The 169,176-nt window shown below is 72.5% G+C and carries 150 protein-coding genes, 2 pseudogenes and 4 riboswitches (1 of these 156 running past the window's edge); of the genes and pseudogenes, 80 read left to right on the top strand and 72 right to left on the bottom strand.

The window, feature by feature from the left end; all coding sequences use genetic code 11:
* Positions 1-92: 92 nt before the first annotated feature.
* Positions 93-641, bottom strand: a complete 549-nt coding sequence (locus AB0D01_RS17265; protein ID WP_363056011.1) for a hypothetical protein — start codon at positions 639-641, stop codon at positions 93-95.
* Positions 642-1,118: 477 nt separating this feature from the next.
* Here AB0D01_RS17265 and AB0D01_RS17260 point away from each other — a divergent pair, with 477 nt between their 5' ends.
* The 3 genes from AB0D01_RS17260 to AB0D01_RS17250 all read left to right on the top strand — a co-directional run bounded on the left by AB0D01_RS17260 (position 1,119) and on the right by AB0D01_RS17250 (position 3,637).
* Positions 1,119-2,195, top strand: coding sequence for an NAD-dependent epimerase/dehydratase family protein (locus AB0D01_RS17260; protein ID WP_363056010.1), 1,077 nt, complete (start codon positions 1,119-1,121; stop codon positions 2,193-2,195).
* A gap of 113 nt (positions 2,196-2,308) precedes the next feature.
* Positions 2,309-2,932 carry an NAD(P)H-dependent oxidoreductase gene (locus AB0D01_RS17255; RefSeq protein WP_363056009.1) on the top strand — a complete coding sequence of 208 codons (624 nt, stop codon included), beginning with the start codon at positions 2,309-2,311 and terminating at the stop codon, positions 2,930-2,932.
* Positions 2,933-3,193: 261 nt separating this feature from the next.
* Entirely contained in the window at positions 3,194-3,637 is a 444-nt protein-coding gene (locus tag AB0D01_RS17250; RefSeq protein ID WP_363056008.1) for a hypothetical protein, read from the top strand.
* A 16-nt stretch (positions 3,638-3,653) separates the two neighbouring features.
* On the opposite strand, the gene AB0D01_RS17245 is transcribed toward AB0D01_RS17250, so the two are convergent.
* The 4 genes from AB0D01_RS17245 to AB0D01_RS17230 all read right to left on the bottom strand — a co-directional run bounded on the left by AB0D01_RS17245 (position 3,654) and on the right by AB0D01_RS17230 (position 6,281).
* The gene (locus AB0D01_RS17245) at positions 3,654-4,352 is read right to left on the bottom strand and encodes an HAD family hydrolase (protein ID WP_363056007.1); all 699 of its coding nucleotides are present in this window, start codon (positions 4,350-4,352) and stop codon (positions 3,654-3,656) included.
* 26 nt (positions 4,353-4,378) lie between these two features.
* Positions 4,379-4,702 carry a plasmid stabilization protein gene (locus tag AB0D01_RS17240; protein WP_363056006.1) on the bottom strand — a complete coding sequence of 108 codons (324 nt, stop codon included), beginning with the start codon at positions 4,700-4,702 and terminating at the stop codon, positions 4,379-4,381.
* Positions 4,703-4,740: 38 nt separating this feature from the next.
* On the bottom strand, positions 4,741-4,926 hold the full coding sequence (locus AB0D01_RS17235) for a hypothetical protein (RefSeq protein WP_363056019.1): 186 nt from the start codon (positions 4,924-4,926) through the stop codon (positions 4,741-4,743).
* A gap of 170 nt (positions 4,927-5,096) precedes the next feature.
* Positions 5,097-6,281, bottom strand: coding sequence for a zinc-dependent alcohol dehydrogenase (locus AB0D01_RS17230; RefSeq protein WP_363056005.1), 1,185 nt, complete (start codon positions 6,279-6,281; stop codon positions 5,097-5,099).
* Between the two features lie 149 nt (positions 6,282-6,430).
* On the opposite strand from AB0D01_RS17230, the gene AB0D01_RS17225 reads away from it, so the two are divergent.
* On the top strand, positions 6,431-6,622 hold the full coding sequence (locus tag AB0D01_RS17225) for a hypothetical protein (RefSeq protein WP_363056004.1): 192 nt from the start codon (positions 6,431-6,433) through the stop codon (positions 6,620-6,622).
* An 8-nt stretch (positions 6,623-6,630) separates the two neighbouring features.
* A complete protein-coding gene (locus AB0D01_RS17220; RefSeq protein WP_363056018.1) occupies positions 6,631-7,644 on the top strand; it encodes a DNA topoisomerase IB in 1,014 nt (337 codons plus the stop codon).
* Between the two features lie 132 nt (positions 7,645-7,776).
* On the opposite strand, the gene AB0D01_RS17215 is transcribed toward AB0D01_RS17220, so the two are convergent.
* Positions 7,777-9,585 carry a SpoIIE family protein phosphatase gene (locus tag AB0D01_RS17215; RefSeq protein ID WP_363056003.1) on the bottom strand — a complete coding sequence of 603 codons (1,809 nt, stop codon included), beginning with the start codon at positions 9,583-9,585 and terminating at the stop codon, positions 7,777-7,779.
* A 285-nt stretch (positions 9,586-9,870) separates the two neighbouring features.
* Here AB0D01_RS17215 and AB0D01_RS17210 point away from each other — a divergent pair, with 285 nt between their 5' ends.
* On the top strand, positions 9,871-10,434 hold the full coding sequence (locus AB0D01_RS17210; RefSeq protein ID WP_363056002.1) for an AAA family ATPase: 564 nt from the start codon (positions 9,871-9,873) through the stop codon (positions 10,432-10,434).
* Positions 10,435-10,593: 159 nt separating this feature from the next.
* Here the strand turns inward: AB0D01_RS17210 and AB0D01_RS17205 are convergent, their stop codons facing one another.
* The 5 genes from AB0D01_RS17205 to AB0D01_RS17185 form a co-directional block, all read right to left on the bottom strand.
* A complete protein-coding gene (locus tag AB0D01_RS17205) occupies positions 10,594-11,214 on the bottom strand; it encodes a hypothetical protein (protein WP_363056001.1) in 621 nt (206 codons plus the stop codon).
* Entirely contained in the window at positions 11,211-11,801 is a 591-nt protein-coding gene (locus AB0D01_RS17200) for an RNA polymerase sigma factor (RefSeq protein WP_363056000.1), read from the bottom strand. The genes AB0D01_RS17205 and AB0D01_RS17200 overlap by 4 nt, the downstream gene beginning before the upstream one ends.
* A 632-nt stretch (positions 11,802-12,433) precedes the next feature.
* Positions 12,434-13,741, bottom strand: coding sequence for a Dyp-type peroxidase (locus tag AB0D01_RS17195; RefSeq protein WP_363055999.1), 1,308 nt, complete (start codon positions 13,739-13,741; stop codon positions 12,434-12,436).
* The gene (locus AB0D01_RS17190) at positions 13,728-14,354 is read right to left on the bottom strand and encodes a molybdopterin-dependent oxidoreductase (protein WP_363055998.1); all 627 of its coding nucleotides are present in this window, start codon (positions 14,352-14,354) and stop codon (positions 13,728-13,730) included. The genes AB0D01_RS17195 and AB0D01_RS17190 overlap by 14 nt, the downstream gene beginning before the upstream one ends.
* A 385-nt stretch (positions 14,355-14,739) precedes the next feature.
* Entirely contained in the window at positions 14,740-15,516 is a 777-nt protein-coding gene (locus tag AB0D01_RS17185; protein WP_363055997.1) for a class I SAM-dependent methyltransferase, read from the bottom strand.
* 570 nt (positions 15,517-16,086) lie between these two features.
* Here AB0D01_RS17185 and AB0D01_RS17180 point away from each other — a divergent pair.
* A complete protein-coding gene (locus AB0D01_RS17180; protein WP_363055996.1) occupies positions 16,087-18,204 on the top strand; it encodes a SpoIIE family protein phosphatase in 2,118 nt (705 codons plus the stop codon).
* A gap of 85 nt (positions 18,205-18,289) precedes the next feature.
* Here the strand turns inward: AB0D01_RS17180 and AB0D01_RS17175 are convergent, their stop codons facing one another.
* Positions 18,290-19,033: a hypothetical protein gene (locus tag AB0D01_RS17175; protein WP_363055995.1), complete on the bottom strand. Its 744-nt coding sequence runs from the start codon at positions 19,031-19,033 to the stop codon at positions 18,290-18,292.
* 144 nt (positions 19,034-19,177) lie between these two features.
* Here AB0D01_RS17175 and AB0D01_RS17170 point away from each other — a divergent pair, with 144 nt between their 5' ends.
* Positions 19,178-19,951: an HAD family hydrolase gene (locus tag AB0D01_RS17170; RefSeq protein ID WP_363055994.1), complete on the top strand. Its 774-nt coding sequence runs from the start codon at positions 19,178-19,180 to the stop codon at positions 19,949-19,951.
* Positions 19,952-19,967: 16 nt separating this feature from the next.
* On the opposite strand, the gene AB0D01_RS17165 is transcribed toward AB0D01_RS17170, so the two are convergent.
* From AB0D01_RS17165 to AB0D01_RS17155, 3 genes are all read right to left on the bottom strand, one after another.
* Positions 19,968-20,672 (bottom strand): M24 family metallopeptidase, encoded by a 705-nt coding sequence (locus tag AB0D01_RS17165; RefSeq protein ID WP_363055993.1) that lies wholly within the window; start codon positions 20,670-20,672, stop codon positions 19,968-19,970.
* A 127-nt stretch (positions 20,673-20,799) separates the two neighbouring features.
* Complete coding sequence (locus AB0D01_RS17160) at positions 20,800-21,390, bottom strand: molybdopterin-dependent oxidoreductase (RefSeq protein WP_363055992.1); 591 nt, start codon at positions 21,388-21,390, stop codon at positions 20,800-20,802.
* Between the two features lie 973 nt (positions 21,391-22,363).
* Entirely contained in the window at positions 22,364-23,068 is a 705-nt protein-coding gene (locus AB0D01_RS17155; protein ID WP_363055991.1) for a M24 family metallopeptidase, read from the bottom strand.
* A 1,116-nt stretch (positions 23,069-24,184) separates the two neighbouring features.
* On the opposite strand from AB0D01_RS17155, the gene AB0D01_RS17150 reads away from it, so the two are divergent.
* Positions 24,185-24,907 (top strand): YqcI/YcgG family protein, encoded by a 723-nt coding sequence (locus AB0D01_RS17150; protein ID WP_363055990.1) that lies wholly within the window; start codon positions 24,185-24,187, stop codon positions 24,905-24,907.
* A complete protein-coding gene (locus tag AB0D01_RS17145) occupies positions 24,904-25,818 on the top strand; it encodes an EamA family transporter (RefSeq protein ID WP_363055989.1) in 915 nt (304 codons plus the stop codon). Before AB0D01_RS17150 ends, AB0D01_RS17145 begins: the two co-directional genes overlap by 4 nt.
* A 378-nt stretch (positions 25,819-26,196) precedes the next feature.
* Here the strand turns inward: AB0D01_RS17145 and AB0D01_RS17140 are convergent, their stop codons facing one another.
* Both AB0D01_RS17140 and AB0D01_RS17135 read right to left on the bottom strand, forming a co-directional pair.
* On the bottom strand, positions 26,197-26,715 hold the full coding sequence (locus AB0D01_RS17140; RefSeq protein ID WP_363056017.1) for an anti-sigma factor: 519 nt from the start codon (positions 26,713-26,715) through the stop codon (positions 26,197-26,199).
* Positions 26,598-27,101, bottom strand: coding sequence for a sigma-70 family RNA polymerase sigma factor (locus tag AB0D01_RS17135; protein ID WP_363056016.1), 504 nt, complete (start codon positions 27,099-27,101; stop codon positions 26,598-26,600). Before AB0D01_RS17135 ends, AB0D01_RS17140 begins: the two co-directional genes overlap by 118 nt.
* A gap of 448 nt (positions 27,102-27,549) precedes the next feature.
* Here AB0D01_RS17135 and AB0D01_RS17130 point away from each other — a divergent pair, with 448 nt between their 5' ends.
* Positions 27,550-27,789: a chaplin gene (locus AB0D01_RS17130; protein ID WP_363055988.1), complete on the top strand. Its 240-nt coding sequence runs from the start codon at positions 27,550-27,552 to the stop codon at positions 27,787-27,789.
* Between the two features lie 232 nt (positions 27,790-28,021).
* Here the strand turns inward: AB0D01_RS17130 and AB0D01_RS17125 are convergent.
* Positions 28,022-28,210, bottom strand: a pseudogene (locus tag AB0D01_RS17125) (DUF4394 domain-containing protein); the annotation flags it as partial.
* Positions 28,211-28,308: 98 nt separating this feature from the next.
* Here AB0D01_RS17125 and AB0D01_RS17120 point away from each other — a divergent pair.
* From AB0D01_RS17120 to AB0D01_RS17110, 3 genes are all read left to right on the top strand, one after another.
* On the top strand, positions 28,309-28,992 hold the full coding sequence (locus AB0D01_RS17120) for a hypothetical protein (RefSeq protein ID WP_363055987.1): 684 nt from the start codon (positions 28,309-28,311) through the stop codon (positions 28,990-28,992).
* Positions 28,989-30,272: a nucleotidyl transferase AbiEii/AbiGii toxin family protein gene (locus AB0D01_RS17115; protein ID WP_363055986.1), complete on the top strand. Its 1,284-nt coding sequence runs from the start codon at positions 28,989-28,991 to the stop codon at positions 30,270-30,272. Before AB0D01_RS17120 ends, AB0D01_RS17115 begins: the two co-directional genes overlap by 4 nt.
* Positions 30,273-30,542: 270 nt before the next feature.
* A complete protein-coding gene (locus tag AB0D01_RS17110) occupies positions 30,543-31,340 on the top strand; it encodes a DUF5995 family protein (protein ID WP_363055985.1) in 798 nt (265 codons plus the stop codon).
* 3 nt (positions 31,341-31,343) lie between these two features.
* Here AB0D01_RS17110 and AB0D01_RS17105 read toward each other — a convergent pair whose 3' ends face one another.
* Genes AB0D01_RS17105 through AB0D01_RS17095 form a run of 3 tightly spaced genes read right to left on the bottom strand, consistent with a single transcriptional unit; the run spans position 31,344 to position 34,933 of the window.
* Positions 31,344-32,486 carry a bifunctional 2-methylcitrate synthase/citrate synthase gene (locus tag AB0D01_RS17105; protein ID WP_363055984.1) on the bottom strand — a complete coding sequence of 381 codons (1,143 nt, stop codon included), beginning with the start codon at positions 32,484-32,486 and terminating at the stop codon, positions 31,344-31,346.
* Positions 32,487-32,507: 21 nt separating this feature from the next.
* Positions 32,508-33,413: a methylisocitrate lyase gene (gene prpB, locus AB0D01_RS17100; RefSeq protein WP_363055983.1), complete on the bottom strand. Its 906-nt coding sequence runs from the start codon at positions 33,411-33,413 to the stop codon at positions 32,508-32,510.
* Entirely contained in the window at positions 33,413-34,933 is a 1,521-nt protein-coding gene (locus tag AB0D01_RS17095) for an MmgE/PrpD family protein (RefSeq protein WP_363055982.1), read from the bottom strand. The genes prpB and AB0D01_RS17095 overlap by 1 nt, the downstream gene beginning before the upstream one ends.
* Positions 34,934-35,121: 188 nt before the next feature.
* Here AB0D01_RS17095 and AB0D01_RS17090 point away from each other — a divergent pair, with 188 nt between their 5' ends.
* The 5 genes from AB0D01_RS17090 to folP all read left to right on the top strand — a co-directional run bounded on the left by AB0D01_RS17090 (position 35,122) and on the right by folP (position 42,353).
* Positions 35,122-36,555 carry a short-chain fatty acyl-CoA regulator family protein gene (locus tag AB0D01_RS17090; RefSeq protein ID WP_363055981.1) on the top strand — a complete coding sequence of 478 codons (1,434 nt, stop codon included), beginning with the start codon at positions 35,122-35,124 and terminating at the stop codon, positions 36,553-36,555.
* 94 nt (positions 36,556-36,649) lie between these two features.
* Positions 36,650-36,876, top strand: a riboswitch (cobalamin riboswitch).
* A 169-nt stretch (positions 36,877-37,045) separates the two neighbouring features.
* A complete protein-coding gene (gene metE / locus AB0D01_RS17085; protein WP_363055980.1) occupies positions 37,046-39,370 on the top strand; it encodes a 5-methyltetrahydropteroyltriglutamate--homocysteine S-methyltransferase in 2,325 nt (774 codons plus the stop codon).
* A 107-nt stretch (positions 39,371-39,477) separates the two neighbouring features.
* The gene (locus tag AB0D01_RS17080; RefSeq protein WP_363055979.1) at positions 39,478-39,816 is read left to right on the top strand and encodes a hypothetical protein; all 339 of its coding nucleotides are present in this window, start codon (positions 39,478-39,480) and stop codon (positions 39,814-39,816) included.
* A gap of 78 nt (positions 39,817-39,894) precedes the next feature.
* Positions 39,895-41,490, top strand: coding sequence for a malate synthase A (gene aceB / locus AB0D01_RS17075; protein WP_363055978.1), 1,596 nt, complete (start codon positions 39,895-39,897; stop codon positions 41,488-41,490).
* A complete protein-coding gene (folP, locus tag AB0D01_RS17070) occupies positions 41,487-42,353 on the top strand; it encodes a dihydropteroate synthase (protein ID WP_363055977.1) in 867 nt (288 codons plus the stop codon). Before aceB (AB0D01_RS17075) ends, folP begins: the two co-directional genes overlap by 4 nt.
* A gap of 174 nt (positions 42,354-42,527) precedes the next feature.
* Here folP and AB0D01_RS17065 read toward each other — a convergent pair.
* From AB0D01_RS17065 to aceA, 3 genes and pseudogenes are all read right to left on the bottom strand, one after another.
* Positions 42,528-43,399, bottom strand: a pseudogene (locus AB0D01_RS17065) (3-hydroxybutyryl-CoA dehydrogenase).
* On the bottom strand, positions 43,396-44,988 hold the full coding sequence (aceB, locus tag AB0D01_RS17060) for a malate synthase A (RefSeq protein ID WP_363055976.1): 1,593 nt from the start codon (positions 44,986-44,988) through the stop codon (positions 43,396-43,398). The pseudogene AB0D01_RS17065 and the gene aceB (AB0D01_RS17060) overlap by 4 nt, the downstream one beginning before the upstream one ends.
* Before the next feature lie 105 nt (positions 44,989-45,093).
* The gene (gene aceA, locus AB0D01_RS17055) at positions 45,094-46,383 is read right to left on the bottom strand and encodes an isocitrate lyase (RefSeq protein ID WP_363055975.1); all 1,290 of its coding nucleotides are present in this window, start codon (positions 46,381-46,383) and stop codon (positions 45,094-45,096) included.
* Between the two features lie 380 nt (positions 46,384-46,763).
* Here aceA and AB0D01_RS17050 point away from each other — a divergent pair, with 380 nt between their 5' ends.
* Positions 46,764-48,164 carry a short-chain fatty acyl-CoA regulator family protein gene (locus tag AB0D01_RS17050; protein WP_363055974.1) on the top strand — a complete coding sequence of 467 codons (1,401 nt, stop codon included), beginning with the start codon at positions 46,764-46,766 and terminating at the stop codon, positions 48,162-48,164.
* 6 nt (positions 48,165-48,170) lie between these two features.
* Here the strand turns inward: AB0D01_RS17050 and AB0D01_RS17045 are convergent, their stop codons facing one another.
* Positions 48,171-49,085 (bottom strand): cobalamin-binding protein, encoded by a 915-nt coding sequence (locus AB0D01_RS17045; RefSeq protein ID WP_363055973.1) that lies wholly within the window; start codon positions 49,083-49,085, stop codon positions 48,171-48,173.
* A 53-nt stretch (positions 49,086-49,138) separates the two neighbouring features.
* Positions 49,139-49,318: riboswitch (cobalamin riboswitch) on the top strand.
* A 186-nt stretch (positions 49,319-49,504) separates the two neighbouring features.
* On the opposite strand from AB0D01_RS17045, the gene AB0D01_RS17040 reads away from it, so the two are divergent.
* Genes AB0D01_RS17040 through AB0D01_RS17020 form a run of 5 tightly spaced genes read left to right on the top strand, consistent with a single transcriptional unit; the run spans position 49,505 to position 54,912 of the window.
* Positions 49,505-51,004, top strand: a complete 1,500-nt coding sequence (locus AB0D01_RS17040; RefSeq protein ID WP_363055972.1) for a CoA-acylating methylmalonate-semialdehyde dehydrogenase — start codon at positions 49,505-49,507, stop codon at positions 51,002-51,004.
* A 5-nt stretch (positions 51,005-51,009) separates the two neighbouring features.
* Positions 51,010-52,152 (top strand): acyl-CoA dehydrogenase family protein, encoded by a 1,143-nt coding sequence (locus AB0D01_RS17035; protein WP_363055971.1) that lies wholly within the window; start codon positions 51,010-51,012, stop codon positions 52,150-52,152.
* A complete protein-coding gene (locus AB0D01_RS17030; RefSeq protein ID WP_363055970.1) occupies positions 52,149-53,234 on the top strand; it encodes an enoyl-CoA hydratase/isomerase family protein in 1,086 nt (361 codons plus the stop codon). The genes AB0D01_RS17035 and AB0D01_RS17030 overlap by 4 nt, the downstream gene beginning before the upstream one ends.
* On the top strand, positions 53,231-54,142 hold the full coding sequence (gene mmsB / locus AB0D01_RS17025; RefSeq protein WP_363055969.1) for a 3-hydroxyisobutyrate dehydrogenase: 912 nt from the start codon (positions 53,231-53,233) through the stop codon (positions 54,140-54,142). The genes AB0D01_RS17030 and mmsB overlap by 4 nt, the downstream gene beginning before the upstream one ends.
* Positions 54,139-54,912, top strand: coding sequence for an enoyl-CoA hydratase (locus tag AB0D01_RS17020; protein ID WP_363055968.1), 774 nt, complete (start codon positions 54,139-54,141; stop codon positions 54,910-54,912). The genes mmsB and AB0D01_RS17020 overlap by 4 nt, the downstream gene beginning before the upstream one ends.
* A gap of 125 nt (positions 54,913-55,037) precedes the next feature.
* Positions 55,038-55,173: riboswitch (cobalamin riboswitch) on the top strand.
* 385 nt (positions 55,174-55,558) lie between these two features.
* Here the strand turns inward: AB0D01_RS17020 and alaS are convergent.
* From alaS to AB0D01_RS16985, 7 genes are all read right to left on the bottom strand, one after another.
* Positions 55,559-58,204 carry an alanine--tRNA ligase gene (gene alaS, locus AB0D01_RS17015; RefSeq protein ID WP_363055967.1) on the bottom strand — a complete coding sequence of 882 codons (2,646 nt, stop codon included), beginning with the start codon at positions 58,202-58,204 and terminating at the stop codon, positions 55,559-55,561.
* Positions 58,205-58,391: 187 nt separating this feature from the next.
* Positions 58,392-59,735: an MATE family efflux transporter gene (locus AB0D01_RS17010; RefSeq protein WP_363055966.1), complete on the bottom strand. Its 1,344-nt coding sequence runs from the start codon at positions 59,733-59,735 to the stop codon at positions 58,392-58,394.
* Positions 59,732-60,754, bottom strand: a complete 1,023-nt coding sequence (locus tag AB0D01_RS17005; protein ID WP_363055965.1) for an LLM class F420-dependent oxidoreductase — start codon at positions 60,752-60,754, stop codon at positions 59,732-59,734. The genes AB0D01_RS17010 and AB0D01_RS17005 overlap by 4 nt, the downstream gene beginning before the upstream one ends.
* A gap of 65 nt (positions 60,755-60,819) precedes the next feature.
* Complete coding sequence (locus AB0D01_RS17000) at positions 60,820-62,220, bottom strand: YcaO-like family protein (RefSeq protein ID WP_363055964.1); 1,401 nt, start codon at positions 62,218-62,220, stop codon at positions 60,820-60,822.
* Positions 62,221-62,696: 476 nt separating this feature from the next.
* Positions 62,697-63,545 carry an ABC transporter ATP-binding protein gene (locus tag AB0D01_RS16995; protein ID WP_363056015.1) on the bottom strand — a complete coding sequence of 283 codons (849 nt, stop codon included), beginning with the start codon at positions 63,543-63,545 and terminating at the stop codon, positions 62,697-62,699.
* The gene (locus AB0D01_RS16990) at positions 63,518-64,546 is read right to left on the bottom strand and encodes an iron ABC transporter permease (protein ID WP_363056014.1); all 1,029 of its coding nucleotides are present in this window, start codon (positions 64,544-64,546) and stop codon (positions 63,518-63,520) included. Before AB0D01_RS16990 ends, AB0D01_RS16995 begins: the two co-directional genes overlap by 28 nt.
* Before the next feature lie 71 nt (positions 64,547-64,617).
* Entirely contained in the window at positions 64,618-65,604 is a 987-nt protein-coding gene (locus AB0D01_RS16985) for an ABC transporter substrate-binding protein (RefSeq protein WP_363055963.1), read from the bottom strand.
* Positions 65,605-66,100: 496 nt separating this feature from the next.
* Positions 66,101-66,238: riboswitch (cobalamin riboswitch) on the bottom strand.
* A gap of 752 nt (positions 66,239-66,990) precedes the next feature.
* Here AB0D01_RS16985 and AB0D01_RS16980 point away from each other — a divergent pair.
* From AB0D01_RS16980 to AB0D01_RS16960, 5 genes are all read left to right on the top strand, one after another.
* Positions 66,991-68,547, top strand: coding sequence for an AbfB domain-containing protein (locus tag AB0D01_RS16980; protein WP_363055962.1), 1,557 nt, complete (start codon positions 66,991-66,993; stop codon positions 68,545-68,547).
* Positions 68,548-68,627: 80 nt separating this feature from the next.
* On the top strand, positions 68,628-69,161 hold the full coding sequence (locus tag AB0D01_RS16975; protein ID WP_363055961.1) for a hypothetical protein: 534 nt from the start codon (positions 68,628-68,630) through the stop codon (positions 69,159-69,161).
* Positions 69,158-70,279, top strand: a complete 1,122-nt coding sequence (locus AB0D01_RS16970) for a hypothetical protein (protein ID WP_363055960.1) — start codon at positions 69,158-69,160, stop codon at positions 70,277-70,279. Before AB0D01_RS16975 ends, AB0D01_RS16970 begins: the two co-directional genes overlap by 4 nt.
* Before the next feature lie 151 nt (positions 70,280-70,430).
* A complete protein-coding gene (locus AB0D01_RS16965) occupies positions 70,431-74,459 on the top strand; it encodes a hypothetical protein (protein ID WP_363055959.1) in 4,029 nt (1,342 codons plus the stop codon).
* A gap of 5 nt (positions 74,460-74,464) precedes the next feature.
* Entirely contained in the window at positions 74,465-74,728 is a 264-nt protein-coding gene (locus tag AB0D01_RS16960) for a hypothetical protein (RefSeq protein WP_363055958.1), read from the top strand.
* 236 nt (positions 74,729-74,964) lie between these two features.
* Here the strand turns inward: AB0D01_RS16960 and AB0D01_RS16955 are convergent, their stop codons facing one another.
* From AB0D01_RS16955 to AB0D01_RS16945, 3 genes are all read right to left on the bottom strand, one after another.
* Entirely contained in the window at positions 74,965-75,378 is a 414-nt protein-coding gene (locus AB0D01_RS16955; protein ID WP_363055957.1) for a hypothetical protein, read from the bottom strand.
* Positions 75,379-75,557: 179 nt separating this feature from the next.
* Positions 75,558-75,953, bottom strand: coding sequence for a hypothetical protein (locus AB0D01_RS16950; protein WP_363055956.1), 396 nt, complete (start codon positions 75,951-75,953; stop codon positions 75,558-75,560).
* 163 nt (positions 75,954-76,116) lie between these two features.
* On the bottom strand, positions 76,117-76,956 hold the full coding sequence (locus AB0D01_RS16945; protein WP_363055955.1) for a tat (twin-arginine translocation) pathway signal sequence: 840 nt from the start codon (positions 76,954-76,956) through the stop codon (positions 76,117-76,119).
* Between the two features lie 369 nt (positions 76,957-77,325).
* Here AB0D01_RS16945 and AB0D01_RS16940 point away from each other — a divergent pair, with 369 nt between their 5' ends.
* The 3 genes from AB0D01_RS16940 to AB0D01_RS16930 all read left to right on the top strand — a co-directional run bounded on the left by AB0D01_RS16940 (position 77,326) and on the right by AB0D01_RS16930 (position 81,359).
* On the top strand, positions 77,326-78,708 hold the full coding sequence (locus tag AB0D01_RS16940) for a DUF1214 domain-containing protein (protein ID WP_363055954.1): 1,383 nt from the start codon (positions 77,326-77,328) through the stop codon (positions 78,706-78,708).
* A 19-nt stretch (positions 78,709-78,727) separates the two neighbouring features.
* Positions 78,728-80,203 carry a hypothetical protein gene (locus AB0D01_RS16935; RefSeq protein WP_363055953.1) on the top strand — a complete coding sequence of 492 codons (1,476 nt, stop codon included), beginning with the start codon at positions 78,728-78,730 and terminating at the stop codon, positions 80,201-80,203.
* Positions 80,204-80,531: 328 nt separating this feature from the next.
* A complete protein-coding gene (locus AB0D01_RS16930; RefSeq protein WP_363055952.1) occupies positions 80,532-81,359 on the top strand; it encodes a maleylpyruvate isomerase family mycothiol-dependent enzyme in 828 nt (275 codons plus the stop codon).
* A gap of 35 nt (positions 81,360-81,394) precedes the next feature.
* Here the strand turns inward: AB0D01_RS16930 and AB0D01_RS16925 are convergent, their stop codons facing one another.
* Positions 81,395-82,417 (bottom strand): NADP-dependent oxidoreductase, encoded by a 1,023-nt coding sequence (locus AB0D01_RS16925; protein ID WP_363055951.1) that lies wholly within the window; start codon positions 82,415-82,417, stop codon positions 81,395-81,397.
* A gap of 222 nt (positions 82,418-82,639) precedes the next feature.
* A complete protein-coding gene (locus AB0D01_RS16920) occupies positions 82,640-83,077 on the bottom strand; it encodes an NUDIX domain-containing protein (protein ID WP_363055950.1) in 438 nt (145 codons plus the stop codon).
* Here AB0D01_RS16920 and AB0D01_RS16915 point away from each other — a divergent pair.
* The 4 genes from AB0D01_RS16915 (at position 83,039) to AB0D01_RS16900 (ending at position 87,400) form a co-directional block, all read left to right on the top strand.
* Positions 83,039-83,368 carry a hypothetical protein gene (locus tag AB0D01_RS16915; RefSeq protein ID WP_363055949.1) on the top strand — a complete coding sequence of 110 codons (330 nt, stop codon included), beginning with the start codon at positions 83,039-83,041 and terminating at the stop codon, positions 83,366-83,368. The two genes, AB0D01_RS16920 and AB0D01_RS16915, sit on opposite strands and share 39 nt — an antisense overlap.
* A 176-nt stretch (positions 83,369-83,544) precedes the next feature.
* A complete protein-coding gene (locus tag AB0D01_RS16910; protein WP_363055948.1) occupies positions 83,545-85,005 on the top strand; it encodes an aminotransferase class V-fold PLP-dependent enzyme in 1,461 nt (486 codons plus the stop codon).
* Positions 85,002-86,174 (top strand): sulfotransferase, encoded by a 1,173-nt coding sequence (locus AB0D01_RS16905; protein WP_363055947.1) that lies wholly within the window; start codon positions 85,002-85,004, stop codon positions 86,172-86,174. Before AB0D01_RS16910 ends, AB0D01_RS16905 begins: the two co-directional genes overlap by 4 nt.
* The gene (locus AB0D01_RS16900) at positions 86,171-87,400 is read left to right on the top strand and encodes a cytochrome P450 (protein WP_363055946.1); all 1,230 of its coding nucleotides are present in this window, start codon (positions 86,171-86,173) and stop codon (positions 87,398-87,400) included. Before AB0D01_RS16905 ends, AB0D01_RS16900 begins: the two co-directional genes overlap by 4 nt.
* A 291-nt stretch (positions 87,401-87,691) precedes the next feature.
* Here AB0D01_RS16900 and AB0D01_RS16895 read toward each other — a convergent pair whose 3' ends face one another.
* On the bottom strand, positions 87,692-88,591 hold the full coding sequence (locus tag AB0D01_RS16895; protein WP_363055945.1) for an aminoglycoside phosphotransferase family protein: 900 nt from the start codon (positions 88,589-88,591) through the stop codon (positions 87,692-87,694).
* A gap of 212 nt (positions 88,592-88,803) precedes the next feature.
* Between AB0D01_RS16895 and AB0D01_RS16890 the strand changes: the two genes are divergently transcribed.
* The 3 genes from AB0D01_RS16890 (at position 88,804) to AB0D01_RS16880 (ending at position 90,731) form a co-directional block, all read left to right on the top strand.
* Positions 88,804-89,286, top strand: coding sequence for a hypothetical protein (locus AB0D01_RS16890; protein ID WP_363055944.1), 483 nt, complete (start codon positions 88,804-88,806; stop codon positions 89,284-89,286).
* 82 nt (positions 89,287-89,368) lie between these two features.
* On the top strand, positions 89,369-89,872 hold the full coding sequence (locus AB0D01_RS16885) for an N-acetyltransferase (RefSeq protein ID WP_363055943.1): 504 nt from the start codon (positions 89,369-89,371) through the stop codon (positions 89,870-89,872).
* 196 nt (positions 89,873-90,068) lie between these two features.
* The gene (locus AB0D01_RS16880; RefSeq protein ID WP_363055942.1) at positions 90,069-90,731 is read left to right on the top strand and encodes a hypothetical protein; all 663 of its coding nucleotides are present in this window, start codon (positions 90,069-90,071) and stop codon (positions 90,729-90,731) included.
* 96 nt (positions 90,732-90,827) lie between these two features.
* On the opposite strand, the gene AB0D01_RS16875 is transcribed toward AB0D01_RS16880, so the two are convergent.
* The 3 genes from AB0D01_RS16875 to AB0D01_RS16865 form a co-directional block, all read right to left on the bottom strand.
* Positions 90,828-92,177, bottom strand: a complete 1,350-nt coding sequence (locus tag AB0D01_RS16875; protein WP_363055941.1) for a peptidoglycan DD-metalloendopeptidase family protein — start codon at positions 92,175-92,177, stop codon at positions 90,828-90,830.
* 55 nt (positions 92,178-92,232) lie between these two features.
* Positions 92,233-94,005, bottom strand: a complete 1,773-nt coding sequence (locus tag AB0D01_RS16870) for a hypothetical protein (RefSeq protein WP_363055940.1) — start codon at positions 94,003-94,005, stop codon at positions 92,233-92,235.
* 72 nt (positions 94,006-94,077) lie between these two features.
* Positions 94,078-95,424, bottom strand: a complete 1,347-nt coding sequence (locus AB0D01_RS16865) for a peptidoglycan DD-metalloendopeptidase family protein (RefSeq protein WP_363055939.1) — start codon at positions 95,422-95,424, stop codon at positions 94,078-94,080.
* 214 nt (positions 95,425-95,638) lie between these two features.
* On the opposite strand from AB0D01_RS16865, the gene AB0D01_RS16860 reads away from it, so the two are divergent.
* The 4 genes from AB0D01_RS16860 to AB0D01_RS16845 all read left to right on the top strand — a co-directional run bounded on the left by AB0D01_RS16860 (position 95,639) and on the right by AB0D01_RS16845 (position 98,417).
* A complete protein-coding gene (locus tag AB0D01_RS16860) occupies positions 95,639-96,232 on the top strand; it encodes a TetR/AcrR family transcriptional regulator (protein ID WP_363055938.1) in 594 nt (197 codons plus the stop codon).
* Between the two features lie 104 nt (positions 96,233-96,336).
* A complete protein-coding gene (locus AB0D01_RS16855) occupies positions 96,337-97,161 on the top strand; it encodes a heavy metal-binding domain-containing protein (RefSeq protein WP_363055937.1) in 825 nt (274 codons plus the stop codon).
* A 1-nt stretch (position 97,162) separates the two neighbouring features.
* The gene (locus tag AB0D01_RS16850; protein WP_363055936.1) at positions 97,163-98,026 is read left to right on the top strand and encodes a heavy metal-binding domain-containing protein; all 864 of its coding nucleotides are present in this window, start codon (positions 97,163-97,165) and stop codon (positions 98,024-98,026) included.
* Positions 98,019-98,417: a hypothetical protein gene (locus AB0D01_RS16845; RefSeq protein ID WP_363055935.1), complete on the top strand. Its 399-nt coding sequence runs from the start codon at positions 98,019-98,021 to the stop codon at positions 98,415-98,417. The genes AB0D01_RS16850 and AB0D01_RS16845 overlap by 8 nt, the downstream gene beginning before the upstream one ends.
* Positions 98,418-98,467: 50 nt before the next feature.
* On the opposite strand, the gene AB0D01_RS16840 is transcribed toward AB0D01_RS16845, so the two are convergent.
* Together AB0D01_RS16840 and AB0D01_RS16835 are read right to left on the bottom strand one after the other, a co-directional pair.
* Complete coding sequence (locus AB0D01_RS16840; RefSeq protein ID WP_363055934.1) at positions 98,468-100,072, bottom strand: phospholipase D family protein; 1,605 nt, start codon at positions 100,070-100,072, stop codon at positions 98,468-98,470.
* Between the two features lie 85 nt (positions 100,073-100,157).
* Positions 100,158-101,045: an SMI1/KNR4 family protein gene (locus tag AB0D01_RS16835; RefSeq protein ID WP_363055933.1), complete on the bottom strand. Its 888-nt coding sequence runs from the start codon at positions 101,043-101,045 to the stop codon at positions 100,158-100,160.
* 193 nt (positions 101,046-101,238) lie between these two features.
* Here AB0D01_RS16835 and AB0D01_RS16830 point away from each other — a divergent pair, with 193 nt between their 5' ends.
* The 3 genes from AB0D01_RS16830 to AB0D01_RS16820 all read left to right on the top strand — a co-directional run bounded on the left by AB0D01_RS16830 (position 101,239) and on the right by AB0D01_RS16820 (position 103,910).
* Entirely contained in the window at positions 101,239-101,886 is a 648-nt protein-coding gene (locus AB0D01_RS16830) for a hypothetical protein (RefSeq protein WP_363055932.1), read from the top strand.
* Positions 101,887-102,082: 196 nt separating this feature from the next.
* Positions 102,083-102,883 carry a hypothetical protein gene (locus AB0D01_RS16825; protein WP_363055931.1) on the top strand — a complete coding sequence of 267 codons (801 nt, stop codon included), beginning with the start codon at positions 102,083-102,085 and terminating at the stop codon, positions 102,881-102,883.
* Positions 102,884-103,064: 181 nt separating this feature from the next.
* Positions 103,065-103,910: a phosphatase PAP2 family protein gene (locus tag AB0D01_RS16820; RefSeq protein ID WP_363055930.1), complete on the top strand. Its 846-nt coding sequence runs from the start codon at positions 103,065-103,067 to the stop codon at positions 103,908-103,910.
* A gap of 28 nt (positions 103,911-103,938) precedes the next feature.
* Here AB0D01_RS16820 and AB0D01_RS16815 read toward each other — a convergent pair whose 3' ends face one another.
* Entirely contained in the window at positions 103,939-104,454 is a 516-nt protein-coding gene (locus AB0D01_RS16815; RefSeq protein ID WP_363055929.1) for a MarR family transcriptional regulator, read from the bottom strand.
* Positions 104,455-104,554: 100 nt separating this feature from the next.
* Between AB0D01_RS16815 and AB0D01_RS16810 the strand changes: the two genes are divergently transcribed.
* From AB0D01_RS16810 to AB0D01_RS16785, 6 genes are all read left to right on the top strand, one after another.
* Positions 104,555-105,760 carry a PP2C family protein-serine/threonine phosphatase gene (locus AB0D01_RS16810; protein WP_363055928.1) on the top strand — a complete coding sequence of 402 codons (1,206 nt, stop codon included), beginning with the start codon at positions 104,555-104,557 and terminating at the stop codon, positions 105,758-105,760.
* A gap of 129 nt (positions 105,761-105,889) precedes the next feature.
* A complete protein-coding gene (locus tag AB0D01_RS16805; protein WP_363055927.1) occupies positions 105,890-106,441 on the top strand; it encodes a MarR family transcriptional regulator in 552 nt (183 codons plus the stop codon).
* 160 nt (positions 106,442-106,601) lie between these two features.
* A complete protein-coding gene (locus AB0D01_RS16800; RefSeq protein ID WP_363055926.1) occupies positions 106,602-107,894 on the top strand; it encodes a SpoIIE family protein phosphatase in 1,293 nt (430 codons plus the stop codon).
* The gene (locus AB0D01_RS16795; protein WP_363055925.1) at positions 107,891-109,588 is read left to right on the top strand and encodes an ATP-binding protein; all 1,698 of its coding nucleotides are present in this window, start codon (positions 107,891-107,893) and stop codon (positions 109,586-109,588) included. Before AB0D01_RS16800 ends, AB0D01_RS16795 begins: the two co-directional genes overlap by 4 nt.
* A complete protein-coding gene (locus AB0D01_RS16790) occupies positions 109,585-110,043 on the top strand; it encodes a response regulator (protein WP_363055924.1) in 459 nt (152 codons plus the stop codon). Before AB0D01_RS16795 ends, AB0D01_RS16790 begins: the two co-directional genes overlap by 4 nt.
* Positions 110,044-110,123: 80 nt before the next feature.
* Complete coding sequence (locus AB0D01_RS16785; protein WP_363055923.1) at positions 110,124-110,486, top strand: STAS domain-containing protein; 363 nt, start codon at positions 110,124-110,126, stop codon at positions 110,484-110,486.
* 69 nt (positions 110,487-110,555) lie between these two features.
* Here AB0D01_RS16785 and AB0D01_RS16780 read toward each other — a convergent pair whose 3' ends face one another.
* The gene (locus AB0D01_RS16780) at positions 110,556-111,473 is read right to left on the bottom strand and encodes a LysR family transcriptional regulator (protein WP_363055922.1); all 918 of its coding nucleotides are present in this window, start codon (positions 111,471-111,473) and stop codon (positions 110,556-110,558) included.
* Between the two features lie 95 nt (positions 111,474-111,568).
* Here AB0D01_RS16780 and AB0D01_RS16775 point away from each other — a divergent pair, with 95 nt between their 5' ends.
* Positions 111,569-112,738: a nuclear transport factor 2 family protein gene (locus AB0D01_RS16775; protein ID WP_363055921.1), complete on the top strand. Its 1,170-nt coding sequence runs from the start codon at positions 111,569-111,571 to the stop codon at positions 112,736-112,738.
* Positions 112,739-112,811: 73 nt separating this feature from the next.
* On the opposite strand, the gene AB0D01_RS16770 is transcribed toward AB0D01_RS16775, so the two are convergent.
* Positions 112,812-113,543, bottom strand: a complete 732-nt coding sequence (locus AB0D01_RS16770) for a hypothetical protein (RefSeq protein WP_363055920.1) — start codon at positions 113,541-113,543, stop codon at positions 112,812-112,814.
* 473 nt (positions 113,544-114,016) lie between these two features.
* Here AB0D01_RS16770 and AB0D01_RS16765 point away from each other — a divergent pair, with 473 nt between their 5' ends.
* Positions 114,017-114,700 (top strand): hypothetical protein, encoded by a 684-nt coding sequence (locus AB0D01_RS16765; protein ID WP_363055919.1) that lies wholly within the window; start codon positions 114,017-114,019, stop codon positions 114,698-114,700.
* Between the two features lie 241 nt (positions 114,701-114,941).
* Entirely contained in the window at positions 114,942-115,358 is a 417-nt protein-coding gene (locus AB0D01_RS16760; protein ID WP_363055918.1) for a hypothetical protein, read from the top strand.
* 140 nt (positions 115,359-115,498) lie between these two features.
* Here the strand turns inward: AB0D01_RS16760 and AB0D01_RS16755 are convergent, their stop codons facing one another.
* From AB0D01_RS16755 to AB0D01_RS16745, 3 genes are all read right to left on the bottom strand, one after another.
* Positions 115,499-117,721 carry an XRE family transcriptional regulator gene (locus AB0D01_RS16755; protein ID WP_363055917.1) on the bottom strand — a complete coding sequence of 741 codons (2,223 nt, stop codon included), beginning with the start codon at positions 117,719-117,721 and terminating at the stop codon, positions 115,499-115,501.
* A gap of 138 nt (positions 117,722-117,859) precedes the next feature.
* Positions 117,860-118,135 (bottom strand): hypothetical protein, encoded by a 276-nt coding sequence (locus AB0D01_RS16750; RefSeq protein ID WP_363055916.1) that lies wholly within the window; start codon positions 118,133-118,135, stop codon positions 117,860-117,862.
* A gap of 115 nt (positions 118,136-118,250) precedes the next feature.
* Positions 118,251-118,454 carry an EF-hand domain-containing protein gene (locus tag AB0D01_RS16745; RefSeq protein WP_363055915.1) on the bottom strand — a complete coding sequence of 68 codons (204 nt, stop codon included), beginning with the start codon at positions 118,452-118,454 and terminating at the stop codon, positions 118,251-118,253.
* Between the two features lie 200 nt (positions 118,455-118,654).
* On the opposite strand from AB0D01_RS16745, the gene AB0D01_RS16740 reads away from it, so the two are divergent.
* Positions 118,655-119,455: a class I SAM-dependent methyltransferase gene (locus tag AB0D01_RS16740; protein ID WP_363055914.1), complete on the top strand. Its 801-nt coding sequence runs from the start codon at positions 118,655-118,657 to the stop codon at positions 119,453-119,455.
* 80 nt (positions 119,456-119,535) lie between these two features.
* On the opposite strand, the gene AB0D01_RS16735 is transcribed toward AB0D01_RS16740, so the two are convergent.
* Complete coding sequence (locus AB0D01_RS16735) at positions 119,536-121,059, bottom strand: hypothetical protein (RefSeq protein ID WP_363055913.1); 1,524 nt, start codon at positions 121,057-121,059, stop codon at positions 119,536-119,538.
* Positions 121,060-121,232: 173 nt separating this feature from the next.
* Here AB0D01_RS16735 and AB0D01_RS16730 point away from each other — a divergent pair, with 173 nt between their 5' ends.
* From AB0D01_RS16730 to AB0D01_RS16720, 3 genes are all read left to right on the top strand, one after another.
* A complete protein-coding gene (locus AB0D01_RS16730) occupies positions 121,233-123,302 on the top strand; it encodes a serine/threonine-protein kinase (RefSeq protein WP_363055912.1) in 2,070 nt (689 codons plus the stop codon).
* A 37-nt stretch (positions 123,303-123,339) separates the two neighbouring features.
* Positions 123,340-125,700, top strand: a complete 2,361-nt coding sequence (locus tag AB0D01_RS16725; protein ID WP_363055911.1) for a PQQ-binding-like beta-propeller repeat protein — start codon at positions 123,340-123,342, stop codon at positions 125,698-125,700.
* A gap of 129 nt (positions 125,701-125,829) precedes the next feature.
* Positions 125,830-127,989: a PQQ-binding-like beta-propeller repeat protein gene (locus AB0D01_RS16720; protein ID WP_363055910.1), complete on the top strand. Its 2,160-nt coding sequence runs from the start codon at positions 125,830-125,832 to the stop codon at positions 127,987-127,989.
* Between the two features lie 53 nt (positions 127,990-128,042).
* On the opposite strand, the gene AB0D01_RS16715 is transcribed toward AB0D01_RS16720, so the two are convergent.
* Both AB0D01_RS16715 and AB0D01_RS16710 read right to left on the bottom strand, forming a co-directional pair.
* Positions 128,043-128,885 (bottom strand): MerR family transcriptional regulator, encoded by an 843-nt coding sequence (locus AB0D01_RS16715; protein WP_363055909.1) that lies wholly within the window; start codon positions 128,883-128,885, stop codon positions 128,043-128,045.
* 251 nt (positions 128,886-129,136) lie between these two features.
* Positions 129,137-129,373: a hypothetical protein gene (locus AB0D01_RS16710; RefSeq protein ID WP_363055908.1), complete on the bottom strand. Its 237-nt coding sequence runs from the start codon at positions 129,371-129,373 to the stop codon at positions 129,137-129,139.
* A 75-nt stretch (positions 129,374-129,448) separates the two neighbouring features.
* Here AB0D01_RS16710 and AB0D01_RS16705 point away from each other — a divergent pair, with 75 nt between their 5' ends.
* The gene (locus AB0D01_RS16705) at positions 129,449-130,093 is read left to right on the top strand and encodes a TetR family transcriptional regulator C-terminal domain-containing protein (RefSeq protein WP_363055907.1); all 645 of its coding nucleotides are present in this window, start codon (positions 129,449-129,451) and stop codon (positions 130,091-130,093) included.
* A gap of 83 nt (positions 130,094-130,176) precedes the next feature.
* Here the strand turns inward: AB0D01_RS16705 and AB0D01_RS16700 are convergent, their stop codons facing one another.
* Together AB0D01_RS16700 and AB0D01_RS16695 are read right to left on the bottom strand one after the other, a co-directional pair.
* Positions 130,177-130,653 (bottom strand): hypothetical protein, encoded by a 477-nt coding sequence (locus AB0D01_RS16700; protein ID WP_363055906.1) that lies wholly within the window; start codon positions 130,651-130,653, stop codon positions 130,177-130,179.
* Positions 130,654-130,711: 58 nt separating this feature from the next.
* On the bottom strand, positions 130,712-131,119 hold the full coding sequence (locus tag AB0D01_RS16695) for a VOC family protein (protein ID WP_363055905.1): 408 nt from the start codon (positions 131,117-131,119) through the stop codon (positions 130,712-130,714).
* Positions 131,120-131,361: 242 nt separating this feature from the next.
* Here AB0D01_RS16695 and AB0D01_RS16690 point away from each other — a divergent pair, with 242 nt between their 5' ends.
* The gene (locus AB0D01_RS16690) at positions 131,362-132,177 is read left to right on the top strand and encodes an SAM-dependent methyltransferase (protein ID WP_363055904.1); all 816 of its coding nucleotides are present in this window, start codon (positions 131,362-131,364) and stop codon (positions 132,175-132,177) included.
* A gap of 56 nt (positions 132,178-132,233) precedes the next feature.
* Here the strand turns inward: AB0D01_RS16690 and AB0D01_RS16685 are convergent, their stop codons facing one another.
* Positions 132,234-132,770, bottom strand: coding sequence for a MarR family transcriptional regulator (locus AB0D01_RS16685; protein ID WP_363055903.1), 537 nt, complete (start codon positions 132,768-132,770; stop codon positions 132,234-132,236).
* Between the two features lie 169 nt (positions 132,771-132,939).
* Between AB0D01_RS16685 and AB0D01_RS16680 the strand changes: the two genes are divergently transcribed.
* The 3 genes from AB0D01_RS16680 (at position 132,940) to AB0D01_RS16670 (ending at position 136,674) form a co-directional block, all read left to right on the top strand.
* On the top strand, positions 132,940-134,091 hold the full coding sequence (locus AB0D01_RS16680; protein ID WP_363055902.1) for an NADH:flavin oxidoreductase: 1,152 nt from the start codon (positions 132,940-132,942) through the stop codon (positions 134,089-134,091).
* A 190-nt stretch (positions 134,092-134,281) separates the two neighbouring features.
* On the top strand, positions 134,282-135,061 hold the full coding sequence (locus AB0D01_RS16675; protein ID WP_363055901.1) for an SDR family oxidoreductase: 780 nt from the start codon (positions 134,282-134,284) through the stop codon (positions 135,059-135,061).
* 152 nt (positions 135,062-135,213) lie between these two features.
* Positions 135,214-136,674, top strand: coding sequence for a glycoside hydrolase (locus AB0D01_RS16670; RefSeq protein ID WP_363055900.1), 1,461 nt, complete (start codon positions 135,214-135,216; stop codon positions 136,672-136,674).
* A gap of 28 nt (positions 136,675-136,702) precedes the next feature.
* On the opposite strand, the gene AB0D01_RS16665 is transcribed toward AB0D01_RS16670, so the two are convergent.
* From AB0D01_RS16665 to AB0D01_RS16655, 3 genes are all read right to left on the bottom strand, one after another.
* Positions 136,703-137,527, bottom strand: a complete 825-nt coding sequence (locus AB0D01_RS16665; RefSeq protein WP_363055899.1) for a MerR family transcriptional regulator — start codon at positions 137,525-137,527, stop codon at positions 136,703-136,705.
* 87 nt (positions 137,528-137,614) lie between these two features.
* The gene (locus AB0D01_RS16660; RefSeq protein WP_363055898.1) at positions 137,615-138,970 is read right to left on the bottom strand and encodes an ankyrin repeat domain-containing protein; all 1,356 of its coding nucleotides are present in this window, start codon (positions 138,968-138,970) and stop codon (positions 137,615-137,617) included.
* Between the two features lie 515 nt (positions 138,971-139,485).
* Positions 139,486-140,202 (bottom strand): NAD(P)-binding domain-containing protein, encoded by a 717-nt coding sequence (locus tag AB0D01_RS16655; protein ID WP_363055897.1) that lies wholly within the window; start codon positions 140,200-140,202, stop codon positions 139,486-139,488.
* A gap of 91 nt (positions 140,203-140,293) precedes the next feature.
* On the opposite strand from AB0D01_RS16655, the gene AB0D01_RS16650 reads away from it, so the two are divergent.
* The 5 genes from AB0D01_RS16650 (at position 140,294) to AB0D01_RS16630 (ending at position 145,164) form a co-directional block, all read left to right on the top strand.
* Entirely contained in the window at positions 140,294-141,274 is a 981-nt protein-coding gene (locus AB0D01_RS16650) for a WYL domain-containing protein (protein WP_363055896.1), read from the top strand.
* Between the two features lie 184 nt (positions 141,275-141,458).
* Complete coding sequence (locus AB0D01_RS16645) at positions 141,459-141,695, top strand: hypothetical protein (protein WP_363055895.1); 237 nt, start codon at positions 141,459-141,461, stop codon at positions 141,693-141,695.
* Positions 141,696-142,012: 317 nt separating this feature from the next.
* Complete coding sequence (locus AB0D01_RS16640; RefSeq protein ID WP_363055894.1) at positions 142,013-143,203, top strand: 2-isopropylmalate synthase; 1,191 nt, start codon at positions 142,013-142,015, stop codon at positions 143,201-143,203.
* Entirely contained in the window at positions 143,200-143,925 is a 726-nt protein-coding gene (locus AB0D01_RS16635) for a hypothetical protein (RefSeq protein WP_363055893.1), read from the top strand. The genes AB0D01_RS16640 and AB0D01_RS16635 overlap by 4 nt, the downstream gene beginning before the upstream one ends.
* 93 nt (positions 143,926-144,018) lie before the next feature.
* Complete coding sequence (locus AB0D01_RS16630; protein ID WP_363055892.1) at positions 144,019-145,164, top strand: polyprenyl synthetase family protein; 1,146 nt, start codon at positions 144,019-144,021, stop codon at positions 145,162-145,164.
* Here AB0D01_RS16630 and AB0D01_RS16625 read toward each other — a convergent pair.
* Together AB0D01_RS16625 and AB0D01_RS16620 are read right to left on the bottom strand one after the other, a co-directional pair.
* A complete protein-coding gene (locus AB0D01_RS16625) occupies positions 145,145-146,911 on the bottom strand; it encodes an FAD-dependent oxidoreductase (protein ID WP_363055891.1) in 1,767 nt (588 codons plus the stop codon). The genes AB0D01_RS16630 and AB0D01_RS16625 overlap by 20 nt on opposite strands.
* A 108-nt stretch (positions 146,912-147,019) precedes the next feature.
* Positions 147,020-147,829: a hypothetical protein gene (locus AB0D01_RS16620; protein WP_363055890.1), complete on the bottom strand. Its 810-nt coding sequence runs from the start codon at positions 147,827-147,829 to the stop codon at positions 147,020-147,022.
* 188 nt (positions 147,830-148,017) lie between these two features.
* Between AB0D01_RS16620 and AB0D01_RS16615 the strand changes: the two genes are divergently transcribed.
* Positions 148,018-148,395 (top strand): DUF2255 family protein, encoded by a 378-nt coding sequence (locus tag AB0D01_RS16615; RefSeq protein WP_363055889.1) that lies wholly within the window; start codon positions 148,018-148,020, stop codon positions 148,393-148,395.
* Here the strand turns inward: AB0D01_RS16615 and AB0D01_RS16610 are convergent.
* Positions 148,357-151,023 (bottom strand): LuxR family transcriptional regulator, encoded by a 2,667-nt coding sequence (locus AB0D01_RS16610; RefSeq protein WP_363055888.1) that lies wholly within the window; start codon positions 151,021-151,023, stop codon positions 148,357-148,359. The genes AB0D01_RS16615 and AB0D01_RS16610 overlap by 39 nt on opposite strands.
* Positions 151,024-151,230: 207 nt before the next feature.
* Between AB0D01_RS16610 and AB0D01_RS16605 the strand changes: the two genes are divergently transcribed.
* From AB0D01_RS16605 to AB0D01_RS16590, 4 genes are all read left to right on the top strand, one after another.
* Complete coding sequence (locus AB0D01_RS16605; RefSeq protein ID WP_363055887.1) at positions 151,231-152,553, top strand: MFS transporter; 1,323 nt, start codon at positions 151,231-151,233, stop codon at positions 152,551-152,553.
* Between the two features lie 2 nt (positions 152,554-152,555).
* Positions 152,556-153,893: a carotenoid oxygenase family protein gene (locus AB0D01_RS16600; RefSeq protein WP_363055886.1), complete on the top strand. Its 1,338-nt coding sequence runs from the start codon at positions 152,556-152,558 to the stop codon at positions 153,891-153,893.
* Positions 153,894-154,057: 164 nt separating this feature from the next.
* A complete protein-coding gene (locus AB0D01_RS16595; protein WP_363055885.1) occupies positions 154,058-154,501 on the top strand; it encodes an SRPBCC family protein in 444 nt (147 codons plus the stop codon).
* Positions 154,502-154,621: 120 nt separating this feature from the next.
* Positions 154,622-155,515 carry a D-hexose-6-phosphate mutarotase gene (locus AB0D01_RS16590; protein WP_363055884.1) on the top strand — a complete coding sequence of 298 codons (894 nt, stop codon included), beginning with the start codon at positions 154,622-154,624 and terminating at the stop codon, positions 155,513-155,515.
* A 68-nt stretch (positions 155,516-155,583) separates the two neighbouring features.
* Here AB0D01_RS16590 and AB0D01_RS16585 read toward each other — a convergent pair whose 3' ends face one another.
* The gene (locus tag AB0D01_RS16585; protein WP_363055883.1) at positions 155,584-156,171 is read right to left on the bottom strand and encodes a TetR/AcrR family transcriptional regulator; all 588 of its coding nucleotides are present in this window, start codon (positions 156,169-156,171) and stop codon (positions 155,584-155,586) included.
* Between the two features lie 238 nt (positions 156,172-156,409).
* Between AB0D01_RS16585 and AB0D01_RS16580 the strand changes: the two genes are divergently transcribed.
* A complete protein-coding gene (locus tag AB0D01_RS16580) occupies positions 156,410-157,342 on the top strand; it encodes a chlorophyllase (RefSeq protein ID WP_363056013.1) in 933 nt (310 codons plus the stop codon).
* Positions 157,343-157,366: 24 nt separating this feature from the next.
* Here AB0D01_RS16580 and AB0D01_RS16575 read toward each other — a convergent pair whose 3' ends face one another.
* Together AB0D01_RS16575 and AB0D01_RS16570 are read right to left on the bottom strand one after the other, a co-directional pair.
* Complete coding sequence (locus AB0D01_RS16575) at positions 157,367-158,017, bottom strand: NAD(P)-binding domain-containing protein (protein ID WP_363055882.1); 651 nt, start codon at positions 158,015-158,017, stop codon at positions 157,367-157,369.
* Positions 158,018-158,066: 49 nt separating this feature from the next.
* Positions 158,067-158,879 carry an inositol monophosphatase family protein gene (locus AB0D01_RS16570; protein WP_363055881.1) on the bottom strand — a complete coding sequence of 271 codons (813 nt, stop codon included), beginning with the start codon at positions 158,877-158,879 and terminating at the stop codon, positions 158,067-158,069.
* A 126-nt stretch (positions 158,880-159,005) separates the two neighbouring features.
* Between AB0D01_RS16570 and AB0D01_RS16565 the strand changes: the two genes are divergently transcribed.
* The gene (locus AB0D01_RS16565) at positions 159,006-159,965 is read left to right on the top strand and encodes a LysR family transcriptional regulator (RefSeq protein WP_363055880.1); all 960 of its coding nucleotides are present in this window, start codon (positions 159,006-159,008) and stop codon (positions 159,963-159,965) included.
* Here the strand turns inward: AB0D01_RS16565 and AB0D01_RS16560 are convergent.
* The 6 genes from AB0D01_RS16560 to AB0D01_RS16535 all read right to left on the bottom strand — a co-directional run bounded on the left by AB0D01_RS16560 (position 159,955) and on the right by AB0D01_RS16535 (position 165,285).
* Entirely contained in the window at positions 159,955-160,608 is a 654-nt protein-coding gene (locus AB0D01_RS16560) for a hypothetical protein (protein WP_363055879.1), read from the bottom strand. The two genes, AB0D01_RS16565 and AB0D01_RS16560, sit on opposite strands and share 11 nt — an antisense overlap.
* 80 nt (positions 160,609-160,688) lie before the next feature.
* On the bottom strand, positions 160,689-162,473 hold the full coding sequence (locus AB0D01_RS16555; RefSeq protein ID WP_363055878.1) for a protein kinase: 1,785 nt from the start codon (positions 162,471-162,473) through the stop codon (positions 160,689-160,691).
* Positions 162,466-162,816 (bottom strand): hypothetical protein, encoded by a 351-nt coding sequence (locus tag AB0D01_RS16550; RefSeq protein ID WP_363055877.1) that lies wholly within the window; start codon positions 162,814-162,816, stop codon positions 162,466-162,468. Before AB0D01_RS16550 ends, AB0D01_RS16555 begins: the two co-directional genes overlap by 8 nt.
* 112 nt (positions 162,817-162,928) lie before the next feature.
* Positions 162,929-163,384 (bottom strand): hypothetical protein, encoded by a 456-nt coding sequence (locus AB0D01_RS16545; RefSeq protein WP_363055876.1) that lies wholly within the window; start codon positions 163,382-163,384, stop codon positions 162,929-162,931.
* A 266-nt stretch (positions 163,385-163,650) separates the two neighbouring features.
* Complete coding sequence (locus AB0D01_RS16540) at positions 163,651-164,226, bottom strand: excalibur calcium-binding domain-containing protein (protein WP_363055875.1); 576 nt, start codon at positions 164,224-164,226, stop codon at positions 163,651-163,653.
* A gap of 228 nt (positions 164,227-164,454) precedes the next feature.
* Positions 164,455-165,285: an alpha/beta hydrolase gene (locus AB0D01_RS16535; protein ID WP_363055874.1), complete on the bottom strand. Its 831-nt coding sequence runs from the start codon at positions 165,283-165,285 to the stop codon at positions 164,455-164,457.
* Positions 165,286-165,361: 76 nt separating this feature from the next.
* On the opposite strand from AB0D01_RS16535, the gene AB0D01_RS16530 reads away from it, so the two are divergent.
* A complete protein-coding gene (locus AB0D01_RS16530) occupies positions 165,362-165,955 on the top strand; it encodes a sigma-70 family RNA polymerase sigma factor (RefSeq protein WP_363055873.1) in 594 nt (197 codons plus the stop codon).
* 167 nt (positions 165,956-166,122) lie between these two features.
* On the opposite strand, the gene AB0D01_RS16525 is transcribed toward AB0D01_RS16530, so the two are convergent.
* Positions 166,123-167,025, bottom strand: coding sequence for an NAD(P)-binding domain-containing protein (locus tag AB0D01_RS16525; RefSeq protein WP_363055872.1), 903 nt, complete (start codon positions 167,023-167,025; stop codon positions 166,123-166,125).
* A 67-nt stretch (positions 167,026-167,092) separates the two neighbouring features.
* Between AB0D01_RS16525 and AB0D01_RS16520 the strand changes: the two genes are divergently transcribed.
* Entirely contained in the window at positions 167,093-167,449 is a 357-nt protein-coding gene (locus AB0D01_RS16520) for a helix-turn-helix domain-containing protein (RefSeq protein ID WP_363055871.1), read from the top strand.
* Between the two features lie 264 nt (positions 167,450-167,713).
* Positions 167,714-168,751 (top strand): LacI family DNA-binding transcriptional regulator, encoded by a 1,038-nt coding sequence (locus AB0D01_RS16515; RefSeq protein WP_363055870.1) that lies wholly within the window; start codon positions 167,714-167,716, stop codon positions 168,749-168,751.
* Between the two features lie 90 nt (positions 168,752-168,841).
* Here AB0D01_RS16515 and AB0D01_RS16510 read toward each other — a convergent pair whose 3' ends face one another.
* Positions 168,842-169,176 carry the 3' portion of a glycosyl hydrolase gene (locus AB0D01_RS16510; RefSeq protein ID WP_363055869.1) on the bottom strand. Its footprint extends 2,446 nt past the window's final position, so 335 of the gene's 2,781 nt are visible here — the last part of the coding sequence; the start codon falls outside the window, past its right edge; its stop codon occupies positions 168,842-168,844.

The raw sequence follows: 169,176 nt of genomic DNA, 5'->3' as shown, positions 1-169,176 counted from the left end.
AACTCCCCCCCCTTCAAACGGGGGTGCCCGTCGCGTCAGGCCCCGCGTTGCGCGGGGCACGACGCGACGGGCTGTCAGCCGGGTCGCAGAAGTCAGAGGAGGGCGATCGAGCTCGCCCGGTCGTTCATCGCGTCCCCGACGTAGGAGGTCGACTGCTGGTACTCCTGGTGGACGCCGGAGGTGTTGGGGGCGTCCCACAACTCCAGCCAGCAAGACAGCGTGGTCAGGGAACTGACGGAGTTGTTCCACGTGCCGTCGAGGTTGATCTGGGCATCGCGGCCGTTCCCGCTCTGACAACCGCTGCCACCGGTCAGGACGAGGGCAGATCCGCCGTAGTTGGCGTCCGTGTAGACGACTCCGAGCTGCACGGCCGACGCCCCTGCGGTGTCCGGGACGCCCTTGAGGCGGTCGGCCAGCTTCTGGTCGATGTGCTGGGCCGACAGAGGTGCGTCGGTGACCCTTCCCTCGGTGGAGGCGGCCACGGCCTCCCGGAACGTGCCGTAGCACCGCATGTCGCCTGAATCGATGTTGAGCACGCAGTTCTTCTGGACGGGTGCCGCGTTCGCGGTCGCGGCTCCCGTGCCGAGCGCCAGAACGGTGGTGGCCAGGGCCACGGCGATACGTGACGTGCGAGCAAACACAAATCGCTCCTGTCTCGTGGACGTTCTACCGACACCGTGGATGCTGTCGTCCCCACCCCCGCATGGGCCAGAGGCACATCCGGCCAGGGTCGATGTATGCGCCATGTTTTTCGGCCTGGCCTCAGACGAGACGTCGCGCCCTACGTGCTTCGCGACCAGCCGTGACACGCTGCGTGGATCGCCCACGGCGTCTGGAGAACGCGCTGCGGACTCGACGCAAAAGCGATCGAGCACGGAGCTTCCCCACAGCAGGCGCTGACCCTCGTCGTCATCGACCTCGCGGCGGCGTACTCCCGCGCCCGCCGGGAATAGGCACTGACCGCCGTCATCCGCAGGCCTACAGCCCCGCGCAGCGGGTTCGACTTGCGCTGCCGGTGACGGTTCGGCTCTGGGGACCTCGAAGGGGGCGGGCCGGTATGACCGGCGTCGCCGGGGGAAGGCGCCCGAGGGAGGCAGCGTCAAGGAAGGGCGGGTGTCATGAGAGTCGTGGTGACGGGAGCGACCGGCAACGCGGGCACCAGCGTGATCGGTGCGCTGGCGCTCGATCCGGCCATCTCCCGGATAACGGGTGCGGCCCGCCGACTTCCCGGTCCGGGCGTGGGCCGCGCGGAGGGTGTGCAATGGGAAACGGCTGACGTCGACCCCGGCGGCAGCGATCTCGACGCCCTCCTGCGGGGCGCCGACGCGGTGGTCCACCTGGCGTGGAAGTTCCAGCCCACGCACGATCCGGTGGAGACCTGGCGGACTAACGCCCTGGGCTCGATCAGGGTCTTCGAAGCCTGCGCACGCAACGACGTGCAGGTACTGGTGCACGCCTCGTCCGTCGGCGCCTACTCCCCCGGTCCCGAAGACGGCCGTCCGGTGGACGAGTCCTGGCCCACCCACGGCTGGCCCGGGGCCGCCTACACCCGCGAGAAGGCGTACCTGGACGGGTTCCAGCGGGCGAACCCGTCGATGAGGGTGGTGCGCATGCGGCCGGGGTTCCTGTTCAAGCGTGCGGCCGCCTCCGAGCAGCGACGCATCTTCGCGGGCCCGCTGCTGCCGTGGTGGTTGGTACGGCCCGGGCTGCTGCCGGCGGTGCCCGGCATCCGCGGGCTGCGCTTCCAGGTTCTCCACACCGATGACGCCGCCGACGCCTACCGGGCCGCCGTGGTGCGCCCCGTGCGAGGTCCGTTCAATCTGGTCGCCGATCCCATCCTCGACAGCGGAGCCGTCGGCCGGCTGCTGCACGCCCGCACGGTGGCGCTACCGGCCGCGGCGGCCCGCTCCGCGCTGTCCGCCGCCTGGCGGCTGCGTCTCGTCCCGGCCGCCCCCGGACTGCTGGACGCGGTGCTACGCCTGCCGATGCTGGACGCCGGCCGGGCTCGCACGAAACTGGGCTGGATCCCTCAGCACACCGCTCTGGAGGCCTTCGAGGAGTTCCTGGCGGGGCTGCGGGAGGGCGCCGGCGCGAACACCGCCCCGCTCGCCGGTGCGGGCGGCCGGGCCGGGGGTTCGGGTTCACAGAACGCGACAGGTCAGGGGCCCGTCAAGTGGACGCACGGGCGCGTGTGAGGCCCAGCGCGGGACCGGCGCCGGCCCTCTCGGCCACACCAAGCCGTACGCTCGGGCGATCGGCGAAGATTGCCCTCGCGAATCGGATCGGCGACAACGGGTAGCCGCCGAACATGGAAGCCACTGAGAACACTCCGCTGCGCGCCGTCGCCCTCGTCTGCACCCTGTCGCCGTCGCCTGCCGCCTCCAGCTCCGAGCTCCTGGCACGTCAGGCATTGGACGCGCTGGCCGAGCACGGTGTCACCGGCAAGACCATCCGGATCGCCGACCACGACGTCAAGACCGGTGTGGCCATCGACCTGGGTGACGACGATGCCTGGCCCGACATCCGCGAGACGATCCTCGGCACCGACATCCTCCTCCTCGCCACCCCGATCTGGCTGGGGCATCCCTCCAGCGTCTGTCAGCGGGTCCTGGAGCGTCTCAACGCGGAGATCGGCGAGAGCGACGAGGAAGGCCGCATGCTCACCTACGGCAAGGTCGCCGCCGTATGCGTGGTCGGCAACGAGGACGGCGCCCACCACGTCAGCGCCGAACTGTTCCAGGGACTCAACGACTGCGGCTTCACCCTGCCCGCGAACGCCGTCACCTACTGGGTCGGCGAGGCCATGCAGGGCACCGACTACCAAGACCTCGACAAGACCCCCGAGAAGACCGCCGCCACCACCAAGACCCTCGCCGCCAACACCGCACACCTTGCTCGGCGCCTCAAGCGCAGCGTCTACCCGCCGTCCTGAAATCCGGCCCGGTACCAGCTCGTGACGGGCAGACGGCCCGACCATGCTCACCTCCCGAGCTCTGAGCCCTGCGCCGCGCCCCCTGCGGACATCGCATGCGAGGGCGGGGTCCCCGGGGGCGGCGTGGCGGGGCAGGCCGCTGCCGGTGGGCAGGTCGGTGGCTGAGGAAAGTCCGCAAGGCCATGGGGCTCGTATCGGACGCGGCTGCGCCGGACGGCTGAACTTTCCGTTCGAGCGGTGCTTGTCGGGCACTACATTCCCATGGACGGCAATGAAGAGATGGACCTGGCGCATCAGGTGCCCGATGGCGTGGACGAGAAGACGGTGCGGGCGTTGGGTGCGCTTTCGAAGGCTTTGGAGACCACAGAGCGGGCCCGGGGCCATCTCTATGGTTTCCATCAGCTCACAGGGACTGCGGACTTCGAGCTCGACGACGCCGTGCGTCTGCTCCGGGAAGCCGGCCACGAGCAGCAGGCCGTGCGGGTGGAGCGTGAGATCGTCGGTCGCAACGTCATCCCCGGGCACTGGACCTTCCAGATCATCGAGGCCTACAACGACACCTACTACCGGCCCTTCGCGGCCCTGGAGCGGGAGCTCGTCGACGAACTGGTCTCTGGCCGCGACCACCTCTTGGAGGCCCATCTCAAGACCGTCCGGCGCACCCGCCACCATCCGGACCACACGCCGACACCCCCCGACAGGTGAGTCACCCGCGTCTCCTTCACCGATGAGTCCGATCACGAGGCCGGCGGACCCGACCCTCCCGCGCGAACGGACTGTCGTCCAGGTGCGCCAGGAGATCCGCCGGGTCTCGGTACACGCTGCGGGCGCCGGCGGCCTGGAGATCGACACGGGGTATCCCTCCGCACAGGAGGCCCACGCAGGTCACGCCGGCGCGGGTTCCGGCCTCCATGTCCCAGACGGTGTCGCCGACGAACACGGCGTCGTGCGCCGGGGCTTCGGCGAGGTCGAGGGCGTGGTGCACCGGGTCCGGTGCGGGTTTGCCGTCCTTCACGTCGTCGGGGCCGGCGGTCGCGGTGATGGCGTCGTCGGCGTCCACTGCCTTGCGCAGGGCGTCGAGTTCGGCTTGTTGTGCGGAGGTGACCAGCACCACGCGCCAGCCCGTCCGGTCCAGCGCGCGCAGCAGTTCGGCGGCGGAGTCCAGGGCGGGCAGGCGGTCGAAGTAGGTGCCGTAGAGGGTGGCATGGGCGGCGGTCAGCGCGTCGTCCTCGTCGGCGTCGTGGTCGTCGCCCAGCAGGTGGGTGAGGAGGTCCTCGCCGGGCAGGCCGATGGCGCGGTGGATGTCGTGCATGGCGATGGCGTGGCCCGCCTGCCGTAGGGCCTCCCACCAGCACGTGACGTGGAGGTGGTTGGTGTCGGCGAGGGTTCCGTCCACGTCGAAGAGCGCTGCCCGGTTCATGTACGTGCCTTTCCGCGGGCCAGGATTCAGTGGCCGAGCTTGCGCTTGAGTTCGGCCTTGTCCATGGAGGAGCGGCCGTGCAGGTTGCGGCGCTTGGCCTCGGCGTACAGCTGGTCGTAGGTGGGGCCTTCGCTGCCGCTGTGGGAGCGCTGTCCGCCGCGCTTGCCGGAGGACATGTCCTGGGTCGAGCTCTTGCTCGCCGTCTTGGACTCGCCCGCGCGGGCCCGTTCCTTGTTCACGGTCCGCGCCGCGATCTCCTCGGCCCGCTTCGTGCTTTCTCCGCGCTGCTCCGCGCTCTCCTTGATGTGCTCGTACTGGCGTTCTCGCTTGGGGCTGGATCCTCGGGGCATGACGTCCTCCACGGGTGGGGGGTGTCGCGGGGCCGTTGTCACAGCTCCGCGAGCGCGGGCAGCAGTTCGGTCTCGGACCAGGCGAGGAAGGGTTCCTGCTGGTCACCGCCGATCTGGATCAGGGCGATCTCGTCGAATCCGGCCCGCTCCGCCCCCAGCACGTGGGCGACCAGCTCGCGCGGCCCGGCCTGCTCGGTCATCATCGTGTGCCCGATCCGCACCATGCGGTGCGCCTTACCGCTCTCGGCGCCTTGAAACGCAGGTGGTGATCCTGGATGGGGACGGGTCCTCGCTCCCCGGCCTTCAGCGAGTGGTCGCTTTCGTGGAGCCGTGCAGCCTGGGCTCGGCGGCCCGGTGGGGCCTCTCCGTGGTCGTGGTGCTTCGGGGCGGGGTGTCAGGGGGTGAAGAGGACTTTGACGGTGCAGTCCCGCTTCTTCTGGAACATCTCGTAAGCCGACGGAGCCTCTTCGAGAGGCAGCCGATGGGTGGCGAAGTCATCCACTCCGAGAGGGTCCTCGTCCGTGAGGAGGGGAAGGATGTCGTCGGTCCAGCGCCGTACGTTGGCCTGGCCCATCCGGAGCGTGAGCTGCTTGTCGAACATGGTCAGCAGGGGCAGCGGATCGACAGCTCCGCCGTACACTCCGGAAACGGAGACGGTACCGCCACGGCGGACGAGATCGATCGCCGCGTGCAGCGCGGAGAGACGGTCGACGCCGACGCGCTTCATCAGGACGGCGGCGAGGGCGTCCGGCAGCAGGTCGGTGATGCCCTGCGCGGCGGCGGCGACACGGCTCCCGTGGGCCTCCATCCCGACCGCGTCGATGACGGCGTCGGGGCCCCGCCCGTCGGTGAGGTCGCGTACCGCCGCCGTGAGGCCGTCGCCGAGCTCGCCGAGGTCCAGGGTGTGCACCCCACGCCGGCGAGCCCGATCAAGACGTTCCGGCACGAGGTCGATGCCGATGACCGTCTCGGCGCCCCGGTAGGCGGCGATGCGGCAGCTCATGTCCCCGATGGGCCCGAGGCCCAACACCGCGATGCTCCCTCCGGGCGGTACGTCCGCGTATTCGACCCCCTGCCAGGCCGTGGGCAGCACGTCCGACAGGTACACGAACCGGTCGTCGGGCGGCCCTTGGGGGACGAGGACGGGAAGGGTGTTGCCGAACGGGACCCGCAGGTACTGGGCCTGACCGCCCGGAACCTGCCCGTACAGCTTCGTGTAGCCGAAGAGGGAGGCGCCGGTGCCGTGCGCGTGGACCTGGGTGGTCTCGCACTGGGAGTACAGGCCGCGCACGCACATGAAGCACGTCCCGCAGGAGATGTTGAAGGGAACCACCACCCGGTCCCCCACCCTCGAGGAGGTGACCTCGGGCCCGATCTCTTCCACGACTCCCATGGGCTCGTGCCCCAGGATGTCGCCGGGGTCGAGGAACGCTCCGAGGACCTCGTACAGATGCAGGTCAGAGCCGCACAGGCCGGTGGTCGTCACCTTGACGACGATGTCGTCGGCCGCCTGGATGGTCGGATCGGGGACGGTGTCCACGCGTACGTCGCGCTTGCCGTGCCATGCCAGTGCCCTCATGACGCCTCCGCTCTCTCGCGCCGTCACTCCTGCGGGGCACCTGCCCCCGCTGGCACCGCCAAACCGAAACGGGTGGGCCTTCCGTCCGGCGCGTAGTCCACGCGTCGCCCTTCCAGGTGTGCGGGCGGGTACGAGGGTAGACGCCCGGCATGAGACGGACCGAGCAGTGGAAACCTGGTGAGGTCGTTCCGCGCAGCGGCATCTACGCGTGCGACTGCGGCAAGGAGCACCAGTGGAGCAGGAGCACCGATGTGCGCGGGCACCGGTTCCCGCCCCTGCCCTACGGCTGCACGGGCAAGGCGTGGACCCTCCGCGACCGGGCTCACCCTGACGAGGACTGACAGTGGCGGTGCGGCTGCGGACGAGCGATCCCGACCGGCCGGGGTGGCGCCGGATGCGCCACGGCCGCGGGTTCCGTTACGTGGACACTGGTGGTAGTGGCTTGTCGGCAGGGGATCGTGAACGGGTCCGCGCCCTCGTGATCCCCCCGGCCTGGCAGGACGTCTGGATCTGTCCGTGGCCGAACGGCCACATCCAAGCGGTCGGAACGGACGACGCCGGGAGGCGCCAGTACCTCTACCATCCTCACTTCCGCGCCAAGCAGGACGCCGCCAAACACGAGCATGTCCAGCGCGTTGCACGTTCGCTGCCCCGCCTGCGAGAACGTGTAACCCAGGACCTCACCGGACGCGGCCTGACCCGCACCCGTGTCCTGGCCTGTCTGACCCGCCTCCTCGATCTCGGTTTCCTGCGCGTAGGCGGTGAACGCTACGCCCGCGACAACGGGAGCTTCGGACTCACGACACTGCTGCGCGACCACGCCACCTGCCACCGCGGCGAAATCCGCCTCCGCTTTCCCGCCAAATCAGGCAAGGAGGTAACGCGCTCGCTCGTCGACGAGCAAGCCTTCACCGTCGTCCGGGCCCTCCTGCGACGCAGCGACGACGGGCCAAGACTGTTCGCGTACTGGGAACACCGAGCCTGGCACGAGGTCCACGCCGAAGACCTCAACGCCTACCTGCGCGAGCGGTCGGGACAGGACGTGACGGCCAAGGACTTCAGAACCTGGTACGCGACCGTCCTGGCCGCGGTCGCCCTGGCCGTCTCCGCGCGGACCGGCGACACGTCCCGCGCCCACCGCGGGAAGGTCGTCGCACACGCCGTGCGCGAGGTGAGCGAATATCTGGGGAACACACCCGCTGTGTGCCGGGCGTCCTACATCGACCCCCGGATCGTCCAGCTCTACGAGCAGGGCGAAACCATCGCGAGCTCGCTCGACTCCTTGGGCGCGGACAGCGTCTTCGGCCGACCGGCCACGCACGGAGGTGTCGAACGTGCAGTCCGGAAACTCCTGCACCCCTGACCCGAGAGACGGGGCGCGACTCGCTCGACGGCTCACACACTGTCTCGGGTAAAGGGTCTGCCGTTGCCGGGCCCGAAGCCGACGACCGAGTACGTAGCCCGGCCATGGCCCGGGCTGTCGCGTCGGCGGGGTCTACGGCGTGATGACGCGGATCGCGAAGAGCACGATGTCGTCCTGGGCCTCACGCGGACCGACCTCATCGAGCAGGGATCGCAGCAACACGTGTAGCCGGACGCCCGGCGGTGTTGTGGCGAGCAGGCGGGTGAGTCGGTCGATGTTGTCCTCGATGTCCTCGCCGCGTTCCTCGACCAACCCGTCGGTGTACAGCAGCAGCAGGCTGCCGGGTGCCAGGGAACGGTCGGCGCAGGTGCGGCGCACCGGTGGGAGACCGGGGTGCAGGAGAACATCGTGCTGCGTGAGGCTCTCCACGAAGCCATCCGCGGTGACGAGCAGCGGTGCCGGGTGACCGGCGTTGCTCCACTTCAGAAGCCAGTGACCGCCGCCTGTGGGAAGTACATGGGCGTGGACCACGGTCCCGCTGGCCGGAAGGTCCAGCCGACGGCATGCCCCCTCGAGCGCGGTGAGGGCATCTTCGGGCCCCGTGCCAGGGTGGTCGTGGTCCGCCTGGCGGAGCATGCTCCGGACCTGCCCCATGAGGGCGGCGGCCCGCATGTCGTGCCCGGTGATGTCGCCGACGGTCAGGGCCAGTCCTTCGCTCGCCTCGCCGTTCACGGCCCCCGGCAGCGGGTAGGCGTCGTACCAGTCACCGCCCACCATGTCGTCCCGAGCGGCGGGCCGATACAACGCGGCCATCTCCAGGCCGGGAGCCTCCGGAAGATCCGTGAGCATGGCCCGTTGGAGCTGGCGGGCCGCGGTGACCCGCTCGTCGAGGTGCAGGGCGCGCTCGACCGCCTGCGCGGTGTAGCCGGCGAGCGTGGTCAGCACCGCCCGCTCCTCCACACCGACGTCGTAAGGGGCGTCCCAGCCCAAGACCAGGGCACCCAGGACGTCGTGGGTTCCGCGCAGAGGCAGGCAGACGGCGGTCGCGAGATCCAGGGCGGCGAAGGCAGGGGTGGCCAACAGCTCGCGCTCGCGCGAGGCATCCACCACCGGCGGCGCGTCGACGACAACCATGCGATTCTCCCGCACCGCCTTCGCGGCCGGCCACCGAGAGCCACGATCGAACGACTCGGGAACATCGGGCCATTCATCGTGCAGGGGACCGCGGACGTGGTGCAGGCTGTCCCGCCGCAGAAGGACCAGGTCGATGCAGGCGGGCTTGAGGTCCCCACTGACCAGGTCACCGACGCGCTGTCGCACATCGTCCAGACCGCTGGTGTCGGCGAGATCCTCGGCCGCCCGCAGGAGCAACTCGGAACGGCTCAGCAGCTTCTGCGCACGATGCGCTTCCCCCTCGGCCGCGGACGCCGCCTCCTCGGCGGCTTCACGCGCCAGACGACCGACGTGGGAGCGCGACCGCATCCGCATCTGCGCGCTGCAGGCCGCGGCCAGGTCCGACAGATCCCGCACGTCCTCCTCACTCCACCCCCGCGGCGAGGGGTCCATGACGGCAAGGACCCCCAGGGGCTCCCCCGCACTCCCGATGAGAGGCACGCCGGCGAACGCGAAACCCGCCGCACCGTCCTCCGTGCCTGCGAGGAACTGCGGGCGTCCGTTCTCGGCAACTCCGCGGCAGCACTCCAGCACCTCCGCGGCCGGTGCTGCTTCAGGCGGCCAGCACTCAGGAAACGCCCCCGCGCCCTCGCCCGCGGGCTCCAGCCACACGAGCCCGAGCGGGGTCCCCAGAACACGGGTGGCCAGCCGGGCGAACCGATTCAAGAGAGTCCTCCAGAGAGCCCTGCAGCGGAGCAGGGCGAAGAAGCGGTGCCACGGCCTGCCTCGAGCATCCCGAATTTTATGCGGGAAGGCGCCGTACAACACTGACGACCTCGCAAGTGTCCGGGCGGCAACCGCTTCAAGGCGGGCGAGGCCCCCGCTCCTTGCGTCAGCTCCTCCACGCCCGGCTCGACGAATTGACCGCCGCCGGGCTCACTCTCGACCGCCTCGTCGAACACCAGACCCATCCATCAATGGCCCGCTGGCGCCCGCACGAACACGCGAACCGACCTGCCAACCTGGCTTCACCGCCGTCAGGCGGCGCAAACGGCACCCTTGGAATCCAAGCTCTGCGCCAGGCGCCTCAACAACCCTCTTCGGAGTCCACTCGTGCTTGTCCGAAACCCGATCCTGGCCGTGGTCAGCGGCCCACCCGCCACCGGCAAGACCACTCTCGCCCGCGCACTCGCCCAGCATCTGGGCTGCCCCGCAGTTCTGCGCGACGAGATCAAGCAAGGCCTGGTCATGAACCATCCCGGTCACAACCCCAACGGCGATGACCCCCTGAACATCACCACCCTGGAGACGTTCTTCGCGACCATCACCGTCCTGCTCCGTGCGGGCTCAACCGTCGTGGCCGAAGCAGCCTTCCAGGACCGCCTCTGGCGCCCCGGCCTGGAACCACTCACGAAGATCGCCGACCTACGGATCATCCGATGCACCGCCCCCACAACAACCATCACCCAACGCATCACAGACCGCGCGCGCCACGACAGCCACCGAGCCGCCCACGCCGACGAAACCCTGCTCGCCAACATCGATGCCGGCGTCTACGACCCAGACCGCTTCGTCCCCATCAGCCTGAGCGCCCCAAACCTCCTCGTAAACACCACCAACGGCTACGCACCGGACCTGGCTGAGATCCAAAACTTCCTGCTCCACCCGGATCACTGATGGCGCGCTGCTCCCTCGCATAACGCCCCGGAACCGGCCCGACAGTGGGCAGCACCACGCAGCCCACCCACCTACCACGACATCTTGCATCGAGGGCGCGTTTCGTCGGTGGGTAGTCGCCTTGCCGGGTTCCACCGCACGGACGATGGGGTGGGTCGATCACGGCGGGGGCGTGAGGTAGGTGTCGTCGACCACGCAGCCGTTGGGGATCCTGGCCGTCTCGATCACCTGCACGGCGACCCACTCCCCAGTCGGCGGATAGCCATCGGCCCAGGTGAACATCAGGGTGTGCCCCGGGGGGACCGTCTCCTGGTCCACCGTGAAGACGAAGCCGTCGGCGTCGCGCCGCGCCAACGGAAGCCCGGGGTTCTTCTGCGGACCATAACGGCCGCCCTCCGCACCCGGGCAGTCGGACGGGGGGACCACCGGGACGACCACGGTCGTGACCCCCAGCTGTGTGAGCCGGTCGGCCAGGTGTAGGACGCCGTAGGGCTTCGGCAACCGAAAGCGGATCGAGCCGTCGGGGGCCTTGACCGGGTCCGCCTGCCCGACCGGCACCGGGGGGCTCTGCTCGCCCCCGGGCCGGCTCGCGGGGAGGGTCTCACGCCCGCCGCCGGGCACGAACACCACACCGATCACGGCGGCGGTCGCCAGTCCCACGGCGCACGGGATCCCAAAACGCCGGGCGAACGAGGGCCGCGGCGCCGGGGCCTGCGGGAGGCGGGCCAACAGGGCCGACTTGAGGCGCTCCTCGAAGCCGTGGGGCCTCATGCTGCTCATCGGGTTGCCTCCTGCTGCTGTTCGAGAACGGGGACGGGGGCGGCGGTGGGAGTCGGTGTCCTCAAGGCGCGCCGGGCGCGGTGCAGGCGGACCCGGATCGTCGCCTGGGTGACGCCGAGGGCCTGGGCCGCCTCGGCGGGGGTGAGCTGGTCGACGACCACCAGATCGAGGGCGGCACGCAGCGGTTCGGAGAGCGCCTCGTGCCGTCCGACCAGTTCACGGAAGGCCTGTTCCGCGTCGATGCGTGCTTCCAGGGCGGCGATGTCCTCGTCGTCCAGCAGGCGGCGGCCGCTGAGGCGCGCCATCGCGTCGTTCTCGCGGGCCCGCCCCCGGGCGTGCTGCGCCACGACGTTGCGGGCTATGCCGAACAGCCACGCGACCGGCGCCCCTCGGGAGGGCCGGTAGCCGTCGGCCGATCGCATCGCGACGAGGAAGATGTCCGCCGCCAGGTCGGCTGCCAGGTGGGGATCGCTGACCCGGCGCGTGACGAACCCGAGGACCCCGTCGATGTGTTCCTCGTAGAACGCGCCGAATCCCTCGTGGGTGGCGAGGTCCGGCGGTCCGCTGCGGTGTACTGGGCTCTGCACCCTGTGTTCCTCCCTGTTCGCGGGGCCCGTCGGTCCCCACACCCGTACTTGGCCGCAGGCCCCCGAAACGTTTCACCGGCCCTCACGGCGGCATGCCGCTCGGGGCACCCTCCGGCCGATGGTTCCGCTCACCGAGTCCGGTTCCGGCGCAACCTCCGGACCTGCCGGGGCGGGTGTGCCTCTGCGGCGGTGCCCCTTGGCTGCTCCGCACGACGTGGCTCCGGCGTCCTGCCCTGTGCGGGCAGGACACGCGGCCGGTCGCTTCCCACCGGGGTCGACGTGCCATCGTACGGAGCCGGAGGCATCGACGACACGCTCGCAGTCCTCACTCCGGCGCACCGTCGACGACGACCCCGACAAGTGGCCGGTGCTCGTCTGGGGACGGCACGGCCGGCCCGATTGGAGGATCTACGACTGTGGAATGACCGAGTTCCTGCGGCGTCAGCTCACCAGGCGAGGCATGTCCAGGCACGCTTCCTACCCCGGATGGCGCGGGTGTTGGGCCGCGATGCGTGGCGGGGACCACGACGATGGAGGGGCTGAGGCCGGGCGGCTCCGTGGCGGTCGCGGGATTCACCCTCAGGCGGCCTTCGCGATCACCCTCCGCACCCCCGGCGGGCATGGCTTCGGGATCAGCCTTCCAGGAGTGTCTGGGCCACGTAGCCGCCCGGGCGGATGCCTGCGGGGACGGCGAACAGCGCGGAACTTTCGTGGACCAGGTAGCGGGAGAGCGCGTCGCCGCGGGAGAGCCGCCGCTGGACGGGGATGAATCCGGTGCGCGGGTCGGGCTGCCAGGCCAGGAAGAGGAGCCCGGCGTCCGGGGTGCCGTCCGGGCGCAGGCCGTCGTGGTAGGACCAGCCGCGCCGGAGCATGGTGGCGCCGTTGTTGGAGGCGGGTGCGGCGAGCCGGACGTGGGCGTTGGTGGCGATGACCGGGACCCCGTCGGGGCGGGTGGCGGTGAGGTCGACGGGGGTGTGTTCGGTGCCGCCGGTCAGTGGGGCACCGTCGGCCGTACGGCGACCGAGGGCCTGTTCGCGGTGGGTCGGAGGCAGGGTGTCCCAGTGGTCCAGGAGCATGCGGATGCGGCGGATCACGACGTATGAGCCACCCGCGAGCCAGGCCGGGGCGTCCGGCCCGGTCACCAGAGCCTTGGCGGGGTCCGGGTTGTTGGTGCCGTCGACCTGGCCCATCAGGTTGCGGCGGCCGTCGGCCGCGGTGAACCCCGCCATGGTCCAGCGGAGCTTGGCCTCGCCGTGGGCCAGGCGCTGGAAGGTCCGCAGGACGTGCGCGGTGACGAGGGCGTCGTCGGATCCGATCTGTACGAGCAGGTCGCCGTCACCGCGGGCGGAATCCAGCTGGTCCTCGGGGAAGGAGGGCAGCGGGGCCAGGGCCTCGGGGCGGGCGGTGGTGAGGCCGGTGCGGTCGAAGAAGTGCGGGCCGAGTCCGAAGGTGACGGTGAGCCGTGCCGGGCCGCTGCCGTCCAGTACCCCGGTGTCGGCGGCCCGCGAGCCCGGGGGTTCGAGCTCCGGGGGCACGGCCTCCCCCCGTACGAGGCGCTCGGCCGCGCTGGTCCAGCGCAGCAGCAGCGCCGCGGCCCGGCCCCGGTCCGTACGGGCTCCGAAGTCGAAGGCGGCCAGCCGGACCTGCTGCTGTCGGGGGGTCAGGATCCCCGCCTGGTGGGGCCCGTGGAACGGGATGACGGCGGGGGCGTCGCCCGCGTCATCCCTGCCGCTCGGTGCCACCGCGGTGGCGACCCCTCCCCCGGCCAGGGCCGCGAGGCCGCCCGCGGCGAGCACGGACCTGCGGGAGAACCGGTGCGTGCCCCCGGCCGGAGCGGCGCGCACCGGTGAGGCGTCGGGACCGGGGGCGGCATCCGTGCCGACGGGCAGCGGCGGATCCGTGGCACCACCCGCCGGCGGCTGATCGTCAGTGGCCGGCACCGGAGGCTCCGTCGACGGTGGCGTCCACGGTGCCCACCCACAGCTGGTTCAGCTCGGAGACGTAGCGGCCGCCCTTCGTGTCCTGCGGGACCACCAGCTTCGGACCGGCGGCGTCGTCGAAGGGCTTGCCGTCCTCGGAGACGGCCAGCAGGATCTGCGACTTGGCGAAGCCCGGGTCCAGCTCCGCCCAGGCGAACACCGCGCGGTAGTCGCCGCCACCGGTCGCCGCGACCACGCCGCGCAGCTGCCCGTTCTTCTTCGAGGCGTCGAAGCGCGGCTGCGCGTCCTTGAGCACGTCGTGCAGCAGGACGCCCTGGTAGGTGTGCTTCTGCTGCCCCTTGGCGCTGCTGTACTCCACCTCCACCGACTGCTGCGGCAAGCCGCGCAGCGACGTCAGCGTCACGGTGTACGGCTTGTCCACCTGCCCGGTGACCCGGACCTCTCCCGGCTTCAGCGCGGGCGCGGGAGACGAGGCCGCAGCGGAGCCGGCACCTGCGGCGGCGGGCGAGGGCGCCGACGAACCGGCGGGCTTCTCCGGGGTGTTGCCGCCGCATCCGGCGAGCACGAGGACCGCGACCGCGGCAACGGCGGGCAACGCGAGGCGAGGGTTCACGAGGGGACTCCACTTCTCGGGCTGGGTGGCTCGATGGCCGCAGCGACCGATCGACACTGACCGCGACTGCGTGCTTGATCGCCTAATCCAGCTGGCAAATGCACGGAGAAAGATATCGAACAAATTGCATCTGCCGAGCTCTACCCGAAGGTTCTGGGGAAACTCCAGAGGTGCGGCAAGGAAGTGGTCGGAACGCACATCCGAACGGCGATCGCGCCTACGTGCCCTCGCCCTCCCGGTACGGGCGACGCCACCCCGTCCGCGGGTCGGCGACGTTGTGGTAGTCACGCGAAGAGGCGTTTGACTTTGGGCTGTGCCTTGATGAGCCCCCGGCAGCGCGGCTTCTCGTCCACGCGGTCGGGTACTCCCGTGGTGCTCGCCCCTGTTACGGAGTCGCGCGCACGATGACGAGCGATCCTTCGTACGTCGCCTGCGTGCGCAGGTGTCCGAAGCGTTCGTCCCAGGCCCCCGACTCCAGATCGCGACGGAGCCTCGCGTCGAAGCGTTCGCGCGCTCCGTCGTCGATGAAGCTCCACGCCGAGCAGGCTTGCCGGGCGGCGGGGTCGAGGAGCATCTCCGGGCGGCCGTAGTAGGCCTCGTCGAAGCCGTCCGTGCAGTCGAGTGGGATGGGGACGGTCTGGATGGTCGCGGTGCCGCCGAGGGCGCCCGCGATCGCCTCGATCGGCGGGTGGCGGCGGGCTTCGGTGTCCAGGACCTCGGGGGCGTATGCGTTCAGCCAGAAGTCGCGCACGAGCTTCGGGTCGCAGGTCAGCACGACGACCGGCCCCCGCGTGACGCGCCGCATCTCCCGCAGTCCGGCCGTGGCATCGGTCCACTGGTGCACGCTGAACAGTGTCATCGCCCCGTCGAACTCGCCGTCGGCGAACGGCAGGTCCTCGGCGACGGCGTCCACCGCGCGGGCCAGGCGGGCGGGGCGCCGGGCGCGCATGGACTCGGAGGGTTCGACGGGCGTCACGGCAAGGGCGGCGTTCTCGTAGGATCCGGCGCCGGCGCCGACGTTGAGCACGTTCCGCGCGCCGTCGAGGGCTTCGGCGATGAACCGCGCGATGCGGGCGTCGGGCCGTCGGTGGGTGGGGTATCCGGAGCCGACGGCGTCGTGGTCGACGTCCGCGGCGCTGCCGTCCTGGGTGCGTGCGTTCATGAAGGGGGCCTTACCTTGCCTCGTGAGCAGGGACAGGGGATGCACCAGGCGTTCGCCGGAGGTGCCGGCATACGAGTGCGGGGGGTGCCACGTTCGCGACCAGAGCTGGAATCGTTCCCCACCGGTGGTGGTCCGTTCGTAGCGCGGTCGGGTGTGGATGCGGCTCTGGGCCGCCTGCCGGAACTCCACCTGGCCGGCGGCCAAGGCCACGCAGCCGCTGCCGCGTCCCGCCCACCTGTTCCGAGCCCGCGGCCATACCCAGCCCCTCCGGATTCCGGCAATCCCACATCCGTATCTTGCATCCACGAGGGGGCATGCGTACATCAGCTTGCAGATACTTGTGGCATCGACCGAATCGGCCACAGATGCAATCCTGGGTGATACGTGCTCCCGCCCGGATCCCGACGGATCCGAGTACCCGCCGGGACGACGGCGCCCACCCGCCGGTCAGCCGCCGACGGGGGCTGCCGCCCAGGACGGTCGGGAGGAGGATGGGAAGGGCCGACCGACGAGCGGGAATCGGATCATCGGGTCCGCGGCCCGCCACAGCGGGCGAAGGGAGGTCCGGTCATGGTCGCGCCCGAGACGGCCCGAGCCGGGCCCGGTCCCACGAGAGCGGTGCCCTCCGAGCCCGGCGGTCTGCTGGACGTGCTGAGCGTGGCCGCGGTGGTCCTGGACGCCCACGGGCGGATCGCCTTGTGGAGCCCCCAGGCACAGGACCTGTTCGGCTGGTCGGCGCAGGAGGCACTGGGCCGCCACGCGGCGGAACTGCTGGTCGCCGACGAGTACGTCGACCTGGTCCTGGAACTGTTCGCCAAGGTCATGGCCGGTGGCGGCGCCTGGGCCGGCGTCTTCCCCGTACGGCACAAGGACGGCTCCACGCGACTCGTCGAGTTCCGCAACATGCGCCTGCAGGACGAACACGGCGCGGTGTACGCCCTGGGTATCGCCTGCGACGAAGCCGTCGTACGCGGCGTGGAGCGCGACCTGGCCCTGTCGGTACCGCTGGTGGCGCAGTCCCCGATCGGCCTGGCGGTACTGGACACCGAACTGCGCTACGTCCTGGTCAACCCGACGCTGGAGCGGATCAACGGTCTGCCCGCCGGGAAGCACCTGGGCCGCACCCCCGGCGAGGCCCTGCCGTTCCTGGACACCGCCGCGATCGAAGCCGCCATGCGCCAGGTCCTGGACACCGGCGTACCGCTGCTGGACCAGTACGGAATCGGTCGCACCCCCGCCGACCCCCACCGGGAACACGCCTGGTCAGGCTCCTACTACCGCCTTGAGGACCCGCGCGGACGGGTGATCGGCGTCGCCCTGATGGTGGTGGACGTCACCGACAGCTACCGCGCGGCCCGGGAAGCCGCCGAAGCCCGCAGGCACCTGGACCTGATCGCCCGCGCGTCGGTGACCGTGGGCACCACGCTGAACCTGGAGCGCACGGGCCGCGAGCTCGCCGACCTCGTCGTGGCGGACCTCGCCGACATCGCCTCCGTCGACGTCCTCGACTCCGTACTGGAGGGCGACGTGGCCGCCGCGCCCGGCCTGCGGGCCGGGCAGGCCCGATTCGTCGCCCTGGCCGTGTCCGCGTCCTACACGACGGCCGCCGTCCGCGCCGCCGACACGGTGGGCGAGCGCACCACGTACCCGGCCGAGCGCCTGGTCACCCGCTGCGTGACCACCGGACGTCCTGTTCTCGTCTCGCACATCACCGGGACCGACCTGGCGCGGATCGCGCGCGACGGAACCGCGGCGGACCTCCTCGCCCGTGAGGGCACGCACTCCTACCTGGCCGTGCCGCTGATCGCCCGGGGTCAGGTCCTCGGCGCCCTCGGCCTCCTGCGCACCCGCAACCCGCTCCCCTTCGGCGACGACGACGTCACCCTGGCCGGCGAGCTCGCCACGCGCGCCGCGCTCGCCATCGACAACGCCCGGTGGTACCAGCACGCCGCCGACACCGCGCTGACCCTCCAGCACCACCTCCTTCCGCACCCCCCGCCGCAGGCCCCCGGCCTCCAGATCGCCTACCGCTACCAGCCCGCGGCCGCTGCCAGCGGGATCGGCGGCGACTGGTTCGACGCGATCCCGCAGCCGGGGAACGGGACCGCTCTCGTGGTCGGCGACGTCATGGGCCACGGCGTCCACGCGGCCGCCACCATGGGGCAACTACGGACCGCCACCCGCACGCTGGCCGACCTCGGCCTCGACCCGGCCCGGGTCCTGCGTCACCTCGACCACATCACGGCCGAACTGGACGGGACCATGGCGACCTGCGTCTACGCCACCTGGGATCCGCACCGCTCCCGCTGCCGTGTGGCCCTCGCGGGCCATCCGCCGCCCGCCGTCATCCAGTCGGGGCGGGCTCCCGCACTGGTCGACCTGCCGGTCGGAGTACCGCTCGGCACGGGAGGCCTCGCCGGCGCCGACTTCGAGTCGACCGTCCTCGACCTGCGCCCCGGCGACCGGCTGGTCCTGTACACCGACGGCCTCGTCGAAACCCGCGCCGACATCCTGGACGATCGCCTCGACCTGCTCCTCGGCCTCCTCGCCGACCCCGGCCTCCCCCCGGAGGCCACCTGCGACAGGCTCCTCGCAGCCATGCGTCATCGTGACGCCGACGACGACGTCGCCCTCGTCATCGCCCAGGTACGCCCCCACCCGCCCACCACAGGGCCGCGGCCGTACTGAACGGCGCCTCGGGGCTGCCTGGCCCAGCCCCCCTGCCGACCGGCGCGCCCGACAAAGCGACCGGCTGACCGTCCGAACGGCCTGCTCACCGCCTCAAGCGGGACCCGAGGACGGGAAGGAGCCGGTCAGCCAGGACTCCGCGAGCCTGTTCGGACGACAGCCACAGCAGTCTGTGACGGATGCCGTCCGTCATCGTCACGTCAAGGCCGGACGTCGTGAGACCGAGGTGCAGACGGGCGTGCGCGATGCCGTCGAAGGGGATGACCTTGTTGGTGCGGTGCCCCCCGAGAATCACCACCGGGTCGTAGCCGATCACACTGGTCGCGGTGCGTTCCGGAAGACCGGAGGCGATGGCGTTCACGACGGTGTGGACGAATCCGCCGCGTACGCGGACCAGGGAGTCCGGCAGAAGCCACAACTTGCCGTGGACCCAGTCGAGCCAGCCCGTCGTGCAGCTGGTGGCAAGCAACTGGGCACGCCGCACCTTCAGGCGTGACGCGCGTTGAACGGCAGCGTCCAGCAGTGAGTCCCATGCGTCGAGGGAGCGGACACGCACTCGCTCCTCCACCGATCCGAGGGGCGCACGGTACGCCAGAACCGCCGTCCCACCGGATCGCAGCTCGACAGACAGGTCCACACCCCAGTGCGTTCCCGCGACCCGCACACCGACGCCCTCGATGGCCTCGTCCGAACCCCGCTCCACCGACAGGTCCGAACCGACCTGGTGTCGCCACAGAACCGGTGATACCGACAGGCCTTCTGCGAGCCAGCGATGCCTACGGAGATCCACTCTCGCGCCGGCCAGGCGCAGTCCTATTCGCTCGTCCATCCCTACAGCATCTCCCGTCGAGAGGAACCACCGGGGCGATTCCCTCGGCCTCGATGAGGACAACGTCGCGAGGATCAGTTGGCCGGACGGCTGCGCGGGCTACCGGGGCCGTCGGAGCTCCCCCGGCGCGGATACGATCCGACGGTGATCAATCATTGCGCCCGTACCGTCGTGTTCGACATCGACGGCACCCTCTGCTTCGACGGAGCCACGATCGACGACCGCGTCCTGGCGGCGATCGGTGAGTGCGAACGCGTCGGCTACCAGGTCGTCTTCGCGTCCGCCCGGCCCATTCGGGACCTCCTGCCCGTACTTGACGGATCTTTCCCCTCAGCCACCCTGATCGGGGGCAACGGGAGTCTCGTCTCGGTCGACGGCCGTGTTCGGGCGCGTGCCGCCTTCGAGCCCTCCGTACTTGACGCCCTCATGGAGGCGATCGGCCTGTACCAGGCGACCTACCTGGCGGACGGGCCTTGGGACTACGCCTACACCGGCCCCCTGGACCACCCGATCCGGGGCCGTGTCGACCGGGGCGACCTCGCCTGCCGCGTCGACCTCGACGAGCTTCCCGAGGTGGTGAAGTTCCTGGTCGTCGGCGCGTCGGACATGGCGGAACTCGCCGAGACCGGCCGAAAGCTCGGGCTGACGGTCAACCATCACCTCGACGAGGCGATCATCGACTTCGCGCCCGGTTCGACGACGAAGTGGGAGGCCCTGACCTCGATGGGGATCGACCGGTACGTGGCGTTCGGCAACGACATCAACGACTTCGATCTCTTGCGGAACGCGGAGCGGGGGGTACGCGTCGGCTCTCACCCCGCTCTGGACGACGTCGCCCACGTCACCGTGGCGGCCGATCCTCGGGCGGTGGCGGCCGAGATCTCCCTGCTGACCCGGGCGGCCCCGGTCGTCGGGTAGCCCCTCGGGTGCTGGGTCAAGTCGGGTCGAGGAGTTGCTTGAACACGCCGCCGAAGCCGCCGTAGTCGTCGACCAGGCGTATCTCCAGGATCCAGCGGGCTCGCCATCCTCCGTCGGTGGTGCGGCGCAGTGGTCGGTCGTTGTCCGGGCCGATGAAGGAATCCGGCCGTGGATCGGAGCCACCCGCCGCCGGGGGCTGGCCGCACAGGCGGCCGGCCTGCCACGACCCCAGCGACCAGCCCCCCTTGGCCGCCCAAGCCCGTATCTCGCCGTGCAGCTGCCTTCCGGTGATGCGTTCCTCACTCCGGAACAGCTCGCCGGCCGCCGCGCCCACCTTGGCCAGGTCCTCGACGATCCGGCGCCTGTCCGGGTCGTCGCCGAGGACGACGGTACGGGCGAAGTCCGTCTCGTGCCCGGCGAGGAGCGGGCCGAGATCCACCACGACCACGTCGTCCCCCCGGATCACGCGGTCCGGCGGCGTCTGCCCGTACGGCAGCACCGTGTGCGGCCCGGAGCGAACCAGACGCCCGGGCCGACCGGCGGTCGTACCGAGGACCTCGCGTGCCAGGTCCCGGAGCCGGTCGTCCACCTCGCACTCCGTGCGTCCCGGCACGATCAGCCGGCCCCGCACCGCCGCGGCGAGGACGGCTTGCCCCATCCGCTGCCCCTCCACCAGCCGCAGGGTCCGCAGACGCTCGTCCATCCGATCCGGTGCCGCCATGTTCCCGCTCCTCGTTCCCGCCGCTCCGCGGAAGTCAACACCTCTGCTCCGGGAAAGCACAGTGGTTGCTCAACCAGTTTCCGGACCGAAACGAGGACTCGAACCGGCGATGCGTATGAACTCGCCCCTACCCGCCGTCGTCCTCCTGGTAGGAGTGGCGCTGTCCCGTCCACGGGTCGGCGATGTTGTGATAGCCGCGCTCCTCCCAGAACCCGCGTCGGTCCTGGGTCATGTACTCGATGGCGCGCAACCACTTCGGGCCCTTGTAGCCGTACAGGTGAGGAACGACCAGGCGCAGCGGGAAACCGTGCTCGACGGTGAGCGGTTCACCGTCGTGGTGGGTGGCCAGCAGGGTCCGGTCGGAGGCGAAATCGGCCAGGCGGAGGTTGGCGCTGTAGCCGTATTCCGCCCAGGCCATGACGTGGGTGACCTCGGGCGCCGGAGGTGCCAGCTCCAGCAGGACGGCCGCCGGGACCCCGTAGAACTCGTGTCCGGTGGTGGTCGTTCCGGAGGCGCAGTGGAGGTCGGTGGTGAGGGTCGTCCTGGAGAGGGCCGTGACCTCGTCGAAGGTCCATGAGTACTTCTGACCTGTGGCGGTCGCCCCGAAGGCCTGAAGGTTCCAGCGGTCGGCGCGGAACCTCGGGACGGGTCCGTAGTGGGAGACCGGCCAGCCCTTGACCAGGCGCTGTCCCGGCGGGAGGAGTTCGCCCTGCACCACGCACCTCAGCCTTCACACCATCGACCGGCATCAGCAAGCCAGGATCGAATCCTTCCTCGCATATGCAAGCCATTGTGGCAGATTTGCCTCTTGGATGATCGACCCGTTCGATGCCCGTCACGATGGTCCGTTTCCGTGGCTTGATCCAGTCGACCCGACGGGGCTCTGCTTGCTTGACTGGCAGACATCGGTCCCGGGCGGGCGAGCGGCTCCTCCGCCCCGGGACCACACGCAGGAGGCCCCTGTGTTCCGCTCGCGGTGTGCGGCGCACAGGGGCCCCGGTACCGAGCGACACGAGACTCGGCGCCCGCCAACGGATGCCACGCGTTCCGGGTGGAGGTTCGCGCCGAAGTCTCCTCCTCGTGATGACCACGAGCCGGCGGGACGAGTCCGTTCCCGTGCCGTGGCGAAGCACTCCCTCGATCCGACGCGTGCCTTCGACTCCTCCGTACCGGTCGGGGTGTGCCCGGGTGCCGGGTGCCGAATGGCAGGGCAGGGTGCGGATGCGGGTGTCGGCCCGGGACCGCGGGATCCGGTACCCGGCCCCGGGCGAAGCCGAGTCAACCAACGCACCCGGCGTGAGGACGACTGGTTGGGCCTATGAAATCCGGCCACGGGAAACGACAGCACTTCATCGAATCGACCGAGACGAGGACCTGGCGGGCATCGCCTTCATCGACCTGGAGGCTTGAGGAATGCGGAGGGCCCACGGCATGGAGACCAATCCAGATCGGGCGCGCGACGCGGCCCGTCTTCCGGTGGATCAACCAGCGAGTCCGCCCGTTCAGGACTGCTAGGTTTCAGCCAGTCCGGGGCGAACCTCCGGTCCCACATGCCCCCGGTCACTGCGGGTCTTGGGGCATGCTCGGCTCAGGTGCCGGGCGTGGCGGGCAGCGGCCCGCCGCGCCCGGCCCGGGCAACCGGCCTCATGAAGTGACGGGGCTCCGTGGGTGGGACCCGGCCGCCGGAGGCCCTAAGCAAGATCGAGGAGCTGCTCGTAGAAGCCTCCGAATCCGTGCCGCTCGTCGACGAGGTGGACCTCCAGGATCCAGTGGCAGACCCGGCCCGCTCGGTCGGTGCGGCGCAGGAGGGTGTGATTGTCCGGGGTGATGTAGGACTCGACCTTGGCTCCGTCGTTGGTTTCGTGGGGGAATTCCCCCACCAGGTGGCCCGCGTGCCAGCCCCCGAGGGTCCAGCCGGCCTTGGCCGCGAGTCGTTCGACTTCCGCGTACAGCTGTCGTCCGGTGATCCGCGGGTCGTCGTGAAAGGCGCGGCGGCCGGCGGCGAAGACCTCTTCGAGGTCGTCGCGCAAGCGGTGCTTGAGGGGGTCGTCACCGAAGACGAAGGTGCGGCCGAAGTCGGCTTCGTACTCCTCGAAGATCGGGCCGAAGTCGGCGAAGGCGATGTCGTCCTCGCCGAGGATCCGGTCGGGCGGGTTCTCCTTGTACGGGAACATGGTGTGGGGACCTGAGCGGACGATGCGTTTGTGCCAGTGTTTCGTCGTCCCGAACATCTCGTTCGCGAGGTCCCGGATCCGGTCGCTGATCTCCCTCTCGCCCGATCCCGGGACGATCAGTTCCCGTGCCTCCACCTCGACGAAGAGGCGTTCGGCTTTGGCCTGTGCCTCGATGAGGCCTTGGACGCGCGATCTCTCGTCCGTGCGGTCGGATGCTCCCATGGGTGTTCGTCCTCTCTTTCCTGTCAGGGCATCGCGCGCACGATGACGAGCGACCCTTCGTTGGGGTCTGGCGGGCGGTTCGGCCGGCACGCACGGTGGCGGCGGGCTCGCCGGTCACGGCGATCTGGGCTGCGCTCCCCTAGGACCCGGCGCCGACACCGACGTTGAGCACGGTCCGCGCGCCATCGAGGGCTCCGGCGGTGAACCGTGCCACACGGGTGTCGGGTCTACGGACATCCAAGCGGGGCGAGGCGGGGGCGCAGCGGTGTTCGATCTTCGCTTCAGGACCACCTGGCCTCTACCGACGGTCATCTTGCATTCACCGACAAGGGTGCGCAAAGCACCTCGTAGATTCCTGTCAGACGGGTGGAGTCTGCCGCCAACACCCTTCCGGTGAAGCCCGTTCATCGCCGCCACGGGGAATCGAGGCTCGGCGGCGGGGCGGGGGCCGGCGACCGGCCGGTGCACGCACCTGGGGCTGCTCGCGGCCGGGAGGACGCCGAAGGCGAGGGGCGATGTTCGGCCAAGATGGCAAGGTGGGACTTGCCCATTCCGCCATGCCCCCGTAAGGGCACCCGCGGGCATGTGGGGCCGGCACGAACGCCAGGCCCGGCAGGGATACGGAGCGCAAGCGGAACCACACCCCTGACGGATCATCGCGAACGCCGACATGACGGCGGGCTGTTCACACGCGGTCACAGGACTTGGTCGTGAGGCCGGCCGGGAACAGGCGGGGGGCGATGTGGCACAGTGCCCGTCCGCCGACACCGGGAACACTTCTCCGGTCGGCAAATACCAGGGTATCTCTAGTTGTGAGACGCATCTGCAATGTAATTTCCCGATCCAGCCGGCAAATATGCACCCCTGGTCGTGGACAGACGCGGGGGTGGGCTGCCAGGTTGTGGCCGCCCGCTCGCACCGGGCCACCCACGGGCCACAAGCCCTCCTCCACCACCGCGGCGCCCAAACACGCGACCGAGCCCGGCAGCGAGCACGTCAAGATCCTCAGTGCCCCTCACACCCCCCGCGCCGACCGCCATGACGAAGGACGCCCGCAGGGCTCCTCGTCGCCTGGAACCTCACGCCCACACGTCGTGGGCACAGATTGGAGAAGCGGTGTCCAGCACCACACACATCAAACTGTTCCGGCCCGGCAACCACCCCGAGGCCTTCGAGTCGCACCTGGACCAGTTCACGGCGACCGCCGGCTCCCGCGACTTCCCGTGTGTGTTCGCACCCATGGCCCTACGCAAGAACGAGCTGCTCTTCGGCGGCGGCGATGTGGCGCGGGAGGGTTGGCAAGTGGCCGTCACCCTGATGGAGCTGGCTGCCGAGGCGATCTGGGACAACCCCGACCAGGTCGTGGTCCTGTGGATGGACGGCATCGAATCGAACTCCCTCGACGAGGATCACGAGGCGTTCCGGCGGATCCTGCTCACCCTTCTGGAGGTCGGCGGCGAATGGCCCGCGGACGCGCCGACCGATCCTTCGGAAGCGAACTGGAACTTCTGGTACCGAGGGATCGACTTCTTCATCAACGTCAGCACCCGTCACCACCGACTGCGGCGCAGCCGCAACCTCGGGGAGCCCTTCACCCTCGTCGTGCAGTCCCGGGCCAGTTTCGACCGGCTCCCCGTCCACGCCACCGCCGCCCGTCGCCAGATACGTCGCCGCATCACCGAATACGACGGTGTCGCGCTCTCGCCCTACCTGGGCACCCACGGTGACGCGCCCGAACTGCCCCAGTACTTCCTCGGGGACACCAACGGCTGCCCCTACACGGCCGTCACCCGACAGGACGTCGACGCACACCTCGGCCACACCCGGGACCAGGCATGAGCACGGCCACCGGAACCGAGCCGGACGCCCGACGCGGAGCACGGCAGGCACTCGGGCTCATCCTGATCGGCTCGACCGGAATCCAGCTGTCCTCCGCATTCGCGGCGGGCCTGTTCGACTCCCTGGGCCCCCTGCCGGTCAGCTCCCTGCGCATGGCCATCGCCGCGATCGTCCTGTGCGCGCTGTTCAGGCCGGCCCTGCGCGGGCGAACCCGCGGCCAGTGGATCTCCATCGTCGTCTACGGCATGGCCATGGCCGCCATGAACCTCTGCCTGTACTCGGCCATCGACCGCATCCCCCTCGGCGTGGCCGTCACCCTGGAGTTCCTGGGACCGTGCGCGGTGGCGTTCCTCGCCTCACGGCGCGTGCGCGAAGGGCTGTGCGCGCTCGCCGCGTTCATCGGTGTCCTGCTGATCTCGGGACCCGGCGGTTACTTCGACGCGGCCGGGTACGCCTTCGGCCTCGGCGCGGCGGCCTTCTTCGCCCTGTACACGGTCTTCGCCGAGCGGGTCGGCAAGGACGACACCGGACTGTCGGGGCTGGCTCTGTCGGTGGCCGTGGCCGCTCTCGTCTCGGCCCCGTTGGGAATCGGCGCGGTGAGCCGGGTGGACGGCAGGCAGTGGATGGTCCTGGCGGGGGTGGCGGTGGTCGGCGTCGCAGTGCCCTACGCGGTCGACACGATCGCCGCCCGGCTCTCCTCCGCCCGCGTCGTCGGCACCCTCTTCAGCATCGACCCCGTCATGGGCTCCCTGATCGGATGGCTGGTCCTCGGGGAACACATCGGCTGGACCTCGGCTCTCGGAATCCTGATCGTCGCCTGTGCCGGCGCCGCCGTGGTATGGCTCTCTGCCCCCCACCACCCCGACGTACCGCAACTCGCCACGGATCGGGCCGAAAGCCTTCGAGCCTGACTTCCCGCCACACGTCCTTGGGCCGAGTGGCCACGGTGCAGCGGGAGTCCGTGGCACAGAGGATGCCCAGGAGGCCCTCCGCCACCTGTCGAGGCCCCTCGAATGCCTTCCGGCTGTGAGCGGTCCGCAGGTTGTCGACGGGCGGGACGTCTCCGGCTTGCCATGGGCGGCTGGTGGTACGGGTGTCCTGAGCGGCGTTGACGGCCGTGATCGTCGCGGGGTGGGGTGGTGAACGGAATTTCATCGGGCCCGTGTTCGTCCGTCAGCGCCGGAGCGTGGTGGCTCGTCGCGGGAGTCGTGCGTGTTCAGGCGGTGGGTTGGGCCATGGGTCCTCGATTCGGGCTTCGGTCGTACCCCGGCACGAAGGCCGGGATGGCGTCAGGTGGGAAGGGTCAGCAGAACGAGGGGGTCGGTGGTGGGTTGGGGGGAGCCTCCGGCGGGTTCGAGGGTGAGGCCGACCGCGCCCGCATCGGCGATGTCGCCGGTCAGGGCGACGGTCCCGTCGTAGGCGATGAGTCCGGCGGGACGCATGGTGCCGTCGTGGGCGAGCCACAGCTGGTAGGTCCTGCCCGGTCCGGGGGCGGGGAGGTTGGCTGCGGTGAAGACGGCCTTGTTCTGTCCCTCCGAGGCGACGACGGTGGCCAGCGCCCCGTTGGCGGTCTTGCCGTGCACGGTGCGGGCGTCCGGGGCGGCCAGGACGGTGCCGACCGCGTCGAGTTGCCGCTGGGCCTCGCGGGCCCGCTGCCCGAGATCCTGTGCTTCCCGCGCCTGCCACACCGCTACGCCACCCAGTGCCGCGGCGGCCACGCAGGCGGCCAGAGCCACCCGCCCGACACGACGACGCGGGCCGGTGCCGAGGGTGGGTGCGCCGGTGTGGACGGGAACGCGCGGCGGCAGTTGGCGTACCCCGTCGAGGGCGGCCATGATCTGCGCCCTGGCAGCGACGGGCGGTGGCTGGGCGACGGCTGCGGCCCGACCTCGTCGAAGGCGGGGGTGTGCTCGCGGGCGGCCCGGGCGTGCTCGCGGTCGGTCGCGGCCTGGGCGGAGCGGACGCGGTCCACGGCCCTGCGGTGCGCGATCGTCGCCGCCCACGTCCTGACGGAGGCGGACTCGGGGCGGTAGCGGGCGGCCTGCCGCCACAGGTCGATCATCACCTCCTGCGCGACCTCCTCGGACTGCGCCCGGTCACGTACGACCCTGAGCACGATCCCGAAGACCAGAGGCGAGAGAGCGTCGTAGAGCACGGCGAAGGCCTGCTTGTCGCCGTGGGCGACCTTCTGCATGACGTCGACCAGCTCATCGCGGGATCGGGCGCCGCGGCGCCCGCCGCGGGAGGGGAAGGGTCGGTTCACGTGTGCCGCTCCGCCGGGAGTGAGCAGGCGAAGAGGCGACCTGGAGTGGCCGTCGGAGGGCGGGGCGTCCATCGCATGCCGATCCTTCTGTCGTCGCGTGCAGCCGGCCGGACCGTCCCCGAGGACGGTCCGGCTTTCGAAACCAGTACGGGTGTCGTCTGTCCTGCGTAGCCGAACGGCCTGCGGATGGGCGATCACTTCGTCAACCGCGCGGATCGCGTTGAGCCGTTGGAGGGAACCTGGCAGCTTGCGCCAAGCCGCGGCAAGCGCGGCCGCGAAGACGGCGTGTGGGAGGAGCCCGTAGGCGTTCACGAGGCTTCCTCACCGGCCGCGCGGGACCTCCGCGCGGCTGCGCACCCTCAACGGGAGGTACAGAGAAATGGTTCGTGTGCGACGAGGTCTGGCCGTGGCCCTCGCGGCCGGCGCGGTCGTGGTGGCCGGTGCTTCGGTGGCGTCCGCCGACGCGGGCGCGCAGGGCCTGGCGGCGGGCTCGCCGGGCGTGGGCTCCGGCAACCTCATCCAGGTGCCCGTCCACATCCCGATCAACGCCTGCGGCAACACCGTCAACATCATCGGCCTGCTGAACCCGTCCTTCGGCAACACCTGCGTCAACGCCTGAGATCCCACGGCACAAAGCCCCGGTGCGGCGCCGTCACGACGGGGAGGCGCGACCGGTGACCCGCTCCCGGCGCGGGACGCAGCGCGGCCCGGGGGACGCGCTGCGTGCGAGACCGCCGCTGGGCGGGTCGGCTGCGGGTGGCTGTCGGCACAGCCACCCGCAGTACCCGTCCTCCTCCGGCCTACCGGGTGAGCACCGCGGCCGCCCACGGGCGGGAACCGGGAGGGGAGGACTACTTCTGGTTGATGGGCAGGGCGAGGTCGGTAACCTGGTGCCTCTTCGGGACGGCGCCCTTGTCGGTGGCTTTGCCTGTCAGCACGTCCACGGCGTAGAGACGGAAGGCGCTGCCCACTCCGATGGTGGCGAAGCCGTGGTTGCTACCGGCGTCAGCGTCGAAGTAGATGTCGAAGCCGGCGTCCGGCTCGTGCTCAGGGTGTAGATGCCGCCCCTGTCGCCGACGCCGTACACCTTCTCGTTTTCGATTTCCCTTGAACCGTCGTGCTTGGGAAGATCCTGCTCATGTCACTGCTGCTCCCCCACATAACCGAGCCTTCGATCACCGCGGAGGGCTTCGTCGGCGAATTCGAAACCCACATCACCGTGGAGTGCGAGGGTGAGGGGTCGGTGGACAGGCTCGAACGGTGGGCTGCCGACAGAGGTGTCGGCTTCGTGCACATCGTGCTCGCGCGGGGGCAGATGACCTCGCAACCGATGGTGACGTTCCATGGGGCCGGCGCCTTCCCGGAGCAGCTGTCGGCGGCGCTCGCGATGGAGGACGAGCTCCGCGCGTCGGGCTTCGAGCCGGTTCGGGTGAAGATCGAGGCGACGCCTTGGACGCGCGGGGTGCCTCACTCCGATGCCGACGCGGCGCTGCTCGGTCCGGAGGCCCATTTCGAGCACCACATCAAGGTGCTCGTACTGCCGGATTTCGACCGCGCGACGCTGGCATCCCTGGTCAGCGGCCATGGCGCCCACGTGTCGTGGAACGCCAGGCGCGTCGCGGACGACGGTCGTCAGCAACGGTTCGTGACCCAGCGCTGTCATGGCGTCGGTCTGCGCACGGCCGGTGACCGGCTGGAACGGCTGGCCGGTGTCGTGTCCGACGCCGGATACGAGATCGTGTCCGTGGAGCGGGAGTTCGTGGTGTACGACAGCAACATCGCCGTCGACGACGGGTGGATGGCAGAGGGGTCGCGGCGATGACGTCGACATGGGAGTCGTTCGGTTGGCGGGCCTCCGAGGTGCCGAGGAGCGAGCTGGACGACAGCCGGCGGGCGGGCCTCGGGGTGCCGCTGACGCTCCGCCCCGTGCGGGAGGAGGGCGTGGTGCAGCGGCCGATCTTCGATCCCGCGCTCAAGCAGCATTCCAACGCCTACCGTGCCGCCGACCCCCGGTTCGCCGACGCGGAGGTGGGCGCTGCCTGGCTCGCCGCCAGGCGGACCGCGCTGGATCTGGTGTTGACGGCCATCGCGGAGTCCGAGTGGGCCGACCACCTGGTGCTGCGCGGCAGCGTGCTCCTCAAGGGGTGGCTCGGTGACGACGCCCGGGAGCCGGGAGACCTGGACTTCGTCGTCGTCCCCGAAGACTGGCGGATCGAGGAGGAGCGGACGACGTCGATGCTGGACGGCATCGCGCACGCGGCCCAGCGGTCCTCGGCCCCGCGGACCTGCGACACCACCCCGGTGCGCTTCGACGCTGCGGACGCGGTCAGCGAGGACATCTGGACCTACGAACGCGTACCGGGCCGGCGCCTGGTCCTGCCGTGGACGGCCGACGGCGTTCCCGGCGGCGTGGTTCAGCTCGACTTCGTGTTCAACGAGCGCCTGCCACTGGCTCACGAGCCGTTCCCGCTTCCCGCCGGCGCGACGCTGAACGCGGTCACGCCGGAGCTCTCGCTGGCCTGGAAGGTCATGTGGCTGGTCACCGACCGGCATCCGCAGGGCAAGGACCTCTACGACGCGGTGCTGCTCGCCGAGTCCTGCCGCCTACGGTACGAGGTGTTGCGCGACGCCTTCCTCGCCGCCGAGCCCCACTACGCCCTGCACCCCGTGCGGCCCGCCACCATCAGCGCCCTGGTCGCCGATGTGGAATGGGACCACTTCGTCAAGGAGTACCCCGATGTCCTCGGCACGGAGGCGGAGTACGTCGAGCGCCTGGCGCTCGCCCTCGCCCCGACCTTCCTCGGCACCGAGGAGGGCGACGCCCGGGAGGTGAACCGGTGGTGGCTGGAGCTGTGGGTCGCGCAGTACCGCGAACTGCTCGGCCGCACCGACATGCCCACGGTGCAACGGGCGATGGTCGCCGCCGGCACGCCGCCGGTCGTGGCCGTCGTACTCACCGCAGAACTGCTCGGGCGGGAACGGAACAGCCTTCAAGACCTCGCCACCACGATCCTCGCGGATCCCGCATGGGCCGCCTGGACGCCCTACTTCAACCGGGGGCGCAACCGCGAGCGTCTCGACGAGCAACTGAGCGAGTTGTGACGCCCGACCGCTGATCACGCCGCCACCAGGACGGCGCGCGTTGACCGCGTCGGGCGCGGACCTCGACGAAGGCCGCCACGGCCGGCCCGCGTGTCGTTCAGGAAGCCGCGCAACCCCGCGTACGACGCGCCGCTCCGCACCGCGAGGGCGGGCCGTCAGTCATCTCCTGGGAGAGGGGAATTCGGCCAACCGGAGCCACAGGGGCCCGACCGTCCTCGCGCAGCACGTAGGTTGACGTGATCGCGAAGACGTTCACTGGACGGAGTGCGTGTGCTGATCACGACCGGGGGCATCGACTGGCACCCACGTACCGCTCCGGACGCGTTGGAGGCCCTCGAACTGCTCAGCGGTCGGCTGCGGTCCGCCGGCGACGACCGCGCGGTCTTCATCGACGTCTACGCGGTCATCACCCGCCAGGTCGTCCAGGTCACGCGCGGCCAGGACGACACCGGCTTCCTGGACCCCCGGTGGCTCTGCGAGTTGACCGGTCTCTTCGCCGAGGAGGCCCTGATCGCCACGCGCTGCTCGCTGCTCGGCGAGCCGGTGACCAGCTCCTCCTGGCGTCTCGCCACCCGTCACGCCGCCCGCCGGCCGACACTGCCGTGGCAGAACGCCCTGCTCGGGATCAACGCGCACATCAACTACGACCTGGGGCTGGTGGTCCACGACTATCTGCGGGCGCACCGCGAGCGGATCGACGCGCCGCAGTTGGCCCGGTACCACCAGGACTACCAACGGGTGAACCGGATCCTGGAGCGGTCGGTGGTCGAGTGCGCGGACGTCCTGGTCGATCGTTACGGTTGCGGCGCCACCGCCGCCGCGCGATACCTGCCGCTCGGACGTCGGATGGCTGCCCGCGCGGTCATGCGGATGCTGGTGTCGTGGCGGGACCAGGGCCGGCGGGACATCCTGGCGCTGTGGAACGCCCCCGACGAGCGCACGCGCGCCCGGATCCTGCGCCGCATGGACCTGCGTGCCGGGCGGATCGCGCACGCCATCGCGACCGGCCCGGTGCTGGGCCGCTCCCTCGGGACGGTCGGCTCGACGCTGTGGCGCCTCATCGGCTGACCCTCACCGCCCCGGGTGACCGGGGAGGGGGCGTTGGGCGGGGCCGTTGTACGAGCCGAGGGGGCGGATGAGGGCGTTGTGTTCGAGCTGTTCGGTGATGTGCGCGGTCCAGCCGGTGATGCGGCTCATCACGAAGATGGGGGTGAAGGTGGGGATGTCGAAGCCCATGAGGTGGTAGGCGAGGCCGGCCGGGTAGTCGAGGTTCGGGTGGATTCCCTTGCGGCTGATCATCGCGTGGCGGAGCGCGGCGTGCAGGGTGGCGATCCGCGTCACTTCGGGGTCGGAGGCGCGGGCGACGAGGCGGTCGGTGGCTTCCTGCATGATCGGGACGCGGGAGTCGCCGTGCTTGTAGACGCGGTGGCCGAAGCCCATGATCTTGCGCTTGGACGCCAGGGCCTCGTCCAGCCAGTCCGCGGCCCGTTCCGGGTCGCCGATCTCGTTCAGCATGTGCATCACGGCCTCGTTGGCGCCACCGTGGAGGGGGCCCTTGAGCGCGCCGATGGCGGCGGTGACGGCGCTGTAGAGGTCGGAGAGGGTGGAGGTGACCACGCGTGCGGTGAAGGTCGAGGCGTTGAAGCTGTGCTCGGCGTAGAGGATGAGGGAGATCTCGAAGCAGCGGACCACCTCCGGGGCGGGGATCTCGCCGAAGCACATGTGGAAGAAGTTCTGGGCGTAGCCAAGGGACGGGTCGGGCTGGATGGGGGCCAGACCGTGGCGGCGGCGGTGGTCTGCCGCGACGACGACCGGGAGTTTCGCCAGCAGGGAGAGGGACTTGGCTCGGTTGGCCGCGGTGCTGCCGTCGTCCTCGGTGGGGTCCTCGGAGCCGAAGAAGCTGACGGCGGTGCGCAGCACGTCCATCGGGTGGCAGGTGTCGGGGAGGCGCGCGAGCACCTCGGCGGTGGTGCGGTCCAGGGGGCGAAGGGCGCGCTCCTGGGCCTGGAACTCGCGCAGCTGACCGGGGTCGGGGAGTTCACCGTTCCACAGGAGGTGGGCGACTTCCTCGAAGGTGCAGCGGGCGGCGAGGTCCTGGACCGGGTAGCCGCGGTAGGTGAGGGAGTTGGTCTCCTCGATGACGGTGGAGATGGCGGTGGTGTCGACGAAGACACCGGCCAGGCCGCGGTGGATCTCGGGCGCGGTGGCGGTCATGATGGCCTCCGGTGCTGTCGGTCAGTTGCCGGGCGGGAGCGTGAAGTCGAAGACGGCCGAGTCGAAGGTGTTGTAGTCCTCGTAGCCGAGCACCTCGTACAGCCGGGAGCGGGTCTGCATGCGGGGCAGCAGGGATTCCTGGGTGCCTTCGGCGGCCAGGGTGCGCAGGCCGTCCTCGACCGCGCCCATGGCGAGGCGGAAGAGGGTGACGGGGTAGAGCGCGATGTTGTAGCCCAGGTTCTCCAGGGTCGTCGTGTCGAGGAGCCGGCCCTTGCCGAACTCCGTCATGTTGGCGAGCAGGGGAACGTCCAAGGCCTTGCGGAACGCCTCGAACTCGGCCTCGTCGGCGAGGGCCTCGGGGAAGATCGCGTCCGCGCCGGCGTCCACGTACGCCTTCGCCCGGTCGATCGCCGCCGGAAGTCCTTCGACGGCGCGGGCGTCGGTGCGGGCCATGAGCAGGAAGTCCGGGTCGCGGCGGGCGTCGACGACGGCACGGAGCCTGCGGACCATGTCCTCGCGCGGTACGACGGTCTTGCCGTCGAGGTGGCCGCACCGTTTCGGGTTGACCTGGTCCTCCAGGTGGAGTCCGGCCAGACCCGCGTCCTCCATGAGCTGCAGGGTGCGGGCGGCGTTCATCGGCTCGCCGAAGCCGGTGTCCGCGTCGATGAGGACGGGCAGGTCGGTGACGCGGACCACCTGCTGCGCGCGGGCCGCGATCTCGGTGGAGGTGGTCAGGCCGATGTCGGGCAGGCCGAGGTCGGCGGCGAGGACCGCGCCGGAGAGGTAGGCGGCGTCGAATCCGTGCTCCTGGATGAGCCGGGCGCTGTAAGGGTTGATGGCACCGGGGATCCGCAGGAGGCTCCCGGAGGCGAGCTGTTCGCGGAACCGGCGCCGCCGGGAGGCGGGGGTGGTGTGCGTGTGCAGCATCAGAACAGGCCCTTCGGGAGGGTCGCGTCGTACGCGGCGACGACGTTCGTGTCGACGGCCGGGAAGAGTCCGGTCAGGTCGGTCGTGCCGATTTCGGCGAGCCTGGAAGCCGTCCGCAGGAAGTGCTCCTGCGCTTCGGCGGTGACGATGCCCTCGGTCAGGGTGCGGAACTTCGCCTCGTAGCCGGGACGGCCGAAGGGGCGGGCTCCGGCCGGGTGGGCGTCGGCGACGGCGAGTTCGTCCTCGATGACGGTGCCGTCGGCCAGCGTGATGACCGCGCGGCCGCCGAAGGCCCGACGGGCGGGGTCGGGGTCGTGGTAGCGGCGGGTCCACTCCGGGTCCTCGACGGTGGAGATCTTCTGCCACAGCTCGACCGTCTCCGGGCGCTGGGCGCGCTCGGGGGCGTAGGAGCGCTCGTGGTGCCAGCCTCCGTCCTCCAGTGCCACGGCGAAGATGTACGGCACCGAGTGGTCGAGGGTCTCGCGGCTGGCGGTGGGGTCGTACTTCTGCGGGTCGCCGGAGCCGGAGCCGATCACGTGGTGGGTGTGGTGGCTCGTGTGCAGGACGATCGAGCGGACCTTCTCCAGCGGTCCGGCCTTCTCACGCAGGGCTCGGGCGAGGTCGATGATCGCCTGCGCCTGGTACTCGGCGGAGTGTTCCTTGGTGTACGTGTCGAGGATCGCGCGGCGCGCCTCGCCGGGTTCGGGCAGCGACACGGTGTAAGAGGCCTCGGGCCCGTCCAGCATCCAGGCGAGGAAGCCGTCCTCCCCCTCGTAGATGGGCGACGGGGATCCCTCGCCGCGCATGGCCCGGTCCACCGCCTCGATCGCGACCTTCCCGGCGAACGCCGGGGCGAAGGCCTTCCAGCTGGAGATCTCTCCCTTGCGGGACTGCCGGGTCGCGGTCGTGGTGTGCACGGCCTGCTGGATGGCCTGGTGGACGGTCTCGGTGTCCAGCCGCAGCATCGCACCGATACCGCCGGCGGTCGCCGCGCTCAGGTGGGCGACGTGGTCGATCCGGTGGGCGTGCAGGCAGATGCCCTTCACGAGGGCGACGTGGATCTCGTAGGCGGCGGTGATGCCGCGCAGCAGGTCGGCACCGGTGCGGCCGGTGCGCTGGGCCACGGCCAGCAGCGGCGGGATGTTGTCGCCGGGGTGGGAGTAGTCGGCGGCGAGGTAGGTGTCGTGGAAGTCCAGCTCGCGGACGGCCGTGCCGTTGGCCCAGGCCGCCCACTCCGGGGAGACCCTGGTTCCCTCCGCCACCCCGAAAACGCAGGCACCCGTGGCGGACCGGTGGCCGAGTGCCTGCGCCCGGGCCACGGCGACGGGGCGGCGGCGCAGGGATGCGATGGCGACGGACGCGTTGTCGATGATCCGGTTGACGACCATCTCCGAGGCCTCGGGGTCGAGGTCCGGCGCGTCCTGGGTGCCGGTGGCGACAACGGCCAGCTTCCAGGCGAGCTGCTCCTCACGGGGCAGTTGGTCGGCGCTGGGGTGGACGCGTACCTGGTGGTCGATCACGGGACTCCTCGCGGTGTTCTGTGTGCGGTGCGTGTCGTACGCCAGCGAGTCTTCCCCAGCTATCGGTACCGCACGAGGGTGCCAAATTGCGGAATCCGAACATGCGAAACCTGCGAATCTGCGAATCTTGCGAAAGCTGCGGATGCTACCTTCACACGGAAGAGAGAGCGGAAGGGATCCTGATCGGCATGGGGCGTCTCGCCGGACCGAAGATCTTCGCCCACGCGAAACTGCGCAGGCTGCGCCGCGAGCGGGGCATGAACCAGGTAGAGCTGGCCCGCGCCCTGGGGCTGTCCACCAGCTACCTCAACCAGATCGAGCACAACCAGCGCCCGCTGACCGCTCCGGTGCTGTTGCGAATCGCGATGGTGTTCGGGGTCGACCCCGAGTTCTTCTCCGAAGCCGGCGAGGAACGACTGGCCACCGACCTGCGCACGGCTCTCGGCGACGAGGCCTGCGGCACCGGATCGGTACCACCGGAGGAGATCGCGGACGTGGCGCGCGACCACCCCGAGGTGGCCCGAGCCCTGGTCGCCCTCCACCAGCGCTACCGCGGCGCCTCGGAGCGGGTCGCCGCACTGGTCTCCCCCGAGGACACCGCCGGCCTTCTGCCCGCCGAACCCCACGACGAGGTACGTGACTTCTTCTACGCCCACCACAACCACTTCGCCCCGCTGGAGACGGAGGCCGAACGGACCGCCGCGGCCCTCGACCTCGGCCGGATCGGCCGCGCCGCCGACGCGCTCACCGCCCACCTCTCCGACCGGCACGGCATCCGGGTCCTCCAGGCCGGACCGGAACGATCCGCCGACGCACGGCGGTTCGATCCCGGAAGCGGCCTTCTCCTGCTGTCCCCCTGGCTCAGCGAGGCCCAGCGCGCCTTCCAGCTGGCCACGCAGCTGGCGCTGCTGGAGCACGGACCACTGCTGGAAGAGCTGGTCGCGTCCGCGGGCCTCGCATCGCCCCAGGCCGAAGGCCTGGCCAGGATCGGGCTGGCCAACTACTTCGCCGGCGCGGTCCTCATGCCGTACACCGCCTTCCACGCGGCGGCCGAGAAGGTCCGCTACGACATCGAACTGCTCCAGGCGCTCTTCGGCGTGGGCTTCGAAACCGTCTGCCACCGCCTCAGCACGCTCCAGCGCACCGGGCACCGGGGGGTGCCGTTCTCCTTCCTCCGCGCGGACCGCGCGGGCAACATCTCAAAACGCCAGTCCGCGACCGACTTCCACTTCTCCCGCCTCGGCGGCACCTGCCCGCTGTGGACCGTCTACGAGGCCTTCTCCGCCCCCGGCCGCATCCTCACCCAGGTCGCCGAGATGCCCGACGGGAAAAAATACTTCTGGATCGCCCGCACCGTCACCCGCGGCGGCTTCGGCCATCATGCGCCCCGTGCCGACTTCGCCATCGCCCTCGGCTGCGAACTCCGCCACGCACCGCGCCTCGTGTATGCCGAGGGCATCGCCCTGCACGACCCGCGCGCCACCACCCCCATCGGGCTCGGCTGCCGGATCTGCGAACGCCAGGACTGCGCCCAGCGCGCCCGGCCGCCCGCCGGCGGGAGCCTCGCAGTCGACCCCGACCGGCGCACCTACGTGCCCTATCCAGTGGTCAGAGAACCCTGATCACCGGCGATCACCGTCGACACCACATTTCGGAGCGTCTCATTCCACAGTCCGAATGGCGGACACGGCTCGCATGGAAGCCATCGGCCGCCCTAGTGTGGCGCGTGCAGCTGGTTCGCCCCGTCCGCCAGGCGGGATGCGTCGTAAGAGGGAACCCGGTGGGAATCCGGGACTGCCCCGCAGCGGTGAGCGGGAACGACCGCCGTCATACGCACTGGGACCGGACAACGGTCCTGGGAAGCGACGGCCAGTAGGTGCCCGCCGGGAGACCGGCAGGCGTGCCCGCGAGTCCGAAGACCTGCCCGTTGCCCGCACGCGGACGTATTCCGTGTGCGGCCATTCCGGTGACCTCGTGGGCGGGTCGGCGTACAAGACGAGCGGCACCTGCGGTGTGTTCTCCCGCGGCGAGGCCCGTGCGTCCTGTTCTCCCTTCGCGTCCGCGTCCCGTCATTCGGAATGTTCCTGGACACATCTCGCGAAGGAGAGTTCCGTGACAGCGAAGCCCGCAGCCGCGGCAGCACGAGCCACCGTGTACGGCTACCCCCGCCAGGGGCAGAACCGCGAACTGAAGAAGGCCATCGAGGGCTACTGGAAGGGCCGCGTCACCGCCGACGCCCTGCGCCAGACCGCCGCCGACCTTCGCCGTTCCAACTGGCAGCAGCTGACCGAGGCCGGCATCCACGAGGTGCCCACCGGTGATTTCTCGTACTACGACCACGTGCTGGACACCAGCGTCATGGTCGGCGCTGTCCCCGAGCGGCACCGCGGTGCGGTCGCCGCCGACGCCCTCGACGGATACTTCGCGATGGCCCGCGGCACCCAGGACGTCGCCCCGCTCGAAATGACCAAGTGGTTTGACACCAACTACCACTACCTGGTTCCCGAACTCGGCCCCGACACCGTCTTCACCGCCGACTCCGCCAAGCAGGTCGCCGAGCTGAAGGAAGCCCTGGCCCTCGGCCACACCCCCCGTCCGGTGCTGGTCGGCCCGGTGACGTACCTGCTGCTGGCCAAGCCGGCGCCCGGCGTGGCCGCCGACTTCGAGCCGCTGACCCTGCTCGACCGACTCCTGCCGGTGTACGCCGAGGTCCTCTCCGACCTGCGGGCCGCCGGGGCGGAGTGGGTGCAGATCGACGAGCCGGCGCTCGTACAGGACCGCACCCCGGCCGAACTGAACGCCGCTACGCGTACCTACCGCGAGCTGGGCACGGCCACCGACCGGCCGAAGCTGCTGGTCGCCTCCTACTTCGACCGGCTGGGAGACGCCCTGCAGGTCCTCGCGGCCGCCCCGGTGGAGGGCCTGGCCCTCGACTTCACCGACTCGGCCGCCGCGAACCTGGACGCCCTCGCCGCCGTCGGCGGGCTGCCGGGCAAGCGCCTGGTCGCGGGCGTGGTCAACGGCCGCAACATCTGGATCAACGACTACCAGAAGTCCCTCGCCACCCTGGGCACCCTGCTCGGCCTGGCCGACCGCGTCGACGTGGCCGCCTCGAGCTCCCTGCTCCACGTGCCCCTGGACGCCTCCGCCGAACGCGACGTCGACCCGCAGATCCGGCGCTGGCTGGCCTTCGCCCGCCAGAAGGCCGCCGAGATCGCGACCCTGGCCCGCGGCCTCTCCCAGGGCACCGACACCATCGCCGCCGAACTGGCCGCCAACCGCGCCGACCTGGCCTCCCGCGCCGGCTCAGCCATCACCCACGATCCGGCCGTGCGCGCCCGCACCGCCGCGATCACCGACGCGGACGGCCGCCGCTCCCAGCCCTACGACCGGCGCACCGCCGCCCAGCGCGCCCACCTCGGCCTGCCGGTCCTGCCGACGACCACGATCGGCTCGTTCCCGCAGACCGACGAGCTGCGCGTGGCCCGCGCCGACCTGCGGGCCGGCCGGATCGACGCGGCCGGGTACGAGGAGCGGATCGAGAACGAGATCCGCGAGGTGATCTCCTTCCAGGAGAAGACCGGCATCGACGTGCTGGTGCACGGCGAGCCCGAGCGCAACGACATGGTGCAGTACTTCGCCGAGCAGCTGACCGGGTACGTCGCCACGCAGCACGGCTGGGTGCAGTCCTACGGCACCCGCTACGTGCGCCCGCCGGTCCTGGCCGGCGACATCTCCCGGCCCGAGCCGATGACGGTCCGCTGGACCACGTTCGCCCAGGCCCAGACGTCCAAGCCGGTCAAGGGCATGCTGACCGGGCCGGTCACCATGCTCGCCTGGTCCTTCGTCCGCGACGACCAGCCGCTCGGCGAGACCGCCCGCCAGGTGGCGCTCGCCCTGCGCGACGAGGTGAACGACCTGGAGGCCGCTGGCACTTCGGTCATCCAGGTCGACGAGCCGGCCCTGCGCGAGACCCTGCCGCTGCGGGCCGCCGACCACGCGGCCTACCTCGCCTGGGCCACCGAGTCGTTCCGGCTCAGCACCAGCGGCGTGCGGCCCGACACCCAGATCCACACCCACATGTGCTACGCCGAGTTCGGCGACATCGTCCAGGCCATCGACGACCTCGATGCCGACGTCATCAGCCTGGAAGCCACCCGCTCCCACATGCAGGTGGCCGGTGAACTGGCCGAGCACGGCTACCCCCGTGAGGCGGGGCCGGGCGTCTGGGACATCCACTCCCCGCGCGTCCCGAGCACCGCGGAGGCGGCCGGACTGCTGCGCAAGGGGCTGCAGGCCATCCCCGCCGAGCGGCTGTGGGTCAACCCCGACTGCGGCCTGAAGACCCGCGGCTGGACCGAGACCCGCGCTTCGCTGGAGAACCTGGTCGCGGCCGCCCACGAGGTCCGTGCGGAGCTGACGGCCGAGAACGGCTGACGCATACGGTGCGGGCCGGACGCCGAGGCGTCCGGCCCGCACCGCCCACCCCCGGACAAGAGCGGCGCGTTCCGCCCGACCGGGTACCCGGCGACGGAAGGGCTCAGGTGGCGAGGCGCATTCCCGGGCAGATCATGGTGGACGGGCGGCCCATGGTGGTCCTGACACCGAAGGAGTACGCCGGCCTGATCGCCATGCGCCGTCAGGTGGGCGGGCTGGGGGCCCGGCTGCGCGTGGTGAGCGACACGCTGAGAGACACGACCGAATTCCTGTCGGAGCTGGTCGCCGCCCTCGAGTCCTTCGACCACGGCGGATCCCGCCGCGCGACCGGTGGATCGGGACGTCCCCTGACCCCCCTGCTCGCATCGGCACCCGAACTCCTCCGGCACGCAGCCGGGGTCGTCGGGCAGATCCGCCACCGTCCCGCCCGCGCCCGGCGGCAATGAGCGGCCACCGCCCCGGTCGCGTGTGGCACCGTCGGCCCACGGGCACCGCGCACGCGGCCACATTCGGAGAAGAACAGCATGTCCCCCACTCACACACCGACCCGCCGCGTCAAGGTCCTCGGCCCGCCGGGCGACCGTCACGGCGAGATCCTCACTCCCGCCGCGCTGGACTTCCTGGCACGGCTCGACGAGGCCTTCGCCGGCCGCCGCCGGGAGATCCTCACCGCACGCCGCCACCGGAGCGACCGCCTCGCCTCCGGATCCGCGCTGGACTTCCCGCGTGCGACGTCGGCCGTCCGTGACGACCCTCACTGGCGGGTGGCACCGCCGGCTCCCGGCCTGAACGACCGCCGCGTGGAGATCACCGCCCCGCCCACGCCCCGCATGGCCGTGAACGCCCTCAACTCCGGCGCCCGGGTGTGGATGGCCGACTTCGAGGACGCGACCTCCCCGCACTGGGAGAACATCGTCGGCGGTCAGCTGACCCTGCTCGACGCGTGCCGGGGGCGCTTGGACTTCACCGGCCCCGAGGGCAAGGAGTATCGGGTCGGCCCGGACCTTCCGACCGTCATGGTCCGCCCCCGGGGCTGGCACCTGGAGGAGGAACACCTGACGGTGGACGGCCGTCCCCTGTCGGCCTCGCTGGTCGACTTCGGACTCTACTTCTTCCACTGCGCGCAGCGCCGGATCGACGCCGGTTCCGGGCCCTACTTCTATCTTCCGAAGCTGGAGAACCGGTACGAGGCCCGCCCGTGGAACGACGTCTTCGTCTTCGCGCAGGACCTCCTGGGCATCCCCCGCGGCACGGTCCGGGCCACTGCCATCATCGAGACCGTCACCGCCGCGTTCGAGATGGAGGAGATCCTCTACGAGCTCCGTGAACACAGTGCCGGGCTCAACGCGGGCCGCTGGGACTATCTGTTCAGTCTGATCAAGACCTTCGGCCACCGCGCCCGGTTCCTGCTGCCCGACCGCACCGAGATCACCATGACCGCCCCCTTCATGAGGGCGTACGCCGAGCTCCTCGTCCGTACCTGCCACCGTCGCGGCGCGCACGCCATCGGCGGCGTCGCCGCGCACCTCCCGGCCAAGGGCGCGGTGGCCGACCCGGCCGCTTCGGCGCGCGTCCACCTCGACAAGGAGTGCGAGGCCCGGGCCGGGTTCGACGGTTCCTGGGTCGCCCACCCCGCCCTGGTACCCGTCTGCCGCGAGGTCTTCGACCTCCACCTCGGTGGCGGTCCGCACCAGATCCACCGGCCTGTCGGCAACGTGCCCGTCCGCGCTGCCGACCTGTTGTCCGTACGCCGGTCCGCGCTGCCCCCGGGCACCGAGCAGATCCGCTCGAACGTGGCCGTCGCACTGCGGTACTTCGACGCCTGGCTGAGGGGACGCGGGGCTGTCGCCCTCGACGGGCTCCTGGAGGACACGGCGACCGCCGAGATCGCACGTGCCCGGCTGTGGCAGTGGCTCCGGCACCGCGTGGTCACCCAGGAGGAGCTGTTCGGTGTGATCGACGCCGAAGCAGCCGCTCTGGCCGCGGAGCAGCCGGGCGCCCTGGTCGCCGAGGCCCGTGAGATCCTCGAACGTACTCTGGTGTCACGCGAGTTGCCGGACCACTTCACCACGGAGGCGTACCGGCGCCATCTCGTGCGGCGGACGGAGGCGTCCTCATGACCGTCCACCACCGCGGCAAGCGCGTCCCCGTCGCGGGACTGCCCGACTGGGGCCGGTGCGCGGTCATGGGCGTCGTGAACGTGACCCCCGATTCGTTCTCGGACGGCGGCCGGTGGTTCGACACGTCTACCGCCGTCAAGCACGGGCTGGACCTCGTGGCGGAGGGCGCCGACCTCGTCGACGTCGGGGGCGAGTCGACCCGGCCCGGCGCCCTGCGGGTCGACGAGGAGGAGGAACTGCGCCGGGTCGTGCCCGTCGTACGGGACCTCGCCGCCGAGGGCGTCCCGGTGTCCGTCGACACGATGCGCGCGTCCGTCGCGGCGCGGGCGATCGACGCCGGCGCGGTCCTGGTCAACGACGTCAGCGGCGGCCTCGCCGACCCCGCGATGGTCCCGGCCGTCGCCGCCGGCGGCGTTCCGTTCGTGGTGATGCACTGGCGCGGGTTCAGCCACGACATGAACGGCCGTGCGGTGTACGGGGACGTGGTGGGCGAGGTGCTCGGAGAACTCGGCGCCCGCGTCGACGCCGTCGTGGCCGCCGGCATCCCCGTCGAGCGCCTGGTGGTCGACCCCGGGCTCGGCTTCGCCAAACGGGCCGAGCACGACCTGAGCCTGGTCGCGGCGCTGGCCGAGGTGTGTGCGCTGGGCCGTCCGGTCCTGGTCGCAGGCTCCCGCAAGCGGTTCCTCGGGCACGTCCTCGCCGATGGGGACGGCACGCCGCCGCCCGCCCACGGACGGGACGCCGCCACCGCCGCCCTGTCGGCGATCGCCGCCCTTCAGGGGGCCTGGGGCGTGCGGGTTCACGACGTGCGCGCGACGTCCGACGCCGTCAGGGTCGCTCACGCGATCGCGTCGGCCGGTTGACAGGTCCGGGTCCCGGGCCTGCCGGCGCGGGCGGTCGACGCGTCGCCGCGTCGGCCCCGCCGGATGGGGCCCTCGCCGCACATGTGGAGGGGGTACGGCGGACACCACTCCGCCGTACCCCCTCCACCACACGCTGCCGGGCCCCTCAGCCCGGCGGCCGCACCGGGTCCCTCATCAGTCCCGGTCGTAGGTGTGGAACCCCCGGCCGGTCTTCCGACCGAGCAGTCCCGCCTGCACCATCCGCGACAGCAGCGGGGGCGGGGCGTAGAGGGGTTCCTTGAACTCGTCGTACAGCGACTGCGCGATGGCGGCGACCGTGTCGAGGCCGATGAGGTCGGCCAGCTTCAGCGGTCCCATCGGGTGGGCGCAGCCCAGCTCCATGCCGGCGTCGACGTCCGCGGCGGTGGCGAAACCGGACTCCGCCATGCGGACGGCCGACAGCAGGTAGGGAACGAGCAGGGCGTTGACGACGAAGCCCGCCCGGTCCTGCGAACGGATCGCCGTCTTGCCCAGGGTGTCGCGGGCGAAGGCCTCCACCGTCGCCATGGTCCCCGGGGAGGTGTGCAGGGAGGAGACGACCTCCACCAGCGGCAGGACCGGCACGGGGTTGAAGAAGTGCAGACCGACGACCCGGTCGGCGCGGCCGGTGGCCATGCCCAGCCGCATCACGGGCAGGGAGGAGGTGTTGGTCGCGAGGATCGCCTCGGGGTCGGCGACGATCTTGTCGAGGGCGGCGAAGGTGGCGGTCTTGACGTCCGCGTCCTCCGTCACCGCCTCGATCACGAGCTGCCGGTCGGCCAGGTCGTCCAGATCGCCGGAGAAGACCATCCGGGCGAGGGCGTCCTCGGCGGAGATCCGGTCCAGCTTGCCGCGCTGGACGGCCCGTTCGAGGGAGACGGCGACCCGTTCGCGGGCAGCGCGCGCGGTGGCGGCGTCGGCCTCGCAGACGACGGTGTGTCGAGTCCGGCGCGGGCGCAGACCTCGGCGATGCCGGCTCCCATCTGCCCGCCGCCCACGATGCCGACCCTGCGGATCGCGGTGGTCATGCCCGGGCCTCCTGTCGACGGACCAGGTGGCGGGTGTAGGCGTCGGGGGTGAAGAAGGCGGGCAGGTCCCGGTCCAGAGCGACCCGTTCCAGGACGGCCCGGGCCTCGGTGACGAGCGCGTCGGGCTGCTCGTTCTCGAAGGCCGCGCACTCCTCCCGGATCACGGCGAGCAGGTCGTCCCGGTCGATGGTGCGGTGGCGCAGCCACTGCCACAGCTGGGTCCGGGCGATCTCGGCGGTCGCGGCGTCCTCCATCAGCCCGTACAGGGCCACGGCTCCGTGGCCGCGCAGCCAGGCGTCGAAGTAGCGCAGGGACACGGCGACGTTGGCCCGGATCCCCTCCGGTGTGGGCGGCGCGCTGATCCGCCGGACGGCGAGCAGGTCGGGGGCCGTGACGTGGACGTCGTCGCGGGTGCGGTCGAGCTGGTGGGGGCGGTCGCCGAGGACGCCGTCGAAGACCTCCCGGCAGACGGGGACGAGCGCGGGGTGAGCGACCCAGGACCCGTCGAAGCCGTCCTCGGCCTCCCGTTCCTTGTCCAGGCGGACCTTCGCCAGGGCCGCCGCGTTGGCCTCGGGGTCCTTGGCCGGCACGTGGGCGGCCATGCCGCCGATGGCGTGGGCGCCGCGCCGGTGGCAGGTGCGGACGAGCAGTTCGGTGTAGGCCCGCATGAAGGGGGCCGTCATGGTCACCTGGGCACGGTCCGGGAGCCGGAAGTCTGTGCGGTGGCCGAAGGTCTTGATGAGGCTGAAGAGGTAGTCCCAGCGTCCTGCGTTGAGGCCGGCGCTGTGCTCGCGCAGGGCGTGGAGGATCTCCTCCATCTCGAACGCGGCCGTGATCGTCTCGATGAGCACCGTGGCGCGGACCGTGCCGCGCGGGATGCCGAGGAGCTCCTGGGCGAGGACGAAGATGTCGTTCCAGAGCCTGGCCTCGCCCGCGTTCTCCAGCTTGGGGAGGTAGAAGTACGGGCCGTACCCGGCGTCGATCTGCCGCTGTGCGCAGTGGAAGAAGTACAGGCCGAAGTCGACCAGGGAGGCGGGGACGGGCCGGCCGTCGATCTCCAGGTGCTCTTCGAGCAGATGCCAGCCGCGGGGCCGGACGACGATGGTCGCCGGGTTCCCGCCGAGGCGGTACTCCTTGCCCTCCGGGGTGGTGAAGTCGATGCGCCGCTCGATCGCGTCGAGCAGGTTGAGCTGTCCGCCGATCACGTTGTCCCACGTGGGGGCCGTGGCGTCCTCGAAGTCCGCCATCCACACCTGCGCGCCCGAGTTGAGCGCGTTCACGGCCATCCGCCGGTCCGGGGGGCCGGTGATCTCGACGCGGCGGTCGGTCAGACCGGGGGCGGGCGGGGCCACGCGCCAGTCGGGATCGGCGCGGACGGCCGAGGTGGCGATGGAGAAGTCCAGCGGCGTGCCCGAGACCAGGCGGTCCTTGCGGCGGCGCCGCTCCTTGAGGATGTCCTCGCGGCGGTGGGTGAAGGCCGCGTCGAGCCGGCCGATGAAGTCGAGGGCCTGCGGGGTGAGGATCTCGTCGTGGCGGTCGCCCGCCGGTGCGAGGACCCGGACCTGGTGGGTGGTTGCGGTGGTGGACATGCGGTCTCCTGATGAGGGTGGGGCGGGAGCCGGACGGAGACGGTCGTCCGGCTCCCGCTGTTCACAGGCCTTCGACCCGGGCAGAGGCCGACGGGCGCGGTCGCCCTAGTGGAACTGCTCCTCCTCGGTGGAACCGCTGAGGGCGGTGGTGGAGGAGGCGGGGTTGACGGCGGTGGAGACGAGGTCGAAGTAGCCGGTGCCGACCTCGCGCTGGTGCTTGACGGCGGTGAATCCCTGGGCCTGGGCGGCGAACTCGCGCTCCTGCAGGTCCACGTACGCGGTCATGCCGTGGTCGGCGTAGCCGCGGGCGAGGTCGAACATGCCGTGGTTGAGGGAGTGGAAGCCGGCCAGGGTGATGAACTGGAACTTGTAGCCCATGGCGCCCAGTTCGCGCTGGAACTTGGCGATCTGGTCGTCGTCCAGGGCGGCCTTCCAGTTGAAGGAGGGCGAGCAGTTGTACGCCAGCATCTTCCCGGGGAACTCCGCGTGGAGGGCCTCGGCGAACTCACGGGCCTGGGCGAGGTCCGGGGTGCCGGTCTCCACCCAGATGAGGTCGGCGTACGGGGCGTAGGCGAGGCCGCGGGCGATGACGGGGGCCATGCCGTTCTCCACGCGGTAGAAGCCCTCGGCCGTGCGCTCGCCCGTGGTGAACCGGGCGTCGCGCTCGTCGACGTCGCTGGTCAGCAGGTTCGCGGCGAGGGCGTCCGTACGGGCGATGATCAGGGTCGGGGTGTCGGCGATGTCGGCGGCGAGGCGGGCCGCGTTCAGGGTGCGGACGTGCTGCGAGGTCGGGACCAGGACCTTGCCGCCGAGGTGGCCGCACTTCTTCTCGGAGGCGAGCTGGTCCTCGTAGTGGATGCCGGCGGCGCCCGCGGCGATCATGGCCTTGGTCAGCTCGAAGGCGTTGAGCGGGCCGCCGAAGCCGGCCTCGGCGTCCGCGACGATCGGGGCCAGCCAGTCCGTCGTGTCGGTGCCGCCCTCGGCGGTGGCGATCTGGTCGGCGCGCAGCAGGGCGTTGTTGATCCGACGGACCACCTGGGGAACGGAGTTGACCGGGTAGAGGCTCTGGTCGGGGTAGGTGTGCCCGGCCTGGTTTGCGTCGGCCGCCACCTGCCAGCCGGAGAGGTAGATGGCCTGGAGGCCCGCGCGGACCTGCTGGACGGCCTGGCCGCCGGTGAGGGCGCCGAGGGCGTGGACGTAGTCCAGCTCGTGGAGCTGGCGCCACAGCCGCTCGGCGCCGCGCCGGGCCAGGGTGTGCTCCTCGCGGACGCTGCCGGAGAGCCGGACCACGTCCTCCGCGCTGTACGTGCGCTCGATGCCCGCCCACCGGCTGTCAGCGGCCCAGCGCTGCTCGAGCTGCTGTGCCGCTGCCGTGGTCGCCTTCACTTCTGCCATGACCGTCACCGTCTCCATGAGTCGCTTGAGCTGCCAACACTCTCGTCCGTACCGACGAGACACTGGCACTGTGTGCCTATTTCTGAGGGTTGCGGCCGCCGGCCCACTGGGGTGGAACGGAGCAATGGTGCAGGACAACCGAGTCCGAACTGCCGGGATCTCCGACGTCAGGGCGTGAATCGTGCCCGGACCGTTCGTCTCGGCCGCCGTGGTCCGGCGGGCCGCAGGACGACTCTGGCACTGGCACCAAGTGCCAACAAGGAGTGCCGTTTGCCAAGTTCTGCAAATCTTCCGGCGTCGGTTTGCGAACCTTGCAAAGGTTGGCAACTCCAGGATCACGCGTACCCTGAACCCGAGCGGACGACGGCCGAGGAGTGCGGGTGAGCAAGACGTACGCGGGGGCGCGCCTGCGGAGGCTGCGCGAGGAACGCCGGATGAGCCAGGCGGAACTGGCCAGGGTCCTCGGCATCTCGCCCAGCTACCTGAACCAGATGGAGCACGACTCGCGCCCGCTCACCGTCCCGGTGCTGCTCCGGCTGACCGAGGCCTTCGGCGTCGACCCCGGCTTCTTCTCCGAACGCGACACCAGCCGGCTCGTGGCCGACCTGCGCGAGGCGCTCGCCGGAGAGGTCGCCGAGGCCCGGGTCTCCCCCTCCGACCTGGCCGAGCTGGCCCAGCGGATGCCGGCCGTCGCGTCCGTGCTGCTGGACCTCGGCCGACGCGGTCAGCTCCTCGCGGAGCGGCTCGCGGAGACGGCCGACGGCAGGGACGGCGCCGGCGGCGCCGCACCGCGCTCGCCCCACGAGGAGATCCGCGAGTTCTTCTACCGGCGGCAGAACTACCTCCACGACACGGACCTGGCGGCCGAGGAGGTGGCCCGCGCCAGCGGTATCCGCCCTGGCGACGTGCTCCACGCCCTGACCCGAAGGCTCTCCGAACGCCACCGGGTCCGGCTGGCCCCGGATTCGGACCGGCTGCACCACTACGATCCCGCGAGCCGGGTCCTGCACCTGTCCGGGCGGCTTCGGCCGGGCCAGCAGGCGTTCCGGATGGCCACCCAGCTGGCCCTGCTGGAGTACGGGGCGGAGCTGGACCGGCTGGCGGCCGAGGACTTCCCGCAGGACTCCCCCGCCCACGGCCTGGCCCGCATCGGCATCGCCAACTACTTCGCGGCCGCGCTGATCCTCCCGTACGGCGCCTTCCACACCGCCGCCGAGGGCTTCCGGTACGACATCGAGCGGCTCACCAACCACTTCGGACTCGGGTACGAAACCGTCTGCCACCGCCTCAGCACCCTGCAGCGCCCCAGGCTGCGCGGGGTGCCCTTCTCCTTCGTACGGGTCGACCGCGCGGGAAACATGTCCAAGCGGCAGTCCGCCACCGGATTCCACTTCTCCCGCGCCGGCGGCACCTGCCCCCTGTGGAACGTCTACGAGGCCTTCGCGGCGCCCGGGCGCATCCACGTCCAGGTCGCCGCCATGCCCGACGGGCAGCGCCACCTGTGGACCGCGCGCGCCGTGACCCGCCACCGCGGCGGCTGGGGCGAGCCCGGCAAGACCTTCGCGATCGGCCTCGGCTGCGAGATCCGGCACGCCTCCCGGCTGGTCTACTCCGACGGCCTCGACCTCGACAACGTCTCCGCGGCCACCCCCATCGGCATGGGCTGCCGCCTCTGCGAACGCCTCGACTGCCCCCAGCGGGCGGTCCCGCCGCTCGGCCGCGCACTCGCCGTCGACGAGAACAGCAGCACCTTCGTCCCCTACCCGGTCAGCCGGGACTGATCCCGCTCATACGAGGCGCCGCGCCTCGGACGCCGCGACCGGATCCCCCGCGCGCACCGCGTGCAGGACCTCGGCGAGGACCTCGGCGCCGCGGACGACGCGGGGCCCCGGCCGGTTGAAGTACGCGGGCCCGTCCAGCACCCAGACCCGACCCTCCCGCACAGCGGGCAGATCGCGCCAGCCGGGCAGGCCCGTGAGCAGGTCCCGCTCCCGCAGTGTCCGCTCGGGCGGAAATCCGCACGGGAGGACGAGGACGACATCGGGCCGTGCCGCGCGGACCGAGTCCCAGGTCATGGGCTTGGTGTGCTCGCCGGGCGCGGCGAGCAGCGCCTCGCCGCCCGCGCAGGCGATCTGCTCGGGCACCCAGTGCCCCGCGGGCCACAGCGGGTCCAGCCATTCGATCGCCACCACCCGGGGCCGGGGCCTGCCGGCCGTCAGCCTCCGCACCTCCGCCAGCCGAGCGGCCAGTTCACCGCGCCGCTCCTCGGCTCGTTCCCGTACGCCCAGAAGTTCGCCGACCGTCACCAGGCAGTCCAGTACTTCGCCCAAGGTGCGCGGTTCCAGGCTCAGCACACGGGGGCCGGCGTCGAGGACCCGCACGGCCTCGGAGACCCCCTCGTAGGAGACGGCGCAGACGTCGCACAGGTCCTGGGTGAGCAGGACGTCCGGAGCGAGCGCCGCGAGTGCGCCGGTGTCCAGGGTGTAGAGCGAGGAACCCGAGTGCGCCGCTCCGCCGACGGCGTCGGAAATCTCCCTGCTGGTGAGTTCGTCGGCGGCGAACTCCGCCCGGGTGACCACCGGGACCGAGGCCACGGCCTCGGGCGGCCAGTCGCATTCGTGGGTGCGTCCGACCAGGTCGGCGGCCAGATCGAGCTCCGCCACGATGTCGGTGGCTGCGGGCAGCAGGGAAACGATGCGCATGTACGGACTGTAGGCGCGCGGGCGGTGGGGGTGGACTTACTAGGACGTCCAACTATATGTTCGTGCCACAAGGTCCGCGGTGCAGGGAAGCCCGGTGCGAAACCGGCACGGTCCCGCCACTGTGACCGGGGAGTGTGCTGCCATCCACACGCCACTGACGAGGTCTGTCGGGAAGGCGGGCGGCATACGGTGATCCGGGAGTCAGGATACCGGCCGCGGAACGTTCCGTGTTGTCCACGAGGATGGAGCAGACACGCATGGCACCGGTTTGTACCCACGACCCTGGTGATCCGGCGGAGCACGCAGACCCCTTCGCGCGCTCGTAGTTCTCACGGCCTCCGCTCGGCTCGCGCCCCACCCGCGCGATCCGCCGGCGCGCCGTGCCATCCCCGGATCCAACCTGACGAGAGCAGGCACCCATGGTCCGTGAACTCACCCATTTCATCGGCGGCAAGCACACCACCGGAACGTCGGGCCTCTTCGCCGACGTGTACGACCCCAACACCGGCACCGTCCAGGCCCGAGTCCCGCTGGCCGGGCGCGCCGACACCGAACACGCCATCGCCGACGCCGTGGAGGCGCAGCGGGAGTGGGGCGAGTGGAACCCGCAGAAGCGCGCCCGCGTGTTCCTGCGGTTCCTCCAGCTCGTCGAGGGCGAACGTGAGAACCTCGCCCGGCTGCTGTCCGCCGAGCACGGCAAAACCGTCGCGGATGCCCACGGCGACCTGCAACGCGGCCTGGAGGTGGTCGAGTTCGCCGCCGGCATCCCGCACCTGCTCAAGGGCGAGTTCACCGACAACGCCGGCACCGGGATCGACGTACACTCGCTGCGCAGCCCCCTCGGGGTCGTGGCGGGCATCACACCGTTCAACTTCCCCGCGATGATCCCGCTGTGGCAGGCCGCACCCGCCCTGGCCTGCGGCAACTCCTTCATCCTCAAGCCCTCCGAGCGCGACCCCTCCGTACCGCTGCGCCTCGCCGAACTCTTCCTGGAAGCCGGTCTCCCGGCAGGCGTGCTGAACGTGGTGAACGGCGGCAAGGAGTCCGTCGACACCCTTCTGGAGGACCCCCGCGTCCAGGCGCTCGGCTTCGTCGGATCCACCCCGATCGCCGCGCACATCTACGCCACCGCCGCCGCCCACGGCAAGCGCGCCCAGTGCTTCGGCGGCGCCAAGAACCACATGATCGTGATGCCGGACGCCGACCTCGACCAGGCGGCCGACGCCCTCATCGGCGCCGGCTACGGTTCCGCCGGCGAACGCTGCATGGCCATCTCCGTCGCCGTCCCCGTCGGCGAGGAGACCGCCGACGCGCTGGTCGCCAAGCTGAAGGAACGCATCGCCACCCTCAGGATCGGCCGCTCCGACGACCCCGAGGCCGACTTCGGCCCCCTGGTCAGCAGGGACGCCCTCGAGCGGGTCCGTCGCTACGTCGACATCGGCGTCAACGAGGGCGCCGAACTCCTCGTCGACGGGCGCGACTTCACCCTTCCCGGCCACGAGAACGGCTTCTTCGCCGGGGCCAGCCTCTTCGACCGGGTCTCCCCGCAGATGCGCATCTACCGTGAGGAGATCTTCGGCCCGGTGCTGTGCGTCGTACGGGCCGCCGACTTCGAGGAGGCCCTGCGCCTGCCGAGCGAGCACCCGTTCGGGAACGGGGTGGCCATCTTCACCCGGGACGGGGACACCGCCCGTGAATTCACCCGCCGGGTCAACACCGGCATGGTCGGCGTCAACGTGCCCATCCCGGTGCCCGTCGCGTACCACACCTTCGGCGGCTGGAAGAAGTCCGGCTTCGGCGACCTGAACCAGCACGGCCCGGATTCGATCCGTTTCTACACCCGCACCAAGACCGTCACCTCGCGCTGGCCCTCCGGGGTCAAGGAGGGCGCGAGCTTCACGATCCCGACGATGGGGTGAGCGCGATGAGCACGATGACCGAAGAGCAGCTCGCCCTCGCCGAGGTCACCCTCGACTTCGCCCAGGAGCAACTGGCCCCCCATGCCGTCGCCTGGGACCAGGACAAGCACTTCCCCGTCGACGTCATCCGCCGCGCCGCCGCACTCGGGCTCGGCGGCGTGTACGTACGCGAGGAGCACGGCGGTTCGGGCCTCTCCCGCAGCGACGGGGTGCTCGTCTTCGAGACCCTCGCCACGGGCTGCCCGTCCATCGCCGCCTACCTCTCCATCCACAACATGGTCGGCTGGATGGTCGACCGGTACGGCGACCGCTCACAGCGCGAGCGGTGGCTTCCGGGGCTGTGCTCCGCCGCGACCCTGGGAAGCTACTGCCTGACCGAGCCGGGCGCGGGCTCCGACGCCGCCGCCCTGCGCACCCGCGCCGAACGGCAGGGCGACCACTACGTCCTGACCGGGGTGAAGCAGTTCATCTCCGGTGCGGGGGCCGCCGGGGTCTACGTGGTGATGGCCCGGACGGGTGAGGACGGACCGGGCGGGATCTCCGCCTTCGTCGTCGAGCGGGACGATCCGGGGGTCTCCTTCGGCGCGAACGAGCGCAAGATGGGGTGGAACGCCCAGCCCACCCGCCAGGTGGTCCTGGACGGTGTGCGGATCCCCGCCGACCGGCTGCTCGGCGGCGAGGGCGAAGGCTTTCGGATCGCCATGAACGGCCTCAACGGCGGCCGGCTCGGGATCGCGGCCTGCTCCCTCGGCGGTGCCCAGAGCGCCCTGGACCGCAGCCTTTCCCACCTCGCCACCCGCGAGGCCTTCGGCTCCCGGCTCCTGGACGCCCAGGCGCTCCAGTTCCGCCTGGCCGACATGGCCACCGAACTCGCCGCCGCGCGCGCACTGGTCCGGCAGGCCGCGGAGGCTCTCGACGCGGGCGATCCGATGGCCCCGCGCCTGTGCGCGATGGCCAAGCGGTTCGCCACCGACACCGGGTACGCCGTCGCCGACGCCGCCCTCCAACTCCACGGCGGCTACGGCTACCTCAGCGAGTACGGCATCGAGAAGATCGTCCGCGACCTGCGGGTGCACCAGATCCTGGAAGGAACCAACGAGATCATGCGCGTCATCGTCGCGCGCGGACTCACGGAGACCCTGCGATGAACCACGACACCCCTGACGGCCACGACCACGTGCTCCTGCACTCCGAGGGCCGCGCCGCGTACCTCACCCTCAACCGCCCGAAGGCCCTCAACGCCCTCTCCCACCCCATGGTGCTCCGCATCGAGGAGGCACTCACGGCCTGGGCGGACGACCCCTCCGTCGAGGTGGTCGTCATCCGGGGAGCCGGGGAGCGCGGCCTGTGCGCGGGCGGCGACATCCGCGCGATCCACGAGGACGCCCGTACGGGAGGCACCGCCTCGGCCGACTTCTGGCGCGACGAGTACCGGCTCAACGCCCTCATCGCCCGCTACCCCAAACCGTACGTCGCCCTCATGGACGGCATCGTGATGGGCGGCGGCGTCGGCGTCTCCGCCCACGGCAGCGTCCGGATCGTCACCGAACGCTCCCGCGTCGCCATGCCCGAGACCGGCATCGGCTTCGTCCCCGACGTCGGCGGCACCTACCTCCTGGCACTGGCACCCGGCGAGCTCGGCACCCACCTGGCACTGACCGGCACCCCCGTCGGCGCCGCCGACGCGCTGCTGTGCGGCCTCGCCGACCACTTCGTGGCTTCGTCCGCGCTACCGGACCTGGCCCGGGAGCTCGCCACGGACTCCGTCCACGCCGTACTGGCGCGGCACGTGGAGCAGCCGCCGGCCGGGGACCTGGCCTCCGCCCGAGAGTGGATCGACCACTGCTACGCCGCCGAAACCGCCGAGGAGATCATCGCGCGACTGCGCGCCTCGGACGCACCCGCCGCCAAGGCCGCCGCGGACACCCTGCTGACCAAGTCCCCCACGGCGGTCAAGGTCACGCTGGCCGCACTGCGCCGGGCCCGGCTGCTGGGACCGCTGGAGCGCGTGCTGGAACAGGAGTACCGCGTCTCGTGCGCGGCGCTCGTCTCCCCCGACCTCGTCGAGGGCATCCGCGCACAGGTCGTCGACAAGGACCGCAACCCCCGTTGGACCCCCGGCACCCTGGAAGAGGTCGGACCCGCCGCGGTGGAACGGTACTTCGCCCCGCTCGACGCGAACGAGCTCCGGCTCGACGCGAACCCTTCGGACCAGGAGGTCGTCTGGTGAGCACCACCATCGCATTCATCGGGCTCGGACACATGGGCGGCCCGATGGCGGCCAACCTCGTCAAGGCCGGGCACCGTGTCCTCGGCTTCGACCTGGTCCCGGACCTCCTGGCCGCGGCGGCCTCCGCCGGTGTACGGCCCGCCGTCTCGGCGGCCGAGGCCGCCGCGGACGCCGAGGTGGTCGTCACCATGCTGCCGGCCGGCCGCCACGTCCTCGCCCTGTACCGGGAGGGGCTGCTGGCCGCCGCTCGTCCCGGGACCCTCTTCGTCGACTGCTCCACCATCGACGTGGCCGATGCCCGCGCCGCGCACGAGGCGGTCGCGGCGGCCGGGCACCGCGCACTGGACGCCCCGGTGTCCGGCGGGGTCGTCGGCGCGGAAGCGGGGACGCTCACCTTCATGGCGGGCGGCGGGGCGGAAGAGTTCGCCGCGGCCGGCCCGCTGCTGGACGCCATGGGCAGCAAAGCCGTGCACTGCGGCGGACCGGGCGCCGGACAGGCCGCGAAGATCTGCAACAACATGATCCTCGCCATCTCCATGATCGGCGTCAGCGAGGCCTTCGTGCTCGCCGAGAGCCTCGGCCTGGACCACCAGGCGCTGTACGACGTCGCCTCCACCGCCTCCGGCCAGTGCTGGGCCCTCACCGTGAACTGCCCCGTCCCCGGCCCCGTCCCGACCAGCCCCGCGAACCGCGACTACCGCCCCGGATTCGCCGCGCCGCTGATGGCCAAGGACCTGGGCCTCGCCGCGAACGCGCTGCGGGCCGGCGGAGTCGACGCTCCCCTGGGTCTGAAGGCGGCCGAACTCTACGCCGCGTTCGCCGAGGGCGAGGGCGCCGGCCTGGACTTCTCGGCGATCGTCCGGACCCTCCGCCCCGCCGCACCGACCCCGAACGGAAGCCCCGCATGACCTACGAAACGATCCTGCTGGAACGCAAGGGCCGCGTGGCGGTCCTCACCCTCAACCGGCCCCAGGCGCTCAACGCCCTCAACCTCCAGGTCATGACGGAGGTCGTGGCCGCCGTGGAGGAACTTGACCGGGACCCGGGCGTCGGCTGCATCGTCCTCACCGGCTCCGCGAAGGCCTTCGCGGCCGGGGCCGACATCAAGGAGATGCGCCCGCAGAGCTACATGGACATGTACCTCGCCGACTGGTTCACCGCGTGGGACCGTCTCGGTCAGGTACGCACCCCCACCCTCGCGGCCGTCTCCGGCTACGCCCTGGGCGGTGGCTGTGAACTGGCCATGCTGTGCGACATCCTGCTTGCCGCCGACACCGCGAAGTTCGGCCAGCCCGAGATCAAGCTCGGCGTCATCCCCGGCATCGGTGGCTCCCAGCGCCTCACCCGGGCCGTCGGCAAGGCCAAGGCCATGGAACTCTGCCTGACCGGTCGCACCATGGACGCCACCGAAGCCGAACGCGCCGGTCTGGTCTCCCGGATCGTCCCCGCCGACGAGCTCCTCTCCGAAGCACTCGCCGTCGCCACGACCGTCGCCGACATGTCCAAGCCGATCGCCATGATGGCCAAGGAGGCCGTCGACCGGGCCTTCGAGACCACCCTCGCCGAGGGCGTCCGCTTCGAGCGCCGGCTCTTCCACGCGGTGTTCGCCACCGCCGACCAGAAGGAGGGCATGTCCGCCTTCGTGGACAAGCGCGCACCCCGCTTCACCCACGGCTGAGCACCCGGTGTCCGGGGGGCGGCCCGACGACCGTCCCCGGACACCGCGATCCTCCCCCGCTCGCCCGTATCGACATTCGCTTTCGAGCACCGCGCCGGAGGCCGTACGATGCGTTCGGCTCCGGGTCACCACGACCTGGACCCGCAACCGAAGACACGCACGACCGGGGGAAGCCGGTGGGAATCCGGCACTGACCTGCAACCGTGAACGGCGCCTGGTACGCCGTGAGTCGGAGCACCCGGCGTGCGTTCGCTCACCGCTTCTCACTGTCACGGTCTGCAGTACGAAGCCCCGGCCTGGCCCGGCACCACCGCACGCCCTCCCGAAGAAGTGCGCGCACGGGGGTGTTCGCGGGTGCGGGTCGTCGGGTCCGCGTCAGCAGACCCGACGATCCCTCCAGGACCCGCCGTCCTCACGGTCTTCCGCCGCGCGGCCCGCAAGGCCCGCTTCCAGGCCCCGATCCGCTTCGAGCCCGGCACGGCGCCCGCCGACCGATGAGCCGCAGGACACGTTCGGGAGACGGGGGCCGATACGACGCCCCGGCCACCCGCCCGGCCCACCGCCCCCCAACCCGCGAAGTGGCAGGGGCAGTGGGCAGCGGGCGGGGCGGGGCGCACCGCGGGCGCGATGAGGGTTCAGCCCTCCGTCAACGACCTGCGATGACCCCCGGGAGCGCGGCCAGGGCGTCCGTCAGGCGTTCGCCGGTGAGGCCGCCGCCTTGGGCGAGCTCCGGGGAGCCCCCACCGCGGCCACCGAGGAGCTGCTTGACCAGCGCGGACGCGTTAAGCCCGGTGTCCCGGGCGGCCTTGTTCAGGGCTACGACGACCACCCCGGCCGCCGTGCCGACGCCGACGGCGCCGGGCGTGCCGACGGGGAGTCGGTCGCGTACGGCGGTGGCCAGGGCGCGGGCCTCGTCGGCGCCGCCGTCGGCGGTGGCGGTGACGACCTGGACGCCGTTCGCGTCCACCGCGCTGCCGGCGAGTTCGGCCGCGCGGGCGCCGGTGGCCTGCTGCCTGAGGCGGGCGTTCTCCCGGTCGGCGGTCTTGAGCCGGTCCAGCAGCGCGGCGATCTTCTCGGGGAGTTCGGCGCGCGGGGCACCGAGCTGTTCGGCGATGCGGGCGACGAGGTCGCGTTCGCGGGCGAGGTAGGCGAAGCCCTCGACGCCGACGGCGGCCTCCAGGCGGCGCATGCCCGCGCCGACCGAGCCCTCCGAGGTCAGGGCGACCGTACCGATCTGCGAGGCGTGCTCGACGTGGGTGCCGCCGCACAGTTCCCGCGACCAGGCCCCGCCGATCTCGACGACGCGGACCTTCTCCCCGTACGTCTCGTCGAACAGGGCGAGCGCGCCCAGTTCCTTGGCCTCGGGCAGGGTCATCCACTGCACGCCGACGGGCAGGTCGCGCCTCAGGGCCCGGTTCGCGGCTTCCTCGACCTCGCTGCGGACGGTCGCCGAGAGGCCGCCGCGCCAGGGGAAGTCGAGGCGGAGGTAGCCGGGGCGGTTGTAGGAGCCGGCCTGGAGGGCGGTGGGGCCGAGGACCTCGCGCAGGGCGGCGTGCAGGACGTGGGTGCCGGAGTGGGCCTGGCGGGCGCCGAGCCGCCATTCGGGGTCGACGGCCGCGTGGACGGCGTCGTCGGGAGCGAGTTCGCCCGCGGTGATCCGTACCTGGTGGGCGACGAGACCCGGCAGGGGCCGCTGGACGTCGAGGACCTCGGCCTCGACGGAGGCGCCGGAGAGGACGCCCGCGTCGCTGTCCTGGCCGCCGGACTCGGCGTAGAAGGGGGAGCGGTCCAGGATGACGGTGACGATCTCCCCGGTCCGGGCCACGGGCACCGCCCCCTCGGCCCCGAGGATCGCGAGGACGCGGGATTCGGTGGTCAGGGTTTCCCAGGCCAGCCAGTCGGTGGGCCCGTTCGCGTCCAGGACCGTGCGCAGGGCCGTGGTGTCGACGGCTCCGCCGGACTTGCGGGCGCGGGCGTCCGCGCGGGCCCGCTCCCGCTGGGCGTTCATCAGCGCGGTGAAGCCTTCGCGGTCCACCTCGACGCCCTGTTCGGCGGCCATCTCCAGGGTGAGGTCGATGGGGAAGCCGTAGGTGTCGTGCAGCAGGAACGCCTGGGCGCCCGGCAATGCGCGCCCACCCTCCGCCTTCACCTTGGTGACGGCGGTGTCGAGGACGGTGGTGCCCTGCTTGAGGGTGGCGCGGAAGGTGTCCTCCTCGCCGTACGCCTGGTCGGTGATCCGGGGGAAGGCCTCGGTGATCTCGGGGTAGCTCGGTGCCATGCAGTCGCGGGCCACCGGGAGCAGCTCGCGCAGGGCCGGGTCCCGGTAGCCGAGCTGGCGCATGGAGCGGACGGCGCGGCGCAGGATGCGGCGCAGGACGTAGCCGCGGCCCTCGTTGCCGGGAGCCGTGCCGTCCGCGAGGAGCATCAGCGCCGTGCGGACGTGGTCGGCGACGACCCGGAGCCGTACGTCCGCCTGCGCGTCGGCGCCGTACCGGACGCCGGCGAGGGCGGCGGCGTGGTCGAGGATGGGGCGGGTCTCGTCGATCTCGTAGAGGTTGTCCTTGCCCTGGAGGAGGGTGGCCATGCGCTCCAGGCCCATGCCGGTGTCGATGTTGCGGCGGGGAAGTTCGCCCAGGATGGGGTAGCCGGACTTGCCGGGTCCCTCGCCGCGCTCGTACTGCATGAAGACGAGGTTCCAGAACTCCATGTACCGGTCCTCGTCGACCGCGGGTCCCCCCTCGCGGCCGAGGGCGGGGCCCCGGTCGTAGTAGAGCTCGGAGCAGGGTCCGCAGGGGCCGGGGACGCCCATGGACCAGAAGTTGTCCTCGTCGCCGCGGGCCACGATCCGCTCGTCGGGCAGGCCGGCGACCTTGCGCCAGATGCCCCGGGATTCGGTGTCGGAGTGGTGGACGGTGACCCAGATCCGGTCGGGGTCGAGGCCGTAGCCGCCGTTCGCCTGGGCGGCGGTGGACAGCTCCCAGGCGTAGGCGATGGCTTCTTCCTTGAAGTAGTCCCCGAAGGAGAAGTTGCCGTTCATCTGGAAGAAGGAGCCGTGTCGGGTGGTCTTCCCGACCTCCTCGATGTCCAGGGTCCGTACGCACTTCTGCACGCTGGTCGCCCGCTCCCACAGCGGGGCCGCCTCACCGGTGAAGTACGGCTTGAACGGGACCATGCCGGCGTTGACGAACAGCAGCGTCGGGTCCGGGGTGGGCAGGGGTGCGCTGGGGACGACGGTGTGGCCGCGCTCGGCGAAGTAGTCGAGGAATCTGGTGCGGATGTCGGCGGTACGCAAGACGACTGCTCCGGTCGGTCGGTCGGATGGGAAGCGGGACGGCGAGCGGCGACTCGATCTCGATGCCGAGCGCCACAGGAGAGCTCACGCCGACTCCTCTCGCACACCGAATGTAGTTGCAACTCTTTCGCAATAAGATACGCGGTCGAGGGAACGGCCAGGCGGGCTGGTGCGTGGGAAGCGTCGGTCAGCCGTCGGCCGGAGCCGGGGCAGGAGTCGGGCCCGCCGCGCCGGAGAATCGGCGTCGGTAGCGCCGCTGGAGCAAGGCCACGTACAGCAGGCCGAAGGCGATCCAGGCGAGGTAGAGGCCCGGCAGGCCGAGGCCGGCGTGGACGCCGAGGAGCCAGCCGAGCGGGATGAGCAGGAGGTAGTCGCTGGTCACGGAGGCGAACATGACCGCGCGGGTGTCTCCGGCGGCGCGCAGCAGGGCCGCGTGGGACAGGGCCACGACGAAGGGGGCCAGGCTCAGCAGGGCCAGTGGTGTCGCGGTCCAGGCGCGGTCGATGACCTGGGGGTCGTCCGTGACGAGTGAGATCAGCGGGCGGCCGAGGGCCACCACCACTGCGGAGGGGACGGCGACCATGATCAGCATGAGTCTGACGCCGGTGCGGTGCCAGGCCCTCGCCCCCTCGGCGTTGTCGCGGCCCAGTTCCTGTCCGGCGAGGGTCATGACGGCCGCGGCGGCCGCGCCGAGGAAGGTGAAGGTCACCAGGATGAGGTTGTCGACGATCCGGTAGGCCGCCAGGTCGTGCGTGCTCATGCGGGCCGCGAAGCCGGCCAGCAGTGCTTCGTTGAGGTAGCCGATGCCCGACGTGCTCATCTCCGGCCATCCGATGCGCCACAGTTTCCCGGTGACTGCGACGGACGGCTCCGCCGCTTTGCCGTACCGCGGCAGGCGGCTCCGGGAGTACGCCGCCGCGCAGCCGGCTCCGGCGGCCGTCGCGGCGAGGGTCGCCAGGGCCGCGCCGGTGACGCCGAGGTCGGTCCGGAAGATCAGGAGCAGGCCCAGGGGCAGGTTGACCGCGTTGACGAGCAGGGCGGTGTACATCGACACCCGCGTGGCCCCGATGCCCGCGCAGGCGCCCTGGAGGGTGAACGACACGGCGGCGAACGGCATCGCGAACGCCATCACGCGCAGGTAGGCGGATCCCGGGCCGATCAGTTCGTCCGGGGCGCCCAGCAGCGTCAGGACCGGTGCGGCCGTGACGTACAGGAGCGCTCCGACGACCGCGCCGGCGCCGACCGAGACGGTCAGCCCGACGCGTACGGTCCCGGCCACCTCGTCGGGTCGCCCCGCGCCGTGGCGTTGGGCGACCTGGACCTGTACGGCGGTCGCCCAGCCGCGGACGACGATCAGGGCGACGAGGTGGACGGGGGCCGCGAGCGCGAAGGCGCTCAGGGCGCCGGTGGACAGGCGGGCGAGCATCGCCGTGTCGACGACGTTGACGACGATCTGTGTCAGGCCGGCGATCAGCAGCGGGTAGGTCAGGGCCCAGGCCCGGCGCACGGTCGGACGGTCGGGTTCGCTCACAGAGCGGCCTGGGCGGCTTCCAGCAGTTCGGTGTCGCGGTCGAGCAGGATGAGGGTGTCCACGCGCGAGTCCTTCCAGGCCAGGATCCTGTCGATGATGGCCGGGCGGGGCCCGGTCAGGGCCACTTCGTCGAGGAGCGTGTCGGGGACGGCCGTCACGGCCTCGGCCTTGCGACCTTCGGCGAACAGATGGCGGATGGTGTGCGCGGGGCCTTCGTAGCCCATGTGGCAGGCGATGTCGAAGTAGGTGTTGCGTGCTCCCGCCCCCACGGCGCCGATGAGGTGGGCGAAGAGCGGCCGCAGGCGGTCGCGGCCCTCTTCGACCGTGTCGGCGCGGGCGACGTAGAGGATCGGACAGATCTTGACCTCGTCGGGGGCGCGTCCGGCTCGGGCGAGTCCTTCGTCCAGGGGGCGGGTCAGGGCGGCCTCGTGTTCGGGGGCGTACAGGCCGGCCAGCCAGCCGTCCGCGATCTCTCCGGTCAGCGCCACGTTCTGCGGGCCGATCGCGCCCAGGTAGAGGGGGATGTGGGGGCGGAGCGGCTTCATGTCCGCCTTCACCGGGCGGGCCTGCCCGCTGGAGCCTGGTCCGCGGTAGGGCACCTGGTAGACCTGCCCGTCGTGCTCGACCCGACCGCGGTGGGCGACGGCCTGGCGGACGATGTCGACGTACTCGCGGGTGCGACGCAGCGGCCTGTCGTAGGGCCGGCCGTGCCAGCCCTCGACGATCCACGGCACCGACAGGCCGAGGCCCAGGTGGAAGCGGCCCCCGGAGAGCACGTCGAGGGTCATGGCGGTCATCGCGGTCGCGGCGGGGGTGCGGGCCGGGATCTGCATGACGGCCGTGCCGAGCTTGATGCGTTCGGTCCTGGCCGCCAGGTAGCCGAGCACGCTCACGGCGTCCGGTCCGTACTCCTCCACGCTCCACACCGAGTCGACGCCGATCCGTTCGGCCCGCTCGACGATCGGGAGCACGTCTTCGATGGGTTCTCCGCCGTAGCCCAAGGCCAGCCCGAGACGCATGCGGTCACTCCACTCTCTGGTGCGGTAGGGACGAACGGGGGGGTGGGTCAGGTCGTGCGGAGCCGTCAGGAGAACGGCAGTGGGTGCCGGACCAGGTCGCCCTCGGCGAGGGGCCCGGGCAGCCGGCCGCGCGTGAGCGGCTCCTCGTAGAGCCGGCGCCCGCCGAGGAAGGGGAAGGCGGCCGGGGCGTTGCAGTAGAGGCCGGGCACGATCACCCGGACCACGTGGAGGCCGGCGGCCCGCACCTGCGGTGTCGCCAGGTCCACCGCGATGGTGCGCATCCCCTGTGCGGACAGTCGCCTGCGCAGGGCGGCCGGCCCGAGGTCCTCGGCCGCCCCCTCTGCCGGGCGAGCCGGACGGGGGGCGCGCAGCCGGTCCAGGCGGGCGTCCTGCATGGCCGGGTCGAGATGGATCTGGGGGTGGAGCCGTACGTCGTTGACGTCTCGCCAGTCGGGCCGGAAGTCCTTCAGGTAGGCGCGGTCGTGGCGGAACGGCCGGTACGGGCGGCGCTCCGCCCGGCCGGCTCGAACCGCCCGCCAGAAGCCGCTGTCGTACTCCAGCAGCTCCAGGCCGTTCTCGTGCATGCCGATGGCCTCGGTGAACGCCTTGGCCGCGGCGGCTTCGGCGGTCGAGCGGCAGGCGCTGCCGAAGGCGACCAACCGTCGGGCCTCGTCCTCGATGAACACCCCGGCGACCAGGGCGTCGACGGTCGACGGCACCCGCAGGAAGGTCACCGTCAGGCCGGCGGCGTCGGCTTCGGCGAGTGCGCCGGCCAGTGGTCCGTCGACGTCGAGGACGAGTCGGGTGGCGGGTGCGCCGCAGGCCCACCACAGCGTGACCGCGTCGCGCTCCAGGACTTCCTCCAGCGCGGAACACCGCGCCTGTTCCGGGCTCGTCCCGGCTGCCGTGCCCGCGAGGATCGGGTAGTTGGTCGGGGGTTCGGCCGCGTGGGCACCTCGGAAGTAGTTCACGTACGCGAGGGACGCCGGGACGAGGACTTCGCCGCCGTCGTCCAGGTCGCTCCCGGCCACCCAGGCGATCGGCAGCTCGGGGGTCATGGGGACGAACGGGAAGCCCCGGTGGGCGTACTGGGATGCGGAGTACAGGGCGAACTCCCGTGGATCCACGGCCGGGCGGCCGACACGTACGAGGTTCGCGTACGAGGCGACGGGCAGGGCGTCGGGGACGACGTTGCCGCAGAACCGCTCGACGGCTTCGCCGACCGCGGCCCTCCGCGCCTGCTCGTGGTCGCCGAGCGCGGCGCCCCCGGTGACCGCGTCGACGGACCAGCGGGTGAACTCCGGCCGCGGCGACAGCCTGGCGCTGTAGGAAACGCAGGTCGGAACCGTTTCGACGCGTGGACGGTCTCGCGTGACCCGGTCGATCAGTCCGAGCGGGGAGCCGGGGGCGGGCCCGGCGGCCGTCTCGATGTCGACCGGCTTCGGCGTTCGGCCGGGTGCTGCCACGGAGCCCACACTCCTGTTCGCTCGTCGGTCGGTACACGATGGTGGCCGTGACCTGGTTCGCGCGCGGCGGGGGACGACGATGCGATGTCGTCCCCCGCCGCTCGGTCAGCTCTCGGTCGGCTCGTCCTCGCGGTCCTCACGCCACTCGAACGGAGCGTCCACGGCCGGGGTGTGGGACTTCAGACCCTGCTGTTCCTCGGGCTCGGCCCAACCGGTGTGTGCCATCTCGGTGTCCTCCTTCGGTCGACACAGGAGCCACTCCCCTTGGAGGCGACCCCTGTGTAGTTGCGAGTAGGTCGCAATAAAGCTAGGGCCGCCGCCCCGGGGATTTCAACAGGCAATTCAGGACGGATGTAAAAGACGTGCGCCGGAATCAGTCCGGAGTAAATTCGGGAACGCCAAATCGACCCGTGGAATTCCCCCTGCACATACGCCCCACCGCTCCGATGGGGGACCCGAGAGAAACGGCGAGCGCGTCAGCCCTTGAATTCGCTCCTCTCCTGGAGAGGAATTCCGGACAGCAGAGTGACCTGCGGGATTCCGGTCCTGGGGTGTGGTGCGACGTCGGCGTCGACTCGGTAGACCTCGGCCAACAGATCGGCCGTGACGACTTCCTGCGGGGTTCCGGTCGCTACGAGGCGGCCGTCGTCCATCACGCAGATGCGATCGCAGAAGGAGGCGGCGAGATTCAGGTCGTGCAGGGCGATCACAGCGGTGACGCCAAGCCGGCGGACGAGGCGGAGGGCGTCCATCTGATGGCGCAGGTCGAGGTGGTTGGTGGGCTCGTCCAGCACCATCGTGCCCGCGCGCTGGGCCAGGGCGCGGGCGATGAGAACCCGTTGCTTCTCCCCTCCGGAAAGCCGGTCGAAGGGTGCGTGCATCAGAGGGACGACGTTGAGCTCGTCCAGCGCGCCCGTGATGATGTCGCGGTCGTCGGCGTCGTCGCCGGCGAAGGCTCGCTTGTGGGGGGTCCGCCCCATGGCCACGACGTCGTAGACAGTGAGCGCGAAGTCGCCGGCCGTCTCCTGCAGGACTGCGGCCAGGCGTCGGGCCAGGTGCTTGGGCGGTATCCGCCAGACGTCCTCGCCGTCGAGCAACACCCTGCCCGAAGCGGGCCGCAGGGCCCGGTAGACCGTACGCAACAACGTCGACTTCCCGGCGCCGTTGGGGCCGACGAGCCCCACCACCTTCCCCGGCGCCACGTGCAGGGACACCCGGTCCACGAGCGTTCGGCCTCTCACGACGACCGATACGTCTTCGACGCCGAGCGCGCCGGGGCTCCCCATACCGCTGTCCGTCACTGCGCCCGCCTCCGCATCAGCCAGAGGAAGAACGGGCCGCCGACCAGGGCGGTGAGGATCCCCACGGGTATCTCCTCCGGGCTCATGAGCGTCCGGGCGGCGAGGTCGGCGGCCATGAGGAACGCCGCTCCGAGCAGGGCGGCCGCCGGCAGGGCCCGGCGGTGGTCGGCGCCGACCAGCAGACGCACCACGTGCGGCAGGATCAGCCCGACGAAGCCGATCTGGCCGCTCACGGCGACGATCGTTCCGATCACCAGCGCCACGAGCACGAACAGCGCCCCGCGGAAGCGGTGGACGTCCAGGCCGAGCGAGGCGGCCGCCTCCTCCCCCGCCAGCAGGAGGTTCAACGGGCGGCAGACGCCCAGCAGCACCGCCGTGCCGATCAGGACCGCCGCGACCGGGATCCACACCGTGGTCCAGGTCGTGCCGGCCAGTCCTCCCAGCATCCACCGCAGCGCCGACTGGGTCTTCTGCGGCTCACTGGAGGTGACGACCACGAAACTGGCGACGGCCGAGAGCACTTCCGCCATCGCCACGCCCGCGAGCACCAGACGGACGGTGGTCATCCGCCCCCCGGACCGTGCCAGGAAGTAGACCGCCACGAGCGCGGCCAGGGCACCACCGAACGCCGCGACCGGCACGGAGAACATGCCGAGGAACGTCAGGTTGAAGACGAGGACGACCACCGCTCCCACCGAGGCCCCCGAGGACACCCCGAGCAGCATCGGGTCGGCCAGCGGATTGCGGACCAGGGCCTGCAGGGCCATCCCGGACACGGACAGGCCCGCGCCCACCACCCCGGCCAACAGCACCCGGGGCAGCCGCACATCGACCACGATCGTCTCCCGCACCGGCGTCCAGGTCTGCTCGGCCAGCGCCGGGTGGACCCGGTGCAGCAGGATGGACCAGACCTGGTCGGCGGGCACGGTGATCGAGCCGACCGCGATACCGGCCGTCGCCGCGGCGATCACGAGAAACCCCAGGACCACGAGCACGATGCCGTACGGAGCCCCACGCCGCCGCAGGCCCGGATCGCCGGCCGAAGCCGACGCCTCGACCGCGCCGGACGCCCCGGTCCGCGCCTGCCGGAGATCGGTCACCGGAAGCGGTCCGGGTGGATCTGGCGGGCCAGGGACTCCACGGCCGACGGCACCCGCACGCCGAGCACGGTGGACGACAGGGGAAGCACCGCGAACCGCTTGTTCCTGATCGCCGGTACGTCCTTCAGCGCCGGGTTGGCCAGCAGGAACCGCTTCTTCTCCTCGACCGGCTGGTCGCCGTACTCGTAGATGACGATGACTTCGGGCGCGCGTTCGGCGACCTGCTCGAACGACACGTCACCGAAGGCCTTGTCCACATCGGCGAACAGGTTCACCCCGCCGGCCCGCTTGATCATCTCGTTGCCGATGCCCTTGCCGCCCGCGGTGAAGGCGGTCTTGTCCCCGCTGTCGTAGACGAACAGCTTGACCGGCTCCACTCCGGTGAGCTTGGCCTCGACGGCGTCCAGGGTGCCGTGGAGCTTCTTCACCTGCGCCTCGGCCCGGTCCTGCACGCCGAAGATCTTCGCGACGCCGCGGACCTCTTCGTCCATCGCGGCCATCGTGACGGGGCCGGTGGGGCACTCCTCGACGTTCAGACGGGTGTTGACGCCGGCCTTGGCCAGGTTCTCGCGACCGCGTCCTTCCTTCTCGTCGAAGGTCGTGGCGAACCCGCCGTAGACGAAGTCCGGTTCCGCCTCCAGCAGCACCTCGGCGGACGGGTACTCCTTGGACAGGACCTTGATCCTTCCGTAGGCGGCCCGGTAGTCGGGCAGGATCGCGTCGTCCAGATAGCCGGTGCCCACCATCGACTTCTCGAGACCGAGCGCGAGCATGACCTCGGTCGCGTGCTGGTTCAGCGACACCGCCCGTTGCGGAGGCCTCTGGTAGGTGGTCGTCACGCCGCAGTTGGACACCGTGACCGGAAACCCCGCGGCCGCCGATCCCCCGGAGGCCGGTCTGTTCGGCGTGGGGCTCCCACAACCGGCGACCGGCACCGCCAGGCTCAGAGCCAGCAGCAACGACAGCCGACGCTTCGTCCTCATCCAGTGCTTCCTCTCACCGCAGTTGATCGGACGGCCAACGCACGTCATGGAGTCGGGTGGAGCGGATGCCTCGTGGTGGGCATGGAGGGATACCGGCCACCACGCCCTGCAAGCTCTCAGCAACTGCGGGGGTTGTGCAACAGCGCGGAGAGACCGGCAGGGGCGCACGGATGCACGGCAGGTTGTGAGTCGGATCGAGAAGTCGCGGGCCGAAAGAGAGCCGCCGGCACGGCCCTGCCGTAGGTCAGGTGATCGGCGCACCCGCATCGCCCGGTGTCATCGGCTGATCGACATCCGGGGCAAAGGGCCACGCCCAGCTGCGAGACAGAACAGCAGTGAAGCCGGAGGTGGCGGTCGCCGGGCGGACCAGGAGCGAGCACATGGGAAACCTTTGCGGGCGGGCGAGGTCCGGGCGCGCCCGAACCTCCCGACCCGCGCGCCGCGGCGCGAAGGCGGGATGACCCCGGGCTCCACGCCGCAGACCGTGACGGAGGGAAGCGAAATACGACCGGGCGGCGGGCATTCCGACTCACGACACCCTGGCGGGCGGCGCACACGGTTGCAGGTCAGCGCCGGAATCCCACCGGCTTCCCCCGCATCACACGGCATGGCGACAGCACCCGGCCTCGACCGGGTAGCCGCATCGTACGACCCAAACCCGGCCGGACGAAAGCGCGTTCGGGAAGTTTTCCGCTCATGAGGGACCCACCGTGCCGGATCACCATTTCGGCCGATCCCATCCAAACCAGAGACCGTCCTGACGGCGACCGCGCCGGGGGCCGCCCCTGTGACCTGACAGATTACGGAGTCGGTACGCACCGGCGACCAGAAGTCCGTCGGGCGAGAGTGACCATGCGCTCGACCCGGGTCCTTGTGCTTCCCACCGGGCATCCGCAGGAAATGGGAACCCTTCCCTCCTCTCCTGCGGCGAGGGGCGCGGGCCGGCCCGCGGGCCGAATCTCACGCTGCGTCGCCGTGGAGTCCTGTTAGGGTCCATGATCACCGACCTGACCAGTCGGTACCGCTCTGCCGGGAGCAGGCTGACCACCCTCCCGTGACGAGAGCACGACCCACGCCTCGTTCCCCGGAACGAGGCGTCACACCACGACCACGGGGGCTTTCTCCGCACGCCACGCGTGCGTTCCGCATTCCACTTTTCCGGTTCCGCGCGGGCCGGATCTTCCACACACCCGGCATCGCGCGTACCGGCGGTGCCGTCGTTCACCGTTCCGTCATGCCCGGCCATCCACCGGAACCGTCATGCCGCGTCGAGGGCCGTCCTTGGCATGCCGACGTGTCTCACGAAGACCTTCCACGCCCTGTTCCACCGGCCTCCCGCCCGGGGCCGGAGCACGCCCATTCCCTACGAATGCGAGCCATCGAACCATGAGAAGAACCACGATCTCCGGCGCCCGCGGCGGCGTCGTCCCCCGCCTCGTCATCGGCACCACCGCCGTCGCCACGGTCCTCGCGCTCGGTGTTCAGACGTCCGTGGTCGCGGCGCCGGCGCCCGAGGAACGACAGGCGGCGTTCGCCACGGCCGTGGGCACCACCGAGGCCCAACGCGTCGACGCGGCGGCCGTCGTCGGACTCGACCCGACGCCCGACGTACTGCTCCTGAGCGACTACGACTTCGTCCACGCGCTGTGGCGGAAGGCCGGCGAGGCCGGTGAGCGACGGGAGTCCGTTCGCACCGCGGCCGAGCGGGCCATGGTCGGGGCGGTCGCCGCCGACCTGGTCACGTTCGTCGTCACCGGCATCCACGAGGCCAACCGGCAGGACCAGCAGCGCGAACGCGACAAGGCGGAGGCCGAGCGGGTGGCACGGCTGGCCCGCCAACAGGTGCTCACCGTCATCGGCATCACCCCCACCCCGGAGCTGCTGGCGCTCAGCGACGACAACTTCGTGCGAGCCGTCCTGCGGCACGCCGCCTCGGGCCCGGAAGTCCGCGCCGCCGCCGCGAAGGCACTCGCCGAGGACCAGGCGGCCTGGCGCGAGTTCATCGTCAACGGCGCGCGTGAGGCCCATCGCCGCGACGTGGCGCGCGAGTTGGAGGAGATCGCCGAGAGGGACCGCAAGGAGGCGGAGCTGCGCAAGAACCAGGCGGCCCGCAAGAACGTGGCCGCGCTGTTCCGGGTGTCGATGACCCAAGGCCTGCTCGACGTGAGCGACGACAACTTCCTGCGCGAGATGCTGCGTCAGGCCCCCGCCGACCTGAAGGGCTCCGAACTCCACTCCGCCGCCCAACGCGCGCTGCTCAGCCCGAAGCCCGCGGACTGGCTGGACTTCCTCCTCACCGGTGCCGACGCCGCCTACAAGCGCGACGACGAGGCACGGCGCAAGAAGATCGCGGCCGCCAACCGACTCCTGACCCAGCAGATGCAGGATGCCGCCGAGAAGACCGGGGTGAACCCGAACCTCGTGGCGGCGGCCAAGAAGGCACTCGCGGCCGGTGACGAGCGGATCAGCGACTTCCTCAAGGAGGAGAACCAGAAACGGTTCCGCCGTCAGTCCCTGCAGATCCTGCTGCCCGCGAACGGAGTCGAAGGCTGGTTCGCGCGCTACAGCTCCGCCGACCACGGGCTCGGATTCCTCACCCCCATCGACTCCAGGAGTCCGCAGCGCGACCGCGAGGAAGCCACCTGGGCCATCGTGCCCGCCCTCTCGGGGCGCGCCGGCTGCCACTCGCTGGAGGCGGCCACCAAGCCCGGGCACTACCTCAGCGGCAGGCCCGGCAGTGCGCTGAGGGTCGCCGTGGACGACCGGACGCCCGACTTCCGCAACAGCGCCACCTGGTGCACCGACGGCGGCGACCGCGTGCTGTGGAAGTCAGCGATCGATCCCAACCAGTACCTCGACTACAACGCGGGGCAGTTGGTCACGGCGCCGATCGTGATGATGCGCAACGCGGTCTGGCGCATCACTCCGCCGCTCGCGCCGTGACCGGCACCGCGCCACCGACATCACGATCGTCCATCGCGCCCCGCCGGAGCACGTCCGGCTCACACGGAAGGGGGACACCCATGTCCCGAATGACGAGATCCGTCCTGGCCGCCTGCGTCACGGCCGCCACCGTGATGGCCTGCGCCACCACCTCCCAGGCCGTCGAGGACCGCGTGTACCACCAGCTCAGGTCCGACCGCGCGGGAACGTGTCTGCAACCCGAAGGGGCTTCGTTCCTGGCCGTGGGTCTGCTCGCGGCGCCCTGCGACGCCGACAGCGAGGCGCAGCGCTTCGAGTTCCGGCGCCTGGACGAGAACTCCGTCCTGGTCGTCTCCAAGCTCACCGGTCGGTGCCTGGGCCACATGCCGACCGCTGCCGGTGTGACCTTGAACTGGTGTGCCGACAAGGCCGTGAACAACCTCACGAACGAGAAGTGGCAGGCCGAGACGCTCACGGGAGGTACCCAGCCCACCGTCCGGCTCTCCACCCGCACCCCCAAGCGCTGTCTGACGCTGCCGCACGCGGAGCGCCGACGGCCGCTCAACATGACCTGCGGATCCGTCTCGGCGGACGAGTTCACCCAGGTGTTTCGAGCCGTGCCGGTGACCGGGTGAGCGGCCGCGCGCCGGTCCGGTTCACGACCGGGGCGGTGGCCGTCCTCCTCGCGGTCGCGCTCACGGCACCGACGGCACACGCCTCCCCCTCCCCCGGCCCCGAAGCCGTGCGGCACCCGGCCTCGGCCGCGCCCGCGGTCGGGAGTCCCGAGGCGCGCGCCGCCCACGCCGCCGCGCTCGACGGGGCGCGGGAACAGGTCCGCCGTATCGCGCTGTCCGGGCTCCCGGCCGAGCTGCGCACCTCCGCGTGGAACGCCCTGAGGCACACGGGCGGTGACCAGGCCATCGGCGAGTGGCTCGCCGCGGGCGGCGGCTACGACTTCGCCAGGCAGCGTCTGCGTGAGACCCGTACCCGCAACCGGCTCTTCTGCGAACGCGTCGTGCGCACCCACGCGGCGTCGTTCGCCCCCCGCACCCGCAGTGCGGCCGAACAGGCCCTGAAGGGCACCGACGCCGACCGCTCCGCCTTCGTCCGGACCGGGTACGCCCGGGCCCAGGAGGAGGATCGGACGGTACGGGAGACGGCGGCCGGAGAGCAGCGCGCCGTCACCGAACGCGAACGGGAGTTCGTACGCTCGCTCGCCCGACGCGACCCGGGCGAGCAGGTCCGGGTGGCCGCCCAATGGGCGCTGCGGCCCGGGGCCTCGGACGCGGACCTGCGGGAGTTCCACGGATACGGCTGGGTGACCGGCGGTGCCCTGGATCTGGAGGGGTATCGGCTGCGGACGGCGGACGAGGAGTCGCTGCGGCATCGGGTCCTCGCCATCGCGTTGAAGACGGCGATCGAGGCCGAGGACGCGCTGCCCGCGGCGATGGACCGGGAAGCGGCGCGTGCGGAGGCCCTGCGGGCCTGGCGCGCGGTGGCCACTTTGGCAGGTGACGCCCGAACGGCGTGGCAGGCGGACCGGACCCATGCCGGTCTTCAGGCCCGCAACTGGGGGGAGATCCAGGAGTTCGCGCGGCAGAACCCGGACGGCCCCTGGCAGACCATCGTCGGCCCCGCCGGGGAGAACCTGACGGCCTGGACCGCCGAGGAGCGGGGCGCGGCCGCACCCATCGCCTTCTGGGAGGACCTGCTGCGACGGGCCCAGGACGGCCAGACGCGCGTCGCGGGCTGACCGGACGCCGACCGCCGAGCGCCGATCGGCCCTTCGGGCGGGTCGGCGGATCCGCGGCAGCGGTGCCCCGCCTTCGCAGGGCGGGGCACTTGTTTGCCGCTTTTTCTCCGATTGATCCATATAAGCAAAGAAAGAGAAGGGGACACATCCCATGAGGGGGACACTCCGGCTACGGGCCGGAAGACGAACCGGACGCCCACGGGCGTCCATCGCCAGAGCCGTTTCGACGGTCCTCGCCGCAGGTCTGCTCACGGGCCTGATCGGGCCGGCCCCGGCCGTCGCCGCTCCGTGGCCCGGGGTCCTGCCCGCCACCGCGCCCCCGACCGGCGGCGCCGCTGCCGCGCCGCCCGCGGTGCCGCTGACCGGTCTCGCCCGCATCAGCGCCGATGCGGACAGGCAACTGGTCGAGGACTACGCCGAGTTCGACGACGAGGAAGAGGTCAGGGCAGCCGCCCGCAAGGCCCTGGAGAGCACGGATCCGCGCGCGATCCGCGAGTTCCTGGAGCGGGGCGAGGCGGAGGCCCGGCAACGGGCCAAGGACAGGCGCGACGCGGTCGACATCGGCAACCGTCGCACCATCGAGGCGCTCAAGGGCACCGGCGGTGCCTTCTTCAACGCCGAGGTGGAGCGGGTCCTCAAGGGCACCGCGCAGGATCGGGCCGACTTCCTCGCCTTCGGCGCGGAGATCGCCCGAGGCCGGGACAAGACCACCGCGGACAACGACCGCAAGCGCGCCGAGGAGAACCGCAAGCGGGTGGAGATCCTCGCCGCCGGCGGCGGACCGGAGGTGAAGCGCACCGCCCGCGTGGCCCTGGCCACCGGTGACGACAAGGTCATCGCCGAGTACCTGGAGAAGGGCTACGAGGCCGCCGCCCGCAAGGACACCGACGAACGGGCCGCCCGGGAGAAGGAGCAGCAGGAGGCCCTGGCGGCCGCCGAGCGCCTGCGCCGGCTCGCGGAGAACACGGCCCGTGCGGGCGAGGCCCGGGGCAAGCTGATCACCGCCCACGGCAACGCCGTCAAGGCCCTCAAGAACGCCTCCAACGCGATGAGCCTGGCCGCCGGGGCCTCCCGCGACGCCGACCGCCTCCTCGCCGGAGACCGCGCCGGCAAACGCCTCTCCGACTACACGGCCGCCAAGGAGACCGTCGCGGTCCAGGTCGGTCTCGCGGACACTGCCGCCAAGCAGGCGCAGGTGGCGGCCGGACAGGCCAAGGTCCAGGCGGAGATCCTCGTCGAGACGGGGCTGACTCACGGCACGCAGTGGTCCGACGTGGCCGCCGGTATCGCCGCCGCGGCCGACGCCGCCGCCCGCGCGGCCCGCACCGCCCAGCACGCCGTGGACGCCGCAGCCGCCGACGCCGCCGGCCTGAACTCCCAGAACCAGGCCGAACTGCACGCCAAGCAGGCCACCGCCTGGCGCACCAACGCGGAACAGCACGCCAAGACCGCCGGCGAACTCGCCACACAGGCCGAGAAGCAGGCCAAGACCGCCGCCGACGCCGCCGCGCAGTCCCGACAGGCGCGCATCGACGCCGAACAGGCCGCGAAGACCGCCTGGGAGCACGCCGACAAGACCCGCCGGGCCCGTGAGGAGGCACAGCGCCAGGCGAAGATCGCCGAGGAGCAGCGGGCCGTCGCCGAGCGGGAACGCGCCCTCGCGGCCGAGGCCCGGGCCCGGGCGCAACGCGAGCGTGACAACGCCGCCGCCGCCCGCGCCGTCGCCGACGCAGAGGCCCGCACCGCCGCGGCCAAGCGCGCCGAGGCCCGCGTCGCCCAGGCGGACGCCCAGCTCGCGCGCAATCGTTCCGCCGAGGCGGAGGGCCGGGCGGCCCAGGCCGACGGTCAGGCCCGAGGCCAGGAGACCGCGGCACGGCAGGCCCGCGACCAGGCGGCCCAGGCCGAACGCGAACAGCGCGCCCAGGACGCCCGGGCTCGCGCCCTGGAGTCCGTCGCGGCCGCCGCGCAGGGCACCGTCGATGCCGAGAACGCCCGCCGCGCGGCCGTCGAGGCCCGCACCGAGGCGGGCAACGCCGCCTCCGCCGCCACCAGGGCCCGCAACGCCGCCAACGACGCCGGCGCTTCGGCCGAGCGCGCTCGCGCCGCTTCCGTCGAGGCCCAAGGCGCTGCCGCCCGGTCCCGTGCGGCAGCCGCGGAGGCCGGTGCCCACGCGGCCCGCGCCGACCACGCCGCCGGGCTGGCCGAAGCGGCGGCCTCGGCCGCCGACGCCGCCGCCGACAAGGCCGCGTCCCACGCGGACGCCACCCACGCCCAGGCCCAACGGGCCGGCTCCAAGGCCGGCGAGGCCACCCTCCAGGAGGCTCGCGCCGGAGAGGCCGCGCACGAGGCGGCCCGGCTGACCGGACGTGCCGCCGTCGAGGCCAACGCCGCGCTCCAGGCGGCCCACCGCACCCGTGACGAGGCGAGCGGGGCGTCCAGCGAGGCCGCGATGGCCCAGCTGCACGCGTCGATCGCGGTCCAGGCCGCGTTGGCGGCACGTACCACCGCCGCCGGTATCGCCGACCCGGCGAACACGGCGATCACCCTGGTCGCTCCCTTCACCGGTTCCGACGTCGGCGCGGACTTCGCCGTCGCCGTCGCCCGCGCCGCCCTCGCCATGGGAGCGGAGCAGGTCGCTTCCGCCCAGGCCAAGGCGGACGAGGCCGTGAAGGCGGCCGTCGCGGCCGAGGCGGCGGCGAAGAGCGCCAACGCCCAGGTGGCACCCGCCTACGCGGCCGCGGCTCAGGCGGCCCGGTCCACCGCGGACGCCGCCCGCTCCACCTCGCGTGCCGCCGCCTCCGCCGCGGACGCGGCTTCCGACGCCGCCAAGGCGCGCACCGCCGCGGTCTCGGCCGAGGGAGCCGACAAACAGGCCAAGGCCGACGCGGGCATCGCCCGGCAGGCCGCCGACAAGGCCTTCGCCGACGCCGGCAAGGCTCGTGACGCGGCCACCCAGGCCGAAATCGAGGCGCAGCGGGCTCGTTCCGCCGCCACGGACGCGGAGAACCAGGCCGCCGCTTCCTCGGCAGCCGCCGCCCTGGCGGAGAAGGAGGCCGCCGCGGCCCGCGATCTCGCCTCTCGGGCGGAACGCGACGCGGCGGACGCCGCCAGGTTGGCCAAGTCCGCCGAGGAGCACGCCAAGTCCGCCGAGAACGCCGCCAAGAACGCCAAGACGTACGCCAAGGAGGCCGAGGACGCCGCGAAACGGGCGGAGGACGAGGAACGGGAAAGGGCGCGCAAGGCCCTCGCCGCGGCGGCCGTCAAGAACGTCAAGTACACCAAGCCCGGTGGTCAGGACGGAGGCGGAGGCTCCGGCGGAGGATCCTCCGAGGCGGGCCACGCGGCGCTGGACAAGCTCGTCCTCGACCTCTCCGTCCAGTGGGCCCTGCAGCAGGCGGGTCTGACCGGGGAGGAACTCGACCTGGCCCGTGACCTCGCCGCCCAGGACCTGCTGGACTACCTGTTGGAGAACGGGGCCGAGATCCTGGTGGAGCTCGTCGCCGAGGACATCAAGGCGTGCATCGACGACCCGGACATCCCCACCTGCCTGTGGGCCGTGGTCTCGAACCTGCCGTGGGCCAAGGCAGCCAAGATCGCGAGCAAGATCCCCAAGATCAGCAAGGCCATCTGGGGCATCAAGGGGTTCCTGGAGAAGGTCGACGGGGCTCGCAAGAAGGTCGACAAGTACGACGAGAGGTTCGAGGACGCCAAGGGCAAGCTCGACAAACTCGGTCTCAGCTGCGACCGCTCCACGCGCGACCCCAAACCGAAGGCCCGCGCGATGGCCGCGCCGAGCGCGAAGCCCGGGGACAAGCCGAAGACCGACCAGGACTGCGTCTTCCCCATCTACCGCACCCCCAAGACCGTGGACGTCGCCTACGAGCGGGCCCACGGCCCGAACCCCGCCTCGCGCCTACCCGATGACAACGGCCAGATCTACTTCGGGGAGAAGAGCGTGGCCGGCGAGTACTGGGGCCGCGGCCCCTACGCCGCGGGCATGATCAGGTACGACATGAAGATGGAGTTCCTGGTCAAGTTCCCCAAGGCCGCGAAGCGCTACGACTGGAAGGGCCCCAACGGAGCCCCGCGCATCGAGTGGGAGATCCCGTACTCCGACCTCGCCCAGTTCAACGCTCTGACGGTCGATCGCACGTGGATCCCCAAGCCAGGGAGCAACTGACACCCATGATTCCGATCCTGCACCACGAGTACGAGGTCGTCGTCGTAGCGGCCCGCCCCTGGGGGCTGGACGTCGAGTTCACCGACGGCACCCCCGGACAGATCGTCAACGCCAAATACCCGCAGTGGCCCGACACCGACCCGCAGACCCTGATCGGGCACGTGTACCCCGCCGTGGTCCTGGACCCCGACCGGGAACCGGTCCGCCTCAGCGCTCTGGACACCGACCGCACCACGGCCCGCGTGCTGCGCACACCGCCGCGGTCCTGACCCGGAAGGCGGGCGCGGCCGGACCGCGCCCGCCCCACCGGACTCGCAGGACCGTCTCTTCCTGGTGTCGCTACCCACGACGGGACACCACTGGGCTCCGTCGACGGACGGCAAGCTCTTCTGCCTCGTCAATTGCTCGTTCAACTGCTTGCACGTAGCGAGGACGACAGCCCCGCACCGCGGTAGCGACCGGAACAGCGGTCGGAACAGCGGGCCGTCGGCTACGACACTCGTGATCATTCCACTGTCAGCAAGAAGATCACCGAGCCCAGGATGAGGCAGAGCCCGATCAGGAGGGCCGCGATGGCGAGCGTGCCGGCGACACGGGCGATCAGCAGGCCCCGAAACTCCGCCCGCCGCCCCTCGGGAGTGTCGGTGCGCCAGTCCGCCGGGAGGTCGACGCGCCCCTCCGCGATCGCCGACGCGGCCCCGCGCACGTCCTCCGGATGGAAGTAGTACCGAGTCGGCTCCGCCCCCCAGGTGCCCAGGCTTCTCCCGCTGACCCTGCGGACGCGGACACCCGCACGATAGGCGGCACCCGACAACCAGTCCTCACGTACCGGCCACAGCTTCGCGACCTCGTCACGGGTGAGCCAGGGCTCCTCCTCATCCGCTGACTCCGGTGTTCCCGGCTCCGACGTGTACGGCATGCCTCCCCCTCGAAACAGCAGGCCTCCAGTACACAACCGCCGCCCGCATGCCGATAGAGCCCCTCCGGCACGGCGCGGTACGAGATACAGAGCAGCCGGCTCTTCCGCACCTCCAGGCACACACGGCGCGCCGCCGACACTCCGAGGGCCTCGCAAGACCGGCGGTGGCGTTCTTCCGCTCAGGCAGTCGGTCCGTCGGCGGCGATGATCCGGCTCAGGGCTTCGCGGTATCCAGGCCAGTCCGGGCTGCGATGCCAATGGTCCGCCTCGACCACATCGTGCAGATGAAGTTCCATCTCCCGCAGCGCCGTGTCCTTCGCCGTGGCCACGAGGCGCCGGCCCTCCTCGCTGTCGACGGCCTGATCAAGGACGTCACGCAAGGCCCTCGCCCAGTCCATCACCCACGTCGCCTCCCCGATCATCTCGTGGCCGCTCCGGTGGTAGCCGATCCGCAGAAGCTTCGACTGCCAATCGGTCAGTTCTCCCTTGACAGCCCAGGAAACGGCCACTGCCGCCGTCTCCTGAATCAGTTTCACATCCTGAGGACCAGGACTGACGAATATGTTGTCGACCATGATGATCACTGTATTCGGGCCCACACGGTGACGCGCCGGCGGCCGGCGGGGTCGCATGACAGCGACCGTCGACCTGTCACACCGAACCGTTGCGACCTCTCTGCCGCTCGGTCGCGCGTCGTCCGCAGGCAGGGCTGAAGGTCTCGGCACGCATGACCTCGTGTCACCAACTGCCTTCGAAGAAGGCCGCGAGAGCCTGCGGGGAGTCCGCCGCGTTCATGGCGTTCGCGACAGCCACGACCAGGACCACGGCCGCCAGGGTCGCCGAGGCCACGACACCCCACGTCAGCCGGCGCCGCGCCCGCGTACCGGCAGGTGCGGGATGCGCCTTGCGTCGTCGCCACAGGATCACGGTCGCCACGGCGAGTGCCAGTGCCAACACGGCCGCCATCCCGGCCAGAACCGCGTGGTAGAGGGCGAAGTCGTCGATCATCGCGATGAGCGCCGGGGAGTGCCGGCCATCGGGGTAGGTCGCGAGCTGCTCCTTGGCCTGTGCGACCGTCGTCTCGACACCGGCGTCCCCACCCCCACCCGACAGCATCGGGAGCAGCGAGGCGAAGGGGGCCGCCGCGCCCTGCACATTGGCCACCAGGGCCACCAGGGCGAAGGTTCCGGTCGCCGCGACGAGCGTCCACGACAGGCCGAGCGAGCGGTGCGTACGCTCCGCGGCCCGCTCCCGTCGCAACCGCCACAGGACGATGCCGATCACCACGACCGCGGCCAGCAGCAGCGCGCTCACGCCCGCCTTGACCACATGGAAGCGGAACCAGAAGGAAACCGCGGCGTCCAGCGGGCGGGGGAACTCCTGGCTGCCCGAGTTCCAGTACGCGGCCAGGCCGTGTCGAAAGGTCGTGCCGACGTTTCCGGTGTCGACGGAGCCGCGTGCCAGTGCGTTGGGCGCGACGAAGAACGCGGCGAGCAGCACCCCGGACGCGGCGATGAGGAGGCCCATCCGCCGTCGGGGCGTGGTGGTGGGCGGGCGCAGAGAGCCGAGGGTGTCCATGAGGGGCCTTCGTGTGTGGGTGCGTCGGAGGCGGCGCGGGCCTGTGGGGGACGGTGACCTGGACCGAGGACGTGACGGTATCCCGACGCCGGTCCGCAGGTCTGTGGGGCAGACCTCCGATCGTGGGGTGGGGCTGTCCCCACCCTGAGCGTCGAGGTGGCCGTGGGGGATCCGAAGCTCCGCCGGGCCCCTGCGAGCGCGCCTCGTGCGGCCCCGGGGAGGCTCGCGGCACGCGCGAGTCCACCGGACGGGGCCGACCGCTGCCGGACGGGGTGTCTTCACGGCGGCTGCGGCGTTGTGGCGGTGAGGCTCGACCGCGCGGCTGATAGGTCAAGGGCGCCATGACGTTCCCGACGACCTGGAAGACCCATGAGAGCGACCTCCTCCTCGCGGTTCGCGGCGCTCGCCGCCGCCGCGACCCTTCTGCTCGGCGGCACCGCGACCGCCGACCCGAAGCCACCCGTCGACGGTTCGGGCATCGCCCGCACGACGGCCACCAGCTACGTGGAGCACTTCTACCCCCGCTGGTTCACCCACGCCCAGAACCCCCGGGACCTGGCCGCCAACAGCCTGACGGGGCCCGCGACCATGAGCCCCGTGTTCGGGCTGGTCGTCGCACCCAACGACGACACCCTGTACGTGCGCGCCTTCGTGGACATGACCGACGGTCAGCCCCTCATCCTGACCGTGCCGTCCACCACGGCCACGTACTCCCTGCTCACCACCGGCCTGTTCGGCGACGTCTTCCCCACGGACGTGTCGACGGAGCGGCCGGGGACGTACGCGCTCACCCCTCCAGGGTGGAGCGGCACGCTGCCGCCCGGGGTGACGCGGATCCCGGTGCCGCTGGCGGCCAGCTCGTGGATCTTCCGGGCGGACAAGTACTCCTCCGACGGCACCGACATGCGCGCCGAGGCCGAACGCTTCCGGCTGAACCTGCACCTGGCCACCCTGGCCGACTACCAGCGCGACCCGTCCTCCGGCAAGGCACGCGTCCTGCCGGTCATCGTGTACGGGGCGAAGCTCAAGGAGCTCGCCGACCGGGAGATCGCCCGGGCTCCGCCGGCCTTCCTGCGCCAGCTCCAGCGGGCCATGCACGCCCCGACGACCGCTCCGCTGTCCCCCGAGGACCAGGCCCTGTCCGACCGGTTCGACCGGCTGTTCGGCAACGGCGTCGACCCCGACGAGGCCGACGCCTTCGCCCGCGGCGCCCAGGACGCCCACGCGCGCATCGTGCGGAACTACCTCACCCACCGGGGTCCGACGAACTGGGTGCACTTCACCAACACCGGCGTCTGGACCCCCTCCGAGTACCTGGACCGGTCCTCCATCAGCGAGTTCCTCCAGTACGGCAACTCCCGGGCCACGGCGGCCTACTACCACGCCTTCACCGACGGGTCGGGGGCCCGGCTCGACGCCTCCGGGCGCGGCTACCGGATCACGTTCCCGGCGGGGCAGGTGCCCGAGGCCAGGCGGTTCTGGTCGGTCACCTCGTACGTGCCGAAGTCGATCACCCTGGTGCCGAACGACGCCGAGAAGTACGTCGTCGCGAGCTACACCCCCGGTCTGGTCACCGCCCCCGACGGTTCGGTGACCGTCTACCTGACGCCGACGCGCCCCGAGGGGGTCCCGGTGGCGAACTGGCTGCCCGTCCCCGCCGGGCCCTTCAACGCCATGCTGCGCGTCTACGGCCCCGAGGGAAGCGTCGCGGACGACACGTACGTACCGCCCGCCGTCACCCCGCTCGACTGAACGCGCGGAAAGGAGATCCATGCCCATGCTCCAGCCCTTCGTCAGGAAGGCCCTGCTGCTGGCGGGCGCCGTAGCCCTGGCCACAGGTCCGACCCTGACCGCTCCCGCCACCGCGAGCACCACCGACCCCGTCCCGCACCCGAAGCCGCCGGCCGCGGCGCCGGAAATGCCCGAGGAACTGGTGGTCGACGCGCCGACCCTGCCCGGTGTGACCGCCCGCTGCGCCTGGCCGCTGCTGGCCACCGCCGAGAACCTGAACGTCGCCTTCCCCGACACGAGCTCCTCGTGCTGGGTGATCCCCTACCGGTTCACTCCGGGCATGAAGCTCACCGTCAAGGGGACGTTCGCGCAGGCCCGCTTCTTCTCCCTGAGCACGTACGACAACCAGTTCTCGCCGGTGACCGGGGGACCCGACTCCCTCTACGACGCACGGCTCCAGCCCGACGACGGTGCGCAGAACCCCTACGTCGTCCCCGGTGCCTCGTACGACGCGACCTACACCGTGACCATCACGGCCGACGGGACCGAGGGGCCCAACCCGCTGAGGGCCGTACCTCCGGACGGCAACGGAACCGGCTACCTCATCTTCCGGGTGTACATCCCCACCGACCCGGACGAGCCGGCCGGAACGCCCGCCCTGCCGACCGTCTCGGTCACCGGTGCCGGCGGGGTCCCGGCGCTGCTGCCGCCCTGCCCGAACCCCGGCGGGAACACGGTCGTCAACTCCCTGCTGACCGCCTTCGTCTACGCGGTCGCGCCCGGCCCGTACCCGGACCTGTGGGCGGAGCCCCTCTTCGCACACCAGCCGCCGCAGTACGAGGCCGGGCTCTTCCCGAACTCGTTCAACCAGTACATCTCCTCCCCCGTGACCTACCAGGCGCGGCGGATCGTGGTGGTCAGGGGCCGGGGACCGCAGTTCCCGAACACCCGAAACGGTGAGCCGGTGACCGGGCCGCAGGACCTCAGGTACTGGTCCATGTGCAACAACGTCTACGCCAAGCCCTACCCGGTGACGGCCTGTGCGGCGGACTACCAGACGACCCTCGACTCCGCCGGGCGGTACACGTACGTGGTCTCCACGCCCGCGGACCGGCCGAGCAACGCGACCGCCGCCAACGGCGTGACCTGGCTCGCCTGGGGCACCAACCTGGTCGGCCGGCCGGCGCCGCGCGATCTCCTGCTGATGCGCAACATGCTCCCGGCCCCCGGGTTCAGCCACGCGGTGCAGAACGTGCCGCCGGACGGCCTGCCCGAGACCGCGCGCGATGTGATGGGCGCCTACTACCCGGAGGCCGTCTACTGCTCGACCACGCTGTTCCAGGTCGGCGGCGCGGACGCGTGCTTCGCGCAGGCGGAGCGCCCGGACGGGCACGACGGGCACGACGGGCACGACGGGCCCAAGCATCCGGAACACGACAAGTCGGGCAAGCCCGGGAAGCCCGGGAAGCCCGGGAAGCCCGCCCGACCCGGTGGGTCGGGCAAGGCCGGCGCGTAGGGCGGCGCCGGCGCCCGGAGGTGACGCGGTCGGAGCCGTGGGCGCTGCGCGCCCGCGGCCCCGACCGGCGGACCAGGGAACTCCGCCACCTCGCGGCTCCGCGCCACGGCCCCATTCGGGCGACGTGGTTCATCCCCACCGTCCTCCAGTCGCACGGCGGGCGGTCCCGCCCACCGTGCGACCCTGACCACTGAGGCCTTCGGAGTCGGGTCGGTTCGTCGAGCCGGTCGTGTTGCCGGGCGCTCACCGCGGTGGGACCCCCTCGGAGTCCCACAGCCACACCGGGCGCGACGGACATCCGCGCGAGGACGAAATGAGGCGGCGACCCATGACGACGAACACGACGACGGGCCATCCCCTGCCGTACGACCTCTACCGCGAGACGATCGAGCACGAGACGATGCGCTTCGCCGCGCTGGTCCGCGACATCGATCCCGCACGCCCCGTGCCCTCGTGCCCCGGCTGGACGCTGGCCGATCTCACCCGGCACGTGGGGTCGGTCCACCGTTGGTTCTCCACCCTGCTGAGCCGGCTCGTGCAGGAGCCGCCGGTCGGTCGCGAGGTGGATCTCGGCCTACCCGACGACCCCCGTGCGTACGCCGACTGGCTGACGGCCGGAGTGCCGGGTGTGGCCGCCGTGCTGCGGGACACCGAGCCCGGGGCGCCGATGTGGGCCTGGGGCGAGGACCAGCACGCCCGGTTCTGGGCGCGCCGGATGCTGTTCGAGACACTGGTGCACCGCACGGACGCGGAACGAGCCGTCGGTGCCGAGCCGGACATCGACGCCGCCCTGGCAACCGACGGCGTGGACGAGTTCCTCGTCAACCTGCCCCACGCCGGCACCTTCGCTCCCGGGGTGACCAAGATCCGCAGTGACGGCGAGACCCTCGTCTTCCGCTGCGTGGGCCGAGGCGGAACCGCCGACGAGGAGTGGCCCGTCCGGCTGGACCCGGACGGCTTCCGTCTGCTGCGGCCTGACCACGACGGTACCGGCGGCCGAGCGCCGCACACCGCGACGGCGACGGCGACGGTCGAAGGGCAGGCCGCCGACGTGCTCCTGCTGCTCTACGGCCGCCGGTCCTACCGGGAGCCCGTCTTCGAAGTCACGGGCAAGACCGCGGTACTCGACCACTGGTTCGCACACACGGCCTTCTGACGCGGCGCGCCCTCCCCCGGTCGCATGCGGCCGGGTCAGAGGCTGACGATCATCTTGCCCGTGTTGTCGCCGCGCAGGACCCCGAGGAACGCCTCCACGGTGTTCTCGATCCCCTCGACGACCGTCTCCCGGTACTTCAGCCGACCCGAGGCCACCCAGGGGCCGACCTCTTCGACGAACCGGGGCTGGAGGTCGTAGTGGTCGCCGACGAGGAAGCCCTCGATGCGGCCACGCGTCTGGATGAGGCGGGCGAGGTTGCGCGGGCCGGGGGCGGGCTCCGTGTCGTTGTAGACGGAGATCATTCCGCAGACGGCGACCCTGCCGCCGGTGTTGAGGGATCCCAGCGCGGCTTCGAGATGATCTCCGCCGACGTTGTCGAAGTAGACGTCGATGCCGTCGGGGGCGGCCTCGCGCAACTGCTCCGCGACCGGCCGGGTCTTGTAGTTGAAGGCCGCGTCGAAGCCGTACTCCTCCGTCAACAGGCGCACCTTCTCGTCCGAGCCCGCCGACCCGATGACCCGGGAGGCACCCTTGAGGCGGGCGATCTGTCCGACCTCGCCGCCGACCGCTCCCGCCGCTCCCGAGACGAACACGGCGTCGCCCTCCTTGAAGGAGGCGACGCGCAGCAGGCCCGCGTACGCCGTGAGGCCGGGCATGCCGAGCACTCCGAGGTAGGTGGAGGCCGGGGCCGCCTCCGGGTCAATCTTGACCGCCTGCACGGAGTCCACCGTCGCGTACTCGCGCCATCCCCCGAAGTGCAGGACCTGGTCCCCGACCTCGATGCCCTCCGCCCGCGACACGACGACCGAGCCGACGGCTCCGCCCCGCATCGGCTGATCGAGCGCGTACGGCTCGGCGTAGGACTCGGCCGCGCTCATACGACCGCGCATGTACGGGTCGACCGAGAGGTGGGTGTTGCGAACCAGCACCTGTGACGCGTCCGGCTGGGGCACGGGAGCCTCGACGAGGGCGAAGTCCTCGGGCACGGGCCATCCGGAGGGGCGTCTCAGGAGGTGCCACTCGCGATGGGTGGCGGAGAGCTCTGGCTTGGGGGGCATGGGGGGCACCTCTCTCTTCCTCGGTGGGACGCCGGCGACGGCTCACGCGGTGTCGGTCTCGCCCTCCTCCACAGCCTGCACGGTGAGTGCGATGTTCCCGCGGACCGCGTTCACGTAGGGGCACACCGCTTCCGTGCACCGCGTGGTCCCACCCAGCACAGCAGCACCGGTGGGCACCGTGTGTCCTCCGATCGGAGGAGGTGTGCGGAGCTTTCGTCGGCCCTACGCCACGGGAGCGGTGAGACTCCCTGCCCGGATGGCGTCGAGCAGCGCGTCCTTTACCTGGGGCGGCATCAGGTTCAGTGCGTCGACGGCCTCGACGGTGAGCGGGACTTCCTCAAGGAGGTACTCGCCGCGGTCGTGGCGCCGGAACTCGGGTCCGGTGCGGTCCTCGAAGTTCCAGGAGAGGATCCGGGCGGTGTAGAAGTCCTCGGCTTCGCCCTTGTCGTTCTCCAGCCGGCAGAACGGACGCAGGTCGGCGGCCTCGCCCGCGATCTCCTCGCGGACCTCCCGCAGCAGTGCGGCTTCAAGGCCGGTGTCCTCGGGCTCCACGCCGCCACCGACGAGGACCTGATAGGCCGGGATCCCGGGGCGGACGCGGTTGATGACGAGCATGGTGCCGTGATCGGTGAGCAGGACGGCGCGCACGCGCTGCTTCATGAGCTGGTCTCCCTGGTGGTGGTCGGGCTCCGTCAATGGGGCATCCAGCCACCGTCAATGGACAACGACCGGGCGGTGACGAACGATGCCGCGGGGGCGGCGAGGAAGGTGGACAGTGTTCACCATGATGCCGTGCGGGCCAAGTTCCCCGGCCGGCGACGGCGCGAGGCCGACAACTCCCGCCTCGGCGGCGCTGTTGACGGTCAGGCCGAGACGTCCGATGCGGGAGTTGACGGACCAGACGTCGAAGACGTCGATGGCCCGGCACCAGCCCCGCTCGATCACGCATGAGGGATGACCCTCCCGCGTACGACCGGCGCACCCGGCTGGAAATCGACGGTCCGAAAGGGGAGCTTGCCGCCCGCGCGGAAACACCACAGGGTGACATCGTGAACACGATCAGCGACTGCGCCCAGGGAGGCGCGGCGGGCGGGCCGGGTTCCCCGGTACCTGCGGTGGACTCTTCCTTGACCTTGCCCGCGGAGTCGGTGGCCGCTTTGGGGCAGCGGGTGTGGGAGGTCGTCTCGGGACATGTCCTCGGCGGCCGCTCCGAGCTCGCGGTGGCCGCGCCCGGCGCCTGCGCCGAGGCGGCGCGGCTGCGCCGCGAGCCGTTGCCCGACGCCCCCGCCGCCGATCCGCTCCTCCTGGTGGACGAGGTGGGACGGTCGCTCCGTGAGGGGAACGCGCATCCTGACCATCCGGACTTCCTCGCGTTCGTTCCCGCTCCGGGGACCGTGACCGGGGTTCTGGCCTCCGCGTTGGCGGCCGGGTTCGCGGTTCCCACCGGGTGGAGCTTCACCGGGGCGGTCTCCAGCGCGATCGAGTCGGCCACCGTACGTTGGCTGGTCGAGCTGCTGGGTCTGGCTCCGGGGACGTCGGGGCTCTTCGTTTCGGGTGGGTCGACGGCGAACCTCACCGCCCTGACCGCGGCGCGCGACGCGCTCGTGGGCACCGAGGCTCGTGGCGCCACCGCCTACTTCTCCGACCAGACCCATCTCTCCGTGCCGCGGGCCCTGCACGTCCTGGGCATCGGAGAGGAACGCGTCCGGGTGCTGCCCTCGGACGCGCACCGACGGCTCTCGCCGGACGATCTCCGCCGGCGGGTGGCCGAGGACCGCCGCCACGGCCTGCGCCCCTTCCTCGTGGTGGCCAACGCGGGCACGACGGCCACCGGTGACGTCGACCCGCTTCCCGAACTGGCCGCCTTCTGCCGTGAGGAGGGACTGTGGCTGCACGTGGACGGCGCCTTCGGCGCACCCGCCGCGTTGACCGGGCGCGGACGCGCGCTCCTGGCGGGTCTGGACGAGGCGGATTCGGTGAGCGTCGATCCGCACAAGTGGCTGTTCCAGCCCGCCGGGACAGGATGCGTACTGCTGCGCGACCCCGTCTTCCTGACGCGTGCCTTCGGTGTCGAGCTGCCCGGCTACCTGGAGGCGGGGGCCCCGGGTGGTGAGGGAGGCGAGGTGGACTATCTCAACTGGGGCGTGGAGCAGACGAGGGAGTTCCGGGCGCTGCGCCTGTGGCTGTCGTTGAAGGTGTTCGGCGCGGACGCCTTCCGCGCGGCCGTGCGGCGGGGCTTGGACACGGCCGACGACATCGCCTCGTACATCGACTCCCGCGCCGGACTGGAGGTGGTGACGGGGCCCTCGCTGGCCGTGGTCACCTTCCGCGGGCTGGTGCCCCCTGCCCGACGGTCCCTCCCGGCCCCGGAGGACACTGACAGGATGGTGGACGAGGTCTGCCGCGAGCTGCGGTCCGAAGGCCGGGCCATGCTCACCGGCGTGACCGTGGGAGGGCGCAGGGTCTTCCGGTTGTGCGTGATCAATCCGCGCGTCGAACGCGCCGGGCTGCGGGCCGTGGTGGACCGGGTCGCCGCGTTGTGGGCCGCCCGTGCCGCGTCTGCCGAGCGGTCGGAGGGCATCTCGTGAACGGGGAGCGTGCGCCGTCCCGGGAGCGGCCCGAGGGCGGGGCGGGGCACCCGTCGCGTCTCGACGCCGATGAGCTGCGCGCCGAGGCCGTGCGCCTCACCGGTCTGTCGGACTTCGGGGCGCCCGATCACGCGCCCGCCCTGGACCTCCTCGTCGCCACGCTCGAAGCCGAGGCCCGCCTCAGCCCGGCGGGCCGGGCCGAGGCCCGGGACACCCTGCTCCGGGCGCTGTGCGTCCGGCTGCGACTACGGGCACTGCCCGTACCTGCGCTGGAACTCGGGCCCCCCGTCGTCCTCATCGGCCTGCCCCGGACCGGCAGCACCCTGCTGCACAGGCTCCTCGCCCGGCATCCGGCCCTGCGCGCGCCCCTCCTGTGGGAGCTGCTCGCGCCGGTCGGCCCGCCGGGAGCCGATGTGGACGATCTGATCGCGGACGCCGAGCGGCACGTGGCCGATCTGACCCGGACCGCGCCCGACCTGGCCCGGATCCATCCCACCGGTGCGCGGGAGCCGGAGGAGTGCGAGCACCTGATGAACACCGACTTCCGCAACAGTGTGCTCGGGCTGATCAGCTACCGGATCCCCTCCTACGCGTCCTGGCTCGCCGCGCAGGACCTGACGGCCGCGTACGCGCTCCACCGGGTGCAGCTCGCCCACGTCCTCGCCAGGCGTCCGGCCGCCGCGGGCTCACGACTGCTCCTGAAGAGCCCGTCGCACCTGTGGCACCTGCCCGCGCTGGATCGCGCCCACCCCGGCGCGAGGTACGTGGTCCTCGAACGCGACCTCGAAGAGGCGATCGGCTCCGTATGCGGTCTCGCGTCCGCGGCCAGGCACAAGCGCGGTCTCGACGTCGACACCGTCGAGATCGGCCGGGAGATGACGGCCGCCACGCACACGGGTCTGGCCAGGATGCGCGCCTTCACCACCGATCCGTCGGTCGCCGACCGGTGCCTGACGGTCCGCTTCACCGATCTGGTGGGCGACCCCGGAGCCACCGCGACCCGCGTGCTGGACTGGCTGGGGCTGACCGTCGACGAGGGTCTGCGCCGATGTTGGCGCGAGCACCTCGCGCGCAACCCGCGTCCCGATCACGTCCACCCGCGAGCGGCTTGCGGCCTGCCACCGGCCGGTCCGCGCCCCCGTACCCACGGCGTGAAGGGAACGTCATGACAGCGGATCCGGCACAGCCCGACCGGCTGCCGTACCCCTTCGACCGCGCCCACTGCCTGTCGCCCCTGCCCCACACCCGACTCCTGAGCCTGCCGGGGTTGGCGCGCGTCACCCTGCCCAGTGGCGATCCGGCCCGCATCGCCGTCCGCCACGCAGACGTCGTACGGGTCCTCACCGATCGCCGGTTCAGCCGCCGGGCCATGCACACCACCCCCGGCGGCCCCCGCTGGACGCTCGCCGACCGGTACGAGCCCAGCCTCCTCGGCCTCGACCCGCCGGACCACACGCGGGTCCGCCGGCTGTGCGCCCCCGCGTTCCGCCGCGAGCGCGTCGACGGCCTCGCGCCCTCGATCGACGGCCATGTGCACCAGTTGCTGGACACGTTCCTGGCCGCAGGCTCGGGCGGCGAACCCGTCGATCTGCTCGCCGTCTTGGCCCTCCCGTTGGCCGAGGCCGTCCTGTGCGACGTCCTCGGGGTGGGCCCGGAACGCCGTGCGCCGCTCGCCGAGTGGGCACGCCGCAAGCTCTCGCTGACCTCGCTCCCGCCGCGACAGGCGCGCGCCGGCCACGACGCCCTGCTCGCCCACTGCGGAGAACTGCTCTTCTCCCCGCGCGACGGCGACGCCCTGGTGCCCGGCGGTCTGCTCGACCGCCTCCGCGAGGCCTACGACGCCGGGGTGCTGAGCCGGCCCGAACTCCTCGCGACCACCGTCAACCTGCTCGTCGCCGGACACGCCACCACGGCCGCCACCCTCACCAACGGCCTGCTGGCCCTGCTCAACCACCCCGACCAGTGGCAGACCCTGCGCGATGACCGGACGCTCCTCGGGCCGGCCGTCGAGGAGATCCTCCGCTTCGACACGATCGCCGATGTGGGACTGCCCCGTCTGGCCGTGGAGGACGTATCCCTGGGGGCCACCATGATCAAGGCCGGGGAGGCCGTCGTCCCGTCCCACGCGCACGCCGGCCGCGACCCCGCCGTCTTCGACCGGCCGGACGCCTTCGACATCACCCGCGCCCCGGGCCCCCACCTCGCCTTCGGACACGGCCCCCACCGCTGCATCGGGGCCGGCCTGGCGGTGCTGGAGCTACGGACCGCCATCGGCGCCCTCGCCGACCACGCACCAGGCCTGCGCCTGGCCGAACCCGCAACCACGCTCCCCTTCCCCGGCGGCTCCCTGATCGGCGGAGTCAGCCGCCTGCCCCTCATCACGAACGGCACCTGACCCGGCGCCGCGCCGGTGAGGACCGTTTCCCGCGCCAACCACACGGCGCGGCCCGTCGCGGTGCGCGTGGTGCCCTGCGGGTAGGCGTAGCGCGTGCTCCACCGCGCGGGCGGAACGATGGCACCGCACGGCTGCGGTGGCCGGCCTGATCGGATACACGGCCATCGCCGCGGCCGCCGTGTGGTTCTTCGCCACTCAGGCCGGATAGGACGGTGGGATCCTCTTCCGACTCCTGTGGCGGGGTGGCGCGGCCCGCCGCCGGGGCGTCGGAGGCCATCACCCCCCGGTTGCCTAGCCGATGAGGGCTTCGGTGATCTGGCGGGTGGTCTGCGCGGCGACCCGGGGGTCGACGGCGGCGTAGTGGGTGTAGGCGTTCAGGCCCGTGGCCAACGCCCAGCCGCGGCCCCGGATCCAGGTGGCGTCGTCCACGCCGAGCGCGGTGCGGAAGACGGCCCGGCTCCTGGCCGACATCAGGGTGAAGGCGATCGTCAGGTCGCAGGCCGGGTCGCCGATGCCGAGTTCGCCGAAGTCGATCACCGCGCTGAGACGGCCGTCTACGGTCAGCAGGTTGCCGGTGTGGAAGTCGCCGTGGAACCAGACCGGTGGGCCGTCCCAAGCGGGGGCGCTCAGCGCCGCCTCCCACAGCTCGGTCATGGCAGCCCTGTCGAACGGGCCGTCCACTTCCGCGATGGCGGCCCGCGTGTCCCGGTCCCGAGCGACCAGCGGCCGGGCTGTGAGGTCCTCAGGGGCGCCCAAGGCCGAGATCTCTGCGGGTCGGCACCGTTGGAGTGCGGTCAGGAACCCGGCCAGTTCGACCGCGGCCTCGGACGAATCACCGAGCGCCTCCACGGTCGCCACCTCGCCGTCCAGCCAACGGGAGACGGCCCAGGGCCACGGATAGCCGAAGCCGGGCTCCCCCACCGCCACCGGCGCGGGGACGGCCAGGGGCAGGTGCGGGGCGAGCCGCGGCAGCCACTCGGACTCCTTCCGGGCCTGCCCGATGGCACCGGCATGACGGGGCAGCCGGACGGACAACCCCTCGCCCATCCGGAAGATCACATGGTCCGAGCCGGCCGGGTCGACCAGCTCCAAGGACAGCTCGGCCCACTGCGGGAACTGCGCATCGACCAGACGCCTCACCAGCGCGGCATCAATCGCGGGACAAACGTCCGTGACTTTCCCGGTCGCCAAGAACTGCTCCTGCCGTCGGCCCGCCCCTGCGGCAGGCAACGGGAGCCATCACACTGCTTCGTGGGGCACCTGTCGACCGGATTTCCGCACCGGCGTCAGCTCTACAGGACTCCGCCTGGAAGTGACGCGCGAGCCGATCGCCGGGGTCCACGTGTGTGCCTCAACCTCTTGTCCGTGCCCGAGCACCCGCGAGGGCGGAGGGAACCACTCCGGTGGCGGGGGCCCTCTGGTGGGACATGATCTTGTTCTTCGGGTTGTTCGCGATGGTCGGCTGGGCCGTGGCCCTGGTCTGGCTCGGGTACGCCTCGCTGGTTCTGTGGCGCATCCGGGGGCAGCGGTGGGTATGCGATCAGGGGCATCCGCTCGTCCGCCTGGTCCGCCCGACCCCCGCGTACCTACGCTTCGACCGGACACTCGCCGTCGTGGTACTGCTGGTCGATCTGTGGTTGCTGTCGGCGGTCATCATGTTCGGCTCGGACGGCGTCTTCACCGAGGAGTGGTTGGGGTACCCCGGCATGATGGATCCCGGCGGCCAGGGATACCAGGAAGAGTCGGTACACCTCCTGTACGCGACGGCCTGGTGGAGCGCCTCCGTCGCGGTCCTCGCCCGGTGCTGGACCACCGCCGTCGTGCAACTGTCGGTTCTGCCCCTCTCGGCGCTCTGGGTCGCGTCGTTCGACACCTACTACCGGTAACCCGCACCGGGCCAACCGCTCTGGCGAGACGTTCGCCACCGCGCCGTCGGAGGACTGCCGCGCGCTGCTACGGTCGGACGCTATGAGCTGGCTCCCCGACACCTTCGTCCACCCCGTCCTGGTCCCGCTGCCGGGCGGTGGCCATCATCTGCGGCCGATCCGGGAGGCGGACACCCCGCTCGACTATCCGGCCGTGATGGGTTCGCGTGAGCGGCTGTGGACCATCTACGGCCCGGCCTGGGGCTGGCCCGCGGCCACCATGACCTACGAGGCCGACCAGGCCGACCTGCTGCGGCACGAGAAGGAGATCGCCGCACACCAGTCCTTCAACTACGCGCTGTTCGACGCGGCGGAGACGGCTCTGCTCGGCTGCGTCTACATCGACCCACCCGAGAGGGCCGGCGCGGACGGCGAGATTTCCTGGTGGGTGGTGGACGAGCTGGTGGGCAGCGAGGTCGAGCAGGCCCTCGACGAGCTGGTGCCGCGGTGGATCGCCGCCGACTGGCCGTTCGAGCAGCCGCGCTACCTCGGCCGAGAGATCTCCTGGACGGAGTGGCTCGCCCTGCCGGAACACCCCGCCGCGTGAGCCACCGATGGCGAAAGCCGGCTGTCCGGCCCCGCTGATCACCGCGTTGACCGCCAAGGACCCCGCCGAACGGCCTCGTGCCGGCGGGGCGGCCCGGTCGTGCGGGGCGAGGACTACGATGCTCCGACGGTCTCTTGGGCAAGGACCGTGACGACCGGACACGGGTCATCGGCGCCTGTGGGTGAGGGGGCCCACGATGAGTACGGGTAGATGGTTGTGGGTCTGTCTGCGGCGCTACGTCATGACCGCCGGTCTCGGCTGGGTGGGCGCGGCGCTGGTGTTGCCCGTTCTGGGCGACGATCCCTTCTGGACGTCGCTCGGTGCCGGGCTGGGGGCCGGGCTGATCGTGGTGCCGCTCCTGACGGGCGTGACCATGCTCGTCCTCACCCTGCTGGCCGATCGGCGGTTCGAGCCGCCGTCCGGCGGTGCCTCGCGGATCCGGGGCGGCAGGCTGGTCGTGCTGCCCTTGGTCCTGCTGCTGCCCGCGGCCCTGCTCGCGCCGCTGCAGTACCTCATCGTGCTCGGCGCACAGCTCGTGTACGTGGTGTGGGTGCTGCCCTGTCAGGACTCCCGCGACACGGCGGACGTGCTGCGTTCGCTCGCCGACCCTGGCGTCCCGGCGGAGCAGCGGGCCCGGACGGCACGGGCACTGGGCGGACTACGGGGCAGGCCGGTGGTCGAAGCCCTGGTGCGGACCTCGACCGACGCCGAGCCAGAGGTCGCCGAAGCGGGGCTGGACACCCTCTGCACCATCTGGCGGCGTGACGGAGTCGTCGGCGAGGACCTGCTGCTGAAGCTCGACCCGCTGGGCCAGGACCGCGTCCGGGCCCTCGGCATCAGGGTGCGGAGCCCTTGGTGAGGGTGGACGTACGCCGGGCAGGGAGCCGGCAGCGGCCCACCGGGGCCGTCCGTCGCTACGGAGGACGGTCGCGGTGGGCCACTCGGGGTGAATCGGTTACCGGCCGGCGATGAAGGAGGCGGGGCCGCCGACCTTGTGCCAGACGGTGCCGTTGCCGGACCACTTGAACACCGCGTCGCTGTTGGGCGACAGACCGTAGATCGCGTCCGAAGCGACCACGAACTGCTGACCGGCTCCACCGACCTTCGCCCAGTTGTTCGGGCCGTTCATCTTGAACAGATCACCGTTCGTCGGGTTCGTGGCGAACAGGCCCGCACCACCCCCGTACAGCGTCCCGGCCGCTCCACCGACCTTGTTCCAGACCGTGCCGTTGCCCGACCACTGGAAGACCGCACTGCCATCGGGTGAGAGACCGAACAGGCCGTTGCCCGTCACAGCGAACGTCTTGGCCGGGCCACCGACCTTGACCCAGTTGTTCGGGCCGTTCATCTTGTAAAGATCACCGTTCGTGGGGTTCGTGGCGAACAGGCCCGCACCGCCCGCGAACAACGTCCCTGCCGCCCCTCCGACCTTGTTCCAGACCGTGCCGTTGCCCGACCACTGGAAGACCGCACTGCCATCGGGTGACAGGCCGAACAGGCCATTGCCCGTCACGGCGAAGGTCTTCGCCGGGCCACCCACCTTCACCCAGTTGTTCGGGCCGTTCATCTTGTACAGATCACCGTTGGTCGGGTTCGTGGCGAAGACGCCCGCGCCACCCGCGAACAACGTGCCGGCCGCACCACCCACCTTGTTCCAGGCAGTGCCGTTACCGGACCACTGGAACACTCCCGAACGGTCCGGAGACTGGGCGAACAACGTACTGCCCGCCGACACACCACAGTTCGCGCTGGTCTCGAAGTGCTGGTTGTACTCCCACTTCACCGGCACGAGGTGCCCGTCGATGGTGGCCTGCACGACGGCGCCGTTCAGTTTCTGCTCGTAGTGCAGGTGCGCCCCGGTGGTCCAGCTGCCGGTGTTGCCGACGGTGCCGATCTGCCGGCCCTGCTCGATGTCGTTGCCGGCGGCGACGTCGAGCCGGTCCAGGTGCAGGTACCGGCTCTGCCAGCCACCGCCGTGGTCGATGACGATGAAGTTTCCGGCCTGGCTGTCGAACTGTGACGTGACGACGCGTCCGGCCGCGGAGGCCAGGGCGGGGGTGCCTTGGGTGGCTCCGCCCGCCGAGACCATGTCGAGCATGTACTGGCTGGCGTGTCCGTCGTGCGTGGACGTCGTCCACCGTTGCCCGCAGGGAATGGGCAGCTGGAACGCGGGCGCGTTGGCGACCGCGCTGTCCGCCTCCGGGGCCGCTGCCGTGGCCGCGGCCGGGGTGGCGGGGACGAGGGCTGTGGCGGGTGCGAGCAGTAATGCCGCCGCCGCCAGGATGCCGGCCCATCTGATCCTCATAGGTCTCCTTGGGACGAGAGTGTGGTGCGGAAGGAATGGAGAGTGGGGGCGATCGCTAGTCGGTGGCGATGCTCGCGGCGGGCCCGCCGACCTTGGTCCACTGGAAGGTCGTGGAGCCGGACCATTGGAAGACGCCGCTCTTGTCGGGGCTCAAGCCGTAGAGCCTGTCGCCGGCGACCGCGAAGGCGTTTCCGGGGCCACCGGCCTTGCTCCAGTTGTCCGGTACGCCGTTGAACCTGTGGATGTCGCCGCCCGCGGGGTTGGTGGCGAACAGCCCCGCGCCACCGCCGAACAGGGTTCCGGCCGGTCCGCCGATCCTGGTCCAGGTCGTGCCCGACCCGGTCCATTTCAAGACCGCTCCACCGCCCGGCGCCAGGCCGTACAGTGCCTCGTTGGTGACCGCGAAGGTCTTTCCGGGGCCGCCGACCTTGGTCCAGCTGTCCGGGGTGCCGTTGTACTTGAAGATGTCGCCGGTGGTCGGGCTGGTCGCGAACAGGCCCGCTGCGCCCGCGTACAGCGTGCTCGCCGGTCCGCCGATCCTCGTCCAGGCGGACCCTGATCCGGACCACCGGAAGACGGCCTTCCTGTCCGGGCCGAGCCCGTACAGCGTGCCGTCGCTGACGACGAACTGGGCTCCGGGTCCACCGATCCTGGTCCAGCTGTCCGGGGTGCCGTTGTACTTGAAGACTTCGCCGGTGGTCGGGCCGGTGGCGAACAGGCCTCCGTCGCCGCCGATGAGGGTGCCCGCCGGCCCGCCGATCCGCGTCCAGGAGTTGCCGCTCGTCCGCTGGTGTACGGAGCTCTTGTCGGGGCTGAGTGCGTACAGGTGCTGCGGGGTGTACGGTCGCGCCCGCCACGTGAGCGGTGCCAGCTCCACTCCGCCCGTGCCCCAGCCCGCACTGCTCAGCCATGGGCTCCCGTCGTGGTCGGTGACGACCTCGGCCGCGTGGGACGGCAGGCGGCCCACCTGGCCGGCGGCCGTGAAGCGCAGCGGGTCGGAACTCGCGTACACCTCCGCCCCGACGTAGTCGGCGGGCTCGGAGCCGCCGATGAACAGGTACCAGAGGCCGCCCCGCTGCATCACGTAAGGGGATTCGGTCCAGCCGTCACCGAGGGCGGTGAAGGCGGTCTTGCGGGGGCTCCAGGTGAGCAGGTCCGTGCTCGTCCGGTACGCGACGATGTTGCGTCCCCCGGTGGGCGTCTCCGTGGCGGTGTAGTACATGACCCACTGGGATCCGACCCGGGTGACCATAGGGTCGCGTGCTTCCAGTCCGTCACGGAACAGAGGTCCGCCGGGGCGCCGTTCCCAGTGGATCAGGTCGGTGGAGGTGGCCAGGTTCATCTGGCTCCTGGATAAGTCGCCGACGGTTTGTCCGCCCGCGTAGAACATGTAGTACGTGGAGCCGGAGCGGATGACGTGGGGTGCCCACAGGTGCGATTCCCCGTAGGCGGGGTCGACCGTCAGGGCCATGGGCTGCTTGGTCCACGGCCCGCGCAGGCTGGGCGCGGTGGCGTGGGCGAACGAGTCCTCGTTCTCCGGGTCGGCCGGTTCGGGGTGGGTGATGCCGAACAGGTGCCAGGTCCCGGTGGCCTCGTCACGGATGAAGGTGTGGTCGTTGATGTACCAGGGCTGTGACTCGCCGACGCTGGGGTCGTAGATGCGGATGGAGTCACCGGTGGTCACCGAACCGGTGGCGGCCGATGCGTCGTTCGCGGAGATGGTGTGTGCGGTGGCGGTAGTGGTGGAGGAGAGTGGGGCGGCGGTGGAGGGGAGTATCCCGAGGGAGACCGCGATCAAGGCGGCGGCCAGGGTGATGCGTGCTAACACGTGGCTCCAGAGGATGGCGCGGACGGGCCCGGCCCACGAAAGCCCGGGGCCGTCCGCTGATGGCGTCGCCGACTACCGGCCCGCGATGAAGGAGGCGGGGCCGCCGACCTTGTGCCAGACGGTCCCGTTGCCGGACCACTTGAAGACCGCGTCACTGCTGGGCGACAGACCGTAGATCGCGTCCGAAGCGACCACGAACTGCTGACCTGCCCCACCGATCTTCGCCCAGTTGTTGGGGCCGTTCATCTTGAACAGATCACCATTGGTCGGGTTCGTAGCGAAGAGGCCCGCGCCACCGCCGTACAACGTGCCTGCGGCTCCTCCGACCTTGTTCCAGACCGTGCCGTTGCCCGACCACTGGAAAACCGCACTGCCATCGGGAGAGAGACCGAACAGGCCGTTGCCCGTCACAGCAAAGGTCTTGGCCGGGCCCCCCACCTTGACCCAGTTGTTCGGGCCGTTCATCTTGTACAGGTCACCGTTGGTCGGGTTCGTGGCGAACAGGCCCGCGCCACCCGCGAACAGCGTCCCGGCCGCTCCACCGACCTTGTTCCAGACCGTGCCGTTGCCCGACCACTGGAAAACCGCACTGCCATCGGGTGACAGGCCGAACAGGCCGTTGCCCGTCACGGCGAAGGTCTTGGCCGGGCCACCCACCTTGGCCCAGTTGTTGGGGCCGTTCATCTTGTACAGATCACCGTTGGTCGGGTTCGTCGCGAAGACGCCCGCGCCGCCCGCGAACAACGTGCCGGCCGCACCACCCACCTTGTTCCAGGCAGTGCCATTGCCGGACCACTGGAACACTCCCGAACGGTCCGGAGACTGCGCGAACAACGTACTGCCCGCCGACACACCACAGTTGGTGCTCGTCATGGTGATCGGGCTGTCGGGGTTCATGACCAGCGGCCCCTGCCCCTGGAGGACGGGGTTGACGATGTGCTGGTTGTCGGCGTCCTGGTCGCTGCTGGGGTTGTAGAGCTGTTCGTAGTGCAGGTGGGGCTTGCCTTCCGATCCGACGTCCCCCATGTAGCCGACCACGTCGCCGCGCTTGACCCACGTGCCGGCAGGAGCCACGCCGGTCATGTGCATGTACGTGGTGAACCATCCGCCGCCGTGCCGGATCTCCAACCCGCCCGGTGAGAAGGTCTCGTGCACGTAGCCGTCGGCCGAGGCGAGGATCGGGCTGCCCTCCCGCATGCCCTGCCGGTACATGTCGATCTTCTTGTCGTCCGGGTTGTGACCTCGATAGGTCTTCAACTCGATCACGCTGTTGCAGGGGAAGGGCAATAAGAAGTCCGGCCGTTCGGCCGCCGTGCTCGCCCGTGGAGCCGCAGCGGAGGCCGAGGCCGGCGCGGGCGCGATCGGTGCGAGCAGCAGCGCCGCCACCGCCGCGAGGAGGCCGACCCGTGTGATTCTCATGCGTCTCCTTGGAGTGGGATGGAGCCTGAAGACCCGTGACTCGGGGCTGCGGAACGGCGTCAGTATGGTTCCTCGGAGGTCCGGATGTGGAGTAAGTTTCTAGAAAATTATTCTGGTTCCGCCGGCGCGATAGCGTCCCCGCAGAGCGCGCCCGGGGCGGCCCAACGCCCCCGACCAGGAGCATATTTACGGTCCGGCACTAGACTTCCCGCCCATGGCAACGAAGCAGTCCCGTGGCGAGATAACCGTCGAACGCTTGCTGGCCGCGGCACTCCAGGTGTACGCGTCCGCAGGCCAGGCCGGCTTCACGGTCCACGCGATCACCTCGGCCAGCGGGGTGAGTCTGGGCAGCCTGTACCACCACTTCGGCAGCGTCGACGGTCTGGCCGCCACGCTCTACTCGCGCTGTCTGAAGCAGCAGTACACCGAGGTGCTCACGGCCTTCGGCCGGGCCAGGAGCGCCCGTACCGGGATACGCGCACTGGTGACCGCGTACCTGCGGTTCACTCGGGAGAACCCGGAAATGGCCCGGTTCCTGCACGGTTCGGCCTACTCGAGTTACCTGGCCGTCCACGCGGACCGCGCGCGCGGGGTCGAGCCGGACCATTTTCCGCGCGTCGCGGACCACTTGAGGCCGTGGGTGGAGGCGGGTGAGATCGCGCCACTGCCCGACGCGCTGCTGGAGGTCTTGGTCGTCGGGCCGGTGGCGGTCGCCGCGCACCGCTGGCTGGCCGCCCCGCAGGACATAGACCTCTCCGTGACCACCCGCGTCCTGTCCGACCGCATCTGGCGCTCGATCCAGCCGTAGGGCCGCCCCATCTCCCTTGATCCGCAATTCCGTTCGGTGACCTAGACTGCCGAACGACGAAGCACGATGCCCGCGGTGAACCGAAAGGTCGATGGCGCAGGACGATGACACAGCGACGAGACACCGGCCCGTGGGACTCGGCGCTGTCGTCCGAGGAGCACGCCGCCGTCATGGGCGTCGGGTTCGAGCCGGTCGGTCAGGTGCTCGGCACGATCGTCGTCAACGCCGAGTCCGGCGGGGTCGGGGGGTGTCCCGGCGCGTGGACGGTCCAGGACGGCAAGCGGGTGCCGTTCTCCCGGTGGGTGCCGTCGTTGGCGCAGACGGCCCGGTCGATCCACGCGGCGCGCGCCCGGGCGCTGTCCCGCGCGGCGGCCGAGTGCGGCGCCCTCGGCGGTGACGGGATCGTCGGGGTGGAGCTCGGCGTCGACCGCTTCCCCGAAGGGTTCGTGGAGTACTCCGTACGAGGAACCGCGGTCCGGGCCCGCTCGCGCGTCCGGCCGCAGCGGCCGTTCACCTCGCACCTGACGGGTCAGGACTTCGCCAGGCTCCTGTACGCCGGATGGGTCCCCACCGGCCTCGCCTTCGGTATCGCCATCGAGATCCGGCACGACGACTGGCGCACCTCGCGCCGGACCGCCTGGACGGCGGACAACCAGGAGGTCGACGGCTACACGCAACTCCTCGGCCACGTCCGCCACGAGGCCCGCAGGCAGCTGGCGCTCGACGCGGCGAAGTACGGCGGCGACGGACTGGTCGTCGACGACGTGGAGTTGACGGTGAGCGAGAGCGAGTGCTCCTCGGCCGGGTACGCGAGCGACTTCATCGCGGAGGCCGCCTTCGTCGGCACCTCCATCGCCCGGTTCAGCCGCTCCGGGCGGCCTGCCGGACCCACCCCACTGACCATGATGAGACTGGAGCGCGAGCGCTGACATGACGGAGCCAACGGGGCGGGAAGCCGCCGACGGAGCGGCGCGGCAGGCCGTGGAGGACGTGTCCGAGGACGCCATGCGACGGCTCGCGCGACCTCGCTCGGAGGAAGGGACGGAGCCGTTCACCTCGAACCTGTCCGTGAACGAGTTCCTGCTGGTGCGCGAGGCCGGCTTCCGCCCGCTCGGGCTCGTCCTCGGCTCCTCCGTCTACCACGTCGGCGTCCAGTTCGGCCGGTGGTCGAAGAACCAGGAGCTGACCAAGCTGTCGCAGGCCATGTACCGCGCGCGCGAACTGGCGATGAGCCGCATGGAGGCGGAGGCGAGCGCCCTGGGCGCCGACGGGGTGGTGGCGGTGCGGCTGGACATCGAGTTCAAGGAGTTCGGCTCGGACGTCGCCGAGTTCATCGCCGTCGGTACGGCGGTCAAGGCGGCCGGCGCGGACCCGGGACCGGCCGGGACCTGGCTCAACAACAAGGGCAGGCCGTTCACCTCGGACCTCTCGGGCCAGGACTTCTGGACGCTCGTACGGGCCGGCTACGCGCCGCTGGACATGGTCATGGGCTCCTGCGTCTACCACGTCGCGCACCAGCGGTTCGCCCAGGCGCTGAGCACCACGGGCCGCAACGTCGAGATCGAGCCGTTCACCCAGGCGCTGTACGGCGCACGCGAGTTGGCGATGGGCCGCATGCGGGCCGAGGCGCAGGCACTCGACGCGGAGGGGATCGTGGCGGTCCGGCTGCGGCAGCACTCGCATTCCTGGGGGTCGCACACCACCGAGTTCTTCGCGGTCGGGACGGCGGTCCGCCCGCTGCGCGACGACCACACCATCGACCGCCCGAGTCTGGTGCTGAGCCTCGATGACTGAGCCGTCGGACGTGGCCATCCTGGCCGCGGCGCTGCGGCGGGACGGCGAGGACCTCAGGCTGTACGTCGCCGTGCTGGCGGCGAACCTGACGGACTCGCTCCCGGCGGGCGCCGTGCGGGCCAAGCGCAGGCGGTCCGTCAGGGAACGGCTGGCGGGGCGCGAGGGTTCCGTCGTCGAGCTGGACGTCGCGCTCGGCGAGCGGCGGCTCCTGCTGCGGGTGGACCCCGAGGGCCGGGTGGCCGGGGAGGACTGCCACGAGGTCAGGGGCGTCGTCCTCTCGCGGCGTCCGGTGGGCCTGGACGGATGGATCGACGCCCTGGCCCGGGCCCTGACCGAAGCCGCCGCCGCGAACGCCCGGGCCCGCGAGGCCGTGGAACGCTTCCTGTCCTGACGGGCGACGCCGGCGGGCTCGTGGGTCGCCCTCGACGCGGTGCGGACGGCTCAGAAGCTGTTGCGACGGCGCATCCCGAAGGGGCGGCCGTCCGGGTCGATCAGGGCGCGGTGCAGTGGCGTCGCGAGCAGGCGCCGGGGGCCGGAGAGGTCCGGCGGGACGTAGCGGCGCAGCCGGCCGGCGGGGCGCGGTCCGACGCAGCCGGCCGCGTGCCAGTCGTCCAGGGCCGCGGCGCAGGTCGCGAACCGGTCGAACGCGGTCTTCGGATCACACAGCTCCGGCCCCTCCCCCTCCGGCACGTCCAGGTGCTCGCGCATGAGCTCCAGGCGCAGCCGCCGGGCGAAGGGGCGGGCCCCGTCCCCCAGCCCGCCCGGATCGTACGGGGGATCCTGATCGCGGCTCCGGTCGAGGACGGTGCAGCTCAGCTCGGAGTCGTGCGTCCACGAGCGCAGGTTGACGTTGTCGGACCCGACGGCGGCCCATACGTCGTCGATCACGCAGACCTTGGCGTGCACGTACACGGGGGTTGCCGCGTGGTTCTCCAGGCCGTACACCGCGACCCGGTCCCCGCCGGCCCGGCGCAGTTCCCGCAGGGCGGTGATCCGGCCGATCAGGTTCACGGGGCGGGTGAGGCGGCCGTCCTGGTCGGGGACGGAGGGGATGACGGCGATCAGCCGGAGCCCCGGGTGCGTGCGCAGCGCCCGGGCGAAGCAGGCCACGACGCGGGGGGACCACAGGTACTGGTCCTCCAGGTAGATGAGGGCACGTGCGCGCCGCAGGGCTTTGAGGTAGCCGCGGGCGATGCTGCGCTCGCCGTCGGGGGCGAAGGGGTACCCGCGCAGGAGCCGGTTCGGATAGGTGCGCAGGACCTGTACGGCGTGGGTGCCGCACGGCGGTGGGTCGGGTCCCTGCGGGGGCAGTTCGTCGGCGCTGGTGTCCTCGTGGCCCCACCGTTCCCGCAGGCGGATCACGGGACTGCGGGAGAGCGGCGCGGGATCCTCCCAGCGTTCGCGGAAGACGGCCTCGACGTCACCGACGGCGGGGCCGCGCACGGCCAGCTGGACGTCGTGCCACGGCGGGTGCGGACCGTACGCCGGGGCCATGGGCAGCGACTGGGGGTCGCCCCGGTGGGCGGCGTCGTCGTTGCGGTTGTGGCACAGGTCGATCCCGCCGACGTACGCGACATCGCGCGCCGGGCGGCCCGCGTGGCGCAGGACGACCATCTTCTGGTGGTGGGAGCCGCCGGGACGTACGCGCAGGTCGAGGAGGCATTCGCCGCCGGCGGCCGCGATGTCCTCGCCGAGCGAACGGTTCTCCTCCTCGCTGAAGCGGAGGCCGTCCAGGTGGGACCGCCACAGGAGCCCCTTGACGATGACGCCGCGTCGCGCCGCTTCGCCCAGGACGGTCGCGATCTCCGTACCGGGCCCGTTCAGCCGTTCGTCGGGGTCTCCGCGCCAGTCGGTGAACAGGAGCAGGTCGCCCGCCCGCGTCTCCCGGATCCCGGTGAGGAGCTCCGCGAAGTACGCGGCTCCGTGGACCAGGGGCCGGGCGTCGTTGCCCTCGGACCAGGTGGCGCCGTCCGCACGGCGCTTCTCCAGCCGTGTGGCGGCGTTTCCGCGTTCTCCGGGCTCCAGCAGCCAGTCCGAGCGGGCCATGCGAGGACCTCCCTCGTCGTACGCCTACCCGCTGCCGGCGCCGTACACCCGTGCGCAGCGCGTCGCCGGGGCGGTCACGCTCCGGTCACTCCTCGTCCTCGTCCGTGGCCGTGTTCCAGGTCGGCAGTGTCGTTCCGGCAGCGGTCGTGATCTCCAGAACCTCGCACTTCATGTGGTGAACGGCGGCGAAGAGGTCCCGCTCGACCCGCCCGCTGTCCTCGGGTGGGAAATCGATGCGGATCTGGTGGGGGTCGCGGACGTCGTAGGTCAGCAGCCAGTCGGCGTCGAGGGTCGCGAGGTGGTCCTGTCCCGTGTCGTCGTACGTCGAGCGCCACGAGCCCCGAGGGGTGGTGGGGGCCAGTGCCTCGCGCAGGAGCTCCAGGCGCTCGGGGTGGGCGAGGGGGCCCTCGGACAGGACCAGGCACCGGTGGGTGCGGGGACGGAAGGTGTTGAACCATGGGGCCAGGTCCGGCTCCGTTGCCTCCGACAGTTCGGAACCGACGCTTCCGCCGGCCCAGCCCTCGATGAACCGGGCCGTGCCCGTGCCGTGCGTCTCGTACCGGCCCGCCCGGCTCCACACCACGACGGGCCAGTGTTCGGGGGCTCCGTCGGTCTGCCAGCACAGCCGGTCGGCGTCCATGGTCGTACCCCAGACCAACAGGGCACCCGGAGCCGGGTGCAGCGGATACGGGTGGCGCTCGCGGTCCGGTTCGGGCTCGTCCGGGGGGTAGGGGCGCTGCCACTCGATGCCGTTGTGCCTGCTCGTGCCGAAGGGCGTGTGGAGGTAGAGGAAGTCACAGAACTCCCCCCAGCCGTAGGTTTCGACGAGTCGCTTGTAGTCGTCGGGCAGCCGGGTACCGATCGCCGCCTCCACGGCGGGCCAGTCCCCGAAGGCGTCCACGGGTGCGGCCGGCGGTGCCACGAGCCGGGTGAGCCGGTCGCAATCGGTCTCGGTCGTCCTCGTTTCGGCCATGGAGGCAGCGTAGTCATCCCCGCATGTGGTGATCCACGCGGTTTCGGCCCGGTGCGCAACGGCGCCTTGGGCGGCCCCGGGGCGGGCGACTTCAAACATTCCACGAATCCATGATCGCCTCAGCCTGGCGTGGAGTTACGGTGTCGACCCGCGACAGGCACCAACACGGTTCGACGAAAGGCAACTTGTGAGCATGCGTGACGACGTGCGACCGGCGCAGGCCTCCCCCTCCGGGGACCTCGAACGGCTGCTGGTGACGGCAGGGGATCTGGCCGGGGCGGGTCTCGACGACTTCACCGAGCTGGCTTCGCCCTCCTCCGACGAGGACCCGCCGCCGATGACCGCCGCGACTCCGGAACTGACGGCCGTCCTGAACCGGGCGTTCGGCGACAAGGCCGCGCGCGAGGTCCGGACCTCGTTCATGAACGCCGACTCCTCGATCGTCGTCGACGAAGGGGTGTCGGAGCGGGTGGCGGGGGCGGCCACGTCCTGGATGGCCGACATGCGGCGGGTCTACGCCGAATGCGCCGCCTGGACGATGGACCTCGGCGACCAGGAGATCACCATCGAGCTGGTGGACCCGGCCGGCGACCCCGCCGAGCCCCTGGAGGTGGAGCGGAGGTTCGGCGACGAGGCCTTGATGCGCACGATGCTCGCCGGTCCCGCCGGGCAGCAGGCCCAGATCACCACCCTCCTGGTGCGCCACGGCGACCGGGCCCTGGAACTGACCTTCCGCAGCCTGGCGGCCGAGCCCGGCGGGCCCGAGGCCGCCCGCCTGGCCACGGCGGTGTCGAGGTTCCTGGAGCTGGCTCCGGCGAAGTTCCTGGGGGCGCGAGGCTGAGGAACGCGGCGACGCGGTGCGCGGACGGTCGGGCCCCCGATCGTCCGCTCCCGATCGTCCGGCGCCGGTCCGTTCTCAGCCGGGCGGGGAGCGTGCCGCGTCCAGCTCGTCCGCCGATCGCAGGCGTGCGTGGAGGCTGCCGGGATTCACCGGGGAGCCTGGGCTGTTGTGCCCTTAGGCTGCGACGGTCGGGGTCGTGGAGGGCGGGGGCGGGCGGGACGTGTCGGGGATGCGGTTGCGCGGGCGGGGCCGGGTGCGGGGCAGGGCGGTACGGGTGCACGAGGTGCGGCGGTGGCACGCCGACGGGGAACGCGCCGAACGGACCGCGCGGCGCTTCCTGACGGGTGCCCGGCTGCTCGCGGGCGGCGCCGTGCTGCTCGGGCACCTCGCGGTGCTGCTGCTGTGGCGGGACCCCGGCGCGTGTGGGCAGCGGTGGGCGCTCGCCGTGGGCGGGGTCGCGCTGGGCCTCGGGGCGCTGTGGGTGACGGTCCTCGCCCGGGCCACCCGCTGGGTACGGTCCGGGGTGGTCGCCGACGCGGGCAGTGGCCCGCCTGCGGCGACCGGTCTGCTCCCGGACGCCCTGGGCGGCCCTGCGGACCGGCTGTGGGACTGGGCGCGGCTGCTGCACCTGGTCTCGTTGTGCTTCCCGCTCGGCGCGCTGGTCGCCGCCCTGGCGAGCTCGGCCGACGAGCAGGGCCTGCGCGAGCTGTCCCGTTGGGGCGCCACCGGCTTCGCCCTGCTGTTGACCGCGATCCTGGGCGGTGTCATCGGCGGACTGGCCTTCGGCCTGGTGGACTCCGACGAGGAGTGCTGGACGGTCCGCGGGGCGCTGCGCCGCCTGCGCCGGTACGCCGTACCGTTCCTGCTCGCGGCGCCGTGGCTCGCCGGCCTCCACACGGGCTGGAGCGCGCTGTCGGTGGGCGCGGCGCTGTTGTGGCTGCTCATCGCGCCCGTGAACCACGTGGGCTCCCACATACCGGGATCCTCGTCGGACTGACGGACTGACGGCCGGCGCGCGGGACCGACGGGCGGTGCGCCGAGCGGCGTGCCGTGCCGCGCGCGGGGGCTGGGGCGGCCCGGTGGGGGTAGGCGCCGGTGGTGGTGAGGCGTCGTACGCGGTCCTGCTTCGGCCGGCCGTCGCCGCACCGACCAGCGCCCTCGAAAGGCAGGCCCACCCCATGGCACAGCGCACCTCCCGTCCCCGACGTCGCGCCGCGGTGCGCGCGTTCCTCGCCCGGCGCTCCGGGCCCGACGCGGCGTTCGGTCGCAGGTTGGTGGGGGCGGTGGCGGCCACCGCCGTGGCCGCGGTGCCGTTCGCCCTGGTCTTCGTCCTCGTGGAATCCCGGTGGGCGCCGCTGTACCGGCTCGACCGGGGTGTAGCGCGGCGACTGCACGACGCCGCCCTGGAACATCCCTCCCTGGTGGGCGTGCTGGAGTTCCTCACGAGCGTGGTGTGGGATCCGGTCACCCTGCGCCTCCTGGTGGCCGCCCTGGTGGTGTGGCTGCTCGCGCGCCGGGCGTGGCGGCTCGCGGCCTGGGCGGGTGTCACCTCGGTGTCGGGGGCGCTGATCGGGTTCCTGGTGAAGAACGTGGTGGAGCGTGCTCGTCCGCACCTGCCGGAGCCCGTGTCCCACGCCCCCGGTTTCTCCTTCCCCTCCGGCCACGCCATGACGGCCATGACCACGTGCGCCGTGCTCCTGCTGGTGCTGCTTCCGCTGGTCCCCCGCCGCTTGCGCGCGGTGCCGTGGGCCCTCGCGGCGACGGCGGTGCTGGGGGTCGGCTACACACGGGTCGCGCTGGGGGTCCACTGGGTGAGTGACGTGGTCGGCGGCTGGTTGCTCGGCCTCGCCGTGGTCACGGCCACGACCCTCGCCTTCGAGGCCTGGCGCGGCGACAGCGGACGCACGCGCACCGCGGTGGGCGACGGTCTGGAGCCGGAGATCGCGACCGGGTCCGACCCGGAGGCCCCCGTGGGCACGGGCACGGGCTCGCGCCGCGCGGAGTCGTCCGGGTCCGCTTCCTGAGCCCGCGGTGGGCGGGCGCCCGTGCGGTTCAGGCCGTGCGGGCGGTGGAGGACTTCGGGGACGGCAGCCGCAGCGGCTTCGCGACCGCCGCGCAGAAGTCGGCGAGCCCCGTGGCCAGGGCCGCTCTGGAGGCTTCCGGCATCGCGGCCATCGCCTCGGCCAGTACGTCCTGCCTGCGCTCACGCAGTCGTTCGAGGTACAGCCGGCCCGCGGCGGTCAGGCGCAGCAGTACCTCGCGGCGGTCGTCGGCCCCCGGGTGCCGTTCGAGGAATCCCACGGCCTCCAGACGGTCGCAGAGGCGGGTGACGGACGGCGGCGCCGCCTCCAACAGACCGCCGAGTTCCCGCAGGTTCAGGCAGCCGTTCGCCTCGACGAGGAAGAGCACCCGCGCCTGCGTCGAGGACACCGGCGGGGCGCTGGCCGTGTCCCGACCGCGCTCCCAGACCACCTCCAGCAGCTCGATCAGCTCGCTCGTCCGCGCCACCGCCGACGCCGCCGACACGGCCGCTGGAGGCTGCGGGGAGCCGATCGACCGCTGACCCATGTGACACTCCCTACCGAACGTACGCGCAGCCTCCCCCGGCGGGCCGGCGGCTTCGTCGTTCCCCATTTTGGCAGTTGCGAGAGAGACGGGTACGGGTCCGGTGGCTGGAGTCGTGGGTGGCGAGGGTGTCGGGGGAGGCGGGGCCGTCGAGCGCGCGCTGCGCGGTGCGGCCCCGCACGGGTTGTTCGAGGAGGTCCGGGCCGTCCTGACCCGCGAGTACGGGGCCGCCGGCGCCGAGCTCCTGATGGCGGACTACGCCTCGGCGCGGCTCCAGCCGGTCACGGAGCGGCCCTTCACCGCCGATTCGGTGTCGGCGTACAACAGCGCCGAGGGCCGGGCCTTCGGGTCGCAGGAGCCACACGTGGTGCCCGGGGGCGGGGGGACCGTCGTGCACGTGCCGGTGACGGTCCGCGGGGACCGGCTCGGGGTCCTGAGCGTGCGTTTCGATGCCGGGGTGGCGGTCGAGGGGCTTCTCGGGCCGCTGCGGGACGTGGCCGACGCCCTGGCGCACGAGATCCTCGTCGCGGACCGCGACACCGACTTCTTCCTCCAGGCGCGCCGGGCCAGGAGGCTCACGCTGGCCGCCGAGATGCAGTGGCAGCTGCTCCCGGGGCGCGCCTGCTCACGTCCCGAGTACGACCTCGGGGCGCAACTGGAACCCGCGTACGCCATCTTCGGCGACAGCTTCGACTGGTCGGCGTCCGCGGATCACCTGACGCTGACCGTCAACAACGGGATGGGCGAGGGCATCGACGCGGCCTTGTTGACCAACCTCGCCGTCAGTGCGCTGCGCAACGCGCGGCGCGCCGGGCTCGGTCTGGCGGATCAGGCGGCCCTGGCGGACCAGGCCCTCCACGGGCAGTACCGGGGGGAGCTGCACCTGGCGATGCTGCTGCTGCGCTTCGACCTGGACAGCGGCGAGGTCGAGGTCATCGACGCGGGGTCGCCGCGGATCTGGCGGCTGCGCGGGAGCACGGTGGAGCCGATCGCGTTGGAGGCGCAGTTGCCGCTGGGCATGTTCGAGGACACCGTCTACACCTGCCAGCGCTTCCGGGTCCTGCCCGGGGACCGGTTGTTCTTCCTGAGCGACGGCGTCTACGGCGTCGCCTCCCCCGACGGGGAGGCGTACGGTCTGCACGCCCTGGCCCGCACCATCCTGGGTACGCGGTTGTTGCCGCCGTCGCAGGTGCCGCGGGCGTTGCTGGCGGAGCTGGCGGGGTACCGGGGCGGCGTGGACGCCATCGACGACGCGATGGTGGTCTGCCTCGACTGGCACGGCCGGCCCGGCTCGGGGGGCGCGGTGTAGGACGTCCCCCGGGCCCGGCGCGCTCCGGGGGCACGGTCCGGGCGGCGGGACGGGTCGGGCGGCGGGGTCGGTCGGCCGGTCCGGGCGGCGGGGTCGGCCGGGCGTGCCGGACGGTGGCACAGTGGACGCGTGCCCCGATTCGACCGCTCCGGCGCGTACGAGGAGCCGGCCGCGGCCCTGGCCGCCGCGGCGGAGCTCCTCGCGCTGCTGCATGCCAGGGGGGTGGACGAGGTGGCGCCAGCCGTGTCGCCGTCGCAGCTGCGCCTGCTGCTCGCCGTCGAGGGCGCCGAGGGGGTCAACCTGCGGGCCCTGGGCGCGGTGCTCGGCTCCGGGCCGTCGTCGGTCACCCGCCTCTGCGACCGGCTGGAGGCGATGGGGCTGCTGATCCGCTCGCCGCATCCTTCGCGACGGCGCGAGGTGGAGGTGCGGCTCACGCCCCGGGGGCGGGCGTTGATGGACGAGCGGCGGGCGGTCCGCACGCGCGAGCTGTCGGCGGTGCTGGGGCGCATGGCGCCCGAGGCCGTGGCCATGCTCGTGGAGGGTCTGGCGGCGTTCCGCGAGGCCGCCGCGGGGTCCTCCGCCGTCGGCAACCCGCCCGCCGACGCCTCCGCCCCATCTCCGGGGCCCTCGTCGGACACACCGTCCGGCACGTCGCCGGCCCGGTTCCCGGACAGCGCCTGACGGTCGGCGCCGGCCGGTTCCGTCCTCTTCCGGTCACGCCAGGATCATTGAGGTTGTAAAATATTGCCTTACGGCAAATGATCACTCTAGGCTTGCTCCTCGCGACCACGCGGCCGTCGGGCGTCCGCCGTCCGGAACCAGAAGGGACAGACGCGACGCCATGGCGAGCATTTCCGAGCTCGGGGGCCCACAGCCCCCGGTCGACACACCGCGCCAACCACCGCCCCCGCCCCGTCAGGCTTCCTCCGGCAAACCGGAAGACCTCCTGGCCCTGTGGAACGGCGTACCGCCCTACGTCCTCCTCATCGAGGACGACGAGGGCGACGCCGTGCTCGTCGAGGAACTCGTGGAGGACAGCGGGATCAAGGTCCGCCTCGGTCGGGCCGGCTCCCTCGCCGAGGCCGTCGGCCTCCTGGAGGCCGAGGCCCCCGACTGCGTCCTGCTGGACCTGCACCTTCCCGACACCCGGGGGCTGGACGGGCTGGGGCAGGTCCTCGCCCTGTGCGCCGAGGCCGCGGTCGTGGTCCTGACGGGCCTGTCGGAGGAGCGGGCGGGCCTGGCCGCCGTCGCTGCGGGGGCGCAGGACTACCTGGTCAAGGGGCGCCTGGAGGCCGACGTCTTCATGCGGGCCATCCGCTACGCGATCCAGCGCAAGCGCACCGAGCTGGCGGCCGTCGCCCTCCAGGCGAGCAGGCTGCGCGCCGAGGAGAACGCGCGTCTGGAACGCGGCCTGCTCCCCACCCCGCTCCTGCTCGACGGCGTCGCGGACACCGTCACCGTCTGCGCCCGCTACCACCCCGGGCGCGCACAGACCCTGCTGGGCGGAGACTTCTACGACGTCGTCCAGACCCCCGACGGGGCCACGCACGCCGTCGTCGGCGACGTGTCGGGCCACGGCCCCAGCGAGGCCGCGCTCGGGGTGTGCCTGCGCGTGGCCTGGCGCTCCTTCGTGATGGCGGGCGCCCGCGACGCCGAACTGCTCCGGCTGCTGGAGCGGATCCTGCTGGCGGAACGATCCGGCCCCGAGATCTTCGCCACCCTCGTCTCCCTCACCCGCCCCGCCGGCACCGACGCCGTCTCCGTCCAGCGCGCGGGCCACCCCGGATTCCTGGTCCGCTCCGCGACGGACGTGGAGTTGCGCACCGTCCCCGGCGGCCCGGCCCTCGGCATCCTGCCCGGGTGGGGCGGCGGCTGGCCCGTCGCCGAGGTCGAGGTGCGGCCCGGGGGCGCGGTGATGCTCTTCACGGACGGCCTGATCGAGGGACGGGTCGGGCCCGGCTCGGAGCGCCTCGACGAGGCCGGTCTCCTGGACATCGCCCGTCGACACGTCGACCTGCCCGCGGAACCGTTCGTCGACACCGTGATCCAGACGGCCCAGGGCCTCGCGGCGGACTGGGGCGGCCTGGCCGACGACGTCGCCGTCCTCCACCTCGAATGGAACTCCCCCACGTGACCTCCCCCGCACAGCCCCCAACGACGCCTCCCGCCACGCCCGCCGCGACGCCCCCCGGTCAGGCGCCTGACCGCCACGGCGCGAGCCTGCGGGTCTGGCTCACCACCGTGCTGGTCACCCTGGCCCTCATGGTCGTCGGCACGGGCGCGCTCGGCGCCGCCCTGCTGTCCCACACCACCACCGCAGGAAACCGACTCGTCGACGGGATCCTGCCCGCCCAGCGCGACGCCCTGCGACTGGAGACCGCCCTGCTGGACCAGGAGACCGGCATCCGCGGCTACCTGCTGGCCGACGAACCCGCGCTCCTGGAGCCCTACGAACGCGGTCTGACCAACGAGGCCGAGGCCGCGCGGCGACTGGCGACGGTCCTCGACGACGACGAGGGCGTACGCGAGGACCTCGCCGCCGTACAGGAGGCGGCCCGCACCTGGCGCGAGGAGTTCGCGGCCCCCGCCATCACCTCCGTGGAGAACGGAGGCACCCCGCCCTCCCTCCAGACGGGCAAGGCCCGCTTCGACGAGGTGCGCGGGCGGATCGCCGCGCAGCAGGAGCGCCTGGACCGCATCCAGGCCGAGGCCCGCACGACCTTCGGCGAGGCCCGTTCGCAGCGCGACCACATCCTGCTCGCCATCGTCGTGGCCTTCCTGCTGACCGGCACCGCCCTGGCCGTGCTGCTCCACGTGGGGGTGCTGCGGCCGCTCGCCCGGGTGCGGACCGCCTCGCGGCGCGTCGCGGACGGTGCCTTCGACGAGGAGATCCCCCTGTGCGGCCCCTCCGAGCTGCGCTCCCTGGCCCGGGCGGTGGAGGCCATGCGACACCGGACCGTGGCCGAACTGAACGCCTCGCGGCGCAACGCGGAGCGGCTCGACCGCACGGCCGTGGCACTCGACGCCCAGGCGGCGGAACTGCGCCGCTCCAACGCCGAACTGGAGCAGTTCGCGTACGTGGCCTCGCACGACCTGCAGGAGCCGTTGCGCAAGGTGGCCTCCTTCTGCCAGCTGTTGGAGAAGCGCTACGGGGACCGGCTGGACGAGCGCGGAACGCAGTACATCGGCTTCGCCGTGGACGGCGCCAAGCGAATGCAGGTCCTGATCAACGACCTGCTGACCTTCTCCCGGGTGGGACGCGTCCAGGACGCGCGCGAGACGGTCGCGCTGGACGGCGCCCTGGACCGGGCGGTGCGCAACCTGGCCGCCTCCGTGGAGGAGAGCGGCGCGGAGATCATCCGTCCCGAACGGCTCCCGGAGGTGGTGGGCGACCCGACGCTCCTGACGATGCTCTGGCAGAACCTGGTGGGCAACGCCGTCAAGTTCCGCTCGCCCGACCGCCCTCCACGCGTCGAGGTGGCCGTGGTCGACGATCCCGCGGCGGACCCGGGCTTCCACACCTTCAGCGTCACCGACAACGGGATCGGCGTACCGGCCGAGTTCGCCGAGAAGGTCTTCGTCATCTTCCAGCGGCTCCACGCACGCGAGACCTACGGCGGCACCGGCATCGGCCTCTCGCTCTGCAAGAAGATCGTCGAGCACGCCGGCGGACACATCCGGATCGACACCGAGCACCGGGAAGGCACCCGGATCGTCTTCACCCTGCCCGTGGTCGCGGCCGCCGCCGAGACCCCCGCGTCCGACGCCGACGACGCGCGCCCCCAGCCCGCACCCTCCCCCGCCACCACCGAAGGACTCCCCCGATGAGCGCGTTCACCGACCGGCCCCAGGCCACCCCCGCCGAAGTCCTGCTGGTCGAGGACGACGCGGGCGACGAGCTGATGACCCGGGAGGCCTTCGAGGACAACAAGATCGGCAACGTGCTGCACGTCGTACGGGACGGCCTGGAGGCCCTGGACTTCCTGTACCGGCGCGGCGAGCACGCGAACGCGCCGCGCCCCGACCTGATCCTCCTCGACCTGAACCTCCCCAAGTACGACGGCCGGCAGGTCCTGGAACGGATCAAGACCGACCCGGACCTGAACCACATCCCGGTGGTCGTGCTCACCACCTCGGCCGCCGAGGAGGACATCCTGCGCAGCTACAAGCTGCACGCCAACGCCTACGTGACGAAGCCGGTGGACCTCGACCAGTTCATCCGGGCGATCCAGCAGATCGACGACTTCTTCGTCACCGTGGTCAAGCTCCCCCGCAGCCGGTGAGCGGGCCGGCCGGGGCGGGCCGTGGGGCGGAAGGATCCGAAGGGCCGAGCGCGAAGGCCGCAGAGAGGAAAGCGAGCAGCATGGACACGCACAGCAGCGGGGCGCGCGGGCGCGTCGAGGCCCGGACGGACGGGGACGTGCGCGTCGTCGTGATGACGGGCGAGTTCGACATGGACGGCGTGGCCGCCCTGCGGGCCGCGATGGACCCCACGGCTCCCGGCGTCAGCCGGTTCGTCGTGGACGTCACCGGGGTCACCTTCGCGGACTCGACCGCGCTCAGCATCATGCTCCAGCCCACGCTGGACCGCACGGTGGTCCTCGCCGGAGTGGTGCCGGCCCGGTTGGCACGGGTCCTGGAACTCACCGGCGCCGACCTCGTCTTCGCCACCGCGCCCAGCGTCGCCGAGGGCTCCACCATGGCCGTCCCGCCCCGGCGACGCTGAGCGGCGGGCTCCGGGCGGGCCGCTCGACCTGGTGACCCGCACGGGGCGCACCGGCACCGGCGCCCCGGGTCAGTGCCCTCCCGCGGGGTCCACGCGGGGGTCGGAGCCGGCGCAGACCTCGGCGAGCCGGTCGATCAGGGCGGACGCGCCCGGGTGGGGGTCGCGGCGGGGGGTGATCCCGTAGATGCCGCGGGCAGGGGGGTCGACGAGCGCCGTCGTGGTGACGTCCGCCCGCAGCGCGCGCCTGAGCACGCCGGGGATCAGCGCGATGGCGTGGCCCGTCGCGACCAGGGCCAGCTTGCCGGGCAGGTCGGCGGCCCCGAGGTCGATCCGGGGGCTGAATCCGGCGCGGGCCGCGTGGCGGCGCAGGAGGGCCGCCGAGCCGTCGTTGTCCTCCACCCAGGTCTCGTCGGCCAGGGTCTCGACGCGCACCGGGCCGTGGCCCGCCCGCGGGTGTCCGACGGGCAGGACGACGACCATCTCGTCCAGCCCGAGGAAGCGCCGTTCGACGCGCGGGTCCTCGGGGAGCCCCGGGGGCGCGTCGGTCACGGCGGCCACGTCCAGGCGGCCGGCGAGCACGCGTTCGTGAAGGGCCCCGGTCAGACCCGGCGACAGGCTCCACGGGCGGGGGCCGCTCTCCTCCAGCAGCCTGCGCAGGGCCTCCGGGACGACGCCGGCGGCGAGGGAGGGGGTCGCGCCGACGTTCAACGGCCCCCCGTGCGCGCCGTCTTTGGCCTCGCGTACGGAGCGCACGGCGCGGTCGGCCTCGTCGAGCGTCGCCGCCGCGTGACGCCGGAACACCTCGCCGACCCCTGTCGGGGACACGCCCCGGGCGCGGCGCTCCAGCAGCTTCGCACCGAGTTGTCGTTCCAGCCCGGCCATCTGGCGCGAGATGGCCGACTGGGTGTGGTTCAGCTCGGCCGCGGCCGCCGACAGCGAGCCGAGTCGGCACACGGTCACGAAGGTGCGCCACACCGTCAGGTCCATGGCGCCAGTATGCCGGCAGACATGCGTATCGCGCATGGCTGGTGTGCCGGATCTGCGCTTGTCGCATGGTTGGAGCGGGCCGCAGGCTGGGTCCCATGACTTCCACACCGCACAAGATCACTGTCCTCGGTTTGGGGCGCATGGGCGCCGCGATGGCGACCCGTCTGGCCGGGCACGGCTTCGAGGTCACCGGGTGGACGCGCTCGGGCGGGCGGGTGAGCGACCTCGACCGCGCCACCGATCCGAGCGGGGCGGTCGCGGGCAGGGACCTCGTCCTCCTGGCCCTGTTCGACGGCCCCGCCTGCCGGCAGGTCCTCGACGAGGTCCGCGCCTCGCTGGGCCCCGACACGCTCGTGGTGAACACCGGCACCATTTCCCCCGACGAGGCGGCGGGGCTGGCGCGCCTCGTCGGCCCGTCCTACGTCCACGCCCCCCTGCTCGGCTCCGTTCCGGCCGCCGAGACCGGCGCCCTGCGGATTCTCGCGGCGGGGCGGCCCGCCGCGCTCGAACGCGCCCGGCCGGTCCTGGACGTCCTCGGCACCGTGCGCCCCGTCGCGGACGCCCCGACCGCGGCCGCGTTGAAACTGATCGCCAACCACAGCCTGGCCGGCGGCGTCCTCGCCCTCCGCGACACCCTGCGTCAGGCGGACGCCCTCGGCCTGCCCCGGGAAGACGTGCTCGACGTCCTCGAACTCGGCACGCTGGGCGCCCTGGTGGCCCGCAAGCGGCGCTTCCTGGACGGTGGGCCGCAGGAGTCCCCGGCCGAGTTCACGATCCGCGCGCTGGGCAAGGACATGGCCCTGCTCGGCGGTGCGTCTTCCGCTCCGTTGCGCGGTGGCGCCGCCCTGTCGGACGCCTCGCCCGCCTTCGCGGAGGCGGACATCGCCGTCGCCGCCACGCTCCCGGCCGCCCCGGAGGCGGTACTCGCGCCGCTTCGCGCGTACGTACGCGGGCACGCCACCGGCGAGCCCGCCCATTTCCGCGACGCGTTCCTCCCCACCGCCCGCATCGAGGGGATCCGCGACGGCGCGTTCGTCTCCTGGGGCGTGGAGGAGTACTGCGCGCTGTTCTCCGGCCGGCCGGCGCTGGACGAGCCGATGCGCTCGCGCCGCGTCGAGAGCCTCGATGTGCACCACAGCGTCGCCACGGCGACGATGACGCTCGTGCACGGGCCGGACACCTTCACCGACGTCTTTCTCCTGACGTGCGTGAAGGGTGCCTGGCGGATAGCGAACAAGGCCTACCACCGCCACGACCGCCCGTGAGCCGGCGCCCGATCGGGCGCCGGCCACACGTGTCACTCCATCCCTTCTGACGAGCTGTCGGAGCCGTTCGGCCTCAGGTGCCGGGTGCGCACACCAGCGTCACCGTGAACACCGCCGACCTCACGCCCTGCTCCGCCCCCTGCCGGGGCACGATGAGTTGGGCCTGCACCTTGGGCCGTGGTTCTGCCGGGTTCCCGCGGGCGGGGGCGTTGACGACGAACTGGGTCTTGGAACTGGGTCCGGTGAACTTCACCATGGGCTCGGACTGCTTGTCCGTGTCGGGGCTCACCCACACGACCCTGATGTCACCGGTTCCGGTGCCCGAGAGCGTTCCCTCGAACGTGACGGGAGTCGCCTGGTTGCAGGGGACCGTGGGCGTGTCCGGTTTCGTCGCGACCACGTCGGCCTCGGTGATGTTGACGTTCACGGGGGCGGGGGCGTCCGTGCAGGAAATGGTGGAACCGCGACCACCATCGACCGGCCTGACCTTGTAAGTGCCGTCTCGCTGGTTCTTCACGATGAAGTTGCCGCCTCCGTCGACCCGCGTTTCGAATGTCCGGCCGCCGATTCGGGTGATGCTGACCTTCTGGTTCGACCGGTAGCCGGTGAGCTCCACGTTGACGTTGATCGAGGAGCCGCCCAGCGGTATCAGCCGGCAGGCCGGGGCGGCGGGGACCTGAACGGCCGAAGGAGCCGCCTGGGCGCCCATCGTCGGCGGAAGGGCGACCGCGGAAGCCAGGAGTGGGACGATCAATGCACAACGACGTTGCCTCTTCATATTTCCCTCCATGGCAGAGTGCTGCATGGGTGTGTACGGAAGGGATCGGGCTCGCCATGGCGGGTGACGCGAGACGTGTCGCGACAAGAGGGGAACGGCCGGTGTACCGGCCGGTCGGGGTCAGCGCTCGACGCCGGCTTTCCGCGAACGTCGCGGATGGGGTGAGGTGCTGACGGGCCGTCATGGCGGCCTGTGGTGGCCCCGTGGTGCGGGGCTCCTCTCCGAGGGTACCCGTCGCCCTCGGAGCCGGCCCGTCCAGCGCGCCCCCGACCCGACTCCTCGCACACGCCGGCCCGAGGGCGGTGAAGGGCGGGCTCCCGCGGCGGGGAATTGCCGGGGCCCGGAGGCGGGCGGAGCATGGAAGTGACCCCATCCGATCGAGAACGGGGCTTCCCAAAACGCGCCTGCGCTGGACGTACCGGACGGCGGTGGTCGCCGGTACGGTGTGAGCCCTGGCCCTCGGCCTTTCCGTGCCGGCCTCGGCATCCACCCTGGTGAGCGTGGTGCTGGACGCTCCGGACGTCACGGTGACCTTCCGCGACACCCACCCGGACGACGTGCACACGACGCTCGTCCTGCGCCCGAACGGCGTCCCCGGGGAGACCCGGCGGATCCCCGTGGCGGCCGCGGTACCCAGTGAGAACAGGACCGTGGTGAAGACGGTCAACGCCGGCCTCCGGGCGGGTGTCCCCTACTGCGCCGTGCTCGAAACCGGGACCGAGGGCGGTGAAGGGCCCTTCGCGAGCTTCGGCGCCACCTATACCTCGAACGAGATCTGCTCGGAGGCCGCCGGCTCGGCCAACGCACCCTCCGACGTGGCCATCGGCAGCGTCACCGGCGAGGAGAACCCGCCGGCCGGTACGAACCGCAACTACTGGGTCTCGTACTCGAACGCCGGCGCCGACGCGAAGGGCGTGACCCTCACCGTCCAGACGACCGGGTCCGTGACCGTACGGCGTCCCCCCGAGTCGGGAACCTTCAACGGCTTCCAGTGCAGCGGCGGCGCCACGGGTTACACGTGTACCGGCGGGAGTCTTGCCAAGGGCACGAAGAACCAGATCCCGGTGCTCGCCACCATCGCCCGCTCGGGCCCCGGCGCCATCCACGCCACCATCACCGCCGAGGGCGACCCGAACCCCGGCAACAACGCGACCACCCTCCCCGTACTGGCCGTCCCGAAGTAGCAAAAGACGGCGACCGTATTTTTGCGGGTGGAACTGCCTGGGCCGGACCCGACCACCGTGATCGACTGTGACTGCCGCAGGGATGCTGCCCCGCACCGGCGGATCACCCCACCGCCGCCCCGCGGCGCCCCGGCCCCACCCCCACGGTGGTCCCGGGAACGAAGAACGGCGACGGGCCGAGAAGCCCGCCGCCGGCACCACGTCCGTGCCCGTGAGGCCGGTCGCACGAAGGAGAAGATTCTTGTCGGTCCGAAAGATCCAGGCGGTCGCGGTCGCGGCCGCCGCCCTGGCGAGTGTCGCGGTGGTGGCCACGCCCGCCGAGGCGAGCAGCTACTGCTCGCGTGGAGGCGGCGTCTACTTCTGCGAGTACGGGGTGACCAAGCACAGGCTCCCCGACGACACGAAGCAGGAGTTCGTCATCGGCACCGACCGTGCGGTGTGGACCCGCTGGACCGACTCCGACGGCGACTGGTCGAAGTGGATGTCCATGGGCGGAAGGGCGTCGAGCCAGGCGTACGTCTACGACTACGACACCAGCGACCCCTGGAGCTTCCGGCTGTTCTACTACGACGAGAAGGCGGAGTACTGGGGCCGAAACCGCGACCACGACGGCAACTGGTCCGGGTGGATCCGCTACGACCTCCCCCTCAACGGCTGATCACCGAGGCCGGCCGCGAGGAGTTCCCTCTTCCCCCGATCGGGACTCCTCCGGCTCCGGCTCGTGCCACGGCCCTCGCGAGCGACACCGCTCACGGGGGCCGTCGCCCGTTCCGCCCGGCCGGCCCGCCGACCTCCGCCTCACGTCCGCGTCGTGAGGCGGGCCACCGCCGCGTCGTAGCGTGCCCGGAACCCCTCGTCGGTCGACGCCCGCAGCAGCGCGCCGAGCGCGCGCACGGCGCCGTCGTCGTAGCCGAAGGACTCCGCCTCCCGGGCCGCCAGGTCGAGTTGGCGGATGCCCCGGGCCTCGTCCCCGAGCCCCAGGAGCGCCTCGCCCCGCACCATGAGCAGCAGGACGCGCGGGATGTCGGCCGTGTCGGACCGGTCGTCGAATTCGAGCGCCTCGGTCGCCGTGTCGAGCGCCCGGCGCCATTTCCCGGCGTCGGCCCAGTGCCGTGCGAGGTGCTGCATGGCCAGTCTCTCGATGGTCCGGTCTCCGGCCCGGCGTGCCAGCTCCACCGCGCGCTCGCACCCTCGCGCGGCCGCCTCCAGGCCGCCGAGTGCGGCCTGCGCGATGGCCAGGACGACGAGGGCGTTGGCCTCGGCCACCACGTCACCGGCCCGGGAGGCCAGCGCGGAGGCGGCTTCCAGGTGGGTGAGCGCCTCCGGGACGCGTCCTTCCTCGGTCAGCACCCAGCCCAGCACGTTCAACACGCGTGACTCGCCGTGCCGGTCGCCGTCGGCCCGTGCGGAGTCGAGGGCGGTCTCCAGGAGGGGGGCCCAGCCGTCCCGTACGCGCCACACGATCACCGGCCACAGCGTCAGGACGATCCGCCAGGTCCTGTCGTGGAGTCCGGCGGCGTGCGCCGCCGCCGCGGCCCGGGTGAGGTCGTCGCGCTCGGCGGCGTACCAGGCCACGGCGGCGGACCGGTCGGCGAACTTCCGCACCCCGGCCGGCGGGAGGTGGTCGGCGGGCAGCGGGAAGCAGTCCTCGTTGCCGGGCTCGGCCGCCGCGACGGCCGCGATGCCCGTGGCGATGTAGTGGTCCAGGAGGCGTCTCAGCGCGTCGGGCTCGGTGTCGAGGCTGCGCGCGTAGAGCCGGACGAGGTCGTGCATCGTCCAGCGGCCGGGCGCCGTCTCCGTGACGAGGTGGGCGACGGCGAGCCGTTCGAGGGAGGTTTCGGCGGCCGTCGGGTCCGTGCCGGCCAGGGCCGCCGCCGCGTACCGGTCGACGTGCGTACCGGGGTGGCGGCCGAGGTGGGCGAACTGACGGGAGACCTCCCCGGGGAGCTGTTGCAGCGTCACGCGCAGCGCCGCCCGTACGCCGGTGTCCTCCACGTCCAGCAGACCCAGCCGGCGCGTCTCGTCGGACAGTTCGGCGGCCATCTCGGCCAGGGACCACGCGGGCCGCCCCGCCAGCCGGGCGGCCGCCACGCGCAGTGCGAGCGGCAGCCCGCCGCACAGCTCGGCCAGCCGGAGCGCGGCCTGCGGCTCCGCGCTCACGCGGTCCGTGCCGAGCACCCCGGCGAGGAGCATCGTGCCGTCCGCCGGTTCGAGGACGTCCACGGCGACGGGCCGGGCGGTGTCGGTGACGATCAGCCCCTGCAACCGGTGTCGGCTGGTGATGACGGTGACGCAGTGCCGACCGCCGGGAAGGAGCGGTCTGACCTGCTCCGAGGCCCGCGCGTTGTCGAGCACCACGAGCAGGCGGCGGTCGGCGGCGAGCGACCGGAACAGCGCGGCGGCGCCGTTCGCCGAATCCGGTATCCGGTCGTGGGGCACACCGAGCGCGGGCAGGAACTCGCGCAGCACCTCCAGCACGGCGGGCTCGCCGGTGTCGCCGTAGCCGCGCAGGTCGGCGTAGAGCAGTCCGTCGGGGAATCCGGCTCGGCCGTGGTGGGCCCAGTGCAGGACGAGGGCCGTCTTCCCGACGCCGGCGGGCCCGACGACCAGGCAGACGGGTGCCTCGCCGGTGGCGGCCCGGGACAGGGCGGTGAGCTCCGCCGCCCGCCCGTGGAAGCCGCGCGGTGCGCGCGGCAGCAGGTCGGGTACGCCGGTCGGCGGGGCGGCGTCCGGTACGGGGGCGGGGTGCGGGGCCTCGGTGGCGGGTGCCCGGCGCGGACGGCCCAGGCTCGCGGCGCGCTCCAGTTCCCCCGCGCCGGCCGCGTCCAGGGCCAGGGCGGTGGCCAGGGCCCGCACCGTGCGGCGCTGGGGTCCCCGGGAGTGTCCGCGCTCCATGTACGACAGCGCGCGCACGCTGATCCCCGCGGCGTGGGCCAGCTCCTCCTGGCTCAACCCGGCCCGCCGGCGCAGCCCGTGCAGGAGCACGCCGAAGTCCGCGGTGGCCGGTGTGCCGGTGTCCATGTCTGGCTGTCCCCTGGTCGATGCGGCCCGGCGGAACGCCGCGCCTCGCCGGCAAAAGTATGCCCGACATACTTTTGCGGGTGAAATGCGTCGTTCCGGATCCCGCCGGGGGCAGGCGGGGGTGGCGGGTCGTGGACCTCATCGGTCCCCGGCGGGTCGGTTCCTCCCCCCGGTGAGCCGCTGGTGCCTGCGGCCGGTGAGGCCGACGGCGACCCATCCGGCGAAGAGGAGGACCGCGGCGACGATGCCGGCGACGGTGTCGGTGAAGACGAGGGCGAGGAGGATGGCGATCAGCGTGATCGTCCCGGCCGAGGACGCGGCGAAGGCGTCCGCGCGCAGGACCACGCGCAGGAACCCCGAGGGGGCCTCGGAGAGGGGACCGTCTGGGGAAGCGGAGGCTGAAGTGTCAGTCATGGCAGGCCCATTCTGCGACCGGAAGGCGTCATGATCAACAGAAGGGCGGGAGGGCGAGCCGTCCTCCCGGGCCGGCCCAAGGCTTGCCCGGGAGCTCAGGCCGTCGGGCCCGCCGCTACTTCAGCAGGGTGCGGAACTCCTCGAAGTCGAGGACCCCGTCGTGGTTCGCGTCGGCCTCCATGGCCTTCTTGACCTCTTCGGCGAGGTGCCCCTGGGCGCCCTCGGCCTTGAACCCCCGCGCCAGTTCGACGATGCTGATCCGCCCGTCGCCGTCGGTGTCTATCTCGGCGAACAGCGCCCTGAGCTCGGCCTCGTTCATCACATACCTCTTTCGCGTTCACAGGCCCCGAAGGCCCGCATGTCCCACCACCCTGTCACACCGTCGACACCACGCCGACGGCCGATCCCCGGGTCCACAACGCTCCGTCCGGCGCCGCCGGAGGAGGCCGTGCCCCGTTGCGGACGGGGCACCGCGGATGGGAACCTGCCGAGCGTACGCACGCCACGCCAGGGGGGCCGATGGACCGTCAGCGAGGGACCGCGCGCACCGCGCCAGGCGATCGAGGGCCGGCCGCGGACGGCGCCACCGGCACCGGAGCCCGCGCCCGCTCGTTCGGCGCCGCCGCGGCGCGTTACGCCGACCACCGGCCCTCGTACCCGCCCGCGCTCCTCGACGCCCTGGCGGAACTCACCGGCCGCGCCCTGGCCGGGGCCCGCGTCGCCGATGTCGGCGCGGGCACGGGCATCGCGACCGCGCTGCTGGACGCGTACGGGGCGCGGGTGGTGGCGGTGGAACCGGGCGAGGGGATGGCGGCCGAGTTCCGACGCCGCAACCCGCGGCTCCCCCTCGTACGCGGGGACGGCAACCGGTTGCCCTTCGCGGCGGCCTCCCTCGACCTGCTCACCTACGCCCAGTCGTGGCACTGGACGGACCCCGACCGCGCCGTGCCCGAGGCCCTGCGCGTGCTGCGGCCGGGCGGAGCCCTGGCCGTCTGGTCGAACGACCCGGACCTGCGCGTCGGCTGGATCGCCGGACAGCACACGCGGATCGAGGAGCGTTTCGGCCCGGGCTTTCACACCAACGAACGGCCCCGCTTCGGGGAGGGGGTGGCGTTCACGACCCGACGGCTGCCGTGGTCGCGCCGGGTCCCCGTCGACGTCCACCTGGCCAAGCTGTCCACGCACTCGCTCTTCCTGATCGGCGCACCGGGCACGGACGCCTTCCTCGCCGAGGAGCGCCGCCGCCTGGACGCCCGGTTTCCGGACGGGTGGTTGGAGGAGCACTACGTGGTCGACCTGCGGGTGGTCCCGCGCCCCTGAACCGCCGGGCGGACGGGCGGCGGCTACTTCAGGTGGCCGGCCAGGTGCCTGCTCCGGCTGCGCAAGGCCTGCGACCCGGCTCAGGCGCCCCGCAGGCGGCGTACGACCTCCTCGCTCAGCCGCCGTTGCAGTTCGGCGAGTTCCTCCGGCGTGTAGGCCTTGAGGTCGCCCGGGTCGCGGGGGTTCTTCGCCCCGGCCTCCCGCTTCTGCCGTTCCCGCTCCGCGAGCTCCCGTTCCTCGGGCGATCCGGGCGCCGCGTGGGCGCATCGGATGAGCGCCCCGTCCGCGGCCTTCAGGCAGGTCGCCTCGCGGCCGTCGACCTGTCCGCGGCCCTCCACCCGGTACCGGATGTTCTGCTTGCTGCCCACGGTCGCCGTCCAGGTGCTGCCGCCGGTGGGGACGACCTCGAACACCTCGTCGTCGTTGTAGCAGCACACGTCCCGGTACTCGGCCTTGATCAGGGCCACCAGCGCCTGCGGCGAGGACCAGGTCGGGTCGAGGCGGTGGACGGTCATGGGGGCCAGTCCCCCGCCCTCGTGCCGCATCGGCACGGTGGACACCGCGACGATCGAGCCGGCGTCGCCCTGCGGGGTGAGGGGGGTGACGTAGGCGCCGGTCCCGGCCACCTCGCGCGGGCGCAGGGTGAACTCGGATTCGTTGCCCTCGTTGGCTCCGTCCTCGGAGGCGTCCCAGCCGCTGCGCTCGAAGTACCAGTCGCCGAAGCCGCCCACGGCGACGGTGGCCTCCCGCTGCCGCGCGGCCAGGCTCAGCGGGTAGGAGGGGCCGGGTACCGAGGCGGTGTCGTCGGTGACGGTGAGCCGGCCCGTCCGGCCGTCGTAGAGGGCGACCCCGGCGGGGCGTTCGGTCACGACGAGGATCCCGGTCTGGCGCTTGAGCGGGACGACCACGACCGGCGTACCGCCCCGGCAGGTCACGTACACGTCCCCGGCGTCGAAGCGGACCCAGCGACGCTGCGCCGAGATCTTCCGGCCGAGGTTGTGACCGAACCAGCCGCCGACCCTGGCGTCCGCCGTATCGACGTCGAACGCGCACCGCTCCTGGCTGCGCCCGACCCCGCCGAGCGGCACCTCCTGCACGAGTCCGACCTCGTACCCGGCGAGCCAGCCGCGCCGTTCGACGAGGGTGGCGAAGCGGTCCGCGTCGGGCAGGTAGGTGATGTCGGCGATCTCACCGGTGACGTCGCCCAGGTGGGGCGCCGCCTGGGCCTTGCCCACGACGTACGGCGCCCGGGCCGCGAGCGCCGGCACGGGCTCGGTCACCACCTCGGCGCTCGCCATGTAGGCGCGGTCCTGGAGGTAGGCGCCGTAGACCAGCCAACCCACGGCGAGACCGAGCCCCACCACGGCGCCCAGCCAGCCGAGGACGGCGGCCGAGGCCGTCCCGCTCACCTTGCGCCCTCCCCGGCGCAGGAGCCGCACCACCAGCAGGCCGGCCATCACGACACCCGCCGTGAGCAGGGGCAGGGCGAGCCAGGCGAGGAGCTTGCGCACCTCCCACACCAGGATCGTCGTGTAGTACGAGCCGTACCACAGCAGGAATCCCGCCACCACGACGGCCAGCCCCACGCGCACCATGCGGCCCATCGGTGTCCCCCCACCCCTTGTCGCCCTGACCGGTTCCGTACCCCGGACGGGTCGGTGTCATCCGCGGGACGGCGGCAGGGTCGAGAGCGGGGAGGTGGGCCGGCGATTCCCACTCCTTCGACAACTTCCGGCATTCGTCCGCCCGTTGGGAGCGTCACGCATACGATCACGCCATGGGACCCCTGATCGCGCCACTTCCGGCCGGTGCGCCCGACCGGCTCGGCGGGCACCGGATCGTGGGGGTGCTCGGGGCCGGCGGCATGGGCACCGTCTACCTCGCCCTGCGGGGCGGGCGGCCGGTGGCGCTGAAGACCATCCGGCCCGAGCTGCTGCGCGACCCGCTCCTTCGGGAACGGTTCGTCCGCGAGGCGGACGCGGCCTCGGTGGTGCGCGGCCCCTTCGTGGCGGCCGTCCTCGGCTCCTCCACCGCCGACGGGGTGCCCTGGTTGGCGACGGAGTTCGTGCCGGGACCCACGCTCGGCGCAGCGGTGCTGCGCCACGGGCCGCTGCCGGTTCCGGCGGTGAGCGCGCTGGCCGGGGCCCTCGCGCGGGCGCTGACGGCGCTGGGCCGGGCCGGCGTCGTCCACCGGGACCTCAAGCCCTCGAACGTGATCCTCGGCGCCGACCGCCCGCGCGTGGTCGACTTCGGCATCGCCCGGGTGGTCGGCGACACCACGCTCACCACCACCGGCCAGCGTCCCGGGACACCGGGCTACATGTCGCCCGAGCAGGTCGTGAAGGGCCCCCTCGGGCCGGAGAGCGACGTGTTCTGCCTGGGCGCGATCGTGGTGTTCGCGCTCACCGGCCGGCACGCGTTCTTCGACGGGGACCCGGTCCACGCGGACTTCCGGATCGCCCACGAGGCCCCCGACCTCACCGACGTGCCGGGCACCCTGCTGCCCGTGGTCCGCGCCTGCCTGGAGAAACGACCGGCCGACCGGCCCACCGCCGCCGAGGTGGCCCGGGCGCTCGACCCCCGGGGCGGCGCGCTGCGGCCCGCCGCCCGATGGCTGCCGCCCGAGGTGCTCGCCGAAGCGACCGGGCTGGCCCGCGCCGCCGCGGGCCTGGGCGCGGCCCCGCGGGGGCCGGCCCGGCGGCGCGTGCTGGCCGCGGCGGGTTCGGGCCTGCTCCTCGCCGCGACCGGGACCGCGCTCCTGGTACGCCGCGACGGCGAGCGCCGGGGCCGTTCCGCCGCACCCCGCTGGAGCGGCCCGCCCGGCACGGTGCCGCCGCCGCTGTGGTCCTACGACGGCGCCGCCGCGCGGCCGGGGTTCGGGCCGCTCGACGTCGACGGGTGGGCGTGCTTCGCGGACGGCGGGGGCGAAGTCGCCCTCCACGACCCGGTCTCGGGGCGGCGGCGCGGGCGCGGTCCTGTGGTGTCCGCGCTGCTGGGCGCCGGCCGCCCGGTGGCCCTGGCCCCGGACGGCGCCGTGCTGTTCCTCGACGCGGGCGACGGCTCTGTGGCGCGGCGTACGTCGGTCGGGGCGCGGGCCCTGCCGGCCGCCGACGGCGAGCGCGTGTACGTCCTCGACGAGGCGGGGCGGGTGGTCGCGTTGCGGCGTACGGACGGCGGGGTCGGCTGGCGCGTGCCGGCTCCGCTGCCGGGTGCGGTGCTCGACGGGGCGACCGGGCGGGGGCTGCTCGTCCTGGCCTCCGCCGAGGGTGGCGTGGTGGCCCTGTCCGCCTCCGACGGGAGCCTCGTGTGGCGCCTCCCGGCCGGGTCGGGGGGCGGGTCGGGCTCCGGTTCGGGTTCCGGGGGCGGGTCGCAGGGCGGCTCCGGGCGGGTGGTGTTCGGCGAGCGGGGCGTGCTGATCGGCGGCGGTCCCACGCTGACGTGCCTGCGGGCGGGCGACGGCGGCCGGCTGTGGGAACTACCGGCGGACGAGGGCACGGGCTTCGGCGCTCCCGCCCCGGCCGGAGACGGCGTGTACGTGGTGGACGGCCGGCAGCTGCGGAAGGTCGACGCGCGGACCGGTGCGCCCGTGTGGACCGTGTCGGCCGCCGAGGAACTGGACCGGGAACAGGCCCCGTTGGTGTCCGGGGCCGGGGTGTTCGCGGCGTCGCGCGCCCCGGATCTCGGAGTCCTCGCGTTGCACACGGGGCGGGTGGCCGAACAGTACGTGTTCGCGCCGGCCCTGCCGCCGGAGGTACCGGCCGACGCTCCGTGGCGCGGCGCGGTGGTGGGCGGCGGCTGCGTGATCTGGCGCCGGGGCGGGGCGGTCCGCGCCCTGCCGGGCATGTGACCCGAGACGGTCGGGCACCTCGACGGGAGCGTGGGGCATGGGGGTCGGACGACTCGTGGAGGGGTTGACCGCGCGGGATCCGGGGGAGGTCGGGCCGTACCGGCTGCTGGCCCGCTGGCCGGGGCCCCGCCCCGAACCGCCCGAGAACGGCATGTACCTCGGCCGTGACCGGGCCCACGGGAACGCCGTGGTGTGCCTGCTGCCCCCGGCCGCGCACGGGGCGGCCGCGGCGCTGCGCCGGGGCGACCCCGTGCCGGGGACGGCGGCCGTACTGGACGCGCGGACCGACATCGCGCCCGCCTGGCTGGCCCTGGCGTACGCGCCCGCCGTGTCCCTCGCCGACCTGGCGCGGCCGGACGCCGGGGGCGGGGTGCTGCCCGCGGAGCAGGCGGTACGGGTGGCGGGGGCGGTGGCCGACACCCTGGCGGGCCTGCACGCGCGGGGCGTCGGCTACGGGGCCGTGGCGCCCGAGGGGGTCTGGCTGACGACGGGCCGCCCGCTGCTGCTGGCCCTGCACGCCTGCCGCACCCTCACGTCGCCCGGGGGCGGCGCCGCGCCCGGAGCCGCGCAGGGTGAGCCCGAGCCCCCGCGTCGTGGGCCCGAGCCGCACAGCCGCGTGTCGACGGTGCCCGCCGCCTGGATGGCGCCCGAGGTGGCCGCCGGTGGGCCCTCCTCGGCGGCGGCCGACGTGTACGCCCTCGCGGTGCTGCTCCTGCACACGGCCACGGGGCGGCTGCCGTTCGGCGACGGCCCGCCGCCCGTGCTGGCCTACCGCGCCGCGCACGAGGCACCCGTACTCCCCGAACTGCCGGGCCTTCCGCAGGAGTCGGGGCGGGCCGTGGCCGCCGCGCTGGCCCCCTCCCCCGCGGACCGGCCGACGGCCGCCGAACTGTGCGCGGCCCTGACCCCGGGCGGGGCGGAACCCGCGTGGGCGCACGGCGCGGCGCCCGGGCGGGTCGTGGCCGCGCTGGCGGTGCGCTCGCAGTCCGTCGCCGATCTGGAGGCGCCCGACGGGCGGCCGGCGGAGCGTGCCGCGACGGCGGTGGCGACGCTTCCGGACGGGCCGGAGGCGGGTGGGCGCCTCGCGGTGGCCGACACGCGGACGCGTGACGCGGCTCCGGGACCCCGTACGGCGCAGGCCCCGCCCCCACCGACCGGTACCCCGGCCGGCCCGACCCGCCGCCGGGTCCTCTCCGGCCTGCTGACCGGCGCGGCCGGGGCGGCCCTCGGGGTCGGCGGGGCGCTCGCCTGGTCCGGCCTCGTCCGCGACGAGCCCGATGGAGCTCCGGCCCCCGGTGCCCGACCCGGTCAGGCGTCCCCGCTCCCCCGGGTGTCGGGGATGCCGCCCGGGGCCCTGTGGCGCCTGGACGACGCCACGGCGCGGACCCGGCTGTTGCCCGTGTCCGGCGCCGGCCGGTTCCTGGTCGCGCGCGGCGACGACGTCTACGGCCACGACCTCGGCACCGGCCGGCAGGTGTGGGAGCTGCCCGGCGCGGGCGAGAGCCTCGGCCGGCCGGTGGCGGTGCCCGGCGACCGCGCGCTGATGGCCCGGTCGGGGCTGGCGATGGTCTCCCTCGGGGACGGGCGTACGCAGTGGTTGCAGCGCTACGAGGACCTGACGACGGTGCTCGCCGTCGAGGGCGGCACGGCCTGGCTGCTGGTCGGCAACGGCACCCCGGCGGGCGGGAACCGGCTCGCGGCCTTCGACCTGGAGCGGCGTCGGGAGACGTGGCGCACCCCGCTCCCGGACGGGTTCGGCTACGACCTCGCCGTCACGGTCGGCCCGGCGACGGTCGTGGTGGAGGTGCCCCCGCCCGACGAGGGCGTCTTCCGCGACGTGCACGCCATACGCACCCTGGCGATCGCGGGCTTCGACCGCGCGACGGGGCGCATGCTCTGGAACCGTACGTACCCGGAGGTGTACAGCGGCGCCGCCTCCGCCGTCGACCCGGTGGCCGGCCGGCTGTTCCTCCTGTCCCGGGAGCACGCGCACGCCTACGACCTGACGACCGGCGCCCGGCTGTGGGAATCGCGGGCCCAGGTGGACGACACCAACGGCCCTCCCCTGCTGGCGGGCGGCGTGCTGTGCGTGAACGACGCGGGCCTGGGTCCGCTGGTGGGGGTGGCGTCGGACACCGGCAGGACGCTGTGGGAGCAGAGCCTCGACGAGGTGGTGGAGTGGACGATGCTGGGGCCCATGGTCGTGGGGTCGTCCGGCCGCACGGTGTACCTGTCGACCCTGCACCGGGTCATCGCGACCGACCTGGCCTCGGGCCGGCGGCAGTGGCAGGTCTCGCTGTCCGGTGCGCAGGCGCGGGAGCCGTTCCAACTCGTCTCCACCGCAGGGGTGTTGCTCGTCGCCCGGTCGTCGGCGGTGGTGGCGATCCCGGCGGACTGACCGACCCGACCCGCCGCCGACCCGACCCGCCACCGACACCGACGCACCGCCTCCGCGCGGTTCACGCCCTCGCCTTCCACGCCCTCGCCTTCCTCGTCCTCGTACGCCGCTCCGAAGGAGTACACGCCCATGTCCACGGTCCTGCCGCTGCTCCCCGACGACCCCGAGCGGCTCGGGGGGTACACGCTCCTCGGCCGGCTCGGCAGCGGCGGCATGGGGACCGTGTTCCTGGCGCGCTCGACCGGCGGGCGGCTCGCCGCGGTGAAGACCGTACGGGCCGACCTGCGCGAGCGGCCCGACCATCGGGAGCGGCTCTTGCTGGAGGCGGAGGCGGCCCGGGTCCTGGGCGCGGAGCACACCGCCGCGTTCCTGGGGGCGGACCCCGAGGGGTCGCCCCCGTGGCTGGCCATCTCCTACCTGATCGGGCCCTCGCTGACCGAGGCGATGGCCGCGGGGGGTCCGCTTCCGGAGGCGGCCGTCCGCCGGCTGGGGTCGGCGCTCGCCGGGGCCCTCGCCGCGCTGCACCGGGCCGGGCTGGTCCACCGCGACCTCAAACCGTCCAACGTGCTGATCACCGCGCGGGGTCCCCTGCTCATCGACTTCGGCCTCGCGCAGGCTCCGGGCAGCCCGCGCCTCACGGCCCCCGGCGGCGTCACGGGCACTCCGGGGTACATGTCGCCCGAGCAGGCGCGCGGCGCGCGGCCCGACGCGCGGGGCGACGTCTTCGCGTTGGGCGGCGTACTGGTATACGCCTCGACGGGGCACGGCCCGTACGAGGCCCGGGGCCGGCACGACACGCTGCGGCTGCTGCGGGACGGCGCGGCGCCCGACCTGGCCGGGGTCCCGGAGGGGTTGCGCGCGAGCGTCGCCGCCTGCCTGGCGGCCGAACCGGACGGGCGTCCGTCGCCCGAGGCCCTGCGGGACGCCTGGGGGCCCTTCGAAGCGGGCGAGTTCGCCGATCTGCTGCCCCCGGGGATCGTCGCCGACCTGTCGCGCCGCGTCGGTGACATCGCCGCACTCGGCTCCGCGCCGCTGCGGGCCCCCGCGGCCGAGCCCGCGCCCTCGCGTCGGGGACTCCTCGCGGGCGCTGCCGCGGTGGCCGTCACCGGGGCGGGCCTCGGGGCGCTGTGGTGGTCGGGTGCGCTGTCGGGCTCCGGCGGCGGGGCCCGCGCGGGCGGCCCGTCGGGCACGCCGCGTCCGAGCGGTTCCGCCCGCCGTCCGGCCGGTACCGCGCCGGCCCCGTCGTGGTCGGTGGCCGCGCCGTTCTCCGCGACGCCGACGATGGTGAGCGACGAGGTGCTGGTCCACCACGGTCAGGTCCTGCGCGGGATGTCGACCTCCGACGGGGCGACCCTGTGGGAGGCCTCGACCACCAGGGTCGGCATGGTCCCGGTGGGCGGCCGGCTCGCGGGCCTGTTCGTCGACGCGGACGACAACCCGGGCGCGGGGTACGTCGATCCGCGCACCGGTCGTCTCGGCGCGGACGCGGTCGGCCCGTCCGTACTGGGTGATCTCGACTTCACCAGCATGGTCCTGGCCGCCGACGAGACCTGCCTGTACCTCCGGGCCTTCTACCGCTCGGAGGACGACGGGCGCCAACCCTGGTTGACCGCGTACGACCTGACGACCCGACAGGTGCGGTGGCGGCAGCGCATGGAGGGTGCGGTGTGGGGGCCGGACCGGTCGCTGATCATGTCGGCGATCGTCGGAGAGGGTCGGCTGGTCGGCTCGGACCCCGGACGGATCTTCGCCGTCGACACGCGCGACGGCCGGCTCCTGTGGTCGTGTCGGCTGCGCACGGACGAACAGGCGGTCGCCGCCGACGGTTCGGGCGGCATGCGACCGCCGGTGCTCTCGGACGCGCACGCCTTCGACGTGGACGACACGATCACGGCGGTGGACCTGGCGACGGGCGCCGTCGCCTGGAGGCTGGAGCCCGAGGGGGACCGGCTGCTCAGCCCGCCGGTCTGGGTGAACGGCGTCGTCCACGTCGCGGACGGGGTGCTGAACTCCTTCGACGCGAGGACCGGGCGCAGGGTGTGGAAGCATGACCCGGGCGCGTACGTCCGGCAGATCGCGAGCGCGGCGCCGTTCCGCGGGGAGTTGTACGTGGCGGTGGGCGGCGACGGGCAGGCCGTCGTGGCGGTGGACCCGGACGCCCGCCGCACCGTGTGGACCCTGTCCGCGGGGGCGGTGGGCATGTCCGACGGCGTGGAGCTCCTCGCCCGGCGCGGCGACCGCCTGTACGCCCAGACGACGGACCGGGTGGCGGCGATCCCGCTGGCCTGAGACGCGCGGCGTGGCCGGTGGCCGGCGCGGGGTGAGCGCGGGGGCGGCGGCGCTCAGCGGTCGCCGGCCGGGTCCCCGTAGAGGAGCCGCGCCGTGAGTTCCATGCACCGGGTCCGGGCCGCGGAGAAGCCGTAGGGCATCTTGGTGACCGCTTCGAAGGCGCTCATCCGGGCTTCCTCCTCGCCGCTCGCCTCGGCGTCGTCGATGTCGAGGAGCCGCTCGTCGTCCGCGTCCAGTCCGGCCGCTTCGATGGCCTGGAGCAGGGCGGTCTGGTGTGCGCAGTGTCGCGCGGCGAGTTCCTCGACGCGCGGGTCGTGGGGGTCGACGGTGTCGTCGAGGGCGGCGTCGGCCGCATCGAGGTGGTCCGCCTCGGCCCTCAGGTCGGGATGGGTGGCCAGGGTGATGAACACGCCGGCCTGGATCGCGGCCGCCGGCGGCCCGAAGATCCGTTCCGTGACGAGCAGGGCCTCCAGGTCGGAGGGGCGCAGTGCGCCGGCGGGCAGGTGGCCGAGCCGCTGCGTGACCAGTGGGGAGAGCAGGCCCAGTGGGCTGCCCACGGCCCGCAGGCGCCGGACCGCGGCGCGCCGGCGCTTGATCTCGGCCTCCTGGGCGGCCAGGGTCTCCTCCAGCCGACCCAGGACGTCCTCGACGTCCCGGGCCTCGTCGAAGGCGGCCCGCATGTCGTCGAGGCCGATGCCGACCTCGGACATCCTGCGGATCCACAGCAGGCGGATCATGTCGTCGTAGCCGTAGCGGCGGCGCCCGTCACCGCCCCGCGCGGGCTCCGGCAGCAGGCCGATCTGGTGGTAGTGGCGGATGGCGCGCGGGGTGGTTCCGGCGAAGGCGGCGGCATCGCCGATCCTGACCTCGCGGGGAGGCGTGGCGAAGGGGTACATCGCAGACGGGGCCTTTCGTGCTGTGGTCCCCCGACGACACCACATGCCGCTACGTCATGTGCAACCGCCCGCCCGAGATCGGCGCCTTGTCGAGGGTCGACCGACCCGCTTCCCCTCACGGCCCGCCCTGCGCCACACCACCCTCATCCCGAGCGCCAGGACGCCCAGCGCCAGGGCCACGATGACTACCTTGATCGCACGGTCCACCAACAGGTGACCGAGGAGCTCCGACGACTGCGCCGCGAGGCCGGTCATCGCAGGCCGTCCCGCCGCCGCGGCCAGGGCGTTCCGCCGCTCCGGCCCTCGATCCTTCGGGCAAGGGCGCGCAGCGCGGCCCTCATCACGGGGTCCGCGTACCGGCGCACCCGGTCGAGTTCGCCCCTGCGTCGGAGCGTCAGGGCGACGGCGAAGAGCAGCAGCGCCGCCACGACCAGAGCGCCCACCACCAGACCGAACCTGATGAGCATGAGATTGAGATACGTCTCCACGCGGAAGCCTCCACCCCGTTTTTTTATCACGCTTGTGATACATCCGTTGTATCACAGCCGTGATAGAAAGGCGTCATGCCCAAGCACGTAGACCCGGAGGCCCGCCGTCGCCACGTCGTCGACGCGTTGTTCCGGGTCGTCGTCCGCGAAGGCCTGCACCGCACCTCGCTGCGGACCGTCGCCGACGAGGCCCGGCTCAACATCGGCTCCCTACGCCACTACTTCGCCGGTCAGCAGGACCTGATGCGGTTCGCGATGCAGTCGATGCTCGATCGGGTCGGCGGTCGACTGCTCGCACACGTCGAGCGGATCGGAGACCTGGGCGACCACCCGCGCCCCGAACAGCTCCGGCTCGTGGCCGGGCTCCTCGCCGAGCTGCTGCCGCTCGACGAAAACCGCCGCGCCGAAGTCACCGTCTTCCTGGACTTCAACACCGCCGCCCGCACCAACCCGTCCTTCGGCGACCTGTCGCTCCAGGCCGCCGAAGGCACGAGAAGTCTGATCCGGCGCGTACTCGGCCGGCTCCACGCGGAAGGCACCCTGCGCGGCGAACTCGACCTCGATCTGGAGACCCAGCGGCTGACGGCGCTCCTGGACGGACTCGGCCTCAGTGCCGTCCTGCACCCGGAAATCCTGTGCGCACGGACCAGTTTCGACGTGCTGCTCACCCACCTGGGCGACCTGTCGAAGCCGGTCGGAACCCCGGACCCGCCCCACTGACGCGGGCGCCCGCCCGTCGGATCGCGCTGCGCGAGCCCCGGGACGCTCGACGTCGCGGCCGCGTGCGAAGCGTCACGGTGCCCTCAGAGGAAGAATCCGGTGACGTGGGTGGACAACCAGACGAGGAACAAGGACACCGCCACCAGCGCTCCCACCGCGATCTGCCCCACCGTGCGCCGCGCGGGATCCGCGCAGAGCACGACCAATGCCGGCGCCGGCGCCATGACCCCCACGTTCAACGCCATGGACGCGGGAAGGTCGTCACGGGAGACACCCGCGAGAACGGCGATGAGGAACCACTGCAACGCGAGCGACGCCGCGACCTTCCCCTTCACAGGCCGCACGCCCAACAGCCACAGCCCGAACGCGAGCACCGGAGCCGAGAGGAACATCCACAGCCCGATGCCCGCGAGCGGGTAGAACGTGAAACACAACGTCACACTGTCCGCGCAGCTCCGCTCGTCCTGCGCGACGGCCCACAGCCACAAGGCGCGCGCCATCCAGCCCGTCACCGCGCCGACCAAGGCGCTGCCCGCCAGAACCCCGTAGATCTTGCTCATGCACCCGAGGCTCGCAGCGCGGACTCCGCGCGTCGTGAGTACGCGTACTCACGAGTACTCACTCCTCGGTGATGTTGACCATCCACGTGATGCCGAACCTGTCCACGCACATGCCGAACTCGTCGCCCCACATCTGCTTCTCCAGCGGTACGGCGACCGTGCCGCCTTCGGACAGCTTCGCCCAGTAGCCGCGCAGCGCGCCGGCGTCGTCGCCGCTGAGGCTGACCGAGATGTTGTTGCCCGGCCGGTGATCCATACCGGGCGGGGTGTCGGCGGCCATCAGGGCGAAGCCGTCGTCCGTTTCGAGCATCCCGTGCATGATCTTGTCGTTGTAGTCGGGCGTCGGGGCGCCGTACTGCTCGTAGGTGTTCAGGGCCAACGTGCCTCCCAGGGCGGCCCGGTAGAACTCCAGGGCCTGTCGGGCGTCACCGGCGAAGCTGATGTACGGGTTGAGACGAGAGCCCACGGGACGCTCCCCTTTCACGGCGGTGTCGGTCCGGGCATCGTAGGGACCCGGGGGCCCGTACGCGGCGATCCGCGGGCCCGTGTCGCCCGGGACGCCTCCGCGGCTGTGGCTGTGGCTGTGGCTGTGGCTCACACGATCGGGTGGATTCGGCCGAACGGCGCTGGGCATTGCCCCATTCGGCCGATTCCCGGCACTACCGTCCGTTGGCCGATCCCTCCGCCCCAGACCGACAGCGAGGCCTCATGTCCCACGCTCCGACCTCCATCGATCCGACGAAGCCCAGCATCGCCAGGGTCTACGACGCCTTCCTGAACGGCAGCGACAACTACGAGGTGGACCGCGAGGTGGTCCGGGGAGTGCGCAAGGCCGCTCCGGAGGCCGCGGACCTGGCCGTGGAGAACCGCGCGTTCCTGATCCGCGTCTGCCGCTTCCTGGCCGCCCGGAGCGGCATCACCCAGTACCTGGACTGCGGTTCGGGCCTGCCGACCGCGGAGAACACCCATCAGGTCGTGCGGCGCGTCCATCCCGAGGCCCGGGTGGTCTACGTGGACAACGACCCCCTGGTCCTGGCCCACAGCCGCGCACTCCTGGAAGGCGACCCGACCGCCGTCTTCGTCGCCGAGGACATCTTCGAGCCGGAGCGACTGCTGGCGAACGAACTCGTACGGTCCCACCTGGACTGGAGCAGGCCGATCGCACTGCTGCACATGGGCACGCTGCACCACTACAACGGCGAGGACGCGCGCACCCGCAAGGACATCGTGCGCGCCTACGTCGACGCCCTTCCGTCCGGCTCCTACGTGGCGCTCAGCCACTTCCTCGACCCGGAGGACGAGTTCAGCGCGACCGCCCGGAAGATGGAGGAGATGTTCCTGCACAGCATGATGGGCAGCGGCACCTTCTCCACCAGGGCCGAGCTGGAGGACCTGTTCAACGGCCTGCCGATGGTCGCTCCGGGCCTGGTGCGGTGCGCCGACTGGCAGCCGGACGCCCCGCACACCGAGCCGCTGAACGCGGCCCGGCGGTGCATCGCGGGCGGTGTCGCCCACAAGCCGTAGCGCGGTGCGTACGTGAGCGCGCGTACGCGAGCGCGTGCGTGATGCCGCCCGGCCGTCTACGGGGCGGGGGGCACGGGGGCACGCGGGGCCGGCGGGCTGCCCGGGAGGGGGGTGTCGTCCTCCTCCGGGCGCGGCCAGTGGCGTCCTTCGAGGGCTTCGGCGCTGCGGTTGAGTCGGCGCAGGGCGGTCTCCAGCTCGCACACCTCCTCGGGGGACCAGTCGGCGATCACTCCGGCGAGGCAGGACCGGTTGATCTCCCGGTCTTCGGCGAGGCGACGCCCCCCTTCGGCGGTGATGCACAGCTTGCGCGCCATTCCGCCGTCCGGGTCCGGGACGCGCTCGGCGAGCCCGGAGCGCAGCAGGGCGGCCGTCTGGCGGTTCACGGTCGAGGTGTCGAGGCCGAAGGCCTCCGCCAGCTGGCCGATGGACATGGGGCCCTGGGTGTCGATGCGACTCAGCAGCAGGTACGCCGACCGTTCCAGGCGGTCGGGGTCGCGTTCGCGTCGGGCGAGCACCTGGTGGCGTGAGAGCAGCATCAGCTCCCGCTCCAGTTTCTCCAGCACCGCGCCTCCCCGATCGTTTCGACGCTCCATTATCGCGGACCGCCGCTCCGGGGTGGGCGGAGCCCGGGTGGGGCGGGTCCGCGCGCCGGCCGGACGGCGGGACGACCGGCCCACCCCGCAATATGCATGATACATATCGTGTGTACTATGCACTTCCCGTTGCCATCGCGGCGGGCCGGCCTCGACCCGAAGGACCGCCATGACCGTCATCCCGTCCGCCACCGTGTCCACCACGGCCGCCACCTCCCGCGCGGCCGAGATCCTGTCCCGACCCGTCGCGCTGAACGGCCTGACCGTCCCCAACCGCATCGCGATGGCGCCGATGACGCGCATGTTCTCCCCCGGCGGCGTTCCCGGTGAGGACGTACGGGAGTACTACGCGAGCCGGGCGGCCTCGGGGGTGGGCCTGATCGTCACCGAGGGCACCTACATCGGCCACGACTCCGCCGGGCAGAGCGACCGCGTGCCCCGGTTCCATGGCGAGGAGCAGCTGGCCGGGTGGGAGCGGGTCGCCGCCTCCGTGCACGAGGCGGGCGGCACGATCGTGCCCCAGCTGTGGCACATCGGCATGGTGCGCAGCCAGGGCGAGCCGCCGTACGCCGACGCCCCGGCCATCGGCCCCTCCGGCATCCGCGTGGACGGCACCGAGGGAACGGGCAGGGCGATGACCCGCACCGACCTCGACGCCGTCATCGAGGCCTTCGCCGAGGCCGCCGCGCAGGCGCAGCGGATCGGCTTCGACGGCGTGGAGCTGCACGGCGCCCACGGCTACCTGCTCGACCAGTTCCTGTGGGAGCGGACCAACCGGCGCACCGACGCCTACGGCGGCAGCGCGGTGGACCGTACGAAGTTCGCCGCCGAGGTCGTGGCCGCCGTGCGCGAGCGCGTCCGGGCCGACTTCCCGGTGATCTTCCGCTACTCGCAGTGGAAGCAGGAGGCCTACGACGGGCGCCTCGCGCAGTCCCCGCAGGAGCTGGAGGCGATACTCGCCCCGCTGGTGGCGGCGGGCGTCGACGTGTTTCACGCCTCCACCCGCCGCTACTGGATCCCCGAGTTCGAGGGCTCGGACCTGAACCTGGCGGGCTGGACGAAGAAGCTCACCGGTCGGCCCACCATCACCGTCGGATCGGTCGGCCTCGACGGCGACTTCCTCCGCGCCTTCGCCGGCGAGGGCGCCTCCCTCGGCGACATCGACAACCTCCTGGACCGCATGGAGCGCGAGGAGTTCGACATGGTCGCCGTCGGCCGGGCCCTGCTCCAGGACCCCCGGTGGGCGGCGAAGGTCCTCACCGACCGCTTCGACGAACTGAAGCCGTACGACCCGGCGGCGCTGGGGTCGCTCAGCCGGTAGCCACCGTCTGCCGACAGGCCGCAGGCCGGGGAGCGCAGTCGAAGCCGAGGCCCCCGGCGCCCGCCCGCCCGGCACGTCTTCGCGCCACGTGGCCGGCCGATCGTGCCCTGTCGGCCCGGGGCCCGGCTCCGGCAGGGTGGGAGTCCGGGAACCGGACCGATCAACGGGAGGTCCGGAGGAAGGGGCGACCATGGGGGAGCTGGACGGCAGGACCGCACTGGTGACGGGCGGCTCGCGCGGGATCGGGCGGGCGGTCGCCCTGCGGCTCGCCGCCGAGGGAGCGCTCGTCGCGGTCCACTACGGCGCCGACGACGCGGCCGCCGCGCGGACCGTGGCGCGGATCACCGAGGCCGGCGGGCGGGCGTTCGCGATACGGGCCCGGTTCGGCGAGAGCGGTGCGGTGGACCGGCTGTTCGAGGAGCTCACCGCCGGGCTGGCGGAGCACGGCGCGGACGGCCTGGACGTTCTGGTCAACAACGCGGGCATCCACTCGGTGAGTTCGATCGGGCAGCTCACCGAGGAGGAGTTCGCGCGGCTCCTGGCGGTCAACGTGAGCACGCCGGTCTTCGTCGTCCAGCGGGCGCTGCCGCTGCTGCGGGACGGCGGGCGGATCGTCAACATGGGCTCGGCGGCCACCCGGATCGCGGACGCCGGCCAGATCGGCTACACCGTCACCAAGGCGGCGTTGGCGGCTCTCGCCCCCTCGCTCGCCAACGAGCTGGGCCGCCGCGGGATCACCGTTAACACGGTCGAACCCGGGGTGGTGATGACCGACATGATCGCCCCCTACGCCTCCGTCCCCGAGGCGGTGACCGTGCTGGAGTCGATCACCGCGCTCGGCAGGATCGGCGAGCCGGAGGACATCGCGGAGGTGGTCGGATTCCTGGCGGGCCCGCGGGGGCGCTGGATCACGGGCCAGACCATCGACGTCTCCGGCGGCACCTACCTGGGCCCGATCTCGGCCGGGTGACCGGCCCGCCGCACGTGTGGGGGCGGCCGGCTGCCGCACGGCACCGCCATAATGATCTTGATCTGCGCTGCGCAGTTCCGCGCGTCGAGATCCGAGCGCGCGGATGACCTGTCGGGGGTAAACGAATGGAACGTCGTACGGTTCTACGCGGGTTGGCGGCTCTGCCGGTCGGGACGGCTGCCGTCCTCTCCGGTGCCGGCACGGCCCGGGCGGACTTCTCCACCACGGTGAACCCCTCGGTCGACTGGGGCACGTGGGAGGGGTGGGGCACCTCGTTGGCCTGGTGGGCCAACGAACTGGGCCCCCGCGAGGATCTCGCCGACGTACTGTTCAGCCGCAAGACCGTCGAGTTCCGCGGGCAGTCGCTGCCCGGCCTGGGGATGAACGTGGTCCGCTACAACGCCGGCGCCTCGGGGACGAACAGCATCGGCGGCAGGACGATGCGGCCCGCCCCGACGCTGGACGGCTTCAAGCAGATCGAGGGCTATCAGCTCGACTGGCAGTCGGCCGACCCGTCGTCGGCGAGCTGGAACTGGTACGCCGACGCGAACCAGCGCGACATGATGTGGCTGGCCCGGGACCGGGGCGCCGACACGTTCGAGCTCTTCAGCAACTCGCCGATGTGGTGGATGCTGAAGAACGACGACCCGCGCGGGGCCGCGGACCCGCTGACGTGCAACCTGCAGGACCAGAACTTCGGCCGGCACGCGGCGTACCTGGCGACGGTGGCGCGGTACGCGCGCGACCACTGGGGCATCGACTTCGCCTCCGTCCAGCCGGTGAACGAGCCCGGGGCCAGTTGGGGCGGCTACCCGGCGGGTTTCATCGGCGGGCAGGAAGGCTGCCACTACGACCGGCGCCGCCTGGCCGAGATCACCCGGCTGACCCGCGCCCAGCTCGACGCCCGCGGACTGCGGTCGACGATGGTCGCGGGCCTCGACGACTGGGGCGTCGGCAGCGCCGTCCACCACTGGAAGAACAACGCCGACTTCGACGCCGCCACCCGCGCGGCCGTGGGGCGCGTGAACGTCCACGGCTACGAGTTCGACGGCGACCGCGCCGCGCTGCACCGCGCCGTCGCGGCGGACGGCAAGAACATCTGGATGTCCGAGTACGGCGACGGGGACACCAGCGGCCTGCAGCTGGCCCGCAACCTCCACCTCGACCTCCGTTGGCTGCATCCGACGGCGTGGGTCATCTGGCAGATCCTCGACTGGGAGAACTACGGGGCGATCACCCTCACCAACGGGGTCATCGGCGCCGTCAACCCGAAGTACTTCGTCCTGGCCCACTACATGCGCCACATCCGCCCCGGCATGAAGATCATCGACGCCGGCCATCCCGACGCCGTCGCCGCCTACGACCCCGCCCGGCGCACCCTCGTCATCGTCGCCGTGAACCACGCGGGCGGTCAGTGGATCGACTTCGACCTCTCCAGGTTCGCCAGGCCCGGACAGGACGGCGCCGTCATCGACCGATGGGCCACCGGAACGGATGCCGGCGGCGAACGCTACCGACACCACACGGACACCCTGCTGCGCGGCAACCGGTTCTGGTCCTACTTCAACGCCCGGACCGTGCAGACCTTCGAGATCTCCGACGTGCACCTCTAGCGGACCGGGCAGGACGTGAGCGCCCCGGTCAGCCGGCGAGCGGAACGGCGATGTCGCAGGCCGGGTCGGTCGGGGCGATCTCGGACCACTCCGCGAAGTAGATCTCGCGGGGGGCCGCCGACGGCGTGCGCGACTCGCCCTCGGCCCAGGCGTACACCGCGTCGTACGCGGAGAGGATCTGCGGATAGGCCACCTGCGCCTTGGTGATGCGGGTGTACGCCTCGACGTGGGCCGGCTCGACGCGGGTGGCCACCAGGATCCCGTCCGCCCGCGCCGGGTCCACCGGGACGCAGATCTCCACGGGACCGTCGCTGTCCTCGGTCACCTCCCCGTGATAGACGACGAACGGGTGGCCGAAGAACCCCCCGTGCGCCTCGGCCACCGGGGCCAGTCGGTCCAGCGCCGCGGTGATCCAGTCGGGGAGCTCCTCCGGGGTGATGTGCCGCTGCTCCGTGAGGACGAGCTGGTCCGGCACCTCGCGCTGCTGAATCTCGTACATGTCCAGGTTTCCTTCTTCTCCGAGCAGATGGATGTGGAGGTGCGCCGCCAGCTCCCGTTGCGCCGCGACGCGACTCTCCACGCCGTCCCAGTACGCGGCCACCAGTCGGGCCGCCTCCGGTGCCGGGGCGGCGAGAACCTCGCCGACCTCGGCCAGGGGCATGTCCAACCCGCGCAGCCGCACGATCAGCCGGGCGGCGCCGAGCCGGCCCTCGCGGTAGTAGCGGTAGCCGGTCACGGGATCGACGTGGTCGGGCGGCAACAGGCCGTGGCGGTCGTAGAGCCGCAGGGCCTTTTGCGACAGGCGCGCCCGACGGGCGAACACCCCGATGCCCAGCAGTTCCTCTTCCTCCATGCCCACCACACTCCGGTCTCCCCCAGGGTCAAAGTCAACCCGCCGATTCTCCCGCAGCAGCCGACCCCGCCCCGTCGGCCGTCGCGGTCAGCCCCGCAGGTGTGGCGGCAGCGCCACCCAGCGGTGCGGGGTGCGCAAGCCTCGCACCGCGGGGCCGCCGCCGACGCGCAACCCCGCCGCGGCGCACGCGTAGGCCAGGGCCTCGGCCCCGGCGGGGAAGGATCGCCCGCGCTGCCAGAACCGGAACCTCCAGTAGGCGGCCGGATCCGAGGCGACGCGCAGCATGCCGATCTCCTCGGACCTGACGACGGCCCCATCGACCGCCAAGGTGCCGAACGTCCCGCCCTTGGGGTTGAAATACACCCCGTACGCGCTGGTTCCCCGCGAGATCGCCGCGAGCAGCGCGCCATCGCGCGGCATGGACGCGTCCTGCGTGATCAGGCAGCCCCCCGGACTGCCGTCCACGCCGCGCACGCTGACGTGGTGCAGGGCCTCGTCGTGGTCCGACCCGTCGAAGGGCGGGGAGCCGTCGCGATCCACCGGCGGGCACTTCGCGGGATCGGCGCCCAGCCGCCGGATCAACTCGTCCTCGTCGACGCCCTTCACGAAGCCGATGCCGAGCCCCTCGGTCCACAAGGACCGGTCCGCGAAGGCCGCGATGAGCGTGTCCGCCTCCGCCTGCTCGGCGACCTCTTCGGGAGACAGCTCGACCGCTCCCGGCAGGGCACGGACGAGCGGCGCGAGCGGCGTCGTGAGCAGCAGCCGTCCCGGCGACCACGGACCGGACTGCGGGGTCCACACGTCCGCGTCGGCGCCGATCAGGGTGCGGATCGTGGTCTCGTCCATGCGGTGGACGGCGTACCACAGGGGCGTGTGCCCCTCGCCGTCGCGAACGTCGGCCTCCGCCCCGGAGGAGAGGAGCGCCCTCACCGACTCCGTGCCGCCCGCCTGCGTCGCGAGGTGCAGCGGAACGGTACCGTCACCGGCCGGTGCGACGCCCGCGCCGGGCGGCGCGCCCGACCCCAGTCGTGTCCGGACGAGGTCCGCGTCCGCCCAGTCCCCGTACGACATGCCCTCCCAGTCGGCCCGCGGCACGTAACGCTGCCGGGCCTTCTCCGCACGGCGGAGCCTCTCGCGCTGGTCCCGCGTCGGCGCGGGCGCGAGGAACCCCGGTGGTCCGCTTCGCTCGGCGATCCAGAAGCCGCCCGACACCGCGCCCGCAGCCGGTCGCTCCAGCACCGGCCAGACCTCGAACACCCGGCCCGAAGCGGCGCGCAGGGCGGCTGCGTCGACCGGGGTGTGCGTCTCGGGTACGTCCTCGTCCGGCCACTCCACCACCAGTCGGACGTTCCCCGGCGGCGGGAGCTCCCGCAGGTACAGGTCCACGTCCGTCCTGAACAGGGACCGGCGGGCCTGGTGGAGGCCCGGGTCCAGAGGGATCAACCCGATCGCCTGGGGAATCGGCGGCTCGCCCGGCCGCCCGCTCCGGTGGACGATGCCGTCCAGCGAAGTCACCCGCCGCCCGTCGGAGAACGACAACCCCACCCTCAGCCCGGACTGCCGACCAGTGGGCGCGTCCTCGCGGCGGACGTTGCGGAAGACCGAGAGGTGCAACGTGACCGACCCCGGCCACACGGACCAACCCGTCAGAATCACCCGCGTCTCCGGCCCGGAGCCGACCACTTCGCTCCGGGGTAACCGCGCGGGCACGAACCGGTCGACCGGCGGCTCGTACGGCTCTTCCCGCGCCGTTTCCCGCCTCTCCTGGTCCTCGTCTTCCGACGACGGCCGCAAGTAGATCAAGGCAGCGCGTTCGAGGGCCGGTTCATCGGCAATCGCAAGATCATCAAAGAATCCCATCCGCCCACCGTCGCACGCGTCACTGACACTCCCGAGGGACGACTGCGGCGGCAGCCGGTGGTCCGTGCCTGACCGGGTGACCCTCCTGGCGGGGCTCCCTACTCGCCTCGGACGACTTTGATGCCGAAGTGGGTGCCGAAGCCGAGGGCGAAGCCGATGGCGGAGTGCATGTGGGCGTACATCTCCATGCCGCGGGCGGCGACCAGGGGGCCGAGGTCGAGGACGTCGCGCCAGCCGTAGGCCGTCAGCAGGTCGGTGGCCTGCCGCTTGGCGTCGGCGTGCTCGCCCGCGATGAACATGGTGTGGTCACCGCCGCCGATGGCGCCGGGGTCGACCACGGTGGTCTGCTCCTGGGTGACGAACGCCTTGACGACCTTGGTGTCGGGCAGGGCGCGTTGGATCTGCTCGGCGAGGCTGTCGCCGTCGCACGGATCGAGCGTGGGCATCACGCCCCACGGGGTGGGCCACGGGTGCTCGATGTCGGGGTCGTAGACGTAGGGCACCGCGTAGTCGATGAGCGTCTTGCCCCGCAGTCGTCCGGCGATCGCCGTGAGGGCGGTCACCGCGTTGCGGCCGTCGATGCCGTTGATGACCAGCTCGCAGCGGTCGGCGGCGTCGGCGAAGGTGTGCAGCTCGATGTCCGGGTGCCCGGCGAGCCACGGGCCGAACGGCGGCGTTCCGAACACGTCCGGTTCGGTGCGGGCGAGCGTGGCGTTCACGTCGCGCGTGCCGACGTGGACCTCGTGGCCCAGGTCGGCGAGCTTGGCGATGTGGGCGCGGGCGCCGCCGCCGGTACCCAGTACAGCGATTTTCATGTGAACCTCCCGTTTTGTTCGTGACGACGGTTCTCACGGTAGGAGGGCTTCAGGACAGCTGATGTCCTTTGACACGGGCACAGTGGACGTCATGACCACCGACATGACCGGCCGCGCGTTGCGGCTGCTGGCGCTGCTGCAGACCCGCCGCGAGTGGTCGGGCGCCGACCTGGCGCGACGCCTCTCGGTCACCGTGCGCACCGTCCGCCGCGACGTCGATCGGCTCCGCGGCCTCGGGTACGTGATCGACAGCGCTCGCGGGCACACCGGCGGCTACCGGCTGGCCGCCGGTTCGGACGTGCCGCCCCTGGTCCTCGACGACGAGGAGGCCGTGGCCATCGCCGTGTCCCTGCACACCTCGGCCGGCGGGCTGACCGGGATCGAGGAGACCGCGTTGCGCGCCCTGGCCAAGCTGCAACAGGTCATGCCGCGCCGCCTGCGCGGCCGGGTGGCCGCGCTGGAGACCTCGCTCGCCGGGATCACCTGGGACACGTCCGGCCCACGGGCCGACCCGGTCCTGTTGGCCGCGCTCGCGGTCGCCTGCCGCGGCCACGAGATCCTCACCTTCGACTACACCGCCCGAGACGGCGCCGGCACCTCCCGCCGGGTCGAGCCGCACCACCTGGTCGCCTCGGGTGGCCTGTGGTACCTGCTGGCCCACGACACGAACAAGGCCGATTGGCGGATCTTCCGCCTGGACCGCATCGCCGATCCCGTCCAAACCGGCCGGCGCGCCGCACCGCGCGAGATCCCCGGCGGCGATGCCGCCGCGTTCGTCGCCCGCAGGATCTCGGCCGCGCCCACCCGCTACCGGGCCGTCGCCCTCGTCCGGGCCGGCGCCGACGACGTCCGCGCCCGCAACCGCGGACTGGGCACCCGCGTCCGGCGCCTCGACGGGAACTCCTGCCGGGTCGACGCCTCCGACGACGACCTGTCCCGCATCGCCCGGACGCTGGCCGGGCTCGACGTCGACTACGCCCTCGACGCCGACCCCGCCGTCCTCGACCACCTGAGCGCCACCGCCCACCGGATGCTGCGCGCCGCGGCGGCCCCGGAGCCACCCCGCCCCTGAGGATCCCGAACGCAGGACAGGCGTTCATCCGGCCAGGGGGCCGATGGCAGGACGCGGGAGGGGTGGGAGCCGCGGTTTCGTGGAGGCGTCGGTGCAGAACAGACGTAGACCCCCCAACCCCCTGGGGTCCGCCACACCACGGTGCGGCACCGATGGACCCCGTCGTCCTGGAGGACCTCACATCATGCGTGTTTCCCGTGCCCTCGCCACCGCGACCCTGACCCTGGCCGCTCTCGGCATCGCCGGTACCGCCTCGATCGCCTCGGCCACGCCCGCCACCACCCCCCGCGTACCGTCCGTGTCGACGGACGCCACAGGAGGCCCCGGGGGCAAGCCGGAGATCCGCGCCGCGGCGACCTCGTACGGCGGCCACCAGGTCCTGGCCTTCGCCCAGGACGGCCGCGACCACTTCCACCCGTAGTACGCGGCGCCGCCCCCACGACGTCCGACGACGTGATGTGCCCCTCCCGTAGCGGAGGGGCACCCTCGCGTGTGGTGGCGCACCGCAGCACGGTGAGGGCCTTCCGGTCGGCGACCGCGTGCGAACGCACATATCCCAGGCGTCCGAGTAAAACCCCGGGCATGCCCGACTCATCGCCCGAACGGGTGATGGCGCAGGCCCGGGACGACCACGGGGCGCCCGCCCGGGAGAACGTTTCCCCACCAGGCGGTCGGCGGGCGGAAGGGAAGTGGCGCGGAGTGGATGCGGTGCGGGAGTCGGCCCGAAGGGGACGGGTCGTGTTCTGGGAGGAGTCCGCGCGGGACGGCGCCCAGGCCAAGACGCTCATGCGGGCGGACCTCCGAGTGCGACTGGCCCGCGAGACGGGGCGGATCTTCGGCGCCGACGGCCCGCGGCACGTCGTGTTCGCGGCGGGCTTCCCGGCGGTGTGCGCCGAGGAGTTCGAGGCCGTGCGGCAGGTCGCGGTGGAGGCCGAGGGCGCGGTGAGCGTGGCCGCGGTGTGCCGTGGCGTGGACCGCGACGTGGAGCAGGCCGTGGCCTCGGTGCGCGGCAGCCGCGACGCGCGGGTGATGGTGGTGGTCCCGGCTTCGGACGCGATGGCGGGGGTGATGGTCCATCGCGGCGCCGCGCAGGCCCTCGAAGCCGCCGCCGACCTGGTCAAACGGGCACGCGATCGGGACGAGACCCTGGCCGTGGACGTGTGTCTGGCCGACGCCTCGCGCGCCGACGCCGCGCTCGTGGCCCATCACGCCCAGGCCCTCACCGAGGCCGGTGCGGGCCTGGTCATCCTGGCCGACACGGTCGGATCGCAACTCCCCCGGGCCTGCCACGACATGTTCGCCCGCGTCCGGGCGGCGTGCGGCCCGGAGGTGGTGCTCGCCTCCCACCTGCACAACGACCTCGGGCTCGGCCTGGCCAACACCCTCCAGGCGCTGGCGGCCGGGGTGCGGGTGGTGTCGAGTTCCTGGCTCGGCATCGCCGAGCGGGCCGGGATGGTCGCCACCGAGCAACTGCTCTTCCTCCTCGCCCGGCACGGTGAGGAGCTGCTCGGAGCGGATGCCGCACCGTGGTGGACGGCCCCCGTCCTGACCCGGCTGCCCGGCATCGCGCGCATGGTGGCCGACGAGACGGGCGCGCCCCTGGGCGTCACCACGCCGATCGTCGGTACGGGTGTCGGCACCATCTCCACCGGCACCCCTTTCGTCCACCCCGAGTTGTTCCAGCCGTACGACCCCCGCGAGGTGCTGGGGGTCGAACCGCGCGTGGTCCTCACCCAGCTCGCCAACGCCCGCGTCGTCAGCGCCGTCGCCGCCCGCCTCGGCCACACCCTCGATCCGGAGCGGACGCGCGCCGCCATGGACTGGGCCAAGACCCGCGCCTACCGCTCCGGAGAAGCCGTGACCGACGACGCCGTCTTCGCCGCGTACCTCGAAGGCCTCACCCGGACCGACGTCGCAGGCGCCCGGTGAACGCCGCCGCGGGCGGACCGGGCCGCGCACCGGCGAACCTGGCCGAGGCCCGCCGGGCGCTGCGCCACGGCGGCGCGGTCGTGCTGCCCAATCCCGCGCCCCTCACGCACGTCGTCACCGCGACCACCGCGACCGCCGTCAACCGGGCCAAACGCCGGCCGACCGAGCAGCCCGTCGCCCTGTGGGCCCATCACCCCGGGACGCTCGACACCCTCACCGACCTGTGGGACCTGGCACCGCACCACCGTGGGACGGTCCTGCGCCTGCTGGCCGAGGAACACCTCACCGTCCTCCTGCCGCTGCACGCGCGCGGGACCCGCCCCTCCTGGCTGGAGCCGGCGGTGAAGGACGGATGGATGCTGCTGTTCGGCGCCCGCCCGCGACCGCTGCGCCCGCTGCTGGACGACCATCCGGTGCTGTACGTCAGCAGCGCCAACCGCACCGGGCACCCACCCGCCGGGGACACCGACAGCGCCCTCGCGATGTTCCCGCCCACCGTGCCGGTCCTGCACCTGGCGGATCCCGAGCCCGCGCCCCGACAGGCCGGTACGCGGGAACGGCGGGCGACGACCACCGTCCGCGTGACGCCCGACGGAGGGCTGCGTCTGCACCGTCACGGCGCCCAGGACCACCCCTACCCGCACCCCGACGACTACCTACGGCACCTGCGCGCCCGATACGTCGAGCCGACACCCACGGGAGGCGCGGCGGCTTCTCGGTAGCCTCGTACCGCCGGCGGTACCTGCCGCGGGCCGAACCGAGTCGACCCGAGTCGACCGGAGTCGACCCGACCCGCCGACGCTTCCGGAGTACGCGTGCACCTCTCCCCCACCGACACCTCTCTTGAGGTCGGCGGTCTCCTCGCCGAGGCCCGGCGCCGTACGGACGCCGTCATCGCTCCGTTGCTGGAACGGGTGGACCCGGCCTCGGCGCGGGTGCTGGCCTACCAGTGGGGCGGGCGGGACGCGGAGGGCAGGGTGGTCGCCGAGGACGGGCGAGGCAGGGGCAAGGCCGTACGAGCGGCGCTCGTGTTCGCCGCCGCCCGGGCGACCGGCAACCCCCTCGACGGCGACAGCGGCGGCGAAGGGGATGGCGCCGGGAGCGCCCTCCTGCGGGCCGGGGCCGCCGCCGTGGAGCTGCTCCACACGCTCTCCCTCATGCACGACGACGTGATGGACGGGGACGAGCTGCGCCGGGGGCGCCCCGCGGCCTGGCGCGTCTTCGGACCCGGCGCCGTGGAGGACGCCGTCGCGGCCCTCACCCCTCACGCCCTCGACCTGGTGTTCACCGCCACGGGTGAGGACGCCGGCGCCGATGCCGGCGCGGGCCCGTCGGTGCCCGACCTCGGCGTGCTGCGCGCGGCCTCGCGCTCCGCCGGCCTGCTCGGGGAGGCACTCGTACGGCTGCTCCAGGGGCAGGCCCTGGACCTCGCGCTGGAGGACGAGGCGTGCCCCGAGGTCACCGCCACCCTTCGCGTGCACGCCGACAAGACCGCGTCGCTGTTCGCCTGCGCCTGCGCGTTGGGGGCGGCCTCGGGCACCGCCGATGACCTCGCCGCCTTCGGGGAACACCTCGGCACGGCCTTCCAGATCGTCGATGACCTCCTGGGCGTCTGGGGCGACCCGACCGTGACCGGCAAACCGGTCGGCGCGGATCTGACGGCCCGCAAGAAGTCCCACCCGGTGGCCGTGGCCCTGTCCTCGGATCCGGCCCGGGCGGACCCGGCGGTCTCCCGTCGGCTGCGCGAGCTGTACGCGCTGTCCGGGCCGTGGACGCCCGCGCAGCAGGAAGAGGTGCGGCGGCTCGTCGACCTCAGCGGGGCGCGGGCCGTCTCCCGCGCGGTGGCCCGGGCCCACGAGCGGGCGGCGCTCGCCGCTCTCGCCCGTGTGTGCCCGCCGTCGCGGGCGGCCGGGGCCGATCTGAGGGCCTTGGCCGCGTTCGTCACCGGTCGCGCGTACTGATCCGGGGCGTCGGGGCGGATCGGCCGGCCGCTTCGCGGCTGCGGAGCCAGGGGGCCGGGAGGTCGAAGGCGTTGGGGAGGCCCGCCGCGTGCAACGTGTCGTCCAGGCTGTGGAGTCGGGCGAGTTCGGCGGGCTGCGGGCGGCCGCGCACGACGCAGTCGGGGGCCCGCGTACCGGCCGTCGCGAGGAGGGCGTTGACGGCGGCCTTGGCGCTCTGGTCGGCGGCCTCCATGGTGGCGAGGTTGAGGTCGACGTCGACGTGGTCGCCGGCCTGGAAGAGGTTGGGCACCTTGCCGGCGGGGCGGGGGCGCCACCGTCGGGAGCCGGCCGTGCTGATCAGCAGCGGCTCCGTGTTGCGGGCGAGCTCCCCGCTCTTCGCGGGCCGGCGGATCGCGGGGTCCGTGAAGCAGGAGTGCACCAGGCCCGGGGACAACAGCTCCCGTCCGTCGCGGCGCAGCGAGTCCGTCAGCTGGTGCCAGACCTCCCGGATGACCTCCTCCCGGGTGCACGCGCGGGCCGGTTTGCCGGTCAGCGGGCCCGGTACGTCCCACGCCGAGACGTCGACCGAGAGGCAGTCGCGCGCGGTCCCGTCGCCGTACCGGTCGGGGAAGTCGACGTCGGACCAGAACTGGGCCTGGGCGATGGAGGTGAGGGCCCAGGGCGAGTCCACGTGGATGACGTGCCCGCGCACCAGCGGGGTCGGCTCGCGCAGGAAGAACTGGACGCCGGACATCCAGTCCGTCTCCAAGCGGTCGATGTCGGTCAGGGACTCGTCGAGTTCGCACACCTCCGGGCCGAGTGTCCGTACGGCGGCCTCGGCGGGGACCGCGCACACGAACCAGTCGGCCTCGATCTCGCGCAGGGCTCCGGAGGGGGTGCGGACGGCGGCGGCCCGTACCGCGCCGCGCGCCGTCAGCAGTCGGGTGACCCGGTGTCCGACGAGGAACCGGACGCCGAGTCCGAGCAGGTGGTGCGCCCAGGGGCCGATCCAGGCCTCCGTCGTCGGCGCGTCCAGGACGCGGTCCGCCTCGGCGTGGTCGGCTCCGCCGAGGAGGCCGGACCAGAACTCCATCTGGGTGCGGCCGATGGACTCCACACTGGCCACCTCGGCCTTGGCCGCGACCAGGGTGCGCGTCGGGCCGATGACGCACAGGCGCCGGTACTCCTCCGAGGCGGTGGCCCCTGCGGCGAAGTCCCACCAGGAGGTGTTCTCGAACTCGTCTTCGTGCCTGGCCCGGCCGCTGGTGGCGAACACGAGGAGCCGGTTGGCGAAGTAGGCGCTCTCCTCGGGCGAGAGGCCCGGGGTCCGCGCCAGCAGCCGGCCCACGGCCCGCAGGGTCGCCTCGACGTCGCGGGTGCCGGGGCCGCCGGAGATGTCCACGACCACCCCGTCGCGCCCCCGGTCGCGTGCGTAGAGCACCTCGGAGGTGGCCACCAGCCGGTCCGCCACGGTACGGCCGGTCGGGCCGGCGCCGGGGGACGGGATCCGCGCCATCGTCTCCGTGACGTTGCGGTAGAACCCGGGGAAGAAGCGGAACCCGTGCTCCCCGGGGAGGTCACGGCGCCCGTCGCGGCCGGTGCCGGGCACGGGGATGCTGCGGGCCTTGCCGCCCAGGGCCCGGGCTTCGACGACCGTCACGGCGAACCCGCGTTCGGCCAGTTCCATCGCCGCCGTGAGGCCGGCCGGACCGCCTCCGATCACGACCACCCGCCGCCCGGTCGGCGATCCCGCTCGCGTCGTCCCCATGCCCGTCCCCCGCTTCCGTGCCGTCGCGGCACGGAAGCCCCGGGCGCGCCGGACGCAAGATCATCACATCCGTGCGGTCGGACACCACCGGGAGGGGGCGGGCGAGGCCTAGAGCGGTGTGGTGAGCTGCCAGGGGCCCCAGCCACCGCCCGGCGCCGATTGGCGGACCTCCCACGTGCGGTCCCTGTTCCACTCCCGCGCCACCACGCGCAGCCTGCCGTCGGGCAGTTGTTCCACCAGGCCGGGTTGGCCCAGTCCGACGCCCGCTTCCGGTACCTGGCCCAGGGACTGCTTCGGGCCCCAGCCGGTGCCCGCGTCCTGCTGGTGGCGCAGTTCCATCGCGCCGGCGCCGTAGCTCCCGGAGGCGAAGGCGTCGATGCTGCCGTCGCGCTCCTTGAACAGCACGACTCCGCCGTGGTAGGGCGTCGGCGCGAGACCGAAGCCCTCCGCGAGGCTCCAGCCGCCCGCGCCGGCGTCGTCCTGCACCGTGCGGCAGAAGGAACCGTAGGTGGAGAAGAGCAGTTCCAGCCTGCCCGCCGAGTTCTCGATCGCCGCGATGGCCTGGCTCTTCGGGCCCACGGTGGCCGCGCTCACCCGCTGCCACCCCCCGTACGCGCCGCCCGGTGCGTGCTGCTCGCGATGCCAGACGAAGGGCAGGCCCCTGGTCGCGGTGGCGTCGTAGAAGAGCTGGAGCTGCGCGATCCGGCCGTCCGCCCGTTCCACGGAGAGCAGGGTGCCCGCCACCGGCGAGGTCGCCAGCCCTGCGGCTCCCGTGTCCGTCGCGCACACGGGCGAGGCGGCCCGCGCCACCGTCGAGGGGGCCAGCGCCACCCCGGTGCACACCAGCGCCATCGCGACCGCGCCGCGCGCCCCCGCCCGGACCCAGCGGTCCCGCAACCGTCCCCCGCGTGTTCCCATTCGGCTCCCCGTCCTCCCGACCGGCCCGTGCGGGCCGCACGCCCATCCTCCCGAGGCGGGGCGGTTCGCGCCGGCCCGCGGATTCGGCCACGCACCGCGTCACCGCGTCCGGATCGGGCCCCCGGCGGCGCCCACCTAGGTGATGACCACCGACGCGTAGGGGGCGCCCGCGCCGCCAGGGTGGCCCCATGGGAAGTGACGTGGATCGTACGGAGATCGTGTTGTGGGTACGGGACGGCGCCGGGCGGTGGTCGGGCCGGACGGTCTGGGTGGTGGTGCTCGACGGGGAGGCGTACGTGCGCTCCGCGTTCGGGCGGCGCAGTGCCTGGTACCGACGGGTCCTGCGGCGGGCCGAGACGCAGGTGGAGGCGTCGGCCGGGGTGCGGCTGGGGGTCGTGCTGCGGCCGGTGACGGATCCGGCCCTCGTCGAGCGGGTGTCCGGGGCCTACCGGGCCAAGTACGGGCTGCACTGGCCCGGTCCGGTGGAGTCGATGAACGGGGCCGAGGCGGCGGCCACCACCCTGTGCCTAACGGAGGTCGGGAAGGTCGCGCAGTTGCCTGCGTGAGGTGAGTCCGAGCTTGCGGAAGATGTTGCGCAGGTGGGCGTCGACGGTGCGGGGGCTGAGGAAGAGTTTGGCCGCCACTTCCTTGGAGGTTGCTCCGTCGGCGACCAGGCGGGCGATGTGCACCTCCTGCAGCGTCAGTTGGTCCGAGGCCTTCGAGGTGCGGCTGCGCGCCTGCTCGCCGGTGGCGCGCAGTTCGCCGGCGGCGCGTTCGGCGAACGCCTCGACGCCGAGGTCGGACAGCGCTTCGTGCGCCCGGCGCAGTGCGGTGCGGGCGTCGCGCCGCCGGCCCTGGCGGCGCAGCCATTCCCCGTACAGCAGGTGGGCCCTGGCGCGGTAGACGGTCAGGGTGCCGCCCTCCAGGAGGTCGACGGCTTCCCGGTAGTCGTTCTCGTCCTCGGTCACCAGGGCGCGGGCGTAGGCCTCGACGCCCAGGCCCCAGGCGTGCCGGCCCGCGCGGGTGCGTTCCCGCAGGGCGGCCAGCGCCGCCGCCGCGGTCTCGGGTTCGCCGCAGCGTACGGCCGCCTCGACCAACTCGGGCAGGACGAGGCCGGCGGTGCCGACGGCGCCGTGCTCGACGGCCAGTCGGGCGGCCCGCAGCGCGGTCGGGTAGTCGGCCAGGCCGTTGCCGAGCACGGCCGTCGCCCACTGGACGCTCAGGCTCATCCGCTGGTCCACGGACGCGAACAGGTCGAGGGCCTCCTGGCGTCGGCCGCGCAGCGCGGCCAGGTGGAGGCGCGGGTAGACGAGGGGGGCGGCGCCGGTGGCGTCGGCGATCGCCTCTTCCTCGGAGATCAGCTCGGTCGCGGTGCCGAGGTCGCCCCGGTGCACGGTCGTGGTGGCCCGCATGGCCAGTCCGATGGGCAGGGCATGGAAGGAGCCCGAGCGGCGGCCGGCGGCGACGGTACGGGCGGCGATCGCGTCCATGGTGTCGAAGTTCCAGAACTCGGCGGCCAGCAGGTAGCCCAGCGACGGGCGGGCGGCCCAGACCTCGTCGTCGGGGTCGTCGATGACGGGCCCGAGGATCTCTCCGGCCGTCCGGTGGTCCTGGCCCGCCAGGGCGATCACGCCGGTCAGGAGCCTGCTCGCGGAGGTCGCCGGCCCGTCCGGCTCCGGGGCCTCGCGGGCGGCTTCCGCCACCCGGTCGAGGTCGCCGAGGAGGACGCCCATCTCGATGGCGTCCAGGTGGCACTCCCGCGACCGGGCGGGGTCGCCGGCCGCCAGCCGGCCGGCGGCGCGCAGCAGGTGGGCGGTGGGGCCCTCGTCGCCCCGGCGGCGGACGAACGACAGCTTGCCGCGCAGCAGGTCGGCGCCGGCGGCCCGGCCGGGATCGTCGCCGCTCACGGTGGTCAGCAGTTCGGCCGCCGCGTCGAACTCGCCGGCCGCGAGCTTGGCCCGGGCGGCGGCAAGGGCGCGGTCGGCCCGCCGGTCGGGGTCGGCGGTGAGGGCCGCCGCGCGGTCGAGGAAGGCCGCCGCGGCGGCGAGGCCGCCGCGTTCCCGGGCTCGGGTGGCGGAGGTTTCGAGCGCGGCGGCGACCTGCTCGTCGGGGCCGGCGGCGGCCTGGGCGCGGTGCCAGGCCAGTCGGTCGGGGTCGGCGATCGGGTCGGTGGCGGCGGCGAGTGCCTCGTGGGCCCGGCGTCGGTCCTGCGGTGCGGCGGCCCGGTAGGCGGCGGAGCGGGCGAGGGGGTGGCTGAAGCGGATGCGGGTGCCGAAGTCGACGAGGGGGACGGTGCCCGCCACGGCGGGGTCGATGCGGAGCAGTTCGGCCGCGCGCCACAGCAGGCCGGGGTCCCCGATCGGGTCGGCGGCGGCGACGGTGACCAGGAGGCGGGCGGGCGGTGCGAGGAGCTCCAGGCGGGAGCGGAAGCTCTGCTCGATCACGGCGGGCACCGAGTCGGGCTGCGCGAACCCGCCCGCCATTCCGGCGAGGCCGGCGGTCCGGGGCAGCTCCACCAGGGCGAGGGGGTTGCCGCGTGATTCGGCCAGGATCCGGTCGCGTACCCGCTCGTCCAGGGGTGCGCGGACCGCCGTGGCCAGCAGCGCGCGGGCGTCCGCTTCGCCGAGTCCGGTCAGGTGGTGGGTGGGCATCCCGGCGAGTTCGGGCAGGGTGTTCGCCTCGCGGGCGGCGAAGACGAGGGCGATGGGCTCGGCCGCGACGCGGCGGGCCAGGAAGGCGAGCGCCTTGGCGGACTCCCGGTCCAGCCACTGTGCGTCGTCGACGACGCACAGGAGGGGGCGTTCGGCCGCCGTCTCGGTGAGCAGGCCCAGGGATCCGACGCCGACGAGGAAGGGGTCGGGGGTGCCGGTGTCGAGGCCGAAGGCGACCTGGAGCGCGGTGCGGTGCGGTGCGGGCAGGTCCGTCAGCCGGCCGGTGGTCGGCGCCAGCAGTTGGTGCAGTGCGGCGAAGGGCAGTTCGCTCTCGAACTCGGCGCCGGACGCCCGCATGACGAGGAATCCGTTCGCCGCGCGGTGCAGGTGGTCCAGCAGCGCGCTCTTGCCGATGCCCGGCTCACCCCGCAGGAGCAGGGCGCCGCCCCGGCCCTCGCGGGCCGCGTCGAGCAGCGCTTCGAGCCGGCGTGTCTCGTCCTGTCGACCGATCAGTACGTCGGCGTACGTGTGCGTTGCGGGCATGATCGCCAACCTATGCGGTGGTGCGCGCCAGGGGAATCCGGGAACGGCCTGTTCCGCTCCTGCCCTCCCCTCCGGGCGGGCCCGGGGCGAGCCCGAGGCGGGCCCGGGGCGGGCACCGGGCGCGCGGGCGACACCTACGGCGCCCGCGTCGCCTATAGGTGATGACCACCGACGCGAGCGGGGGGCGCCCGCCGCGAGGGTTGAGCCATGAACCGCACCGCACCGCAACCGACCGGCACCGACCCGGCGCCGCGGACCGCCACCGGATGGACACCGCTGGTCGTCCTGGCCACGGCCCAGTTCCTCGTCGTACTGAGCGCCTCGATCGTGAACGTCGCCCTCCCCCGTATCCGGGCCGGGCTCGAACTGTCCGACACGGCCCAGGCCTGGACGGTCAACGCCTACGTCCTCGCCTTCGGCGCCCTGCTGTTGGCCGGTGGGCGGGCGGGCGACGTGTACGGGTTGCGCCGGGTGTTCCTCACCGGCGTCGGGCTGTTCGCCGCCTCCTCCCTCGGGGCGGCGCTGGCGCCCACGGCGACGACGCTGATCGTCAGCCGGGCGGTGCAGGGCGTCGGCGCGGCGCTGCTGGCGCCCACGGCGCTGGCCCTCGTCCTGACGCTCCATCCGGGCGGCAGGGCGCGCGGCACCGCCCTCGGGGTGTGGGGCGCGGTCTCCGGGGCCGGCGGGGCGGCCGGTGTCCTGCTGGGCGGGGTGCTGACGAGCCTGTACGGGTGGCGTGCGGTGTTCGTGGTGATGGTGCCGCTCGCCCTGGCCGTCCTGGTGGCGACGTGGCGGCTCGTCGGAGCCGACCGGCCGCGCGGCGGAAGCCTGGACTTGCCGGGTGCGGTGACGGTGACGGCGGGGCTGGTCGCCCTCACCTACGGGCTGTCGGGCCCCTGGGTGATCGCCGTGGCCGGACTGGTGCTGCTCGGGGTGTTCGTTGTGCTCCAGCGCCGGGCTCCCGAGCCGCTGTTGCCGGCGCGCATGAAGGTGGTGGCGCTGCCCGGTGTGCTGATGGCGCTGTTGGGCGCGGTCTGGCTCGGCCTGTTCTACTTCCTGCCGCTCTACCAGCAACGCGTCCTCGGCTACACGCCGTTGGAGGCGGGGCTGACCCAGCTGCCCCTCGCGATCGTGATCAGCCTTGCCTCGTGGGCCACCGGGCGGCTGTCCGGCCGCGCGGTCCTGCCGGCGGGGCTGGCTGTCCTCGCGGTCGGTCTGGCCTGGCTGTCGCGGACGCCGGCCGACGGCAGCTTCCCCGTGGACCTGCTCGGGCCCACGCTCCTGATCGGCGCCGGGCTCGGGGTGGCCTTCGTACGGCTCACCGCGCTGTCCTCGGCGGGCGTCGCCGCCTCCGACAACGGCCTGGCCGGCGGTCTGGTCAACGCCACCCGGCAGATCGGCGGCGCCGTCGGACTGTCCTTCCTGACCCTGCTCCCCTCCATCGGCTCGGCCTTCCTGGCCTGCGCCGCCCTGACCCTCGTGATCTCCCTCCTGTCCGCCCTCCCGGCGCGGTCCACCCGAAAGGCCTGACCATGACGCTCGACAAGCCCTACCTCAGCGGCCACTTCGCCCCCGTCACCGACGAGATCACCGGTCGCGACCTGAAGGTGCGCGGCACCCTCCCGCCCGAGCTGAACGGCCGCTACTTCCGCAACGGGCACAACCCCAAGCCGGGCATCACGCCCAGCCACTGGTTCCGGGGCGAGGGCATGCTCCACGGGATCCGGCTGAAGGACGGGCGGGCCGAGTGGTACCGCAACCGCTGGGTACGCACCCCCTTCCTGGACGGCGTGCCGTTCACGGGGACCGAGCTCGACGTCAGCGCCGCCGCCACCAACATCATCTTCCACGGGGGCCGTTACCTGGCCCTTCAGGAGGCGAACCTGCCCTACGAGGTCAGCGCCGACCTGGAGACGATCGGGGTCCACGACTTCGGCGGCAGGCTCACCGGCGCGATGACCGCCCACCCCAAGGAGGACCCGGTCACCGGCGAACTGCACTTCTTCGGCTACGGTCCCTTCCCTCCTTACCTGACCTACTACGTGGCCGACGCCTCCGGAGCGATCATCCGCTCGGAGGTGATCGACGGCGCCGGCCCCTCCCTCATGCACGACTTCGCCATCACCCGCGAACACGTCGTCTTCATCTCCTCGCCGGTCGTCTTCGACCACGCGGAACACTCCGGCATCCCCTACCGCTGGCACGACGACGTCCCGCTGCGCCTCGGCGTGGTGCCGCGCGCCGGGGGCCCGGCCCGCTGGTTCGAGGTGCCCGACCAGGCGGCGCTGCTGCACGTGGCCAACGCCTACACCGACGCGCTGGGCCGGATCGTCCTGGAGGCGCCGTCCTTCGACCGTTCCGCCTGGGAGAGTTCGTGGAAGTGGTGGGTCGGCGCCCCCGGGTTCGGCGCGAGCCCGGCGACCGGGTCGACGTTCCACCGCTGGGTCATCGACCCGGTCGGCGGCAAGGTCACCTCCGAGCCCCTGAACGGGCTGGTCACCGAGTTCCCGTCGATCAACGACGCCCACACCGGCGCCGACTACCGCTACAGCTACGCCATCGCCTTCCCGGGCGCGGGCCTGTCGGGCTACCACACCGTCAAGTTCGACACCCGGACGGGGAAGGAGAGGCTGCTGGCGCACGGTGAGGGCCGGATGCCGGGCGAGGCCGTCTTCGCACCCGCCGAGGGCGGCACGTCCGAGGACGACGGCTACCTGCTCACCATCGTCAGCGACCTGACCGCCGATGCCTCGGAGCTGCTCGTCCTGGACGCGGGCGACCTCAGCACCGTGGCCGCCGTGGAACTCCCCCGACGGGTGCCCGCCGGCATCCACGGCCACTGGATCCCCGACACCGACCACAGCGTCTGACCGACCGGCCGCGCGCCGGCCACCCACCGACCGCCCGGGCCGCCCCTGATTCCCCCGCAGCGGCGGCCCGGGCCCCCTCCCCCTCGCATGGCGCCCCTGCCGAAACCGGCGGCGGCTCACCCCGACCCACACCCACCCACACCGACCCACACCGAGGAGTCGTCATGACCTACCCCACCACCATCGACGAGAACGCGCCCGTCATCGCCGACCACACCATCCGGATCGCCGCTCCCCTGGAGCGGGTGTGGGAGCTGCACACCGACATCGGCCTGTGGCCCGACTGGCAGCACGACATCACCGAGGCCCGCCTCGACGGCCCCGTCGCACCCGGCGCCACCTTCCACTGGGTGACGGCGGGACTGACCATCGACTCCACCGTCTACGCGGTCGACGAGGCCCGGCACCGGATCCTGTGGGGCGGCCCCGCGCACGGCATCACCGGCGTGCACGAGTGGACGTTCACCCAGGAAGGCGACGCGGTCGTGGTCCACACCCGGGAGTCCTGGGCGGGCGCCCCCGTCGAGGCCGACCGCGCCCACCTCGCGGCCGCGCTCGACGACTCGCTCGTCTCGTGGCTGAAGGCGCTGAAGAAGGCCGCGGAATAGCACCCCGGCACCCGGCCGGCTCGGGCCCGCCTCCTGCCGCGGCGGGAGGCGGGCCCTTCGTCGCGGCCTTGACGAACGCCGGATTTGACCAGCTCGCCATCGGTTGTCGAGAGTCGGGGCATGAGCGACGAACTTTCCGCATTCTTCAGCCTGGCCGTCACCGAGCGGCTGTCCGACTCGGTGACCCTCCGCCGGATCGGCGAGATCCCGGTCGTGGTGGTCGACCACCCGCGCGTGCGGGGCGTGGTCAGCCTCCAGGGAGGCCAGCTGATCGCCTGGCAGCCGACGGGTTCCGCGCCCGGCCTGTGGCTGGGCGAGCGGGCCGGCTGGCAGGCGGGCAAGCCCATCCGGGGCGGCGTACCCCTGTGCTGGCCCTGGTTCGGGCCCGCCGCGTCCCCCTCGCTCCCCTCGCACGGCTTCGCCCGCAACCTCCTGTGGGAGCTGGTGGAGCACGACAGCGACGAGGACTCGGTCCTGCTGACCCTTCGCCTGCGGGATTCCGAGGCGACGCTCGCGCTGTGGCCGCACGAGTTCACCCTGGACACGCGCATCAGGCTCGGTGCGGCGTGCGACGTCGAGATCGAGGCACACGGCGAGTTCGTCGCCACGGCCGCCCTGCACACCTACCTGCCGATCGGAGACCTCGGCACGGCGGAGGTCACCGGCCTCGGCGCCCCGTACCGCGACAACCTCCTCGCCGAGGACGTGGTGGACGCCGGCGGCGCGGTGACGCCCGAGGGCCACGTCGAACGGGTCTACACCCGGCCCGAGAAGACCACCGTCATCGACGACAGGACCCTCGGCCGGGCCATCGAGGTGACGCACGACCAGGCCGGCGACGTCGTGGTCTGGAACCCGGGCCCGGAGTTGTCGGCCTCCATGGCCGACCTGACGGACGAGGACTACCGCCACTTCCTGTGCGTGGAGACCGCGCGGATCAACACCCCCATCGAGGCGACGGCAGGCCGCCCCGGGCGACTGGCCCTCACCCTGCGCCTGCTCCCCGACGCCTGACGCACCCCGCGCGGCCCCGCCCCCACCACCGGGGACGGGGCCGCGTGCGGGTTCGGTGAGATCAGGCCCTAGGGGTGCTGGAGTCCCCGCAGGAGCAGGGCGATCAGGCGTCTCGGGTCGTAGCGGGGGTCGTCGTCGCGGCCGACGCAGAGGTTGCCGATGCCGCGCATCAGTTCGTAGGGCTGCGTACCGGGCCTGATGTCGCCGGACTCGACGGCGGCGTCGAGGAGTTGGGCGCATACGGGCAGCAGGCGGTCGAGGAAGTGGGCGTGCAGCGCGGCGAAGCGGTCGTCGTCGGAGCGGAGGGCGTCCGCGAGTCCGTGCTTGGTGACGAGGAAGTCGACGAAGAGGTCGACCCACAGGCGCAGCGCCTCCAGCGGGGACGGGGCCTGCGCCAGCAGGTTCGGGCCGGCTTCGGCGCAGGCCTCGATCTGGTGCCGGTACACGGCGGTGACAAGGTCCGCCCGGGTGGGGAAGTGCCGGTAGATCGTGGCCATCCCGACGCCCGCCCGGGCCGCGATGCGGCGGATCGGCGCGTCGACGCCGGAGGAGACGAACTCCTCGGCCGCGGCGGCGAGCACCGTCTCCCGGTTGCGCTGGGCGTCGGCCCGCTTGCCTCGGGACGGCGCGTCCCCCGCAGGACCCTCGGCGGCCATCACGTTCTCCCGTTCTCCGTCGACACCGGTTGACAAAACGGAGCAGCGCTCCGGATAGTAAATGGAGCAGCGCTCCGTTTCAGCTTAGCCGAAACGCAGCCCCCTGACCGCCTTGTCCGCCCACCACCGGCAGAGTCCGGCGGGTGGCAGGCGCCACCGAAAGGGAGCCAATACCGTGAGCACGTCCAGCACGTCCACCACCACCGCCACCCGTCCCGCGACCGCCGACGCGGACGCCTTGGGGGCGCCCGTCCCGGTCCTGTCCCTCAGCCCCGTCACCCTGTCCGTGCCCGGACGTCCCGTGGACCTCCAGGTGCGCGTCTCCGCGCCCCTGACGGGCACCGGCCTCCCCGTCCTCCTCCTCTCGCACGGCCACGGCCCCTCGCACCACCTCTCCTCGCTCAACGGGTACGCGCCGCTGGCCGACTTCTGGGCGGCGCACGGATTCGTCGTCGTCCAGCCCACGCACCTCACGTCCAGGACGCTGACCGCCCTCGTCGCGAACGCCCCCGGAGCACCCGACTTCTGGCGCTCCCGCGCCGAGGACATGAGCCACGTCCTCGACCGGCTCGACGTGATCGAGGACGCCGTCCCGCGACTCGCCGGACGGATCGACCCGACCAAGGTCGCCCTCGCCGGACACTCGCTCGGCGGCTTCACGGCCGCCCTCCTGCTGGGCGCCGGACTCACCGATCCCGACACCGGGGACGTGGTGCGCCTCCTCGAACCGCGCGTCAAGGCCGGCGTACTGCTCGCACCTCCCGGCAGGGGCGGCGAAGTCTTCAACGGACCCATGGCCGCGCAGTGGCCGATCATCGGCGCCGTCGACTTCTCCACCATGACCACGCCCACGCTGGTCGTCACGGGCGACAAGGACGACCCCCGACACTTCACGGACATGGGCCCCGCCTGGCACGCCGACCCCTACACCCTCGCCCCCGGCCCCAAATCCCTGCTCACCCTGTTCGACGCGGAGCACGGACTCGGCGGCATCGCCGGATACGACGCCGCCGAGACCACCGACGAGAGCCCCGAGCGGGTCGCCGCCCTCGCCCGCCTCACCGCCGCGTACCTGCGCACCCGGCTCCACCCCGGCGACGACGCCTGGCGGGCCACCCACACGGCGCTGACGACCGGGCCCGGCGCGGTGGGGCGACTGATATCCAAGTGAGCCGCGCGGTCCGGGCCCGGCCGGTCAGCGGGCCAGCGAGACCGCGAAGGGCCTGAAGCCGTGTCGGCGCAGGACGTGGGGGACGATCAGGACCATGGCCTCGGTGGCACGGGCCGTGGTGATGTCGCCGAGGTCCTCGATCTGTTCGGGATGCCAGCCCAGGTCGCCGAGCAGGTCGGTGACGGTCCTCTTCGCGTGTTCGTCGTCGCCCGAGAGGTAGGCGGTCGGCGGGACGGCGAGGGTTTCGGGGGCGGTCATGACCGTGAACAGCATGGTGTTGAGGGTCTTGACCACGTGGGTGTCGGGCAGCGCGGCCTGGAGTTCCTCCGCGAGGCTGCCGCCGGGATGGCAGAGGTCTCCGGGCAGGCCGTCGGCGGCGTCGCGGGTGGCGTTGGAGACGTCGACCAGGATCTTGCCCGCGAGTTCGGTGCGCAGCTCGGCGAGGCGTTCCAGGGAGCCGTCGCCGGGCGTCGCGTTGATCACGACGTCCGCGGTGCGGGCGGTGGTGCGGTGGTCGGCGAAGGCGATCGACGACTCCGGCGCGAGCCCGGTGGCGCGGGCGGCGCGGCCTTCGGGGTCGCGGGTGCCGAGTGTGACGCGGTGTCCGGCCGAGGTGAGGCCGGCGGCGAGGTGGGTGGCGACGCGGCCGGTGCCCAGGATGCCGATGCGGGTCATGCGGGGGTGCTCCTTGCGGTCTCGGGGTGGGGAAGGGGGACGCGTGGGGTCAGGCGAGGGGCGAGAGGACCTTCAGGGCGGCCGCGTGGATCCCGGGGGCGGCGGCCAGGAAGTCGCGGCCGGCGGTGGACCAGGGCTCGCCCGCCAGGTCGGTGACGGTGCCTCCGGCCTCGGAGACCAGCAGGGCGCCGGCGACCAGCCCGGAGCGGACGTCGGAGAACTGCCAGAACGCGTCCGTGCGCCCGGCGGCGACGTGGATGAGCTGCATCGTCGCGGGCACGGACACGCGCACGACCAGACCGCTCAGGAGCATGGCGGTGACGGAGTCGCCGATCCGCCGGTAGGTGCGCTCGTCCTCGCCGGGCCGGGCCTGGCCGGTGCCGCTGAGCGCGGCGCCCAGGTCGGTCTTGGCGGACACCTTCAGGGCACGGCCGTTGAGGTGTGCGCCGCCGCCGGCGACCGCGGTGTAGGTGTCGCCGTTCAGCGGCAGGTGGACGACGGTGAGCACCGGCCGGTTGTCGCGGACCAGGGTGGCGGTGACGGCCCATTCCTCCATGCCGTGGACGTGGTTGATGTTGCCCTCGGCCGGGTCGACGACCCACCACTCCCCCGGCGGGAGCGCGCCGCCGGCCAGCTCGTCCTCGGCCCACCGCGAACCCGGCCTGGCCCGCAGCAGGGGTTCGCGCAGCACGTCCAGCACCGCGTCGTCGTTGGCGTGGATCTCGGCGACGACCTCGTCCAGGCTCACGCCCCTGGCGTGCGGGGTGTGGCGGTCGAGCAGCGTGCGGCCGGCGGTCCGCACCGCGGCCGTCACGTCCGACAGGAGCGTCGTACCGGCGTCGAAAGGCATGGCTGTGCTCATGGCGGGCTCCCTGGGGATCGTTCGAAGAGGAGGGGGCGGGGCGGTCGTTCCGTTCCCCGCACTTCGAAGGTAGGCCGCCCGATCATTAACAACAAGTGCATGCTTGTCACTTGTAGAGTGAGCGCCATGCAACTGGATCTGAACCTGCTCACGGCCCTGGACGCCCTGCTGGAAGAGGGCAGTGTCGCCGGCGCCGCGGCCCGACTGCACGTCACGCCACCGGCGATGAGCCGTTCCCTGGGCCGCATCCGCAAGGCCACCGGCGACCAGATCCTGGTCCGCACGGGCCGCACGATGGTCCCCACCACGCGCGCGCTGGCCATGCGCGCGCAGGTCCACGCCCTCGTCGAGCAGGCCCACCGGCTCCTGTCCACGCAGCAGGAACTCGATCTGGCCTCTCTGGAACGGGACTTCACCGTGCGCTGGCACGACGCCCTGACCGAGGCCTGCGGCCCCGCCCTGATCGCCGCGGTCCGCCGGCAGGCCCCCGGCGTCCGGATACGCCTGCCCGCGGAGTCCGGGACGGACGACGCGGAGCTGCGTCGGGGCGAGGTGGACCTCGAATCGGGTACCGCCGCTGCGGCGCTCCCCGACGTCCGCCACCGCCTCGTCGGCAGGGACCGGTTGGTCGTCGCCGTGCGGCCGGGCCACCCGCTCGCCGAAGGTCCGCCGGACGCGGAGCGCTACGCGGCGGCCGACCACCTCACCGTCTCGCGGCGCGGGCGCCTGCGCGATGGGATCGACGACGCCCTGGCCGCGCGGGGCCTCGAACGGCGGGTCGTCGCCGCCGGGCCCACCACGGCCTTCGCGCTGCGGCTCGCCCTCGACACCGACCTGGTCGTCACCCTGCCCGACGCCGTCACCCGCACCGCCCGCGACCGGCTCGGCCTGATCACGCTGCGGGCGCCGCTCCCGCTGCCCGAGGTACCGCTGCACCTGCTGTGGCACCGGCGCCACGACGACGACCGCGCCCACACCTGGCTGCGCGAGACGGCCGCCGAAACCGTCCGGGAGCTGTTCGCACCCCCGACCGCCGCCGAGGAGCCCCTCGGCCCCCGGGCGGTCTCCCCGGAGGTCAGCCGGTGATCGAGAAGAAGATCGAGCCGTCCTCGGCCCACCACCAGGCCCCCTCGTTGGCGGTCCAGTCCGAGGCCCAACCGTCGAGGGCCTCGATCAGTTCCCCGAGGTCGTACCGCAGATCGGCGTCGACGCGGCCCAGGGCCGCGCGGTAGGCCTCCACCGCGGGGACGGCCTTCGCCAGGGGCCAGCAGCCGATCTCCGGCGAGCCGTCCGTGGGACGGGGTACGCGGATCCCGATCTCCGCGGGCGGGCCGCTGAAGACGTACTGGTAGGGCAGCAGTTCGGCCGGGACGCCCGCCGCGCCGAGGGCGTCGTCCAGGGCGGAGAAGTAGGTGACGGGGCTCCGGTAGCTCGCCAGGGTCGCGCTGTCGCTCGCGTTGTGGTCGATGATGACCTGGAGGGCCGCGTAGTAGGCGCAGCCGGCGTATTCGGCGGAGGATTCGGCCTTGCCGGTCACCAGCTCCTCCAGGGCGTCCGGGATCGAAAGCCCCCAGTCCACGCCCTGTTGGTCGAGACTGTCCTGTCGCGCCTTCGCCCTGACGCGCATGTTGTCCAGGCGTCGCGCTTCGTCGGCGCTCAGGTCCAGGGCGGGCACGAAGCGCGCGACCTCGCCGCGGTTCGCCATGCTGTAGTTCACTACCTTGCTCATGGGTGCATGCTGCCAAAGGGCACTGACAGCACGGTGTCCGGGGCCGATGCGCGGACGCTCGACGGGTGGGACGCGGCGCGTCAACGCACCCGGCCGACGGAGTCGGCCGGCGTGGAGCGGCCGAGGGGGCGGTCGCGGTCGGGCAGCCGGGGGTGGTGGGCGAGGGCCGACCTCATCTGCGCCGCCGTCTGGAACCTCCGCTCCGGGTCGGGGTGCATGGCCCGCATCACCAACGCGTCGAGGCCGGGGCTGACCCCGGGGGCGAGGGACGACGGTCTCGGCACGTGCGACGTCCTGGCCTGCGGCGGCAGGAAGTCCCCGTGACCGGCCTCGGCGTCGCCGTCGGCCTCGGCGTCGAACGGCAGCTCGCCGGTGAGCAGGAAGAACAGGGTGACGCCACAGGCGTAGACGTCACGCCGGACGTCCGGGGGCGCTCCCGCGAACGACTCGGGGGGAGCGAAGCGCGGGGTTCCGACGAAGCCGCCCGCGTGGATGCCGGCGTGGCTGCCGGGGTGCGCGTCCGCCACTCTGCCCGCTATGCCGAAATCGAGTATCTTGACCCGCCCCTCGACGGTGATCATGATGTTGGCCGGCTTCACGTCGCAGTGGACGACCCCCGCGTCGTGCGCGTACGCGAGCGCTCCGAGGAACTCGTGGGCCATGGCGGCGCATTCGGCCGGCGTGAGCGCGGTCCGCAGTCTCAACCGGGCCAGGTCGCGGCCGTCGATGTACTCCATGACGATGCAGTCGCCGTCCCGGTACCTCCACACGTCGTGCACGGTCGCGATCGCCGGGTGGTTGAGGCCGGCCACGACCCGGGCCTCGTCGTGCGCGTCGCCACCGCGCGCCAGGGCCCCCGAGGCCATCTTGATGGCCACCGTCCGCCCCAGGATCCGGTCGTGGGCGGCGTACACCCTCGACATCGAGCCGACGCCCAGACACGCGCGCACCCTGTAGCGGCCCCGGAGCACCTCTCCGGGGAAGGGGCCGGCCGATTCCGGGTTCGGGTCCTCGGGCGCCTCGGGCACGGTGGCAGGGCCGGTACGCGCGGCCAGTCGGCGCATCGTGTCGCGGAACGAGGCCGCTGCCACCACGGGCCCCGTGGACGGCAGGTCCGCCGCCGCGTTGACGGCCAGGACGAGCGAGCCCGCGGTGTCGCTGCCGGTGCGGTCCGGCCGGGGCAGCCCCCTGCTCGCGAGGGACCGCTTCACGTGCTCGTAGGCGCCGTCGACCGTGATCAGGGCGGGTCCGCCGGGAACGCCCTCGGTCATGACCGTCAGCAGCTCGCCGGTGAAGGCCGTGTACCGGTCCCCGGGTGGCGCCAGGGCGACGCGGTCGTCCCGCGCCGAGGTGAGGACCACGGTCCCCCGCGCGCTCGTGCCGGCGCGCACGGCGTCGGAGGGGCGGGACATGAGTCCCAGGTGGACCTTGCCGCTGAAACAGCTGTCCAGCACGGCCACCTTCCTCGGGGCGCGGGCGCCGGCGAGCGCCTTGCGGATCCACTCGTACGACAGGCAGGACCACGGCTCGTCGCCCGCCGAACCGGTCAGGGACACGTGGAAGCGCAGCTCGTCGTCCAGGACGCCGTGGCCCGCGTAGTACACGAAGAGGGCGTCCCGGGCCCGGCCCGCCGCCGTGCGCAGCGGATTGACGACCTCGCCGGGGGTGCGCGGATCGGCGATGGTGACGCACTGCTCCTCGGGCAGCGCCCAGCCCTCCGAGGAGGTGAAGAACTGCCGCAGCGTCAGCAGGTTGTTGGCGACGGCCGGCAGGTCTTCGAAGTGCTCGTAGCCGGAGCAGCCGATGAGGACGGCCCAGGAGGAGGAAGGGTCGGGCAGGGTGGCCGCGGTGGTCTCCTCAGCCATTCTCGAGGCGGGCGGCCAGGCGTGCCACGACGTCCGGGTCCGCGCTGTGGACCTCGACGCGCACGCCGTCGCGCTCGATGGTGACCGTCGGCGGCTCGGACCGGGTGCGGCGCCAGAGGGTGATCGCGAGGACGAGGTTGGCCGTCTGGAATCCGCTGTCCACGCAGAACTGGATCAGTTCGAACGCCGCCCCCATGGCCCCCTCGACGGGCGGTCCGGCCTCGAAGGTGAGCTCTCCGGCTTCTCCGACGTACTCGTCGTCCCTCAACCACTGGGCCAGGCGCCGCAGGTCCTCGCCGCCCGAGTCGCCGCCGACCCGGATCTCGTACGCGTGCGCGCTCATGTCTCCCCCGTCCGTGCCGTGGGCCCAGCTTGGCAGGCCGGATCTCCCCGCTCCAGGCGTGGATCAGGTCAAGCGGTGGCGCGAACCGGTCGGTTGCCGGGGGCCCGCGCTCCTACGGGAGCTTCAGCCACGGGCTGCGGTAGGGCATCGTCCACGTTCCGGAAGCCGTCCAGTTGATCTGGGTGTAGGTGGCGTAGCCCTCCCCGAACTCCGCCGTGTCGTCCCGGAAGTCGGGAGCGGTGAAGCGCCGGTCCCCGATGGCTCCGGACGGGCAGGGGTGCACCTTGTCGGACACGACCCGCGCATCGCCCGTCCGGACGGTCCGGATGGCGATCCTGCACGCCGGGTGTCGGGAATCCAGGCTGATGTAGGCGTCGGGGCGCCCCACTCCCGCACGGGGTGAGGCGATGCACGTCCTGATCTTGACGTACTGGGCACCGGCCCCCTCGTAGTAGGTTCCGCACCCGCCGCCACTGGCGGCCTGGGCGTTGGTCCCCGTCATGGCGGACGCCACCACGACGCCGAGTACGGCGGCGATGCGTGCGGCCGTGTGAACGAAATCGCCCATGGACTTCCCCTCCATCGGTCCCCGCCGGCATCGGCGGGGGAATCGGCTTCACCTCGGTCCATCCAAGGCGCTCGAACCGTGGACGTGGTGCGAGGCGGGCGGTCTTCAGGGCTCCGGAACCGCGACGCTACCCGAACGGCCGAGCGCGGACGCCCCCTGCCCGGGGCGGCGATCCCGCCCGACTGATACAGCTCCTCGGAGCCCTCGACGCCCCGGACCCCGACTTCGCCATCGTGACCCCCTGACGGGGGCGGCGGCGCGGGGGCTCATTCGCAGGCGACGCCGTCGCCGTCGCGGTCGAGGTGGCGTCCGTATCCGGGGTCTCCCCTGCGGATGGGGTTCGCCCCCGCCGCCCTGACGGCGGAGCAGTTCCGGTACGAGACGCCGCCTCCGCCGGGGTTCGGGCCACCCACGGCGGCGCTCCTGTCGGCCGGCGTGGGGTCGGCGGTCCTCGGCTTGGCGTCGTCGGCGGCGGGGGTGCGCGGCCGGCTCGGCGGAGGGGCGGGAGGGGCCTCGGCCGGGCTCGGCGGCGGGGTGGGGGCGGGCGCCGGTGGCGGAGCCGATGACGCGGGTGCCGGTGTGGTCGCGGGAGCGGGAGTGGTGGCCGGGGCGGGGGGCGCGACCGGTGGTGGGGCCGGTGCGGTGACGGTGATCGTGGCGGTCGGTCGCGGTTGGGGTTTGCCGTCCGCCTGCGTGTCCTTCGGGTTCGATCCGGCGACGAGGAGGACGAAGAACCAGATCGAGGCCGAGACCACGGTCACCACCTTGCCCGCCTTGCCCCAGCGGGCCATGAACGCGAGCGCGGCGCCCAGCGGGGGAACCACGAGCGTCGCGACGATCACGGCGGGAACCGCCAGAAGCGGATGCCAGGGGCGGGGGCCGACCGGCCGGAAGGGGGATGCGTCGGGGGGTGGGTACACGGCACTCCAGACCGGGAAGGGCGAACGAGGCCGGCCGTTACGGCGTCGGCGGCGTCGCCGCGCGGATACACCAACCCCAACGCACCGGCGGGACAACGGTTACCCGAACGGCGCAGTCGTCTCGGCCGGCCGCCCGCGGTCGCGGGCGGGTCATCCGTTCAGGAACGCCGCCGTGGCCGCCGTGAACCGGTCGGCGTCGTCGAGCCAGGGGTAGTGGCCCGCTCCGCGCTGCACCAGGAGCGCGGCGTCGGGGAACAGCTCCGCGATCTCGGCCGCGGCCACGGGCGGGCTGTTCAGGTCGAGCTCGCCCGTGAGCAGGAGGACGGGAGAGCGCCAGGAGGCGAGCGCCGCGCGCGTGCGCGCGGGGGTGAAGGCGCCCTCGGCCGCGAAGAGCGCGACAGCGTCCCGGTTGCGCGGCCGACCGGCCTCGTGGTGCTCCTGTGCCACCGCGTCCCACCGGCCGTGGAAGAAGGGGGCGATGGCTTCGAAGTCGCCGCCCGTGCCCTCGGTGATCGCCTCCAGGGCGGCGAACGCCGCCGGGAACCAGGGCTCGTTCCGCCGGCGCCGTGCGAGTTCGCGACGCGTCTCTGCCGTGATCGTCACGTCGACGGCCCGGGGGCTGGGGCCGATCAGGGCGAGCCTGCCGACCCTGTGCGGGTATCGGGCCACGTACTGCGTCGCGATGTTCGTGCCGGCGGAGTGGGCGAGCAGGTCCATCCGTGGGAGGCCGAGGTGCTCGCGCAGCGCTTCGACGTCGTCGACCAGACGGTCGCACCGGTAGGAGGAGGTGTCCTCGGGGATCGCGGACCGGCCGGTGCCGCGGAGGTCCGGGACGATCAGTCGACGGTGCGCCGAAAGACCGCCGAGGTCGCCGAGGTAGACGGAGTCGGCGGGGCCGCCCGGGATGCAGACGAGCGGGTCGCCGTCACCGGACACGCGGTAGGAGAGGCGGGTTCCATCAGGAGCGCGGAAGGTGGGCATGACGAGGATCATGCCCGCTACAACCTGGTTGTACAACCGGGTTATGACAGCGGGCGGTCTGGTGTATAACCGAGTGGTGCCAAGCGAAGAGAGCAAGCCACAGGCCCCCGGGACGCTGACCGAGGAGCAAGCCGAGCAGATGCTGGCCGGCATGAACGAGGTCATCCGCGCGGGCGAGGAGATGCGCAGGCTGCGCACCGAGATGATCAAGGTGTTCGCGGGTTTCGGTTGGACGCAGCAGCGCATCGCGCGACTCACCGACATGAGTCAGGCGGCCGTGTCCAAGCAGATCCTGAAGCACAAGGACGACGGGCCGCGCCCGCCCTTGGGGGTCTCCCTCGACCAACACGACGTCCCCTGGCTCGAAGGACGGCTCTGGGGCCTGGCCGAGGAGATCGCCGAGGCCCTCGACGGGACCGCACACTGTGCCCGCCACGTCGACGCGCTCGCCCGGGGGAAGAAACGCTTCACCTCGCAGAACACCGACGCGCTGAGGCGGCTCGTCGAGGAGGACCTGAGGCTGCACCGGTCGGATCTGCCCGGCGGGTACCGGGCCGCCTACGACGAGATCAGCCGCGGCCTCGACCTTCCCCCGAAGAGCACCACCCCCTCCGCTTCCGTACGCCGCTCCGTCGCCCACCGGCTCCAGCGCGACCGGCTCCGGGGCTGACACCGACCACCGCCGCGCGGCGCGGCCGGCGCGGATCCGGTGGCGTGGTCGGCCCGTCGGTCCCCGGTGACGGCGTCGCCCCGGTCCGGGGTGACGACCTCGGCGAGCCGGCGCCGGACCTCCCGCGCGAAGTCGACCCGACCGACGTCGTGGTGGGCGGCGAGCCGTCAGCGCGCTCCCGCGGTACGGCCGAGGAGTTCGGTGACGCGCATGAAGCCGTCCGTGCCGTGGCCGAGGCCGATGGCGCGGCGGGCCTGCCCCTCCGCCGCGCGCAGGACGGAGGCGTCGATGCCGTGCGCTTCCGAAGCCTCCACGATGTGCGCCATGGAGGAGACGGCCGAGGTGATCGGGTTGCCCTCGCCCGAGTAGCCGCCGCCGTCCACGTCCTCGGCGGCCTCCGCGAAGATCCCGGGGAGGATGGCGCCGATGCCCTGGGCGAAGGGGGCGAGTTCGCGGGCGGTGATGCCCTCGGCCCGGGCCACCGCGAGGGCGTGGGCGTAGCCCGCCATGGCGGTCCAGAACACGTCCAGCAGGGCGATGTCGTAGGCGGCGGCCCGGCCGATCTCCTCCCCGAGGTGGTGGTGGGTTCCGCCGAGGGCGTCGAGCACCGGACGCAGTTCGGCGTGGAGGTCGGCCGGCCCGCTGAACAGGAAGACGGCGTCGGGGCCGCCGATCGTCGCCGCCGGGGTCATGATCGCTCCGTCGAGGTAGCGGACGCCGTGCCGGGAGGCCCAGGCGGCGGCGTCCCGGGCGCGGGCGGGGGTGTCGGCGGTGAGGCTGACGACGGCACGGCCCTTGAGGGCGTCGGTGACGGCCCGATCCCGCAGGACGGAGTCGGCGGCGTCGTGGTTCACGACGCAGACGACGGTCAGCGGGTTCGCCGCCACCGCCTCCGCGGCGCCGCGGGCCCCGGTCGCGCCGAGGTCGACGAGCTCCCGGTCCCGGCCGGGGGTCCTGTTCCAGACCGTGGTCCGCAGGCCCGCGGCGAGGAACGCGCCGGCCAGTGCCCGCCCCATCGGCCCCAGGCCGATCACGGTCACGTCGGTGGACGGGGAATGCGGTGCGGTCACGAAGGTGCTCCTTGGAAGTGGGCGAGTGGGCCCGTGGGTGAACACGAGGAAGAAAAGGGGTCGGGGGATGACGCGTGGCCGGGCACAGGACCCGAACATGTGCGGGGTGACCGCCGCGATCGCGGTGATCGACGGGAAGTGGAAGACCACCCTGCTGTGGCTGCTGGAGTCCGGTCCGATGCGTCCGGGTGCGCTGCGCCGCATGTTGCCGGGCCTGAGCGAGAAGGTGATGACGCAGGCGCTGCGCGAGATGGAGGAGGACGAGCTCGTGCACCGGGAGGTGTTCGAGGTCCGGCCGCCGAAGACCGAGTACTCGCTGACCGCCTACGGGCGTGAACTGTCCGAGGCGCTCGGCCCCGTGTCGCGGTGGGGCCACGGTCGGCTGGACCGGCTGGAGCGCTCGCGCTCCCGGGCCGCGTCCTGAGCCGCCGCTTCCTCCTTGCGTGTCGTGCGGCCCCCGACACCACCCACCTTGGCGCGTACGGGTCCGTCCGCCAAGTACCCACAAAAAGGTGGGTGTCGGGGCCGCCGTCCACACCGGCGGGGGCGCCCGCGGTGAGCTGGGCGGGCGCCCGTTGGAAGCGCTCTCAGTGCGCCCGTACCGGCGTTAAGCTGTAGGGGATCCGGCGACGGCACAGGTCCGCACCACCGTGCGCGTCGCCGCCCCCGTCGACGAGGAGCGACCGCCTTGCCCGAGCAGTCCCCCGGTTCCCGCCCCACCCTGGAGGCCGTCGCCGCGCGTGCGGGGGTCTCCCGGGCCACCGCCTCGCGGGTCGTCAACGGGGGCGACGGGGTCCGCAAACCGCTGGTCGACAAGGTGCTCCGGGCGGTCGACGAGCTCGGCTACGTCCCCAACCACGCGGCCCGGACCCTGGTGACCCGGAGGACGGGCGCGGTGGCCGTCATCATCGCGGAGCCGGAGGTGCGGATCTTCTCGGACCCCTTCTTCTCCCAGCAGATCCGGGGCGTCAGCAAGGAACTGACCGCCCACGACACCCAGCTCGTGCTGCTGCTGGTGGAGGGGCCGGGGGACTTCGGCCGGATCACCCGGTACCTGTCCGGCGGGCACGTGGACGGCGCGCTCGCCTTCTCCCTGCACACCGACGACCCGCTGCCCGAGATCACCCGGCGGGCGGGGGTTCCGACCGTGTTCGGGGGGCGGCCCGGCTGGACGGCGGCCCCCGGCGAACGGGCCGTCCCGTACGTCGACGCCGACAACCGGGGCGGGGCCCGGGTCGCCGTGCAGTACCTGCGCGACCTCGGGCGCGAGCGGATCGCCCACATCGGCGGGCCGTCCGACCAGACCTCGGCGATGGACCGCTTCGACGGCTACCGGGACGTGTTGGTGGACACCGATCCCACGCTCGTCGTCGAGGGCGACTTCACCGTGGAGAGCGGGGCGCGGGCGATGGCCGAGCTGCTGGAACGCCGGCCCGACCTGGACGCGGTGTTCGTCGCCAACGATCTGATGGCCTCGGGGGCCCTGCGGGTCCTGCGGGAGCGCGGGATCGCGGTGCCCGAGCGGGTGGCGGTCGTAGGGTTCGACGACATGGATCCGGTGGCCAAGGAGACCGACCCGCCGCTGACCACCGTCCGACAGGACATCGAGGGCCAGGGGCGCCTGATGGCACGGCTGCTGCTGCGCAACCTCGACCGGACGGGGAACGGCGCGGCGCCGGACTCGGTGATCACCCCGACCACGCTGGTGCGGCGCGCCTCGGCCTGAGTCCGGGTCCCGGATCCGGTCCCGACGTACGCGTACGGCGGGTCCCCGCTCCGCGGAGCCCGGGACCCGCCGCACCACCGCGCCGCCGGGTCAGACGTACGGGATCCTCAGCACCGCCGCGTCCGTGCCCGTCTGGAGCTGGGACGTGCCGTTGCCCAGGGCGTTCCAGACCTCCAGGCGGACGGTGCCGTTCCTGAGTTCGCCCAGGCTGCCGGTGGTGGCCTGGGCGCCGACCGCCTGCGTGTACTCCTCCCAGCCCGCGAGCGGGTCGGTCGCGAAGTAGCGGAAGGTCTCGGTGCGCTCGAAGGTGCCGTCACCGGTCAGGTCGTAGCTGACCCGGACCTGCGGGGCGAGCCCGACCCTGGTGCCCGCGTCCACCCTGAGGCGGAAGGCGGTGGCGGCTCCGGCGGCGGGCTTGCCGTTGA

Source organism: Streptomyces sp. NPDC048606 (genome assembly GCF_040650855.1).
GTDB lineage: Bacteria > Actinomycetota > Actinomycetes > Streptomycetales > Streptomycetaceae > Streptomyces.
Note: the sequence above shows the minus strand (reverse complement) of the source record. Positions and strands in the feature narration are given on the sequence as shown.

What these genes read in the sequence shown, in the direction of transcription:
- AB0D01_RS16690 (WP_363055904.1), top strand. Translation starts at nt 131,362, where the DNA reads ATGTCCCACGCTCCGACCTCCATCGATCCGACGAAGCCCAGCATCGCC.
- AB0D01_RS17185 (WP_363055997.1), bottom strand. Translation starts at nt 15,516, where the DNA reads ATGAACGCACGCACCCAGGACGGCAGCGCCGCGGACGTCGACCACGAC.
- AB0D01_RS16945 (WP_363055955.1), bottom strand. Translation starts at nt 76,956, where the DNA reads ATGGACACCCTCGGCTCTCTGCGCCCGCCCACCACCACGCCCCGACGG.
- AB0D01_RS16680 (WP_363055902.1), top strand. Translation starts at nt 132,940, where the DNA reads ATGACCGTCATCCCGTCCGCCACCGTGTCCACCACGGCCGCCACCTCC.
- AB0D01_RS16885 (WP_363055943.1), top strand. Translation starts at nt 89,369, where the DNA reads ATGAGCTGGCTCCCCGACACCTTCGTCCACCCCGTCCTGGTCCCGCTG.
- prpB (WP_363055983.1), bottom strand. Translation starts at nt 33,413, where the DNA reads ATGCTGCACACGCACACCACCCCCGCCTCCCGGCGGCGCCGGTTCCGC.
- AB0D01_RS17030 (WP_363055970.1), top strand. Translation starts at nt 52,149, where the DNA reads ATGAACCACGACACCCCTGACGGCCACGACCACGTGCTCCTGCACTCC.
- AB0D01_RS16700 (WP_363055906.1), bottom strand. Translation starts at nt 130,653, where the DNA reads ATGAGCAAGATCTACGGGGTTCTGGCGGGCAGCGCCTTGGTCGGCGCG.
- AB0D01_RS16535 (WP_363055874.1), bottom strand. Translation starts at nt 165,285, where the DNA reads ATGCCCACCTTCCGCGCTCCTGATGGAACCCGCCTCTCCTACCGCGTG.
- AB0D01_RS16925 (WP_363055951.1), bottom strand. Translation starts at nt 82,417, where the DNA reads ATGCCCCCCAAGCCAGAGCTCTCCGCCACCCATCGCGAGTGGCACCTC.
- AB0D01_RS16880 (WP_363055942.1), top strand. Translation starts at nt 90,069, where the DNA reads ATGAGTACGGGTAGATGGTTGTGGGTCTGTCTGCGGCGCTACGTCATG.
- AB0D01_RS16975 (WP_363055961.1), top strand. Translation starts at nt 68,628, where the DNA reads ATGTCCCGAATGACGAGATCCGTCCTGGCCGCCTGCGTCACGGCCGCC.
- AB0D01_RS16820 (WP_363055930.1), top strand. Translation starts at nt 103,065, where the DNA reads ATGGCACAGCGCACCTCCCGTCCCCGACGTCGCGCCGCGGTGCGCGCG.
- AB0D01_RS16720 (WP_363055910.1), top strand. Translation starts at nt 125,830, where the DNA reads ATGTCCACGGTCCTGCCGCTGCTCCCCGACGACCCCGAGCGGCTCGGG.
- AB0D01_RS16625 (WP_363055891.1), bottom strand. Translation starts at nt 146,911, where the DNA reads ATGGGGACGACGCGAGCGGGATCGCCGACCGGGCGGCGGGTGGTCGTG.
- AB0D01_RS17115 (WP_363055986.1), top strand. Translation starts at nt 28,989, where the DNA reads ATGACGTCGACATGGGAGTCGTTCGGTTGGCGGGCCTCCGAGGTGCCG.
- AB0D01_RS16755 (WP_363055917.1), bottom strand. Translation starts at nt 117,721, where the DNA reads ATGGACACCGGCACACCGGCCACCGCGGACTTCGGCGTGCTCCTGCAC.
- AB0D01_RS17145 (WP_363055989.1), top strand. Translation starts at nt 24,904, where the DNA reads ATGAGCACGGCCACCGGAACCGAGCCGGACGCCCGACGCGGAGCACGG.
- AB0D01_RS16845 (WP_363055935.1), top strand. Translation starts at nt 98,019, where the DNA reads ATGACTGAGCCGTCGGACGTGGCCATCCTGGCCGCGGCGCTGCGGCGG.
- AB0D01_RS16985 (WP_363055963.1), bottom strand. Translation starts at nt 65,604, where the DNA reads ATGAGGACGAAGCGTCGGCTGTCGTTGCTGCTGGCTCTGAGCCTGGCG.
- AB0D01_RS16980 (WP_363055962.1), top strand. Translation starts at nt 66,991, where the DNA reads ATGAGAAGAACCACGATCTCCGGCGCCCGCGGCGGCGTCGTCCCCCGC.
- AB0D01_RS17180 (WP_363055996.1), top strand. Translation starts at nt 16,087, where the DNA reads ATGGTCGCGCCCGAGACGGCCCGAGCCGGGCCCGGTCCCACGAGAGCG.
- AB0D01_RS16930 (WP_363055952.1), top strand. Translation starts at nt 80,532, where the DNA reads ATGACGACGAACACGACGACGGGCCATCCCCTGCCGTACGACCTCTAC.
- AB0D01_RS16615 (WP_363055889.1), top strand. Translation starts at nt 148,018, where the DNA reads ATGGGAAGTGACGTGGATCGTACGGAGATCGTGTTGTGGGTACGGGAC.
- AB0D01_RS16875 (WP_363055941.1), bottom strand. Translation starts at nt 92,177, where the DNA reads ATGAGGATCAGATGGGCCGGCATCCTGGCGGCGGCGGCATTACTGCTC.
- AB0D01_RS16965 (WP_363055959.1), top strand. Translation starts at nt 70,431, where the DNA reads ATGAGGGGGACACTCCGGCTACGGGCCGGAAGACGAACCGGACGCCCA.
- AB0D01_RS17005 (WP_363055965.1), bottom strand. Translation starts at nt 60,754, where the DNA reads ATGCGTCTCGGGCTGGCCTTGGGCTACGGCGGAGAACCCATCGAAGAC.
- AB0D01_RS17130 (WP_363055988.1), top strand. Translation starts at nt 27,550, where the DNA reads ATGGTTCGTGTGCGACGAGGTCTGGCCGTGGCCCTCGCGGCCGGCGCG.
- AB0D01_RS16585 (WP_363055883.1), bottom strand. Translation starts at nt 156,171, where the DNA reads ATGGCCGCCGAGGGTCCTGCGGGGGACGCGCCGTCCCGAGGCAAGCGG.
- aceB (WP_363055976.1), bottom strand. Translation starts at nt 44,988, where the DNA reads ATGTCCACCACCGCAACCACCCACCAGGTCCGGGTCCTCGCACCGGCG.
- AB0D01_RS16865 (WP_363055939.1), bottom strand. Translation starts at nt 95,424, where the DNA reads ATGAGAATCACACGGGTCGGCCTCCTCGCGGCGGTGGCGGCGCTGCTG.
- AB0D01_RS16550 (WP_363055877.1), bottom strand. Translation starts at nt 162,816, where the DNA reads ATGAGCGCGCACGCGTACGAGATCCGGGTCGGCGGCGACTCGGGCGGC.
- AB0D01_RS16575 (WP_363055882.1), bottom strand. Translation starts at nt 158,017, where the DNA reads ATGACCCGCATCGGCATCCTGGGCACCGGCCGCGTCGCCACCCACCTC.
- AB0D01_RS17035 (WP_363055971.1), top strand. Translation starts at nt 51,010, where the DNA reads ATGAGCACGATGACCGAAGAGCAGCTCGCCCTCGCCGAGGTCACCCTC.
- AB0D01_RS17165 (WP_363055993.1), bottom strand. Translation starts at nt 20,672, where the DNA reads ATGGCGGCACCGGATCGGATGGACGAGCGTCTGCGGACCCTGCGGCTG.
- AB0D01_RS16860 (WP_363055938.1), top strand. Translation starts at nt 95,639, where the DNA reads ATGGCAACGAAGCAGTCCCGTGGCGAGATAACCGTCGAACGCTTGCTG.
- AB0D01_RS16900 (WP_363055946.1), top strand. Translation starts at nt 86,171, where the DNA reads ATGACAGCGGATCCGGCACAGCCCGACCGGCTGCCGTACCCCTTCGAC.
- AB0D01_RS16800 (WP_363055926.1), top strand. Translation starts at nt 106,602, where the DNA reads ATGGCGAGCATTTCCGAGCTCGGGGGCCCACAGCCCCCGGTCGACACA.
- AB0D01_RS17105 (WP_363055984.1), bottom strand. Translation starts at nt 32,486, where the DNA reads ATGACCGCCACCGCGCCCGAGATCCACCGCGGCCTGGCCGGTGTCTTC.
- AB0D01_RS16560 (WP_363055879.1), bottom strand. Translation starts at nt 160,608, where the DNA reads ATGAGCAAGGTAGTGAACTACAGCATGGCGAACCGCGGCGAGGTCGCG.
- AB0D01_RS16650 (WP_363055896.1), top strand. Translation starts at nt 140,294, where the DNA reads ATGACCACCGACATGACCGGCCGCGCGTTGCGGCTGCTGGCGCTGCTG.
- AB0D01_RS17255 (WP_363056009.1), top strand. Translation starts at nt 2,309, where the DNA reads ATGGAAGCCACTGAGAACACTCCGCTGCGCGCCGTCGCCCTCGTCTGC.
- AB0D01_RS17235 (WP_363056019.1), bottom strand. Translation starts at nt 4,926, where the DNA reads ATGGTGCGGATCGGGCACACGATGATGACCGAGCAGGCCGGGCCGCGC.
- AB0D01_RS16840 (WP_363055934.1), bottom strand. Translation starts at nt 100,072, where the DNA reads ATGGCCCGCTCGGACTGGCTGCTGGAGCCCGGAGAACGCGGAAACGCC.
- AB0D01_RS17260 (WP_363056010.1), top strand. Translation starts at nt 1,119, where the DNA reads ATGAGAGTCGTGGTGACGGGAGCGACCGGCAACGCGGGCACCAGCGTG.
- AB0D01_RS17225 (WP_363056004.1), top strand. Translation starts at nt 6,431, where the DNA reads ATGAGACGGACCGAGCAGTGGAAACCTGGTGAGGTCGTTCCGCGCAGC.
- AB0D01_RS16565 (WP_363055880.1), top strand. Translation starts at nt 159,006, where the DNA reads ATGCAACTGGATCTGAACCTGCTCACGGCCCTGGACGCCCTGCTGGAA.
- AB0D01_RS17020 (WP_363055968.1), top strand. Translation starts at nt 54,139, where the DNA reads ATGACCTACGAAACGATCCTGCTGGAACGCAAGGGCCGCGTGGCGGTC.
- AB0D01_RS16570 (WP_363055881.1), bottom strand. Translation starts at nt 158,879, where the DNA reads ATGAGCACAGCCATGCCTTTCGACGCCGGTACGACGCTCCTGTCGGAC.
- AB0D01_RS16830 (WP_363055932.1), top strand. Translation starts at nt 101,239, where the DNA reads ATGCGTGACGACGTGCGACCGGCGCAGGCCTCCCCCTCCGGGGACCTC.
- aceA (WP_363055975.1), bottom strand. Translation starts at nt 46,383, where the DNA reads ATGGCAGAAGTGAAGGCGACCACGGCAGCGGCACAGCAGCTCGAGCAG.
- AB0D01_RS16595 (WP_363055885.1), top strand. Translation starts at nt 154,058, where the DNA reads ATGACCTACCCCACCACCATCGACGAGAACGCGCCCGTCATCGCCGAC.
- AB0D01_RS17040 (WP_363055972.1), top strand. Translation starts at nt 49,505, where the DNA reads ATGGTCCGTGAACTCACCCATTTCATCGGCGGCAAGCACACCACCGGA.
- AB0D01_RS16940 (WP_363055954.1), top strand. Translation starts at nt 77,326, where the DNA reads ATGAGAGCGACCTCCTCCTCGCGGTTCGCGGCGCTCGCCGCCGCCGCG.
- AB0D01_RS16545 (WP_363055876.1), bottom strand. Translation starts at nt 163,384, where the DNA reads ATGGGCGATTTCGTTCACACGGCCGCACGCATCGCCGCCGTACTCGGC.
- AB0D01_RS17155 (WP_363055991.1), bottom strand. Translation starts at nt 23,068, where the DNA reads ATGGGAGCATCCGACCGCACGGACGAGAGATCGCGCGTCCAAGGCCTC.
- AB0D01_RS17245 (WP_363056007.1), bottom strand. Translation starts at nt 4,352, where the DNA reads ATGAACCGGGCAGCGCTCTTCGACGTGGACGGAACCCTCGCCGACACC.
- AB0D01_RS16610 (WP_363055888.1), bottom strand. Translation starts at nt 151,023, where the DNA reads ATGCCCGCAACGCACACGTACGCCGACGTACTGATCGGTCGACAGGAC.
- aceB (WP_363055978.1), top strand. Translation starts at nt 39,895, where the DNA reads ATGTCCCCCACTCACACACCGACCCGCCGCGTCAAGGTCCTCGGCCCG.
- AB0D01_RS16620 (WP_363055890.1), bottom strand. Translation starts at nt 147,829, where the DNA reads ATGGGAACACGCGGGGGACGGTTGCGGGACCGCTGGGTCCGGGCGGGG.
- AB0D01_RS16685 (WP_363055903.1), bottom strand. Translation starts at nt 132,770, where the DNA reads ATGGAGCGTCGAAACGATCGGGGAGGCGCGGTGCTGGAGAAACTGGAG.
- AB0D01_RS16835 (WP_363055933.1), bottom strand. Translation starts at nt 101,045, where the DNA reads ATGGCCGAAACGAGGACGACCGAGACCGATTGCGACCGGCTCACCCGG.
- AB0D01_RS16730 (WP_363055912.1), top strand. Translation starts at nt 121,233, where the DNA reads ATGGGACCCCTGATCGCGCCACTTCCGGCCGGTGCGCCCGACCGGCTC.
- AB0D01_RS16785 (WP_363055923.1), top strand. Translation starts at nt 110,124, where the DNA reads ATGGACACGCACAGCAGCGGGGCGCGCGGGCGCGTCGAGGCCCGGACG.
- AB0D01_RS16645 (WP_363055895.1), top strand. Translation starts at nt 141,459, where the DNA reads ATGCGTGTTTCCCGTGCCCTCGCCACCGCGACCCTGACCCTGGCCGCT.
- AB0D01_RS17175 (WP_363055995.1), bottom strand. Translation starts at nt 19,033, where the DNA reads ATGGACGAGCGAATAGGACTGCGCCTGGCCGGCGCGAGAGTGGATCTC.
- AB0D01_RS16920 (WP_363055950.1), bottom strand. Translation starts at nt 83,077, where the DNA reads ATGAAGCAGCGCGTGCGCGCCGTCCTGCTCACCGATCACGGCACCATG.
- AB0D01_RS17120 (WP_363055987.1), top strand. Translation starts at nt 28,309, where the DNA reads ATGTCACTGCTGCTCCCCCACATAACCGAGCCTTCGATCACCGCGGAG.
- AB0D01_RS16770 (WP_363055920.1), bottom strand. Translation starts at nt 113,543, where the DNA reads ATGCAGCACTCTGCCATGGAGGGAAATATGAAGAGGCAACGTCGTTGT.
- AB0D01_RS16935 (WP_363055953.1), top strand. Translation starts at nt 78,728, where the DNA reads ATGCCCATGCTCCAGCCCTTCGTCAGGAAGGCCCTGCTGCTGGCGGGC.
- AB0D01_RS17090 (WP_363055981.1), top strand. Translation starts at nt 35,122, where the DNA reads ATGGGGCGTCTCGCCGGACCGAAGATCTTCGCCCACGCGAAACTGCGC.
- AB0D01_RS16950 (WP_363055956.1), bottom strand. Translation starts at nt 75,953, where the DNA reads ATGGTCGACAACATATTCGTCAGTCCTGGTCCTCAGGATGTGAAACTG.
- AB0D01_RS16745 (WP_363055915.1), bottom strand. Translation starts at nt 118,454, where the DNA reads ATGAACGAGGCCGAGCTCAGGGCGCTGTTCGCCGAGATAGACACCGAC.
- AB0D01_RS16605 (WP_363055887.1), top strand. Translation starts at nt 151,231, where the DNA reads ATGAACCGCACCGCACCGCAACCGACCGGCACCGACCCGGCGCCGCGG.
- AB0D01_RS17230 (WP_363056005.1), bottom strand. Translation starts at nt 6,281, where the DNA reads ATGAGGGCACTGGCATGGCACGGCAAGCGCGACGTACGCGTGGACACC.
- folP (WP_363055977.1), top strand. Translation starts at nt 41,487, where the DNA reads ATGACCGTCCACCACCGCGGCAAGCGCGTCCCCGTCGCGGGACTGCCC.
- AB0D01_RS16705 (WP_363055907.1), top strand. Translation starts at nt 129,449, where the DNA reads ATGCCCAAGCACGTAGACCCGGAGGCCCGCCGTCGCCACGTCGTCGAC.
- AB0D01_RS16750 (WP_363055916.1), bottom strand. Translation starts at nt 118,135, where the DNA reads ATGACTGACACTTCAGCCTCCGCTTCCCCAGACGGTCCCCTCTCCGAG.
- AB0D01_RS16960 (WP_363055958.1), top strand. Translation starts at nt 74,465, where the DNA reads ATGATTCCGATCCTGCACCACGAGTACGAGGTCGTCGTCGTAGCGGCC.
- AB0D01_RS16675 (WP_363055901.1), top strand. Translation starts at nt 134,282, where the DNA reads ATGGGGGAGCTGGACGGCAGGACCGCACTGGTGACGGGCGGCTCGCGC.
- AB0D01_RS16775 (WP_363055921.1), top strand. Translation starts at nt 111,569, where the DNA reads ATGACTTCCACACCGCACAAGATCACTGTCCTCGGTTTGGGGCGCATG.
- AB0D01_RS17205 (WP_363056001.1), bottom strand. Translation starts at nt 11,214, where the DNA reads ATGAGCAGCATGAGGCCCCACGGCTTCGAGGAGCGCCTCAAGTCGGCC.
- AB0D01_RS16665 (WP_363055899.1), bottom strand. Translation starts at nt 137,527, where the DNA reads ATGGAGGAAGAGGAACTGCTGGGCATCGGGGTGTTCGCCCGTCGGGCG.
- AB0D01_RS16850 (WP_363055936.1), top strand. Translation starts at nt 97,163, where the DNA reads ATGACGGAGCCAACGGGGCGGGAAGCCGCCGACGGAGCGGCGCGGCAG.
- AB0D01_RS16790 (WP_363055924.1), top strand. Translation starts at nt 109,585, where the DNA reads ATGAGCGCGTTCACCGACCGGCCCCAGGCCACCCCCGCCGAAGTCCTG.
- AB0D01_RS17045 (WP_363055973.1), bottom strand. Translation starts at nt 49,085, where the DNA reads ATGCGCATCGTTTCCCTGCTGCCCGCAGCCACCGACATCGTGGCGGAG.
- AB0D01_RS16600 (WP_363055886.1), top strand. Translation starts at nt 152,556, where the DNA reads ATGACGCTCGACAAGCCCTACCTCAGCGGCCACTTCGCCCCCGTCACC.
- AB0D01_RS16555 (WP_363055878.1), bottom strand. Translation starts at nt 162,473, where the DNA reads ATGGCTGAGGAGACCACCGCGGCCACCCTGCCCGACCCTTCCTCCTCC.
- AB0D01_RS17240 (WP_363056006.1), bottom strand. Translation starts at nt 4,702, where the DNA reads ATGCCCCGAGGATCCAGCCCCAAGCGAGAACGCCAGTACGAGCACATC.
- AB0D01_RS16815 (WP_363055929.1), bottom strand. Translation starts at nt 104,454, where the DNA reads ATGGGTCAGCGGTCGATCGGCTCCCCGCAGCCTCCAGCGGCCGTGTCG.
- AB0D01_RS17250 (WP_363056008.1), top strand. Translation starts at nt 3,194, where the DNA reads ATGGACGGCAATGAAGAGATGGACCTGGCGCATCAGGTGCCCGATGGC.
- AB0D01_RS16715 (WP_363055909.1), bottom strand. Translation starts at nt 128,885, where the DNA reads ATGTACCCCTTCGCCACGCCTCCCCGCGAGGTCAGGATCGGCGATGCC.
- AB0D01_RS17135 (WP_363056016.1), bottom strand. Translation starts at nt 27,101, where the DNA reads ATGCAGAAGGTCGCCCACGGCGACAAGCAGGCCTTCGCCGTGCTCTAC.
- AB0D01_RS16735 (WP_363055913.1), bottom strand. Translation starts at nt 121,059, where the DNA reads ATGGGCCGCATGGTGCGCGTGGGGCTGGCCGTCGTGGTGGCGGGATTC.
- AB0D01_RS16740 (WP_363055914.1), top strand. Translation starts at nt 118,655, where the DNA reads ATGGACCGTCAGCGAGGGACCGCGCGCACCGCGCCAGGCGATCGAGGG.
- AB0D01_RS16655 (WP_363055897.1), bottom strand. Translation starts at nt 140,202, where the DNA reads ATGAAAATCGCTGTACTGGGTACCGGCGGCGGCGCCCGCGCCCACATC.
- AB0D01_RS16855 (WP_363055937.1), top strand. Translation starts at nt 96,337, where the DNA reads ATGACACAGCGACGAGACACCGGCCCGTGGGACTCGGCGCTGTCGTCC.
- AB0D01_RS16955 (WP_363055957.1), bottom strand. Translation starts at nt 75,378, where the DNA reads ATGCCGTACACGTCGGAGCCGGGAACACCGGAGTCAGCGGATGAGGAG.
- AB0D01_RS16725 (WP_363055911.1), top strand. Translation starts at nt 123,340, where the DNA reads ATGGGGGTCGGACGACTCGTGGAGGGGTTGACCGCGCGGGATCCGGGG.
- AB0D01_RS16780 (WP_363055922.1), bottom strand. Translation starts at nt 111,473, where the DNA reads ATGGACCTGACGGTGTGGCGCACCTTCGTGACCGTGTGCCGACTCGGC.
- AB0D01_RS16590 (WP_363055884.1), top strand. Translation starts at nt 154,622, where the DNA reads ATGAGCGACGAACTTTCCGCATTCTTCAGCCTGGCCGTCACCGAGCGG.
- AB0D01_RS16520 (WP_363055871.1), top strand. Translation starts at nt 167,093, where the DNA reads ATGACGCGTGGCCGGGCACAGGACCCGAACATGTGCGGGGTGACCGCC.